A 230,686-nucleotide genomic window follows, 5' to 3' on the forward strand; every position below is an offset into this window, starting at 1 on the left:
TTGCCAGTATATTCATCTTAATTTTTGCCACATTCGCCAATTTCCATCAGATAAGCCTCGGCTTGTTTTTGGTCGGATAGATGATCTACATCCACGATCTTGTGGAAGATATGACCTTCCACGACCAATGATTTTTCTAAAAGACTTCGTTGATAGTTACGCATTCTACTTTGTCCTGATTGGATCTGTTCATGTGCAACCTGCGCTGCACGTACACGCAATCCGTAGATACCACCAGAAACTAGAGTGGTATTTTGTGTCTTTACGTCTGAAAAAAGTTCAATTTGATGAGATTCATCCATGGCAATATACAAAGGGCTTTCATCGTCTATAAAAGAGGTAATTCCCATATAGGCATCTGCTGATTTCCGTGCACGAAACTGTGTGATGTAGTTAGCAAATTCACGTTCGGAAAAAATAGTATCCGTCGTGGTTACCACACATTCTGTCCAAGATGGATTGGCCTGCAAGAGTTCGCCCAAGCTATGTAATGAACTTTCGGTATCAAAGACATAAGGATGTATAGGAACTCCAAAATCATTATTCGCCAGAAAATCCCGTAAGTCAACCGATGCGCTATTGACGATAACGTGTACACGAGCGGCGCCATTCTTGGCGAAGATCCTAATTAATCGTTCGATCATAGCTATGCCACAGATCGGAAGGAGGGGCTTTGACAGCTCGATACCTTCATTTTTTAACCTCGATCCTTGACCGGCAGCTATAATGGCAAATTCCATTTGGCTTTTCTTTATTGGTTTAGTTTAATAACTAGGGAAGACGAAACATATGTATGCTAAATCTCCATGTTTCGCCTTCCCAATATCTATATGTACAATAGGTTTACTGAATGCTTTCTATCAATTCTTGATAATAATCTAGTCCTAAGTGCGTAATAAGATCTTCGCCCTTAATATGTCTCAAAGTATTCTGAAGCTTCATCAATTGCTTGAAGATGTCATGTTCTGCTGGAAGTCCCGGTGCAGTCTGTGGAGATTTTAAGTAAAATGACAACCACTCCTGTACACCATACATCTCAGAACGCTGAGCCAAATCGATAAAAAGTGCTAAATCCAGCACAACAGGAGCAGCTAAGATCGAGTCGCGACACAAAAAATTAATTTTGATCTGCATCTTATAGCCCATCCAACCAAAAATATCAATATTGTCCCAAGACTCTTTGTTATCACCATGTGGCGGATAGTAATTGATGCGTACTTTGTGGTAAAGATCGCCATAAAGTTCTGGGTTTTTGTTTGCATCCAATATTTCTTCCAAAACCGATAATTTAGACACTTCTTTGGTCTTGAAGTTATCTGGATCGTCTAATACCAAACCATCACGATTACCTAAGATATTGGTCGAGAACCAACCTTCTACACCCAAAGCACGCGCTTGCAATCCAGGCGCTACGATGGTTTTCATCAAGGTTTGTCCGGTTTTAAAATCTTTTCCTGCAATAGCTACATTGTTTTCTAATGCTAGCTCTACGATAGCTGGAGCATCACAAGTTAGATTCGGAGCACCATTCACATAGGGCACACCTTCTAATATCGCCGCATAACAATACAACATGCTCGGTGGGATACGGTCGTCGTTATTGTCTAAGGCTTGTTCTAACTTTGGAAGTTCTGTAAAGATATCCTCTGCATCGATGTATTTTTCCGTCGATCCACACCAAACAATAACTACACGATCTAGGTTGTTTTCCGCTTTGAATGTCTTAATATCTGCGCGAAGTGCTTCGATCAACTCACGATGTGTCGTCTGAGTCTTCACATGGTCTCCATCTAGATTTTTGACAAAATCACGGTTAAATACCGCTTTCATCGGAACGATTTTTTCTAAATCTTCTCGTACAGCCTCCAATTGATGTGCTTCTAATACTTTGGCTTTGCTAGCTGCTTCGAATACATTGTCGGCATATAAATCCCAACCTCCAAACACGATATCCTGTAAGCCTGCCAATGGCACAAAATCTTTGATCAATGGATTACGATCTTCTGTTCTTTTCCCTAATCGGATGCGACTCATTTGAGAAACTGATCCAATTGGTAAAGATAATCCTTTGTTTACCGAAGCTACTCCAGCAATTAATGTAGTCGCAACAGCGCCCAGTCCTGGCATCAAAATTCCCAGCTTGCCCGTTGCCTCTTTGATTTTATATTTCATTTTACAGTAGTGAATGAATGTTTACAATATGTTAATACGGTTGTAAAAATGGGTTAAAAGTTTGATTAAGCCTATGGTGAATTGTTAAATTAAAGTAAATATTTGACTATTCGGTACATATGGTTAGTTTGACTGTTAGCATCATTACAAGATATCTCATGTAATGATTAAGTTTGAATATAAGTTAGTTATACATAATTAAACTAATTGACCATTGAAGTCATAGGGTTAGTTTCTTGCTATTGGTAATTTTTAAATATATAAAAATTTACAGAGAGTTTACCTAAAGTTAACACATCTTTTGTCGCGGAAAATTGACTTCGTGCGCTTGGGGATAAGGCTTACGATTTGTCATACTTACATCTTCTTGTATTCTGCGTTGGGTATCATACTGTCTTTTCTGATCGTATGCATAGCGTGGATCAGGAATAAATGCCATTTTGGCCATTTTATGGATCGTGATGGTCGGGAAGTGATAATCTACCTCGACTGTGCCAAGTAGCAAATAACATCCGCCACCTTTGAAAGGATATTCGGCCAAGCAATCTGGGAAATGCGCTGTATCAAAATAGTTTCCTTGCACATCCACCCAAGTGCCAAAGTACATCGTTCCACGTTTGGTAGGCACATGTTTTCTCGAAATCAGATAAGCCAGCATCTTTACTTGCTTTTTATGATGTTGAGTCAGCTCGTTGACCATTATGGTACCACGATAACGAGTTTGCAGCAGATCAAAGGGCGAGCAGGAGGTAGGAAACCCCAATAATTCGATCTCGTCAAAAGCATCTTCAAAGGCAGATCGCTCCAGTTTAGGCAAGGTATATTCGCGAGCGGGCTCATGCAACAAGACCGGTTGCTGCGTTTGTGGTTTGAAAGAGACCAACAACAAACGCGCGTGCACCAACAACTCACTTTTGCTCTTTCCCGTAAAGCGAAGTGCACCGATAAAAATCAAGGTTTGTATACTTTCTATGCCCATGGGTACACGACGAAGTAAATCCTCTAACGAAATATATGCGCCATGTTTGAGTCGTTGAGCAACAATCTGATCGGCTAATTTGGATTCTAAGCCTTGCAAATGCATAAACCCCAAATACACATCAGTACCATACAAAGTGGTAATGATATCGCTATGGTTTACACAAGGATTTTGTATCGTGGCGCCCGACATGCGCGCTTCATGAATATATACCTCCGTACGATAAAAGCCGCCTTGATTATTGATCACAGCCACCATAAACTCCATCGGATAATACACTTTTAGGTACAGACTTTGGTAGCTTTCTACCGCATAAGAAGCCGAATGTGCCTTGCAAAAGGAATAGCCTGCAAACGACTCTACCTGTCGGTAAACTTCCTGACTGAGCTGTGGATCATGTCCTTTCTGGGCGCAAGAATCAAAGAAATTGCTTCGCACCCGTTGCAATGCTTCTAATGAGCGGCCTTTGCCACTCATCGCACGACGCAGCACATCACCATCTGCGGCTGACAAGCCGCCGAAGTGCATCGCAATCTTGATCACATCTTCCTGATACACCATAATGCCATACGTCTCGCCCAGATGTTCGCGAAATACCTCATGCATGTACTCAAACTGATCGGGATAATTGTGTCGGAAAATATATTCTTTCATCATGCCCGACTGCGCTACTCCAGGTCGTATAATGGATGAGGCAGCTACCAAGGTACGATAATCAGCACACTTTAGCCGACGCAACAGTCCACGCATCGCAGGCGATTCGATGTAAAAGCAACCGATCGTTTGTCCACGTGCGAGGTGATCGTTGCACTGTGCTTCTTCTTTCGAAATCTGCGTATTGCGAATGTCAATCGTAATGCCTCGATTTTGCGCAATAATCTTCACCGCGTCGTTGATGCTGCCGATGCCACGCTGACTAAGAATGTCAAACTTCTCCAATCCGATGCCCTCGGCCACATGCATATCAAATTGCACAATCGGAAAACCTTTGGGGGGCAATTCCAGTGCAGAATACTGCGTAATCGGTGCTTCCGAAATCAATATACCGCAGGCGTGCATACTCCGTTGATTCGGATATTGTTCTAGCATATTGGCATAATGATGTATTTTGCGCACTACGGAGTTGGTATCGTGCTGATCCATGGATTGCGTAGCCAATGCATCCAACTCCTCTTTGGGCAAACCAAATACTTTGCCTAGCTCTCGGAAGATAGAGCGGTATTTGAATGCTATGTTGGTACCGCAAAAAGCCACATGATCTTTGCCATAGCGATCAAAGATGTAGCGCAGAATAATATCGCGTTCTTGCCAACCCCAATCGATATCAAAATCGGGTGGTACTTTACGATTTAGATTAAGGAATCGCTCGAAATATAGATCCAATTCTAGCGGACAGATATCGGTAATGCCCAAGCAATACGCGATAATACTATTGGCACCGCTACCACGACCAATATGCATAAAACCTTGGCTATTGCTGTATTGCACAATATCCCAGGTGATTAAGAAATAACCACTAAAATTAAGCTCATCAATCACTTTGAGTTCCCGTTCGGCACGTTGCCGAGCCAGCGTATGGTCGGCCCCATATCGTCGAAGCAGTCCTTTCTCAGTGAGCTCTGTGAGCAATAATCGGTCGCTTTCACGGCTATCCGTAAAATGTTTCTTGTTTTTAGGTGTTGTGAATTCAAAGTCAAAAGAACAGCTCTCTAACAGCTGCTGTGTATTCGCTACGATCTGCGGATAAGCTTGAAAAATAGCCCGTAAATCTTGTACTGGTAGAAAATATTCGTCTGGACGGCAGCAATCTTCCTTACTGACCTTAGAAAGCAATACATTGCGATCTATCGCGCGCAAAATCCGGTGCAGTTGATATGATTCCTCGTCACTAATGGTGATCGGAGCCAAGATCACCATCTTGGCAAAATAACGCTGCCATTGTGGGCGGATCAATAGATTGATTTCATGCGGTTGTACACCGATGTATTCGTGTTCACCTAATACTGCAGGAGCTTGACTCATGGTGTAGATAATCGCCGTATCGGGCAGGGCAGGGCATTTTGCGGGCAACCCCGTTTCTTCCAAGTTATGTGTGGTGCGCAATTGGCAGATAGCACCGACGCCATGACTATTTTTAGCGAGCAGAATGTAATAAAGCTCGTTGTTTTCTCTCATTTCCATTCCCACAACGGGCTTAATATGCTTTTGATGACATTTCTGCGCAAATTCATAAATGCCCGTCACGGTGTTAATATCGGTAAGCGCCAAGGATGTTGCGCCGGCCGCCGCTGCTTGCTCTACAAGCTTTTCAATGGATAGTGTTCCGTAACGAAGACTGTGGTAAGATCGGCAATTGAGGTACATAAGCGTTCCGGATTAATGTTCGGGGTTTTCCTGTTTACTGTATTTTGGGTTTTCCAATTTCTTAACTCCTCCAGCACGGTTTACTTTATCGTATCCGAAGCGTGTTTTTATCTGATCCATCGCCTGGTAGAGCGCCACCATTTCCTGTGTATCTTCAAATAGATTGATTTGTAAGCTACCGCGCACCAAGTTGGTAAAACGCACGCCGATCAGTCGAATACGCATACGTCGGTTATACAACTTATCGAAAAGTTCCAAAGCACAGCACGACAAGGTATGATCGGCCGAGGTATAAGCCACGCGACATTGCCTGGTTTCGGTATCAAAATTTGCATAGCGTAGCTTGATCACCACGGTAGAGGTAAGCCATTGTTCCGTACGCAGCTGGTAAGCTAGCTTTTCGACCATACTACCGATAATACTGCGCAATTTTACCAAGTCGATGGTATCTGTGCTGAAAGTATTTTCTGTCGAAATGGATTTCCGTTCGGAATAAGGTTGCACTGGATTACTATCTATTCCGTTGGCTTTTTTCCAGAGATCCAGTCCATTTTTTCCAATCATTTGCTGGAGCACTTCGACCGGCATATCGGCCAAGGTGTGTATTTGGCGAATGCCAATGCGGGATAGCAATTGAAAAGTACTATCGCCCACCATTGGAATCTTTCTTATGGATAGCGGATTGAGAAATGGCCGCACGTTATTGGCTTCGATTTGCTTGCGACCAATTGGTTTGGCTTCGCCCGTACCAATCTTCGCTACGGTTTTATTGACCGAAAGGGCAAAGCTAATCGGTAAGCCTGTTTCCTTGGTGACGCGCTGTGCCAACTCTTCTGTCCAGCGGTATGCTCCAAAAAAACGATCCATCCCTGTTATATCCAAGTAATGTTCGTCAATGCTTGCTTTCTCTACCACGGGCGATTGCTCTTCAATAATCTCGGTAACGGTGTGCGAAAGTTGGGAATACATTTCCATATCTCCTTTAATGACTTTGGCTTCCGGACATAATCGTAAGGCCATTTTGATCGGCATAGCCGAACGCACGCCATAATAACGTGCTTCGTAAGAACAAGATGCGACCACACCGCGATCACCACCACCAATGATGACAGGTGAACCGTACAACTCACTGTTTTTCAAGCGCTCGCAAGACACAAAGAAGGTGTCCAGATCCATATGTACAATGGCGCGTTCCATCATGATCCTTTCTATTATTTTTAACAAACTTACCTGGTTTAGCTAAAAATATTAGTATTATTGTTGTTCCAAATTAGGACAATGTTGTATCTATCTGAAAACATACGCTATCTACGATCCAAAGCGGGCAAGTCACAGCGAGCGCTAGCTGAGCAGCTTGGGATTACGCGTGCGCGCTACTCGAAGTATGAGTATGGTACGGCAGAGCCGCCTTTGGAAATTTTATTGAAAATATCGGATTATTACCACGTCACGATCAATGTGTTGATCGCGGTATCTATACCAGATTGTTCATCTGTCAGAAAACATCAAGAGGAGTAATGGGAGCGTGTATATAGGGCGTTATTAAAAATAGTAACCTAAGTTGATGTTGAACCTCCCTTGTAATTTAGCATCTGGATTACCTCGGCTAAAATCATCGACAAAATTGCCGCCGAACCAAGAATGATTGTATCCAGCAGCGTATTCTACGTAGGTGATTACTGGACCTATATTAGCGCGCACACCAGTGACATTCATATAAGAGTTTTCAAAAGCTCTACGCGCTTTTTGCATATAGCCAAAATCGTTATAAGCAGTAAGTTGCTTTAATATTCCTCGATTTATATCCATACGTCTAGACACACCAAACGTATACAGATTAAAGTTCGTCGCGACTTCGTAGGCAGATCCATAGGCTGCCATTTCAATCACTTCATTGGATTCGCCCTCAGCATTTCGAGGATTCATCACGGCATGTACAAAGCTCGCTTTGAGATTCCACTTTCGGTAATCTGCCTCATAGGCCAATGCGCCAGCATAATGATTACCTACATCTTGTGTATCCATATTATATATCCCACCATATTGTCCGGAAATACCGATTCGTTGTTTGACCGTTCCCAGCGTCTTATAAACAAGATTACCATTCACCTGATTGTTCTTTTTATTGCGCCCTACGACATCATAGGCAAAACGGCTATATGAAAGTTCTACATCGCCACCCACATCCAACGTTTCTGCATTTTTGAAGAAAGCGATATCATAATCCCAATGTTCTTTTCGGCGCAAGTATCGAATACCCATATCATAATTATCTTCCAAGCCCACATAATAGCCAATATTGAAAAACCAATTGTTAGAGGCATAGGGTTGGAGTCCAAAAGGAACAGATGCCAACCCGACCTGAATCTGTTCGCCTTCCCGAAATTCATATCCCATCCAGGCATGCTTTAAAAATCCACCTCCAAAAGAAGCAGCATACTGTCGATACTCAGCGTCTAGCAACACGTTCTTATAAGCCGCTTTTACATTTAGGAGTAATACATCATAGAGGATAGCTCCGCCTTGATCCCGTTGTTGCTGATCCCAAGAATTGTACAAATAATTGAAACGCAGCGCACCTCCAAGACGTACCTGTAAAGAATCTTGGGCGATCAAAGGTTTGGATAATATAAAACATACTAGTGAAAGTACAATATACTTCACTGCGGGTAAAAAATAGTTTGGCATTAATATATTAGTAAAAGATAAATAGCATTTTCAGCATTAAAATTAACTATAAATTTAATTTTAATGCAATTTTATGTAATATCTATCAATTAATTTTTTTTACATGTAAGATTCAGTACAAGTATAAATACCTAAAAGCTTGTATGCGTTAAACAAGAAATCGTGTATGCTGTTTTTTCTCTGAACAATAAAATAAGATTATGAACAGAAAGAACTATGTATTAGGAATATTAGCAGCTGGTGTGTTGGCACTAAGCGCTTGTAACAATCATCCTCGTGAAGAAGCAGAACAACCACGCATGCCAGAAGATCGTACATTAGATCCACACGAAGAGCCTTCATCAACGACAGATACAGCTCATCGTGATACGATGCCTACAGCAGATACACTGAATACCAGAAATCCTGCTCAGCCAAATTTTTAATCAGCAGATACGGTATATGGCGATATTGACATCTTCCGATCAGCTCAAAATAAACGAAGCTGATCGGAAGATGTAGATCGTCTAAAATGTGTTTTAGAAAAGGTGTGGGTATCCTGATTCAGTCCACATTTTCGCGCATGTAATTTAAAATTGTCTTTGATGATTTGGGCAATATTTCCCGAACCACGCATACGATTCCCAAACGTACTGTTATTCAACTGCCCATTGTGGCAAGCGGCAATCTGATGTAATATTTTATCTGCCCGATCGGGATAAGTCTTTTCCAACCAGTCTTTAAAAAGCACCGCAATTTCTCCATTTAGTCGTACAATAGTATAACCTGCCCAACGCGCACCATGATCGCTGGCTGCCTGCAATACGGCTGGTATTTCATGATCCGTTAATCCCGGAATAATCGGTGCACACATAATTCCTGTAGGAATTCCTCGCGCACTCAGTTCTTCCAAGGTACGAAGGCGTTCGCGTGCTGTCGCGGTTCTAGGTTCTAGCTTTTGCCGCGTCGCTTCTGTTAGTGAGTTGATCGACAGATAAACAGCACACAGTTGCTTTTTTGCCATCTCTTCCAAAATATCCATATCACGTTTTACCAAACTGTTTTTGGTAATGATACCTATAGGTTGCCCGTGATCCAAGGCGATTTGAAGTATCTGACGAGTAAGCTGGTATTTGCGTTCGATGGGTTGGTAACAATCGGTATTACCAGAGAGTGAAATAGTATCTGCTTGCCAAGATTTTTTATTAATGAATTCTTTGAATAATGCGGGTGCATTTTCTTTGACCAAAATCTTACTTTCGAAATCAATACCGGCGCTATATCCCCAATATTGATGCGAATTGCGCGCATAACAATATATACAACCATGCTCACAGCCTTGATAAGGATTGGCGGAGTAGGCCATGCCCACATCCGGACTCTCGACCTTATTCACTAAAGTTTTGGGATGTACCGTTGTTTGAAAAGTGCGCGTAGGTTCTTCTTCCCATTCGTCAATACCTTCCACATGGTGCTGCCCATATTCATTCGTAAAAAAACGATTCTGTGGATTGTATTGAGCACCTCTGCCTTTGGTATAGTGTTTCATATCGCGCATCTTTATGAAACAAATATACTAATATTTTTAGTAATTTATTACGTCAATTCTTTAAGGTATTGATGGATTTTCCACTGCGAACGATAAGATTCCTGTTCATCTTCTACATATTCATTGCTCAGATTTTCATCCAGTAGTCTGGCCTTCACATTATCTTTCAGCTGTATGTTGAGCATATCTTTCAACTGTTTTTTAATGTCCGGAGCGGTAATATGGATAGCTGCTTCGACGCGATGATCCAAATTACGAGTCATCCAGTCGGCAGAGGAGATGTAGATGTCTTCCTTACCGCCGTTGTAGAAGTACATGACGCGTGCGTGTTCTAAATATTCGTCTACAATACTGATTGCTCGAATAGGTTGTTTAAAACGTTTTTGATTGATCGCACAATAAATACCACGTACAATCAAGTCAATTTCTACACCAACTTCGGCAGCCTCATATAGTTTCTTAATCAAATCCTTGTCGCTTAGTGAATTCACCTTCACGATCATGTGTCCTTTGCGGCCAGCGCGCACTTCAGCGATCTCTTTATCAATATAGATCACCAATTTATTGCGCATCGTAGTAGGGCATACCAACAAGTGTTTGCAAGCAGATAACTGATGATCCAGATCTACTTTTGGCTTCTCCAAAGCATTAAAGACCTTATTGATATCAGCCATAATACGGCGATCGCTCGTCATCACACAATAATCACCATACAGTGCTGCTGTTTTTTCATTGATATTTCCCGTGCTTACAAAGCCATACTGAATGGTTTTTCCGTTTGCACGCTTTTTTATCACACATAGTTTGGCGTGCACTTTTTTGTTTGGGATACCCAATAATACACGAATACCTTCCATTTCGAATCGATCTTTCCATTCGAGATTGTGCTCCTCATCAAATCGAGCACGCAGCTCTACCATCACAGTTACTTCTTTGCCGTTGCGCGACGCATTGATAAGTGCATTAGCAATTTTAGAATTTGTTGCCATGCGATAGATCGTCACGCGAATAGACTTCACATCGGGATCCATCGCGGCTTCGCGAAGCAAATCAATGACAGGATCAAAAGTATGATACGGGAAGGAGAGTAACACGTCTTTTTTCGTAATCACATCAGTAATACGCTTTCCCTCTACAAAAGCAGGATGATCAAAAGAAGTACGCTCAGCGGGCTTGGTATAAGTCTTAAACACATCAGGAAAATCCATGAAATGTTTGAAATTATGGATTTTCTGTCCGGGAATGATGCTATCTTTCTTACTTAAGTTGAGCTTTTTGATTAAAAACTCCACCAGATTCGTATCCATATTTTTGTCAAAAACAAAACGCGTGGGCTTTCCTTTACGTCTATTTTTGACAGCCTTTGTGATTTTTTCTACCAAACTGGTATTGACATCATTGTCTAAGTCGAAATCTGCATCTTTACTAATTTTAAAGGCATGCGCATGAAATTCATCAAACCCAAAATAAGAAAAGATATGCGGCAGATTGACTTTGATTACGTCTTCTAACAAGATAACCACCTTGTCGTTTTTGCGCTCGGAGGGAACGATTAGAAATCGACCAACTACGCGAGTAGGTAGCTCAATGATCGCAAACTTTGTCTCGTAGAGCCATTGCGATTTTTTCATGGCAATACCAAGATAAAGACTTTTATCGCGGAGATAGGGCATAGGGCGCACATCATCCAGCAATAGCGGGATGATATTACTTTCTACTTTCTCGCTGTAGTAGTTTTTGACGAAAGCGATTTGCTCCTCACTGAGCTCGTCTGCAGAAGTGATAAAGGTATTTTGTTTGGCCATTTCTTTCCGGACATTTTTCCAGATCTGGTCAAACTTCTTTTGTTGTCGCACGACGATATTATGTACTTCTTCCAAAATCACTGATGGATCGTCAAAAAAAGAAGACATTGCTGTCTTGTCCTTGATCTCCGAAGCACGCTTTAACCCAGCCACTCTTACCCGAAAGAATTCATCTAAATTATTGGAAAATATTCCCAAAAACTTAATGCGCATCGATAGTGGAACACTCGGATCTGCCGCTTCTTGTAGGACACGACCATTAAAACTTAACCAACTAATATCTCTTGGATTGTACTTTTTAGACATGTAATGTGCTCTATTGCTCCAAAATTAGTCCTTGCATGTGTGCATAATATTAAGATAATGTTAATTCAATTTTTTCCCGGATTCAATCAGCTCCCTAGCAATTGCTCGTGTCAACGACACCGATGTTGCATTTTCTTTCTCAGATCTCTGTCTGATAAAAGGATGCTTCGATGTATTGCTATCGGAAGGAGATAGTTTTTTCTTACGCCACATACTCACTAGGTTTATAACCAATATCTGATCAATTGGTTTCAAATACGCTCAATACTTACGCTAAATATAAGACATAATCAGTAAATCTTTGTTTGCAATGTAAAATTTATATAGGATTTTCATCATATCCTTTACTTATCGAAACAATCTGTGAGTAGTAGTGTACGATAAACACTATATTTGGCTATTGATATGGTTACTAAGATAATTCATCTTCTGTCGTTACTTAGTTTTCTCAATATGCTTACTTTTGATAAGAGTCGGCATATGGAAATACTATTTGGGCAATCAGAAATGGTGACCGATACCCTAGTCGAATTTATCTTAGAAGACATCATGCATATCGACGGTGATCCTATTTGCGATCCCGAAGATCCCGAAATTGTGTACGAAGATTTTCGGGATATTAGCCAGACAATAACTGCTATACTTCCCGTATTTTTATTTTTTGCTGGCTACTTATTTTCTGATGTCGACAACTTTCGGCAACATGATCACCCAGATTACGTATCTAAGATGCGATCCATCCCGGGTTACTACACTTTTCTCTACAGGCTAAGGCCATTCTAAATTCTTTCCAGATTCTTATTTTATTATTGCCCACAGTGCGCGTGGGCGAACCATGTACATTTTAGTTTTTTTACCGTAATTATTTATGAGGAATAGAATTTTTGCTTGGGTGATTGGTATGTCGAGCCTATCTATGATGGCTGCCTGCTCGGCCTCAAGCAATCAGAGTGAAACAGAGACAAAGAAAACAGGTAGATCCATCCCTGTTACCAATCTTATTGAAATGGATACCACTGTTTATAAGCAGTATATCGCCGATATACAAGCTTATAAAAATGTGGAAATGCGGTCTCGCTTGACCGGATTTTTGGAAAGTATTCATGTGGATGAAGGCGCACAAGTACGAAAAGGCCAGGTGCTATTTCGCCTAAATTCGGACGAGTACAAATCCGAATTGGCCAAAGCAACGGCTTTACGTAGCAGCGCACAGGCAGATGCCAAAAAGATCGAGCTAGAGATCGAACGCACCAGAAAATTGGTGGATAAAAACATTGTCAGTGAGACCGAATACGAGCTACTAGAAGTGCAATTACGTGCTGCCAAGGCGAAGATCGCCGAATCGGACGCGATGGTACAACAAGCACAAACCCAACTTTCTTTTGCTCAGATTCGCGCACCATTTGATGGCCGTATCAATCGTATTTTACTTAAAGAAGGCTCTTTATTAAATGAGGGAAGCCTATTAACTACCATATCAGATCTTAGTCAGGTCAACGTATATTTTGATATTTCTGAAGCGGAATACCTTACCCTGGCCAAAGACCCAAACTTTAATCGGAATAGCTACCGCAAAGAAGTGCAATTGCTCCTTGCTAATGGTGATCGCTACCCGAGCAAAGGTTTTGCGGAGATTGTAGAAAGTGAATTTGAGTCGCAAACAGGATCTATCTCACTTCGTGCTCGTTTCCCCAATGAAAATTTGTTGCTAAGCCACGGTGCTTCCGGTAAGATCGCGGTGCCGCTAGCTACAGGAAATCTATTATTCGTACATCAAAAATCGGTCGTAGAGATACAAGATAAGGTATACGCCTATGTACTACAGAAAGATAATACCATCAAGATGACACCATTCGACGCGGGTCAACGTGTCGGCCATTTTTATGTCGTCAACAAAGGACTGAATAAAGATGACAAAGTGGTGTTTGAAGGGCTGCAAGGTTTGCGTGATGGCATGACCATCGATCCGAAACCAGCCAAGTTTGTAGAACAAGACTAAGATCTAAGCATGTTTGAAAATTTCATAAGAAAACCAGTGCTATCGCTGGTTATATCCATATTTATTACCCTTTTGGGCTTGTTAGCCCTATTTACGATTCCGATTACGCAATTTCCGGATATTGTACCGCCATCGGTGGTGGTAGCCGCAAACTATACCGGTGCCAATGCCGAAGTAAGTACCAATGCCGTTGCGATTCCGCTAGAGCGCGCCATCAACGGTGTGGCCGGGATGACGTATATGAACTCCGTCACTACCAACAACGGTACGACACTAATTCAAGTATTTTTTAAAGTGGGTGTTGATCCCGATATCGCTGCTGTAAACGTCCAGAATAGGGTGACGACCGTATTGGATGAGTTGCCCGAAGAAGTAATCAAGGCCGGTGTAACCACCGAGAAAGAAGTCAACAGTATGTTGATGTATCTCAACGTTTTTACAGATGATGAGACGGCGGACGAACGCTTTATCTACAACTTCACCGACATCAACATTCTTAAGGAGCTGAAACGTATCGAAGGTGTCGGCTTTGCTCAGATCATGGGTATGCGCGATTATGCGATGCGTATTTGGGTAAAACCTTCACGACTGACGGCCTATGCGATCTCGACCGATGAGGTCATTGAAGCTTTGCGAAGACAAAATATCGAAGCCGCTCCCGGACAAACGGGTATTAGTTCGGATAAGATGGTCAATATGCAGCAGTATGTGCTGAAATATCCCGGTAAATTCTCGGAAATATCCGAATATGAAAACATTCCGATTCGTGCTAACGCAGATGGTACTATTATTCGAATCCGCGATGTAGCCAACGTAGAATTTGGCTCTCTGGATTACGAAATGATGTCCAAAACGGATGGCCGACCTTCAGCTTCTATCATGTTGAAACAGTTGCCAGGCTCCAATGCACAGGATGTAATCCAACGTGTAAAGGATAAAATGGCCGAACTGAAAGAATCTTCCTTCCCGTCTGGAATGACTTATACAATGGGTTACGACGTGTCTCGATTCTTAGATGCATCGATATCCAGTGTATTGAAAACCTTGGTGGAAGCCTTTCTATTGGTGTTTTTAGTGGTATTTATTTTCTTGCAGAATTTCCGTGCTACGTTGATTCCGATTCTAGCCGTACCAGTTTGTCTGATCGGAGCGATCTTCTTTATGCAGATGATGGGCTTCTCGATCAACTTACTCACTTTATTTGCTTTGGTATTGGCCATCGGTATTGTGGTGGATAATGGTATTGTGGTAGTCGAGGCGGTTTATGCTAAGATGGAAGAAGAACACATGCAACCTTTTGAAGCCACACTATCGGCGATGAAAGAGGTAGGATCTGCCGTAATTGCTATTACTTTGGTCATGTCTGCCGTGTTTGTTCCCGTCGCATTTTTGGACGGTCCTGTAGGTATTTTCTATCGTCAGTTTTCATTAACCTTGGCAGCAGCGATTGTCATTTCAGGGATCAATGCTTTGACCTTGACGCCGGCCTTGTGCGCAATTATGTTGCGCTCGCCACACGATAAGAAAGAGACGAACAATTGGTTGGATCGTTTTTTCAGAGGTTTCAACAAAGTGTATGATCGCATATCGGGCCGATACAAAAATCTCTTGATCAGAACCAGCGGTCGCCGTGCGATCACTTTAGGATTGTTGGTGATTTTCTTTATCGCCACTTGGGGCAGTAGTGCCATTTTGCCTTCTGGTTTTATTCCCACAGAAGATCAGGGAATGATCTACGTTGCTGTCACCACACCTGCGGGCGCCACGGTCGATCGTACAGAGCGTGTGCTTGACGAAGTCGATGAAATTGCGCGTGACTTGGATATGGTCGAAACGGTATCCACTTTGGCAGGTTACAGTATTATAACCGAGGTTTCAGGTTCGTCTTATGGTATGGGAATGATTAACCTGAAAGCCTGGGATGATCGAAAAGAATCTGTGAATGATGTAATCCGCATCTTGCAAGAAAAGACGGCGCATATCAGTGACGGGGTAATTGAGTTTTTCCCACCACCTACAGTCCCTGGATTTGGTAACTCATCGGGTTTCGAGTTGCGCTTGTTGGACAAATCCGGTAATGATGATTTGCAAGGAACGGCAGAAGTATTGAATACCTTTTTAGAAGACCTGGATGCAGATCCAGCTATTGAATCAGCTACGTCAACATACAATGTGAATTTCCCTCAGTACTTGTTGGAGATTGACTACGATTTGGCTGCTAAAATGGGTATTTCAGTAGAAAATGCCATGAATACCTTGCAGACGCTTATGGGAAGTTTTTACGCGACCAACTTTATTCGTTACGGACAGATGTACAAGGTGATGGTGCAATCCACCGCGCAATCACGTAGCCGTCCAGAAGATGTCTTGCAAATGCACGTAAAGACCAAAGATAATAGCATGGTTCCGTACTCCGCATTCATCAGGATGAAACGAGTCTATGGCCCGGAGCAGATTACCAGATACAACATGTTTAATTCGGCGATGATTACCGGACAAGCAGCAGCTGGATTTAGTTCCGGACAAGCCATCGAAGCGGTCGAAAAAGTAGCTGAATCATTGCCGCAAGGCTTTAGTATTGAATGGTCGGGGATGACCAGAGAGCAGAAAATATCCGGCAATCAGGCATTGTACGTTTTTGCCTTATGTTTGGTGTTCGTATACCTCTTATTATGTGCGCAATACGAGAGTTTCTTATTGCCACTGCCGGTAATTCTTTGTCTCCCAGCGGGTATTTTTGGAGCGTTTATCTTCCTAAAATTATTCGGACTGGAGAATAATATCTATGCGCAGGTCGCACTCGTCATGTTGATTGGTTTGTTGGGTAAGAATGCGATTCTAATTGTAGAATATGCCATCTTGAAGCAAAAACAAGGCGCGAGCATCTTAGATGGTGCAATTGAAGGTGCGGTTGCGCGTTTGCGCCCGATCTTGATGACATCTTTTGCGTTCGTTGCCGGATTAATTCCGTTGATGTTGGCTTCAGGCGCAGGTGCTTTGGGTAACCGTAGTATCGGTACTGCCTCTGTAGGTGGTATGGTGATCGGTACCTTGCTGGGTGTTATTATTATCCCTGGTTTGGTGGTTTTATTCTCCAAAAAACCAAAAGAAAAACGCGGTGCTACAGGTACTAAGATTATTGGAATACTAATTTTCTGTGGTTTGTTTATCTCTTCGTGTACCGTTCCTAAGAAAATGGCGAAGCCAGAGGAAATGGCTACACCTGCTTCCTTTAATGATGCTGCGGCCGATTCGGCCGAAAACTTGGCGCGCTTGCCGTGGCGAGAAGTTTTCAAAGATGAATTATTGGTATCCTTAATCGATACGGCACTCGTGCAAAATCGGGATTTACAGCAAGCCCTTCGCCGCATCGAGTCGGCACAAGCGTATTTCAAACAGCGCAAAGCAGCCTTATTGCCACAATTGGAGGCAGCGGCAGAAGCGGGATTAGTCAAATACGGTCATTATACCGAAGAAGGAATTGGTAACTACGATTCCAATTTTTCGGAAAACTTGACCGATAAAGAAAAAATTCCAGAGCCTGCTATACCCGATTATTTTGTCGGTCTGCGTTCCTCTTGGGAACTGGATCTTTGGGGCAAACTGCGCAATAGGCGAGAAGCAGCCTTTCAAACGATCTTGGCGGAAAATGAAGCCCGCCGCCTGTTGGAAACCGAATTGGTGTCTAACATTGCAGAAACGTACTATGAATTGATGGCGCTAGATCGTAAGGTCGCGGTATACGATGAAAATATCCAATTGCATGAAGATGTATTGGAGTTGATGCAAATACAAAAGGAATTCGGTAAAGCAACTGAGCTAGGCGTGCAGCAGTTCAAAGCATTATTGGCTGGTACGAAAGCAAGTCGTGCATTAGTAAAACAAGAGATCGTGATGTATGAGCATCACATCAATTCGTTGATCGGCCGTTTTTATCAGCCTATTGCGCGAGCAACGCAAGACAAATCGACTTGGCCACTCTTTGACACGCTGCAGGTAGGTACCCCAGATCAATTGGTAAACAATCGACCAGATATACGCTCAGCTTACTTCAGCATGTTGTCTTCGGCCAATGAGCAAGAAGCAGCCCGACTCAGCTTTTTGCCTTCGGTAGCGGTGAGCCCGTATTTAGGTTTGCAAAGTTTCCATTTGGATCAGTTGTTCAATGTAAATCGCTCGGTGACGTATGGTATTTTGGGTAGCGTCACGATGCCAATATTCAATCAGCGTAACCTGCAAACGCAGTATGCTATGATGCAAGCCAATTATGGCGTCGCATTTTTGGAATATGAGAAACGCGTATTGAATGCCTTCAACGAAGTATCTAACATTGTGCAAACGCAAGAAGCAATCGAAGATCGTGCGGTGCATGTGATTGACAATGTAGAAGCCTTGAATGCCTCAATCGATGCGGCAAACGAATTATTTTTCGCTGGTCGGGTGACCTATTTGGACATTTTTACGGCACAAAAAGAAGCCGTAGATGCGCAGATAAATGCCGTCAGCGTGATGAAAGAACGGGCAATCAATCAAATATTGCTCTATAAAGCACTGGGAGGTGGATGGCGATAACCTATTGACAAATACTACCTTATATTGTCTTAAATTAGGTAATATCGAAACGGCGGGTTCATCTGAACCCGCCGTCACCGTTTATACTATTTAAAAAGCACCGCAGTGCGGATTGATTTATTAATCAACCAATTTGCCAAGCGCCTCTTTGATACGGCGTAATGCTTCGCGTAAACTATCATCCGACGCCGCGTACGACAAGCGGATGTAATTGTTATTACCAAAAGAATCACCGCCAACAGTCGCGACATGACCTACATTTAATAGATACAAAGCCAAATCTGCCGAATCCTTAATCACATTGCCATTCGCATCTTTCTTGCCAAAGAATGAACTGATCTCTGGGAAGAAGTAAAAAGCGCCTTCTGGCAAGTTGGTTTTCACACCTGGGATATCTTGCAATAGATCGTATACTAATTGACGACGACGTGCAAAAGCTTCTTTCATCTCGTTCACGCTATCCAAGCCTTGTTCGTAAGCCATGATACCCGCACGTTGTGCGATCGAGCATGTTCCCGAAGTCGTTTGTCCTTGTAGTTTATCATTGGCTGCCGCAATTTCCTTGCTAGCCGCGATATATCCTAAACGCCATCCCGTCATCGCAAAAGCTTTCGAGAAACCATTCACGATAATCACGCGATCTTTGATCGCATCGAATTGCGCGATAGAAGCATGTGCAGTTCCAAAGTTGATGTGCTCATAGATCTCATCCGAGATAATGAAGATATTTGGATGTTTTTCAAAAACTTTCGCCAAAGCTGCTAACTCGTCCTGACTGTATACCGAACCTGTTGGATTACAAGGGGAGGAGAACATAAACAACTTGGTGTTTGGCGTAATCGCCGCTTCCAACTGCGCTGGCGTAATTTTGAAATCAGACTCAATCTCGGTATTGATAAAGACGGATTTACCTTCTGCCAAAGTCACCATTTCGGAATAAGAAACCCAATATGGCGTAGGGATGATCACCTCATCACCTGGATTGATCAACGTTAGGATCACATTAGACAATGATTGTTTCGCACCGGTAGACACGACAATCTGTGAGATATCGTAATCCAAATTATTTTCCTTCTTCAGCTTCTCTACAATAGCTTGGCGAAGATCCGGATAGCCCGGTACGGGCGAATAACGGGTAAAGTTTTCATCCAATGCCTTCTTTGCGGCTTCCTTCACGTGCTCCGGCGTATTGAAGTCCGGTTCACCCACGCTAAGACTGATCACATTGATTCCTTGTGATGCTAATTCACGACCTAATTTGGTCATTTTTAAGGTTGCTGACTCAGATAAATTATTTATCCTGTCTGATAGAAATGAAGTTGTACTCATGGTATTACAAATATATTACATAGTTTGCAGTATAAGGCCGACTTCCTTACAAATTTGTCATAATTACTATATTTGCCCTCCAACGCAAAAACAACATGAAATTAAAATTCGATCCCTTTATATTATTTCTATTTCTTTCCATCCTGATTGCTTATATATTCCCCGATTTGGTGCTGATACAAGAAGGACAGTTGGTAGAAACGGCCACCTCGGTAGGTGTAGCTTTGATATTCTTCTTTTACGGATTGAAACTAAGCTTCCAAAAAATCAAAGACGGCTTACAAAATTGGCGGTTGCATGTGGCCGTGCAGAGCTACACATTTTTACTATTTCCATTACTAGTATTGGCTTTCCGCCCACTGGTGCAGACAGCCTTACAGGAGCAATTTTGGCTTTCTTTCTTTTTCTTAGCAGCCTTGCCATCTACTGTTTCTTCTTCGGTGGTGATGGTGTCCATTGCCAAAGGCAACATTCCAGCCGCGATCTTTAATGCCAGTATCTCCGGACTTATCGGCGTGATCGTAACGCCGCTGTGGATGCAACTGTTTCTGGATTTTGGAGAGGTCGAAGTACTTGGAGATGTTTATTTAGGCTTGTTCAAAGAGATTATCCTTCCTGTTGTACTAGGTTTATTTTTACAACGTTTTCTTGGCGCTTGGGCTGCCAAATACAACAAAACACTTTCTAATTTCGACAAAGCGGTTATCTTACTTATTGTCTACAGTAGCTTTGCGGAATCTTTTGTTAGTGGTATTTTCGACACCATTGATAGCACGTATCTCCTTGCTGTCTTCGGCGGGACGGTTTGTTTATTCTTTGCGATCTGGTTTATGGTGGATATGATTAACAAGAAAGTGTTGAAGTTCAATCGGGCAGATCGTATTACGGCATTGTTTTGTGGTTCCAAAAAATCCTTAACCCATGGCAGCGTATTTGGAAAGTTTTTGTTTGTCAACAGTACTTCTGCGGGTTTGTATTTCCTACCGCTGATGATTTTCCATGCTTTTCAGATTTTGGTGGTCACCATTATCGCGCAGCGCTACCACAAGCAGGCAGAAGAAAGCGATGCTACTACGCTACACTAAGTAATAGCATCGCTTTCGGACTTCTTCAAGATTAATTAGAAGCCAATCGTAATGGATTAGCTGTATTTCCCTGCGTCCCTAGTAAGATTAATGTTCTATGAAAGCCTGCTCTGAGATCTATATTTTGCGAAGTAGCTAAAACATTCCCAGACTGGTCACGCACGGAATAGGTATAACTTCCTGCTTTTACTGGTACAAAGATCTGGCTTTCAGCAACAGAAGTTGCCGTTTCTTGACTACGGGGCGCAATATCTTCGATGACCTCATCGCCTTGATAGATTTGTACGCTTCCCACATTATTCGCCAAGTGAAGTAAGCGTACAGCCGCCGCAGCACCTAAATCTTGAAGTACGGAATCTTTCGTAAGAATTACTTTAGGCGCAGCTGCCGTACCAAAGGCAAAGCTAGAATAATAGGTATAAGGCTCGATTTTGAAAGTCGTGTCGACTAGATTCTGAGCTGCTGCACCCCTAAATGAAAATTGTCGATTTCCAATAGCAATATCGAAGCTTCTTGCTGTGGAATAATCGCCTGTATGAAAATTGTTACGATCCAATGCAAAAGTAAGGCGCGGCTCCTCGGTATAGGCGTTAATGACATTCAGCACCGCGAATGGTTGGCTGACATTATTGTCTTTCAAACAGCTACCGAACAGTACAATAATGAATAATATGAGTAGTGGATTGTGTATTTTTTTCATATCAGCGTACATTTTGATGCTTATTTTATTTTTTCAGTTGCTAAGTGAACGCTTTACCAATTACAGATGCTACATAACAGTCTCGAAATTTTTATCTGACATATAGTTGCATCTTCGGGTATGGTACAGCACATCATGTGGAAGTCATATAAAGTATTTTCAGCATACGGGTAAACTAATTCAAATAAAATTCCGTTATCTTAGGGCATAGACCATTTAATAAAGCCATCAAACTATGACATCAATAAAAAATGAATTGACAGGTTCATGGAAGTTGCTATCTTATATTGAGATATCCACCAATGGTGCTGATTCATTTTTCCCACTTGGAAATAACCCAAACGGCATACTAATTTATGCTGCGGATGGGTATATGTCTGTGCAGATATCTGGTACAGATGATAAAGATGAATCTTTATTAGAAGATAGTGTCAAATACTCCAACATCAACTATCGCAATTTTCTTTTTTTTAGCGGATCATACTATATAGACAATCGGCAAGCCACCGTGATTCACGATGTCATTACTTCCGTCACACCAGCACTGATCGGCAAAACGGTGGAACGTGACGTCACTTTCGAAGCTGATATTTTATATTTAAAGTCTACCAGACCCATTTTATCCAACGGAAAAATGGTGAATAGCTACATGACATGGCAGCGAATGGACAAGCCAGATCTCAGCCATCGGAAAGATCGACTCGCCGATAGAACTAGTCACAAAATCAGTATCCTCTAGTCTCAACTTTATTCCCGTGGTTTTACGCATTTTGTTTGCAGGATTATGTACAATAATTCTGTACCTTTGTCACTTCTAAAAGGAACTATGAGTGACGCAATAAAACACGAGTGCGGAATTGCCATGATCCGCTTATTAAAACCCCTCTCTTACTACCAAGAAAAGTATGGAACGCCCTATTATGGCATCAACAAACTGTATCTTTTGATGGAGAAACAGCATAATAGAGGTCAGGATGGAGCAGGAATAGCGACGATTAAGTTTGATGTAAAACCGGGTAACCGTTACATCTCACGATACAGAGCGATGGGATCTACCGCAGTAGCAGATATTTTTGAATATGTGCAAAAGAAATTTGCCGCAGTAAACAAAGCTTACCCTGAGCAATCCAAAGACCCACAATGGCTGAAGGACAATGTGAGTTTTACAGGAGAAGTATTGTTAGGGCACCTTCGCTACGGTACACACGGCAAAAATAGTATCGAGAGCTGTCATCCTTTTCTTCGGCAGAACAACTGGATGACCAGAAACTTGGTGTTAGCCGGTAACTTCAACATGACCAACGTAGATGAGCTACTCCAACAGCTTTACGATCTGGGTCAGCACCCGAAAGAGCAGGCCGATACGGTAACTGTTTTAGAAAAAATTGGTCATTTCTTAGATGAAGAAAATCAAGAATTATTCGATCAGGCCAAGCGCGACGGTTTTTCGAATATCGAAATAAGTGGACAGATTGGTAAAAACTTGGATGTTTCCAAAATTTTGACCCGCTCAGCCAAGACGTGGGATGGTGGCTATACCATTGCTGGTATTTTCGGTCATGGAGATGCTTTTGTGATGCGCGATCCGGCAGGAATTCGTCCAGCGTTTTATTACCAGGATGAAGAGGTACTAGTAGTGGCTTCGGAGCGTCCAGTCATTCAGACGGCGTTCAATATTCCATTGGGAAGTGTGCAAGAAATCAAACCGGGATATGCCTTGATCGCCAAAAAAGATGGCACGATCACGCAAGAAATGTTCCGCGAACCAGCCGTTCAGAAGTCTTGTTCATTTGAACGCATCTATTTCTCTCGTGGGTCGGATGCTGATATCTACAAAGAACGTAAAGCTTTAGGTAAATTGCTTTGTCCGCAGGTACTCAACGCCGTACAGCATGATATCAAGAATACCGTATTTAGTTTTATTCCTAATACGGCAGAAGTATCCTACTACGGGATGATGGAAGGCGTGCAAGAATACGTACGCAGACATCAGAAAGAAGTACTGTTGCAACGTGCTGATAAAATCTCGGACAAGGAATTGGACGATATGTTGAGCATTCAGCCTCGCTTTGAGAAATTGAATGTGAAAGATGCAAAATTGCGGACTTTCATTACACAAGATGCCGACCGTCAGGATATGGTACAGCACGTATACGACACCACGTATGGTATCGTACGCGATCACGAAGATACTATCGTCGCAATTGATGATTCTATCGTACGCGGTACCACATTAAAGCAAAGTATTTTGACGATCTTGGATCGCTTGAATCCAAAGAAAATCGTGATTGTATCTTCGGCACCACAGATCCGTTACCCGGATTGTTATGGTATCGATATGTCGAGAATGGGTGAATTCGTCGCTTTCGAAGCCGCAATTTCTCTTTTGAAACAGCGTGGATTGGCACATATCATTGAAGATGTATACCAAAAATGTTTGGCTTCACTGAACAAACCAAAAGACGAGGTAGAAAATTACGTGAAAGCGATCTACGAACCTTTTGAAGCGCAGGAAATATCAGACGAAATTGCGCGTATCATCAAACCACACCACTTAAATGCAGAAGTGGAGGTGCTTTTCCAAACGTTAGATAACTTACATATTGCTTGTCCAAACCATTTGGGAGATTGGTATTTCTCAGGAGATTATCCAACGCCTGGCGGAAATAAAGTTGTGAATCGCGCCTTTATGAACTGGATGGAAGGTAAAAATGTACGTGCTTACTTTAGCAGTAACTAATAACAAAAACGCTTTCAATCTTTAGGATTGAAAGCGTTTTTTGATTTGTCGGCGACGTGATCGTCTCAGCCGAGATCGTTTTACGGGGTAATGTCGCTTAGAAGTGATGTTGTTGAAGATCAGTGCCACGACCAAAAGAATGATAGATCCGGATAGCACAGGGCTAAGTACGTACAGATAACCCATACTGGATATTTTCGTGCCGCTCGCTACCGCAATCAACGCAGTCGCTCCGCCTGGCGGATGCAAAGTGCGTGTAAATTGCATAGCGACAATGGCAAAAGCAACCGCTAAGGGCGCGGTAATCCAGATGATGTCTGGACATATTTTACCCACGGTAACGCCTACTAAGGCAGAGACAACATGTCCGCCAACGAGATTGCGCGGTTGCGCCAACGGACTTTGAATAGCGCCATAAATCAATACACTGGATGCGCCGAATGAGCCGATTAAAAATATGCTTTCGAGGTGTGGCAATTGGAAGGATTGCAGCAAAGCAATGATTCCGATACCGATAAATGCGCCGAGAAATGACCAAAATTGTTCCTTAAAATCAACGAGGGTTTCTTTGTAGAATACGTAGCGATAAACCCTAAAATGCCTGTTAATACCTTTCTTCATGCTAACTGTGATTCGCTGTCCGAAATTAAGCATTGAAGAATCAAATACGTCCTTTTATGATGAAAAAAGCATTAAAAATATTCCTGATTACCGCGGTTTCGGTCTTCTTAATTCTATTTGCGTTGGTCGAGCGAATCGATCGTACACCAATGAACGAAACAGCACATTTTAAGACATGGAAAACGTTTATTAGCCAAAAGGAATTTGTTGAGCGAGATGGTGCGACGAAAGTAGGCTGGGCAAAAGTCAATATCACACCTTCCACATCCACGCCCATGGCGGGCTATGGCAATCGCTGGGGGAAGCATTATGAAGCGGTTCATGATTCACTTTATGTACGCGTCATCGCTGTACAAAATCCAAGCACTACGATTTATTTCCTCTCGGCGGATATGCTGATCATTCCACCCAATATTACCAATAGACTGGAAGCATTGCTTCAGAAAAACAACATTTCACTATCTAATGTGCATTTGAGCGCCACTCATACGCACCACGGACAAGGCGGTTGGGGACTAAAACTAGCTGGCAGGTTGTTCGCCGGAGCGTATGATGAAGACACGGAAATCAGACTTGCCAATCAATTCCACGATGCCATTGTGCAGTCTACAGCACAGCTAGAACCTGCACAGATTTATTTTGATGAGATCGAGGATACGGACAATATTCGCAATCGGCTTCCGGTAGAAGGTGGTCTGATAGATCCGTGGATTCGAAATTTGATATTTAAACGGGCTGACAGTACGCAAGCGGAATTAGTGACTTATGGTGCGCATCCTACCGTCCTGAACAGAAAATTCTTGCAGTTATCGCGTGATTATCCAGGTATGTTGCTTGATTCAATCGAAAACGAGAAAGGGCATTTCGGATTATTTATGGCCGGCGCTGTCGGAAGTATGGGCGCGTTGAGTGAGGGCGACTCTGACATTGCTTGGGCCAAAGGAATGGCGCATGGTTTATATTCAAACATGCAAGATAGAGAGCAAGATGGTTACCGACTATTAACTGATCAGCTCGTGAGCGACTATATAGAAGTACCAATGCCAGAGCAATCTGCACGGATTAGCTTAAGTTATGCTTTACGACCTTGGGTTTTCCGTACTTTCTTTGGGGCGTACCCAACCTACATAAAAATCACTAAGATCGGTGACGTTTTGATGCTGGGTATGCCGGCTGATTTTTCTGGGGAGATCATGACGGAGTTAGATCGTTACGCGCAAGAGCGCGGTCTACACTTGATGATCACGAGCTTCAATGGTGGATACATCGGATATATAACGCCAGACAAATGGTATGATACTGATCTGTATGAAACCACGACCATGTCTTGGAATGGCTTTCATTCGGGGGGCTATTTTACCCAAGTGGCCAAAGACATTATTGATAAGTTTGCGCAATAATACGCTGATCAATCTTGTTTATCGTCTTTTTTATCAGAGTGCCCCAATGATTTTTCTGGGTTGACCTCATCACGGATCAATTGTTTGAGCGCTTTGATTTCAGGAAATCCACCTTCCCGTTTACGATCATATACCACGCGCTCGTTAATACGGATCTGATATCTACCGCTTACGCCGCTTGGAATAAGCGTAACACCATGTACATCATCCACGAACGTGGTAAGTAATTCTTGCGCCATATACGCCGCTCGCAGCATCCATCCGCATTTCGGACAATATTCTATTTGTATCGTCGGTTTCATGATGACAAGATAGATTTTTCGCGAGATATTACCTACATTTAGTCCCAATATACATACTACCTATGGCTTCAGGATTTTTTGCAATATTAGATGATATCGGCGCGCTAATGGACGATGTCGCAGTAACCAGTAAGATCGCAACACGCAAAACAGCGGGTATTTTGGGCGACGATCTCGCGGTCAATGCCGAGAAAGCCACCGGCTTTTTGGCTAATCGGGAAATTCCGGTATTGTGGGCCATTACCAAAGGTTCGTTTATCAACAAACTGATTATCGTACCGGTGGCATTGCTATTGAATGCTTTCTTTCCAGTGGCTATTCAGGTGATCTTGGTTTTGGGTGGATTTTACCTAGCTTATGAAGGCGTAGAGAAGATCGTAGAATTCTTATTTCACCGCAAAAAAGCCGGTCACGAAGTCGTAGCGGAAGCAACTGTAGATGCGGCTGCCATGGAAAAGGCTAAAGTACGCTCTGCTATCACCACCGATTTTATCCTTTCTGTAGAGATTGTGATTATCGCGCTGGGTACAGTATTAGATCGTAGCACAACGATACAAGTCGTGACCGTTTCTGTTGTTGCGCTCTTGGCTACGATTGGCGTTTATGGAATCGTAGCTCTCATCGTGCGCATGGACGATGCAGGCTATCACTTAATCAAAAAATCGGATAACAAAGGATTCCGTGCGAAACTGGGCAATGTGCTAGTAAAAGCATTGCCGATTGTCATCAAAACCTTAGGCGTAATCGGTACCATAGCCTTAATCTTGGTTTCTGGCGGCATCTTCGTACACAATGTAGACTTCTTTCACGGCATACTGCCTAATCTACCAAGCATAATAACCGAAGTATTAATCGGTTTGATAGCGGGATTAGTTGCGCTATTTGCCGTATTCCTCGGCAAAAAGATCATGGGAGCATTTCGTAAAGCTTAGTGCTTTACGATTTCCTTGACGATTCCTCCCTGAGGTTCGCGCACAGTTTGTGTGAAGATAAATGCTTTGGGATCGATGGCATGTACAATATTGCGCAGTTTGCGTACTTCTAACCGGGTTACAATGGTGAAGATGATATCTACCTCTGTGCTATGCTCAAAAGATTCTTTCATAAAGCCACGTTCACCTTTATAAACCGTGATACCGCGATTCAACGATAATACCAGCGCGCGTTTCACTGCTTCACTATCCGAGGATACGATCGTTACACCCGTGTAGGCTTCAATACCTTCGATCACATATTTCGTGGTCTGGCTCGCGATTAGATAAGTTAGGATTGCGTATAGAGCTGTTTCGATCCCGATAAATGCGGCAGCGATAATGAATATAATCATATTCATCCCTAAGATGATTTCGGTAATGGTAAAGCTGCTTCGTTTGAAAGTTAGCAAGGCCAACACTTCCATTCCATCAAACGTACCGCCACCACGCATCGAAAGACCGATGCCAATTCCCATAAAAAAACCACCGAACATCGCCACTAAAAGACGATCGTGCGTAAGTTCTGGAAAGGATAGGAAATGCATGGTCAAAGCAATCAAGATGATTGTTAAGCTACTGCGTATCGCAAAATTACGACCTACTTTAGCAAATGATAACACGATAAACGGAATGTTTAGCAAGACTAATACAATGCCCAGATTCCAACCGTACACTTCATGTAATAATAACGATATTCCGGTGACTCCGCCATCCAGGAAGTGATTAGGAACCAAAAAACTTTTAAGCGCAAAACTAGCCGATAAGACACCCAATATTAGAAATAGAACATCATAAATAGTGAAAAGCGAACCATGTTTTTGGGAAGAAGAAGACATAATAGACTAAAGCAATTGTTGGTGTAGTTTTGTTATTAATTAGGCTGCAAAGCCGCAGGCCAAATATATCATTATCTTTCACTATTTCGAAACTATTCCCTAAGTTTGATAAGCGGCACAAGCTGCATTTCCATCTACTATGATTCGACAGACTTTGTTGTGCTTGCTTTTCTTTCCGTTGATGTTATGGGCGAATACCTTGGAAGATCTTCGTAATAAATATACAGACGTAGTTGCTGATAGCGAATTATGCAAAGATCTAATCGACAACCTCTCAGACAAGAAAGATTTATCATCTACCGAGAGAGCTTATCTAGGAGCTATACAAACTATATGGGCCAATCATACCAAAAGCCCCATCAGCAAATGGAAGACTTTTCAGCGTGGTAAAGATAATATTGAAGCTGCCGTGAAAGCGTCGCCCAATAATATCGAAATTCGCATGTTGCGATACTCTGTACAAAGTAACTGTCCAAAATTCTTGAACTATTATGATGAAATGGATGCGGATAGAGACTACATCGTAGAAAACAAAGCGCAGATCAAATCTCCTGCCTTGGTAAAGATGTACCATGGTTTGTTCAAATCCACCTAGTTCAATTCTGATCGGCATATTGATAGTTAATCTCACAAACTTTTAATCCTTCTCAACGTTTTACGGAAATGCAGCAATCCGCTACCAATTATCATATCGCCGTTTTAGGGGCTGGCATCACTGGAGTCACCCTGCTACTAGAAGGTTTAAAACAACAACTTTGGAAGGATAAATCTATCTTACTCATCGGCGATTCCCTGGTAAAAACGCCAAATAAACGCATATCATTTTGGTCAACAACAGACGATCTTGTACCCGATTTTCCACACTTAAAATGGAATAAGCTTGCTGTGGTCTCCAACGAGGGAAACAAAATACCATTGCAACTAGACGAATATGCGTATTACAGCTTTGATGCTGCGGCCTATCGGCAGCATGCCTTGGCAGAATTGGGTAAATACGACAATGTCACTATCGTCGAAGCTAAAGTAAAGCATGTTGATCAAAATGATGCACACTGCGAGATCCATACTGATCAGGGGCATTTTGTCGCGGATTATGTTTTTCAGACAGTCTATCAAAAGCCTGTGTTAAAGGCGAAGAGCCTGTATTTCTTACAGCATTTTACGGGCTGGAAAATTCGTACAGAGCAAGTCTTTTGGCAAAATGATGAAGCGATTATGATGGATTATCGCACTACCCAAGAGCATGGAACTTCATTTATCTACGCATTACCTGCTTCTCAGCACGAAATATTCGTGGAATATACGATCTTCTCCCAGACATTGATCTCTAGCGCTGAATATGCTGAAAAGTTAGATTTATACCTGCGGGAAGTTTGTGGAGTTACAGAGTATAAAATTTTGGAAGAGGAGCATGGTGTCATTCCGATGACGGATCACCATTTTAAAAGACGGGATGGCCGTGTGACTTTTCTAGGGTCAGCAGGAGGGGATACGCGCGGATCTACTGGCTATACGTTCACCAATGCGAGGCGAACCATAAATCATATTTTACAATCGTTCAAAAATGGTACCTGGCCAAATTTTAATTTCCCTCAGCAGCATAAAGAACAGTTTTATGATGCAATTTTGCTGCATGTATTAGCCCAAGGAAAATACCCTGGGCACACGTTATTTGCTGATTTGTTTCGGAAAGCGCGCGCTTCGCACGTCTTTCAATTTTTAGACGGTCAGTCTAATTTTCAGAATGACCTTCGCATTATGTTGAGCTTACGCAAATGGCCCTTTATAGTGGGCATGCTGCGGACGCTACGTTTGATGATAATCAAAAGATAATTAGCTCGCTTCTGCTAAATCCATGTCTTCGGCAGCTTCTTCTTCTAGAATCGCCATTAACAATAGGTAATATCCTTTTTCCAACCCTAATTTTGCTGCTTTTGTTTCGATAGTATCCATAGCCTTTATTTTTTGGTGTGTGAATGATATTGTTTTACGATAGGACTATTCCAAACGCGATGCCAAAGACAAAAATTTTGAGTAAGAGAGATGCATTCAGGTATTATGGCTCTCAGTTTTAACGTATAATACCCCCTAATGCGAGCATTTTACCCACGATAAAGCATACATCGCTTTTAAATAGATATAAAAGACGTTTGAAGCTGTCGCTTATACTGCGTGAAATACCTATGTCATCCGTACAAGTTGTGGTATGCGTGTATAGGCAAACTACCCGACATAGAAATAAATCGGGGAGTGTAACATGTTGTTAATGAAGATATTTTGCGTATGCTATTATTAGCTGATGGGTAAACTAAAGTGGAAAGTAGATCCTTCGCCCCAAATACTCTCTGCCCAGATACGACCATAATGTCGCTGTACGATTTCGGCAGATAAATATAAACCGATCCCAAAGCCAGCAATATTTTCCATGCCTTTGTTTTTCACGCGATAATAGCGGTCAAATAGATGATCAATATCTTCTGTTTTGATACCCATTCCAAAGTCTTGTACACTCACGATGATCATGCTATCTGCTTTGCGTGTGCTTACGACTACCTTTTTACCAGTAGGTGAATACTTCACCGCGTTGCTAATCAAATTGTACAGAACCGAGCTAATTTTCTCTCGATCGGCAGATAACATCACTGAATCCAATTCTTCATAGCTAATTTCATGACTATCGGATACATCCTTGGCTATATCAATGGTTTCTGTAATCAAGGTTCGCAAGCAAAACGGCTTTGGTTCTAAATGGATTTTACCAGAATCTAGACGAGAAACATTCAGAAACCCATTTATTAGGGTATTCATCTTTTTTAGTTGAGAGAAGAGCTTATCTAATTTATCGGAAGCAAAATCGTCGGCATTTGTTTGTGCTTTGCGTTGTAGGATTTGCGCATAACCACTCATGGCCGTCAAAGGTGTCTTCAGTTCGTGACTCACCATCGCGATAAAATCATCTTTCCGTTGGCTATCTGCCTTGGATTCGGTGATATCCAACAAAGTTCCAATGATGCCCGCGACTTCACCGTTCTCGTCAAGTTCCACTTTACCGGTAGAGTGCAACCACTTACGAGCAGAACCATCTGCGGGTTGAATCTGGTACTCGGTACTAAAGCGACCTTTGCCATCGACTGCATTTTGGATCGCTTCTAAGAATTGCATACGATGCTCTGCAACGATGATTGGTATCGTCTGGTCAAATAATAAAGGTATTCCAGTAGGAATGCCATGTAAGCGGTAAGCGATGTCGGAGAAGAATAGATTATTGCTACCCCAATCAGTTCGCCAGGTACCAAGATTAGCCGCTTCCATCGACAATACCAATGTGTCCGACGTTTTCTCCAATGCTTTTCGAGCATTGATTAAAGTCGTCACATCAGCGGCCACAGCCATTACACCAATGATGCGATTGTCCGATTGAATCGCTTCGATGGTAAGATTTAGATAAGTGGTTTCCACCACATTATTTCGCTTGATGCTCAGTGGGAATTCTGATGATATAAAACGTTCGCCCGTGCGATACACGTGATCTTTGATCTCTCGCATGCCCTGAGTTACTAATTCAGGAATAGCATCAAACAGCGGCTTGCCCACCGTATCTTCAGCACTGCGCCCCCAATACTGCAACATACGATCGTTCGCCATATCAATAATATAATCTGATCCTTGATAGATCGCAATAGCTACAGGAGCATTGGTAATCAGGGCGCGCAATTGTTGCTCCGCCTGATTGCGTACGCTCATAATCTTGATTTGAGCGCGCACCTTGGTAAGCAGTTCTGCTGCCGCAAAAGGTTTTACCAAATAATCATCCGCACCAGCTTCTAGACCATCTATGCGCGCTTCGGCTCCGGCGCGCGCCGAGAGAAAGATTACCGGCAAGCGCGCAGTGCGCGTATGATTGCGAATGAGTTGTAGCAATTCTTTACCATCCATTACTGGCATCATGATATCGCTCAATACCAGATCGGGCAGGTTGGCTTGTATACTATTCCAAGCGGTAGCACCGTTGGTCGCGATGTCGACGTGAAAATACGGGGTGAGCAAGCGTTTGAGATACGCGCGCATATCGGCATTGTCATCCACCACCAGAATGCGCATATTCATTGTATGCGTTTCTTCTTCTGGATTTTCTAAAATAGTGACAGGCGGCGAATGGAAATCAGTATCATCTTCTTGCTCCAACAAACTGACTGCTTCTTGTATAAATGCGCCTTTCAAGGCAGACGTATCTGCGTCAACGTCCGATTTAGAAACTAAATCTGAAGGTAGGTGCTCTTTTCCCATAGGAATGCGAACGATAAACGTTGAGCCTACACCTTCTTGGCTCTCCACACGGATATCACCACCATGCAACAATACGAGTTCATGTACTAGAGAAAGCCCGATGCCAGATCCTTCATGTGTACGTCCGGAAGCATTTTCCACTCGGTGAAAACGCTCAAACATGTGTGGCAATTCCTTCGCCGGAATTCCAGTACCGGTATCTTTAACACGCAGATAAGCGTAACTTTCAGCCTCGCTGATGGAGATTTGAATGCTTCCTTTCCAGGTAAATTTAAAGGCGTTCGAGAGTAAATTCAACACGATCTTCTCCCACATTTGCCGATCGACATATACATCATCGGAAATCGGAGCAACATCAACGATCAACTTCATGCCTGCTTTTTCAATAATCGATCGAAAACTGCTGGCTAAATCAATAGTGAGCTCTCCCAGATCGACTTTTTGATAAACGGCTTGCGTGCGACCCGCTTCTACACGACTGTAATCCAGTAGATTGTTGACCAACTTGAGCAAACGTAGCGCATTGCGATGTGTCGATTCTAACGGCGCTTGTAGGTCGGTAGGTAATGTCTCATTTTGTAAGATATCTTCCAGCGGACCCAACATCAAGGTAAGGGGAGTACGAAACTCATGACTTACATTACTGAAAAACAAAGTTTTAGAACGATCTATCTCTGCTAATGCTTCGGCACGTTTCAATTCTTGCTCATAGGCAAATACATTAGAAAATGCCGTATTATATGTGTTTTTTAGCTGTTCGTAGAAATTCCAGTAATCACTATCCAACGCTCGACGAGCGCTGACGCCCGCAACTAAAAAGCAAAACGCTTCTTCCTGTCCGCTAATGCGAATGGGCAATATAACCGCGGATGTTGGGCATTCGGGATACGGCTGGCATTCGTATTCTCCAAAAATACGGGTCAGATTTTTGACCTCAACCATCGCTCCACTATGTCTCGCTTCCTGTAAAGGCCAGCTACTGGTATTTTCTGGAAGATGTATGCTGTCAGGAGTAAGTTTACCGTCTCTTGGCAAGCCCGATAAACTGATTAATTTAACTAGATCTTGCTGACTATCTACTTGGTAAAGCATCAGAAACGGCAAATCCAGTGCGCAATCAGGTTGTAGATTGCGCGTCACATCCTCGATATCTTGGATACTTTTGGCTTCGCCTAATGCTGCACCTAAATCACGCAAAGCCTTGGTACGGCGGCCACTAAGAATCTTGACGGTGGTTTCGGTGATCGGATGAAAAATTCCTCCTACGCCACCAGATTCATCACGAATTGGCGCAAACGAAAACGTCATAAAGGCTTCTTCTAGGTATCCGTAGCGATCTAAAAACATCCGTTGATCGTTGATATACGTTCCCTCGCCTTGCTCGCCGCGCGTAAAAGCATCACCTACTACCTCTAAAGCGGTTTCCCAACAAATTCTAAAATTCTGCCCCATTGATTCGGGATGCTTAGCACCACAGATCGGCCGATAACTATCATTATAAATTTGTATGGTTTCTGGTCCCCAAGCGATTAGTATTGGAAAAGTGGAAGAAAGACATAGACTGACAGAAGTACGCAAACTCTGCGGCCAACTTTCTACTGGTCCTAGTGCCGTCTTCGACCAATCCATACTTCGGATCAGTGCACCCATCTCGCCACCTCCAGAAAGGAATTGAGGAATTTCTTCGTTTATATTCATGTAGTAAATGTTCGGTATATCCTACCGATAGGATGCCAGCCGACTGATGTTAAAAATACGTATTTCCTTTCTGATTTACTACAGCCAATACGCTACATTATCGCTGAATCAAATCGCGAATAGCAGCAGAAGCAATAGCACCACCGAATGCTGCTGGCAGATAAGACATCGTGCCATAGGCCGACTTTTTGTAATTGCTCCCGTCGGTATACAACAAAGATGCTTTATCTGGTAATTCAGTCGAAAAAGCTACTTTCACGCCATTTTCGATGTCATGCTTACGCAGTTTCTTACGGATGTGGCGGGCTAGCTTACAGTTGTACGAATCGCTGATATCACCGATGCGTATTTTGGTAGGATCGACCTTACCGCCAGCGCCCATCGAACTAATAAAAGGTATTTTAGCGGCAAAAGCCGAACGGATCAAGAATAACTTGGGTGTGATACTATCAATAGCCTCAATAATATAATCTGGCTTTAGATCGATAAAATGAGGGATGCGATCTGGTATTACAAATTCTTCAAAAACCTGTAACTCGAGCTCAGGATTAATGGCTAGCAAACGCTCTCGCATGATTTGTGCTTTGGAAACGCCATGATTCGTAGCCAATGCCGGAAGCTGCCTGTTTCTGTTCGAAGGATCTACGGTATCACCATCTATAATCGTCATTTTGCCCACACCACTGCGACATACGAACTCCGCCGCAAAAGATCCTACACCACCTAATCCAAGCACCATTACATGTGAATTGTTCAGGGTTTTAATGGCTTCGCCGCCAATCAAAGCTTCCGTACGAGAAAGCCACGATACATCTTTCATTCTTATTGCAAATACTAATTAAATACCTCTTCAAAATTAGACCATAATTGCGCTTGCAATTCGTCCATGCTCAAATTCCGAACGCGGCAAAAATACGTATAAATTTGGGAGATCGGTATGTCCGAATCGTCGGTCTCCAAAAAGAGCCTGCCAAGTGGAATACTGCTGATCAATTGATCCTGACGACCTTTTAAGATGTCTGCGCCAAGCGATAGATAAAATCCTTGCTGCAATAGCTGATCCGCCAGTTCCTTACTTTTTTTGAATCCATGCATGATGATGGGAGTGGTGTTTTTTGCGGCTTTGACCTGCTGGATCACTTCTTGATAGGCACGTACGCAGTGTACGATCACTGGCTTTGCAAATTCATTGGCCAAATGCAATTGCGTAGCGAAAACCAATTCTTGGGTCTGCCAGTCAATTTCCGTCACCTTATCCAATCCACATTCTCCAATAGCCAGAATGGCAGGGTTAGTTTGCAACATTTCGCGAAGAGTAACTAACTGAGCAGTTCCATCATCACGTATATACCAAGGATGTATACCCACCGAGCAGGCTTCGTCAAGCACATCATCCTGATCTACTATAATATTGCGCACGCGATAAACAGACGATGATGGTTGATCAGCTTGATGCGTATGGATGTCAATAAAAGAAGGTTTATCTTGCACGATGAAAATTCGGTTTGCTATTTGGAGCCGTATCTTTTGACAATACGTAGTGCGCTGTACTTTTGAATATCAAAATGCGGTTCGTCCAACGTCAATTCCGTAGGATACGGCATTCCCTTATCAAAAAAGTAAATTTTGGTCACACTACCATAATCATTGGTAGGGAAGAGGTCGGCACATTGCTCATATTGTGCCTTAGCTTGATCACCAACGGTGACAGCATACACACGTACAATTCCACCCTTGTTCTGCTCATTGCGTACAAAAGCGACTTCTTCAAAATCTCCCGGAAGATCTTTTATGTTGGGCTGACTGTAACTATCGTAGATAAAATAGCCTAACAAAAGGACTAATGCGCCAACGAACCAAATTATTTTACGTGATTTCATAATGTTTGTTTAGAATCTAATATTTTCTGCATCTCCCTTTTGGTCTTGCGCACCTTGGCTTCTAGTTGACTTCGGAACAAAGCATTTGTAACTCCTTTATCATCTTCAAAATTAGCAGGAAATTCCGGGAGCGATAAATGTTCTATAACCGTACCACCATCACGTGGCATACGCGCCAGCGCAATCTCCATGACGCTTTGGCCACCACGTGCACCGAAGCTAGTGGAAAGCAGGAACAGATGGGCGTCTTGATAGGGTTTTCGTCCTTTAATACGGCTTACCCAGTCAATTAGATTTTTGTATCCTGCGGAGTAATTGCCATTATGCTCCGCAAAAGAAATGATAATCAAATCTGCTGCATCCAAACGTGACGCAAAATCATATGCTAGCTGAGGTACGCCATTTTCTCTTTCTCGATCTGCCGAATAGATCGGCATCTCAAAATCATGAATATGCAAGATTTCGACTTCGTCCTCTTTGTAGTATTTTGATACGCTGGTCGCGAATTTCTGATTGATGGACTTGGAGCTATTAGAAGCGCCAAATGCTAAAACTTTCATGTTTAAAAGTACGATAATCTTTGCGAACGCACAACGGTAAACAGCTATCTATTATTCTGGAAGAGCTTCTACCACCACCTTGCCCTCACGACCAGGCGATCCAGAATAAACTTGCCCTTGTGGAATACCGCCCATGCGCGGGCCACCCATTCCAATGCGACTCATGACCAGTGCAACATCCGTTGGCGGATTTACACGACGACCACCTGCACTCGCATCGATCTTTAAATGTTGTTTGGATTTACTATCTTCTTGCTGTGGCACTAATCCGTTTGGATCGTAATGAACAGAGACATTACCACCGTCACCATTGGGATGCGTGCGCGTACCATTCATGGCGTCTATCCCTCGCGCAATGACATACAATGACTGGAATTTGGCAAAATTGACATCAATATCGAAGTTTGATGCATTATTCTTACTGCCAATACCTGAAAAGACCACATCTTTTCCGATTTCGGCATAACCAATGTTCAGTTGTACATCTTTCAATCCATAGAATTGCAGCGAAGCGCGATCTTTCATAATGAGTGTATCGATGTGCAAGGTCATGATAGAATCACGACCTTTGTTGCGAAACTTCTTGCTTTTCTTTTTTGATAAAACCAATTTTCCGATATGCTCTTCGATACGATTTTCTTCCTCTTTATCTTGTGCTGTAGCTACTTGACTATACGTGAGGCAAACGGTCAAGAACATACTAAACAGCAATGGTAAACCAATTAAGCGTTTCATAAGCGTGTAATTTTACATTTAGACCTGATGCTATGGGAATAGGTTTAATAATTTGTTAAGAGAGTTTATATAGTTGATATAGTTAATAAAGCTTATAGATTGCTGCAGTTTTGTGCATCGGTTTCGCAAAGACGTGAAGGAATAGCTATGGCTTCCCAAACTACAACGTTATCGCGAGGCAACGACGCGATCTTTACGAATAACTTAATGCAACATACTCTTAGATTGCCGCAGCCTCGTGCCTCGGCTTCGCAAAGACGTTTGATTAAATACACCGTAAACTAGACCCAATCTTATCTTACTTCGCGCAGATAACCGACGATCTTACTAGCCGTTCTGGCAGATGCGCCTGGCTCACCTAGTTTCTCACGCAATACATCATAGTTTTCCAGTACGCTGGCGCGATGTGCTGGATTAGTGATCAATTCGCCGATTTCATCCGCAATATTGCTGGCTGTACAATCCTTTTGAATAAGTTCGTGCACAGACAGATAATCATTTATCAAGTTCACCAGAGAGATGAAACGCACCTTAATCAGTTTCCGTGCAATGGCGATACTGATCGGGTTCGCTTTATACACCACGACCTGTGGCACGCGCAAAATAGCCGTTTCCAAAGTAGCTGTACCACTGGTGACAACCGCAGCAACCGCATGCTTCAAAAGATCGTAGGTCTGATCGAAAACAATCTTAATCGGCATATCGCCAATAATATGCTTGTAGTAAGCTTCATCAAAATTTGGAGCACCAGCAATGACCACTTGATGCGAAGGGAATTTGTGATATAACTCCGCCATCTCCGGCAAGATGCGTTCAATCTCCATTTTGCGACTGCCTGGCAATAGCGCGATAATATCTTCCTTCGGAGATAGTCCGTTGTCGGCCACAAAACTTGTATTGACCTCGTGTTTGGAAATCGCGTCCAGCAATGGATTTCCCACGTAATCGACAGGATAGTGGTATTCCCTATAAAAATCAACCTCAAATGGCAAAATACAGAACATGTGATCTACTACCTTTTTGATTTTATAGACACGTTTCTGATTCCACGCCCAAATCTTGGGCGAGATATAATAGCTTGTGGTGATGCCATTCTTCTTCGCGAAGTCGGCAATCTTTAGATTAAAACCAGGGAAATCGATCAGAACCACCGTGTCTGGACGCACGCGTAGAAGATCTTGCTTTACAGCTCGAAGATTTCTGGCAATGGAAGATAGGTTCATCACCACTTCTACAAAGCCCATAAAAGCCATCTGAGACGTGTGAATCAATGCTTTTTGTCCACTTTCGGCTTCCATCAGCGAGCCGCCCACGATGGCGAATTCTGCTTCTTTATCTTCTTCTTTTAATGCTTTTATTAAGTTCGCTCCATGTAGATCGCCTGATGCTTCACCCGCTATGATATAGTACTTCATATTTATTTTTACGCTTCTATTGTGCCTACTTCCATTGAAGTACGCTAATTTGTCCGTTGCTGCCAGCCAGATACACTCTTTTCCCAGTACGGGATTTTCCAAGAACGTTATAACTATCTGTCGAAATGGTATTCCAATGCTGTCCACCATCGGTCGAGATATCGGTACCCGACGTTCCCGTTGCTACTAATTTTCGTTTGTTCACGTGCAGCACTGCGGATCTAAATCCGCCGACAGGCTTGGCTGGCGTTATCCAATTTTCGCCACCATCATGGGTGAGGTATACATTATGTTCATTGCATATATCGTGCATATAATCACCACCTACCACTACACCTCTTTTGTTATCCCAGAAGCTCAATGAAAAAATTCCCTGACTGCTGGCTCCGCTGATAATCGGAGTCAGCATCTTATGCATCAACATTTTCTTTTCATTTCTACGATACAGTGCAGCAAAAGATCCGCCACTGCCAATCCAAAGATTATCACCTTGTAACTGCAACCCTGTGCCGCTAGCTGCAAATCCCACTTCACCGGGCTCTGCAAAGAGCAATAAACTACCAGAAACATCTTCCCAAGTTTCGCCTCGATCTGTCGTTTGTAGCAATTGGAAAAATCCATCGATCGGATCGCCAATAGCAAAACCGCGATCACCGTAAAAATCCATTCCGTTTAAGAAAATTTCTGGATCATCATTGTAATAGACTTCTGTCCAAGATGTTCCGCCATCCATGGTACGTAAAATGACCGCAGGCGCACCCGCACTCACAATCACCGCTTCATAATTGCTAAAGACTGCAATATCTCGGAAATCAGTTTCTTCATACCCCTTGGGACCGATCCATTCCCAGGATTTGCCTTTATCCAATGATCTGCCCACCGTGCCATTCGTACCGCTTACCCAAATCACGCGTTCTCCGAAGGTGTCTAATCCTCTAAAACCGCAATTGGCTTTTTGCGTTAATGGCTCAATGCTTTGTCCGAAGCTCACGAAGGTCGCAAAGCAACATAATCCTGTCAACATGGATGAAAATAGTTTCATAACAGTATGTGTATTGGTTTCTGGTTAGGTTAGTTCACTCATCAACTTATCAAAAGCCGACTGCAACTTTTCTAGTTGCTCTTCCAATTGTGCCACACGATCTGTCAACGCTTCTATTTGTTCGGTCGATCCTGATCGGGTAGTCAGTTGCTCGGATTCGTATTCGGTTTCATTAAACTCCGTTAGCAGCTGAATGTATCTAATCTCCTTTTGTCCAGCACGTTTTGGTGCTATTTGTACAAAAGCAGGTTCAGTGTTTTCTAATTTGCTTAGGAGCTGCACCACCTCATCAATGGATTCAAAATCGTACAAACGCCCCGAATTACTGTTGATCTCTCCAGGCGTTAATGGCCCACGAAGTAGTAACAAGCAAATAATAGCTAATTCTTGTGGCAACAGTGGATATTGTATCGCCAAATTGTGTTTGTACTTCACCGACCGGCTGCCGCCACCTACTACAGTAGACACCAAACCAAGCTTTCGCAAACTGTCTAAAGCTACAATAACCGTATTTTCGTCGTATTGTACAACAGGCCGGCGCGATGTTTTTTGGTTACACGCCGTTTGTAAAGCATTCAATGTAAGCGGATAATACTCCGGCGTGGTCTTTGCTTTCTCTAAAAGCACGCCTAATACACGTGCCTCTTCGGCATTTAATATTGGTAGCGGTTTATGTTCTTCCATCTGTATTGCTATTATACGATGTGGTAAGTTACATATATTTTCTATTCTAGTGTTATGGAAAACGGTATCCTCGTAGAAAGTCGACTACGGTCATTCTTTTCTTACCCTCAATCTGCACTAATTTCAAATCTAAAAAGCTATCGTTACAGGCAAATCGTAAATATGTTTTCTCATCTGTTTCGTATTCACCTGCGGCGATTGTAGGCATTTCATCCACTAGGACAGTTTCATATATCTTAAGTACCTTATTATGCAATTTAGTAAATGCGGTTGGGTAAGGGCTCAATCCGCGAATCTGATTGTACACATCTTTACCCGGTCTGTCCCAGTCAATCTCACAATCCTCTTTAAATATCTTTGGTGCGTGCTTCCAATCCGTTCCTGCTATGGCATCCTGTGGAGTCGGCTGGAGCGTTCCAGCACGCAAAGCATTAACCGTTTCTAACAAAAGCGTAGCACCAGCGCTCATCAATGCATCATGCAAGTCTCCGGCATTATCCGTATCCGCAATAGCAACTTCTTTTTGGAGTAAGACATTGCCGGTATCAATCTCGTGCTGCAGCAAAAAGGTCGTCACGCCCGACGTTTTCTCCCCATTCATCACCGCATGATTGATCGGAGCCGCACCGCGATAGTTTGGCAGGAGTGAGGCGTGTACATTTACCGTTCCATGTTGAGGCATATCCCATACGACCTCTGGCAACATTCGGAAAGCGACCACGATTTGCAAATCGGCCTGATAAGACTTTAAATCCGCTAAAAATTCCAGATTGCGTAATTTTTCAGGTTGTAAAACTGGGATTTGGTTCGCAACGGCATATTGTTTTACCGCAGATTCGTGCATTTTTTGACCGCGCCCAGCTGGCTTGTCGGGTGTAGTGACTACAGCCACGACCTGTTCGCCTGCTTGTACTAGTGCATCAAGAGAAGCTACCGCAAAATCGGGCGTACCCATAAATATAATTCGCATCGTATCTTTAAATCTTTTGTAGTTTGTTTCGCGTCATTCAGGGATGACATTTTTTATTAACTTTGCGAAGTTACAAAATATAATTTCAGCTTGAATTTCTCCTATTTTTTAGCCAAAAGGATCACCGTTTTCGGCCATAGAACGTTCTCGAAGATGATCATTCGAGTGACGATCGGTGCGCTGAGTTTGGCGATTTTGGCGATCATTATGGCGGTCGCCATTCTGAAAGGATTTAAGCAGGAGATTACCGACAAGCAGCGCGGCTTTTTTGGTGATATTATGATCGTCAAAAACGATGTTTCCACCTCGTACGAGAATGCGCCGATCGCGCTTTCAAGGGCTAAATTAGATTCTATTCGTGAACTACCCAACGTAGAAAATATCTATCCCTTTGCTACCAAAGCCGGCATTATCCATGTCAATCAAGAAGTCGAAGGTGTGTTGATCAAAGGTATTGACGGTAGCTATCGCCAAGATTTTCTATCGCGCATGCTTGTAGAAGGAGATACCATTAATTTTGCAGCAGAGAATGCCAACAACCAAATTCTGATATCTCAGCAAACGGCCAACAGGCTGCATCTGAAAGTTGGCGATAGTTTTATCATGTACTTCGTACAGCATCCGGTGCGCAAGCGCAAACTGGAGGTTAAAGGGATCTATACTACGCATTCGGAAGAGTTGGACAAGATGTACATCATCGGATCGCTGGATCTCATACGTCGTATCAATGATATGGCGCCAGAAGACGTAGGCGGTTATGAGGTACGGATCAAAGATTTCACGCAACTGGCACTCACTTCCAGCGTCGTAGAAGATGAGCTTCCTATACACATGGCGACCACTAACGTAGTCGAACAGATGCCGGATGTTTTCAACTGGTTGGAATTATTAGACATGAATGATAGCGTAATCTTTGTACTGATGGTGATCGTTGCGCTGATCAATCTGATATCGGCCTTGTTGATCAATATCTTGGAGCGCTCTAGCATGATCGGCATCCTGAAAGCGCTCGGAATGCGCAACACTGAACTGCGAAAAGTATTTTTGTATAACTCACTATACCTGATTGGTTATGGTTTGGTGATTGGTAATGTATTGGCTATTCTACTGTATTTTTTTCAGCGCAGCACACAGTTTTTCAAATTAGATCCCAGCATCTATTATGTTTCCTTTGTGCCAGTACAGATCTCTTGGTACGAAGTCCTTTCACTCAATGTGGCTCTAGTAGCCATTGTATTTGTCGTATTGATCATTCCTTCCATGTTGATTAGCCGGATCTCACCGATAAAAACCATTCAATTCAAATAAGATTTTCAAATTGTACAGTTTGGTATTGTTTTGGTTGCTAGACGACTAGAACCACGTTAAAAATTGTACATTATGGCTGAAAAAATTTCCTTAAATGCGGACAGATCTTTGAAAGTACCGCATCATCCCATTATTCCTTTTGTTATTGGCGACGGTATTGGACCCGATATCTGGCGCGCTGCAGTGCGTGTTTTCGATCAAGCCGTATCGCATGTATATGGTGATGAAAGAGCAGTTGCATGGAAAGAAGTATTGGCCGGCGAAAAAGCGTACAATGAAACAGGAAGCTGGCTACCAGAAGAGACCACACAAGCATTTCGTGATTACCTCGTGGGTATCAAAGGGCCTTTGACCACGCCGGTAGGCGGCGGTATTCGTTCGCTCAATGTCGCGTTGCGCAAGGCATTGGATTTATATGTTTGTCTACGCCCAACAAAATGGTATCCCGGCACACCAACCCCTGTACTGCATCCAGAATACATCGATATGGTGATATTTAGAGAGAATACAGAAGATATCTACGTCGGCGTAGAATATGCCTCAGCCTCCGAAGAAAGTAAACGTCTACAACAGTTCTTAAATAACGATCTAAAGCTGGATTATGATTTTCGCGCCAATACAGGTCTGGGTGTCAAAGTGGTATCGGAAGAAGGTACCAAACGTTTGGTACGTGCCGCGATACAATACGCTCTAGAACAAAATCGGCCTTCTGTAACGATTGTACACAAAGGCAATATTATGAAATACACAGAAGGCGCATTTAAAAATTGGGCTTACCAGCTGGCTGAAGAGGAGTTCGGCGATCAAGTCTATACGTGGGATCAGTGGGAGAAAACAAAAGCAGAAAAAGGGCAGGAGGAAGCGAATAAAAAGCAACGTGAAGCACAAGATGCCGGAAAATTAATCGTCAAAGATGTGATTGCCGACAACTTCTTGCAGCAAATATTATTAGCACCGCGCGATTATTCGGTAGTAGCCACCCTCAACTTAAATGGCGATTATGTATCAGACGCTTTGGCGGCCATCGTTGGCGGTATTGGTATTGCGCCGGGCGCGAATATTAATTACCAAACTGGTCATGCGATCTTTGAAGCCACACATGGCACGGCTCCGCGTTTTGCCGATACCGACACCATGAATCCTTCGTCTGTAATCCTTAGTGGTGTTTTACTATTTGAATACCTTGGTTGGGATGATGTAGCTACTACGATTACCGAAGCACTCGCCAAAACGATCAAAGGAAAAACCGTCACGGTAGATTTCTATAATCAGATGGAAAATGCCACTTTGTTAAAGACAAGCGAATTTGCGGATCAGATAATTGCCAATTTTAGTCCAGTTTCATAAGATATTGTCCGGTCTTTTTTTGCAACTTTGAGCGCCATAGATGACGGCACATTACCATATGTACAATTTTAAAAATGACTACGCTGAGGGCGCGCATCCTTCGATATTAGAACGCTTAACAAAAACCAATCTGGTACAGCAGGCTGGATATGGCGAAGATGAATACAGCTTGCAGGCCAAGGAGATTCTAAAAGAAAAGTTGGGGAACAAATGGGCAACGATTCACTTCGTGTCCGGCGGTACACAGGCAAACCTGTTGGTCATATCTTCTTTGCTAAGACCACATGAAGCGGTGATCAGTGCGGCTTCGGGTCATATTTTTACTAACGAAGCGGGCGCTATTGAATCCGTTGGGCATAAGGTGATTGCTGTGCCTACAAAAAATGGTAAGATCACGAGTGCCGATATTGAAAAAACCTTGCTAGCATACCAGCTGAAACCGCATGTGGTAAAGCCACGTGTAGTATACATTTCCAACACGACCGAGGTGGGCACGGTGTATTCGAAAACTGAATTGCAGGATTTGTACACACAATGTAAAGCCAATGATTTATTGCTTTTCTTGGATGGCGCGCGCTTAGGCCATGCATTGATGGCGCCGGGCAGTGATTTGCTGTTGGAAGATGTAAGCAGATTTACAGATGTGTTTTATTTAGGGGCTACTAAAAATGGTGGTTTATTGGGCGAAGCAATCATTTTTAATCACAGCGCTGTCGGTCAGGAATTTGAATTTGTCATGAAGCAAAAAGGCGCGCTACTTGCCAAGGGTCGTTTGCTCGGAGTACAATTTCTTTCTCTCTTTGAAGGCGATCTGTATATGGAGCTAGCGCAACATGCTAATTTGATGGCGGCGAAGATCGCGAAAGCCATTCAAGATTCCGGCCACCAATTTCTTTCAGCTCCGCAGTCCAATCAGCTTTTTCCGATCTTGCCCATGCCACTCATTCAAAAATTGTTAGAAAAATATCAGTTTTACATTTGGCAACAAGTAGACGAAACTCAGGCTGTAGTGCGCTTAATCACGTCATGGGCTACGCCCGAGATGATTGTAGACGATCTGATAAAGGACATCCGATTGTATAAACAGGACGAGGTGGTTTCAAACCCTTCTTAATCCTTTTTTATTCTACCGTATTCTTGCTATTTTTGCTTTTTAAGTACATCTAGGGAACAATCGGGTTATGCCAGTAAAGATACCAAACAATCTACCAGCTATTGAGCTTCTCAAAGAAGAGAACATCTTTGTGATGAGTGATTTACGCGCTAGCACGCAGGACATTAGGCCTTTGCGCGTCTTGATCTTAAACCTGATGCCCTTGAAAATTACCACCGAGACCGACTTTGTACGCTTGCTATCTAATAATCCATTGCAGGTTGAAGTAGAATTTCTACGCCTAGATACGCACACGCCTAAAAACACTTCTGAGGAGCATTTAGAGCTGTTTTATAAAGGCTTTAGCCAAGTAACCGAGAATTTCTATGATGGAATGATCATCACGGGGGCGCCGGTAGAAATGTTGCCGTTTGAAGAGGTGAGTTATTGGAATGAGATGAAAGCAATCTTTGACTGGGCCAAAACGCATGTAACCTCGACTTTGTATATCTGTTGGGCAGCGCAAGCCGCTTTGCACCATTTCTATGGTGTAGAAAAAGTTCCATTAGATCACAAACTTTTTGGTGTATTCAAACACAGCACAACGGAAAATCGCAGTCCGTTGTTTAGGGGTTTCGATGACGAATTTTATATCCCCCATAGTCGGCATACCACGATTGCTAAAGAGGAACTCTTAGCACAAAACGAGATTTCCATTTTAGCAGAATCCGATGAAGCAGGCGTTGCGGTGGTCTGCTCACGTGGCGGTCGAGAGTTTTACCTAACGGGGCATTCCGAATACTCTCCGTGGACGCTGCACGAGGAATACTTACGTGACGTGGAGCGCGGTAGCGAGATTCAATTACCGATAAACTATTACAGAAACGACGACGCAAATAATCCGCCATTAGTCCGGTGGAGCGGACACGCTAATTTGTTATTCAATAATTGGCTCAACTACTTCGTCTATCAAGAAACGCCTTACGATCTCCGCGATGTGCCACATTTAGGCTCGTTAAATGAGCCTAACGCAGCAACCGCTGACAAATAGCTTCCGCTTGCGGAATGGTGAGTCGGCGCGCGCCAACTTTAAGCTTTGCTTTCTTATAAAATGTACCATCCAAGAACATTTCTTGAATCAGAGGATGTACGTAATATTTCTTGGCTACAGCGCGTGTATTGCCTAATTCTCCTGCAATCTGATCAATAATGGCATTCAACAGCTTTTGGCTGTTTTTCAATTCGTATTCAGACTGTATGGCTGCCATCAATTTGACTGCTAATATGGTCGCACCCCAGATTCGAAAACTTTTCACGGAAAGCTTATGCTCCGAATTCTGCCCCTTTAGATAGGTATTCACGTCGCGACCACGCAATTTTCTAATTCCTTTCGGTGCGGCAGGATCCAGATACTGAAACAAGTTCTTACCCGGGATCTCCGACAATGAGGCTACAAAATTGTATAACTTCTTGTCATTCACCACATGTAATTGAGGTACACCTTTCTTCCCGACGTAGCTAATGGTGACGCCTTCTTTGGATAAGGTTACATGCGATTTTTTTAAGGTAGTAAGGCCGTACGATTTATTGGCCTTGGTATATCGCGCATTTCCCACACGCATCAGCGTACGCTTGATTACGACCAATGCCAATGCAGCCACTTTGTCTTTGGTCCACTCAGGCAACTTCAAATCCTTATTAATTCTTCGTTGTAACTTCGGCAAATAAGGTCCTAATTCCAACACTTTTTGGAATTTGCTATCATTCTGATCTTGGGTCCATTCTTTATGATAGATGTATTGCTTCCTATCTCGGACATCGTATCCGAAACATTGAATATGGCCTTTGGGATCAGGACATATCCATACGCGCTTCCAAGCAGGAGGGATTACCAACGCTTGAATGCGCTTCAAGGTTCGTTCGTTGGTAATGTATGCACCACGCAGATTTTGGTAACGATACGATTTACCCACTTTTACTCGCTTGTAACCTTTGCAGGTACAGTCTATGTATTTATATGCGCTCTTAGTCGCTTCGTCGCTATTTTTCATAGGTATTGTTGTGCTAGTCGGATCTATCACATCCGCGTGATAAGCAACAGACAAGTTGGGATATTTGTTTCCTGTGTGAAGAAGATAGTATCTAAAAACTTCGCTTAGCGTAATTGTGACATAAACAACCAGAGGAAGTCGAAATTAAAGTTTATTATTGTACTATATTAATCAAACAAATCGGCTGATAAATGGTTTTTAAGACATCAGTCTAAGGAAAACAGTTTAATAGTATACTTTGGTCATGCAATTTCGACGCATCCATAAACAGAGCAAATATGAATTATAACTTAATACAAGATGTAATCCAATTGGTATCGGAGTTCGAGCGCGCACGCATATCAGATGAAAGATATACAAGTGATCTGCACGGCTTCAAAAGCTGGGTGGCAGATGAGCAGAATACAAAACAGCAGCAAATGCCAACGTGGACAGGCATCGAAAGTGGGCGATCGCCGGAGAGTGTGATTAGCACTTTACTAGTTCATTTGAGTCGATATGCTAAGAATTACTCACGCTCCGTGCTTTTTAATGCCGAGTTTTCGACTCAAGAAGACTATATTTATCTGATCAATCTAAAGGCTTTTGGCGAGATGACCAAAATGGCTTTAATAAAGAAAAATATCCAAGATAAACCGGTCGGTATGCAAATCATTAATCGATTGGTAAAAAACGGTTGGGTGTCACAGCAAGATTCTGCAACAGATCGACGTAGCAAAATGATCTCGATTACAGATGCTGGCTTACACATTTTAGAAGAGCAAATGCAAAAAATCCGACAGGCTACGCAAATTGTGTCGGCAGATCTATTGTACGAAGAGAAGTTGGAATTGATTCGCTTATTGCAAAAACTAGAAGCTTTTCATCATCCTATATATGTGCGCAATGCACCAGCAGAAAAGCTGTTAGATCAAGCTTATCAACAATTAAAATCTACCACGATTATAAAATGAAAAAAAGGATTGCCATTATAGGATCCGGTTTCTCTGGATTATCTGCTGCCGCTTATGCCGCTGCCGAAGGTCATACGGTGCATGTGTTTGAGAAAAATGCTGGTCCTGGAGGTCGTGCACGCCAGTTCCAAACGGAGAACGGATATACTTTCGATATGGGACCAAGCTGGTATTGGATGCCTGATATCATCAACAATTTCTTTCAAGACTTTGGAAAACAAGCCACCGATTATTTGGAGTTAATCTCTTTGGATCCGCAGTTCGAAATGGTTTTCTCCAGAGATAATGTGGCCATACCACGCGATTATGCGCAGATGAAAGCCTTATTTGAGCAGATCGAACCGGGCGCGGGACTGCGGCTCGACGAATTCATGGAAGCCGCCAAATACAAATACGAAGTAGGTATGCGGGATTTTGTAAACAAGCCTTGCTACAGCTGGTTTGAATTCATGTCGCCTAAGATTGCCGGCAGTGCGCTACGACTAGATTTGCTGTCGGGTTTTAGGAAGTACGTAAAAAAATACTTTACGAATCCGAAATTGGTTTCCTTGATGGAATTTCCGGTCATTTTTCTTGGCGCTTCTCCACGTAATATTCCAGCCATGTATAGCTTGATGAACTATGGCGGTTACGCCCTAGGCACTTGGTATCCAAAAGGTGGTTTTTACGAATTGGTGAAAGCAATGAAATCCGTTGCGGAGGAGCAGGGTGCAGTATTTCATTTCAATCAACCGGTAGAAGCCATAAACTGTGCAGATGGTTCGGTGCAGACTTTATTAATAAAGGGCGAAGAGCATGCCTTTGATGTGATAATCGCGTCTTCAGATTATCACCATACCGAAACCTTATTAGCACCATCACTCCGCAATTATGACGAAAAATACTGGGCTGGCCGTACTTTTGCGCCTTCTTGTTTGATTTATTATCTAGGATTTAATGAGCGTATCCCCAATCTAAAACATCATACTTTATTTTTTGAGAATGATCTGGATGCACACATAGACTCTATCTACGTGGATAAATCGTGGCCAGAAAAACCATTATTCTATGCGTGCTGCCCATCGCAAACAGATGATAGGGTTGCACCAGAAGGCCATGAAAATATATTTCTACTGATGCCTCTGGCTATGGGAGTTACGGATGATGAGCCGACTCGGGAACGTTACCTCTTGGAAATGATCGCGCGATTGGAAAAACACACAGGAACAATCAATTTGCTGGAAAAGATCGATTTCAAAAAAAGCTATTGCGTTTCTGATTTTATGCAAGATTACAATGCTTATGGCGGTAATGCATATGGATTAGCCAATACCTTGTCGCAAACAGCGGTGTGGAAGCCATCCATCAAAAACAAAAAACTGAAAAACTTATTTTATACAGGACAGCTGACTGTGCCAGGTCCCGGTGTACCACCATCTATCATTTCTGGTAAGATTGTCGCTTCTGAAGTCAATAAACTTAATACACACACCTATGAAAAAGCTGTTTGATGAATTAAGCTTCCAAGTAAGCAAAGCCACCACCGAAAAATATAGCACCAGCTTTTCCTTGGGAATTCTGGCTTTAGATAATTGCATTCGGCCGGCTGTATATGCTATTTATGGATATGTGAGATTAGCAGACGAGATTGTGGACAGTTTCCATACATACGATAAGCAAAAATTGCTGGAGCGGTTTAAAGAACAAACGCATCAAGCGCTGGATGAGAAGATCTCGTTGAATCCTATCCTACAGTCTTTTCAAGAGACGGTACATCGTTATGACATTGATCGGGCACTGATCGAACAGTTCTTGCATAGCATGGAAATGGATTTAAACCCGACAGAATATAACACCGAAAAGTACAAGGAGTATATCTTGGGGTCGGCCGAAGTGGTAGGATTGATGTGCCTGCAAGTATTTGTCGATGGCGATAAGTCTGCCTACGAAACTTTGAAACCATACGCGATGAAACTCGGATCTGCCTTTCAGAAAGTCAATTTCTTACGTGACTTGAAAGACGATTATCAAGTATTAGGACGTACTTACTTTCCTGATGTAAATATGGCCGTGTTCGATAATGCGATCAAATCTACTATTGAAGACGACATTCATACGGAGTTTCGTGAAGCTTTGGTGGGCATCAAAAAGTTACCCGTTTCGGCGCGCTTCGGAGTTTATCTGGCGTACAAATATTATCTTTCTTTGTTCAAAAAGATCAAACGATTGCCTGCGCAGCGTATCATGAGTGAGCGCGTCCGGATACCCAATGGCCAAAAGATGTCGTTGATGATGCAAAGTTATGTAGCGTATAAAATGGCTATTATGTAGTCCATTTACTATGAAAAATCTAATTACATGATCTATAGTATATACCGAGAACAACATGTGAAAGGAGATATTGAATCAATTTGGGCATTCTTTTCTTCACCACATAATCTGGCCGAGATAACACCTAAGGATATGGCTTTCGTAGTCAAAAGTGAGGTGGAAGATCGGTCCATTTACAAAGATCAAATTATTGATTATACGGTAAGTCCGATATTGGGTATTCCGCTTAAATGGCGTACGCGTATAACGGACGTAGTGCCTTTGCAGCGCTTCATCGATTTTCAGGAAAGCGGACCATACAAATTGTGGGAACATACCCATACCTTTACTCCGGAAGGCGATAGCGTTTTGATCACCGATCATGTACGCTACGAACTGCCATTTGGCCCTTTGGGTACACTGGCGCATCAGCTTTTTGTAAAAAAGAAATTGAAAAACATATTCGATTATAGACATCAAGTCTTAGACAAAAAATTTAATCATAATACTGTGCAACTATGAATTTTTTAATCCTGTTGGCCACCTTTCTGATCATGGAAGGAATTACCTGGACGGTACATAAATATGTAATGCATGGATTCTTATGGCGATTGCATCGTGATCATCACGATCACAGCACCGAAGGCCATTTAGAGAAAAACGATTATTTCTTCGTGATCTTCGCGATTCCAGCCATTGCACTGATCTATATAGGCAGCACACAAGGCTTCAATTATTTGTTTTATATCGGGTTGGGTATTACCTTATACGGTTTTGCTTACTTCTTTGTACACGATATTTTTATTCACCAGCGGGTATCATTCCTTCGGAATACGACGAATCCTTATCTGATGGCCATTCGCCGTGCGCACAAACAACATCACAAACACACGGGTAAGGAGGAAGGCGAATGTTTTGGTTTCCTGTGGGTGCCTGTGAAATATTTTCAGATGTATTTTAAAAAAAATCAACAGCATGAACGTTAGATTACAGACTTACCTCATACTTATTTTCGCTATTTGCATCCTCGGTTGCAGTACGACGTATATACCAAAAACGGCTACTCCTGTCAGCTCATTTGAGGTGGATCGCTACTTGGGCACTTGGTACGAAATTGCTAGACTTGATCATAAATTTGAAAAAGGATTGTCGCACGTTACGGCGACCTATTCAACCAATGATGATGGCAGTATTAAAGTGCTCAATAAGGGATATAATAAAGAAGAGAAGGAGTGGAAATCGGCCGAAGGAAAAGCAAAGTTTCGCGGTGAACCGACCACTGCGGCGCTAAAAGTTTCCTTTTTTGGACCATTTTATGCGGGCTACAACGTGATTGCTTTAGACAAAGATTATCGGCATGCCTTGGTGGCTGGTAAAAACTTCGATTACTTGTGGATACTTTCTCGCGAAACCACGATTCCAGAAGAAGTTAAAGTAGATTATTTGCGCTTAGCGTTGGAAGTGGGCTATGATATTGAAGATCTACTGTGGGTAGACCAAGATCCAGCTACGAAAGGAGCAGATGAAGGATAAGGTCAATATTTTTTGGTTTAGAAGAGATCTTCGATTGGAAGATAATGTCGGTTTATCCAAAGCATTAGCACAGGATATCCCAGTAGTTCCGATCTTCGTATTCGATCAAGAGATTCTATCTAAATTACCGAATACCAAAGATATACGAGTAGATTACATTCACCAAGCACTGCAATCTCTACAAGATAAATTGGAAGAAGTAGGCAGCTCACTGCATGTCTATCATGGAAAGGTGGAAGATGTCTTTACGGAGCTAATCCAAAAGTTTGACGTACACGAAGTATTTTGCAATCGGGATTACGAACCTCAAGCGATCAATAGAGACAAACGCGTTCAAAAGATGTTGGCTAAAGAGGACGTAACCTTCTCCGATTTCAAAGATCAGGTCATTTTCGAAAAAGACGAGATTCTGAAGAATGACGGCACACCGTACACCGTATATACACCGTATGCCAAGAAATGGCGGGCAGCACTAGAACGCAAGCACTATACGACAGCGCCAAGCACTTTCGATGGTTTTTACCAGACAAAGAAAAAGTCTATTCCTTCCTTGAAAACATTAGGTTTTGAGAAGACTGTGCTGAACTACGAGATTCCATCACTCACTCCTGGAATGATTGGTGATTACGATCAGCATCGGGATTTTCCAGCAGAAGATCGTACTACGCGGTTGGGTGTAGCACTGCGATTTGGCACTATATCGGTACGCGAATGTGTGAAAACAGCGCTCAAGAACAATGATACATGGTTATCCGAGCTGATCTGGCGCGAATTCTTCATGCAGATCCTATTTCATTTTCCGCATGTGGTGGATACCAGCTTCAAGTCAGCTTACGACAATATTCGCTGGCGCAATAATGAAAAGGAGTTTGAAAAATGGTGCAAGGGAGAAACCGGTTATCCAATTGTAGATGCGGGCATGCGACAACTGAATGAAACAGGTTTTATGCATAATCGCGTTCGGATGGTCGTCGCCAGTTTCTTATGTAAGCATCTGCTGATTGATTGGCGCTGGGGCGAAGCCTATTTTGCCGAAAAATTGCTTGATTATGAGCTTTCTTCCAACAATGGCAATTGGCAGTGGGCAGCAGGATGTGGATGCGATGCAGCGCCGTATTTTCGGATTTTCAATCCCGATGCACAGACCAAGCGATTTGACAAAGATCTGAAGTATATCAAGCGTTGGAATCCACATTACGCTGATCGGATAGAAACAGCCATAGTAGACCACAAAGAAGCGCGCGAGCGCGCACTAAAGACATATAAAGAAGCGCTGAACGAAGCGAGATCCTAGTAGCGAGGTATGGAAAGAAATAAGGTAGTATTAGTAGATCAAAACGATCAGACAGTGGGAGAGATGGACAAATTGCTGGCACACGAGCGCGGCGAGCTTCATCGCGCATTTTCCATCTTTATATTCAATAGCCGCGGAGAAATGTTGATACATCAACGCGCTGCCGACAAATACCATGGCGGCGGTTTATGGACCAATGCCTGCTGCTCGCATCCGCAGTTGCACGAAGATCTCGAACAAGGTGCGCTTCAAAGACTGCAATTCGAAATGGGATTAGTTTGTCCGATCAATGCGCTTTTTTCATTCATCTACCACGCCAAAGTAGAAAATGATTTGATAGAGCACGAGTTTGACCATGTTTTTGTGGGTTACAGTGATGATACACCATTGCCTAATCCTGCCGAAGTACAAGACTTTCGGTGGATCAGTGTGAGCAAATTACAAGAGGAAATTCGGACGTCACCTGAAAAATTTACCTACTGGTTTAAATCAGCGCTGGATCAGGTACTCAGCACATTGGAACAAACTAATTCGTTCGCTACGAATCGATAGGCTTTTTTTAAGACAATTATTTCTTCGTATCAAGCAAACCGAATATTGGAATTTACTGTTATGAAATAGGGTGACATACTTTTCTTAGTGATCATGATGCCCATTTCAAACAACAAGACAGATACTGATGAAAATTACGACAATATTACTAGTAGCTTCCAGCTTTCTATTGAGCACGGCTTGCGGCAGCAAACGCATGAATAATGATAGCGCACAAGAACAACCAGGTTTGGATGCATCGCGTAATTTGGTCATTTATTACGATAAAGACACGGGCAATGATCAGTTGCTAGAAGCGGTACAAACCTTCGGTGCAGAAGTGGTATACCTATATGATGCTTTGAATGGCGTAGCGATTAGCATTCCAGATGATAAGCCCATGGAAGATGCCATCAATTATTTCGAAAAAATTGCGGGAGTTACTTCCGTAGATAGAGACGGCATGATGTCTATCCAAAATCAAATGGAGAAATAGACCTCTTTTAGCCATCAAATTTTCCTGATTTAATTTTCACAAATGTTTGAATACAATTACATTTGTGAAAATTAAAATTTCGGGTGTCATACATCTACCTTTCTCTGCTGAACCGATCCCTTATCCAAGCTTTACAGCGTTCGGAATGCATACCTATGGTGAGTAATAATCTATGCTCCGAATCCACAGCTAATCTGCCTACCTGATGAATACGCTTCGCTATAGAGATAGTACAATAGAAGATCTACCAACTATTGTTGCCATTTACAACTCAACCATTGCTTCGCGATTAGTCACTGCCGACGTAGACCCTGTCTCGGTAGAAAGCAAATTACCCTGGTTTCACGATCATTCAACAGATAAGAGGCCACTGTGGATCATTGAAAAAGAAAGCGACGGAACAATAGTGGGATGGGCGAGTTTCCAATCTTTTTATGGTAGACCCGCCTATGATGGCACGGTAGAGATTAGCATCTATCTACATGAAGCGCAACGCGGACAAAAGTTTGGCAATGCTATACTACAATACTGTATTGATCGAGCTCCCGATTTCGGCATCGATGTCTTATTGGCTTATATCTTCGCGCACAATACACCAAGTATTGGCTTATTCGAAAAATTTCACTTTTCCGAATGGGCAAATCTTCCGGATATCGCCGTGCTGGATGGACAGCGGCGTAGCCTCAAGATTTTAGGATTAAGAATATTAAACTAGATTACTTGGAATGGTTTAATTGTCCGCATTATCTTTTAATAAGATCACTTCGAGAAATTAACATAAACACCTCATGTATTTAGCTACAAGTAGTAGCCACATACCATTGATTTTCTCTTGTCTAAACAAACTCACAGCATCGGTTTCCACCCAGACTACATGATGATGCTTGTACAATTGAATTTGTCTGAAAAGGAACTTTATTATTAAGCCACAAGAAATAATAAAAACACATTAAAATTAAAATTTTTTAATCAATAAAATAACCAAACTTCAACTCTTCTATTTTACAACAATAAAATTATACAAAATAAAAATTCGTATTAATTAAATATTGTCGTTTAAATTATTTTATTTTGTAGATGAAATGCTACAAAATCAATATCATTTGCGTTTCAGCATGATTCATCAATCAACAGTATGGCCACATAAATAACATGTGTTAAAAAGTTATCATTTAAAGATTACAATATTAAAACATAGAACATCATATTTTACAACTTAAACGACAAAAAAATGAACAACAATCCAAAACGACAAAACTATGAATCTCCTGCAATCGAAATTTCATACGTATCCTTGGAGACCGCCATCGCTGCTGGATCGATAATAAGAGAGAATCCAAATCCACAACTTACAGATTTGCAAGACGTAGAAACGGTGGATATTTGGAATTTTTAGTGGAAAAAGCAAAAATGATGAAAATTGAACGCAGTATTTTTGCAACAGTCATCCTAATCATATTAATTTTATTTGGATGTTCTGACAAATTGGTGGAAACTCCTGGGGAGCTACTTCAGTTGAAAATTGGTGTGGAGGGTATCACGGCATCCGTTGAAAACATCAGCACGATTACCTCACAGCGTAGCGCAAATACTTGGGAAAACAATTCATCTACCTTTTCTGGTGATGAATCCGGATTTATTACAAGCTTAACCACTATCCAAGACGGATTGATTGGCGCTTCCAACGAGGATTCTTCGGATAGCTATAAAATCCAAAATCCAATAAAAAAAACTATCAATCGTGCCGTCATCGATATGCAAGAAGGTTATACATATCGGGTTTTAATCTACAATAGAAATACGGGTGAATTTTGGCGAACGATACAGGCTAGATCGGGCACTCCTGCGACCGTAGAGGGACAAAGAGGCGTAACCTATACATGGTATGCGTATTCATACAACAATATGGACGAAATACCAGCACCTGCAAATGTGTTGAATCCCCTAATTGAAACTCCGATCGATAAAAGTTTGATGTATGCGACAGGTGAGATAACCATACCCACAACAGGGCAGGCAGAAGCCAATATCATTGGAATTTTATTTGAGCACAAGGTTGCACAATTGCGTATCAAAATTGATGCGACATCGTTAGCCACGTACGCAACGATCAATAACTTAAATGCCACATTTGATAATTCTTCGTACATTAAAAAAGGCCAATTCAATATTAGAGAGAATCGCATTAGTCAAATCGAGGTAGTTCCGACTGAAACTATATTTAATACCCGCTCCACGACAAATATATGGGACAGAAGTTTCTTTACAGTAGATGCCCAAGTTCTGAGCACGTACAAAATCTTCATAAATGATTTACCAGTAACATTTACTGGCGTACCTGAAGCTTTAGCCAATCGCAATCTCGCAACCTACTTCGGGGCGGTTAATCGGCCGGCATTTACTTCGAGTTTCAGAAATCCTGTGATCGGGCAACGACTAACCTCCAACATCTTCCTTAACTATCAACCATCTTCTTTGAGAGTACTTCATATATCAAGTGGATCAAGTGACGGTTTTGCGTTGGAACAAGGCCCATCTTGGCAATTTATAAATTCGAAGGAGAATTTTGGAGATTTACCTCAAAGTGTGGTGAAAATAGGTTCTTGGACCGCCGGAGGAGGCGCTTGGGAAGGAGGTACCGCGACAGCTAATTCGGCACAAAACAGAATGACTTTTAGCACAAGCAGTGCATTTGATAACCAAATTCGTACCCGATTAGCAGCGGGTGCTCCCAACCGACCAGACATTGTAATCATTGGTTTTAACGTAAGTTCTATCTCAACCATTTTTGGTACTGCATTGAATGATTTTATCAACGATAGAGGCATTGTTGTCATGATGCTCCAAAGCGTCTCCAACAATGATCAAACTAGCGCAAATTTCTTTAATAATCTGTTCGGTGTCAATAATATTGGATTTTTCAATAATACTGGCGCCTCAGGAGCGATGTATCCCATTGATGGAAACAATCCTACAGATGTAATTCTGAATGGACCATTTGGAGATGTGCGTAATCAATTTTGGGGCGACGATCGTGGTCCATCAACATTAGGTATCGTTAATGCACCTGCTAATCAAATCACCATCTATTCTCGAGAGCAAGCCATCAACAGAGCAGCAGCAGGAACAAGTGGCGCAACCATGTTTATACATAATACGAAAAGTTTGTTTTTTGTAGGTGACGGTGGATTTGTTGCATATAGTGCTGGTGGCGCTAACAACATGACAGCCTATCCATTCTTGTACGATGCCAATACCACTCGTCCACTTCCAAAGCCTTTCGGAAACTCCAGCAATGGGTACGTCGCCGGTAGCAGGAATGCCTATAATAGTATTATCATGGCTAATGTAATGGCTTGGGCTGTGCGAAAAGCAGAGCTGGAGGGAGTGAGACCTTGGAAATACGCTGCTCCACCAACTCCTTAAACAGATCATCTATATTGCATATGTAGATCGAACCATATTACAAAACAATTATAAATAATAAAAAACCAGCGAATAAAATATATAATTCGCTGGTTTATTGTGTTCTGACAAGCATCTTCGCCAAAACAGTAAAATTTTAAATAATCTTATTCGCAAAATCCAAGTAAGCAGCTAACACCTTTTGAAGGAACTGACCGCTATCTTCTTTCAGTAATGAGCCTTCTTCATTAAAACACTCTTGTACGTTAGCGATGTATACTTCGGGCTGTGCTAGAGTCGGCATATTTAAATACGCTAAGGATTGTCGGAGGTGATGATTAGCGCCGAATCCGCTTTGATTACTAATGGAAGAAGAAATTACCAAAGCTGGTTTTCCATCCCAAACACTGCTGCCGTACGGCCGAGATCCCACATCAATAGCATTCTTCAAAACCCCAGGCACCGAACGATTATATTCCGGTGTAATAAAAATAATCCCGTCAAAGGATTTAATTTTCTGCCGGAAAGGTGCGTATTCTGCTGGTTCACCACTTTCGTCATAATCTTGATTGTAAAGAGACAAATTGCCAATCTCTACCGTTTCCATTGAAATACCCTCTGGCGCATGATCTTTTAAATACTGACCAATCGCTTTGCTATAAGAACCTTTGCGTAGTGATCCAATTACCACTCCAATATTTTTAACTGCCATAATATTATTAACGTTGATGTATAGTAAGCAACACATGGTGTCCTATTTTGGTTTTTGCTTGGGCATAGTTATTGTCTTCTATGTAGTGATTTTTGAACAAGAAAGGACGATAATGATTAAACCAAGGTATTTTGTAAAGGCTTTGGCACTATATAAAGTGTTTAGAACCTATCAATTAAACAGAAAGGATTTGGATAAAGCAGACAGCTTGTCAGCTCATCTAAAAGCGCATGGGGAGGATTTTAAGTTGATGGTTAGCATGGCAAAAGATACGTTGACCGGCAAGCACAAGATGAACAAGTGGAATATGTCTATTATTGTTGGTACAATAGTCTATGTAGTATCTCCTCTGGATGCTGTGCCCGATATTATTCCTGTCCTGGGTTGGCTGGATGACGTAGCCATTGTGAGTTACGCATTGAGCAAATTGCAAAAGGAAATGGAGCGATACAAAAAAGAGCAGCAATTACAGCCTGCAAAAATTTAGGGACATAAACGACAAAAAGAAAGCCTCTTACAAACCTTTTACGGTTTACAAGAGGCTTTCTTATATCCATATGATCTTGGAAAGATCGTTTCGTTTGCTACTGTGTTATGCCGATGGATGCGACGCTATCCATTTGCGTGCATTCACAAATGCTTCTAACCACGGGGAAACCTCATCTTGTCGACCCGCAGGGTAGTTTGCCCAATTCCACTGGAAAATAGAACGTTCGATATGCGGCATCGTTACCAAATGGCGACCCGTTTCGTCGCACAACATCGCTGTATTGTAATCGGATCCGTTCGGATTATGTGGATACGCTTCGTAGCCATATTTACCGACGATCTGATATTGGTTTTCGGCCTCCGGCAAGTGAAATTTACCTTCGCCATGTGAAATCCAAACACCTAGTGTACTACCGGCAAGCGTAGAAAGCATGACCGATTTATTTTCTTCGATACGGACAGATACGAAATTTGACTCGTGTTTACCCGATGTGTTGTGATGCATTTTACCATGCTCGGCATGTGAAGGGTTGATTAATTCCAACTCCATAAACAACTGACAGCCATTACATATACCAACTGATAAAGTATCCGGTCTGGCAAAAAAGTTATCCAACGCTTTTTTGGCTTTTTCATTATATAAAAAGGCACCAGCCCAACCTTTGGCTGATCCTAATACATCTGAATTAGAGAAGCCTCCAACAGCGCCGATGAACTGAATATCTTCTAACGTTTCACGACCGCTGATTAAGTCCGTCATGTGTACGTCCTTCACATCGAAACCAGCTAAGTACATTGCATGCGCCATCTCGCGCTCCGAGTTAGATCCTTTCTCACGGATGATAGCTGCTTTTGGTCTTGGTGCAGTTTTATCAATCTGTGGCAACTTGCCGTCAAAATTTGAAGGTAATACGAAGTTTAATGGTTGCTGCTTGTAGTTTTCATAACGCAACTCCGCCATACCATTTTTAGATTGTTTCTGATCCAACAGGAAAGAGGTTTTGAACCAAGTATCACGCAAGGTAGCTACGCTAAAATCAAATCTATCGCTGTTGTTAGCAAAGCTGATCTGATCACCCACTTGCGGCGTTCCGATCTTCACCAACTCAATTCCTGCTGCAGCAAATGCCGATTCGAAAGCGGTATCGTTAGTAGCCTGTAGCACCACAGCGATATTCTCATTAAACAATGCTTTGACGCTGTCATGTTCACCCAAGGACGTCAAATCATATTGTGCACCTACATTGATAGAAGAGAACGACAACTCTAATAAGGTAGTGACTAAACCGCCAGAACCGATATCGTGCCCTGCAGCGACCAAACCTGATCCGATCGCATCTTGAATAGTATTAAATGCTTGCTTGAAGAAAGCGGCATCCTTAATGTCCGGAACTTCCTGGCCGACTTTGTTTAAAATCTGCGCAAAAGAAGAACCGCCTAATTTAAATTGATCTTGAGATAGTGATATATAGTAAATCGATCCAGCATCGGCTTTCAATACCGGTTCTATTACTTTAGATATATCGTTACAATTACCTGCTGCTGAGATAATAACCGTTCCCGGTGCAATAACCGATTCACCGTTCGGATACTTCTGCTTCATAGAAAGCGAATCCTTTCCAGTCGGAATATTGATACCTAATGCTATCGCAAATTCAGAACAAGCTTCTACCGCTTGATACAGACGTGCATCTTCACCCTCGTTATTACAAGCCCACATCCAGTTGGCAGAAAGAGAAAGACCTTTGATACCATCTTTTATCGGCGCGAATACGATATTGGACAATGCTTCGGCAATAGCCGTACGGCTCGCTGCAGCTGGATTTACGATGGCGGCTACGGGAGAATGACCGACCGTGGTGGCAATTCCCTCTTTTCCTTTGAAATCCAAAGCCATCACGCCAACATTGTTTAGAGGCAATTGCAACTCACCAACACACTGTTGTTTTGCAACACGCCCGCCTACACAACGATCGACTTTATTCGTTAACCAATCTTTGGCTGCGACCGCTTCCAATTGCAGTACTTGATCCAGGTAAGTAGGAATCTGATCAGCGCTATATGCTAAATCAGCATAATCACGCGCTACCGTCTGATCACGCATAATCGTCTTCGGCGAAGAGCCAAAGAAATCTTCCAACGCGTAATCCATCGGCTTAGCACCTGTAGTTTGCGAAGCGAAGGTAAAACGATGATCTCCAGTCACGTCACCCACGGTGTACATAGGTGCACGCTCACGATCAGCAATGGTTTTTAAACCTGCGATATCTTCTTCACCAATCACCAAGCCCATACGTTCTTGGGATTCATTGCCAATAATTTCTTTGGCCGAAAGGGTAGGATCGCCTACAGGCAATTTATCCAAATCAATTAATCCACCTGTATCTTCTACCAATTCTGACAAGCAGTTTAAGTGACCACCAGCACCATGATCATGAATAGATACAATAGGATTGTGATCTGATTCTACCATCGCGCGTACTGCATTTGCAGCACGTTTTTGCATTTCTGGATTAGAACGCTGAATGGCATTCAATTCAATTCCTGAACCGAACGCGCCCGTATCTGCGGAGGAAACTGCAGCTCCACCCATACCAATACGGTAGTTTTCACCACCGAGAATGACAATTTTATCGCCGGTTTTTGGCGTATGTTTCTTTGCTTGATCTAATTTTCCGTAACCTACACCACCAGCTTGCATAATTACCTTGTCATAACCCAAAGTGCGACCAGCCTCTTCATGTTCGAAAGTAAGCACAGAACCAGTGATCAATGGTTGACCAAATTTATTCCCGAAATCAGAAGCACCATTCGATGCTTTAATTAAGATCTCCACCGGACTTTGGTACAGCCAAGGACGCTCAGGAACCGCTTGTTCCCACGGCCGATCTGCTAATAAACGCGAATAAGCAGTCATGTAAATCGCCGTTCCGGCCAATGGAATCGATCCTTGGCCACCGGCCAAACGATCCCGAATTTCGCCACCAGAACCGGTAGCAGCTCCAGCAAATGGCTCTACTGTGGTCGGGAAGTTGTGTGTTTCGGCTTTCACCGAAAGCACCGAATCGAATACTTTCTCTTCGTAAAAATCAGGTTTATCAGCAGATTTAGGAGCGAATTGCACCAACTGTGGTCCTGCTACGAAGGCCACATTATCTTTATATGCAGAAACAATACTGTTAGGATTCGTTTCCGATGTTTTCTTGATTAACTTAAATAGGGAAGTAGGTTTCTCTTCTTCATCAATGATGAACGTACCATTAAAGATCTTGTGACGGCAATGCTCTGAATTAGCTTGCGAGAAGGCGAACACTTCCGCATCCGTCAATTTGCGATCAAGCTTTTCTGAAAGGCTATTTAAATAAGCCACTTCTTCGGCATTCAATGCCAAACCTTCGGAATCATTGTACGCTGCGATGTCATCAATGTCCAAAATAGGCTCTGGCGCGATGTCGATCGTATACAAGTCTTGCTTCAAGACCGGATATCGCTGCGAGATCATCGGATCGAAGTCCGCAAAATCTGGGGCAACTGGTGTAAACTCTTCGATACGGATAATGCCTTCGATGCCCATATTCTGGGTGATCTCTACGGCATTGGTACTCCAAGGCGTCAACATGGCCGCACGCGGGCCGACGTAGGTTTGTGCTATTTCTGTTTCTTCTAGAATAGAAGCGTTGCCAAAAAGCCAGTTGAGTTTACTAATAGTTTCAGCGGAAAATGCCGTTTGGGCTTGCACCGCATACACGATACCCTGTTGGTTACGAAAGAAATGGATCATTAGAAATACTGCGTAAGAAATTCTTCAAAATCAAACACAAAATTAGCTAATTTTAGTGTAAAACGTACACACAAATACCGTTGTTAGTAATTTATGTGGTTATCCACAGTTAATTAATCTATATCCTGATCGGCCCAGACGAGTTGATCGGTTGCGTACCCAGCACGTACAGCGTGTTGTACATATTTTTGTCTGATATGTTCTGGCACTTTTTTGTCGCGCGAAAGTATCCACATGTAGTCTGTATTTTCGCCAAAGACTAAGGCATATTTATAATCTTGGTCAATATGCATGATATTATAGCCTGAGTAGAATGGCCCGAAAAAAGAGACCTTTAAAGCGCCAATATGATCTTTACCTAAAAACTTCGCCTTTCCCTTGCTCTCTTTCCATTTCTTCTTGACGGTATCAAACCCACGATTCAGCACGGAAATCGCTCCATCTGGACGCAGCTCGTACGTAGCAGTCACTTCCTGCAGGTTTTTCTCCCAAAAAAAATCCAATCTTGCCACCTCGTGCCACGTGCCCATATATTTCGTTTTATCAAAATCATCGACGACAGGTACATTTGAACGTACCGGTTTCAAAATCTGGTATGCTGCCGTTCCTATGGCTATAGCAGAAAGTGCTAATAGCGATTGTTTCTTATCCATCCTGTAACATTTTGTATTAAAAACAGTCTAAGATTCCAAAAGTTTCTGTGGAATTGATAATTTTACATACTACAAAAAGCAAAAAAGTATTGTACGGGAAAGACGAGGTAAAGAAAACAAAGGAAGCATTTTGGACAGCTTACGGGCAATACATGCGTGTTATTCCTTTTGAAGATGCGGAGAAGCAGAGCTGGATCAATTATAAAACAGGCGTTAAACATTTATTTTTCCGAATGGAAGCTGACCATCAATCTGCTCGGATCGCGATCGAATTAGATCATCCTGACTCCGGTATACGCGCGTTAATGTATGCCCAATTAGAACAGTATCGCAACGTTTTGCACGCAGAATTAGCCGAAGATTGGAATTGGCTACCCGATACCCAAAACGAATACGGAAAAGAATTCGCTGTGGTACAAACAAGTATACGTGCCAATATTATGGAAAAAGCCGATTGGCCTACATTGATCTCCTTTTTCAAACCGAGAATGATCGCCTTAGACAGCTTTTGGTCATCCGCTAAGTATGCTTTTGAAATATTCAAATAAACAACACACCACTATAACAACATCAACACATGAACAACTTTTTTAAATCCGTAATTATTTTGCTATTTGTTAGCAGCAGTAACGCGGTTTTTGGCTGGGGAATGACCGGACATCGTGTCATCTCGGAGATTGCGGAAGCACATCTGAGCAAGAAGGCAAAGAAAAACATTTACCAATTGATTGGCAATCAGAAGCTGGCCTATTGGTCCAACTGGGCAGATTTTATCAAATCGGATCCCGATCCGGAACTGCAGAAAACAGGTTCTTGGCACTTTGTGAATACCACTGGCAACCTTTCTTATGCAGATTTCGTCACAGAACTTAAGGCTTCGCCAGAAGATAACTTGTACAAAGCGTACGAAGCACTACGTACCGATGCAAAAAACCGCAAAGGAGATTTAGCTAGCAGACAACAACAATTGTACTTTATCATACATCTATTAGCAGATGCACACCAGCCGATGCATGTGAGTCGCAAAGAAGATCTTGGTGGCAATAAAATCGATATTACATTTTTCGGCAGAAAAGGCAATATTCACCGCGTATGGGATAGCGATTTGGTAGACAATGAGAAATACAGCTATACGGAATATGCACGAGTGCTAGACTTCGATAAAAACAATTACGCGAAATATACTCAATCGAGTATGGAGGACTGGCTATACGAATCGCACCAAATAGCCAACCAGATCTATGACGATGTAGCCAAGGACACAAATCTCAGCTACCAATATATATACCGCTATAAATATACGATGGAAGCTTGCTTGTTAAAAGCAGGATTACGCTTAGCGAAAGAATTAAATGATATCTACGGTTAAAAATAAATCGTAGATTAGTACTAAAACACAAACAACTAAACAAGAAGCATACATGAAGAAAACGATGATCTTCGCAGGGATGATGCTTGCTGCCGGAATGGCCAGCGCGCAAGACAGCCCAGCAATTAATCAAGCTCACATGGACAAGACTGTACGTCCGCAAGACGACTTTTACCAGTTTGTAAACGGTAACTGGATGAAAACCGTAGAAATTCCTTCAGACAAAGCACGTTGGGGAAGCTTTGATGAACTTCGGGAAAATACCGATGTTAACACATTGAAACTGCTTCAAGATGCCTTGGCAAAAGATTTTGCCAAAGGTACTGACGGACAAAAGATTGCAGATTTATATCGTTCATATGTCGATATAGATGCGCGTAATAAGCATGGTATTGAGCCAGTTAAAAAACAACTGGCAGACATCCAAGCGGTCAAAAACCTGAAAGGTCTGTATGACTATTTCGTGAAATATGGCGCTGTTGGTGGCAATCCTTTCTTTGGCGGATATGTGGGTACACACATGAAAAACTCGGCGATCAATACCGTATATCTTGGTGGTGGTGGCTTGGGTTTAGGTCGTACGTACTATCAGAAAGAAGATGCGAAAAATACCGAGACATTAGCGGACTACCAACAGTTCATCAATAGCTTATTTCCAGCTTTCGGACAAAAAACACGCGATCTGAAAGGGCCAGGCATTGTAGCATTCGAAAAATCTATCGCGGCTAAGCTTAAAACTGTGGAAGAGCAGCGTGATGCGAACAAACGCTATAATCCAGTTGCAGTTAAGGATTTGGGTGGCCTAGTGAAAAATATGGATGTCGCTGCTTACTTGAAAACGATGGGTTTCAAAGCGGACACGGTCATCATTGGCGAATTGAAATATTACCAAGAATTGGATGAAATCCTCAATGAACAAAACCTTCCAATCATCAAAGAATACCTAAGCTTCCATGTAATGGATGGTGCTACAGGTTACTTGACAAAAGATCTAGAAGATTTGTCTTTTGACTTTTATGGCAAGAAATTGCGTGGACAAAAAGAGCAACGCGCTTTGGACAAAAGAGGTTTGGAGTTTGTAAATGGCAATGTGGGCGAATTATTAGGTAAGTTGTATGTAGCCGCTTATTTCCCAGAAGAAGCGAAGCAAACCTGTGAAGAACTGGTAGGATACCTACGCAAATCATTTGATTCACATATCCGCGGTTTAGCATGGATGTCTCCTGCTACACAGGAGAAGGCATTGGAGAAATTGAACAAATTCACTGTGAAAATTGGATATCCTGACAAGTGGAAGGATTATTCTAAGCTAACGGTAGGCACTTCTTTGTTTGAAAACATCAACAATATTAAAAAATGGCGTTTTGAGGAAAACCTAGCGAAGCAAGGTAAGCCAGTAGACAAATCGGAGTGGGGCATGTCGCCACAAACGGTAAATGCATATTACAGTCCGTTGAACAACGAAATCGTATTTCCTGCGGCAATTCTACAACCACCATTTTACGATTACAAAGCAGATGCAGCCGTTAACTTTGGCGGTATCGGCGCCGTAATCGGTCACGAATTATCACATGGTTTTGATGATTCTGGTTCGCAGTATGATGGTGATGGTAATTTGAACAACTGGTGGACAGATCAAGATCGCGAGAAGTTCGAAAAAGCGGCTGATGCCTTGGTAGCACAATTTGAGACTTACGAGCCCGTACCGGGCGTATTTGTAAACGGTCGTTTTACCTTAGGGGAAAACATTGGTGACTTAGGTGGTTCTTCTGTGGCATTCGATGCATTGCAAATGTATCTGAAAGACAAAGGAAATCCAGGATTGATCGATGGGTACACACAAAACCAACGTTTCTTCCTATCGTGGGCTACCATCTGGCGTACGAAGACAACAGATGAATTTGTAGTAAACCAAGTGAAGACAGATCCGCACTCGCCGGCACAATACCGTGCATTTGCTCCGATCATCAATTTAGATGCTTTTCATGAGGCATTTGATACCAAACCGGGCGACAAAATGTATGTCCCTAAAGAAGATCGTATCGTAATTTGGTAATAATAGCTTTTCAATAATTCATTTTATGAAAGTGAATTATTGAAACGTTTGAAGAAGTCCTTGCTGATTTGGATCAGCAAGGACTTTTTTTATGCTTGTAGTTTTGCGATAACGTTTGCGTAAATATTCTCCCTGATTTAGTCTGTCGACGTAGCACAATCACTTATCTTGCAGCTAGTAAAAGGAAAAACAACGTATAATAAAACTCATTTGAACATCGGCGCAATAGATCGTGATCTCGTCGAACAAATGTTACCATTAAAACATTAGTAACCAATATTTCTAAAATTACGATACCCTACCTACTACCTATGGGATGGTAACAAGAGCAAGATGGTGCGTTGTCGTATGGCCATTCGACACGCACCATTCCTGCAGAATAGGTGAAAATGAATTCAGGATAAGTAAACCGATGAAGAAATTTTTAGACAATAACTTTCTACTACGTACCCAGACTGCGCAAGACCTGTACCATCAAGTTGCCAAGCATTACCCCATTATTGATTATCATAATCATTTGATGCCGCAACAAGTAGCGGAAAATAGTAGTTTCGAAAATATCACGCAAGTGTGGTTGAATGGCGATCATTATAAATGGCGTGCTATGCGCACCAATGGTGTGGCGGAGAAATATATTACTGGAGATGCTACAGACAAAGAAAAGTTCTTGAAATGGGCCGAAACCGTGCCATATACCTTACGAAACCCGCTCTACCACTGGACACATCTAGAATTGCAGCGTTATTTCGGCATTAATGATTTGTTATCTCCTAAAACAGCTAAGAAGATTTACGAAGAAACGGCTTCAAAATTACAAACGTCAGCTTTTTCAGTGCATGGGTTGCTGGAACGTATGAATGTCGAAGTAATCTGTACCACGGACGACCCAACAGATTCGTTGGAGTATCACCAACAATTTGCTCAGCAACAGGCACGTTTTAAGATGCTTCCCGCATTTCGACCGGATAAAGCCATGCAAGTAGACAAGATAGGTGCATTCAATCAATACGTAAGTCTTTTAGAGTCCGTTACGAATACCTCTATAGATAATATCACCGATTACCTCGACGCCCTGAAGCAGCGTCACGATTTCTTTGCAGCGAATGGTTGCAAAGTGTCAGATCATGGTCTGGAGCACATCTATGCCGAGGATTATACCGATCAAGAAATCGCAGACATATTTGATAAGATCCGTCAGAATCAAGACATCAGCTTATTGGAGAATCATCAATTCAAATCAGCTATGCTGGTTTATTTTGCGCAGTGGGATCACGAAAAGGGTTGGGTACAACAATATCATCTGGGAGCGCTGCGCAACAATAATTCGCGAATGCACCGCCTGATTGGGCCAGATACGGGTTGGGATTCTATGGGTGATTTTAGTCAAGCTCGTGCATTATCCAAATTTCTAAATCGCTTAGATAAAAATGATCAGCTTACAAAAACGATCATTTACAATTTAAATCCGGCCGACAATGAGTTGATCGCTACGATGGTAGGAAATTTCAATGATGGCTCGATTGCTGGTAAGGTGCAATTTGGCTCCGCTTGGTGGTTTTTAGATCAAAAAGATGGCATGACCAAACAGATCAACACCTTGTCCAACATGGGTTTGTTAAGTAGGTTGGTAGGGATGTTGACCGATTCGCGCAGCTTCTTATCATTTCCTCGGCACGAGTATTTCCGACGGTTGCTCTGCGATATTTTGGGCGAAGATGTGGAACAAGGTGAGTTGCCAAACGATGTAGAGTGGATTGGAAAAATTGTTTCCGACATCTGTTACCATAATGCAAAGAATTATTTTAATTTTTAACGGCGTTCACGCCTATTTAAAGTGGTATTTTAATATTATTTTCATACAATTGTTAATGAATTGTTATTAATATTCTTATTTGATTGTAAAAATCATATATTTGATAAGCCAAGAATGATGAATCGGCATCCCATTTTATTATTGATACAAGTTATACGTCCCTGAGGGAGATGTACACATATCTTAGTTTTTGTTGTAAGCGTTTTCGCTTAGTTTGTGTTGGGTAGCAGCCTTCGGGCTGCTATTTTTTTGTTATAACACCTAAAAAAATAAAAAATAGCCCTTTAAAAGGGATCAGCGATTTCAAAAACTAACTGTTCATTAGAATCCGGATGTCGGAACTCAATATATCCAGCATGCAAATGCAAGCGATTCGCTTTCTTACCATACAAATCGTCGCCTACGATTGGTGTGTGCAAACCTAAGCTGTGCGCTGCGTGTACACGCAGTTGATGCGTACGACCTGTGAGTGGAAAGAAATGAATTCTTGTCCGACCGGCAGAGACTTCAACTACCTGATATTTCGTTTGTGCATGTTTCCCGTACGTATAACAAACCATCTGGCGCGGACGATCATCTAGATCAACGCGAAGTGGTAACGTGATCATCCCTTGTTCGGTTGGAATGCACCCATCTAACAATGCCGTGTAACGCTTGATTACCTGATGTTTTATAAACTGATCTTGAACGATACGATGCGCATCTTTGTGTTTGGCCAAAACGATGATTCCCGAAGTAGACATATCCAATCGGTGAATAATCACTGGTCCTGAAATATTTGGCCGCAAGGCCAAAATCCGACTGTACACCGAATCTTTGATTTGTATACCCGGAACAGAAAGCAATTCCGCAGGCTTATTCACAACGATGATATGCGCATCTTCGAATACAATATCTAATCCAGGTGGCGTTTCGGGCGTTTGCAACAAAGGATTCGGCTCTACACGCAGCCCCTGCATCATAAAGTTCAGAATCGGTTCGCATTTACCACGACACGAAGGGTAATATTGTTCGTGGCGGCGCACTTCCTGCGATGGCGATGTGCCCCACCAAAACTCCGCCATACAAATTGGCGTAAAATTGTGCTGATAGGCATATTGAAACAATTTGGGTGCAGCACATTCTCCGGCGCCAGCAGGAGGGACGCCGTTCGCTTCATTTCGAAATATATCAAAGACATTTCGTGTATTACCTTCGGCATTTAGAAACTGATATTGATCAAAAATCTTTTGCTGCAGTGCAGAAGAGCGCTGTTTACGCTCTTCTTTTAGCTTACGCATCGCTCGTTGCCAATGTTCTTCATTTTCCTGCGCTTCGACTAAGCGCTGTTGACAGGCGCGCTTCACCAGATCATATTCGTGCTGGTCGCGGTAACTTTGCTTTACTAAATCCGCTAGAATCTCGGCAGTTTCCAGTTGACTTGCATCCAACGTAGCACGAATACGCTTTCTTTCGCTTTTCAACTGTTTTTGCTTCGCACGAGCAGTTTGCAAAAGTTGCTCATTCTGCAACTGCACGGCGCTTAACTGCTCTTTCGCCTCTTTCCAACTATCCAGTTGCTCCAGCGCATCGATTTCGCGGTTGATTTCATTAATGCGCTGCTCTTCTTTCAAAAAGAAGCCTTCTGCTTCCAACATATCGTATATCGGCGGCACGAAATAAGCATGCTGATTGCTATTGGCTAATTTGCCTGATACCGCTGCCAAATAACCCAGCTGTCCATCCGGATCTTTCACCACCATCACACCAAACATCTTTCCAATAGCTAAGCCAGCATCCTGCTCCGTCAGCCCAAAATTGTGCACGAAATCTTGTTGATATGCCAGATAAGATTTCACTTCGTTTGCGGCACGTACGCTTAACGGATGTGGATTGTAGCTAAATGGGAAAGTGAATAAAGCAGGTAGCGACTCGGATGTTGCTGGCAAAGGATGGAAATATGGTGGCTTTTCTGACATATGATTGCTGCAAAATTACGGAATTGTGTGCTATGTAAAAAGGCTGTGTGAAACAGCCTTAATTGATCAGAACATTTGGTTTACGCGCCTATTTTTATATTTTTGCTGAAATAAGGTTAAACAACCACATTACATGCAAAAATCAAAAATTGCTTTTGTAACACTTATAACCATTGCATTAGCTTCTATTATCACCTTACTTTCGGAGTTCGAAATCGTACCTATTTCTACAACAGGAATGATGGCTGTTCGCTGGATTACTGCCGTTGTGCTCATCGCCAATGCATTGGTTAGACGCAACTTGACTACTTGGATCTTAACTAGTATGGCATTTGGTGTATTTATAGGTGTCGACTTTCCCAATGTAGCTCGCGCGTTGCAACCATTAAGTCAAGGATTCATCAAATTAGTGAAAACTATCGTCGGTCCGATTTTATTTGCCACGCTCGTATATGGTATTGCGGGGCATTCCGATTTAAAGCAAGTCGGTCGTATGGCTTGGAAATCTTTACTTTATTTCTTCTGTGCCACGACTTGTGCTATTTTTATCGGATTAGCCGCTATTAATATTACACAAGCAGGAGTAGGCATTGATGTAGAGAATATGCCGCACGAAGAATTGCCTCAATCTACTTCTACCGTTTCTGCCTCCGATTTGGCCGCATTGGAACATATCGATGACTCAGCACACGGTATTTATAAGTTCGCGGCATTCTTCCGAGATACTTTTCCAGAAAACATCGTCAAGTCAGTATATGAAAATAAAGTCTTGCAGATCGTGGTATTTGCCGTGATATTCGGTATTGGGCTAGCGATGGTGCCCGAAGAGAAGCGTAAACCAATGGTTGATTTTACAGAAAGTCTTTCCGAAGCGATGTTCAAATTCACGAATCTCATCATGTACTTTGCACCGATTGGTGTGGGTGCCGCGATGGCTTATACTGTAGGTCATCTAGGCGTTGACATTCTGAAGAATTTATTCATGCTTCTAGCTACACTTTATATAGCATTGATTTTCTTTATCTTGCTGGTGTTGTTTCCAGTAATGCTATATCTAAAAATACCTATTAAGAAGTTCTTGGCCGCTGTTAAGGAGCCCGTATCTATTGCCTTTGCAACGACGAGTTCGGATGCGGCTTTGCCCAAAGCGATGAGCGCGATGGAACGTTTTGGCGTGCCACGTAAGATTGTATCTTTCGTCATCCCGACTGGATATAGTTTCAATCTTGACGGCACTTCTTTATACCTTTCCTTGGCTTCGATCTTCGTAGCACAAGCCGCTGGTATGGATCTGAGCTTCGGACAACAATTAATGATTGCTTTTACCTTGATGATTACCTCTAAAGGTGTAGCGGCGGTACCACGAGCTTCATTAATCATCTTGATCGCAACAGCCGATCAGTTTGGTTTGCCGACGTTCGTCATTGCCGCTATTCTAGGAATTGATGAGCTGATGGATATGGCGCGTACTTCTGTGAATGTCATTGGAAATTGTTTAGCTACAGTAGTAGTCGCTAAATGGGAAGGTGAGTTTGATGACGAAGCACCTTACCGACCAGATGAAATTGTAGAATAAATCAGTCTATTAGGAGATTTATTCTAGCTAAGATAAACAGGATCGGGTCTTACATGAAGTGTAAGACCCGATCTTGTTTTAGGATATAAATCCTTTTACGTATTGCTTGGTGAGTTCCTGCTGCGGATTCAATAAGATATCCTCGGTCTTTCCGAATTCCACTACTTCGCCTTGGTATACGAAGAGAATATAATCCGACACACGTCGTGCTTGTCGCAAAATATGCGTCACCAATACAATGGTATAATCTTTTTTTAATTCGATCAACAGATTCTCGATGGTCTGCGTAGAAATAGGATCTAACGCAGACGTGGATTCGTCGCCCAGAATAATCTCTGGTTGTACGGCCAAGCCTCGAGCTAGACATAAGCGTTGTTGCTGTCCGATAGACAATCGAGTCGCAGAAGTCCCTAAACGATCTTTTACTTCGTCCCACAAGCCCACATTTCGTAATTGTGTTTCTACAATCTGTTTTAGCTTACTCTTATCCCGTTCGCCATGAATACGTGGACCGTAAACGATATTATCATAAATGGACATCGGCAATGGAAACGGTTTTTGCGAGAGCAAGCCCATCTTTTTGCGAATATGCGTGACCTCTGCATTTTTGCCATAAATATTCTCGCCATCGACGATTACAGATCCCGTAACTTGCACCTCTTTACTATCATCTAACAGGCGATTCAATGTTTTCAACAAGGTCGTCTTGCCACAACCCGAAGGACCGATGATCGAGGTAATAGAGTTATTGGGAATATCTAAACTCACGTTTTTTAAAATCTGCTTTCCCTCAATATGTACGTTCAGATCCTTGATCTGAATCAAAGGTTTCGTCGCTGTTTCGATCACAGTTTGTGCTTCTTTTGTTTCGCTGCTAGTAAGTGTGTGCATAGAACGATGAATAAAATGATGAAAGTCAATACCAAAGCAGACGCGTACGCTCGACCTTGTACTTCGGGAATCGGACTGCTTAATTGAAAGAAAATAGCCAAAGGCAATGTCGCCGCTGGTTCGTCGATGTATTTGGGCATATTATCGCTAAATCCGGTAGTGAGTAATACGCCGGCCACATCGCCGATGGCGCGCCCAAAAGCCAACAAAATAGCCGTAAAAATACCGGGTTTAATGTATTTAAGCACGACACGCGCAGCTTCCCAGGGTGTAGCGCCGAGCGAAAATGTCACTTGTGTCAAATCAATTGGAACGGTCTTGAGCAATTCATCAATCGTGCGTACCACAATAGGAATCGTCAACAACGTAATCGTAATGATACCGCCTAAAAGCGACGCACGAATACCTAACCAAATCATAATGCTAAACGCAATGGCGCCGTACACGATAGAAGGAATGCCAAACAAGACATCAAACAGTAATTTGGCGCTGCGCGCAATGAAGGAGTCTTTTGGCACATAAAGATTGAGGTATAGCGAAATTGGAATGCCAATAAGTGTCGCAATTCCGGTTGACGCTAGCGCGAGGTATAAAGAACCCAGAATAGCATTCAAAATACCGCCACCTTTGCCAATGTAAAATCCGCCTTGCGGTGCTTGAGAAATCATTTCCCAAGACAAATAAGGCAAACCTTTGTATAAGATGGTACCTACAATAAAGAATAAGGAACCGGTAATAGTGATGCCGGACAGCTGCATCAGGATCTTGGCGATCTTTTCCTTTCGTAAGCGGTTTCTTACTGCTTTACTGGTCGTGTGCTTAGCCATGATCCTCCAATCTGTTTAATACGACCCGAGAGATCAGGTTGAATCCGAAAATGATAACGAAAAGGAGCAATGCCGCGAACATCAACGCAGAATCATACATCGGGATCGACATCATCTCCCCAAAATTGTTGGCAATTAACGCAGGAATCGGATAACCGGCATCAAACCATGATGTTGGGATCTGTGGTACATTACCACAAACCATCAGCACTGCAATCGTCTCGCCAATAGCTCGCGAAATACCCAATACAATCGCTGCCACGATTCCTGGCCTAGCTTTCCGCAAATTGACTGATACAATGGTTTCCCATTGCGTAGCTCCTAAAGATAAGGATGCATCTTTCAGTTCCTGTGGGACGGTTTGCATCACTTCCACCATAATGCTGATCAGGATAGGGAAAATCATCACCGCCAGCACAATTCCACCAGCAAACACCGAAAAACCAGTCGTTTCGACACCGAAAATCGGCGCGATATAGTTACTTAGAATAGGAACGACAAATAAAATGCCCCAAACGCCATACAATACAGGTGGAATAGCGGCCAGCACATTCATCAACGGTAAAACTGACTTTCGAAGACGATCCGAAGCAAACTCTACCAGATAAATGGACGCCATCACACATAAAGGGACGGAAATAATGAGCGCAATAAGTGTGACCCAAACTGTACCAAGAATAAAAGGTAAAAAGCCAAAGTTGCCTTTCAGAGGCGACCATACGCTACTACTTAAGATCTCCCACAAATTTTCATTTTGCAAAAGTGGCCAAGCTTTGATCGTCAATCCCGCGGCAATCAGTACGACCACCAATACTTTGATGACTAACAAAAATGCCGAACCATACTGCACCAATTTATCTACCCAAAGTCTATACGTCATCTTCTCAAAAGTTTTTGATTCTCCCTTGCAATAGCAATGTCATTTAGTGGCACGTAGCCATTCTCTAATAAATATCCTTGTTGTTCTTTTTCTAATACAAACTGGATAAAAGTGTTTAGCAGTACATTGTCGCGTTGCTTGTCATGAATCACAAACATCAAGTCGCGGGCTGGTGGAGATGGATATCGATTGGCCGCTACCGCTTCTGTTAGCTGTGGCAATGTGTCGTAAAAACCCTCTTCGGGATCAATCTGTCCATTTTTATTAATATCAATAGGAACGACCGCTAGTCCAGCACTTGTACGCTTCGTCTTCAAATCAAACAGGTAATTGATATTGTTAAAACCGATGGAATTTGGCCGATCTCTAATTGCTTGCGCAATGCCTGGATCCCCAAAAATCCCAATTCCTTTGAGATCTTCTTGATTGACCCCTAGAAATTTTGCCCATGTTTCAGCAGCACCTGCCGCATCAGATCGTGTGTATACCTCAATCGGTTCTGCAACAAAACGGGTATCAATATCATTCCAGTTTCGATACTTCTGTGTCACGAAAATATCCACCAATTCCCGTTGGGTCAATCCACGTTGGGCAATCAGCTCAAAGTTGGGGTGCGCACGATTGATTGTTCCAATTACGGCATCTTTTGCTACAAAAATAGGGTAGGCGCCTTTGTCGATTTCTTGTTGGTGCAAATCGCGAGAAACTAAACCGATGTCTACCATATTTGTTAATACATCGGTGATACCTTTGCCTGCACCACCGGCCGAAATATTAAATCGTACTTCTGGATGCAATTCCTTAAAATCTTCGCTCCACAAAACCGCAATGGGGTACAGGGCAAATGCTCCAGAGATCGAAATATTGCCAATTAACTCACCTTCATCATTTACACCACTTTGCGTTTTTGGCGCACATGAACTTAAAAATAGCACTAAAACCAAACTAAGTAACTGAACTACATAGTGTTTAGTGCCCACTCTTCTCTTTTTACCCATAATGATAAAAACAAATATATAGTAAATTGGTAGATATTATGGGTTTTGTCTATATTTTTTTTAGATTTGTATTACGGCAGTTGTAATACTTATATGACTGTAGAGATAACGTACTGAAATTTAGAAGAGATTATGCAAAGTTTTCGAACAGAACTGGAGAATCCGGTCGTTGAGCAAGAGATCATTGCGTTAGCGCAAAAGATCCGTGATTTTCATGCTGGAACTATTCCTGAGGAGAAGTTTCGCTCTTTGCGACTGGCGCGTGGCGTGTATGGGCAACGACAAGCCGGAGTGCAGATGGTGCGCATTAAGTTACCTTTTGGCCGGCTGACTTTTCAGCAATTGTTAAAAATAGCAGACGTGTCTGACGAGTATGCCAGTAAGAATCTGCATCTCACGACACGGCAAGATATACAAATCCATTATGTAAGTTTAGATAAAACACCGGAACTATGGACGAAACTTGCCGAAGACGATATTACACTTCGTGAAGCTTGTGGAAACACCGTACGGAATGTTACCGCATCGGCTACCGCCGGAATTGATCCCAAAGAGCCTTTTGATGTATCGCCGTATGCACATGCGACCTTTTTGTATTTCTTGCGCAATCCTATATGTGCCGAGATGGGGCGGAAGATTAAGATCGCTTTCTCGTCTAGCGATGATGATACGGCTTTTTCCTATATCCACGACTTTGGTTTTATACCGAAGGTTAAAATAATTGATGGTCAAGAAGTGCGAGGTTTTAAGGTCATGATGGGTGGCGGATTGGGTGCTCAACCTATTTTAGCACATGCGATTTTCGACTTTTTGCCATCCGATGAGATCATTCCTTACATGGAAGCTACGCTTCGTGTATTTGACAGACATGGTGAGCGCAACAACCGTAACAAAGCGCGATTCAAGTACTTGATCCAGAAATTAGGATTGGACGAAGTCTTGAGCTTGATAGAAGACGAGAAGACTGCGATAAAATCTAAAAAATTTGAAATCGATCTGGATGCTATTGCGCAGCCTGAGCCGCCAACAGCCTCGGTCGAGCCAGTTACGCCAGCAGATGCATTGGCCTACGAAATCTGGAAACAGACAAATGTCTTTGCGCAAAAGCAAGAAGGTTATTTCGGCGTATATGTGAAGGTACTTACAGGCGATATTCCGACCGACAAAGCACGAATCTTGGTGGACGGTATTAAAGATCATATCGCAGATGATATTCGCATCACGCAGGATCAAAACTTATTATTCAAATACGTGCGCGAAGAATCGCTTCCACATATTTATAATGTTTTGTATGATTTGGGTTATGCGCGTGCCGGTCATGATAGCACATCCGATGTGACAACCTGTCCGGGTACGGACACCTGTAATCTAGGTATTTCCAATTCTACGGAAATGGCGCGTGTTATTGAGCAATATATCCATGAGTTTCACGCGGATTTTGTCCATGAAAAGCAGTTGAAAATCAAGATTTCTGGCTGTATGAATTCTTGTGGACAGCATGGATTAGCACATATCGGTTTCCACGGTAGCTCCGTTAAAGCAGATGGCAAAGTTGTTCCGGCAGCGCAAGTGATGCTGGGTGGCGGTACATTGGGCGACGGATTGGGTCGTGTGGCAGAGCGCGTGATTAAAGTTCCGACGAAGCGCGTATTGCAAGTCGTCGACGTGTTATTAATTGATTATAAAAACAACCGTGAAGCGGAAGAGAAATTCCACGCGTATTACGAGCGGCAGACTAAAGATTACTTCTATCGCTTGTTGAAACCATTGGCTGATTTGACCACGCTTACGGATGATGAATTTGTAGATTGGGGGCACGAAGGTACTTTCTCTACGGCCATTGGTGTGGGCGAATGTGCTGGCGTCGTGATTGATTTGGTGGCGACCTTGTTATTTGAATCTGAAGAGAAAATTGATTGGGCCAGACAGGCTTTGGAAAAAGGACAATATGCAGATGCGATCTACCATAGTTATAGCTCATTCGTCAATACGGCTAAAGCCTTATTACTGGACAAAGGAGTAAACGCCAGCACCCAATCGCAAGTAATTGCAGAATTTGAAACAAGATTTGTAGAGGAAGAATTATTCTCATTCCCGAACTCATTTACAGAAAGAGTACTGCAAATCAACAAATATGAGCCTTCTAAAGAATTTGCGGAAGCGTATTTGACACAAGCGACAGCCTTTTATCTGGAAGGTGTAGAAAGAAGAGAAGAGCTTCGTGTCGTAAATTCCTAATTGAAAAACAGGACGAGTAAGAGAATCGGATGAAAGAAATAAAACCATTTATCACACTGGTAGGAGCAGGACCTGGAGATGCTGAACTGATCACTTTAAAGGGCATTAAAGCCATTCGCGAAGCGGATGTGATCTTGTACGATGCCTTGGTCAATGACGAGCTATTAGAGTATGCGAAGCCCGACTGTGTGAAAGTATATGTAGGGAAACGTGCCGAAAGGTTGTCTACTTCGCAAGACGAGATCAATAAATTATTGGTCGACTATGCCATGAACTACGGTTATGTGGTACGCCTCAAAGGTGGCGATCCATTTGTATTTGGTAGAGGTGGAGAAGAATTGGATTATGCGCATGCGCACAATATTGAAACGGCTGTAGTACCGGGCATATCGTCATCCATATCCTTAACGGGTCTTCAACAGATTCCATTAACCTATCGCAATATTGCAGAAAGCTTTTGGGTGATTACAGGATCTACCTCCGAAACACAATTGTCCAACGATCTACAATTAGCCGTAAAAAGTACTGCCACGGTGGTGGTGTTGATGGGATTTGCAAAACTATCGCAGATCGTAGCGCAATATCAACAAGAAGGTAAGAATGAATTGCCTATTGCCGTGATACAAAATGGCTCTACGCAAGAAGAACGCATCGTACTAGGAACTGTGGATACGATTGTAGGACAAGTCCAGTCAGCAGGAATTGGTGCACCGGCTATCATAGTCTTAGGCGAAGTCGTGGCAAAGCACCGAGAATTTGCTCAGGTAATGGAAAGCTTAAAAACAACGGTACTTTCATCATGAATACCTTATTCCCAATCTACGTAAAGATGCACCAGATTCAAACGCTGGTGGTTGGCGCTGGGCCAGTAGGTTTGGAAAAGTTGCAGGCAATTTTCAATAATTCGCCAGAAGCAAAGGTACGCGTAGTGGCCGAAGTGGTTAGTGCAGAGTTTAAAGAATTTGTGCGTGATCTTACCACGGTAACCGTAGCGGAAAGATCATTTGAAGAGGCTGATTTAGAAAATATTGATGTGGCCATATTGGCGACGGACAACGAATCTTTGAATAACTGGGTGCGCGAACTCGCTACGAAGAAGCATATTCTATTGAATGTGGCGGACAAGCCGAGCTTGTGCGATTTCTATTTGGGATCTATCGTGCAAAAAGGTGATTTAAAAATTGGTATATCGACCAATGGAAAATCACCAACAATCGCCAAACGGGTTAAAGAGCTCTTGCAAGAGCTCATCCCAGAAGAGATCGATGAGACGCTGGCACTGATGCAAGAGATGCGCAATGGACTGAAAGGTGATTTACAGCGAAAAATAACCGTGCTTAACGCACATACAAAGGAGTTGTTGGACAAATGATAGCAGACATTAGAAGAGATATTGCGGGGTTGGATGCCAAAGAAATACTGGCGTATCTGCAGCAGCATCATACGGCAGAAACTATTTTCTCGACCTCATTTGGGATAGAAGATCAAGTGCTGACACATTTGTTATACGAGGTGCAAAGCCAGATTAATATGTTTACTTTGGACACCGGTCGGCTTTTTCCAGAAACCTATTACGTGTGGAATAGGACACTGGAAACCTATGGTTTTCCGATCCGTCCATACTATCCACAAACACAAGAAGTAGAACAGATGGTGGCATTGAAAGGACCTTCCAGTTTTTACGAAAGCGTCGAAAATCGCAAGGAATGCTGCTACATACGCAAGATCGAACCTTTGCAACGCGCAATACAAGGTTATAAAATATGGATTACTGGAATCCGAGCCGATCAGTCGGCCAACCGGCACGACATGGAACAAGTGGAGTGGGACGAAGCGAATCAGATGATTAAGATTCATCCGCTATTTCACTGGACATTGGAAGAGGTGGAATCCTTCTTGAAGAAGAATTTTGTGCCGTACAATCCCTTGCACGACAAAGGATTCCCTAGCATCGGTTGCCAGCCTTGTACCAGAGCGGTCGCGCCAGGTCAGGATTTTAGAGCAGGACGATGGTGGTGGGAAGATCAGAGTAAAAAAGAATGTGGTTTACATGCTACGAGTAAATAAGAAAAACGAATGGATTATTTAGATCATTTAGAGGCGGAGGCCATTTATATATTGCGTGAGGTAGCTGGTCAGTTTGAGAATCCTGCCTTGTTATTTTCTGGTGGAAAAGATTCGATCACACTGGTTCATTTAGCGAAGAAAGCTTTTAGACCAGGAAAATTTCCATTTCCATTAGTGCATATTGATACCGGGCATAATTTTCCAGAAACCATCAGTTTTCGCGATCAACTTGTCGCAGAGTTGGGCGAACAATTGATCGTTGGTTATGTGCAGGATAGCATCGACCAAGGAAAAGTAGTCGAACAAACCGGCAAGAATGCGAGTAGAAACGCGTTACAAACCGTCACTCTATTAGATACGATTGAAAAATATGGTTTTGATGCTTGTATTGGTGGTGCACGCCGTGATGAAGAGAAAGCACGCGCCAAAGAGCGTATATTTTCCGTGCGTGATGAGTTCGGCCAATGGGATCCAAAGCGTCAACGTCCTGAATTATGGAATATCCTAAACGGCAAGATCAATAAAGGAGAAAATGTACGCGTATTCCCGATATCTAACTGGACAGAGTTGGACGTATGGAACTATATTAAACGGGAAAATATTGCTTTGCCATCGATCTATTTTAGCCATCAGCGTGATGTCGTATTACGCAATGGACAATGGATGGCCGCAGCTCCATTTTTGCAAATTGATGAAACCGATATCGTAGATCATAAATCCGTGCGTTTCAGAACAGTAGGGGATATGACCTGTACAGCAGCGGTAGATTCAGAAGCGGTCGAATTAGAAGATATTATAGCAGAAATTCGCTCTTCGACAATCAGTGAACGTGGCGCTCGCATAGACGATAAAGTGTCGGAAGCGGCCATGGAAGAGCGTAAAAAACAAGGATATTTTTAATTCGTACGCGTAGTAAATCGCCCGTGTAGAGATAATCAACCAACGCAATACGCATTACGCAATACTCAGTACTAACAATAATGGATATATTAAAGTTTATAACAGCAGGTTCGGTAGATGATGGAAAAAGCACGTTGATTGGTCGCTTGTTATACGATACCAATTCCGTACTCGACGATCAGTTAGAAGCGATTAAAAAAGCGAATCGGAAAAATAACGATGGTACCGTGGATTTGGCGATCTTGACCGACGGCTTGAAAGCAGAACGGGAGCAAGGCATTACCATCGATGTAGCTTATAAATATTTCCAAACGGAGCGCCGAAAATTCATCATTGCAGATGCTCCTGGTCATATACAATATACCCGTAATATGGTGACTGGTACGTCAAATTCTGATCTCATCGTGATCTTAGTAGACGCACGCAAAGGTGTCATTGAACAAACCAAAAGACATTCTTTCTTGGCGAAATTGTTGTCGATGAAAAAAGTGCTAGTGTGTGTCAATAAAATGGACATGGTCGACTACGATCAACAGGTTTTCGCGAGCATAAAAGCAGATTACGAGCAATTAGCGGTTAGATTAGGCTTAGAAAACGTGGATTATATTCCAGTTTCTGCCTTGAAGGGCGACAATATCGTACACAAATCGGAGCGTATGACTTGGTTTGAAGGCGAAGCGTTGCTAGATTATCTTGAAAAGGTAGAATTTCCACAAGCAAAACTGTCTAAAGGATGGCGTTTTCCAGTACAATGGGTCGTTCGGCCTCAAACGGAGGATTTACACGATTACCGAGGTTATGCAGGCCGAGTTTTAGGATCAGGATTGCGCGTTGGTGAAGAAGTCATCATCTTACCAAGCGGCGTACAAAGCACAGTGGAACGCATCGAAATCAATCAGCAAGCTTTTACCGAAGCGGAAGACGGGCAATCTGTTATTGTACATTTAAGTACCGATGTCGATATTTCTCGTGGTGATACGATTGTTAGCGCCGCACATCCAACGCTGAGTGAACGAAGTTTTGAAGCCAATATTAGTTGGTTTGACAACAAACCGCTGGATACAGCGCAATTATATCTATTACAACATCACAGCAAAACCGTAAAAATTAAAGTTCCAGAGGTGCTGTACAAATACGACGTAAATACTCAAGAGCAACATTATGGTTCAGATATTAAGCTGAATGATATTGGTAAAGTTTTTATAAAGGCTGCTGACGAAATTCCATTTGATCTGCAAGTAGATTTTCCAGAAAACGGACGCGCCATTATTATTGATCCACGCACGAATATAACCGTTGGAGCTATCACAATCGAACAGGTAGCATAAATCTAGAAATCGTTTATTTTATTGGGACAGCACATAATAGGTGCGCTGTTTCAACTACCTATTTAACATAATATATATTATAATAAAAATTATATATTTGTATGATCTTCCATTACAGCCAAGTATCGTCGAACACTAATACCATGTCAGCACTACGGTATACTAGATTATCACCGTCAAAATGATAAAAAAGCGAATACGAATCCTGTGTTGTCGGAAAATTAATAAGTCCTTGCTTTTTAAATGCCGTGGCTTTTTTCTGGTTCACCATTTTGTAACTGAGCTCATATTCATCGATTTTCTGAAATTGAGACAATTCCTTTAAAAAAATATACGAATCACCTAAAAATGCAAATGATCTGCCTTCACTGTGCGTTAATCCAATAATTATATCGCCGAAAAGTATTAATACCTCTGCAAAATCATGCTTATCAAGCACAGTCATTTTTATCTGATTTTTAGATTTATTGTAATTGACAATAAGATAATCACCGTGATATCCTTTTATATTTAATCGATCTATTTCATCCGTAAATAGATTCGAAATCGTATCATTTAACTGATATATTTTCAATGCATTCCGCTTTTCTTGTGCTGTAGCGAAAGATGAGCTAAAAAGTATTATAAAAAACAATAACGCGCAACGCATTATTGAAAGGCAAACATACCTTTGTGCCTTGATAGAAGTTTTTTGAATCAAAATTCCTTTACTCACGATATTAAAATAAACAATTCTATAGCTATCTACTGCCCTAACTTCCTAAAGATGTTCGACATAGTTTCTTTATCCATGGCGTCCATATCTAACAAATTTAGGGAGATAACCATTTTCTCTGTTTCAGTTTTGTAATGCTGAAAGTGAGGGGTTTTTAAATGCGCTTTGTAAGCTTCCTCGTTCGCATAGATTTCTAAAATTTTTATTAGAGTTGGATTTTCCTTTTCGAACATAGGGAAAATTGTAATTACACCAGATTCCAATCGTACGGAAGCTTCAGCTTCTTCAATGAGAATCGCTTTGTATGCTTCAAGATGGCTCGGTTCTATTTCAACTTCTGCAATTCGTACCATCATATTATCTGTAGCAAATTCGACTTTTTTCCGACCGCATGATACAGTCATCGTCATGATCAATAATAATAAATGGATTGCGATATTGGTTTTCATTTACACATCAGATTTCTACTAATCTAAATAAAACCAATGGTTAATTTGGGGTACCTATATTAAAAAATGAATCACTGAACTGAAACTAGCAAGTAGTTTCGCGATAATTTACGGCTTTCTGATCTAAGTACCTGATTTATGTAAACTAAATACCTGTATCTCTTATAAGCATGTGCTTGGCACCTACTTTGACTATTCTTTTTCGGCTTGTCGATCCACTACAATAAGCTTTTTACAAATCTACCATACGTCGGGATGAGGTATTTCAACCCCAACAGTACAGTAAGTATAAAACGAAAAACGCTATCACATGAAAATTGGAATAATTGCACACTTGAAACATCCTATCCGTAAACCATTTATGGGTGGATTAGAAGCATTTACATACGACATTACTACATTATTGATGCGTCGCGGACATGATGTTACTTTATTCGCCAGTGAACATTCAGATCCTGCTCTCCCCTTGCACTCTATTATGAGCGATATGGATTATGATAGAGAGACTTTCAGTCGGTTTCGCGCGCATGAGCTTTCAGAAGATTTCATATCCACGCATCACGCCTATCTGGAACTCATGCAGGACATTGATAATCAGAGCTTTGATTTAATCTTCAATAATAGCCTAAACTATGTTCCGATCACCATGTCGACGATCATCAATACGCCGATGGTGACCGTTTTGCACACGCCGCCAATATTCGAAATGAAGCGTGCAATTGGCAAAATAAAAGATAAAAATAAGATGCATTATGTGTCGGTTTCTCAATCCAATGCACAATCTTGGAAGCCTTACATGCCCTCCGGATGTCATGTTATCAATAATGGAATTGATGTAAAGAAATGGACTTTCTCTTCGCAGAATGATCGGGAGTACGTTATTTGGTTTGGTCGAATACATCCAGATAAGGGTACTCACTACGCGATTGAGGCTGCTCGATTAGCAGGCAAAACTATTAAGATCGCTGGTTCAATTGCAGATCGTCATTATTTTGATACGAATGTAGCGCCTTTATTGGGCAAAGATGCGGAATGGGTAGATTTGTGTACACACGACCAGCTCAATCTGCTGATTGGTCAAGCAGAGGTAAGTATTATCACACCGTGTTGGGATGAGCCTTTTGGTTTAGTCGTAGCAGAAAGTTTGGCCTGCGGCACACCGGTTGCAGGATTTGCGCGAGGCGCATTGCCGCATATTCTCACCGACGATATTGGATCGCTAACAGCGTCATGTAATACGCATGAGTTAGCCGAATGTATCGTTAAGGCGAGTCAACTCTCCAGATCTGCATGTCGATCCTATGCCGAAAAAGAACTAGGTATGGATAAGATGGTATCTGCTTACGAAGCATTATTCCATGAGATAGTAGATACCAAATATTTGCCTCATGCCATATAAGTATAGCTATTATGTACATCATCATGGTTCGGGGCACATTATGCGTGCTATTGCTATTGCAAAGGGACTTCCGAATCAGAACATCACTTTCTTAGGTAGTGACTTACTACCTTATTGTAAGCTAATACCGGATAATGTAAATTGTGTGCATCTACCGATTGATACAGCTGGTGCAGAAGATGTCCACCATATTTTAGATCCCGTATCCTTTTTGCATTACGCGCCATTGCGTGTTTCAGGTTTACTGCACAGAAATGCAATAATCATTGACTTTTTTAGAAGAAACCCAGAAACTATCCTATTGATTGATGTTTCTGCAGAAGTAGCTTTGTTAGCTCGGCTTTGTGGTATACCCACCGTACTTATCAGACAAAATGGTATACGGAATGATATCGCACATCGTCTCGCCTATGAGAGTGCGCAACTAATTATTGCGCCACTTCCTTCCTTTTTGGATTCGAAGTTTGACAATCCTGCCTACCACAAGACATTGTACGCTGGCGGCTTTTCACGCTATACGCATGTAAAACATCAAGATCAGTTGGGGAATGATGTAGCCGTATTTTTGGGGCAAGGCGGAACGAATATAGATTTGTTTTTTATTCGACATCTACGCATATATCTACGCCGTGAGATGCATTTGCATATTATTGGAGCGATAGATTCCGATGTAAGCATTGACGGTGTAACTTTTCATGGCGTTTTGGATCACCCGAATGCTGTTTTAAGTTCTTGTGACGTAGTTATTTGCAATGCAGGTCACAATACAATCATGGAACTGGTGGATCTAAATAAATCCATCATTTGCATACCCGCTAGCCGCCCCTTTGACGAACAACTCCGGAAAGCTTATTATCTAAGCCAATCCGGTTGTGCAATCACGGTACTGGAAGAAGATATATATCAAACCGACTGGAATGATAGAATTGATGAAGCTCATAAATTGGATAAAGCAGTACTCGAGCATGTCACAGATGTTGATGCCGTCCCGAATATTGTGCATCATTTAGAAAAGCTTCGAAAAAAATTAGTGAAGATTCCATTAACACCTTATGCATATGATTCGTAAAACTGAAAATATCGCGATACTCACACTTGTCCATCAGCGTGACAAAGCTTTGGTCAATATGCTAAATGGAATCGCTGCGGGATCCATTTGGCCGCATGAGGTTCTAATCATATGTATGAACGAACAACCTTTGGTATTGGATATCAAATATCCATTTTCTATAAGAAGTATCGTATTGCAGACCGATACAGGTCTTAATCTAGGAGCTGCGCGTAATCTAGCAATGAAAGAATCGTCTGTGAATTACAATGTATTTTTGGATGTTGATTGTATACCCGACAAATATTTTTTAGAAACCTATTATAATCAGCTTGAAAGTAATTCGGATGTTTTATACACCGGTCGTGTACGCTACCTGCCAGCAGCCTTTGACGAAAAGGAAAATTGGACAAACCGCTTGGAGGAAATTAGTGCTCCAGATCCTGTGCGTCAGGAAATCAAAAACTATCCATACGAATTGTTTTGGTCGCTAAATTTTGGCTGTTCAAAAGACGTATTTAGTAAAATTGGTGGTTTTGATATGCAGTATTTAGGCTACGGCGCCGAAGATACAGATTTTGCCTTTCAGGCAAGGCATAACGGGATAGCATTGCAAACAATTGATGCGCTGGCATTTCACCAGTACCATGCTTCTTATCAACCGCCCTTGAATCATTTGGAAAGTATATGTCGTAATGCTAATCGTTTCTTTTCCAAATGGCAATTTTGGCCAATGCAAGGATGGATAGATGCCTTTGAAAAGGCAGGTTATGTAAAAAAGGCTGATGACCATCTGGAAATCAGATCACTCCCCTCAGACGAAGACATCCTGGCTGCGCTAAAGCACTAGAAAAAAGAAGCACCCATAAAAAAGTCCATTCCTAACAGAGAATGGACTTTTTTATGGGTGCTGAAATCGTCTTACAGCGCATAAAACGATTCCGGCTGGATAGGATCTGGTTTGTTTTCCTTACCCAAAAGATCGAGCGTATTAATATGGATATTGCGTGCGATCGTCGTCATCGGCGTATCATGGGCACGATTGCTAAATGGGTCCTGCATGTGCGTAGCCGTACGTTCTAATAAAAAGAAACAACTCGAGCTCACCACCAACAACGGCAACTCAAATAAGCTGGCAATCTCTCCTAATGAGATGGACAAAGTCACGACAAATACATAAATCATAAAGTGTAAAAAGAGTCTATAGGTCACCGGGAACACCGTATTATTTATCCTTTCTGCCATTCCCATATGATCTGAAAACCGCACGAACGAGGTATTGATCTGTACGTGACTAAATTCGGTAAGGTCATTTGTCTTACGCAATTCTGCCACTTGCAATGCGCCTTGTTGCATTAGTGTTAGGGGCACATTGGACTGACCTTCGAGCCCCTGCATATCTTGCTCACTAATTAGATCTTCGATGTGTTTTTTTGGGTTTTGACCGCGAAGATTTTGACCCAAACTATAACACCATGCTACATGTCGCATAGCGATTTGTTCAATCACTTCTTTTTGATCGGCTGAAATAAACGATTGCAGCTGTAAGACCAAACTACGGCTATCATTGACAATACCACCCCAAATTTTACGTGCTTCCCACCAGCGATCGTATGATTGATTGAGGTTGAACGATAATAGAACAGAAATAGCTGTACCTATAAATGCAGGTATAGAGATATGCATTGGCGGTATATAATCGATAAATGTAATGGTTAGGTACTTAACCACTGATCCTATAATAATAACATATAGGAGTTCCAAGCGGATTTTGTTGAAAATATACCGCATTGGAATCTTTCTGCTAATTAACATAAATAAGTATTAGTGTTTTAAAAAAATTTCTTTTCGATAGATGATTATAAGGTAGTCAGACTAAGCGATTTGAATAAATTTGTTCGCTTTCATACCTCGATATGGTAAATTTTCCAGAACAAACGTGTAGCCAGCTTGCGGCTGATTCGTAAGCTCTTCATCAGAAAGACCTTTCGCCGCGGTAGTAATGTAGAGATCATTGTATTGCTTACCACCAAAAACGCAACTTGTGACTTGTTTCACAGGCAAATCAATTTTCGCCAAGATCTCACCGGTATCTGGGTGTCTTCGCGTCACACAGCCACCACCAAAATGTGCTACCCAAATCATCCCTTCGTTATCCAAAGTCATACCATCAGGCACTCCTTCATCTTCATCAAAAGTTACTACTGTTTTTAGATCGGTGATACCGACTTGAATACTATCATAGGTAAATCGCCGTATACTAGCTTTATCGCTCTCTACATGATAAAATCTTCTTTGTGACTCATCCCAATCCAGTCCATTGGATATGGTTGTTTCATCTAATACCTTTTTGAAGGTCAAATCTGGATAGAGCACATACATTGCACCGCGATGCTCTTTTTCATCAGTATGCATACTGGCAATCCAAAACCGACCACTTGGATCAACTTTACCATCATTATACCGATTTTCGGGTGCATGTGGTTCTGGTTGCGCTAAGAACTTGGCATCGCCTTGTGGCAAAGCAATACGATAAATTCCAGTAGACATGGCTGCAAGAAAGCAACCATCTTGACACGGCGCGATGGCTCCCACAGGATTATCAAGAGAGGTAATTTTCAATGATTTATCGGCTGGATAATAAGAATAAATATCCGCAGATAGTATATCTACAAAATGCAGACATTCTTGGCGATCGTCCCATACCGGTGATTCGCCCAATTGGCATGGCACCGCGACCGCCACTTTTAAAGATTTTTCTATCATATTATGCTACGTTATCTTACTTCCTTAAGACGGTTTTTTAAGGCTTTCTGTTTGCCTTCCAATTTGTTTATTCAATTCCAGCGCCGCGCTGATGAGACCGAGATGGGTAAATGCTTGTGGAAAATTCCCCAAATGTTCTCCTTTTTTGCTGATTTGCTCTGCAAATAGGCCTAAATGGTTACCATAACTCAGCATTTTTTCAAAATTTTCAACGGCCTCGTCTACTCTACCCATTTTTGCCAAAACTTCAATATACCAAAACGAACACATGGTAAAGGTGCCTTCCTCCCCTCCTAGACCGTCAATTCCTTCATCGTTTAGATATCGGTAAACTAAAACGTCGATACGTAGTTTTTCATCTAACTCTTTCATCGTATCTTCCCATCGTGGTTCATCTGGCGTGATGAAGTGCACCAACGGCATCAACAAAGCACTAGCATCCATTCGATCAGACGTTTTTTTGCCATCCTTGTATTGCACCCAAGCCTTGATGTCATCATTCCAGAAATTCTCGTAAATATCTTTGTATATATCATTGCGCAGATTATGCCACCTCTCCGCATCGTACGGGAATGAACGATCTTGCCCAATTTTGATGGCACGATCGATCGCTACCCAACACATCAGGCGACTATGCAAAAACTCATGTTTTTCGTTCCTAATTTCCCAGATTCCGTGATCTGGTTCGTTCCAGCGCTTCTCCACTTGTGCAATCTCTTTAACAATGATTTCCCACAATTCGTAGGTAATAGGCTTGTACATTTTATTGTAGATATAGATCGTATCAAGCAACTCACCGTAAATATCTAACTGCAATTGATTGTTTGCTTCATTACCAATACGCACCGGTTTACTCTGTTTGTATCCTTCCAAGTGTGTCAAGTCCTGTTCTTCCATCTCTGATGTACCGTCTACTCGATACAACAAATGGAGATCACGGTCTTTATCTTGGGTGATAATCCAATCTAAGAATGCCTTTGCCTCATCTTTAAAACCGAGTTTCAAGAATGCATACATGGAAAATGCGGCATCGCGAATCCATGTAAAACGGTAATCCCAATTGCGATCGCCACCGATTTCTTCGGGCAATCCGAAGGTAATCGCGGCTACTGTCGATCCATATTGCATGGATGTCATTAATTTTAAGGTAATAGCAGATCGATGAATAATCTCTTGCCATCGGCCTTGATAATTCGATTGCTTCAGCCAGTCACGCCAATATTTGATGGTCGCAAAATAGTTAGCTATTCCATATTCTTCAATACTTTTAAACTGGGATAGATCACCATCTTTGGCTGTCTCTAGCACAAAAAGACTCTTCTTCCCTTCTTCTAGTGTGAAAGATGCATAGGCATCGTGCTCTCGAAGTGTCATATCTACTGTAGAAGATAACCGGACTGTAGACTGGCCGTTATCTTTCGTACTGAAATGAATACCATCTTCCATCCGCTCTGCGGTGTGCTTTACTTTGGCGTAGCCAAATCGCGGTTTGCACTGCATCTTGAATTTAATATTCCCTCGAATCGCTTTTACTTTCCGTACAATCGCATTAAATGTGAAGCAGGAATCCTCAATAACAGGCATGTAATCGGTAATCTCCACAATACCATCTTCCGAAAAGAAACGGGTGATCAATACCGCTGTACCAGGGATATAGATTTGTTTTACATTAACATCCTTCATTTCTGGCGTGATACCGAAATACCCACCCTTGTCCTTATCTAAAAGCGACCCAAATATGGTAGGAGAATCGAATTTCGGAAAACACATGAAATCAATGGTACCGTCCAATGCTACCAATGCAGCGGTATGCATATTACCAATAACGCCATGATCTTCAATAGCGGGATAACCAGATTTTTTTCGCATAACTTATTTTCAACAAGGGATTTTTTTTAGCCTGTTAGTTGAAAAACAAAAAGTGAGAATACTTGTTTTTTTTCTAAATAATTATTTTACAAATGGGAAAACTAGACAACAAGGTTGCTATCATTACTGGATCTGACTCAGGTATCGGACGTGCCATTGCAGAAGCTTTAGGAGAAGAAGGTGCTAAAGTCATCATCACATACCATTCGGACGAGGATAGTGCCAAAGAAACATCTGAATATCTCACATCCCAAAACGTAGTGCATACCACATATCAGCTGGATGTGAGCGATGAGAAAAGTGTAAATAAAATATTTGAAAAAGTGGTTGATGAATATGGCCAGATAGATATTTTGGTCAATAATGCTGGCGTCAATGGTAGCAATATCAAAGTAGTCGATATGGATAACGAGACATTCGATACCTGTATCAAAACCAATTTGTATGGTCCATTTTATTGTACACGAAAATACTTACGCCTACGTAAAGCTACTCAAAAAGGTGGAAAGATTATCAACGTGAGTTCTATTCACGAGGAAGTGGTAACCGCAGGTAATAGTGATTACAATGCTTCTAAAGGTGGTTTGAAAAATTTCAGCCGTAGCTTGGCATTGGAGTTGGCACAAGAGCAAATCCAAGTAAACAACATCGCACCAGGAATGATCTTGACCAGTATGAACCAAGAAGCCATGGATGACAAAAAGGTGAAAAAGGAAAAGGAACAACATATTCCGATGAAACGCGCTGGCGAAACTAAAGATATCAAAGCTGCGGCTATCTTTCTGGCTTCTGCGGATAGTGATTATGTAACCGGATCTACCATCACAATAGACGGTGGACTAAGTATAAACTTAGGGCAAGGCGCTTAAACGCTGATTTTTTTATAATAAGAAGAGAGCCATTATCGATTATCGCTCTCTTCTTTTTTCCCTTCTTCGATTAGTTCTTCTACGACTTCCTCCTCATCCTCTTCCAACTGTTTCACCTCTTCCTCTTGTACCTCGCTGTGTAGGTTGATGTGAAATGTACAGCCAACTGGAAAATGATCTGAACCTATAGAAGGATAAATAAATAATTTATCGATAAAGACAGCCGTGCAATGGAACAACAAATCCAGAGGTACGCGAAACAACCAATATTTTGCATGAAAGGTAGCCAAAATACCACGACCAATGCGCGCATCAATCAATTCGCTTGTTTTTTTGAATAAGATGGAAGCTCTTGCCCATGCCACGTTATTAAAATCTCCTACAACAACAACAGGCAATTCATAATCTCTGACTTTTTTCGCGACACTCAATAGATCCCCATCTCGCTCTTTGGAATTGTCTTCTTCGGTGGGACTTGGCGGTGGCGGATGCACGGCAAAAAATATAAATCGATGTCCATCCGCTGTTTCGAGCTCTGCTTCTATGCTTGGCAAATCGTCGGATACAAAATAATGCGTTTCTACGCGATGCATATTGAGGCGCGTATATAAGTGCATCCCATAGGTATTCTCTAAAGTCACCTTTTGGTAATTCGGATAAGCCTTTTCTAGCGGCCGCATCGCTTCTTCCCAAGCCGCGTTACTCTCCATCGTAACGAACACGTCGGGATCTTCTTTTTCAATCAGATCAATAAATCGCTGAAATTCGGTGTTATATTGATAAATATTGCAGGCGATAACGCGCACTTGTTCTGACTTTTTGCCATCAACATCTTTACTTCGTTGGCTTCGCCAAAACTTGGTGTAACGCACAAAAATATATAAGTGAAAAACGATTAGTGCAGCTTGAGCACCTTGCAATACCCACATCCAGCCATTGATCTGCACGTAGAAAAAAGTAAGCGGAAATACAATTAGCTGTAAAAAAAGCAATTGTAAACGCATAAATTCCGGTACACGAAACACCCAATGTTGATGTTGGATAAAGGGTAAGGTGCTCAAAACGATCAAAAGAATCGACAGAACAAGTAATGGGATAAACATCGTATAATTAAATTAACAACTCACAGCAAATAAACCATCTTCGTAGATGGCATAACAATATGCCCCTTCGGGCACACAACTGGTATCTAATCCGCTAAAAAGACTGAATGCAGGTAATATCAATTGCGTCTCCGACACGACAAAACATGGAAAGCGCATGGTACTTTTGCGACCAACAGCAACATGAATACCTGGGTGTAAATGACCACTGATATTATGCATACCAGCAGAGAACTGCCGATCGCCATGCGTAAAATGAATATTTCCGATCGCATATCCATCCGCTAAAATGCGTATTCCCAATTCTTCGAATTTTCGATCCGAAAGACGATCATGATTTCCTTTTACTAATAAGAATTCACACGTATCGTTTTCTTGAATAATATCTTTTAATAGCGCGACCTCCGAGTTCATGCCAGCATGCAGCAAATCGCCAGTGATCAATACTTTATGGGGTTGATAATGATTAATCAGTTTTTGTAAGCGTTCCATATCACGTGTGGCCACTTGTTGTGGCAACGCAATACCAGATTTACGAAAATGTGCCGCCTTGCCCACGTGCAGATCCGAAAGGATAATGGTGTTTTCGGCAGGCCAATACAGAGCGCGCTGATTCGTCAGCACCAACGTTTCTCCTGCAAAATCAATCTCTTGTTCTTGTATGTTCTTCATCGCCTCTTTCCGGGTCGACTTCCACTCTCCTGCATCCGACGAATTCGTGTCGCCAAATCTTCGCTAGAAAGTGATTGCCGCATACTATCCACTTTGATCGGAAAACTGAGCGGCGTAAACCCAGTGGCAAATCTAAAGATAATCTTGCTGTTATTTATACGTTTGAACGCGCTTTGTAACCGCGGTTCTTCCAACTGCTGATTGAACACTTCGGTGTAAGCCTGCCGAAGCAGTAGATTCTGTGGATCATGATCTTCTAATACCTGAAAAATAATACCTGAAGAGGATTGTAGCGACTTATTATTTTTCTGTGCACCCGGAAAAGTCTGCACCACCATGCCAGCAATTACGGCAATATCCCGAAACTTGCGCTTGGCCATTTCCGTCGAGTTAATGCTGTATAATACATCCTCCATCAAATTTTCCGCACTTAATATCGATTGCAGTTGATCCTCACTCAGCTTGATCTCCGTATCGGAGAATAACTCAAAACCGTAATCATTCATGGCCATCGAAAAGCTGATTGGCGAAAATCGGCTAATGCGATACGCCATCAAAGCCGCCATCACTTCGTGAATCAACCGACCTTCGAAAGGATACATAAATAAGTGATAGCCTTCTTTGGTGACAATCAATTCGACCAAGAATTCGTCTTCGGCCGGAATATGGGAGAAACTTTGCTGTCGTGCAAAAAGTGGATGCAGGAAGCGTAATTCTTGTTCTTTGGCAGATGGGTGCACTGAACGTGCTAATTTTTGTCGTAAGAAATGACTTAGATTGGAACTTAAAGGCAATCGACCGCCCAGCCAGCTCGGCGTAATGGCTTTGCCGGAGGACAATCGTACGTAAGTAGTCATTTCTTTGATGCGGACTAATTCTAATACACGGCCAGCCAAAATGAATTTATCACCCGCTTTCAATTTTGAAATGAAATATTCCTCAATCATGCCTACATAACCGCCGGAAGTGAATCGTACACGCATCATCGCCTCGCTGACAATCACGCCCAGATTCATACGGTGCAGCATCGCAATGCGCCGTTTGGGCACCACCATCAATCCGTCATCATTCTCCACAACCTTATGAAACTCTTCGTAGTTCGCACCGATTTGTCCACCGCGCGTGATGAAAAACAGACACCACGACCACTCTTCTTCCGTGAGGTACGAGAAGGCATGTGTATCTTTCATAGTAGCCATCATTTCTGCTGGACGAAATCCGCCGCCCAAGGCAATCGTCACTAAGAATTGTACCAACACATCAAAGGTTTGCACCATCGGATCGCGCGATTCGATGGTATTATTCTTCACCGCTTCTTTCAAAGCCGCGACTTCGATCAATTCCAAGGAATGCGTAGGCACCACATATATTTTCGAAACCTCAAAAGGCGAATGACCACTCCGACCAGCGCGCTGCATAAATCGCGCTACGCCCTTGCTCGAGCCAATTTGTATCACGGTATCTACGGGTTTGAAATCTACCCCCAAATCCAACGACGACGTTGAAACCACCGCCTTCAATTTCCCTTCGCTCAATGCATCTTCAATCCATTCGCGAATCGCGCCATCGATGGAGCCGTGGTGCAATGCTATTTGCCCGGCGAAATCAGGATACGCTTCCAAAAGCAACTGATACCACATCTCACTTTGACCACGCGTATTAGTAAATAAGATGGTCGACTTGCTGGCCAGAATGATGGGCACGACTTGCTCTACGAGCTTACTGCCCATATGCCCAGCCCAGGGTAGCACTTCGACTTCCTCGGGATAAACGGGTTGAATATCGATTTTTTTCTTTTCGGTCGCTACAATTTTAACTCCTTTCAGTGGCGCAGGAATCAGTACTTCCAGCGCTTGATCTAGATTGCCAATGGTAGCCGTAATCCCCCAAATTCGAAGTTTTCCATAATGATGGCGCAAATAGGCAAGCGCTAATTCTATCATCACACCTCGTTTCGTACCGAGCAATTCATGCCACTCATCGATGGCCACACAGCGCAATGATTTAAAAAACTTGTCTCTCGCTTTTTGTGCCAGCAGCAAATGCAAACTTTCTGGCGTGACGAGCAATATATCGGGCATTTGCTTGCTTTGCTGCTGTTTGCGCTTCACATCGGTATCGCCATTTCGCACATCCACCACCCAATCCAGACCAATCTCATTGATGGCTTCTTGCATGGCGCGCGCCAGATCTTTGGCCAAACTGCGAATCGGCGTCACCCAAATCAACTTTAATCCAACTCGGTATTTTTCAGGCTGATTCATAAAATCTTGCAGCACGGCTAGAAATACCGAAAAAGTCTTCCCAAAACCGGTTGGGGCGACTACCATACCGCTTTTTCCACTGGCATACGCCGCCCAGGTTTTATCCTGAAAACTGAATGGTTGGTTTCCCTTTTCGGCCATCCAACGCGTGATAATCGCGTAGCCATCGGTCTGGCTACTTTTCTTGATGGATATACTCATGCGATTAGGTGCTGGCAGGGATTAGCTTTTTGACTTCTTCGATATCGTCAATGTCGGCCACGGTCTTATCTTTGCGCCAGCGCAAAATTCGTGGAAAACGTAGCGCTACACCCGATTTGTGACGATTACTCAGGGCGATTCCTTCGAAAGCAATCTCAAAAACTAATTCGGGTTTTACCGTGCGTACCGGACCAAATTTTTCAGTCGCATTGCGGTTCACAAATCGGCTGACTTCTTGTATTTCTTTATCCGTCAAACCCGAATATGCCTTTGCAATGGTGACCAATTCGTCGTCGCGGCGCACGGCAAAAGTGTAATCCGTATAATAAGCACTTCGCCGTCCACTACCCTTCTGTGCATAAATCAACACGGCATCAATAGTTAGCGGATCCACTTTCCATTTCCACCAATCGCCTTTTTTGCGACCGCTATGATAAGGGGAGGCCAAATGCTTGAGCATCAACCCTTCACTATTGCGCGAACGCGCATCTTCTCGAATCGTAGGAAGATCTTCCCAACCGCGACTGGCGATTACTTCCGATAATCGTAAGGAAGTTTCGGGATTTTGTGCTACTAATTTTTCTAATTGTGCTCGTCTTTCAGACAATGGCCGAGCGCGCCAATCTTCCCCATCGTATTCTAGCAAATCGTACAGGAATACGGATACGGGCACATCGGAAAGCATTTTTTTGGAGATGACTTTTCTATTGAGCCGTTTCTGCAATTCACTAAACGGAAGTACTTGCTCTTCTCGAACAGCTAGAATCTCCCCATCAATCACGAAATTCCCATTCCACTCAGCAAGCGCTTCAGCAATTTCGGGAAATTGCTCGGTGACGAGCTCCTCACCTCTGGACCAGATAAAGACTTCACCATCGCGTTTGATAAACTGCCCACGGATGCCATCCCACTTATATTCTGCTTGCCAGTCCGAGCGATAGCCCAAATCAGGTAATTCTTTTTCTAATGCGTAAGCGAGGCAGAAAGGATATGGTTTCGATAATTCTGTATCACTATAATGACCTTTGACCAAAAGATCAAATACGACTTCTTCCCTATTCCAATGCCCCATAATGCTATGCGCGACGGCACTTTCTTCCATTTCATAAAAACGCGCTAAGGCGTTAATGAGCGTTTTGGAAGATACCCCAATCCGGAAGCTTCCGCCCAACAGCTTATTGAAAATGAAACGTTCTTGCGCGGGCAAGGTATCCCAGGCTTGCAATACAAAGGCTTTCTTTTCGCTTTCGGATTGATCTTTCAACAGTAAAATATCCGTCATCCATTCCGACAGGGTACGCTCCACGGTTTGCGTGGGAGGCGGCAATACCAACGCAATGGTTTCACCAAGATCGCCCACGGCCGAGTACGATTCTAAAAATAGCCATTCGGGAATTTGTGTGACTTCCATCGCCCATAGCTTCAACAAAGTGGTAGTCAAAGGGCGTTTAGGACGCTTACCCGTAAACAACGCTAAAAACCACAACTTATCTTTTTCCTCGCCATCCCGCAAGAATTGCTGAATAGCATCCAATTTGGCGGTCGTCTTGTTGGTACTATCTAAAGCAAATATTAAGTCTGCAAATGCTCTCATGACTGCGCCTCCTTCTTTTCCGGACTTTCCTCCTCTTCCTCTTGTCCATATTCGGTAGGCACCACATCAGCTGCGATGCCGATTTCATTGAGATATTTCGCAAACACCGCTGTCTGTCCGTGCGTCACATGCACTTGTTCGGCGCCAGTGGCTTTTACGGCTTCGATCAATCCTTCCCAATCCGCATGATCACTAATTGCAAAACCCGCGTCGGCGCTGCGCCATCTTCTAGCACCGCGTACTTGCATCCATCCGGAACAGATGGCGTGCGCCATATATGGTATTTTCTTGATGACTTTAGATTCTAATAACGAGGGCGGCACGATCACAATTCCCTGATCCAAATGTTTGACATCTTCCCGCAAATCAACAATTTCATATTTCGGGAGTTCCACACCGATCTGTTCGAAAGCCCGATTCAATTTTCCAATGGAATAATGCACAAATAATGGTCCAGCATCTTTCAGCGCTTGCATGATGCGCTGTGCCTTTCCCAAGGAATATCCGACAAATACCGAGGTCTTTTGCTGTTCTTGATTGTGCTGTACCCATTGCTGCAACTGCTCATTCTGCGTCGCAACGGGTTGCCAACGATAAATCGGCAAGCCGAAAGTACTTTCGGTCACGAATTCATGGCATTTAACCGATTCAAATGGTGTAGAAAGACCGTCTTCCTGAATTTTATAATCGCCCGAAACCACCGAAACTTTGCCTTTATATTCTAATCGGATCTGAGCCGATCCAATGATATGCCCTGCGGGATGTAAGGAAATCTTGACACCATTCCGCGAAATCGTTTCATGGTATCCAATACCTTGCACCGAAATATCAGGACTTATTCTGCTTTGTAAAATGGGAACAGTAAAGTGATGACATAGGTAATTTTTCATGCCCCATTTGGCATGATCCGCATGGCCATGCGTGATAATGGCATAATCTACCGGCTTCCACGGATCGATATAAAATTGGCCTGGCTCGCAATAGATTCCTTTATCGGTAAATGTCAACATAGTACAAGAAGCAACATGCTATGGCTGCGTTTTGTTTGCTTCCCTAGCACGGCAGCTGCTTATATAAATTTCATCTCGGTAGCCCGATGGATGAGCGATGCGACATTGTTGACTTTGAACTTTTGCAAAAGATTGCGACGGTGACTTTCGACGGTGAGCGGACTGATGAACATATTCTCCGCAATATTGCCGGTGGTCAATCCTTGTGCCAGCAATAAAAGGATTTCCTGCTCGCGCCGCGTCACGATCGGCACGGTATGATCGGCTTGCTTAAGCATTTCCTGCATTTCTTGTGCAATGACCTTTTCACCTCGGCAAACGGCTTGAATGGCATCAATCAATTCTTCCGCAGACACATTTTTCAATAAATATCCAGCCGCGCCATGTTGCAGCATACGTGTTGCGACGCTGGCTTCGTTGAGATTGCTGATCGCAATAACCTGTATATCGGGATGTTGTTTTTGTAAGATTTGTATCGCTTCGAATCCATCCATATTAGGCATATTGATGTCTAATAACACCACATCTACATCTGCGGTTTCTAAATAAGCGATGGCTTCGCCGGCATCTTCAAATGAACGACTTAACTGTATTTCCATCGCGCCGGCCAAGATGTATTCGAATCCGCGCAAGACTAAAGGATGATCGTCTACTACGATAACTTGAATGTTTTCAGACATGTGTATGGAATGTTATGTGAATAGAAACACCTTGATCTGGTGCGGTATCAATGTCCATTTCACCGTTTAGCATATCTACTCGGTTTTGAATATTTTGTAATCCAATTCCTTTGGATCTGACTTTTGATTTGTCAAATCCGCGGCCATTATCTTCAACGGATAAGTAGAATTGTCCATCATCTTCGCTGCATTGCAATAAAACATGCGAAGCCTGACTATGACGTACCGTGTTTGTCAAGAGTTCTTGTGCGATGCGGTATACGCCAGTTAGGAATCGTTGGTCGTAATTGTCTGACAAATTGGAGGCCGTAAAATCTACTTTTAGCGCGGCATGTTGCATGCTTCGGCACAAATCACTGAGCGCTGCTTCCAATCCCATCGTGCGCAAAGATTCAGGCATCATATTCCGCGCTACACGTCGTACCTCGTCTACCGAATAATCGACCTGATGGATTAATTCCTGCAAAGGATCGTCTTGTTTTTTATAGGCTGTTTTCTCATTTGCTGCTGCTTGTGCCACTATGGCAGAAAGCTTGAGCTTGATCCCTGCTAAGATACCGCCTAATCCGTCGTGCAGATCTCGTGCAATACGACTACGTTCCTGCTCTTCACCATGTGCCATTGCATTAAAGATCTGCAGCTTTTCCTGCTGGGCATTTAGCTGCTTGCGATTACGCATGCTGCTGTATCCGATAAAGACAAACATCACCAACAAGATCAGACAAAATAGTAAACTAACGATCCATCCACGTGTGCGAATTAGGGTAATTTGCTGTGCTTGATTTTTTTCTTGTGTGAGCAACAGTTCTCGTTCTTTCTCTGCTGTTTGGTACTTCTTTTCCAATTCCAAGATGCGCGTTTCATTCGCATCTATCGACATAGTGTCTACCACAGCGGCGTACTTTTTGTACCAAGCTGCAGATGCTTCGTACTGCTGCAAATCACTTTCAATCGTGGCCAGATTGTAATAGATCCGCTGTTTGTTTCGCAAAATGGCGGTGCTCTCTACATATGGTAGTACCTGCATCAGTGCTTGTTTGGCTTCTGGCAATTTGCCAGCATCTCGAAAAGCTTCATACTGATCAAACAAGACTGTTGCAGCTAGCGATTCGCTTTTCAGTGCACGCGCTGAAGCCAAACCTTTATCAAATTGAGCAAAAGCTTTACCATATTGTCCTTTTCTCTTCCAATAACTACCATAAACGGTGTAATACATTGGTCCGTAGGTCGAATGCGGAATTAATTGCAACGTTTTGGCAGCTTGTTGCAATAATACTTCGGCTTGATCTAGATGAGATTGAAAAATGGCGTTGCGTGCCGCATTGACATAAGCCGTCAAGCGATGTTCATCAAGAGCTGAATCGTGACGTAGTAGATCAATCGCTCGCTTATAATAGCGATCTGCTTGCTTGTAATCCTGCATATTCATCAAGGCCATGGCAACATTTTGGTAATTGCTACCTAATAATGTCGTATCACGAATGGCTGTCGCCATTGGAATCACGCGATGAATCAGCGCTTCAACGTATTCTCGAGCACGTCCTTCCCGTTGCAATAACGCACCATAGCTAGACCACAAGCGGATACGGTAGCGAGTTGCTCGTTCATTATTGACCTTATTCAAGTTTTTTTCTGCGGCCATATACAGCTGTTTGGCCTTGTCTGAGTCGGCATCAAAATAAGCAGACGCTTTATAGAAGTCTATCACTCCTAATTGGAAGGCTTGATCTTTGTCTTTCGGAAGCAATTTTTGCGCCTGATCGATATACAAAAATGCTTGTGCCGTATCGTAATCGCCCCAAAAAAAACTAAGATCTAACAGCGCAAATGCTTTCTCTTCGTTATCTGGAAGTACCTTAATTTTTTGGTAAATGCTGTCACCGTATTGCTTGATATCGGACATAGACTGGGCTAATGCCGAATAGCGCAAAAGCATACATACAAGAAAAAGGATATGCCAAAGGCAGATGCGCATAGGATAAAATGTGATGGACAAGTAGTTAAGTTACGCAATTCGATTAACAATCCATGGGTTTTAACGCCAAATCACCTGTCCGCCAGCAGACTCTATTTTATCATTGCGCCAAATCACTGGAATCACACCAGGCGAATTCGCTGCTACCGGATCTACATTGTACACCTTGCCATCATTTGGGATGATTTTTAAATCCCACACAAAACCAAATGGACCTGTTTGTCTGTAGTTTGAACCGACCAAAATATGCTTTCCATCTGGCGAGAACATGCCTTTTGCTTCCTTGAAATTACTTTCTGTAATTTTCACAGGCTCAGAACCATTCATATCCATGGTATGTAAATGATTCCCAATACGCACCAAAAGCTGTGTTCCGGCAGGATTAACGTCCAGATCTCCCCAGTCATCATAGGTCATCTCTTTTACCAATTGACCAGATGTATACGGTGGATCTAATCGGATAATGTAATTTTTGTGCGTAATTAACAAGCTGTTGCCAGGTAGCCAAAGTCGCGTCGCATTAAAATCAAATGGTTCGCCGTTGATATCTAGTAAACGGGTTACAAATTCACCATTTCGGCGCACGATGGTCAGACCATCTTCTTCGTCATTGGACGTAATCAGGATATGACTTTTGTCGTGCGACAAATATCCTTTACAATACGCATTCAATCCGGGACTATTGTATACGAAGTTTTCTAGGACGGTGTTATCAGACATCTTGCTAAGCGTAAAACGAATCGGATAAACACCTAAAGTACTTTCATTCATCACTGTCAGCCTTTCTTGACCATCGCGTGAAACATCAAAGCTGTTGAGATCGCTATTGTCTGGAATAAATGCCCCACCAGAACCAGCTGGCATGGCAAACCGCATAATGCCATCGCTCGCCCAATCATAATAAATGGTGCCGGAAAGACCATCTAATCCAGCACCGTTGTCGCCACCTCCAATGTTATCATCTTTTGAACAACTTGCAAGAATAAGTGATGTCAAAAGGATTACGCCGTAGTATGTTATGGATGCAAAGTATGTTTTCATAAGTAATAGTTTTTAAGTGTGCTATCGGAAGTTAAATTTCGGACTACAGATGTTGCGCAGCAATCCCTAGAAACCAGTATTTTTGTAGCAAAGCGATTCGCAATGGCAGAAACTGAACGTCCGAAAAAAATATATACCCCAATGCAAGCCCGCGCTAAGGCGGAGCACTACTGCGCTTTTCAAGAGCGCGCGCAGCAAGAAGTACGTGACAAGTTGTACAGCTGGGGTTTGCATATGCAGGATGTAGAAGCGACTATAAGCCAGCTGATCGAAGACAATTTCTTGAATGAAGAGCGGTTCGCACGTGCGTATGCACGGGGCAAATTTAAAATGAAAGGTTGGGGCAAAATAAAGATCAAACAGGGTTTAAAACTGAAACAAATATCTGATCCTTTGATCCGGATAGCGATGACCGAGATCGATGCTAGCGACTATTTTACCACATTAGAATCTCTAATCAGCAAAAAGGATCTCCTTATTCGGGAGGAGAATGACTTTAAAAGAAAACACAAACTGTTTCAATATGCACTCGGTCGTGGTTACGAGTCTAACCTGATTGCTGAAGTATTGGAAAGTAATAATTATTGAATCTTGATCATTATATTACGTTAATTCATGTTTCCTGCTCGTTTATATTTTACATACAGCTTATATATACCTCACTCATGGTTGTTATCTTTGATTGTATGGTTATGCTAGATGAAAGTTTTGTAGCCATTTATAAAATAGGAGAAGTATGAAAGTAGAAATATGGAGTGATGTCATGTGTCCCTTTTGTTATATCGGTAAGCGCAGTTTTGATTCCGCTTTAGCACAATTTGAACATCAAGATCAGTTAGAAATTGTCTGGAAAAGCTTCCAGTTGGACCCCAACCTACCTGACGTGCCTGTGGAAGATCAAGTAGATTACCTACAAAAGCGTAAAGGTATGCCCCGTGAACAGATTGAAGGTATGCTTCATCATGTGACCGATCATGCCAAGCGCGTAGGTCTAGACTTTCGTTTTGACCAATTAGTTATGGTCAACACATTTAAAGCGCATCGACTTATACAGCTTGCCAAAGAAAAGAATTTGGGACACGAAGCAGAAGAATTGCTGTTCAATGCGCACTTTGTCGAAGGTAAAAATGTGGCAGATGAAGCTACTCTAATTGATCTGGGAGAATACATTGGTCTTAATGTGGATGATATTAGAGCTGCTTTTTATGATGACAAATACAGCTATCAGATCAAGCAAGATATCCAAGAAGGTCAAAGTTTAGGTGTACGAGGAGTTCCATTTTTCGTTTTTGACCGTAAATACGCCATATCTGGTGCTCAAGCTACTGAACAGTTTACTCAGACCTTAGACAAATCATTTTCTGAATGGCAATCGGCTAATCCAACTCGCAGATTAGATGTTAGCGGTGGTGATAGTTGCGCTACAGATGGTTCGGGAGCATGCTAAAATAATCTTAAACGAATACCTTGATAGCAAAATATGATGATAAGACAGTGTAACTAGATAGTCTCTTGTGCAGTAAACTCTGCAAGTAGCGCAGCGCTATATTGTTGCCAAAGTAAAAATTTACTTTCTTTTTGCCGGATTTTAGAGTTTTCTAACTCATGTGTAATTAAGCTGTTAAAGTACAAATAGATTGATTCCAAGGAATTATCACCTTTATAACCTTCATCTGATAGCGTTCCCTGTAGATAAATTCGATAATATTTGACCGCAAACTCAATCGGATTTGATAAAGAAATATTCTTACCAATCAATTCACCATAATAGCTACATAAAGCATGTAAATATTCAGCAACAATGTCCGGCTGCTTTGCATTACTATATTCTGTATGATATTCGATCTTTACTAAGTTGAGCGTATCTCCCACTCTCTTATTCAATTTCATAATAACTTAGTTATTAGTTTTCTCATTACAAATATATCATAATAATAAACATATTTTCACTTAAATGTGATTTAATTTGAAACTTTTTACATTTGCTTTTTTAGCATATACGAAAAACACCTGCCTAATAGTTTTCAGTATGCAGGTGTTTCTGATTTTTTTATATTATACACTCACTGTGAAGCCTTTACACTAATGCGCTAAGTCACGAAGGGATTTGATGGTATCGTGTCCTTCCTTGATTTCTTGCGCTTGGACGGTTAAGATTTCTCTTAGATCACCTGTAATTTCCACATCTTCCAACGCCTTTCTGTAGGCTGCCTTGATAGCATCTTCACCACGTTCGGCCTCATCAAGAATACTTTTACGATCTCCAGATGTAAATATCGACTTGATATCAATCCATGCGCGGTGCAATGTGCCAGCAACACTTTTATCCGTATCGACGTCTTCACCCAACCTACCTACCTCAGCGCTCAGTTCTTGGGCAAACTTTCTACTCTGATCGGCATATTTAGAGAAAACCTGTTTCAGATCAATGTTTTCCTCTTTAATATCGTCATTTGCTTTATGAAAACCCGCTACTCGATCGTTGTTAATTTCGATTAAATCTTGTAAAATGCTAATTCTTCCCATGATTTTATGTTTTTTTAAGGACGGTAATTATTAACCGACGCTAAGAAAACAGCAGTAAAGTGCAATAGTTTTTATGAAACTTAACATGAGACGATGTTTAACAATTATTTAAGATTTAGAACTTAAACACAGAGAAATTCAGTGTAAATCAGGTATGTAAACCGTATTTACACCAACTTTATGAAGTAAGTATACAGACTGTTGCAAAAAAACACTTAGTTAGTGTAAGAAACCCAAATCTGAGGGTTGTTACTTATAAATCACTAATAGCATACAAATTAAGTCGTTCGAAAGTACTGACGTCAACAATCTCATTAGTCTTTACCCAAATTGAATAAAGCACTTTGTATCTCGCGATCTAGCTTATTAGCGGCTTGTATAATCATATCGATCTCTGCATCGAGAGGTGTACTGCCTAACTCTTTCCAGATTTGTGTAATACCCAAAATAGATGATAATGGACCTCTGAATCGATGTGACTGTAAATCATTAATCCATTGTAATTGTTGATCGTCTTTCTGCTTGATACTTTCGTCGGTATTTTCTGGAAAGATCGGAAGCGCGTGATACGAAACACCAACCAATTCGCCATCCAAATCGTAGGCAGGTGTAAAATGACTATAAGAGTTCAATCCACCCCAACATATACCAGATTTTGATTGTACAGAAATACTTTGTCCTTCTAGCGCCCGATAGAAGTTCTTCACGAAATCATCGATGGTCAAGTCACCAATGTACTCTCTAATATCATCTCCCACTCGGATATCTCGGTTCAAATTGTCACAAATTAATTTGGTCAAAAGAGGGTGACATTTTAAAACTGTGAAATTTTTATCTAGCAATAGTGTAACGATTTTTGTGCTGTTAAATAGTGATTCTCGGCGTATAAGACGTTCATCCCATTGTGTGAGCTTATCATCTATTGAAGCAATAATATCCGAATGATTAAGTAAATCAGTCAATTGAGCTGCGAGTGTGGTTAGTAATAGACGTTTTGTATTTGTTACTTTAATCGGCTTGTCATGATATACACAAAGATAACCAAGGACTTGTCGCTTCTTGTTTTGCAAAGGTATTCCTGCATAAAACTGAATTTGAGAACAAGCACTACCTAGACTCAAATCACAAAGGTGTGTAATTGTGTTGACGTTTTCTATAATGACAAGGTCGCTTCCTTGTTGTAGTCTGTGTAAAACAGAATCATCTATTGGTATAGCATTAACTTCGAAACCGTGATTGTAGAAGTTATATTGATATTGTTCATCCAATAGAGCTATCGTTGAGAAATTTGCCGCAAACACAGTACTTGCTGCATTAACAATATCACGTAGCTCTTGCTCATTCACTAAATTAAATAATTGACTATTTGGAGAAGGTGCAACGGATAGGGGTAATTGATTTGGCATGTCGAAGTTATTTGTAGTCTTTATTATGCACTTAGTCTTTTATAACTCCATATTCAAATTTGATCCTTATCACTCTGGCATATGGCTTCAAAATTCTCCTTGAGCAAAGGTTTTGTGACATAACTAGTCACCTCTTTCTTGGATAAACTTCTAAAACTGTCCTCGGGCGAAACGGAAGAACTGACGATATATAACTTGGTTGCCTGCAACAATTGTTTGTTACTTAAATGGTCTACTAGCTCCCAGCCATTCATGATTGGCATATTAATATCTACTAAAAGTACATCAGGCAATGATTTTCCTTGCTCTGATCTAGCGATAAAATAATCGTAAGCTTGCCTGCCATCAAAAAAAGTAATTAATTCCAAATTCTTAGACAATAACGAAAAATTCACCTTGCATACGTAATGAAATATAGGATCATCGTCTACAACGCATATTACCATTTTTAGTGTTTTGACCATAATATGAACTGCACGTTATCCAATAGAAATCTTAAAATTTGCAAAAAGATTAGTTATTAATTTGTATTCTTTAAAGATTAGAAAATAAAAAAACCTATTAATGATATTTTTTTGTTTTTTTTCCACATCACAAACTACGTGTAAGCCATACGTAAAGTATACGCTATTAAAGAGATAACGTAAAAAAGACGGTTGTCCCATGGTGGGGTTTTGATTCTATCCACACCTCGCCTCCATGTAGTGAGACGATTTTTCTACACGTCGTTAGCCCGATGCCGCTACCTGGATATGAATCTTCGGAATGAAGCCGTTGAAATAGGATGAAAATTTTTTCTAGATCTTTGTTGGCAATACCGATACCATTATCGCTCACACTGAGTAACCAGCAATCATCTTTTTCGATCGATCTTATGTGAACTTCAGGAATGCCATCTGGTTTACGAAACTTAATTGCATTACTTAATAAATTTTGAAATAATTGATATAAAAAGGTGGTATGTCCAAGTACTATTGGTAGCGAATCGTACTTAATGATCGCTTTGGTATCTAAAATTTCAACTCGTAAATCCATTTTCACATACTCAACAATCTCCTCCAAATTGCAAGGCTGTTTAGTAGACTTTCCATCAAGTTTGAGATGATCTAGCAAAGATTTTAGCATCTGAATGATACGACCTGCTGAGTTCTCTATTGCTTGAAAATAAAAAAGATCCTCGTTGTCTATTTTCTTCCCGAGGGTTTCCCGTAGCAAGCTAGCCACACTTATAATGGAATTTGCTGGACTTAACAAATCGTGCGATGCAGCGAAGGTAAACTGCTCCACGTCGCGAGTCTTGGTCAGTAGTTGGCGATGAAGCTCTTTCATTGCCAATTCCGCATTTCTCTCTTCGGTTAGGTCATGAGTTACTTTCGAAAAACCGATGACTTCCCCATCCATATCGTGAATTGCGGTAATGGTGACATTTCCCCAAAATTTCCGTCCATCCTTACGTAAACGCCAACCTATCGTATTGGCACTACCAAATTTCTTTGCACTTTCAAGTAGTGAAAATGGCAACCCAGCATCACGGTCTTCAGGGGTATAGAATATCGAAAAATTGCTCCCTACAATCTCTTCAGCGCGATATCCTTTTATACGCTCAGCACCGCGATTCCAATTTTTAACATTCCCTTCAGAATCAAGCCTAAAAATAGCATAATCTTTAATTTCACTAATCATATCAACGACCTGATTGTCTTCGTTTTTCTGAGAAGGCATGATAACCATCACAAAACCGGAAACTATATTTGCACGATCTCTCAAGGATACAATATCAGCACTAAACGAAGAAACACCCTCCTTTTTTTCATTTAATTGAATTTGAAGCGTACTACGACCGTTAAGAATAAGTTCTTTGACTATATTCTCTTGCATCTCGTCGGAAGGACTATTGATACCAATCAATTTTAAAAAACTGATTCCTAATACGTCACTAACACCTATTGGTAGAAAGTGATCCACGTCTCCGTTGTACGATATCACAAACCCTGAAGAATCTAAATACAACAAGGTGTAGTCTGAACTCGCGAACAATTCATGTTGCCTGTTCCGTTTCACAGTAAAATTTCCTTCGAAATCCATCTGATAAGCAATTTTGTGATTGTTTTGTATAAGTCGATGATAATTATAACAAGGTTTGTCACCAGGTTTATGTTCTACCTTGCTATCTACAAACTTATAGAATATCACTGCATGTAGTTGTAATCAGCCTCTTTTAATGTTGAATTTGCATGCAATTACCTAATATTTGCTATACTGAATGCAGCTGGCTGTTTTTCGATAAAATGTGTACATTTACCGCACAATCTACACATATATGGCGCTAAATTACGTTTGGGTATCATTCTTTCTGATCACCTTTGTCGTGGCTCTGATCAAACTGATTGGCGGCGACACGGAGGTTTTTCAAGAGATTGTAGATGCTTTATTTAAAAGTGCAGAAACCAGCGTCACCATTAGTATAGGTCTTGTGGGCATGATGAGTTTTGCATTGGGTATAATGAAGGTCGGTGAACGCGGCGGTATGATTACTATTTTTGCGCGTGTTGTCGGACCGTTTTTTCACAAACTATTCCCAGAAATACCCAAAAATCATCCTGCGCTGGGCTCGATCTTAATGAATTTCTCGGCCAATGCGTTAGGCTTGGACAATGCTGCTACGCCGTTAGGATTAAAAGCGATGAAAGAATTACAGGAGCTTAATCAAAAGAAAGATACAGCTTCCAATGCGCAGATTATGTTTATTGTGCTCAACGCCTCTAGCCTAACGTTATTGCCTTTTTCCGTCATGGCTTATCGACAGGCAGCGGGTGCAGCGCAGCCTTCAGATGTATTTCTTCCGATATTAATAGCCACTTTTTTTTCTACACTAGCGGCATTAATATTGGTATCGATATACCAACGTATTAATCTTTTTAACAGGACAGTAGTGACCTATTTAGGCGGATTATCGCTCTTTGTTTTGGGAATACTGTTTTATTTCAATACTTTAAGTCCAGAAGAGATCGGAGTGATTTCACGCGTGGTCGGTAATGTGACCTTGATGAGTATCTTTATCTCCTTTATAGCCCTTGCTTTCTTTAAGGGGATTAATGTCTACGATGCGTTTATAGATGGCGCTAAGGAGGGTTTTGATGTAGCTGTAAAGATTATTCCTTATCTAGTGGCTATTCTGGTTGGCATAGCTATATTCCGAGCATCTGGCACCATGGATTACATAATCAATGGAGTCGCTTACGCTGTGGCATTTGTAGGTCTAGACACGAATTTTGTGGATGCTTTGCCAGTTGCATTTATGAAACCGCTTAGTGGAAGCGGTGCCCGCGGATTGATGATAGACCTGATGAATGCAAAGGGTGCAGACGATTTTGCAGCACGTGTAGCCTGTGTTATTCAAGGATCTACCGAGACCACTTTTTACGTATTAGCGGTTTATTTCGGTTCCGTAGCGATTAAAAATACGCGACATGCTCTACCTTGTGCCCTACTAGCCGAATTGGTTGGCGTAATCGCAGCAATCGTGGTTTCTTACTTGTTTTTTGGATAAACCTCCCGGAAACAGTACCTTGTAATAATCTCCAATTACTGGTGTTTTGCACAAGGAAGATAGAGATGAGTTATATACCTACTCCTTAAAAAAATGAAGACAATCGCTCTTGTAGCACATGATGGTAAGAAAGCCGAAATGGTGGCTTTTGTAAAGGATCACAAAGATTCGCTTTCCAAAGCACATATCGTAGCCACTGGTACGACTGGTACATATGTGAGACAAACCGGTTTAGAAGTGGAACTGAAGCTCAGCGGCCCCAAAGGTGGCGATGCACAAATCGCAGCATTAGCAGCAGAAGGAAAAGTAGACGGTATTATTTTCTTCCGTGACCCGCTCGGCAAACATCCGCATGAGCCAGATATTCAGATGCTTATGCGTATTTGCGACTTATATAATGTGCCGTTGGCTACCAATCCTGCGACAGGTGGATTGATCTTAGATGGTTTATTAGCTTCCCTTTGATTTAAATGTTAGGAAAAATATAGATCTAGAGGTTTATATTTGTGCCAGCAAAAATAGTACATCATGTCTTCGATACAAGAGCAAACGTTTACCAACCCATTTCGCACTTTCACCAAAGAAGAGTGGAAAACACTTAATGGTAAACGATCACATAATATGGCTGCATCTGACCTAGATAATCTCCGAGCATTAGGTGAACCATTGAATATCGCCGAGATCGAAGATATTTACTTTCCGTTATCCAGCCTTATAGAGCTACATATTCAGCAATACCGATCCTTGCATGCACTGAGCAATGATTATTTTCGTCGGGACGAGAAACGCTTGCCTTTCATTATTGGAATAGCTGGTTCGGTAGCGGTGGGCAAAAGCACCACCGCCAGAGTTTTGCAAAAAGTACTATCCTTATTACCGGATAACCCCAAAGTAGATCTTGTAACGACGGACGGCTTTTTATACCCCAATGCCGAACTGATTGCTAAAGGAATACTAAACCGTAAAGGTTTTCCAGAAAGCTATGATACACGATTGTTGTTGAATTTTCTGTCAGAAATGAAATCAGAAAATAGAACCTATAAACTGCCTTTGTATTCGCACATGGTCTATGATATCGTGCCCAATGAATTTCAGACGATTGCGCAGCCTGATATCTTGATTGTGGAAGGTATCAATGTACTGCAAGTAAACTCACAGAAACAGTCGGGCAACGGAGTTTTCGTATCCGACTTTTTCGATTTATCTATTTACGTAGATGCGGCAGAAGAAGATATTGTCAGTTGGTATATTGATCGGTTTGAGTCGCTCCGCGCAACGGCTTTTCAAGATAATACCTCCTACTTTCACAAGTACGCCGATATGTCGCCCGAGGAAAGCCAGAAGATGGCTAGCGGAATCTGGAACGAGATCAACAGACCCAATCTTCATGAAAATATCCTACCAACACGCTACCGCGCGGACCTCATTCTTACCAAAGATGCACAGCACTTTGTGAAAGAGGTAAAAGTTAGACGGATTTAGCAGCGGTCGCGTTTTGCTCGAACTTCAATACTTCTTTAAGAATTTCGTTCTCTAAACGTCGATGTAGCTTATTGCTATTACTCACAGCATGCAGATCGATACGGTACTTCACGTAATCTTTTCCAATCTCGACTACTTTGAGTTCCATCTCTTCGCCGTCTTGCAGATTGGGATGTGCTTGCAAGCTTTCTCTCAAGGCTGATTCTAATAGCTCCACCTGCAAGGCGACATCTAATGGCAACTCAAATTTCACCGCAAATAAACTGGATGGATGGGCAGAATGATTTGTCAATGTAGATGTAAATACCATATTGTTAGGTACCATCACCATATCATCTTCTTCGTCTTGAAATACGATATTGGCTAACGTTATATCTATGATACGCCCCTGCTGATTGCCTACCCGTATACGATCTCCGATGGACAATTGATCGGAAAACATAATGATCAAACCGCTAATCATATTGGTAATATAATCGCGGAACGTGACGGCTATCGCCATAGCCACGATCGTTAAGCTGGTTACGAATTCCAATGGATTGATACCGAAAAAGATCATGATGGCAATGATCGCACAAATTGCATTGGCAACTGCCGTTAGGCGATTTACTCCTAGAACAAAGTTACCACGAACTGCCCTATTGGCATTACGTGCATGATAAATCGCTATAAACCCAAATCGTATGATCGAAAATATAATACTCGGAATCAGAAAAGTATACGCAGCCAGCAGCATCTGCATCGGGAAACTCCGAGCACGCTTAGACCCTGGATTCAAGGCATAAATCTCCTCGAATTGAACCTGACTCCAAATTAAGATTCCCGCTAATACTATCTTCAAAACGAAGATTAATATTTGCCTCGAGCGTCTTTTATTATTCGGATAATCCATATTCATAGTTGGCTAAAGTAGCTAATTTTCCAGTCATTTTTATCTGTACTGTGCTTTTTACTGCAAAACAAATGCCCATCCTGAATTGGATGGGCATTTGTATCGTCAGTAGCCATTGTCGTGCTACAATAGTCGGTCTGGTATGATTATCGACTTAATGGTTTTTCGCGATTCATTTCCATGATATCCACCTCATCCATTTTTGAATCTCCGATCAGATGTTGAGAGAAATAGTCCGCCATTTTCCAAAAGAAATATTCGGTCATATCGCCAAAAGCATGGCGCTGACCTGGCAATAACAAGAAATCAAATCGTTTATTGGCTTTGATCAACGCTTCTGCCATGCGAATAGAATTGGCAGGGTGTACGTTATTATCAATATCGCCGGTGGCGATCAACAATTTACCTTTCAAGTTCTTAGCCAAGACCGAATTGCGATCAATGTCGTACGTAAAAGTCGTATCGCCTTTTGCAGAGATCTTCTCTCCTACGCCATGATGGCGTTCACTCCACCAACGGTTGTAAATATTGTTTTCGTGATTACCAGCTCCAGATACAGCTACTTTAAAGAAATCTGGATATACGAGCATCGCAGCAGTAGACATAAATCCTCCGCCCGAATGACCGGTAATTCCTACTCTACTCACATCAATAAATGGATGGCGATCGGCCAACTGCTCGGCAGCTACTTTTTTGTCTTCCAAACCATAATCGCGCAAATTGCCATAACCATAAGTATGATACCATTGCGAACGCGCAGGGTGCCCACCACGATTACCAACCGTAATCACGATAAAGCCCATTTGCGCCAAACGATCAATACGATCCATGCTACGACCAAAGGATTTGTTTACCGCTTCGGTTTGTGGACCTGGATAGACATATTCTACTATAGGATAAGTTTTGGTCGAATCAAAATCAAAAGGTTTGTACATCACGCCATACAAATCGGTAATGCCATCACCAGCTTTGACCGTGAATGGCTCTGGAAATTTGTATCCAGCAGCAAACAAAGCAGACAAATCCGCTTTTTCAAGCTTCATCACCAAGCGACCATTAGCAGCATATAGATTAGATTCTGGCGTAGTATTTACGCGTGATGAATTATTGACGAAATAGTTACCGCTTTCGCTAGTAGTGATTTGGTGATCAAAATCACCCGAGTTTAATAATTTGGGCGTGCCACCATTTAGGCTTACACTGTAGTAATGTAAGAAATAAGGATCTTCTCCGTTTTCCTTACCATTGGCCGTAAATAGAATCGTGTTTCCTGCCGATTGATAAGCCTGCACATCATCTACATTGTACGTTCCAGAGGTCAACTGCCGTTGCAGATTTCCTTGAATATCGTACAGGTACAAATGCCCCCAACCATCGCGTTGCGACCAATGCACAAACTGTTTGCCATCGTTCACCAAATATGGTTTGTGAATATCTTGATACACATTCGAACGTTCTTCCACCAGCGTACGCACGTTGCCATTAATATCCACGGCCAATACGTCGATGCGTTTTAAATCGCGACTTGATCGCGAAATGTAAAACTCTTCGTTATTGCCATGCCAATAGCCCACGTAGCGTTTGCCGATATAGCTGCTTTTGTCGCGATCTTTTCTCCAAATACCGATCGTCTGATTCTTATAAGCAGCTACGCCAACGCGTCGTGGCGACAATGTTTGTGCGTCGAAGATATACAGTTCCGTTTCGGTAGAATCCACCTCACCAGGCATTTGATATTTGTACGTTTCGAGCGTTGGGCGCTTTGCTCCTACATTGTTGATAACCCACAATGGACTTAGGTGGCGACCATCTTTGCGTGTTAGCACAAAATGCCGGCCATTGGGCGACCAGCTTAAGTAAACGGCTTTACGCTTTTCTTCCTCTTCCTTATCGCCGCCAGTAGTAATGCTGTATTCATCACCACCCCAAGCATAATTCAACACGCCATCTGTAGTGAATTGATGTTCTACAATCGTGCTATCTTTCTCATCCTTCACCGCTTTATCGTAATCGGCCTTGCTCATCCAATACAGATTGAATTTTTTTGCAAAGTATACACGCGTGGTATCCGGATTGAAGTTAGCCCACGAAAGGGTGTTTTTTTCTTTTGTTTGGTCGCTGATTTCGCGCAATGCACCAGATGCTAGATCGTATTCTAGGTGAAACACTTTCTTCTTAATGGTATCTGATTTGTTTTTTAGCTTCGCGATCTCCTCCTTGCTCTTGATCGTATCTTTGGTGCTCTGCACTTCAAATTGGATGCGTTTCTCGTCGTCGGTGAACCGTAAGTCTTTCAAATCCAAATGCTGGCCATCAAAAGGATTGCGCACAATACGCGTGATCTTGGCAGCCAAATCGTCGTGATCAAAAAGCAATGATTTCCGCTTGGCGGCAGGATCTACTAAATACCAGTTTTTGCCAGCTGGTGAGCTGTACTCATACCAGAATCGGTCGGAATGGTTAATCCAATTAGGAGATACAGTGGTAGAATGTATCAATTTCTTTAATTTCTCCGGAGAGAATTTGGCAGCTAATGCATAATTTGCTTTCTCCTTCGTTTTTTCTTTCTCTTGCGCGAAGGCAACAGTAGCGAAGCAAACTAAACAAGCTATAAAAAGTTGTCTCATTGGGTGAACTTGCAGTTAATTAGTAATAGATATGGTCGAAATTACTCTATTTTAATGCATTTTCACGGTTTAGCATGTAATATTTTAGTTTGAATAGCATCGATCCAAGCAAGTTTATAAGTATTCTTAGATCACTAGCACATTTATTTATCTTTACACACTAAAGCATCTTCATACGAAGCTCCACTGGCTTTAGAATCGCGGCTTCGTCCAATTGTTCTGCATCAATCGTAATGACTTGATGCCTACTGTTGGATTTTGCCAAAAAAGATTCAATCAGTTGCATCATGTATTCGTTGCCATGATGCCGCTGCAGTTCGCTTTTGTAATCCGCCCAGCTATTGGATTGGCTCTCCGAAGGAATATAGCCCATACCGTAAAACTTCCCGTTTTCAATCCAAATACAACTTTTTTCCTGTTCATCGCGGCCACGATCGACAATGAAATAGCTAGATGTGTCGGCCTTCGCCAATTCCACGGCAGCAGCCACTTTCCCATTATACAATTCCTGATCTGGTAGATCTTGTATTCTTCGCACAAGATCATTAGCTGTTTGTGGCAGCCGTACTTCCAAAGGAAAATGGCAAAAGCGAATATCCAGTCCCAAATCACTGATCATTTTTCTAAACACGGCCGCACCTTCGCGCAGGCTATAAAAAGATTGAATGCAGGTCTGATGTTTGAGCAATTTTGTCAGACTGAGGTGTTGATACCCGTCCATCCCGGTGTAACTCACCAACCCAAACCTAGGTTCTACGCGCTTCAACGCGCGGTTATACTTTGGCCACAGCCGATTAATTTCCAGACACTCTAACAATAAGGCCATGAGCTCTGTACCGCAGCGTTCGTACGAAATATCATAAATCTCTTGCAGAAAACCTTGCCGTTTTGCTTGGATATTATGCCCACTGAAATGCCCGGCAACTCTTTTCTTAATATTAATGGCTTTACCAATATAGATGACTTTGCCAGATCTATCGTGAAAATAATATACGCCGGCCGTCACTGGCAAATTATCGAAAGTATTTTGTGAGAGATTTGCTGGTAAACGTTGCACCACACCATTTTTGCGAAGCATTTGCGAGAATACCATCTCACTATCTGCTGCCAAAAGCAGGTTAAAAAGTGCCACGGTCGCCGTGACATCTCCGCCAGCGCGATGTCGATATTGTACGCGAATGTTTAACACGTCGCACAAGCGACCTAAGCTGTAAGAAGGTAATCCAGGTTTGATCTTGCGAGCCAATCGTACCGTACATAATTTGGGAGCTTGCCATTGCCATCCCGCTTCGCCGAGCTGATGTTTGATAAATGAATAGTCGAAATTGACATTGTGTGCCACAAAGATGCGATCTTTCAACAAGGCATAAATAGTATCTGCTATTTCGGAAAATAGTGGCGCATCAGACACCATATCGTCTGAGATGCCGGTAAGACCAAAAATAGCTGGCGGAATAGGCTGCTGCGGATTGACCAAGCTCTCCCAACGCTCTATCTCCTCTACGCCATTATGAATAGCAATTGCTATTTCCGTGATCCTACTCCGTTCTGCACTCCCACCCGTCGTCTCAATATCGACAATAGCATATTCCCGCAATCCTTTTGACATGTTTTTCAAGTTGACGCTCAAATATACTAATTTATTTAGCATTCATAAATATGAATGCGTACTGAAAAAGTCAGAAATAACTTTTCAATACCAAATCGCACATCTATTTATAATTTTATTAAAAAAAATCAGATGTTGTTTCTATTTCAAACACCATACTTCGAAAAGTATAAAAGTCTATTAACGAACAAGATCTCACGATATCCTAGAATTTAATTAACTTACCGTAACTGTATTCTAAACCGAGATAAAATGATTAATAATGCCCGCACTCAAGAGCACCATGCTTTTCGCGACAGCTTACGCGCTTTTATTAAAAAGGAAATCATGCCGCATATAGACGACTGGGAAAAGAGTGGCCAAATCGACCGCAGCATTTGGAAAAAGATGGGTGAAATGGGTTTTATGGGTTTGAATTTTCCAGAAGAATTGGGCGGATTGCAACTGGACTTTTATTATTCCATGATATTCTGCGAAGAGCTTTCCAGATGTTTTTCGGGTGGATTCACCATATCTGCCTTAGTGATTCAATACATGTCTGCTCCTTATTTGTGGAAATATGGTTCTGCCGATGTACAAAAACGTTACTTGACGGGCGTTATTAGCGGCGATTTGATCAGTGCTATTGCTATCACCGAGCCTGGCGCCGGCTCTGATGTCAAAAATATACAAACTACGGCCGTACGTGACGGCGACGATTACATCATTAACGGATCTAAGACTTTTATTACAAATGGTTACTATGGCGACTTTTTTATTACCGCAGTAAAGACCAATCCAAAAGCCGGAACAAAAGGTATCAGCTTAATCATCATTGATCGCAATGCAGCCGGTGTATCTGCTCAAAAGATCGATAAAATGGGTTGGCATGCTTCTGACACAGCAGAATTACATTTCGATCAAGTTCGTGTTCCTGTAAATAACTTAGTTGGACAAGAAAATAGCGGCTTCACCTATCTCATGGGCGGCCTGCAGTTAGAACGATTGACAGCGGCTATCCACAGTTTATCTACCGCGGAATCGGCTTTGGAATATGCCTTGGATTATATTCAAAATAGAAGCGCATTTAATCGTAAGCTGAAAGATTTTCAAGTGTTGAGGCATAATATCGCACAGATGGAAGCGGATATTCTCGTTCAAAAAGCATTCTTAAAACATTGTTGCGACCTCCAACAAGAGCAAGTTTACGCGGTGAAAGAATGTTCTGTGGCCAAATTGCAAGCTAGCGAGTTGGCCAATCGTGTGGTGAGTCAGTGCCTGCAATTGTTTGGCGGCTATGGTTTTACAGAAGATTATAAAATCGCCCGATTGTATCGCGATGTGCGCGTAGGTACTATTATTGGTGGCACATCAGAAATAATGTTGGAAATTATTGCCAAGATGACAATAGACCAGGTGGAATACGAAACTTCTACAACCAACAAGACCTCTCAATCTGTGTAATATGGCTACTCCGACCTATCAAGATGCTTTTGAAATTGTACATCACGAGGGTGGTATTGTAGCAATTGCTTTAAAACTGCAACCCGACGAATCACTTTCGTGGGGTCATCTATATGCTTTCGTACGCTTGGCTGATGATTGGCTGAGCCGAAAAGATGTAACCGCTTTGTGTTACCAGCTTATACAGACCGATTCTGATTCTAATAAAGATCCTGATTATAAAGCATGGATAAAATCGGTGCAGCAAGAATTGGATAACAGCGATAATTTCACGAATTTTTGCGATCGTATTCAAAAAATTCGCACCTATCAAAAACTGCTGATTGGATTGGTACCCGAAAATTGTTTTGGCAACCATTTAGCTTGGATGCTCTGGGCAGATTATCGTATCGCGATTGGTGCTGGTGGAAAGATTGGGTTCCCCGAAAATGCCTTTGGTATGCTCCCAGGCTTAGGCAGCATAAGTCGGATGCTGCAATTGTGGAATGAAGATTTCACGCTACGATTGGCCACGCAAACTACAAATTATAACATATCAGATGCGTTAGCCTTAGGTATTGTGGACGAGCAAGTTGAAATTGTTGAAGATGCATTAGCTCGTATAAAATCTTATTTGGCTAAGTCAGCAACGATCCGAGAACAAGCGAAGTATATTATTAGCGAACAGCAACTGAAACTTCCACCGCCACGAATCAATTTCCTATTTCCGGGCGTGATTGCCACACAAAAACTGATTGATGATTATAAATCCGGTGCCGCATTCGATAAATTGCTTGAGCAAGAATACGATCTTTATTTTAAATCTATTCATTCTGAAGCGGTTACAGCCATGATCCGAACAAATTATTATGGCATTCGCGGAGCGAAAGAACAAACCAAGCGCATTGCGGAAAAAACTTCGCGAGAAATTCAGCGAATGGCGGTCATCGGAGCTGGTATGATGGGTTCAGGAATTGCCTTTGAATCGGCACGTGCTGGTTTGCAGGTCACGTTATTAGATACCGATGTAGCCAAAGCAGATCACGGTAAAAATTATGCGCAAAAAGTGACTGATAAACTCGTGGCGCAAGGAAAGATGCAGCCAAATAAGCAGTCGGCGCTGCTAGAGCGCATCTACACTTCTGAAAATTTTGAAGATCTAACTACAGCCGATATCTTGATCGAGGCCGTATTTGAAGATATGACACTGAAAACGAAGCTCATCGCAGACATTTCGCCTAATTTGGCAGCGCAAACTGTTTTTGCTTCGAATACCACATCATTACCCATCGGTCAGTTGGCGCAAGCCAGCCAAAATCCAGCCGCATTTATTGGTTTGCATTTCTTCTCACCCGTAGATCGGATGCCGCTAGTGGAAGTCATCTTAAGTAAAGAAACAGATGAAAGCACGAAAAATGCTGCGTTAAAAACGATTCATTTACTCAACAAAATACCGATTGTGGTACAGGATGGGCCGGGATTTTTCACCTCTCGCATTTTCTTCAATTACCTTTTGGAAGGAATAACGATGGTACTCGAAGGAATACCAGCTTCAACGGTAGAGAAAGCCGCAAAAAAAACCGGATTTCCAGTTGGCCCTTTGTTGGTGTTAGATGAGATCTCTCTGCCACTGATGCTGCATGTGTACGATCAACTGCCCACTTTACACGGCGCGCAACAAGCGGCTTGCGCTCATCTCCAAGAGATGATAGCGGCAGGGAAAACTGGGCGCAAAGGGAAGGCAGGTTTTTATCCCTACGATGAAAACGGAAAACGCGGTAATCTGCTTGATGAAACTTCGGCAAGTAATGCTACAACTATTGATCTAGATGTTTTAGGAAAACGACTGCTTCATGTCGTGGCATTAGATGCTTTTCGCTGTTTGTCGGATGGTATTATTGCGCAACCAATCGACGGTGATTTGGGTTCAGTATTAGGAATTGGGTATGCACCGCATACAGGTGGTGTATTTGCACACCTTGACCAAGTTGGACTAGCAAAATTTGTCTCGGAATGCGATGAATTTTCTTCGTACGGCGATCAATGGCAAGTACCGGAATCCTTAAGAGATCTAGCTGTGCAAGATTATCGGTTTTACGACGGATTTGAAAGTAACTGGAATCCGTCATAAAACCGATTTTAGCAATTTCCTCAACGTACCGGATAAGGTATGGCTAATAAATCTGTCAACTCATTAACGGCCAAATTTCGAAAAATCTCGTATTCCAGCGTCTTGTCTAATAATTGCGTTTGCTGTTTTCCCGCGTATACCCTATTGAGGTTGACTTTGTATTTAGCAATCAGTTTTGGAATTCCTTCATCGCGACGGCGGCGGTGGCCAATCGGATACTCGACCACCACTTCTGGTAACGTGCTCCCATCTTGGAAAGTCACGGTCAACGCATTGGAAATGGCTCTTTTCTCTGGATTGTGGTAATCTGCGGTGAATTGCGGATCTTCCACGCAGGTCATTTTGTCGCGCAGCAGATCAATACGAGCATCTGATGCGATGGCATCTTCATAATCTGATGCCGTTAGTCGGCCAAAAATCAGCGGAATAGCAATCATGTATTGCATGGCGTGATCGCGATCAGCAGGATTATGCAGCGGACCTTTCTTATCAATGATGCGAATAGCGGCTTCGTGCGTGCGAACGGTGATAGCTTTTATATCGTCAATCGTTTTTCCATTTTCTTTTAACTGCTGATGAATAGTCATGGCTGCTTCTACTGCCGTTTGGGCATGAAATTCTGCTGGGAACGATATTTTAAACAATATGTTTTCCATCACGTAAGATGCGTAGGCGCGCTGGAATTGAAATGGCTTTCCTTTAAAAGAAACATTGTAAAATCCCCAGATTGGTGCGCTTAACACCGAAGGATAACCCATTTCTCCGGTTTGCGCGATCAATGCCAGTCGTACGGCACGCGAAGTAGCGTCGCCAGCAGCCCAAGATTTCCGACTTCCAGTATTTGGCGCATGGCGATAGGTACGCAAGGATTGTCCGTCGACAAAGGCTAAAGATAAAGCGTTTATAATTTCATCCTGCGTTAGCCCCAACAATCGTCCAGCTACTGCCGTAGATGCTACTTTTACTAATAGTACATGATCCAGTCCAACTTTGTTGAACGAGTTTTCCAACGCCAATACGCCTTGTATTTCATGCGCCATCACCATCGCTTCTAGAACCGCGTGCATTTTTAGCGGTGCTTTGCCGGCCGCGACGGCAGTTCGGCTAATCCAATCAGAGACAGCCAATATTGCACCAAGATTGTCTGATGGATGTCCCCATTCTGCGGCCAACCACGTATCGTTGAAATCCAACCAACGTACTAAAGCGCCAATATTAAAAGCTGCTTGCACCGGATCAAGTTGATAAGACGTGCCTGGTACTTTAGCACCGTTGGGCACGATCGTACCCGGAATAATCGGTCCGAGTAATTTCGTACAAGCTGGATAACTTAAGGCCTCGAGTCCGCACCCAATCGTATCTAAAAAACAATAATGAGCGGTCTTTAATGCGAGATCACTTTTGATTTCGTACGTTAAAACATAGTGAGCAATATCTACCAGCACTTGATCTGGCTGAGGTCTGTCATTAGAAATATGAGACATAGAAAGTAGTTAAATTTTGTTGTAGTTGTAGTTGTTTGACGCAAAGCTTATCCGCGTTTGTCTAAAGGTACATAAGCACGATTTTCTGGCCCAGTATAATTAGCGCTGGGTCTTATAATTTTACCATCCAAGCGTTGCTCCATAATATGTGCTCCCCATCCGGTCAAGCGTGCTAGCACAAAGAGCGGTGTAAACATGTCCGTGGGAACACCCATGCGGTGATACGATACTGCCGAGAACCAGTCCAAATTGGGAAACATTTTCTTTTCGGCCCACATCACGCTTTCTAAGCGTTCAGCGATTTCATACAAAATCGGCTCATTTGCTTCCTCACTTAATGATTTTGCTACTTGTTTGATGACCTCATTGCGAGGGTCGGAAGTCACATATACCGGATGGCCAAATCCGATAACCACTTCCTTATTGGCTAGTCGTTGGCGAATATCGACTTCTGCTTCATCCGCCGAGGTATAGCTATTTTGAATTTCATACGCCACTTCATTTGCACCGCCATGTTTTGGGCCGCGTAGTGCACCTATTGCTCCCGCAATAGCAGAATACACATCAGATCCTGTTCCAGCAATCACACGCGCAGTAAATGTAGAAGCATTAAATTCATGCTCCGCATATAGATTCAGTGATATTTGCATCGCTTTAGTCCAGCTATTGTTGGGCGATTCTCCATGTAGCACATGTAAAAAATGTGCACCGACCGTCTTATCATCGGTCACGACATGAACTTCCTTACCGTGATACGCAAAATGATACCAATACAACAAGGCAGAACCTAAACATGCAATCAAACGATCGATGATGTGCTGCGTTTGCTCCACGGTCGGTTTGATTGGCTCTGGCTCTAAACTTCCTAAAACAGACACCGCCGTTCGCATGACATCCATCGGGTGGCTTGTTTTCGGTAAACGCTGCAACACTTCCTTTAATTCCTGTGGCAAATCTCGTTTGGATTGTAGTTCGGATTGATAAGCAGACAATTCCTGCTTGTTAGGTAATTCGCCATAGATCAAGAGGTAAGCGACTTCCTCAAAACTTGCTTGATCAGCCAATTCTAAAATATCGTAGCCACGATAATGCAAATCATTGCCATTCTTACCTACGGTAGACAAACTGGTATTGCCTGCCGCTACACCCGATAGCGCAACACTTTTTTTGGGTTTAAATGCTTGTTCATTACTTTTCTTCATCCTGCTTTTGGTTTAAGTAGTCTTCGTATGCGTAATAATTAATGCTTTGATAGAGTTCTTCTCGTGTTTGCATGCTCGGAACAGCATTAGCCTGCGAACCGTCACGACGAATGGTTTCGAATACATTTAGCGCGGCTTTATTGGCTGCACGAAAGGCTGAAAGCGGATACAAAACCATATCGACGCCTACTTCGGCTAATTGTTGCGTGGTAAAAAAAGGCGTTTGTCCGAACTCCGTAATGTTTGCTAAAATCGGTATAGATAACGCATCCGCGAAGCGTTGGTAATCGTGCAATTCGGTGACTGCTTCGGCGAATATAAAATCAGCACCAGCTTTTTGATAGGCCACCGCCCGTGCAATAGCGGCTTCTACTCCTTCAACTGCTACAGCATCAGTACGCGCGCCAATCACGAATTGCGGATCTGCTTCTTTGGCATCAACAGCCGCTTGAATCCGTTCTACCATTTCTTGCGTAGATACGACTTCCTTTCTTGGGCGATGTCCGCAACGCTTGGCGGCCACTTGATCTTCCATATGCACGCCTGCCGCACCAGCTTTCAACACGCTTCGAATGGTACGCGCAATATTGAAAGCGCTCGCGCCAAATCCCGTATCAATATCTACCAGCAGTGGAAGATCACATACAGCAGTAATGCGTTCGATATCGATGAGTACATCCTGCAATGTGGTAATGCCAAGGTCAGGAATTCCTAAGGAACCTGCCGCCACACCACCACCAGAAAGATAGATTGCACGAAAACCTGCTTGCTTAGCTAAAAGTGCATGATTCGCGTTTATAGTTCCTACAATTTGTAACGGATTTTCTTGCGTAAGTAATTGTCGCAACTGAGTACCGGCGGAATTTGCCATCATAAAAGATTGTTAATGTGTACGCGTTTATAATCTGGCTACGCAAAGCTTGTGAGACAAGTGCGATGCTTCTTAAAGTTAAACATTATCTCACAACTAACAAAACGACCAAATAATTGAATGTGTGCATAATCACGTACTCTACGATTGTTTGCGCGATTTATACGTATTGCACGGGTCAAACCACGTGTTTTTCGCACAAACCCTTAAGGGTCATCAAGCAATATTTAAACCCAATTGATATTATATAAAATATTGATTTAAAGTATTTTACGTAAATAAATATAAAACATTACCACATGTAACACGTATTTTGCACATACTTTTATTTGATCCGCAAAGACTAGCATAACTTATCGGTAGCATGGTATTTGTAATCAAAAAGAGAGTACGATTGATATAAATCATTTCACATTTTAATAAAGGTTCACATGAAGATGCCATTGTCCACCACAGTAATTAAAATGAATACTTTACAGACTACAATCAAAAGAGCTTTTGACAGCAGTTTCGTTTTTTTTTCACGTTATTTATTAAAGGCAGTGCCATTTCCAACGGACGGTATGCCCATCGAACCTTTAGGACAATTTATGTCTCATAAACAGATACCATTGCCCAATCATTCTGAACCAGAACCACAAAGACCGACAAGTGACAGCGATCGTTTACTTTCCTTTGAGGCAGGATTGAATGCTATAGACGCAGATTTGTATACACCATTCATGATGCATATAGAAGGTTATAAAAACTGTGAAATTGCGGAGTACTTGGGCTTGACTGAAAACCAAGTTACCTTAACAATCAACAAAGTGCGCACGTTTTTACAGACACATGACTATTCAATTGATAATTAAGTCAATAAGTACTTAAGAATTCGAGAAAAACGGGTAATGAAGCTAATCAATCAACTGATGATTGATAGCAAACCGGATGAGTTCTACGTAATTTTTGGAAGTTGTTTTATCTAGTAGCTTCTGGCGATGACCTTCCACGGTTCGCTTGCTTATAAATAGCTTTTCCGCAATATCCTTCGTCGTAAATCCATTTACCAACAATTGCAACACATCGTATTCTCTCGATGATAAATCTAAATCACGCAAAACTTCTTCGGGTTGTGGTTTCACTTGCTTGTTGCCAAGGGATTGCAACATCCGAACACTTATTTCAGACGACAAATATTGACCGCCTTTACCTACGTGCGATAGCGCAAATAATAACTCGTCGTAATCGGCATTCTTTAGCATGTAAGCTTTAGCGCCAAGAGACATGACTTCTTTCACTTCCTGATCACTATCGATCATGCTAAGAAAAACAACTTTAATATGAGGGAAACTAGTATTCATAGCTCGCATCAATTCTGGACCGCCGATACCATTCATGTTCATATCCGTGAGCAGAATATCCACCTCAGAATTGTTATTAAGCAGTGCTAGTACTTCTTCACCACTCTCAGCCTCGGCGACGATGTTAATATCCGGTTGAGTCTCCAGAAGCAACCTTATGCCATTTCTGACGACTTTGTGGTCGTCAGCTAATATAATACGCATCATGTTATACAATAATACTAAAAATTCATCTAAAATGCGATAGCATCATCAGTAAGATATAAGTTACGTATCAAGATATTTTAGAACGAAAATGATCGATTATGTGTGCTTCTCCAACACTTGTTTGACCATCTCTTCCAGATCAAAAATATTGAATGGCTTGGATAAGTACGCCTCTGCTCCTGCCTTCTCAGCAAGAATATGCACCTCGTTATTGGCAGAGCAATAAATAACAGGAATATTTTTATACACGGGATGCTGTTTCAATAATTGGGTTGCTTTCATGCCGCCAATTTCTGGGATCCAGTTATCCATCAAGATCGCGTCTGGTTTGGTCTCTTCTACACGTTCTATAATGTCATGCGATGTTTCGGATACGGCAACATTGTATCCTGCATCTGTCAGAATAATATTGCATACATCCAAAATATGTTTGTCGTCGTCAAAAATTAATATTGTTTTATTATGCATCTTGTTATTTTACTTATTATTTGCGGTTTTTGCAAGCTTATTGATAAATTTCGCCATCTCAGTTGGCTTAATTATACAGTCTGCAGTTACTTTAGCTATGGCCTCTCGGGGCATAAAATCCACTTCAGCGGTTTCAGGATCTTGAATGATGACCAAACCTCCAACAGATTGGATATATTTTAAACCTTGTGCACCATCATGGTTTGCACCAGATAACAGCATTGCAACCACCCGTTCTCCGAACATCTCTGCTCCAGATTGAAAAGTGACATCAATTGAAGGCCGAGAATAATGTAATTTCTCTGAATAATCCAGTGCCAATTCTGTAGGTGTCTCCAACAACACATGATAGTCGGCCGGTGCTAAATATATGGTGTTAGGTTCCAAAGACATCTTATCTTCGATCTCTAAGACCTTCAATTTAGTATGTTTTTCAAAAACGGATTCTAACTGCGAATCTGCTGCCGCCTTACGATGTACTACAATGATGATGGGAAATCCCAGATCTTCATCCAAATCTGGCAACAGATCAAAAAGCACTTTGAGACTGCCGGCAGACCCACCAATCATTAAAATACCTATATTCCTGTAATCATATTTTATCATCATTTTTTAGTGCAATTTGCGCCATATTTTGTCTGAACCAAGCTTTCTATACATATTTTCAAGACTCGAGAAACGGATACTTTCTTTAGATCCCAAGGCTAGATAGCCTAATTTCTCTAAACTATTGTCGAACAAGTTAAACACCTTATGCTGCAATTCCTTTTCAAAGTATATCAAGACATTGCGACACATAATGAGTTGAAACTCATTGAAAGATGCATCTGACACCAGATTGTGTGTGGAGAATACGACCCTTTCTTTGAGTTTATCATGGAACTTCACAACATCATAATTCGCCATGTAGTAGGACGAAAGCTCTTTCTTGCCTCCTGATATAATATAATTTTCAGAATATTGTTTCATGTGACGAATGGAAAAAACGCCATTTCTTGCTTTCTCCAATACTGTTGGGTTTAGGTCTGTGGCATAGATCAAGGAGCGATCGTACAAGTTAGCTTCTTGCAACATAATAGCCACTGAATACACTTCTTCCCCGGTAGCACATCCGGCAATCCAAATTCGAATGAACGGATAAGTCGCCAACTGTGGCAGTACATCTTCACGCAGCGTTTTATAAAAATTCGGATCACGATACATCTCGGTCACATTTACGGTGATTTCCTCCACAAATCGCTGCAGGTAATCAGGGTAGTGCATCAGTTGGTAGCGCAATTCTGCGAAGCTGTACAACTTATCCATCATGCAAATGCGGCTTACCCGCCTTTTAAGCGAAGCCTTGCTATACAGCGTGAAATCATAGCCGTATTTCTCGGCGATCTCCTCGAAGAGTAAATCGAGTTCATCATCTCGTAATATGGCGTGCTCCATGAATTATATAATCTTGGATAAGACGTGCAATAATTTATCCAAATCTACTGGCTTCGAAATATAATCATCCGCCCCTGCTGCCAAGCATTTTTCGCGATCTCCGACCATGGCTTGTGCTGTAACCGCAATAATAGGCAACGACTCAAAACCACGCGTACTGCGAATCATCCGAATCGCCTGATAACCATCTAAATCGGGCATCATCATATCCATCAATACGACGGCGATATCATCGCTACTATGAAGCAAAGCAATTCCCTCGGTAGCACTTGCGCTCGAAACCGACGTATAGCCCTTCATGCGCAATGTCAATTCAAGTGCGTAGATATTACGCGGATCATCGTCGATGATTAGAATTTTGTTTTTATTATTCATAATCTATATTGACCGCTATTTTAACCCTCGTATAACCATACTCGCAACAATGACAAGAGTTGATCGGCATCCACTGGTTTTGAGATATAATCGGATGCGCCCGCCTGTATACATTTCTCTCGATCGCCTATCATCGCTTTTGCAGTTACCGCAATTATAGGCAAGCGCGAAAATTGTGGCATTTCGCGCACGCGACGAATGCTTTCATAGCCATCCATTTCCGGCATCATCATATCCATCAATATCACGGAGATATCTGGGTTTTCCTGCATCTGTTGTAGTGCTTCTTTGCCATTCATGGCCGAATACACCTTCATCTGGTATTGTTCTAAAGATTTGGTCAATGAGAAAATATTACGCACATCGTCATCAGCAATCAATACCTTTTTGTCTCGTAGCACATCATTCAATGCACCTAAGCCATTATTTTTCGAACTTTGCTCTTGCTGATCGGAGCCCGACACCAAGTGAAGAAACAAGCCGACTTCATCCAGTATGCGTTGGTAAGAGTGTGCTGTTTTCAGTACGATAGAATCTGCATATTGCTTGATTTTGTTCTCTTCCGCATGCGACAGGTTTTTACCAGTGAAAATGATAATCGGCAGATTTTCTAATCCTTCTTTCGTTTTGATGGCTTCCAAGGTTTCGTATCCAGAGCGATCTGGCACGCCCATGTCCAATATCACACAGTTTACCTCCGACGAAGAGAGTGCATCCACACTTTCTTCTACCGAATTTTTGATTTCAGAAGCAATGTTAAAGTTGCTTAGATAGTATGCTAATGCCTGGGCATGTTTGGGATTCTCTTCGACGATCAATACCTTTTTTGGATAACGCTCCAAAGCATCTTCAATCTTCTTGAACATACCACCAATCTGTTCTGATAATAATGGTTTACGAATAAAGTCGATGGCGCCTTTTAACAAACTTTCCTTCTTCACTTCCAGTGATGACATAATGTGCACCGGGATATGCTTAGTGGCGGAATGCCCTTTGAGTTCGCTCATCACCTGCCAACCATCTTTGATCGGCAATTGAATATCTAATAATATCGCCTTCGGCTGATAAGTCTTTGCATAGTCAAGCGCTACGTCACCGCGAACTGCTACTACGCCTTTGTAATTTTGCTGACGGGTATATTGCAATAATGCTTTGGCAAAATGAATATCATCCTCCACGATCAGAATTACCTTATCGTCCGCTGTGATATGATCTCGATCGTCTTCTACATCCGCAGGGATATCTGGCAGAGCAAAGGTGTTAGCAGAATCACTTACCAACGACTCGATCTCTTTAACATCTTCGGAGATGCTGTTTAATAAGTCTTCCGTTACCGGTTTTACATCTACTACATTTCTATCGATCGGAACGATTAACGTAAACGTACTTCCTTGGTTTTCTACACTTTGCAAGCGAATTTCACCACCTAATAATCTAGCAATCTCTCGGCTGATGGATAAACCCAATCCCGTGCCCCCGAATTTACGTTGCGTCGAGCCATCTGCTTGTTGAAAGGCTTCGAAGATGAGCTGTTGCTTGTCTTCGGCGATGCCTATTCCCGTATCGCGTATTTCGAACAATACATGATGATTATCTTCAGGATCTCGTTTAATTGTAAGCGTTATACTGCCTTCGGCCGTAAATTTAATAGCATTAGAAAGCAAATTCCGAAGCACCTGATCTAGTCTTTGACGATCTATCTCTACACTATGTGGCAAATCCGAATCCAATTCAATATTAAATCGCAATGATTTTTCGGTTACAATCGGTAAGAAAAGACTCCTTAAATCGTCCACTATATCGCCTATGCGCACTGACTCATATTCCAATTCCATCTTCCCTGCTTCGATTTTTGAGAGATCGAGAATCTCATCGATCAGCGTCAGCAGACTTGTTCCAGAACTATGAATTACGCGCGCAGATTCTGCGTAATCTTCGTCGAGTTTGCCGTCCGCATTCTCACCCATCAAGCGAGACAATAACAGAATTGAATTGAGTGGTGTACGCAGTTCGTGCGACATATTTGCCAAGAACTCCGTTTTGTACTTGGTACTTAGCGCTAATTCTTCCGCTTTTTGCTGTATTTCGACGTTTCGCTCCGCGATCAGCAAATTTTTCTCTTCCAATAGTTTGGATCTTTCCTCCATCTCCTGATTTGACTGCAAGAGCTCTTCATGCTGTACGCGGAGCTCCTCTTCCGAGGCCTGTAGCTTTTGCGTCTGTGCTTCTAGCTCGACATTCAGATTTTGCATCTCGTTGTGCTGCACTTGCAGTTCTTCGGCTTGTGCTTGACTTTCTTCTAGTAAGGTCTGTACTTGTTTGCGACTTTTTGCCGAGATCAAAGCATTGGCCAATGTAAAACAAGCTTCTGCAAAGAAATCCAACTTGGTTTTACTAAAGGCATCTAATGTTCCAAATTCGATAACTCCTAAACATTTGGAATCTGATATAATAGGCATCCAGAGTACAGCGTTCAGTTTAATCGTTCCGTGAGCAAAATTCACGACATACTCTTGCTGTCCTAACTCTTCAAACAATTTGGGCTGGCGGTCTACAAATACCTGACCAACCATGCCTTCTCCTGGTTTCAGCGTTTTGGGAAGACCATCTTTCAAACCGTAAGTGCTGGTCAATACCAAATCACCATCTTCAAAAAGATAACAAGCACCATTGACCAATCCACTATAGCTGATTAAGTAGTTTAAGGCATCATTGGCTAACTCTACATTTTCTTTGTTGCCAGTAAGCACTTCGTGAAACTGCGCCATACCTTTTTGTTCCCACTCATTATTGTTGAGGATCTCAAATGATTGGCGAAGTGCGGCACTCATTTCATTAAGCGAATGCGAGAGATTACCCAGCAAGTCATCATGCTGCTCATCGATCTTCACACTATAGTTACCATGTGCAATCTGATCGGCCATTCTTTCAACGCTGGCCAACCTGCCTTGGAGCTCGCGATCCATATCGGCTAATTCCTGCTGCAATCGCTCTCGATCTTGTAGTTCTTTTTGAATACGCGTATAAAAGTAGAAAGTGATAAGCAGCGAGATTAATCCCGCGGCGATAATCAACATCGTGGTGTTATCCGAGGCAGAATAAACATTGGCTGTCCGCACCTCCAATAATTGGTTTTCGGCATCCACAATACGATCAATCACTGCACGGCAGCTATCCATAAATCGGCGACCTTCCTCTAGTTGCTCTATAGTAATCGTTTCGTTGGCTCGCTTGGTGCGTACCAAACGCTTTAGAATGCTCAAACGCGTGTCGATCAGTTTGTATAACGTGTCTGATCGCTGCATTTGCGCGTCATTGTCAGCAATTAGATCTTGTAAGTTTTTGATCGCCATCGGCAACGTGACCATACTTTGATTGTAAGGTTCTAAAAAGCGTTCATCGCCGGTGAGGATATAGCCACGCTGTCCAGTTTCCGCATCTTGCAAATCAGTCCACACCTTATTAGAAGCATTAATAACCTGATAGGTGTGCTCAACACTCGCCTTATTATCAATTAGATTCGAAATACTGACATAGGAAGCGATGGAACTGGTAACCAATATAATAAAGGAGACTCCAAAACCTATCTGCAAATTTCGGATAATCTTTTTAGGCATAATATTAATTTGATGGTAAGGTAAAATAAAATGTTGAGCCCTCTCCGACCGTACTATGCAAGCCGTAGGTACCCTGATGCTGATTGATAATCTCTGCGCAGATGTACAGCCCGATTCCTAAACCTTGAAAACGTTCAGAAGACTCCTCTACACGATAAAATTTATCAAAGATATTTTTATGCTTATGTTCTGGAATACCTATTCCAAAATCGGTAACGCTGACTTTAATTTCATCTTTTGACTGCTCCGTTTTGATCACTACACGCGCAGAATTGGGTGAATATTTGATCGCATTTGTTAGGTAATTGGTCAATACTTGTTCTACCCGAATTTCATCTCCGATCAATTCCTTACTTATTGGTTCACCAATACGCTCGACAGTTAGCTCACCTGTTCCAAAAGTTTGATACATCGTATCAATCACGTTACCAATCATAGGCTCTAAAAGAAAAGGCACTTTGTTGATCTTTAGACGACCATTTTCCATCTTCGATATATCCAATAGGTCTACGATCAAACCGTTTAATTTGTTGAGCTGTGTATGTACTCGCTGGATGTAATTATGTGCATTTTTTTGCTCTTGAGGTTCCAGTATCCTCTCCAAAAGCTGTACATAAGCCTTGATACTAGTTAACGGTGTCTTAAGTTCATGACTCGCAATACTTAAAAATTCGTCTTTCTTTCTCTCAATATGTTTTCGATCGTCGATATCGGTAAAGGTGCCTACCCATTTCACGACAGAATCGCTTTCTTTGATGGGAATGATGCGTAATAGATGAAAACGATAAGTATTAGATCCTAATTCACGAATACGTATCTCACTTTCAAAGGGAGAACCACTAAGTAAATGTGGCTGCCAAGCATCTAACAAATAAGGATCTTCGGGATGTGTTTCGGGGAATAATTTTGACGTGACCGAATAATTGAACCACTTATTATTAACAAACTCTACTTCTCCAGCAGCATCGGCCATAAAAGCAATTTGGGGCAACGATTCTAGTATAGAGCGCAGATGATCCACGCGCTCTTTTAACATATACTGTGTTCTTTTACGTTCCTCTATCTCCAAACGCAACGCTTTCTCCGTACGATTTAGCGCCAACGTCTGCTCATACAAACGATAAAACGTCTTCACCTTTAAGATCAAAATATCTGGATCTACGGGTTTAGTGACATAATCTATACCACCCGAAGCATACCCTTGGGTTATGAATTTTTTGTCGGTATTTACGGCTGACAGGAAGATTATAGGAATTTCTTTAGTTTTATTAAAGCCGGCAAGCGATTCAGCCACTTCAAAACCATCCATTCCCGGCATTTGAACATCTAAGATGATTAATGCGTAATCCGTTTTCAATACCTTCTTTAAGGCTTCCTCACCCGAAGTGGCAGAATCTACTTCAAAACCCTTGCTAGTAAGTAATCGCTCCAGCGAATATATATTTTCTATGGTATCGTCAACAATCAGAATCATGTAAGTCTTCTAACACAAGTTTTTACACTAACAGGCTATTAATGCTTTCTCGAATTTTTCTAAAATAGCATTTTTTTGCGATTAGGTAGCTGCATAGTGAAGTCAGCAAAAATCGCTCCATTTTGGCATTAGGATTTCATTTGATGGGAAAATATTTTTACAACATACCTACCATTTCATCTAAGTCCCAATTTGACACGAGGCTACAAAAAAAACAGGCATGAACAATAGTATTGTTCTTGCCTGTTCTTCAGATATTTGCACACGTCTATTATTGTGTTATCGGATTATCTTCGCCATCGGCGTCATCCTTTTTCGGATATCCTTCGGCATCTAAATCGTTCGAAAAATCTTCTGGCTGTGCGCTAAGCGCCTCATCCATTGGATCGACTTGTAGATCTTCATTGCCTACAACTCGATCCAACTCTTCTAATCGTCCATCTAACTTACTTTCCTTTTCCTGATACTCACCTTGCGCATAAGGATTGGCTTCATCGTAAAGTGCACCATCTTCTTGCCCTTCGGGTGCAGCCGTATCATACGGTAAAGGGTGATCGTACTCGCTATCGCCTGACTCGGTATCCAGCTCAAAACTATCTTGCTCTTCGTTGTACTTTAGGGTTTCTCCAGTAGCTTCCGCCTCGTCGCGGATTTCTTCATTATCAAATGGCAGCTGTTCTGCGTCGTTTTGTTTGTTATTTTCTTCTGACATGGTATGTCCTCCTCTATAGATAGTAAAATAAATTGTTTCTCTATTTGAAATAACAAAGGAGCGCCGATACCGTTTGCCAGAACTGAAAATTTCGCATTTCTAAAAATTCAATTGCGCTTGTAGCCGAAGCAGATTTCCGGTCTGCAAGTTATCAGGAAGTTGCTGATCTTCGTAGCGGCGCGACGACATCGTGTACATCGCGACTAATTCGAAATATTTGGAAGGTTGCCATTCTACGCCTAATTCCAATTCTTTTACATCATAACTACGTGCATCCTGCTCGTGTTTTTTTCCTCCCTTATACTGTTGCAAACGCGTGAATGGAATCAATATTTGATTTTTAAGACGCGTCATATACGATAATGTCACGTAACCGCCAGATAGCGATTTAGTATCAATGGCTTGCTGTAAGCCATCATATTCTGGTCCACGACCAATGTTGTACTCGGCTTGAATACCGAAAGGTTGTGGGTATAATACAAACGAAGCGGCCACACGCTGATCCAAGTAATCTCGATCCGCATCTACACTTACGCCTTCGCTAATACGATCTTGCGATATAATGTACCGACCCGTGTAACCTTGCAAACCTGCTTCGACAATCTGATCGCCGACCTCAAATGGATAACTAAATCTGGAAACTACGTGCATGCCCTTATTGCCTTCCGGATTATTGGCTGTTTGCCCATTATAAACGCCGAAAGCAAATACACCATAATCTCCAGAACCTTTCAGTCCTCGGGCTATCAAATCAGCGAATAGTTTTCTCTTTTCTTGGGGTGCCCAATAAAAGAATACTCCCAAATCCCGTTCGTTGCGCAATGCGCTATTCGTACCATCTGCCCGATCTAACGGCAATCTATTCTGACTGGATTGCATGTTCTCAAAACCAAATGGCACCTTACTCTGTCCAATACGCAATCTGAATTCATTTTTACTATCCAATCCCAGATCAAAATAGGCATCTCGAAGCTGCCCAAAGTGCAAACCACCTTGCGCTGAACTAGCAAAATCTGGCTGCAAGTAAAAATAGATTCGATCGTTGAGTTGGCCTGAAAAAATCAATCGCACGCGACGAAGCATAAAGCCACCGCCTTCTCCCCAACTTGCGTCACATTGTTCACAGCCCAAGTTGGGATTGGTCTCCAACAAACGGTTATAGCGCGCTTGTACATAACCACGCATATTGATTGACTGATACCAAGGTTTTTCTTGCGCCATCACGCTTGAAGCAGCCATAAACAGCACAAAAGAGATAATTCGAAATAGAGACATTTAAACTAAAGATCAATTTAATGTTAAAAGATGTATCGAAAATAATTACTTAATAATACCCTAACATCAAGCATTATGTTAATTAACGATATCATAATATTTATTTTATTATTATATAATAACAACTTAACATTTTGTTAATACTAGGTGATGACTTGGATATTTACTAGTTAACAAAAAACGAAATCGTGTCGTACTTAAGCAGCTTTGGCAACGTTTTTGGAATTACTTTAGCAAACACATCAACTATGAGATATTCGGTATACCTATTTTTTGTCGCTGCCTTTCTATTTTGCGCATGTAGTTCACAACGTGCCGGCAGAATCGACAACGCAAATCAAATCAGTATGATTACGATTTCTAGAACTCCATGCTTTGGCACCTGCCCGGTCTATACGATGCAGATCGATAAAAATTGCGTAGTGACTTTGGATGCAGTGGATCATCTGCCTAACAAAATGAAGGGCTGGTATAAAGCTAATCTTCCAGAAAAAGAATGGATGGTTTTAGTAAATAAGTTGGAGAAAATGAATTTTAAAGATATGCAAGATAATTACGGTCGCCAAATCACTGATTTGCCTTCGGTAAATACAGCGATCACTTTTGCAGATGGCAATGCCAAAAAGATAAACGATTATGGCGCGCGCGGTACGCAGGAGTTAAGTGAATTATACACTTACATCGACGCACTCTTAGGTTCACTGGACTGGGAGTCCACAGATCAAAAATAAATAATATCTTTTTCCAACAAATTATTAGGCATCACTCGGAAGAGATGATGCCTTTTTCTTTGCTTATTATTCACGCAGGCACAACGTTTCAACCTGTAAATTTATCTTAGGTTGTTAAAAATTTACGTAATTGCACTAACATATTTTCTATTTTTAGAAAAAACACTATAAAATAGTACTGATAATCAAATAAAAACAAAATCAATTAGATACCGTATGAAACTACTAAAAAGCATGTTGATGACGTTAGCAACCTCTTCTCTGATAGTGCAAGCGATACCTTGTACCCGAGTAGTGTATAAAGGTCCGAATGAGACCATTATTACGGCGAGAAGTATGGATTGGCGTGATGAAATTCCCGCTAACTTGTGGGTTTTCCCAAGAGGAATAAAACGCAGTGGCGAAGTTGGACCAACGTCCATCCAATGGACATCAAAATATGGAAGTGTTGTGGCTAGTGCTTGGGATATAGCCACTGCTGACGGCATGAACGAAAAAGGCTTAGTAGCTAATGTTTTGTGGTTAGCGGAGTCAAAATATCCAGCTTTCGAACCAAAATCGGGCGAAAAGGGACTTACTATCGCAGCTTGGGCACAATACGTGTTAGATAATTTTGCTACAGTAAATGAAGCCGTTGCAGTATTGCAGCAAGAGAAATTCGTCGTGGTAAGCGATGTGATACCAGGTACAGATAAATTTACTACGTTGCATTTATCCATATCCGATAAAACAGGTGACAATGCCATCTTCGAATATATCGACGGCAAATTAATGATACATCATGACCCAAGTTATACGGTAATGACGAACTCTCCCGTCTTTGATCAGCAACTTGCTTTGAATGCTTACTGGCAAGGCATACCGGGCACGATCATGTTGCCGGGAACCAATCGTGCGGCAGATCGATATGTACGCGCATCCTATTATATCAATGCGATCCCACAAACGGATAATACCAGAAACTCACTAGCGAGTGTATTTAGTGTGATTCGCAATTGTTCCGTACCTTATGGCATTTCTTCTCCATCTGAGCCGAATATTTCCTCCACCCGATGGAGATCTGTTTCTGACCACAAAAATCTCACCTACTATTTTGAGACGGTCAACGCTCCGAGCGCATTCTGGATTGATCTAAAAACGCTAGATTTTAGCAAGCAGGGAAAAGTGCTCAAGCTAGCAGTCGATGGCAATTTTAATCTTGCAGGACTAAGCAATGAACAGCTGGTACCGAAAGAACCATTCCGATTTATGGGATTGAATCAAAACAATTAGCTCAAAGCTCCATATTTGCTTACTTACTTGTCAAATAAGAACTTAAATCAGCCTACTCCGTACTATATACAATCTTAAAGAAGATATACCCGTTTTGTAATTACAAGAAACGTTCTTTTACTCACACTGTTATACTCATATAAATAGATCGAAAATCCACTTTAAAAAGAACATTATGGCTATTGAAACAGGAAACGAAGGACAAGTAACAAAGCAAATTGAGCAGGCAACTTCGAAGGTGCCATCTACGTCATTTTTAATTGCGGCTGTAGCAGCTATGGGCGTATCACTTACTTTAAAATGCTTATGCAAAGATAAAAATGCATTATTCGTAGGACAGTGGGCTGCCCCATTTCTATTGTTAGGCGTTTACAATAAGATTGTAAAAACAGAAGGACACGATTAATTTATCCTCAACGCTTTTAGCGCTCAAAAAAACATGTATTGCATAATTATGCCTCCTCACTAGGAGGCATAATTAGTTTAAAGCCTTTCGAGTGCGTGGTTAGAATTGACAATTATTGAATTAGTCCGGCAATAAACTTAGCAAAGAGAGCAAATGCTTTCATACAACTAAGCAACAAACCATAATAGCTATATACAGGTTATACTACATATACATCACCTTAGCACATGTCCAAATTTCTTACACTACTGAACCACGAAACATTTTTCAGCGATGTTTTCCTGCATAATCTGGATTTCAGTTACGCTATCGAGATCATCTTCCGCACCACTGTCATGTTTTCCATTATTCTGATATTCTTGCGATTGACGGGAAAGAAAGGTATTCGCCAGCTAAGCATATTTGAAGTGGCGATCATCATTGCGCTGGGCTCAGCAGCAGGAGATCCGATGATTGATCAGGAGATGGCCATCATTCCTTCTCTGATTGCCTTTATCTCCACACTGATACTGTACCGTAGCATTACCTACTTTGCAGCCAAATACAGCAAAGTGGAAAGCATTATCGAAGGTCAGCCTATTTATGTGATTGAAGATGGTAAATTCAGTTTAAATGTAAAAGAGGCACAAACATTGGGCAAAGATGAGTTTTTTGCAGAGATGAGAGAATCGAACATATCTCATGTGGGTCAAGTGAAGACTGCCATTTTAGAAACGAACGGCAAATTGAGTATCTTTTATTTTGAAAATGATCAAGTCAAATATGGGCTTCCGATATTGCCAAAAGAATATAATAAGAAATCAGTAGAGATAACGGCACCAGGTCACTATGCTTGTACCACCTGTGGTGAAATAGCAGAATTGCATCAACGCGCAACCTGCCCGCGATGCGAAAGTAAAGAGTGGGTAGCTGCATCCAAGGATTGCCGAGTAACATAATAATTGGATACGGACTATCACCTGCTATTGCCAAGTAATTGCTACACTTAGGGCTGGAATAAATACATAATAGCATCTTTCGTACCTGATTGCATACCGTTATTATACCCGAAAAATAGCTTTCATAAACATCAGGGAATGCAAATTGTAATATCTAACGTGGAGCACCTATAAATAAATCACTATTCAACGAAAGGAAAAATTATGATACCAGAGCACAAAAAAGGTAAAAGGGTCGATTGTTCATCATCTGCCGAATTTTCTACTACAGAAGAAGCAAAGGAATTTTTCTTAGTAGCCAAAGAACGTCTTTTAGGTATAAACGACTGGAATGAAGTAGCCGTATTACCGTCGTCCGTATTTCAATTGGCAGACAGTAAAGGCGCACACTTGGAGCGAGAAGCACAAGAAGGTGATTTAGTTAAGATTGATATATTAGGGCCAGGATTACCCAGCAGCGACGGCTACGACTGGGTTCGCATTGAGCAAATTTTGGAAGAAATCATTGCAAAAAGTCAAAAAGTTTCCATCACGCTCAGACCAACCACCGACCCGACGCAGCCGAATGAGGGTATTGCACATTTCTTCAAAAATATCGCCACCTCTACCATTGTATTGGAACAGCAGGATAAAGAAGTTTCCGCTCAATATGCTGGCAGAAACGAATTGATCAACGATGAAAATGAGGGAATAGCAGATACGATTCGAAATGCCTTGATCGGATTGGGCGTAAAATTGGGCGGCTCTTATCCGCAATGGAAAGCTCTAGTGGCAGGACTAGTACAAAAGGATTAAAATAGCAAAGCCGTTAGTAGAGACGTTGGTGATGTCTACTAATGGCTTTGCTATGTCACATTTTTTTGCGCTAATATCCAAATAGTAAAAATCCCATCGACACCATTGGGTGGATAGGATTATTAACATAAGGGTTTATAAAATATCGATTATTTCACAAAATAACGGTGCTCGATGACCGTCGTATCCGGTTTTTCTTCTTCCTTATTAAATGCACTCGTAAGACGACACTTCCCGGTTACACCGCGGTAAACTAAAGAACCGCCCAATGCAATACCAGAGAAAGAAGTCAAAGGACTACGGAACAAGTTTTTGACACCGACACCTAAAATAAATCCGCCAGCTATAACAGATAATATACGCTCTGACCCACCCACATTAGCATCGGTACATTCTGCGTCCAATTTATCTTTCAACGTTTCCAATGTTTTATTTAAAATACTCATAGCTTTTCAATTTAACTCATGATATAAACATCCTAGAGAGTAAAAAGTTTGAATTTTTTAGCCTAAAAAAACGGTTCCAAAAGATTGCAATTTGTGGATGTCTGGTACCGAATCAAATAGGCCAAATACGGCCGAACCAGATCCTGACATGGAAGCATATATAGCACCCGAATCGTAGAGAGCAGACTTTAAATTTTGTATTTCTGGATGGTGACGAAATAATCCGTCTTCAAAATCATTTTTAATATGATATTTCCATTCCTGCACCGGCAGTTGGATCGCTTCTCGTAGATCTACCTGCGCCGTACGAATGGATACATTTTGGTACGCTGCGGCGGTGGAGATATGGATCTGAGGCTTTACAAGGACGATATGATAGGCAGAAAGATCGAGCGCTATCTCCTCAAAAGTAGTTCCGATCCCAGTAGCATACACAGGTTTATTGCGAATGAAAAATGGACAATCTGCGCCCAATTGACGCGCATAAGATTCTAATTGCTGATGCGTAAGATCTAATGTGTACTGCTCATTCAGCATCATTAAAACCCGGCTCGCGTCGGCTGAGCCGCCACCCAAACCCGCGCCAACAGGAATGCCCTTCAACAGATGAATCTGCACGGGTGGTAAATTGTAATCTGCCGCAATTAAACGATATGCTTTGGTACATAGATTATCTTCGTCCACCGGAAAAGCATAGTTATAAACTTGCATAGATAGCGCTTCGGAAGGCAATATTTCGATCCCGTCATAAATTTTGATCGGATAGAAAATCGATTCCAACTCATGGTAGCCATCCGGTCTTTTGCTCGTGATATGCAAGCCGATGTTTATTTTTGCATTAGCAAACTGTAGCATAATTACTGCTTAGATATTGAATAATTAACGATCTACTTCTCCCAGTACGATATCGATCGACCCCAAAATGGCGATCAAATCGGCAATCAGAACGTCCTTGCCTAAAGCAGGCAACACGGAAAGGTTATTGAAACTTGGGCCACGAGCCTTCACTCGTCTTGGGATATCGCTGCGCTCTTGGGTTACGAAATAAAAACCAAGCTCCCCTTTCGGATTTTCGGCACGCACATAATAATCTTGCGCTTTTAGATTGACTTTCTTCGGGACGAGCGCTCGCGGATCGAACTCTGGTGTCCGTTTGAAATCGGAGCTTAGTCGCGCAAGACATTGTTCTATAATACGGACGGATTCTCGCACCTCATCTACACGCACCTTGTACCGATCCCAGCAATCACCTTTTTGTCCCATTTTCCCTTCTCCTACCGGAATGTCAAATTCCAATTCAGGATACACCGAATAACCATCTACTCTGCGCAAATCCCACTTGATACCAGAACCGCGCAACATAGGGCCACTACAACCGTAATTGATCGCTACATCAGCAGGCAATACGCCAATATTAGCCGTTCTTGCAATGAAGATTTGATTATTGGTCAGGATTTCATCCAATTCATCCAATTTGGGTTTGAAATAGTCGAGGAATTCGCGACAGCGCGCTTCAAAACCGACGGGCAAATCATAAAACAGACCACCGACCCAGATATAATTGTAGAGCATGCGCGAACCAGATGCCCATTCCAACATGGCCATAATATGTTCGCGATCACGAAAACACCACATAAATGGCGTAAATGCACCAATATCTATTCCATACGTACCGATTGCAATAAGATGGGAAGCGATCCGATTCAGCTCGCAAACCAATACACGGATATATTCCACGCGTTTCGGTATGGATTGTTCCATGCCGAGCATACGCTCTACTCCCATCACAAATGCATGGCTATTATTCATAGATGATAAATAATCCAATCGGTCTGTAAATGGAATACTTTTTCCAAAATTCATGGATTCGGCGTGCTTATCAAAGCAGCGGTGCAGATAACCAAGATGCGGTATAACTTCTTTGACAATCTCTCCATCCGTAATCAACTCCAAACGCAAAACTCCGTGCGTAGACGGGTGTTGTGGTCCCATATTGATCACCATTTCCTGCGATTGAATAGAGTTTATCTTTTCTTGATAACGTGCTAAAGCTTCGTTGTATCGACTCATGGTTAATCTTTTACCGGTATACCGTGATAGATTTCTGGATCTTGATAATCTTTTCGAAGGGGAAATCCTTCCCAATCATCGGGCATCAGAATGCGACGCAGATCGGGATGATCGGTAAAAAAAATCCCCATTAGATCGTACGCTTCGCGCTCATGCCATTCTGCCGTGCGCCATACGGAGGATACCGACGGCAATTCTGGAAGCAGGTTCGTAGCACGATCGTGCTCCAAGCGTACTTTCAATGTAATCTGCCTTTGATGCGGAATAGATGCTAATTGGTACACTACCTCAAAATACGATTCTGGAAAATAATCTACGGCAGCAATATCAGACAAGAAATCAATATAGAACGCTGGATCATTGCGTAAAAACAAGCATACCGCCAATAAATGATCTGAATGAATGTATAAAGCAGGCTGTAGACCGGCTAATTGTACGTCTTGTACAGCGTCTGCATGGACTTGCTCCAATAATACAGTGCGTAAATGCGCTATTTGTTCGCTCATCTTTATTAAGGGGCTAAACGTTGCATCTTCCAAGCTTGATTTTCTGTCACATAAGCTATTCGATCATGCAGTCGGCTTGCTCTGCCCTGCCAGAATTCCATTTCTACTGGACGAACCAAATAACCGCCCCAATGTGCAGGTCTTGGTATGGTTAAATCGCCAGCGTATTCCGCACCAATCTCAGCAACTCTCTCCTCTAAAAAAGAACGATCTGGAATGACCTGACTTTGTGGTGATGCTGTAGCTCCGATCTGACTGCCACGCGGTCGAGATTGAAAATATTGATCAGATTCTGATTCTGGAAGTCGTTCGATATGACCAACAATACGTACTTGCCTTTGTAATTCTGGCCAAAAGAAAAGTAAGGATACAGCAGGGTACTGTGCTACCTGTTGCCCTTTGGCACTATGGTAATTGGTATAAAAACTGAATCCAGTAGATTTGATATCTTTTAAAAGTACCACGCGAGATTGGGGCATTTGCCGTTCATCAATCGTAGATAATACCATCGCTGTTGGCTCCATCACTTCCGCACGCAATGCCTCATCCAACCAAGCAGAAAACTGCTGAATAGGATCAGCGAGTGCATTTTCGTAATCGAATGATCCTTTGACATAATCCTCCCGAAGATCTGCTAATTCTTGTCGTATAATCGCCATCAAAACATATGTTGATATGCACAAACTTAATCAAAAGCACCTTGTTTTACCCATAAGGATGTTAAATTTATTGTCAAAAACTAGGGATTACTAGACACAATCGATAAATTTGGTCTGCGAAAGGAGGATCATGTATGTTTAGCGAATACGAACCAAAGCAAGGAAGCTTATTGGTGTCAGAGCCCTTCATGCTCGACCAGAACTTTGAACGTGCTGTCATTTTGTTGTGTGAGCACGATGCCAACGATGGTACCGTCGGTTTGATTTTAAACCACCGATCGTTCATGGTCTTATCCGATATTGTCGATGGCGTAGAAAATCCTAACTTCCCCGTGTACTTAGGAGGTCCGGTGGAACAAAATACGCTCTATTTTGTTCATGAGGCGTATGATCGCTTACATAGCGGCACGCATGTAGTTGACAATTTGTATTGGGGTGGCGATTTTGAGCGACTTATAACGCTCATTAATCGAGGAGAAATATCCACCGAAGAAGTGAAGTTATTTCTAGGCTACTCGGGCTGGAGTCCCGATCAATTAGAACGTGAAATACAGCAAAACTGCTGGGCAGTACACAATTCATACAGTACAGATTTAGCCTTCATAATAGATGGTGAAGATCTGTGGAAACATACCTTGGTTAGTTTAGGTCCGAAATATGCACACGTTGCCAATTTCCCTAAAAGACCAGAATACAATTAATAGCATATACATCACTATATCATATTATGAAAAACGTAAAATTTATGATTCCTACAGCCTTAGCTGTGGCCTTAATGACTTCTGCATCGTGCAGCGGTACCAATTCAACGGCAGAAAATCCCGACAATGGTAGTGATACAACTTCGTATCCACCTGTTGAAAAAAATAAAGCGAATACGGACTACAAACCTGCATTTGAGGGACAAACTCGCATCGCGGGTGTGAAAACTAGCACCGCATTTGAAGGCAAAATGATTACTGATGCCTTGACATCGCCTTGGGGAATCGTTGAATTGCCAGATGGCAGACTATTAGTCGCAGAAAAAGCGGGTAATATGCGTATTGTAGATGCAGCAACGGCTAAAGTTAGTGAGCCCATCACCGGCTTACCAAAAGTAGATGATAATGGACAAGGTGGTTTATTGGGCTTAACGCTAGATCCATCATTTGAATCTAATAGAATGGTTTATTGGGTATTTTCTGAGCCTGCGGCGAATGGAAATCATACTGCCGTAGCAAAAGGTAAACTGGCTGCAGATGACAGCAAAATCGAAAATGCACAAGTCATCTACCGCGCGCTGCCAACTTATGATGGCAAATTGCACTACGGTGGCCGTATTGTGTTTGACAAAGATGGAAACTTATTTGTGAGCACCGGTGAGCGTTCTGATTTAGAAACTCGTCCGCAGTCACAAGATTTGAAATCTGCACTTGGAAAGATTCTTCGCATTACTACAGACGGTAAGGCAGTAGCCGGAAATCCTTTTGAAGGACAAGCAGATGCTTTGCCTGAAATCTATTCTTACGGACATCGTAATACACAAGGTTTGGCATTCCATCCTGAAACAGGCGAATTGTGGAATAGCGAATTTGGTCCACGCGGGGGTGACGAAATCAACTTGATCAAAGCAGGTAATAACTATGGCTGGCCAGTGATTACCTATGGATTGGAGTATAGTGGTGATCAGATCGGTACACCAGTCATTCAACAAAAAGAAGGCATGGAACAGCCTGTTTATTATTGGGATCCTGTATTGTCTCCAAGTGGCATGACTTTCTACAAAGGAAGTAATGTACCTGAATGGAAAAACAACTTATTTATCAGTGGACTAAGTTCGACACACATTGCTCGTATCGTGATCAAAGACAACAAAGTGGTTGGCGAAGAACGTTTGTTAGCTAGCGAAGGTCAACGCTTCCGCGATATCACCCAAGGTAAAGGTGGTGCGTTGTACACCGTGACAGATAGCGGTCGCTTATACAAAATAGACAAAAAATAAAATGTAAGTCGTGGTCGGTAAACCGGCGATGATCTTTCAAATCCCTGATAACGTTATCCTTGAGATCACATTATCGGGGATTTTTGCTGGTATATGATAAGCCACCGAAATGATCATCTGATAAAACGTATTACTACGCGATTTTTGAAATTAATTAGGTTTTTTCAGGAATGGGCTATCTCAATAGAGAATTAAACAATATTATTGTGAATATTTGATTCCGAAATCACGAATATTACATAATTTAGGTTCACTTTATTGATCATCAAAATGCAAACAACAGTATTAATGGCTGGTGCCGTTTTCGGCTTTTTAGGAATCGTTTTCGGCGCGTTTGGCGCGCATGCATTGAAGAAAATACTTTCGGAAGAAAAAGTTACCTCTTTCGAAGTTGGTGTGCGCTATCAGATGTATAGCGCAATCACATTGCTCGTCATTGGTTTTGGTCTTGATTTTGATTTGCGCATCGCGCGGTTGGCTTTTTTCGGTATTTTTTACGGAACCATCGTCTTTTCTGGCAGCATCTACTTACTATCCTTTAAAGAATACTGGAAAGCCGAAGGATTGAAGTTTTTAGGCCCAATTACTCCTCTTGGCGGCTTGCTACTACTCTTTGGTTGGGCTTGTATCTTTCTAAGTATTATTTAGATAATAACTCGACTATCTATAAAGTTTGATATAGCTCCAAATATCGCGCTATTGCTTGGCGTTTCTCATCTGTCAGACGGAAGTCTAATTTATTCCTCAGGTAATCGTCGAAATCGAAATTAGGGAGTGTAGGCAAGTCAGCGATAACCTCATCCATTTTTGTCAACCCATAAGCTAATGCGTCATTAAACTCCGTTTCAAATGTAGCTGGTAATTCTTTGTTCGCAGCCCAAACGGCAAATGCAAATGGAAGACCTGTAAATTCTTTCCAGCAAGCACCTAGATCGTACGCATAGGCATGCTTGCTTTTTTGTCCAAAGGTACGGTCACCAATCAGTACTTCTGCATCGGCTTCTCCGGCTAAGACTACATCCACATCTTTACGCCAAAAGTATTTGAATAAGATACGAGCTAGGCCATTTGAAGTTTTCGACTGCGGATCAAGGCGTAAAACCTTCACTTCTTCAATAGGAACTTTAGAAAAAATGAAAACTGAATCCACCTCACCATCACTACCAATACAGTAATCTCCTACGATATGATAGTTGGGAATATCAAGCAATGCTTGTATCGGAATAATACCCAGGTCAGCTTCATTTCGGATCACTTTCTCCGCACAAGCGCTAGGGTAATCCATCAACAATTCGGCATCACTACTGATAGTTGATGAGGTTTGCAATCCTTTAAGAAATGGTAAAGTATTGGTGTAGGTTGCAACTGCAATCCGTATATTATCAAGCATCTAATTCTAAATCTTCTAAATGTTGGGTATTGTAGTGATCTACGATGCGGTACTTACCGTCTTCATATTCTACGATATACAGCGCCGTATTGGTATGCGGAAAATAATCCATCTGGCAAACTTCCATTTCCGTAAGATGGCAAAGCAAAATGCGTAACGCACGCCCGTGGAGACAAACAAGCACCAATTCTTCATCCTCTTGGGCAAGCATATGCTGCATGGCTTCCTGCTGTCTTATGACTAGTGCATTGGGTGATTCACCATTTTCAACAGCCACATCCAGCAAATTGTTCCGCCATTGATCGACCAAAGCTTTAAAACCAGCCATAATCGTTTCATCCTGCTCTCTACCTTCGTAGATTCCCCAGCTGATCTCGTCCAAACCTACTAGCTGCTCTGTAGGAATTCCTGCTGTTATAAAAGAGGCGACGGTCTCGTGTGTGCGGAGTAAGGTAGAGGTATATACTTTATCAAAAGGAACATGCTTATAAGCTTGAAAGAAAGCTTCTGCTTGCTTTCGGCCCATTTCATTTAGAGGCGAGTTTACGCCACGGCCTTGTACAATTCCGCGAAGGTTGAGGTCGGTCTGTCCGTGTCTAATGAAATAAAATGTCTTCTTCAATATCGCTTAATTTACTACCGGTAAGGCGTAATAGTTTTTCTTAGGTTCGTTGTCAAATGTTACGTCCTTGAAATCGGTGACTACGTTATACACGGTATCACGCTCCACAGGATGGCGACCAACGTTCCGAATTAGTTCTACTAACTCTTGTGTGGACATCGCTGGAGTTTGTTCCTCCGCACCTGCCATGCTATAGATTTTGGTGGTATCGTCTAAGGTGCCATCAATATCATCTACGCCAAAACTCAATGACATCTGTGCCGTATCGCGAGATATCATGGCCCAATAGGCTTTGATGTGCGCAAAATTATCCATATAAATTCTGGCAATAGCGTAATTGCGCAAATCTTCGATTACAGAAACCTCTGGAACATGTTCCATCTGATTGTCCTTATTCCGAAATTTTAATGGAATAAACGTCTGAAATCCTTGGGTACGATCCTGCAACTGGCGCAACCGCTCCATATGATCCACACGATGCCAATATTGTTCGATATGACCGTACAACATCGTTGCGTTGGTGTGCATACCTAGCTTATGAGCTTGTTCGTGAATATCCAACCATTGATCGGCAGTACACTTATCATGCGCTATCTTTTCTCGAATTTCGGGATGAAAAATCTCCGCACCACCTCCAGGCATGGAATCCAGCCCAGCTTCTTTTAGATATTTCATGCCATCGTAATGCGACAGCTTTGCTTTTTTGAAGATATAGTAATATTCTACAGGGGTTAAAGCTTTAATATGCAAGTCAGGACGATGTGCTTTGCAACGCTGGAAAAATTCTGCGTAAAACGCTAAGTTTTGCTTAGGAACTACACCGCCTGTAATATGTACTTCGGTCACCGGCTCGCTATCATACTTCTTGACGACTTCAAGCATGCCATCCACATCCATCTCCCATCCTTCTTCGCGTTGCTTGATCATCCGTGAATACGAACAGAATTTGCAATCGTACACGCATACGTTAGTAGGCTCTATGTGAAAGTTTCGATTGAAATAGGTGATATCGCCGTGTTTCGCTTCGCGAATATGATTGGCCAATACACCAAGGTACGACAACTCTGCATGCTCGTACAAATACACGCCTTCTTCGAAGCTGATTCGCTCACTATCACGCACCTTCAGAGCGATCGCTTTGAGCTGCGGATCCAAACTTGGGTTATTGATCAAAAAATCTAGTTTCTGCTGTGCGTCCATACCACTCTCCTAAATATCTAACAGATACAAATGTATCAAAAAATCCCCTAAAAATAGTTGTGCCAACAGCATATTAGCTATCTAAGAATGCTATTCTAACAGCTTTAAGACAGTTCCTTTTCGTTATTGTTTTACTTGTGGATAGAACGCCTGAATAGCGTGCGTATACACAGCGGTATTAAGGCGCAACATCATCTGAAAGTATGCCGGCTGTACAGCACCTATCGGATATAAAGTTAATTGACGCTTATTTCCAACGATTCTATCCCAGATTGTTGTTGGCCCTGTCTGCAGGGATACGGTAAAATAATACAAGTATGGAGCGATCCATCGTTTGTAATCATCCTTACTTATGGAATTATTTGGATTCAATAATTCAAAATCATGACCTTCAGCGATGCAAGCCTGCAGCTCTACTGCATTTAATGGCGTACCATCTCGTACGGTAATTACATCATATTGTGGATCTATAAAAATCCACTTGTTGATGTCGGCAATATATACTTCATTGGCCACGTGCCCCCCTGCCCACTTCACTTCAGAAATATCGCGAGTCATCAAACTCAATTGCCTCGTCGCGAAACCTAATGCTGCTAAACACTGTTGAGCCACGGTCGCATATTCGACGCACCGAAATCGGCGTCCTTTCTCCGCTTCTTGCAAGATATAAGCAGCATCATGGTATTCTGGCACGTTTTCGCCATCGTGCTCCCACCGACTTTGTACCCAACTCTGAATAGCCGTAATTTTATCAAAATCTCTTTCGCAATGTTGTACGATACTATCTAAATGGTATGTTTCCCGCAAATAGGTATAGGCCTTGCCCTGAGACAAGTCTGGATAGTGAAGCGTTACAGAAGATGGTTGCTCGTAATCAAATGTCAATGAATATATTGTAGAGTCTGCCCGATCCTTACCAATAGAAATAAGACCGCCCAACCTCGGCGACATCCAGAATATAAACAGCAAGGCGCAACCGATAAGCCCGAGTACTATTTTCCATGCGATATCCCAGACTTTTTTCATCAAAGATCTTAATTAGAAAATTGCTGCATTTCGATCAAACGATTATACAATCCGTTTTGAGCGATCAATTCAGGATGTGTACCTACTTCTCGAATCGATCCGCCTTCAAGCACAATAATCTTATCGGCATTGTGTATCGTACTTAAGCGATGCGCAATGACCACCGTCGTACGATTCTTCATCAAAGCATATAATGCATCTTGCACCAATTTCTCAGATTCCGTATCTAAAGCAGATGTCGCCTCATCCAAAAGCATGATTGGCGGGTTTTTCAGCACGGCACGAGCGATACAAATGCGTTGGCGTTGCCCACCAGACAACTTAGAGCCGCGGTCTCCAATATTGGTTTGATAGCCGTCTTCTGTTTTCAAAATAAATTCATGCGCATTGGCAATGCGTGCCGCCGCTTCTACTTGCTCTGCTGTCGCTTCGGTATTAGCAAAAGCGATGTTATTATAGATTGTATCATTAAACAAAACAGACTCTTGATTAACCACACCGATCATAGCACGCAAATCTTCCTGTTTTAAATCACGCAAATCTGTACCGTCAAAACGTATCGAGCCGCTAGTAACGTCCATAAACCGTGGGATCAAATCCACCAAAGTCGATTTACCACCACCAGAAGGTCCTACCAAAGCGACTGTGCCACCTTTGGGAATCTCCAGATTTATATCGCGTAAGACTTCATGCTCACCATATGCAAAATGCACCTTCTCGAAAGAAATACCTTTCGTGAAGTCTGTCACTGATTTGGCATCAGGTGCATCTTTCACTTCGTTCTTCTCATCAATCAAAGCCAACACACGCTCTCCGGCGGCAATACCATTGTGCACACTGCTAAACGCATCGGTCAAAGCTTTTGCAGGTCGCATTACTTGAGAAAATATGGCGATATACGCGATAAATTCAGACGCGCCCAACTCTCCGCTTCCGCTTAACACCAAATGGCCGCCATATACCAAAATAACGGCCACCATAATGACACCTAAGAGCTCAGATACTGGAGATCCCATCTGCTGACGTCGCACCATCCTACGCATAATATTAGCATAACGATGATTCTCTCTGTTGAAGCGATCTTTGACAAAGAAATTGGCGTTGAAGGATTTTATTATTTTCACACCAGAAAGTGCTTCATCCAAATAAGTGATCATATTGGCATACGATTGCTGTGCCTCCGTAGCTTGTGATTTCAGTGTTTTCACTATTCGTGAAATAAAAAATGCCGAAACTGGAATAACTAGTAAAGAGAACAGAGTCAGCTTCACTGAAAATACGAATAGCATAATCATGTAAGCAATCAGCTGCAACGGCTCTTTGAAAGCAACCTGCAAAGTACCCGTAACCGAAAACTGCACGACCTGTACATCCGATGCAATCTTGGAAATAACATCTCCTTTACGTTGATTGGTAAAATAACCCAAATGCAGTCCCATCACATTATCAAATACAGCCTTACGTAAGTTCAATAAGGTATGAATCCGGAGATTTTCCATGATGCGTTGCGAAAAATATCGGAATACATTGCTGATAAGCACCGATACCACAATCACAATACACACGTACTTCAACGCTTCGTAAGGACCAAGATCATAGTACAATCGGTCAGCATAATAGGTAAACCAACTGCCAATATCCGTTAATTCTGATGGTTTGGTTACTACCTCCGAAGCCGTCATTCCTTCATCGCCCGTCCCTTTGAAAAGCACTTGTAGCAATGGCGCTAGTAAAGCTAAGTTTAGGGTACCAAATACGACTGTGAAAAGTGTACATATGATGTACGGTATAGCATATTTTGCAATAGGATTAGCAAAAGATAATAGTCTAAAATATGTCTTCATTCAGTATTTTAATTGTACAAATGTAGCAAAATTTGACCTACTGCATTGGTTTTATGCGAATAGCAACAACATTGTGTCATTATTTTGATATTTAACCAAACGAGAAAAATAGTCAGATATCTTCGTAATCTACCCTATAATCAATTGTAGAGTGGCCATTAGATTAACGTAAAAAATTAATACATTCGTGCTTTACGCATACATTACGAAAGACATTATTATATTATACAAATGCAGATAGCCGTAGCAAAACGCCTTGAACAGACCCAAGAATACTACTTTTCGAAAAAACTTCGCGAAATAGATGCTCTAAACAAGGCGGGCAAAAACGTAATCAATCTGGCCATAGGAAGTCCAGATCTACCACCACATCCAACTGTTGTAGAAGAATTAGTAAAAACTGCTTCATTAAACAACGTACATGGCTATCAAAGCTATAAAGGAAGTCCCATTTTACGAGAAGCAATTGCAAATTGGTATCAGCGCTATTATCAAGTTCAGCCAGATCCTGCCACGGAAGTATTGCCACTAATGGGATCGAAAGAAGGTATTATGCATATTTGCATGACGTATTTACAAGCTGGAGACAAAGTTTTAATTCCAAACCCAGGATATCCTACTTATGCTTCGGCTGTGCGACTAAGTGAAGCTACTGCTGTTCCGTATACTTTGTCGGAAGCCGATAATTGGCTACCCGAACTCCAAGCCTTGGAAGCTAATGGCTTGCAGGATGTCAAAATGATGTGGATTAATTATCCGCATATGCCTACGGGTGCTAGAGCAACCGCGTCATTTTTCAAGGACATTATTGCTTTTGGCAAAAAGCACAACATTTTGATCTGCCACGATAATCCGTATAGTTTTATACTCAATGAAGAACCTATGAGTATCATGAGCGTGGAGGGTGCGATGGATGTAGCAATCGAGCTTAATTCATTAAGCAAATCGGTTAACATGGCTGGATGGCGCGTCGGTATGATGGTCGCAAAAGCTGATAGAATTGATGAGATTTTACGTTTCAAATCTAATATGGATTCGGGAATGTTTTTCCCAGTACAGGCGGCGGCAGCTAAGGCATTATCACTCGATCAATCTTGGTATGATGACCTAAATAACATTTATAGAAAGCGACGCGAGAAAGTATTTGCGATCATGGATTTGCTAGGGTGTAGCTATCAGAAGGATCAAGTGGGACTATTCGTTTGGGCTAAAGTATCAGATCAACATATTGATTCTTATGAATTAACAGACAAGGTTTTATATGACGCTAATATATTCATTACTCCTGGCGGAATATTCGGCGAAGCCGGATCAAAATACGTTAGGATTAGCTTGTGTGCAACCGAAGAAACCTTCGATCGTGCTATAGAAAGAATACAAACATTGTTTATCAATAGCTAACCAATCATCACCATGCAAAATAACATGAATATTGCTATTGTCGGCGTTGGCCTAATTGGTGGATCGATCGCGATGAGGCTTCGTGAAACACATTTCGCTACGCGCATTTACGGCGTAGATAAAAGTGAAAGCAACCAGAAAAAAGCACTTCAATTGGGATTGGTTGACGAGATCGTCGATTTGGAGACAGCCATTGCAAAATGTAAAGTACTTGTATTAACGGTTCCAGTTGATGCGATTATGCAGCTTGCTCCTTACATCTTGGACAAAGTGGATCAACAGGTCGTGATCGACATGGGGTCGACCAAGATCAATATATTACAACATATAGAGCGACATCCAAACCGTGGTCGTTATATTGCAGCGCACCCAATGGCCGGAACGGAATATTCTGGTCCTGAGGCAGCTATTCGCGACCTATTTCGAGATAAAGTAATGGTTTATGTAGAAGCGTTTAAAACCGATGAAGACGCGTTTGATATAGCCGAAAACATTAGTGAACAGCTAGAGATGCGATCCGTCTTTATGAATGCAGAAGAACATGATATGCACACAGCTTATGTGTCACATATTTCGCATATTACCTCCTTTGCATTGGCGCTAACTGTGCTACAAAAAGAGAAGTCGCAAGGCAGAATCTTTGAGTTAGCGGGTTCAGGTTTCGAATCCACCGTACGCTTGGCTAAGTCATCCCCAGATATGTGGACACCCATCCTCAAGCAGAACCGGGAGAATGTATTAGAGGTATTAGAAGAACACATCAAGCAGTTGCAAAAGATTTATAATAATCTGGAGGAAGAAGATTACGATTCTTTGCATAAGCTAATCAAACGATCTAATAAAATCAAGAGGATTATACGATAGGGGTATTGTACGCTAATAGCAAAAGCCCTTGAACACAAAATGTTCAAGGGCTTATTTTTTATGAAATAAGGTATCCTTAGTTCTGCTCAGCAGGAACTACAGAAACATATGATTTATCGTTTGCTTTTTTACGGAAAACAACTGTTCCAGCTGTCAAAGCGTACAATGTATGGTCTTTACCAATGCCTACGTTAGCATCAGGGTTGTGTTTTGTACCACGCTGACGAACGATGATGTTACCAGCGATCGCTTGTTGACCACCAAAGATTTTAATACCTAGTCTCTTACTATGTGACTCACGGCCGTTCTTGGAACTACCCGCACCTTTTTTGTGTGCCATTTTCTTATCTTAATTTATGACGTTAAGTCAGATTAAAAATTCAATTATTATCAAAGTCTATTCGACTTCTCTTCTTACAAACTAATACCAGTGATCTGGATTTTAGTGAAACTTTGACGGTGACCGTTTTTCTTTTTGTAGCCTTTACGACGTTTTTTCTTGAAAACAATTACTTTATCACCTTTCAAATGAGACAAAATCGTAGCTGAAACTTTAGCACCTGAAATACTAGGTGTACCTACAGTGAATTTACCACCGTCTTCTGCTAACAATATGTTGTCAAATTCAATACTAGCGCCTTCATCTCCCTGCAAACGGTGCACGAAAAGATATTGGTCTTTTGCAACCTTGAATTGCTGTCCTGCTATATTTACTATTGCGTACATTGTTATTTAATTAATTTGTTAATTGTATTTATTGATCGGCAAAGATAGAAATTACGATCTATAAATACAAACAAATTATAGCGCTAAAATCTATTGTTTTTTACCGCCCTAATAACGCTAGCTCACTATCTGTATACATTTTCGCTCCGTCCAAATAATTATATATTAACTGCTTGGCTTGCTTGTCCGACATCTTGTGCAGATTATTCATAACAAATGTTTTATCGTTTTCCACTTCGCTATGATATCCTAAATATTTTGGTGAATAATACTGTATACACAGTCGGATGAATCGTAACTCTACTTCTTGTGGATTCGCTTCTATCAGATCTTCCAACATACTCTTGGCATTTTTGAAGTAACTCATCTTCTTGATTGGATTTGCCGTATGTTTGGCCATAAACATGTGAAAAGCGGCTTCATAACCTTTTTCTACCGGTGTCTTGGCTGTTTCTTGCAAGTGCTCGTGGTATTTTTCACAAAGCTCCTTATTCTTCACACCTTGATTGAAATTTTTCCTAACACCATTTAGATCGACCTTTTGTGCATGACACAAGCACATTTGTAGCAGTAGAAAACAAAGGATGGATATACGCATAATTAGTTTATTTTGACACTTACATGATGAAAGATACAAAAAACAGACCAACTATTTTATACGCAAGTGTTTAAGAAAAGAAATAATACATATTTAACATATTTGTTTATGTTACTATTGTTGTCATAGCATACTTCAATAGTACCCCTAATAATAATGCGATTGTAAAGCTCAGAAAGGTACCCACTAATATATACTCAGTGAATTTTGTGTTTTTTGCCTGGGTCAAATCTCCAAAACGAAAGATAGACTTGGCAGCGATCAGAAACCCTATTCCTGGCAAAAAATTTATTTGAATAAAAATGACCACCATCAGCCTTTCTAAAACACCGATAACTAAACCGGCATCCAATAATGTTTCCGTTTTCTTTCCCGTAAAAGCCTGTTCTGTATCCCATCTGCTAAAAAATACACGCATGATTATTGGCGTTACAAATACCAATACCAGTAATGTTAGTAAGTATAGCAAATTGGTTGGCGACCACAACTGTAATTGTTGAAAATAGTCAGGATAGTAAAAAATGATGACTATGGCGATCATCAGCAAATGCAAAATTTGATCGAAAACAAAAGCCCTAAACGGCTTGGTTGGCCATTTGTGCTCGTACCATATTTTCAAACTATCAATCGCTAAGTGAGTTGCCATAATAAATACAACGCCATGCCAATGATCCTTTAATGTTTGCGAAAAGATGATGATGAGCGCGATCGTATGTATAGCAACATGCAACAGCAAGTATTTAATATGTATCTTCCTTTTCTCGACCAGAGACTTTGGCTGCAATACAAAGTCCCCCAATACATGCGCTAGCAAAAGCTGAAGTAATACTATTAGCATTGTTTCATAATTAATTGTGTACAATAATGGGTACTCTCTTGAATCTTAGCAAATCCCGCTTTCGTCAATTCGGTACTTAGTTGGCTTTGATGTTTACGATTCAGTAACTTAGCAAGCTGCACTTGGTTTTTATCGGGGTTTTCTATTGCTGCCGCAAAAGATTCGGCCATATTGACTGTCCACCGCCCCATAATTTCAGTGCATAATCCCATAATAATATTAACGTTCTTATCCACTTCTGGCCACGGGCTGCTCATCTTAAAAAGATTGCGTCTCAGATCGTCAAACGCTTCACCAGATCGAATATACGCTTCTCCTGTTGATTCTCTGACTGTATTTGCAGCTGGATTTATTTCACCAATGCCTAATCCGAGACGCACACGTATGCCATCTATCGTCTGTAACCGAGCCATCAAGACGATAGCACATACAATCGCTTTGTCTAGCGGCATGATTGCCTGAAAACTATCACCACGATAGATATCGTAGTTATCTGAATGTACGGATAGCACCAATCGCAGCTGTTCGCCCCATAGTTGGCTATCGACCATTCGCGAGTTTACAATATCTCCTGTTAGTATGGCGTATTTCATAGCAATAAGTTGTAAAATCAAATATAATAAATTATCATCAAAATTAGTGATAATTTGATTTATCATCAATATCAATGATAATTTTATTTATCAGCAATATTAATGATAATTTGATTTATCACTAACAAGAGTGATAAATACGCAGCAACGAAACCTACATACAAACCATTACGTCGTTCTATTGTTAACTATAATGTAAAAACCTAATACACAAACGCATGAGTCTATACAATAATAAATACCAAGCCAAGAACGATTTTTTGATTACTGAAGCACCAACCACTATAAAACCAAAGATCAAAAAGAAAGAGGCAAAGTCTCGTTTAAAGAAAATTCGTAAAGAATTAGCCCATTTACAAGACGTGATGTACGCACACGACCGATATAGTGTATTGATCTGTATACAAGGGATGGACACTTCGGGAAAAGATTCGCTGATTCGCAGAGTTTTCGAAAAGTTCAATGCGCGTGGCGTAGCGGTGCACAGCTTCAAAATACCCACATCCATAGAGTATCAACACGACTATCTATGGCGACATTACATCGCCCTGCCTGGAAGAGGGAAATTCAGTGTGTTTAATCGTACGCACTACGAGAATGTTTTGGTATCACGTGTACATCAACACAATTTAGCCGACGAACACCTGCCCGATGTGGTAGATACGGATCATCTGCCGACCGATTTCTGGACTAAGCGCTTCGAACAGATCAACAATTTCGAAAAGCATTTAGCAGAAAATGGCACGATCATCTTCAAGTATTTCTTACACATCAGTAAGGAGGAACAGAAAAACCGCATCTTAAGAAGATTGAATAATGAGGATAAAAACTGGAAATTCTCTCCAAGTGACCTATCCGAACGAAAGAAATGGGATGAGTACATGCAATACTACGAAGATGCGATACGCCATACCAGTACGGATAACGCACCTTGGTATACCGTTCCGGCAGACAATAAATGGGTGGCGCGATACATTGTGGCTAAAATTTTGCTAGAAGTACTTTCGCAACGAAAAGACATCAAATACCCTGAATTACCAGAGAAGATCATGAATAACATCAAATCGTACAAAAAAGAACTAGAAAACGAATAATCACAAAAGTGTATCATTATAGCGCTGATCTAGAATATTTTACTAAATTTACAATAATATAAACCTATCATTATGCAGACAAAAACAGAGTTCCTAATCTGGGACAAGATTGTATGCAGCGCTAAGAAGAGATTTGACAACAAATTATATGTCAAAAAATTAAGCGGAATAGATCCGGAGGTCTATGATAAACTGGTGCTACATATTATATTAGGATTCGCTTGCGGAGAAGATCACAACAGCATATCGACCAACTTACACAATGAACTGGAACATATTGGTGTGAAAGTTCGTGAAGATTCATTAGACAAAGTGCTAGCCGATAAGCATGAAGTCTTTAACAGCGAGATTTACGCCGCATACATCGCCTTTAGTATGCTCGAAAGTGGGGCTAGCGAACACGAGGTCTTGGGCTGTGTCACAGATCTTTTGGAAAACCCTGAAAAAACATAAACAGAACGTCTATATTTTATAACGCATATCCAAACATCCAGTCGTAGATCGCATCCTGATGAAAAAGGCTTTCTACGCTGCCGTGCGTACCTCCGGGCACCACGGTTAGTGTAGCATCTGCTTCCGGATTGCACTTCTTAATGGCTTTATATATTTTCTGCGACTCGGAAAGTGGCACAACTCGATCACTATTGCCATGTTGGATCCATAATGGCACTTGCGTAAGACCACAAGCAAGCGACAGCGTGCCGCCACCACAAATGGCCACTGCTGCCGCAATTCTATCTGGATATTTGCCTGCCACATCCATCGTGCCATAAGCTCCCATACTCATTCCGCAAACATAAATACGATTTGGATCGCCACCATGGCTTTCCAACACCTCGTCCACGATATTCATCACTTTATCAGCATCCCACCCATTCGATGTTTGCGGAGCGACCACAATCGCGTCGATTGAACGCCCCTTTTCCATGGCTCGCAAAACGCCATAACGCTTTACACGATTTATATCAGAGCCAGACAAACTCCGCCCATGTAAGAAAACAAGGATAGGCCATTTATCAGCTTTGAGATCACTTTGGGCGGGTGTATTTACCCAATACGAATAACTACCTTTTTTATGAACAGCCTTGAGCTGAGCATGTGCTATGGTGATGGTGACAAAGAAGAACACCAGCAAATAGATAAAACGCATAAATACTGACTGTTGACGATTAATAACGATTTCGAAGATAGCAAAAATAGTCCGACAAAAATAAAATCAGTAATTTTAAGGTCTTACACGGAAAGAAGCTTTAACTATGCGCATATTACATACAGCAGATTGGCATTTGGGCAAACGATTAGATTTCTTTTCCCGCATACAAGAACAGCAGGACGTACTGAATGAAATCTGCGAAATAGCAGATCAAGAAGACGTAGATGTAGTACTGGTAGCTGGCGATCTATTTGACACATTTAGCCCTCCCGTAGACGCGATCGAATTGCTATATAGTACACTAAAACGGCTGACGAATAACGGAAAACGTCCGGTTATTGCCATCGCTGGCAACCACGATTCTGCGGATAGAATTGATGCTCCCGATCCATTAGCCCGTGCTTGCGGAATTATATTTGTCGGTTATCCCAATGCACAGCTTAATGCATCAGCCACCTCCCAAGGATTTAGCATAACCCACACCGATAAGGGTTTTCTAGAATTACTACTTCCTCGTTTTAATTATCCATTGCGTATCATTGCCACGCCATATGCCAATGAGCTTCGTTTGAAGCAATATCTTGGCGAAGGCGATGATCGAGACATTAAACTGCATGAAATATTAGCAACGCATTGGCATGATCTTGCCGCTAGGTACTGTGACGTACATGGCGTAAATCTATTAATAACACATTTATACATGATGAGGCGCGGTGGCGAAATGCTGGAAGAACCAGAAGGCGAAAAACCACTCAAAATAGGAAACGCAGATCTGATCTACACCGACGCTATTCCATCGCAGATACAATATACCGCATTAGGTCATTTACATCGCCATCACCAGTTGGGAACAGCATCGTCGCCCATTGTATACTCTGGTAGCCCTCTCGCCTATTCATTTTCCGAGGCAGGACAAGAAAAAAAAGTCATCCTAGTCGATCTAGCGCCCAACGAAAATGCCCAATATGCGCAGCAACGCTTACATGGAGGCCGAACGCTAGTACGCAAACGATTTGATGATATCACTACAGCAGTAGAATGGTTGCAGAATAATCCAAATACCTTGGTAGAGCTGACCATGGTCAGCGATACTTTCATGACCTCAGCCGAGTTAAAAAGTTTGCAAGAAGCACACGATGGCATCATACATATTATACCAATCGTGCAAAGTAGTACCAGCTCGCTTGCCACTGAAAAACCCCTTGCCGACTTGGAGAAAGATGTAAAATCACTTTTTGTAGATTACTTTCAAAGTCGCTATGGCCAACAGCCTAACGATGAACTACTATCGTTGTTTGAAGAAATTAATGGTGAACTAGACAGGTCAGAATCTTAACACCCCAAAATTGCTTACATGTTACCTATATATTTAAGTATTGAAGGATTTTACTCCTATCAGGAAAAGCAGGAAATCGATTTTACCGCGCTAACCGAGGGAGGTCTGTTTGGTATTTTCGGCAGTGTTGGGTCGGGAAAATCATCCATTCTGGAAGCGATCAGTCTCGCACTTTACGGCGATACCGAACGCCTGAATAAGACAGATAAGCGTGGGTACAATATGCTGAATCTTAAATCTGCACAGGCAAAAATTGTGTTTGATTTCCTAAATTTTGAGGGCAAGAAATTTCGATTTACCGCACAATGGCGACGTAGACCCAACAAATTTGAAGACACCAGCACCATCGAACGCGCTGCTTACGTATCTGATCAGGATCGCTGGATTCCTTTGGAGTCTGCCGATGGCTCATTAGTAACCAACCTTTCCTACGCTAACTTCCGACGTACCATCATCATCCCGCAAGGTCAATTCAAAGAATTTTTGGAGCTAAAAGGCAAAGAACGTTCCGAGATGCTGAAAGAAATATTTCAGCTGAACCGCTATGATTTAGGACCAAAGGTTTCAACTCTGCAAAGCGCAAATAGCCAAAAACTCGAAAATCTAAAAGGAGCTCTATCCGGATTTGAAGGCATATCTGTAGAAGTTCTGCAAGAGAAAGAGCAGCAACTAAATACAAATAGAGAGCAGCTCACAAAGTCCAAAACAGAGTTAGATCTATTGCAAACGCAGGTTCAGATCTTAAAAGAAGCGGCAGAGCGTCATCAAGAGTTGGCCGACAAAAAACGGGATCTCAATAATGTGTTGCAGCAAAAGGAAAAGATTGATCAATTGCGCCATGAATTAAAGATCTACGAACAAACAGCCAATCTGTTCCGTGAGCCCATGGCTTCTCGCCAACGTTTGGAAAGGGAAAAAGAAGCTGTAGGCTTGCGGGTAGAGCACCTTCAAGGACAGCGCAAAACACTTTCAGAAGAAATTGATGTATTACAAGAAAGTTTGCGTGTCGTAGAGCTAAATTACAAACAGATCGAACGCATGCGTCAGGAACAAATCGACTTACAAAACCTGATTCATATTCGTAAAAATGAAACCATTTTACAGCAAGAGCAGGCCAATTTAAAAAAAGGAGAACCTTTCGTAGAAAAGTCAAAGCAGGAACTGGTAGACAACAACGAGTCATTAGCAAAAGCAGAGCTAAAGTTAGAGGATCTAAAATCAAATAGATTTGAGGCTTCGGAACTCCTAGAGATCGAAGCTTGGTATTTAGGTAAAGACAATTTAGATAGCCAGATTAAGTCCATCAATCTGCAGAAAAAACAATTGCAAGACGAATTAAAGGCTATCCAACGGCAATTTGAAGTCAAAGGCTTCAAAGAAGCAGGCTGGGAAGAGGAGATCAAAGCACGGGAAAACCTGCTGCAAGATGCCATGTCGCAATTACGAGAGCAAGAAACACATCTACAAGTACAAGTACGCTTAGGCGATTTTGCACACAGCTTGCAGGATGGAGAAGCATGTCCTCTATGCGGAGCGTTAGAGCACCCACAACCTATGTCGGGCGAGCAAGCTATTCGAGAAATGGAACATGTTTCAGCAGAGAAAACTAAACATACAGAGCAGCAAACAGCTATTCAGCAACTTACTAATGAGCTCGCACGCCTTTCCAACACCGCACAGAACAAGACAGAAAATTTGGAAAAGCTCGAAAGTGATCTTAGCGCTTTGGAATTACAAATGACCAAGCATAAAGAAACTTTCCGCTGGGATCTGTACTCTCCCGAAGACAAATCCTTATTTGGTGAGCAAAAACTGAAAAATAAAAAAACCGAGGAAGCGATTCAGAATCTAGAATCCGAAATAAAACAGCTTCGTTCGGCATCTATCCAGAAGGCAGATGAGGTAGCACGATTTGAAAAAAGGTTACAAACCATTATTGAGCAGATTTCAGTAGCCAAACGATTGATTGCGCAATACTCCGAGCAGCTACATACGCTAGACGAAGTCCTGTATAAAAGCTACAGCGAAGCTGACTTAATCAACCTAAAGCAGCAAACAGAGTTAAACATCGCTCGCACCATCGAAGATTACGAACTGCTAACGGGGCGTGTTAATCAAAAAAAGAATGCATTTGCGGATATTGCAGGTCAATATCAATTATCTAAAGAGCAGTTTGGCATTTTACGAGAGACACTTGCCGCTAGTCGCGCAGAGATTGCACAATTATTAGCCAGCAACCATTACGATGACTTAGCGCAGGTCCAACAAATTTTAGACAAAGATCTACCTGTCAATCAAATACGTGGCGAGATTCAAGAATTTGATATTCAGCAGCAGGTGTTGGAGCGTCAAGTGGAAAATCTGACCATCCGTACACAGCACGACGATTATACGCCAGAAAAGTTTGTAGAAACGCGCGATCGCTATGTCGTACAACATTCGGCCTACGAAGAAGAATTGGCAGCTTTTGGTGGACTGGAGCGCGAGTTAGGACATCTCACAGTAGAATTTGCCAAAAAAGAAAAGCTCCATGAGCAATTTGACGCGCTCAGCAAACGGGCAGATCACCTCAAGATAATGGACAACCTATTCCGAGGCAATGGTTTTGTCAATTACATTTCTACCATTCACATGCAACGCTTGTGCGAGATCGCAAATCTGCGATTCCATCGGCTCACTAAGAACCAACTCAGCCTTAGCGTTAGTGATACGAATGATTTCGAAGTAATCGATAATTTGAATAATGGTCACCACCGATCGGTCAAAACTTTATCAGGTGGTCAGAGTTTTCAAGCGTCGCTCTGCTTGGCATTAGCGCTAGCAGAAAATATCCAGTCGCTCAACAAAGCAGATAAAAACTTCTTCTTCATCGATGAAGGGTTTGGCACACAAGATCACGAAAGTATCAATACCGTATTCGATACGTTACAGTATTTGCATCAGGAAAATCGCGTAGTAGGCATTATATCGCACGTAGAAGAGCTGAAAGAGCGAATGCCAAGAGCAGTTACGGTTACCAAAGATTTTGAACGAGGTAGTTTAGTGAATCAAAGCTATTAAATATTGGGTACGTTTATTTTGTAAACGCACCTTCGGCTTTAGCAATTCGTCCTTCCTGATCATACAAAGTCAGCAAAACGGTGTATTCGCCCGCAGGCGCATCATCGACGTGTACATGTTCGTGAAAGGTAATGGTCAATTGATCTTTTATGGAAGGTTTATCAAAGCTCACATCTTTTGAAAAATGCTCACCTTCAATCAGAACTTCTACGCGATCGATTTTACTGATCGCTGTTAGTTCAGCTTCTAAGTGAAGATCATTCCCTTTTTTGTTTATACCTACATCTAGCGCACCGATAATGGGGATGGTATTATCTAATACCACGTCGATCAAAATCGAATCTCTATGCTCGAGCGATTGAACATCTTCCACGGATAATATCAACCAATATTTACCAGAACGCACTGTAGTAGGAACTTGAAACTGCTGAGAAAGTGTATAATTCTGCTGGCCTTTCACATCTGCGATGCAGGGCCAATCCATTTCTATTAGCATTCCTTCGCTATTCTTAAGCTCGAAAGATATAAAATCGATCGCCTTATCCAATGCTATATCTGCTTTTAACAAGCCGGGTTGTCCCAACGCAATTTGTCCATCTTTACTTTGGTCAATACGAAGGCCTGATATTGGTGAATCGTTAAAATTTTGTTGGCATGAAACCGCAAAACATAATAAGGAAATAGGAAACACTCGAAAAAAGCAATACCAGCTAAGGTGTAGAAACGATCTATTCATCATATTTGGGATATCGGGATACCATCAAATATAAATAAATATTACACACAAACGCAACATTGTGTCAAAACAATGATTCGAAAGTTCCTAATACTTCTTAGGATAATCTGTCATGAATTCAAAGCTGTAGTCAGGATGTTGCTTCAAACTATCAATAAGTGCCGCTAATTTATGTTGCGCTTTTGGTAATTGAAACATATCATCATGCATCAATAGAACGACATTATTTGGATACAGACTTATATTTTTATCCAAATAGCTCTTCATCGCTTTGTATGTCATGTCTACAGACTGCTCAGACTCACCAGTTCTTCCATTAATGCGCCACTCTACATCCCATCCGAAAACTTGAAAACCATCCTCGTGAAGCATCTCTGCTGTAGTACCACCATTTCGACCATCCAACCGCTTTACATCACCAAACATCCAGATGTTTCTTCCTGGTAAACGTGCTACCTTATGCTTTAACCCTAATTCTTCCTGAGCTCTTACAAAATCGGTGTATGCAGCAGTAGGATCACTGTAGAATGTCTGGTAGCGGTGATTAGCATGCGTATAGCTATGATTATAAGCCTCTACAAGTGGATTCTCCAAATACTTTTGTAGAGATCTGCTCAGCATTTTACTCATTTTAGCATGTTTTCCTATGAGAAATACGCTGCTCTTTACGCCTTTCGCAGTCACAATAGAATCAATCGCCAAGCTACCTAATAGCGGCCCATCATCAAAAGTAAGATAGATATGTTTTGGTTTTTTCTTTAGCTCGCGATAAATCGAGTCTTTCAACATTGCGCGAGCAACCTTCGGTTCAATTTTATTGATCGAATCTACAGGTGGAAAATATAGCAAACCTTTTTTTAGCGAATCCAACTTATCCATCAGCAGACTTGGCGGAGCCAATATAGCAGGATCTGCACTTATAGAATCGTAAACCACCGACGTCAACGCTTTACTAGACGTAGAATTACATCCAGTCGACAGAAGCACTAAACTACAAAGAGCAAAACAAAAAAATAGAAACCTACTACGCATAATCATAACAGCAGCAAAAAAAGCAGACCATCATTCGATGGTCAAACATGTGATAATTTCAATCGCAAAAATACAAAAAAAGGATGTCCGAATTATAATAATAAAAAGGTATTTATCGGTTATAGACTATCCGCATCTTACAATGTCTTTCAAATTATTATCTTTGCACAAATTTTTAGGACTTTTATGGCATTACAATGTGGAATCGTCGGTTTACCAAACGTAGGTAAATCTACCTTATTTAACTGCTTATCAAATGCGAAGGCACAAGCTGCCAATTTCCCATTTTGTACGATAGAACCCAACGTGGGCGTAATTACCGTTCCGGATGATCGTTTGAAAACGTTGACAGAATTAGTAAATCCACAACGCGTTGTTCCCAATACCATTGAGATCGTAGATATTGCGGGTTTAGTAAAAGGTGCATCGAAAGGTGAAGGGCTTGGGAATCAGTTTTTAGGAAATATTCGCACTACGAATGCTATTATCCATGTTCTACGTTGTTTTGATGACGGTAATGTGATCCATGTGGATGGATCTGTAGACCCAATCCGCGACAAAGAGATCATCGATACTGAGCTGCAGCTAAAAGATTTGGATACCGTAGTAAAACGCATCCAAAAAGTAGAGAAAATGGCGAAGACTGGTGGCGATAAGGATGCTAAGAAGACATATGAAATCCTTTCTGTAATCAAAACTCATTTGGAATCGGGCAAATCTGCTCGTACTGCTCCAATACAAGAAGAGGATTTGGAGTTTATCGAAGAGCTTTCTTTACTGACTAGCAAGCCCGTACTTTATGTGTGTAATGTCGATGAAGCTTCCGTTAATACCGGCAATGCTTATGTAGAGCGTGTAAAAGAAGCCGTAAAAGAGGAGAACGCTAGCGTTTTAGTAATCTCTGCGCAGATTGAGTCAGAAATTGCACAATTGGAAGATTACGAAGAGCGTCAAATGTTCTTAGACGATCTTGGCTTGACAGAATCTGGTGTAAATAAACTGATCCGTGCAGCGTACGATCTTTTGGATTTGGCAACCTATTTCACGGCGGGAGTACAAGAAGTGCGTGCATGGACGATTGAAAAAGGATATACTGCACCGCAAGCTGCTGGTGTAATTCACACCGATTTCGAGAAAGGTTTTATTCGCGCTGAGGTAATCAAATTTGCTGATTTTGTAAGCTTCGGTTCAGAAGCTGCAGTCAAAGAGGCGGGTAAACTTGCTGTAGAAGGCAAAACTTACATAGTACAGGATGGTGACATCATGCACTTCCGCTTCAACGTATAAACCCTCATTTAATACTAATCTAAAATCACTATCTTAGCTTTTCGGCAAGCATAGTAAACAAATTATATGGAGACAACATTTGATTTTGAAAAGCCAATAGCAGATCTACAAACTCAAATTGAGAAAGTAAATCAGGTTGCGGAAAAGACGAAAGTAGACATGAGTGCTACTATTCGCGAGCTCGAGGAGAAGTTGGCACAAACAAAAATCGAGGTCTATCAAAACATGACCGGATGGCAAAAGGTACAAATGTCTCGCCACCCAGGTCGTCCACAGACATTTGATTATATAGAGATGATCAGTACCGATTTTGTCGAACTCCATGGAGATCGCACGGTACGTGATGATAAAGCTATCGTAGGCGGATTTGCCAAGATCAATGGTGAATCAGTCATGATTATTGGTCATCAAAAGGGCAAAAACACCAAAGAGCGCCAATTTCGTAACTTCGGAATGGCTAATCCAGAAGGTTATCGCAAAGCTTTGCGTTTGATGAAAATGGCAGAGAAATTTGGTAAGCCAATCATTACATTAATAGACACCATGGGCGCATACCCAGGCTTGGAAGCAGAAGAGCGCGGGCAAGGTGAAGCGATTGCACGCAACTTACTCGAAATGTCGGTCTTGAAAGTTCCTGTCATCTGTATCGTTATTGGTGAAGGGGCTTCTGGTGGGGCATTGGGTATTGGTATTGGAGATCGTGTATACATGATGCAAAACACTTGGTATTCGGTTATTTCTCCAGAATCCTGTTCTTCTATTTTGTGGAGAAGCTGGGATCACAAAGAGCGAGCAGCAGAAGTATTGAAATTACGAGCAGAAGATATGTTGCAAAACGGATTAATAGATGGCATTATCGAAGAACCACTTGGTGGAGCGCACCAAGATCCATTAGCTGCCGCAGAAAAACTGAAATCGAAAATAGTAAGCGATCTTGCCACCCTGAAGTCTAAAGATATTGATACGTTAGTTAACGAACGAATTGATAAATTTAGTAATATGGGTGTTGTAGTCGAATAAAACCTTTTTAACTTCCAATTGTTCTATTGTTAAGAAACAACAGAATATATTATGGACAAGTTGAAAAAGTTTGAGTTGATGGAAAAGATTTCCAGAGAGCTTGAGGATGTGAGACACAGTCAGCAAGCTGTTTTGGAAAAGATTGGAAAAATTGAGGTCGATAACATCGAACTCGGCGACAAAACAATCGAAGAGAAAATACCTGAGATCTACGAGCGCACCGCGCATAATGCAGATGCTATTCAGGCCATCTTAGATTCATTCCAACAGAAAACGGAAGAATTCAGTGATAAAAACAATATCGCTAAATTGAAAGAACAACAGGAAATCAACAATTTGAAATAATATCAAATTACTCCTGTATAGGGAAAGTCCGATAGATGTACTCTATCGGACTTTCTTTTTGCATTAATACCTGTTTCAGTAATATGCTTTCCTAAAAGAAACGGCTATGGCTTTGAAGCAAATAGCCTTTGTATATACATGGTATAAAATACTAATCGTCCTTCTTTTCAGGATCTACATTTCCATCTGCATTACCGGCTAGAGGTCCTTGTGTCCCATCCAACTCCTCTTCATCCTGCGTCTCTTCGATATCAGGATCATCTTCTTGCTGAGTTCCTTTTATATCTTCCTTTTCAGGTGGAAAGCTCGTGTAGTTTGCTTTTTCGTTTTCTGCTTGACCGCGTTCTTCCGCGTTTTTTGGTTTTTTATTATTATCGTTCATAGGTATTCCCATTAAATGTTTTCTATAAATACTAACAGGCCATTTTATAAAAAGTTTTACGTGAAAAATGCGTTTTGGAGTGGAATTTGCCCCGTATAAGCGAATACATACCTCAAGGAATATGATAATAAAAGATACAGAGACTATTGACAAAGAAATTCCTAATGTAATACGCAACGAAGTAATTAGCGCACTCGCCCACTACCCTGAACTTAAAACAACACGCATTCGATTTAAATTTACGAGATCATTAAAAGGATCAATTATGGCAGCTAGACCACAAGTGAGCACCTTGTTTGGCACCCGCAAAAATCGAACATATGACATACTGATAAATCCTGTCTTCAAATTGCAAAACAGTATTGAGCCAATACATCAAGTCGACTCCAAGGTGTTAATAGGTTGGATTGGTCATGAATTGGGTCATATCATGGATTACGAACAGCGTAGCACTTTTGGCATTGCTCGGTTCGGTTTATTGTATTGGCTTTCTAAAACTTATATCCGCAAAGCAGAGCGTGTGGCTGATACATTTGCCGTACATCGGGGCATGGCGCCATATATACTAGCCACCAAAGATTTTATTCTTAGTCATAGTGGCCTTTCGCAAAAATATAAAGATAAAATTGCACGATTGTACCTATCACCGGATGATATCGTCCAGGTTGTTGAGGAAATGCAACAGAGCAATGCTTCGGATAAGGACGATATTCTAGCGGAAGAAAAAGATATCACCACGAATATTGAACAAGAAGAACAACAAAGCCGATAATCACCGGCTTTGTTGTTTTAAAATTATAGCGTCGCGATATGCGCCTCAAATTCCTTAAATTCTTCCTCCTTCATCACGCGTGGAATCTTCGTCTGACCGCCCAATTTTTTAAAATTGGCACTCCAGTCGTGAAAATGTGATACGGGAACTACATGCACTTGCACCTCAGCCAATGACTGGTTACGCGCTACTTTATAGTTTTTATTACTATTGCTCAACTCCGCGTCTAGAAATGCACTCAATTCAGCCAGCTCTACCTGATGATCCGCACCCAAATACCATTTGGATATATATCTTCCATCGTCGGATATGGTGGCTACTGTAAATTCGTGAATAGATAAATCAAACTTTTCTTGCACACGCTGAATAGCCATATTCATCTGGTTTACAGACAATTGCTCCCCTACTACATTAAGAAAATGTTTGGTACGGCCGCTAATGGTAATTTCGCCCAATTCTTTATTGGCAATAATAACCGTATCACCAATCATGTAGCGCCACGTGCCCGAAACGGTCGAAATCAATAGTACATATTCTTCCCCTTCCTGCACATCTTTCAAGGCAAGTACTTTCGCGTCCTGACGTACGCGGCCTTCTTCGTCCATATTTTCTGGGGTGAACGGTACGAATTCAAAAAAAACACCATTATCCACGATTAAAGACATCGCATCGGTGTCTGGTCTTTTTTGCGTTGCCAGATATCCTTCGGATGCTAAATACGTATCGATATAGGTAACCGGCTTCGCAAATAGTTTTTCAAAACTTTTACGGTAAGGACCAAAGGCAACTCCGCCTGTGGTATATACTTGCAGATTAGGCCAGATATCATGAATAGTTTCCAATTTGTGGTGATTAATGATTTCTTTGAGCATAATCTCGGCCCAAGACGGAATACCGCTAATCGTGCCCACATCCCATTTAGGCGCTGCTTTTACAATACGCTTAACACGCTGTTCCCACGTATCGCTTGCGGCGATTTTCTTTCCAGGCTTGTAGAACTTGCGAAACCACATGGGCAAATTAGCGGCCGTGATCCCACTGATCTCGCCGGCTAAGAAACCATGATAATCTTTCAGATTGGTACTACTACCCAACATCATAATATTCTTCTCAAAAAACTCCGCTGGTACATCAAAATTCTTCATGCTCAACACCTGCTGAATGCCTGATCGTCGAATAGAATCTAACATGTCGTCTGTGACTGGAATTGCTTTACTATTGCTGGTCGTGCCACTGCTCAATGCAAAATAGCGCTGACCACCAGGCCAGGTCACATTCTCATGCCCTTCCTCTAGGTAATGCCACCATTCGGCATGCAATTTATCGTAATCAAAAATCGGAACCTGTTCTTGAAATGCTTGAATCGGATCTGCTGACTGTAGTATTTCTGTAAACCCAAATTGCCGACCAAATGCCGTATGCTGCGCTCGTGTTAGCAAATCTTTTAATACTTCCAGCTGTGCTGATTCTGGACTAGTCTCTCCTTTAAGTAAACCATTTACTTTAATTGCTCTCTTTATAATCTCTCCAATAATTGCCATAGGTATAGCGCTATTAATGTTCTTTTAGATACATGTACTCGTAGGGAATATAGCCCACACGTTTCTCCACTATATAACGCCAAACCCAGATTATTGTTGACCATTCTATCCCAATAATTAGCTATTTTGCATATCTTCGAAGGGAAAATTATCACTCTAAATCGCGCACCGTAAATCGTCTATTATGTTCGTAAAATTTCTAGCTTTGGAGTGGAAAAGTCTTTTTCGTTCTGCAAATGTCGGCCATAGCATCCTGATTAAAACACTATTAGCTTTTTTTGCGCTGCTATTTGCGATAGGTCTTTTGGCTATAGGACACAGCATGTACGATATATTAGATGAAAGCTCGGATCATCTATTTCCCATGCAACAAGTAAATCGCTATCTGCTGGTTTGGTTTCTTTCAGAATTAGGTTTACGTTTCTTTATGCAGCAGCTACCCATTTTAAATATAAAACCCTTCCTGATCCAACGAATTTCACGCGATACGCTTACGCATTACCTGCTCAGCAAGAGTTTATTTACATTCTATAATCTTTTAGCGCCCTTATTGTTTATCCCGTTTGCCATTGCCTGCTGGTCTATTGGCGATTATTCTGGACTTCAAATTTTAGGGTGGCTTGTCGCTGTAATTGGGACTTCCCTATCGCTACATTTTTTCAACTTCTCCATCCAACAATCTTTGTCTGCTCATTGGAGATTAGCGAGCATTATCGTCTTGGTAGTCGCTATACTGATACTGCTCGATTACCTGCATGTCCTATCCGTTTCAGATCAAATAGCTGCTTTCTACGAATTGGTTTTACTTCATCCCTCCTTAGCCGTATTACCAATTCTGCTTATTGTAGTATCATACTTGTTGATATATCGCTCTTTGCGGCATCAGCTTTATCTCGAAGGCAGGGCGCATAGCAGAAAAAACTCAACAAAGACAGACGATATACGATGGATAGATCAGCTGGGGCGATATGCACCAGTAATCCGTTTGGATTTAAAATTATTGTGGCGCAATAAGCGGACAAAATCGTTATTGACAACCGCATTTTTTGGCCTTCTATATGGATTATTATTCTATAACAATTCCAGCTCCAGTAGTCAAGGTATGCTGGTTTTTGTAGGCATCTTTATGACAGGTTTGTTTACGTTAAACTTCGGTCAGTTCGTTCCAGCTTGGGATAGTTCTTATTATTCAATCATCCATACACAGCGCATTAATATCCAAGATTATCTTGGAGCCAAGTCGATATTGCTCTACATCAGCATTATCTTCGGAATGATCTTAACGATTCCGTATGTATATTTCGGCAAGGAAATTTTAATGATCAACCTCTCCACCGCCGTATACAATCTTGGTGTCAACGTGCCCATTATTCTCTATTTTGGCACATACAATAAGAAACGAGTCGATTTGGAAAAATCTCAGTTTTTCAATTATCAAGGTATGGGCGCTGCCCAATGGATTATGATGCTTCCCGCCTTACTAATCCCCGTAATCCTTTGGTCAATTGTACAAGCCTTTACCACTTTTGAAACAACATGTTTGATTTTTGTGGTACTGGGAATGATTGGTTTATGTTTCAGAAATGTTTGGTTACGTATCATCGCGCGCCGATATCATGCGCGCAAATATGCGATGTTGGAAGGTTTTAAGCAAGTAGGTGAATAATAATTATCGCAGCAATCCGCGATTTCATAAACAAAAAATGGATTATTTTCCTAAGTTAAGTGTCAATCTCAGTTTATCATTAGTCGCCACTTCTTGCATGAAACTTTCGTACAATTCATAATCTTCTGGAGGAAAAACTCCGTCTTGAATCACTAATTTCCGGTAGTAGAATAATTTACCGTCTACTAACTTCGCGATTAGCTCATAGTTGCCAAATTTACTCTCAATCTTTACTTGCTTAGGCAAAAATATGGGCACAATTTCACCATCCAGAGTGAAGTAAATACTATCTATATCAGTATAACCGCGTTTTATTTCAAAAGACAAACTGCGATTGCGCACCGATGGAATAGTACGTTGCACATTAAATAAATTCGGAAAGAAGGAAATCCGATTATCCGTTACACTTCCGTAGTTTTCTATATTTACGCCCAGTTTTTCTGTAAAAAGTGGAATATCATTATTCGCTGCTAAATCTACCGAAGTAAACTCTATATTATTGATATCGTACAGGTGTTTTAATTGTCTTTCTTTTTCTATCGGCGTTTTTTTAATAAGAGAAAAATGATTATCGAATTGCGCACCTTGAAAATAAGTGGTTAGGTCACCACTAATCTTCCCATTTTTAGACAAGGTTAACATTGCTTCACGTGCTTGAGTGCTAGTTTCAGCACCAAATTTTGGTGTTTTCAGCATTTTACCACCATCTTTTGTGTAGGCGAAAACCCATCTATCATCCGTAAAAGAGCCTAAGTACCCGAAAGGTGCATCTTGACTAGTACATTCTAACCAAGTAGTATCATTTGCCAATGGCAAACATAAGATAGCATGATTGCCCTGTTCCATACTAGCAAAGGATGGTATTAAATCCGTTTTTTCGTCGCCAGCTTCGACAATGCAATAATAAGATGGTATATCAGCCACTTCTAACAGCGCTTGCATGTAGTTGACCAAGGCTTTGCAATCCCCATAACCTAAGCGATCTACCTCACTTGCTTTTATAGGCTGAAAACCACCAATACCGATTTGCACGCTGATGTAGCGCGTTTTCTTTTGAAAATGATCGTATATCTTTTTGGCTTTTTCTTTGTCATCGGTATCGTTCTCCACCAATTTTTTGATGGTTTGAATGGTTTCCGGCGACAGAATGCGCTTATCTTTTAACAAATAATCGTAGCAAAGTTGGCCTAATCCTTGCCAATCTTCATAAACACCTTTAAAATTATAATAACTGAAATTCTTAGGCGCTACTTTGATGGAAGTGAAATACGTATCGGGATTAGGCGCATATATTTCGTGGCGTACGGCGGGCACATTTTCTATCTGCCAAGTCCAGCTCTTTTGTTTTTCAAGCGTCGCTTCTTCTGGCGTACCAACATAGTTTCTGCTGTGTACACGGATCTCATCTGTCGGATTACAAACAAACTGATAACTACTTTTCTCTACAGCTACATCAAATCCAGGAACGGGATTCCATTCTGGAATAATCAAATTCTGCTTATTTCTGATTTCGTAGCTATAAACAACGGTGTAAGGATAACTATTGATTTGCGGCATATAATATTTTACCCGGCTATCCTCAAAAAGTGAAAAATCGTTTACCGCACTTTCATCTTTGAAATTATTCAAGGAAATTTTTGTGACTAACCGTCCGAATTCATCATAAATCTCACCTTTGGCCGATTTTATGGAAGTATTCTTATCATAGAACAAACCCAAAGTACCATACTTATCACCATTTTTATTTAAAACGGTAATCGTTTTTTGAATAGATATCGATACGTTATTGGCTGATCGCATATCGATCACCGTTTTACTGTCTCTTATGACTGCATGGGCTCGATTCTTTAAAGCAGCCGAAATATGTTCTGCCGAATGGTCTTGCGATATGACTGCTGAAATGCTCCACAAAAAAATGGAAAACCATAAGAATACCTTCATTATTTATCTTTTGAGATTAACACTTCCGCTTTTTGCGCTTGAATAATTTGATTATAAAACTCTTTTAGATAATGGTACTCATCGGCCGAATAGATTGCTTTATTGAATGCCAGCAGTTGGTTTACCGCTAATGTTCGATCTGCTATCTCTGTTTGTAAAAAATACCTACCGCCTTTATCAGGCAATGCAATGGCCAAATCTTTCGGTCGTTCCGTCACCGCATATTGTTCGGGCAAGATAAGTTTTATGGTTACTCGTTCTTCACTTGCAGCGCCTAGATCTACCGGATAATTTCTTTCATTCAATTTGAATGGATTTTTTTTAACGCCATTAATAAAGAAAGGATTAAAATGCTGATACTCGTTTTCTGCACTCTGCGCACTAAATTCTATTTCATACACTTCGCTCAATGCTCTTTCAACGCTATCAACATAATTTATTTTGAAGTTCTTAATCTTAATGTTTACCATTCGCTCGGCCAATTTATCTACATACTCATCCACCGACGAGGAATTGGCTATATCCTTCCTTTTGTTTAACGCATCATAACCATTTAAATAGGTAGTTAACTTGGCTGTAATTTTACCATCAGCGTTCATCTCACCTATTAAGCTATACGTAGATAAGCTTTTCTTACCAGCTGTTAAATCAATCCAATAAGATGGCTTCTTTAAATGAATTACGCGACCTTGGTCATTAATACACCTTAATGGCAATAAACCAAAGGGCAGCAATGGGTCGGTGGCATCTAGTAAGTAGCTTTCGGCACCAATATTAAGCTTCGCGATCACATAGTTAAAATCACTCATAATCGGATAGAGCTTATTTGGAATAGGATTATCTCTGGTAGAAAGTATGACTGCCTCCACATCTAAATTAGCGGCAGAAAGCGCAGATATAAGTGCAAAATTAATATCGGCCACATTACCCGATCGTTTTTCTATGACTTCTTTGACGCTCGTTTCGCTGTATTTCCCGTAGTAATTATTCCATTTTATTTGTTTTTTAATGTAATCAAAAATGACTTTTGCCTTCGCCAAATCATCATTTTCCCCTTGAATAAGATCCGGAACAATATCTTTGAATACATCTTTACGTTTCATCTGACCACCAAATTCTTTATTATTGGACAATTCCCTATCAACATCTTTCCAATTTTGTGTGTATTTTTTTGATGAACCATTAAATAAAACAACCTCAGAAAGTTCAAAATGAGCTGCAGATATATAATTACTCGGCGCAATCATATAATCTTCCTCTACGAATGCCGGTACATTTTTTAGACTATATGTCAATTTAGAACAATCCAGGTCTTTACCAGCTATACGTAGACAGTCTTTGGCTATTTCCGCTTTATTATCAGTAAGTTTCAGATAACCTCTTAATGACACATTGTACATATAATTGCCCGGAATAAAGGCCACATACGTACTATTTAGTTTCGGAAACTCTCCTTGAAAATCCCAACTTTTAAAAGTAAATAAATAGGGACTCTCGAAGGTATACTCGTATTCAATGATGGAGTTGTCCTTCACATTGGGCAACGTAAATTTAGTGAGTGCCTGGTACTTGGATTTATCTTCGGTGAATACCGCTTTATTGGTCATTACGGTTTCTTCGAGTTTACCATTTTCCTGATTAAAGGTGGATGCCTTAATGTCGTAAGCGCGCTCTTTTTCATCATAAGCTGTTCCATTCTTGTGCAATGGAATAATAATGTTCGCGGCGCTAAACCCTTCTTTATTAAATATCTTAATACGAGCGTGATATTTGTGTATCAATTTCATTTTTCCGGTTTCGGGCTCGAACGAAAAACGAGTAGTACCATACTCATTCAAAAAAACAGCGTTGGCAGTACTATCAATCTCATTTCTATCGAAATGTAAGTCTTCGAAGGAAAGTTTACCAAAAGTAAATTCTTGAGAAACAGCCAAAAAAGGAGCTAATAAAAGAGCAATAACGACACTTTTAAACATAAAATTTTCATCAGATTAATAATGATGCAATATTAATCAACTTGTTCCGTTATTAGCTTTTTTATGCAAAAAATATTCTATTCTCGTCAAGAATATTCCATGTGATACGACAGGCGATCCATTTTAATACTACCTGAATACTAAACCATTAATGATCACACGCCGCAATTCAAAATTTAACTCCGAAGAATTTGCTAACTTACAGCTGCAAAACATCGAAATACTACGCTCTGATAGTATCAATAAATGGCGGTGTAATTTTGAAAAAATATCTTCACTCAATACCCGCTGCTATTAAACGTGCAAATACAATAATTAAAAGGTTTTAAACAGGTAAGCGAGAAATATGACGCAGCATATAATTGATATTATGGAGCTAAGTAAAGTCTACAACGGTCAGACGGTTTTGCAAATCCCTGCTTTACAGATCCGTCAGGGAGATTGTATTGGTTTGGTGGGCAATAATGGTGCTGGCAAGACCACGCTCTTCAGCATATTACTAGATCTTATCCCTGTTACCACTGGTTCTGTACTACATCAGGGATTGAACGCATCGGGATCTGACGAATGGAAAAGTTGGACTACTGCCTTTTTGGATGAAAGCTTTTTGATCGGTTACCTCACGCCTGAAGAATTTTTGCATTTCATTGCCGAAGTACGCCATGTGGAGCACACTCAGGTGGATTTGTTATTAGAGAAGTACCAAGATTTTTTTCAAGGTGAAGTACTGAATCGCGGTACCTACATTCGCGATCTATCCAAAGGAAATCAAAAAAAAGTCGGCATTATCTCGACGTTAATTGGAGACCCGACCGTCATCATCTGGGACGAACCTTTTGCAAATCTAGATCCTAGTACGCAAATACGACTAAAGCATATTATTAAAGATCTAACGGCTACAGGCGAAAAAACCATGCTAATTTCAAGTCATGACTTGTCGCACACGGTCGATGTATCCAGTCGGATTATCGCACTAGAGCGTGGCAGAGTTGTGAAAGATATGGCAAAATCAGATGAGACATTGCCAGAATTACAACAATTTTTCACGGTTTAATACCTTCTGACAGCGTGAGATTACCTGACGGCACGTACCAATTGCAAGCTACTTCGTTCGATAATTTGAGCGAATTAACATTATTGAAACATTATCCTGCGGTGGATACGGCATTCGCCAAATCAGCGATGTATCAGTTGCGTGTATCACATATCATGCTCCATGGTATTGAATTTGTTGCGGCGATGGATCTTGAAGAAGATCTGACGATTCGACTATGGCAAAGTGCGGCGGGCATCAGCGTACGCACATCTTCGCCAGTTTTCGATCAATCACATTTATCTCCATATGAATATTTAGCGATATATGCCGTGATGCATATCACCGCTTACCGCGTATTTTTTGATGGCGAGGCGCGACGCGAAATGCTCGTTCCGTATGCCAAGCCTTATGGTTTAGAATCGGAAACTGACCTTGATCCATATTTTAACTTGCTATATGATAAAGGATCGATTCAAGTACGACCAGCTAATGATGCTATTCTTGATTTGAAGAACGAAAATGCGGGTGGCATTCCTCTACCGAAAATTTTTGACCGTGAAATAGAAACCGATACCGCAAAGCAAAGTATTCTTGTGCTGGGATTGCATAAATTTTACGCACAATTACGATTTGACTTGTTGAGCGTGAGCATGACACAATCGGGTAAGCCTAAGGCACCTTTTCAATTTCTTAACACTGCAAATATGCTTTGGAAAGAGCAAAGTGCTGCAGCAGTCAAGTTTTACGTAGCATTAGGTAATTTTGCGAGCGCTTACGAAGAAAAAGAAGAGGAAGAAGATCTGGCGGCCTTGATCGCTATACAGCGAAATCCACTATCGCTACCTACCTACCTCCACGACAGGGCAATTTCGGATAATATTACCGCAAAATCCATTCGACCAATTAGATTGGAAATGCTGCAAGCCACGATCGTACTTCGCGTATTCAAGCGGCAGCCATTTTACGAACTCACCGCTACCTTACGTTGGGATGAACAGGAGTTTCCGCTAAAAACACTTCCAATCAAGCACCGTTATTTCATACAAAAAAGTCAAGTATTTTCGCTGATTGGCAATGTGCATATGCTGCGCTTGATCGAATATTTCCGCAAGCGCCCCGACATCCTATTGATTCACGAATCAAAATACGAAGTTTTCGAAAAATCTGTGTTAGAGCCGCTGGAGGAAGCGATTGAGATCCAATATGCCACCATCCGATCGGCCAGCAAAGAGGAAAAGCAGATAATACAGCAAAATACAGAGCGGATCATTTATTTGGCGCAGCGTGGCAGCTTCGTCTACCTCACACCAGTTGTGCGTTATGGAGCGATAGAGATTCCGCTGGTCACCAAAAGGCAAATTAAAGGAATAGATGCCAATGGCAATACTTACCTCGTGGAGCGCGATGAAGATTTAGAAAGCAGCTTCAAAGCGCTATTGGCAGCACAGCATCCGCACTTCGGAGAGCAATGGCATGAACGTGATTTATTCTATCTGCACCACGAAGCATTCGTCGCCAACGATTGGTTTTTACCTGTTTTTGAGCGTCTGCGTCAAGAAGGTATAGGCATTTTAGGCGCGCAAAACCTAAAATTGGACAAGCTCAATATCCATACGGCAAAGGTCGACATCAAGATACTCAGCGGTACCGATTGGTTCAACGCCAAAATTACAGCAACTTATGGCGATCAGCATGCATCGATAAAGCAATTGTATCGCGCCATTCGCAATAAGCAACGCTATGTCACCTTAGACGATGGCACACGCGGTATTTTACCCGAAGAATGGATCGATAAATTAACGAACTTCTTTGCACTGGGAACAGTGCAAGAAGGGCATATTGACATTCCCAAAGCACGATTTGCTGAGTTGCATAATTTAGACGACAATGTCGAATGGTCCCCTGAGACAAAACGCGAAGTTGACCTTTTTGTAAAGCGGCTACATCATCAACAAGAGTTTCCAGCAGTTGAAGTACCCGTAGCACTACAAGCAAAGCTACGACCGTACCAAATCCAAGGATTGGCGTGGTTATCTGCTTTAGACAATTTTAATTTCGGTGGTTGCTTGGCAGATGATATGGGTTTGGGCAAAACATTGCAAATCATCGCATTATTACTTTCACAACGCAATCAAGGGGATCGACGTACGGCGCTGGTAGTTTTACCAACTTCGCTCCTATTCAATTGGGAGAGCGAAATACAAACGTACGCACCTTCCCTTTCCATACATATTCTTTATGGTAAAGGAAGAGATCTTTCGCCAGCCGAGTGGTCGGATTTCGATGTCTTGATTACTACTTATGGCGTGATGGTTTCGGATATTTCAAGGTTAACAAAATTCGCTTTCGATACCATCATTTTAGATGAGTCGCAAGCAATTAAAAATCCAGCTTCGATACGCTATAAATCTGCCATACAGTTAAAAAGCAGAAATCGTTTTGTTTTGACTGGTACTCCCATCGAAAATAGCACCTATGATTTGTATGGTCAGCTTTCCTTTGCTTGTCCAGGTTTGCTCGGAAATATGACGTATTTCAGAGACACCTATTCTACGCCAATTGATCGCTTTGACGATCATAAACGTGCAGCAGAATTGCAGAAATATACGGCGCCCTTCGTCTTACGACGCACAAAAAAGCAAGTGGCTACGGAATTGCCAGAGAAAACAGAGATGATCATCTACTGTGAATTGGGTGAGAAACAACGCACAATTTACGACACCTACGAAGCCGAATTACGCCATTATGTCGATCAATTCGACGAAGACGAGTTGGAAAAAAATAGCATGAATGTATTGGCCGGATTAACGCGCCTGCGGCAGATCGCCAATGCGCCGGCATTGCTAAAAGAAGGCTACGAAGAGACTATTTCCGCTAAGATTGATGCAATTTTGGAGCAATTAGACAGCATTATTTCGCAACATAAAGTCATTATTTTCTCTCAGTTCGTGGGGATGTTGGATTTGATTAGAGGTCGATTAGATGATCGTGACATAAAGTATTCTTATCTAACTGGACAGACTGTAGGCCGTGCAATGGAAGTAGATCAGTTTCAAAAAAATGATGATCGCCGCGTATTTCTGGTTAGCTTAAAAGCTGGTGGTACAGGCTTGAATCTGACCGCGGCAGATTATGTCTTTTTGATGGATCCTTGGTGGAATCCAGCGGTAGAAAATCAAGCAATTGATCGTAGTTATCGGATCGGACAAGAGAAACACGTCACAGCAGTACGGTTTATCGCGATAGATACGGTGGAACAAAAGATGATGAAGCTACAACAGAAAAAACGTGATCTCGCCGGTTCATTAATTTCACCCTCGAGCGCCAAAACTCCGAAAATAGGCAAGGAAGACTTATTGGATCTACTTGGATAAGCATGAATTTATACTGGTATAAGCTTATCAGGTACTGCTTGAGGACGCTATTTCAAAATGTAAAAACCACCTTGCAGTAGGTCTGTTATAGAATGGTAAGCTATTCTATTGAAAGACATGACAATCAACCTCACTGAACTTGCGTTCAAAATGCCGGCATGGACCTGGAACGTATTAGTTATTATTTTCTCCGTCATTCTGGGGTTTGCCATCCGAGCGATCCTATTGCCCATCGTACGCCAACAAGCAAAAAGTGGCAATGCGTACTCGGTGATAAGATCTATCATTCGACATCTCAACAAAATCTTGTCGGTATTTATTCCGCTTCTCGTATTCAATGCCTTGCTACCTTTCACACGTTTTACTGTGCAAACGCATGCTTTGGTAGAAAAGATCACAGAAATTCTGATCACTTTAGCATTCGCTATCGTCGTGATTCGTTTCATTCGCATATTCGAAGATTATCTCTATCATCGATTCGATATCAATAAAGAAAATAACCTACGCGAACGTAAGATTCGTACGCAAATCGAGTTTATTCGCAAATTGCTGATCACATTAATTGTCATCGTCACCATCGCTATTGTGTTGTTGAGCTTTGAGAATATGCGTAAAATCGGCGCCGGATTACTTACGGGTGTGGGTGTCGGTGGTATTATTATTGGTTTTGCCGCACAAAAGTCCTTAGGAAATCTGCTTGCTGGTTTGCAAATCGCCTTCACACAACCCATTCGTATGGATGATGTGCTGATTGTAGAAGGTGAATGGGGCAAGGTGGAAGAAATCAATCTTACCTATGTAGTGGTTAGCATTTGGGACAAACGACGGCTCGTCTTACCCATCAATTATTTTATCGAAAAACCATTTCAAAACTGGACGAGAACTACAGCGGAGATACTCGGTACTGTATTTCTCTATGTTGATTTTACGATTCCAGTCGATAAATTGCGCGGCAAATTGACCGAACTGTTGGAAAGCAACGTGCTTTGGGATGGCAAAGTAAACGTCTTGCAGGTCACAGATTTTAAGGAAAAAACAATGGAATTGCGCTGTTTGATGAGCTGTCGCAATTCTGGACACGCGTTTGATCTGCGCTGCTACGTCCGTGAGCACATGATTGCATACATCAACGAAAACTTTCCCAATGCACTCAGCCAAACGCGCATATCGATGGCTCCACCTATTACGCCAGAAGGTACGAATAGCGCACCGGAGATTGTTTAAAAAAAGTCATATCATCATAGTGATAAGGTACGAAGACCGCCGAAGGCAGCTCCAAAGGAAACCGATTTATTAAAAATTACGTCATTGCGCGGAGGCACGACAAAGCAATCTAATCTGTTGAGAAGACGATCTTATTTTAAAGATTGCCGCAGCCTCGCACCTCGGCTAAATAATTACAAAAAAAATCGGTGTGCAGTTGACCTGCACACCGATTTTAGTTTATGAATTGTTGTGTGTTTATTGATACAATTTACCAAAAGCCTGCTCCTTCTGAATATCTCCCAACAACTCTTTTGTTGTCTTAAAGATTTTCTCATAGAGCTTTGCTCCATGGCTGATACGTTTCACACCTAGTTCTGTTAAGGTTTTGTAATCAGGAATGTTTGGTGTTGCGAAGACGTTCAATGGTAATTGGATTTCTTGCACGAACTGCTTAATGTCTTCTTTCTTTTCGATCACTGGAATAAAGATACCATCCGCACCAGCATCAGCATAGATTTGTGCTCTTCGGATTGATTCGGCTAATGCATCAGGGTGTTTGGTCGTATAAGTATCTGCACGTGCATTGATAAAAATATTCGTTACCGCTTTGATTGCTTTTATCTTATGCGCTAGCACCTGCGGATCTTCCATACCTCGCTTGCCATCTTTCACGACGCCATCTTCTAGATTGATCCCGACAACACCAACTTCAACCAGTTGCTTTACATGTGCGGCTACCTCTTCTGGATCAGAAGAATAACCTGCTTCAAAATCAACGGAAACCGGAATGTTTACCGCTTTTACAATACGCTCGACCACAAAAAGGATCTCGTCTACACTGATATTTTGTCCATCTTCATAACCCAAAATATTGGCAATGGCGTGGCTAGAACTTCCTAATCCTTGGAAACCTAGTTCTTCGGCAGCTTTGGCCGTATGCGCATCCCACACATTTCCTAGTACAAATGGTTTGTCCTGCTCGTGCAGTGCTTTAAATTTTTCTACTGACATATTTGCTTGATTATAATTGTTATGAACTTCGTTCGATTTCTAATCCTTTACGCTTATAAATGTGCCGGAGTGAAGATACGACACACTTCCTAAAAACAGGGCATTTGTAAAATTGTTTTACCATCAAAATTCCTATAAACGAAAAAAAGGTGCTCCGAAGAACACCTTTTAATCACATAATTGCAGATGATTAAATCATCTCGACGCTGCGCTTCACAAAGGAAGTCAGTTCAGCACCAGTCAATAAGCCTCTAGAAAGTAATGCCAAGTCAAACGCTTGCTTCGCTAAGCGCGCACCTTCTTCTTCCGAACTTTCTAAAATACGCTTCACCAAAGGATGATTACCATTCACAGTCACTTTGTACTGATCTGGCAATTCGCCGTAGAAGCCCATTCCGCCGCCGCCAGTTTTGGCCATATCTTTCATGCGACGCATAAACTCATCGATGGTGACAGAAACTGGTAGATCTCCAGCACTCAATGCAGCCACTTCCACTTTCATATCCGTGCGCGTAATTGCTTTTTCGAATAATTCTGTCGCTTGCTTGCTTTCCTCTTCTGTCAATACCGCTTCGATCTGCTCGTCTTTCTCAATCAATTTCTCGGCAACATCAGCATCCACGCGTTTCAATTTCACTTTCTCGCCGCCTTTTTGCTCTAGGTAAGACGTGATATGTGTATCCAAAGGACCATCCAATACTAATACATCGTATCCTTTTGCTTTTGCTCCGCTGATAAAGCCATCTTGTTGTGCCGTATCATGTGTATATAAGTACACGATGTTACCGTCTTTATCTACCTGAATATCTTTGACTTTCTCATAGTACTCTTTGATGGTGTAATGCTCGCCATCCGTATTTTTCAACAAGCAGAACTCATTCGCTTTCTCAGCGAATTTATCATCGCTCAACATACCATATTTGATGAAAAGACCGATGTCATTCCATTTTTCTTCGAATCCTTTGCGGTCAGATTTGTAGATCTCCTGCAATTTATCTGCAACCTTCTTCGTAATGTAAGTATTGATCTTCTTCACATTGCCATCGGCCTGCAAGAAAGAGCGGGACACGTTCAATGGAATATCTGGTGAGTCGATCACACCGTGCAACAACATCAAGAATTCTGGAACGATATCTTTAACCTCATCGGTAATGAATACCTGACGAGAGTACAACTTGATCTTATTGCGTTGAATTTCTAGGTCGTTTTTGATTTTTGGGAAATACAGAATACCCGTCAAATTGAAAGGATAATCTACATTTAAGTGAATCCAGAATAATGGCTCATCCATCGCGTATGGATACAATTCGCGGTAGAATGCTAAATAATCCTCATCTGTCAATTCTGACGGAGATTTAGTCCAAGCTGGATTGGTATTGTTGATGAAATTGTCTACCTCGACGGTTTTGTATTTAGGCTTACCTTCTTCGTCTTCACCATCAGGCTCGCTAGTCGATTTCGTACCGAAACGAACTGGAACTGGTAAGAATTTAGCGTATTTGTTCAGAATCTCTTCTAAACGGCTTTTGTTTAAGAACTCTTCAGAATCTGCATTCACGTGCAAGATCACATCCGTACCACGCTGTGTACGCGTACCTTCCGAGATCTCATAAGATGTACTACCATCACAAGTCCAGTGCGCTGGCTCTGCTCCTTCTTGGTATGACAATGATTGAATCTCTACGCGATCGGCCACCATAAAAGCGGAGTAAAAACCTAAACCAAAGCGACCAATGATCTCATTCGCATCATTTGCTTCTTTGAATTTCTCCATGAACTCAGTCGCTCCCGAGAATGCAATTTGGTTGATGTATTTTTTGATCTCATCCGCCGTCATTCCTAATCCATTATCGGAGATCGTAATCGTCTTTGCTGCTTCGTCAAATTTGACATCTACCGTCAAATCACCTACTTCACCGCCAAACTGACCTAATGAAGATAATCGCTTAATCTTCTGTGAAGCATCGACCGCATTGGATACTAACTCTCTTAAAAAAATCTCGTTATCAGAATACAAAAATTTCTTGATCACTGGGAAGATGTTTTCCGTGTGGATCGAAATCGTACCTTTCTCTGCCATATGTATAATTTCTATTGTATGTTTATAATCTATCAATAATTACTTTAATCTGATTGTATCCCTGCAAGGAATATTCCATTTGAAAAATGTGGCCAATATGACAGCGTTGCGCTGAAAAAATAACAGTCAATCCTTATTTTTGCAGACATAGCCCATACAAAACGTCATGTCATTGTTTAAAAAGCCCTATTTTATGCGTTCCGGTGTAGAGCGTTTCAGAGATCATTTAGAAAAGGAAATCGGTCAACGATGCGAAGTGTATCGGCATCCTTCGACCAGTCAAAAATTGCCTGCGGTATTTGTATTGATGTTTAAAAACTTTCCGAATGATGAATATATGACTGCGTATAGCTACGGTCTTTCTGCTTCGAAAAATGTGTCTGAAGGAGTTACTGGGATTGAATTGGTGATTCAGATCAAAAGCAAATTAGATAATTGGGGACATGTGTTGGGCTTTCTGATCAGCCATTTGCGAGGCGATTGTCCGTTCGATCTCGGACAGATTATTCGTTTTGGACAGCCTATTGCGGCAGATTCTAACATGGAACATTTTTTAGTGCACGACGTAGACGAAAACTTGGGTACATCAACGAAATTCACCTTGAGCAAAAATTATGCTGTCTCACTAGTGCAATTGAGTCCTATCTACGGCAATGAATTAGCTGCTGTAAATAAGATCGGCTGGCCTGCTTTCTATTCTCGCTTAAAACCTGTTAAAAGCGATGTAAATCGCAAACCCCTATAAATAGCCCAACAAATAATAGATTACAATAAAGGCGATAATAGTTCCAAAGCAACCAAAACCTAATTTACGAGCGCCCCATCCGGCGATCAATGTCTTAAATAATTTATTCATCTGCTTCTCTAGTATAGTTGCCTTAGAGAACACGAAGTGTGAATGAATTGTTTTGGTGATATAAAGTGGGGATGGGTTTTCGCCTATGCTGATTACAAAGTGAGGACGACTTATATATTCCGTTTTGCCGGATTTTGCCTGTTAGAGAAGAATGAAAGTATCTCAATATTATTTTCATTCACTCTATAGTAAAGCGTATTATATTTTAAGACAATAGCTTTATAAACGGGTTTAAATTCTGATTTCGGGAAAATGCTTGGGTTGTGAGAAATCAGTGCTATTGTGTTCTCAATCTGTAAAACTAATTTTCTAATTTCTTTGTCTGTGAAATTTTCTTCGAGGTACGTTATGGTTTTGGCTAGTTCATCCAGCGCATTAGCAGTCCAATAAACTTTATAACCACTTCTCATACAACTTTCTTGCTGTAGAATGCGGACTTACTTCTCCGCTATCCGCATCCGAGATCCCTTTTTCAATGGACGATCTTTCCTCACTTGTAGTCAAATTCCACCAATCCTTCGTTTCTTGTTGCTTGAATTTTATCAATTTTTCAATGATTTCCTGATCTTCTAATGTGGATAACCATTGAATTAATTCAATCTTTTTATCTGATGTTAGCGCGCCCATTTCTGAATCGGTTTTAATCATTGTTCAACCTAAAGATACAAAATTTTGCCATGAACTGTGTCGAACAAGGTTACAGCCTTTTTTGTATGCATAAAATACAGCCCTTTGGTAACTTTAACAAATGGTTTTGGCAATTACTAAAAAACTACCCCTCCAAACCCCGATAATAGTCCAGCGCGGCTTTGATTCCTGCTTCATCTACATATTTATTGTAAGTACAGTCGCCTATAGCATTGAGCAAAGCAAAACCAATTTGATTTGCTTCGTTCTTTTTATCGTTGCGCATCAAGCGGAATAATTCTTCATCAATAGATGGGGAAATACTGTAATAAGGATAGGTGCGCAATAGATATTGTTCGATCTCTTTCATTTCTTCCTCAGGTAATGTTCCCGATTGCGTAGACAGATATGCTTCACATAACATACCAATCGCTACGGCTTCGCCATGTAATAAAGGATTCTGATCATTCGCGAGTGAATAACCTTCTACTGCGTGACCGATTGTATGACCGAAATTGAGAATCTTGCGGATATTATTCTCTGTAGGATCTTCCTTAACGATTTTGTTTTTGATACCAACAGAATCATATACGATTTGCGAATCGATTTCTTCAATACTAATCTGCTGACAGCGTTTAAAAAGAGCTTTGTCTTGAATCAAACCATGTTTGATAATTTCGGCGAAGCCGGATAAAAGTTGTCTTGAATCCAGTGATTCCAAGAATTTGCCGCTGATAAAAACCGCTTTAGGTTGCGTAAAAGTGCCGATGATGTTTTTGAAGTTGTCTAGGTCGATCCCAGTCTTGCCACCTACGGAAGCATCTACTTGCGCCAGTAATGTAGTTGGAATTTGGATAAAATCGATACCGCGCTTGTAAGTAGATGCCGCAAAACCGCCCATATCCGTCACCACGCCACCACCCAGATTGATCATCAGCGCTTTGCGATCAGCACCAAAATCGAGCATGGTCTTCCAAATACCGATACAAAAATCTATATTCTTATTTTCTTCACCAGGATCTACTTCGATGATATCATAATCTACAATATCCGGAATTGCAGCTTGTAAAACTGGAAGACAATGATCATTGGTGTTGATATCTACCAAGATCAATACATTGGAATATCCGCCATCGGTAATAAAAGGTTGTAAACTCGCTAGGTCATCTTCAAAGTACACCTTATATCCCAAACTTTCTATCTGTTGCATAACTTAAAAATCAATCATAAAGTGCTTAGACGATCTCCACGATCTGTCCTTCGAATTCTACCTGGTCACCACGCTTTACCTTTAATCTTTTACGGTAATCAACGGTTCCATTGTACTGTACCATCCCTTCTTCGACTACGTGCTGCGCCATCGCGCCGTGCTCTACCCAATTCATCGCTTTGAGAAGCTGTATAAGATGAATAAACTCGCCGTTCAATACAAATTTTTGCATATCCAAAATTAAATAAATTACGTGCATATCCAGCTTTTAATTCAACAATTACTTAGTTTTGCATTATTAAACACAACACGACATTGATGGAAACCTTAGGAGCGCCTGTTAAGTTGGATTTTAACGACACGGCGACAGCTTTCAGAACTAAAAGTGACGCTGATCTGAATAAAGCATATTGGCTATTTAAAATGGTATCGAGCAGTGCTCTGATTAAGGTAGGAACCCCCATAACCAACTTCTCTTTGCAGATTGGTTTGCCGATTCAGGGCATTATCAAAAACACGATTTACAAACAATTTTGCGGAGGCGAAAGTATCGAAGATTGCAACCGTTCTATTCTTGAATTGGGAGAAGGAAATGTAACTACTATTCTCGATTATTCCGTAGAAGGTGAAGAATCTGAAACTAGCTTTGATCAGACCTGTGTAGAGATTGTACGCACTGTTGCTTTTGCCAAGCAGCAAAAGCTCATTTCCTTCTGCGTTTTTAAGCCGACAGGTTTAGGCCGATTTGATCTATTCGCGAAGCGGGATGCCAAACAAGCGCTTACGGATCTGGAAAAAATTGAATTTACACGCGTCTTAGAACGTTGTGAACGTATCTGCTCAGCTTGTCATGAAGCAGGGATTCCCGTTTTGATCGATGGCGAACATTCGTGGATACAAGATACGATCGATGATATCGCACGCGATATGATGGAAAAATTCAATCAAGAAAAACCGATCGTATACAATACATATCAGCTCTACCGCCGTGATAAGTTGGCTTCGCTAAAAGCAGATTTTGCCTACGCGTCCGTTCGTAACTTTCATTTAGGTGCAAAATTAGTACGTGGTGCGTATATGGAAATTGAGCGGGATCGCGCCAAATCAAAAGGTTATCCTTCGCCAATACAACCTAATAAAGCGGGCAGCGATACAGATTATAATGATGCTATTCTATTCTGTCTAGATCATATTGATACAATGGGTCTGATGGCGGGCACGCATAACGAAGATAGTTCGCGCTTACTTGCAGAAGAGATGCATAAGCGCGATATCGTGCACAACCATCCCAACATCTGGTTTGCGCAATTGCTCGGCATGTCCGACAACTTATCTTTTAACTTGGCAGCGGCAGGTTATAACGTGGCTAAATATATGCCTTACGGACCTGTAAAATCTGTCATGCCGTATTTGTTTCGCCGTGCGCAGGAGAATACTTCGGTTGGCGGACAAACGAGTCGCGAGCTCGGGTTGATTATCGCAGAAAAAGAAAGACGTAAAAAAGCAAAAAAAGGTTAATGACTTCAGCGGACAAAACACAAAAGCTCTTAGAATTATCGGCATCGTACGATGCCCTATTGTACGATGTAGACGGCACTTTAGCAGACAATATGTCTGCACATAAAGCGGCATACGCTGCCGCGGCTTTGGAGTACGGTATCCACTTGGATACCGATCTTATCGACGAAACGGCTGGCTGGCCAACAGTCGCTGTTGCGGAATTGATCGCCCAACGGTATGATAAAAGATTTGACTCTGACGAATTTGCCTTACGCAAGTCCACTATTTTCCGGACAGAATATATTCAACAAACCAAGCCCGTAACGCATGTGATGCAGCATCTGCGTCAAGAAGTCGGAAAAAAGAAAATTGGATTGGTATCAGGCGGCACCAGAAAGACGCTGGAAGTTACATTGGAAGTGATTGGTGTAAAAGGATTATACGAAACACTCGTTTGCGCAGGCGATACGCCAAATGGAAAACCTTCACCAGAACCTTTTTTGTTAGCTGCCAAGCAGCTAGGTATTGACCCAGAGCGTTGTTTTGTTTTAGAAGATGGTGATCCCGGTGTGCAAGGCGCAATTGCTGCTGGTATGGGTTGGGTGCGTATTGATCAGTTATAGATTAGATACGTCACCTACTTTTTCTTGTTAGGATTTTTAGAAGTTGGTGATTATTCGAAGACCTCCATTAGTATAATTCATATCTGCCCTTTTGAAGCTCCCGACAGGCAACTTTATATAGGGCTCTAAAGATACTGAAGGTCCACGCCTAACTTTCAACTCCTTACCAACCGACATATTTACAAATCCACCAAAGCCAGACGAATTTACATTTGCATTAGCCGACTCCATGGTGCGTACCACAGGCTCCACTGCCGCCCTCATTTCACTTTCATTGCTTGGCAATCCTGCGACGTAAGGATTAGAATTTACATTTTCAATATAATGTGCAAAACGTTGTTGTCCTAACACGGCAGCATACGACACACCTACCCCCGCATACAACCCCTTGTAGAAAGAATATTTGGCTTCTACCGGAATATCTATTGTACGCACCATTCCAGTCACGGAATTGACATTCGGAATCAACGGTACACGCGCCATCAAGCTTTTGCTGGAAAGACCTACGTCGTTTTGCAATGGTCGCTCTGGTGCCGCAGCCACTTCCATCGAAGCTACTTGCGATGGATCTCGTAGCGCGCCCACTTCATACTGTTGAAATGAAGCACCAGTTCGCACGCTTAATTGTTTTGTCACATTATAAGACAGCATTAGTCCACCACCAAAGTTGACTTTCTGATCGGTAGATGAAGGTGCCACTACCAAACCCACATTGAACTTGTCACTGAATCTAAAACGTTTGCTTTCGCCTACCACTTCTTTCATCGCAGTAGTGGTTACTCCTTTGCTATCTGCAAAAACAGATGGAAACGCACCATCCCCTCTCTCAGACACTTCTGAATCATCCGTATCTGGCAGAAAAGACAATTTACTTTTTGACAGCTTAACATCATTATGTATGTCTACAGATTGTGCCACTAAAGCAGCTTGCGTGGGCATCATCCAAGATTCTACTACATGGATGGCAGACAACCGACTGTTTGGCGCTGCGCTATATACAGGTTGATACGATTCCATCAACTGTGTTGGCACTGAATTGGGCACAATTACTGCTTTTTCCTCTGCTGGAGGTGTTGGCAGTTTATCACTCCGTGAAGGTGCAACTTGCTCGGTAGAAGTCGAACTTAAAGTAGGTTGATCAAGATCAGAATCAGCATGGAAATACCATAAGCCTAATACGGCCAATGCGGCACAAGCAGCAGCACTGCGCACCCAAAGCGGTATTACACGTTTACGCGTAGTTTGACCTAAGTGATCTTTTCGAAAGCGCTCCCAAGCTCCCTCTTCATAAGGCAATTCGGTAGACGCTTTGAGCTGTTCGACTATACGGTCAACAATGTCCTTTTCTTGACTGTTCTTCTTTTCCTTCATGTTCAATCCGATACTAGGATTTTATATTTTCTTGATCCATAAATTTGCTATACAGTACGCGTAGCTTTTGCTTTGCTCTGGTAAGATAAGTTCTTGATGTACTTTCGGGTACATCAAGCATCTTACTTATTTCTTCATGTGAGTAACCTTCTATCTCATACAAATTAAAGATTGCTTTCTGAATGGGAGGTAGACCATCTAACAGTTTTAAAATATCATTTGCTTCCAGACTTGAAGTCATGTTGACGGAAAGATTTCCAATCTCGGTGCCCTCTTCGTCGTCAATGAATTGCATCTGCTTCTTTACACGCAACATATCAATTGCCGTATTGACCGCTATTCGCGCCATCCACGATCGAAAGGTTTTTTCCAGTGCTTCATCATCCGGATGTTGTTCGAAGCTATGTAGTTTGCGAAACACCTTCACAAAGCTCTCATTGATAATTTCTTCGGACTCTACATCCACCTTCACATATCGCAAAACTACCGCCTTCACATATCCGTAATACTTTTTATAGATAAATGCTTTGCTCTGCTCCGAATCAGACACCACACAACCCTCCAGCGCGACTCTTAATGTCGGTGGATGCTTACGCATGACATATTTCCGTATAATTTCCAAGCGAGCTAAATCAATATCTTCAAGTTACGCCTATTCTTCGATTTATCTCTGTCCGCTTGTACAGATTCTGTTGACTGCATATTCCATCTGTAGAGCAAAACGATCAAAGTATATTTGGCGCTACAAGCATAGGTAAATAATAAAGTCTTTGCAACACCTCTATTTAAAACAGAAAAATAATGTAAATTTAAAATAACATTTATAAACCGCTTCATATGAGAACCATATTATTCCCCACCGATTTTTCAGAATTGGCAGATAATGCTTTTATATATGCTATCCATTTGGCCAGAAGTGTCGACGCCAATCTGAAAGTACTTCACAGTTATATGTCGCCTGTTTTTGCTTCTGTGCATCCCGGCCAACCGGAGATATTGGGTGAGATGTATGCCAACGTAGAAAGTACAGAGCGCGAAAAGTTTCTAAATAACACTCCGCACCTGATGCAAAAGGCAATGGATTTTGGTTTCCCAGAAGATCGCATCTCGTTTCTATTTGAGGAAGGGCCTGTTGCCTCTGTGGTTCGTGAACTCTCTAAAAAACAAAAATTTCATCTTATTGTGATGGGTACGCATGGTCAATCCGGTTTTCTGGATCGGATAATTGGTTCAAACACGGTTTCTGTCATTAATTCGGTTAAAACACCTGTCATTGCTGTACCGCCACATGCTCGTTTTTGTGGTATCAACCGCGTTGTATTTACGACATTATTTAAGGAGACCGATAAGATCGCATTACGCGAAGCGTTGATTATGGCGAGAGAAGTTGGCGCAGAGACAACCTGTATACATGTCGTGACGCAATCTGACCTAACCACTGTCGGCAGACATATGGAGCAATGGTGCGAAGATCATAAGCGGTATACCGTACAGTTTAAATTGTTGGATAAAGTGGAAAGCGTAGAACATACCATTACCAACTACATATTAGACAACAATGTGGATATGCTTGCGGTGATTAAAAGAAATCGAAACTTCTTCGACCGATTATTTAAAGATAGTACGACGCACAATCTTACCTTTCATACTAAGGTTCCTATTATCGTATATCACGAGGAATAAGGAAAAATGCTATTCGTATTTGAGAAAGAGTGTCGCTTTGAACGTTTGGGAATTGCTATTGACGAACAGCTCATGCCTATCTGGGTGGAACAATTGCAGACGTTCGCGATAATACGTGATGAGTTCGTCTTCGCCCTGATTCTCTACATAATGGTTTACACGATTACTCACTTCAAGTAATATGCCACCCTCGGACGCACTTATACGCACTTTGATCGGAAACTTAGCCATAGAAGCATAGCCATTTTTCACCGCATTCTGTATTAAGGGAAATAGCATGAGCGGTTCTATACGCGCTGGATGATCAGACACCTTTGCATTGAATTGTAAATAAAACTCCTCGGTTTGAATAGCCTGCACATGCCTTACATAATACTGGAGCATCTGCACTTCCTTCGCTACGGACCAAGGCGTATACATTGAGCAGCTTGCTATTTCTTTCTGGAAATCGCTTAATTCACCTAACCGATTGGCCTGTGCATACGCAAGCAGAAGCGACGTATCGCTTTGACTTAACTGAAAGCTCAGTCGAGCTTGCAACTCCATCCTAATGACATCAACTTCTGTTTTGCTTCCAAAAAATCGATCTATGAATTTGCTCATTTCAAATATCCTTAAAAGGTATTAATCTAGACTGCTCACTCCACCAGACACAACTAGTTTCATCGCTTCGGTGGCCGACATATGCAATTTAGTTACTCGTTCCGCCTTAACTACTACCACTTGCCCAGCAAAGGAGTACGAATAGGGAAAATAAACCAATACCTCCCCTTCCAGATGAATAGCTTTAAGATTGCGCTGCGTTAGAAAACCGATTTTCTTCAGTCCAGTTTCATTGATCTCGACCAAAACCGGCTCGTTAAACTTTTTGGCATCACCAACAAACGCTTCTGTAAAATCTTTAATAGAGGAATACAAGGTATTAAAAATCGGAATCCGATTCACCATTCGCCCCATCCATTGCTGAATAGGCACTGTGACCAAAGTCGTAAAGACAAATCCTACCAACACCAGTACCACAATGACGGTCACAATTCCCATTCCCGGAATATAACGTGGCGCTCCGTGCTCGTCTTCGATCAGATGTGTCAAGTTCAGTGCATTATCCAAGGTAGCTACTAACCAGATAATTAAAAACACCGCTCCAGCCAGTGGAATCACTACTAACGTACCTTTGATGAGGTAATATAGAAAACGTTGGAAAAATTTTCTAAACATAATATGTTATTGATAATAATAGACACGCTTTACGCGTGCCGAGATATTCACTAATAATTCGTACGGTATCACGCCAATGGTCCGCGCCATGGTTTTGATATCAGGAAACACGACTACTTCATCACCTTCCGCTACATCTAGATCAGTCACATCAAGCATACACATATCCATACAGATATTGCCGATCGTGCGCACTTCCTGTCCCCGGATCAGCATATGCCCAATTCCATTCCCAAAACGTCGATCGTAGCCGTCGGCATAGCCAATTTTTACCGTCGCAATCTGACCATCTCTTTCTAGCACACCATGTCGGTCATATCCTACCGTATCACCTTTCTTCAAACTTTTGATTTGTGTAATAGTTGTTTTTAGCTGACTTGTTGGCCAGATATCCAATCCGCTAGCATTCAAATCCACACCGTACAAACCAATCCCCAATCGCACCATATCAAAATAAGCCGATGGCCAGCGCACAATACCAGCAGTATTGCACATATGCTTGATTACTTCATAGCCTAGCTCTTGCTCCAATTTATTAACTGCAATTCCGTATTCTGTGACCTGCTGTTGGGTAAAAGTCGTTTGTGTACGACTTCCTGCAGCTACCATATGCGAGAATATAGAGATCACTTTCAGTGCTTTAGCCGCTTTTAGCTCCGCGACCAACTGTGGAACTTCTACACTTAGAAAACCCAATCGGTGCATCCCGGTATCTAGCTTGATATGTATCGGATAATTGACGATGTTTCGTTCATTAAGATAATTCGTAAAAGCCCTTAAAATTCTAAAACTATAAATCTCGGGCTCCAAGTGATGACTTATCAATCGATCAAATGTAGATTCATCCGGACTAAGCACCATAATAGGCAAAGAAATACCTCCCTGCCGCAGCTCCACTCCTTCATCCACAAAAGCCACCGTAAGATAATCGACGCCATTATATTGCAACATATTGGCGACCTCAAAGCTACCGCTTCCGTACGAGAATGCTTTAACCATCGCCATCAGTTTTACGTCAGTAGGCAGCAGAGAACGATATTGTTTTAAATTGTGCTCTATAGCATTGAGATTAATCTCCAAGACGGTTCCGTGCGATTTTGCGGTGAGGCGCTTCACAATCGTTTCGAAGTGAAATGCGCGACCACCTTTCACCAAAATAGTTTCGTCCGAAAAGACCAAAGTAGGCCAATGCCTATCCAGATCCTCTGTGTCTGCAAAAGTGAGCACTTCGCAATCCAAACTTTCCAGCGCATTAACCGTCGTTCCCACCCAGATAAGCCTGTTCAAGGTATAGGCAGACAACAGTTCACGCAGCTTGTCGATGTATTTGGGCGCCTCTGGCAATCCCATGATTTCCGACAAAATAAGCGTTCGTTTCGGACGCTGATGCTGGCGTTCTAGAAAGTCTAACGCAATCTTCAGCGCACCCAAATCATTGGAATACGAATCGTCGATAACGGAACAATTATTAATGCCTGACTTCAATTGCAAGCGCATCTCTACGGCTTCCAGATTTCGGATGCGCAACGCGATGGTCGCCCAATCATACTTCAAATGGCGCATCACAAACACGCAGGTCAGGCAATTCTCAATAGATGCCTGATCTACAAATGGCAATTGCAAAGAAGTCTGGGCTTCCTGCTCACGTACCACTACTTCGGCAGAGGTAACTCCAACAACAACGGACTCAATCTGCCAATGATTGCCGAGGTCAGGCCCCCAAGATAATGGTTTATCGCTAGCTATAAGTTGGTCGTTCGCCACATACTTAGCTGGATAAATCAGCACCTCACTTTGCTGAAACAGCTTTAGCTTCTGTTCTAATTTAGCTTGCTTACTCGGAAAGCCATCTGCATGTGCTACACCGATATTGGTAAGCACACCGATAGTGGGCTGAATCATTGCTGCCAAGCGCTGCATCTCCCCTTCCAAACTGATTCCAGCTTCGATGAGCGCAATATCATACTGATCGCTCAACTCCCAAAGCGAAAGAGCAACGCCTAATTGCGAATTGTAGCTTTTCGGACTTTGATATACTTTCCTCTCGGGGGATAATAGCTGATACAACCATTCTTTCACGATGGTTTTGCCATTACTTCCCGTAATTCCTATTACTGGGTAATGAACCCTATTTCTGTGATGTGTAGCCAATGCTTGTAGGGCAGTAATTACATCTTCTACCCAAAGAAAATTCCCCTCAGGGAATAATGAAATATCAAGATCCTTACGAGATACCACAAAACTGCGCACTCCGCGTTCATACGCTGCCGCAATGTAGCGATGACCATCTCGGAGGGCACGTATGGCAAAAAACAATGATTTCTCTCCGTGGTACACCTGCCGACTATCGTATACCAACTCGGAAATAACCAGATTAGCGACAGAGAGAATAGTCTTCTGCGCAGCGATAATACCAGCGATTTCGGAAACCAAATACATAGGGCCTAAATTGAGAAACGAAGTTCACCATTTTTTCGAACAATCTAAAAAAATACGCCAATATAATACGCTAACAAAAAACCACCATTTTAACAGGTCAACTTTCGTAAAAACAGACATATAATCTAAAAATAATTAAAAAAAATAAACAGAACACACCAGAATAAAAACTAAAATAGATAAACAACAAAGAATAAACTTAAATAAAACAATAAACCGACAATCAATTACTAAAAGTGAAATTTTTAAATGACATCTTTTTGTTAAAAACACATAAAAACAAAATTTTTATTAAAAAAAATTCATGTTTTGTTATTTATAGTTGAAATTTTCGAATATATTTGATCATTAATCAATTAATTCAATACAAAATCTATGAATCTATTAAGAAAAACTACAAAATTCATTGCGATTATTATCGCTTTCGCCAATTTCACCACAGCTCAAGCACAATCCGACGATGTAACTGCAACATTTGGACTAACGAGCGATCAATTTTTTGGGTTCGCACCAAACTTCACCTTTGAATACAAGCTTAGCGACAAAATTGGCCTATCAACTTACGGTATTTTCTGGGGAGCAGGTACCGGAGCAGCCTGGGGAAACTGGACGGAGTTTGGTGGTGGTGTGAACCTTTATTTGAGTGAAGGAATCACCTTAAACCCAAACTTGGGCTTTACGTTTGGTAATTTATTATCTAAAGGTGCAGCCGACGGGCAGCTGGGTGGCATCGCTGGCGATGGTATCGTACCCAACGTTTTCTTCAATGTCGATATTCCGAAATTCGAATCCGAGATCTATGCAGGTTACTATGCACCATTAACAGATAAAGCTCCTGCAGGCGGATCTACCCTAGCTTACTTGCATTACTGGGCCAATGCCGGATATAAAGTGAGTCCCGCATTCTCCTTCGGCGCACATTTCGAGCACTTGCGTAGAACAAAAGATGATATCGGTGGCAAACTAGATTACTACCAATGGCTTGGACCGTATATACAGTTCAATGTTCCAAAATTTGCAAGCTTTGTACGGTTGTCGGCGGGTGCAGACTTCGTGAAGACAGGTGCGATTGCCGAAAACTCAGAATCATTCTATAAGTTATCGACCGGATTTTCATTCTAAATCATTATTACCCAACACAAACAACAACAAAGTACTGCACTAGCGGTACTTTTTTATTTTTTTGCTTTGCTTAGCCGCAATATTCCTATATATTTGCAGCACCAAAAGCGAAAGTAGCTCAGTTGGTAGAGCACGACCTTGCCAAGGTCGGGGTCGCGAGTTCGAATCTCGTCTTTCGCTCCACACCTGCCTAGGTGGTGAAACTGGTAGACACGCAGGACTTAAAATCCTGTTCCCGTTAAGGGAGTGCGGGTTCGATTCCCGCCCTAGGTACAAAGCCCTCTTTATCAATAAGATAAAGAGGGCTTTGTTGTTTAAACAAGCTAAACTTACTGGAAGTTTTGGTGCACAAGAATAATTAGTGATAAGGTTCTACGGGCAATTTTTGTTTAATTCCGTTGTAAATTCTTCTGCAATCGGTTGCCCTCCTTCGTCTTTACATAGGTTATAAAACTTCCTCGCGTTTTCACAATCCTTCTTGTTTAGATAACATACGGATAGTTTATACAAGGTATTTTGGTTTTTTGTATCTATTCGGTAGGAAGATAGCAATATCTCAATCGCTCGATCCAGATTGTCTTTTCCGTTTTTGTCTTTTGAATGATCACCCTCAAAATACTTCACAAAAAAATAAGTTCCATAATCGGTTAGCAAACGCGTATTTTCAGCGTTTAGCTTTAGTCCTTCCTCATATTGCTCCCTCGCCTTCTCCTGATTAGACAAAGTCATATAGATTGCGCCATAGCCCCAAAATACATCTGCATTTGCGCTGTCTAATAAATATGCTTGATTGAACCGATACATAGCTGTCTTTAAGTCACCTTTATACAGGTATTGAAACCCAAGTTCGATCATTTGATTTGACGCTAAGGTTCTATCGCCGTGCAGTTTTTCGTTATTCATTGTGCTAGCAATGAATTCTTGATCAACTTCCTTTTGTTCTTTTGTCTTTTCAACAAGACCATATTTTGGCCTTAATCTAATATTGGTTTTTGCTTCAGTTACCCATTTCTCATATGTCCATTGTCCAAAACTTTGACTGGATATCAAAAAGAAAAGTATAATTAAGAGTGATTTCATCTGAAGACTTTGTTTAGGCAGAATTACTGAGACGCATTAGGGCTAAATATACAGTGTACAGCATCAATGCTCCTATTTTCCGTGAGTTATTTTTATGATCTTATTGTCCAATGAGTCGATAATTATCAGGAATGTGCCTCCCACATGTCCTTTTGGAAGTGTGCCGATAATCACCCAATAATTGTCTAAGAAATAAATTTCATATGGCCTCTGTTTAATGATGTTATTCTTTCCATAGATGCCGAAAAGAATTGATTCAGCTACATGAACAGCAGTTAAACTATCTTTTACGATCGCAGATTTATGATCGATAACATTGTGTTGGCTTTCATCGTTTAATGTAGACTGTAATTCTCTTCGCGCATACTCCTTACCAAGCGTATGCCGACTGTCTTTACGTTGCGCCAAAGCAGTAAAAGAAATAGTTATTATCAAAATAACCAAAAGAGCCTTTAAGTTTATCATTTTTAGTTGGAGTTTACTTTAATCTCTCACGATCGGATAAATACTGTGCTGAAGATTAATCTCTACAGATGGAACTCGATCACGAATTATTTTTAATAGATCTTTTGAAAGTAATGAGGTTAAAATAATCTTTTCATCATTGTCTGTCTTAATTTCTAAGTAATAATATTCTGACATATCTATTACTCCTGCAAAATAATAAAATCCCAATGCAGATCCTGTCCCTCTTGCATTGATCTCCTTAATTGAACTAAATTCAATAGCCTTTCCGTCAAAATTCAACAAATTGCTTTCAATGATCAATCGTTTATGCTTAGAATATTTTTCATAATTACTGTGGATAATTATTGTAGGTATAAAAAACAAAAGCAAATAGGAAACGAACATACCTGCAAAACAAAAAAAATCGGGGATACAGAAGATAAAAACAAAACACATAGGCATCCAAAATACCGTTGCGAAAATTAAACTTCTCATCGCATAATACTCTGTTTTCCAATTACAATATAGTTCCAATTTCTCTCGCATAATCAGTAAAGGTAAAATAATGTTATTGGCTTAGTTTTTCAAGCAGCACATCATTCTCATATGCTTCCGTTTGTACAACTTCTCCATCTTCATTGTAATACACCCATATGCCATTACGAAGGTTATTTTGGTACACTTTCATTTCTCTAGGTTTACCGTTCTTATAAAATGTTCTACAGGTATCTTCAAAGTGTCCATCCTTCTTAGTACCGATTTGGCTTAATTGCCCGCTGTCGTAATAAACTCGAAAAACACCTTGACTTTTACCCCTGTCATCTCGCCATTCCGCCAAATTGATATTGCCATTAGTGTGATACATGATAAATGAGTCAACGGCCACTCCCATTTTATAGGATGCTTTTGAACGTAATATTCCATTGGGGCCATAGTAAAAAACTTTTCCATCTAGCGTGTCGTTGGTATAATTCTCTAGCGACTTTAGTTGTCCGTTCAGATAATATACCTTCCACTCACCTTGCTTTTTCCCGTCAATCACTTGGCCTGCAGCTTCGCGCGTTGCATGTTGAAAGCCATCAATAATGGACGTATCTATTGAGTTCGATACAGCTTTAGCCTTAGCATTTTTTCAAATATTTTGAGGAGATTATATAATAGATCAATAGAGGTCTAAGGCAAACTCTTTTTCGTCCAAAATTGAAAGTCAGTAAGTGAAATGATCCAAAGCTATTTCCGGTGATATTGATATTAATCATATTATTGAACGATTATTTTAACATAACAGCAACATAAAAATCATTTCGGCTAATCTAACATTCTCTATTAGTCCATCAAGGCAATTTCACTTTAAATGCCTTATAAGGATACTCTGTATTATCCAGCCCATTATTCCAATGAGGCAAACGTTGTATTTGCGCGCAGGTGAAATACAAGTAACCATCCGAACTAATACCAAAGGAGTCTGGCCATATCAGCTTAGGGTCTTCCACCAACATATTTAAAACACCATCGGGTGTGACGTACGATATTCTAAAATTTTCTGACGATGCGAAGTAAATATTCCCTCGTTCATCGGCGATCATGCCGTGTGTAATGCCCACTTCTCCCAAATCCTCTACTTTACTCTGTAGCTCTTGGTCGGTAAGCTGGGGATTGGCTAAATACACGGTTTCGATCCGATAGAGATTTGGTTTATTAATGGGTTTAAAGTAAAAGTATTTAAAATCATGCGTCAAGGCTATGCTATTGATATTTGAAGAAAAAGGCTTACCATCATGATCTTGCATCTTGACACCGTTATACTCCAATACAATATCGTCTGCCAGAGTAAATACACTTTGTGAAAGCACATTACGCGACTGTTTCGTGAACAAATCCAAAACAACTATAGACGCCGAAGCGGGGTCCGAAAGGTAGGCCAAATTCTTTTCTGTATCGATTCGCACATCATTCAGAGCAGATTTTGATTTATCTAAATCATCAAAAAAGAAAGTGTCTTCTACTTGATTAGTCTTTGTATTAATCTTTACTAATTTGAAAAAACCAGCCTCTTCGCCTTTTCCATCAGCAAAAATATTTCCAGACGAGGCGGGTTTGGAATCAAGCACCCATAGGAAATCATTGTCATCCACATACAAATCTTGTACACGAAGAAAGTGATTTTGATAGATACCTTTCGTGTTCCAAGCAACGTCAGGATAAGGAAACAATTTACCATCAACCACCTCCGCTACTGCAAAGCTGCCTGCACCATCATAATTTGGAAAGGAAATAAAAACGCGATCTTCCTGATTCACGCTCAACCCTATAGCCATACTTTCACCAAATTGAGCTACTTCGATCAATTCCCCTTTACCTGCGATACTCGCGCAACCATACGCCAAAAATGCGAGCACACTCATTAATAATGTTTTAAATGTTTTCATCGTTTCTAATCTTACAAATCAATAAATTAAGGCGATCTCACACTTTTTCGACCAATAGCCGCATACTCCAAAAAATCTACGCTTTTTTTAACCTAAACTATCAATATTACACAATAAGTATACCAGTAGTCACATCACACATGATTTCCTTTAATCGACTATTTTTCAACATATTGACATGAGAAACACATATAATGACTACTACACTTGATCAGTCATCTGGTAAATATGTAAGGAGATACATTGAAAGCTTTTTGGTAATTTTGATAATTAATAATTATATTAAACAAAAACGTGTTTCACAAAATATAAAAAATTAACTCGATGACACATAAGATAATAGCACCAATAATCGTATTCTATTTATGTTGTATACCTGCTTTATCACAAAATCTCCAGCTCAAGATCTACAACCCAGGCGACAGAGGATTTTTTCCGGTCACGTCTACTCTAGTTTATGGTGAGCAAGACGCTATTCTAATTGACGCTCAATTCGAAAAAAAATTTGCGTTAGAGCTGATTGAGGAAATAAAATCGACGGGCAAAAACTTAAAACTAATATACATCTCGCATCGAGATCCTGACTATTATTTTGGTCTGGATGAGTTAACAAAAGCTTTCCCAGAGGCTCAAATCGTATCTACTGCCCAAACAGCTTACGCAATCGAAGCATCTAAAGATGATAAATTAAAGCTTTGGTTACCACAACTAAAGGCTGACGCACCAACTAAAGTGATCATTCCTAACGCAATTCGTACCCTTCCGCTTCTAGAAGGGCATTCATTAGAAATTGTCCGAGCTAAAGATAATCCCATAAATACTTTTGTATGGATTCCAAGCCTGCAAGCAATTGCTGGAGGTGTGTCGGTTTCTACAGATATGCACTTATGGATGACTGATACACAACAGCAAAACGCATTTGAAAAATGGATTGAACAGATCGATATTATGAAAGCATTGCATCCGAAAATAGTAATACCGAGTCATTATAAAAAACTAGATACGGATCCAAAATCTTTGGACTTTGTGCGAGAATACCTCGTATCATACCAGAAAGCAGCTGTGGAAAGTGTCGATGCAGAGAACTTAATTAAGGTGATGGCAGCGAATTACCCCAAATTAACCGTTGACGCAAATTTAAACATAGGTGCAAAAGTTGTGAAGGGAGAACTGGAATGGAAAACCACCGCAGCATTTCCGGCTATAGATCACCATATACGTGTAGACTATGGAAACGGCAAGGCCTATGAAATCGAGTTTGTAGATAATAGACAGCTGCGATTTTTATATTCTTACGACAACGACACGAGGCTGAACGAACTAATAGAGTACGCTGTAAAAGAGGTAAGTCCTAACGTTTTTATGGTTTCTTGGAAAAATAACAACACAGCCAAAGTATCTTTCGTTCAAATACAGAACTGGAATAGCGGAGTTGTATTTTCCAACAATGATTCTAGTGATAATGCAAATCGTCTTATACAAGGAACCGTAGCGCTAAATGATTGATAAGTTCCATTTTTAGTATGAAGTAAGATGGGGATTTGGTGCTATTAGAAGCAGCGCGTACTGTTTCCCCTAGCACAAAATCCTCATGCATTATTAAATTATAAAGTCAAGCTTATTTCAATACTTCGCCAAGAAATAACAACGTATGATTCCAAGCTCTGGCTGCCATTACCGGGTTATAATCCGCGGATTCAGGATTTGTAAAGGTATGTTCTGAATTCGCGTAATTGATAATCTGCCAATCCGCTTTTCCTTCATTCAATTCTACCACTAGATTATCATAATCTGCTTTAGAAATTGATTTATCATTTGCCGCATGCTCAATGAGCACTTTTGGTTTAATAATAGCATTCTTTCTGTCTGCTGCTTTAGAGTATCCACCGTGAATAGACACGATTGCACGAACATCCATATTAGCACGCGCCACTTCCAAAGCACCTATACCACCAAAACAATATCCAATCACAGCTACCCGATCCTTATTGGCACCAGCCTTTTTCAATTCCGTAATAGCAAGCTGAATACGACGCTGATACGCTTTGTAATCCTCTTTATATTGAGTTGCTATCTTAATAGCCTCATCACCATTAGTAGGTACATTTCCTTCACCATAAATATCTGCTATAAATGCAATATAACCCTGCTTTTCTAACTCAAGCGCAGCGGTTTTGGCTTCATTATCTATACCTTTCCACGCGGGTAAGATTAATACACCGGGTAGGTTTTTACCAGCATTAGATGTTATTAAACCGGACAGCTTTTGATTTCCATCTTGATAGTTCACAGGTTTCAACTTCTGTGCTTGAACGTACGATTGACCACTAATCAGTAGCATGATTACAAAAAGGTACTTCTTCATGATTTACTTTGCGTTTAATGAACTTCATTTTTTTTAACCTAAAATAACAAAATTACACAATAAGTATACCAATAAATATTGATTGTAAAAACCAATAAACAACATCTGCTAATATATCGTTCGCACTAGACAGATCACAAGTACTTTCAGAGAATCTTGCAGGCCGCGCAGTCGTTTTATATGGTGCGAAGATCGCCTTTCATCACCAATTGGATTTTCTCTCGGGTAAGTTTTTCGAAGGTTTATGGCAATAATTATAATAACGGATCAAGTCCTGAAATATGACTAAGGCTTAGTTTATTTACGCTACACTTAACCCAAGCTTAACACACGGGTAACCCACACTTATTGCAGAGGTAATAGTTTTGTACAAAACCATATATCTTCATGAAATTATTCTACACGTTTGCCTTACTATTACTATGTTCCAGTACTTTTGCGCAAACCACCATCTTAAAAGGAAAAGTCCTTGACGCCAGTGATAGCTTCTCTTTACCAGGTGCTACACTACGCTTAGAAGAAACGAACCGACACACTGTTTCAGATGCGACCGGATCATTCGAATTCTTAGGTGTACCTGTTGGCACCTACACCATTACTGTAAACTACATGGGTTACCAAGTGTACAGAAAAGAAGTGACTACTAATGGTAAACAAGAAAATATACAGATCTTACTCCAGCCATTGAGCCACTCGTTGGATGAGATTAGCGTAATTGGTGATATTGCAAAGGGACAGGCAAAAGCCTTAAATCAACAAAAGAATAACAGCAACATTACCAACATCATTTCATCGGATCAAGTTGGTCGTTTCCCTGATCAAAACATCGGTGATGCATTAAAGCGCGTACCCGGCATTACGATGCAGAATGATCAAGGTGAAGCTCGTAATATTATTATTCGTGGTCTTTCTCCAGAATTGAACTCCGTGACCATTAACGGCGATCGTATTCCATCCGCCGAAGGCGACAACCGCAACGTACAAATGGACTTGATTCCGGCAGACATGATTTCTAGCATTGAAGTCAATAAAACATTGACGCCGGATATGGATGCTGATGCCATTGGTGGATCGGTGAATTTGGTGACACGAGCTGTCCCCAACAAGCAACGTTTTTCGGCAACGATGAGTGGTGGTTATGCGCCTATTCGCGGAAAAGGTTTGTATAATGGCGCTTTAGTTTATGGCAATCGTTTTATGGACAATAAACTCGGCGTGGTAGTGAGTGGAACTTTGCAAGCACAAAACTTTGGTTCTGACAACGTGGAAGCGACTTGGAAACAAGAAGATGGCCGCACTTTTATGAGCGAAATGGATATTCGTAAATATGATGTACAGCGGATTCGACGAAGCGTATCCTTAGCGACAGATTATGAAATCGACTCTCGTAATCGCATCGAGTTGAATGCTATTTATAACTGGCGAGATGATCGCGAAAACCGTTACCGTACAAGATACACTGGATTGACATGGAATGATGATATTCAAAGTTACACTGGACGTGTACGTAGACAAACTAAAGGCGGTATCGGAAATAGCTTGAATGACAATACGCGATTAGAAACTCAAAAGGTAATGAATTTCTCTGTCAAAGGGGAGCACTTATTAAGCTCTGTCGTAGATTTGGACTGGGCAGCTAGTTATTCTAAAGCTTTGGAAGATCGTCCTAACGAACGTTACATACAATATCAATCTCCAAACAATATTCGTTTGGATCAAGATCTTAGTGATACCTACAGACCATTAGTAGTAGATCCATACCAGGATAATTCGATCTTTAACCTACACCAATTAACAGAAAATCATAACTACACTGCCGAAGATGAATTTGGTTTCAAAGCTAACGTACGTTTTCCATTTAGCGTGATATCGGATCAAAAAGGCCGTATCCGCGTCGGTACGCGTCTTCGTGCTAAAACGAAGTCAAGAGATAACATATTTTATAATTACGCGCCAACCACTGCTTTTGGAAATATGAGTACGTTGCCACTGGAGAATTGGAGCGGTGAAAACTACGCTGCTGGAAGTCAGTATACACCGGGATCATTCGTAGACAAACGTTTTCTAGGTGGATTAGATTTTGCAAACCCAGCTCTATTTACCCAAACCACAAAACCAGATGAATATCTGGCAGTAAATTACAATGCAAAAGAGCTGATCTTTGCTAATTATATTCGCTGGGATCAAAACATCACCGAACGTACTTCCATGATTATTGGAGCGCGTATGGAACTCACTAAGATCGACTATACCGGTAACTACGTTGAAGGTGAAGAAGATTTGCTGGGTGCGGTCAACAATAAAAACAACTATATCAACATTCTGCCAAGCATTTCTTTCAAACATGATGTTACCAATGATTTTATCTTGCGTGCAGCTTATACCACGAGTTTAGCAAGACCCAACTACTACGCTTTAGCTCCCTATGTAAATAGCGTACCAGAGGACAGAGAGATTACAGCTGGTAACCCTAACTTGAAAGCGACCTACTCACACAACTTCGACTTCATGGCGGAAAACTATTTCCAAAATGTCGGTTTGGTATCTGGAGGTGTTTTCTATAAGCGAATGAAAAACTTCATCTACAATTATAGTGATGTGAATTACACGAATGCTAAGTTTGCCAGTGCATTTCCAGGCATCTCAAATCCTATTCCTGTAGATGCAACCGACCAATGGACTTTCGTGCAAGCACGTAATGGTGAGAATGTTGATGTGTATGGATTGGAAGTAGCTTTCCAACGTCAGTTGGACTTCTTACCGGGCAAGTTTTTGAAAGGTTTTGGAGTATATGCTAACTATACCTTCATCAAATCAGTAGCAAAGGGCATTACCAATGATGATGGTGAAGAACGTACTGGTCTTGGATTGCCAAGAACCGCTCCTCATATGTTCAATGCGTCTATTTCTTGGGAAAACAGTCGCTTCTCCGCACGTTTGTCTAGCAACTTTGCAGCAGCATATTTGGACGAGATTGGCGATTCAGAATTTACAGATGCGTACTATGATAAGCAGTTTTTCTTGGACGCAAACGCATCTTACAAGATCACGCCTAAACTACGTATTTTTGGGGAGGCAAATAACTTGACGAACCAACCTTTGCGTTACTACCAAGGTAGCAAAGATCTAATGAGACAATTGGAATATTACCGTGCGAGATATACACTTGGTCTTAAGTTTGACCTGTAGCACTTCGCCAATAACATAACTCAACAAAATGCAACAAAACTTCGGTTTTGTTGCATTTGCTTTAAACACGATAACGAACATGAGACAACTACTAATTACATTCTTTACGGTCGGTATATGCCTATCCAGCCATGCGCAAGAGCAGGTAACTCCTTTTGAGTACGAAAAGGAGACGGGCTATTCTGGAAAAAATATTCCAGGCATCACTTATCAGGACGACAGCTTCAACTTTGTGGTAGTCGGCGATTTTGGCCGCGTCGGAGATTATTACCAACGCGATGTAGCTCGTGAAATGGGACATGCTACGGTGGTGCTGGATGCAAATTTTATCGTATCTGTTGGTGACAACTTTTACCCAGATGGTGTGCAAAGCACACAAGATTATCATTGGATTTCTTCTTTCGAAGAGATTTATAAAGATCCCAGCTTGTACCGCTCATGGTATGTAGCATTGGGCAATCATGATTACCGTGGTAATGTGCAGGCACAGATCGATTATTCTCAAGTGAGTAGAAGATGGAATATGCCAGATCGTTATTACAGCAAAACGTTTGAATTGGAAAACGGTAAGAAAATGCAAATGCTCGTAATCGATACCAATCCATTTATCAAAAGCTATCACAAAAACCCGGAAAAATACCTTCAAATTGCGGAGCAGGATACCGCCGCGCAACGCCAATGGTTGGAAAGCGAACTCGCCAAGAATGATCCTTCTATCGCTTGGAAAGTCGTGGTAGGCCATCATCCACTCTACAGCGGTGGCGTGCGTAAAGAAAGTGCTGATACCAAACTTTTTGAGCAGCAGTTTGCAGATCTATTCGATAAATACAAGGTGGATGCATATATCTGTGGCCATGAACACGACCTCCAAATCATCAAGCCAGCTGGCAGATATACAACGCAATATCTTTCGGGTGCAGGCAGCGAAGTGCGTCAATCGGGCGAACGTGAAGGTACTATCTTCGCAGCCACAGAACCTGGATTTATGACATTTTCTATCGTGAACAACCAATTAACGGTACACGTCGTAAAAGCAGATCCAAAAGGCGCTGCTGTACTCTATAAACACAATACGAATAAATAACTCAACGAAGACAAATGAAACAAATAATCACTTTCAGTTTAGCAATTTGCTTGCTAAGCTCTTGCGGTGATCGCTTAGCCAGCGTCGCTCCTAACGCATTAAAACCAACGATCATCACAGAACCTACGGAGCACGACACAGACGATCCTGCATTTTGGATACATCCTACTGATCCGACCAAAAGTCTGGTTATTGGTACAGATAAGGAAGTAGGCGGCGGTCTATATCTGTACGATTTAGAAGGAAAAATCGTCAACAAATTTCTAGACATGCAGCGCCCAAATAATGTGGATGTAGCTTATGGCTTGGATATTAACGGCGTAAAGACCGATATTGCTGTTACTACAGAGCGAAAATCAAATACAATCCGCATATTTTCTCTGCCTGACTTGAAACCAATCGACAATGGTGGCATACCAATTTTTGAAGGCGAGCAAGGCGAAGACGAGCGTGATGGCATGGGTATCGCCTTATACACGCAAAAAGCTGATTCTACCAGCAGCGCTATTTACGCGATCGTCGGTCGTAAGACTGGCCCTTCGGGCACTTACCTTTGGCAATACAAACTTTCTGCAGGTCAAGACGGTATCGTGCACGGTGAAGTAGTCCGTAAATTTGGTACGTATAGTGGCAAAAAAGAGATTGAAGCCATCGCAGTCGATAATGAGTTGGGCTATGTCTATTATTCGGACGAAACGGCCGGTATTCGTAAGTATTACGCTGATCCTGCCCGTGGCAATGAGGAACTGGCTTTCTTTGGTCAGCAGGACGCGTTACGCGATCACGAAGGTATTGCAATCTATAAAAAGAAAAACGGTACTGGATATATCTTGGTATCAGACCAACAGAAAAATTCTTTTTTGGTGTACGACAGAGCAGGAACAGCGGGTGATCCACACGCGCATATCTTGCTTTCCGAAATCCCAGTTTCTGCTGTAGAGTGTGATGGTGCCGATGCGATCAACTTGAATCTTGGTCCGAAATTTCCAGAGGGTATGTTGGTGGCCATGAGCAACAGCCGCATCTTCCATTATTATGATTGGCGCATCATACAGGAATGGATTGATAACAATCCGGTAAAAAAATAAACAGTACAATCATTACAAAATCGGCTTATCAAAAAAGATAAGCCGATTCTTTTTAAAACGGTAGAAGATAACTTGAAGTATGCTAACGTGATGAAGTATTAAGCTTGACACGGAGCAAAAAATTGGAAGCGGTAATGTACAACCAGTTATCGTCACCGAAAGCACAATTCGCCGTTGCTACACCAGTGTAAATACGACCAAGGAGCTTTCCTTCTTTGCTAATCACAGCAACTCCTTTGCCCGCTCCAACAAAAATATTACCCTGACCATCTACTTTAAAACCATCTGGCACCGCTCCTTCTCCTGAAAACTGCTTCGTGAAATCAAATAAAACTTTGCCATCTCCAACGATCTTGCCATCGTGAAATGGGTACGCTAACAGGTGCGGTTTTTTAGGATCACTCAGGGCTACATACAAGACAGACTCATCCGGCGAAAAGGCAATACCATTTGGTCTCTGTAAATCTGATATGACCTGTTCAACCTTACCATTCGGCGTTATCTTATAAACGCCATCTTCCGCTCTCCCTCGATGGATGGTATCTTTTTCGCGATCGGGCAATCCATAAGGCGGATCTGTGAAAAAGTAGGAACCGTCACTATGTTGACAGATGTCATTAGGAGAATTCAGTCGTTTGCCATTCCACGAATCTGCGAGCGTAACCTTACCGCCCTTACTTAAGGACATCTTGGAGATACGGCGATCTCCGTGTTCGCAGGCTACCAACTCGCCCATGTGATTGATCAACAAACCATTGGAACCCGGCTCGCTACTGTAAGGATGTAAACCTGTATAACCAGATGGAATCAAAAAAGGTTGAAAACCATCTTCTACACTCCATTTATAGATGGTATTCCGTGTTGGGTCGCTGCACAGCAAGAAGCCGTGCTCTGGCACCCAAACTGGGCCTTCTGCCCATGTCATACTATCTGCTAGTATTTGGATGACTTGATCAGGATCAATGATTTTTTTGAAGGAGTTATCCACGCTCTCTATTCTTCCGAGAGCAGGATACGTTTGACCTTTACTTACCAAGGAAAGGAGAACGAAAAAAGTGCAAAATAGGTATCTAATCAACGTCATATCTATCAAATATAACTTTCAGGACTTAGGCACACAAGTCTTATGGACTGATATAAAGAGGATAATGGAATAATAATTGTTATTACAAAAATTCACTATCTATTTGTTAAATATATGAAACAAACGTTCGTATTCATCTTTGTGCTTGCATTATCGAGCATTCTGAGTTCTAATGGCTTTGCCCAACAAAGTGACAATCGCACCAAAATACAGTTAACAATTACTTTTGAAGGGAAAGAGATTGTAACAGATCTGACTGGAGTCAGTACTTCATTCTCTAGAAACCCAGAGAATGTGGAGACCTCGGCGTCTGCTGCGAAAGATACTGTCAAAGCGACGACCACTGATTACTATGGAGGCAACATATATCTGGGTGTAGATGCTCATCAAATCAGTGATGATATGTTGCGCGTATTCTCTAAAAAACAAACGCGCTTTGATGGAAAGATCACCGTTGTAGATACTTATGCGCGTACACCCGACCGTGCGATTACATTCAAGGACGCTGCTGTACTAAGTTTTTCTCAGCAAATGTCTACCTATGGCGAATCATATGGCAATTCTGCGATGACATTTAGCTGTAAAGAGATTGCTGTAAATGGGATAGATATCGAGCAGTAAAACTTGTATGAAACGTTTTTATCAAACGCGTTGGGAAATCATGCCTGACCGTATTGTGCTATATCCTCATCGGACGTTTAGCATGATAGCTATTTTCTTGTTACTCTTGGGGACTGGATTAGCAGTTCTGCTATATAATCAAGGTGAAAATCTGAAATCACTTTGGCCAATTGCTTTGGCATGGTTACTAGTTACCATCCTTTTAGGCGCATCGGCTCGGAATTGCTTAGTCTTCGATAACCAAGCGGGTATGCTGTACCATAAATGGTTAGGAATACTTACGACTAGGAACCTTTCTTTTAGCGAATTGTACGGAATTAATGTAGTTAATCAGAGTGGATTAGGTGGCTATAGCTACAAATTGTTCCGTAAAAAAGCCCGCTACGGCCGAGGCATTGCCGTTTCATCTGGATATAGCAAAGCAAATGACGAAAATGCAGTAGCTTTCGTGACCGAAGTGATTCCTAAAATTCATGCTTTCCTCGATCAGCATGATAAATTATCAAATCCGGAGATCGTACCAGTGACTTCGCTACGCTATTTCCGGCAAGATGGAGATCAATATGTGGTACGGGGCGCTAAGTTGTCGAATATATTATATGGGTTGTTATTCATCATTATGTCTATATGGATTGCGTTAGGCGTGCCGGAGAAAACCTTCGGCATCTATATTGCACAAGTGTTCGTCTTGTTATTGGTCGTTATCTTCGTGAATAGTATTTTTATCAAATTCGTCTTTGACCCTCAACAGCGCACTGTGAAAAGGACAGCACTCTTTTCATACATGAATAAGGAATACAGTTTTGAGCACTTTTTAGGAGTACAAGCTGTACGTCACACCACTAATATGATCTACACGGGCACTTCGGTACATCTACATTTTTTGGATGTACCAAAAAGCAATAAAGCGATCGAATTAGAAGTCGCCTCTTACTACCGTGTAAAGAACGTGGATCGCTTTATCCAAGAGTTTCATCAAGTGATGCCATTGCAGGATTCACCATCATCCACTGCCGCGTCTATCTAGTATATTCTCGAATTGCGCTTTTTATCTGCAAATATTAAAAACATAGTAATGGCTAAAATTCTAGCAAAATCGTATCTTGTATTGAATATCAACCGCTTAACTAATTATTTTTAATAACTCTACCTTTTTTAAATCATCTTAAAAAGAAAAACATGAATTCTAAAACGCAATCTATTTTAAGTTATCTCGGTATTTTATGGTTAATCGCTTACTTCTTGGGCAAGGATCAGCGTGACAGTTTGAGTCTATATCACTTGAAACAGGGTTTCGGTCTATTATTGACAGGTGTGATTATCAACGCTGTAGGATATATACTGGTTAGCGTTGTTACTGCCTTAGCATTTGTCATCAATATTATCGGTATCATCTTCCTGATTTTTATCGTGCTTGGTGTACTGAATGCTGTCAATGAGGTTCGCAAACCATTACCTCTGATCGGACATCTATTCGAAAATCAATTTTCATTCCTTGATTAATCTCTTGTTGATCCGCTCAGCTTGCGCGATGTATCACGCGAGCTAACGGAGGCATTTACGATCATATTTCGATGCAAAAGAGATATCCTCTTTTGCATCTTTTTTTGCATTAAAGAACTGGATTGGAAGCCTTCTTGCATGTATTGAATGATTTTTGGGGAATCGGGTGATCTAACCTTTTGACTATGTACGCTTTTAATTACCTTTGCGGCACATCTGTAAAACATCATGACGGTATCCAACGCCAACCAAGATACGGAAGACATTGTGCTGAATAAAAGTAGAATTCGTCTCGCCGTTGCTGCTTTCTATTTTTGTCAAGGACTCGCATTTGCCTCTTGGGCAAGTCGAATTCCGACCATCAAACAGCATCTCGGACTTTCTGAGGCACAGCTTGGCACCGTCTTACTCATGTTGCCGATTGGTCAATTATTAACCATGCCTCTATCAGGACGTTTAGTTTCTAAATATGGAAGCCATCGCGTCCTCCCGATCGTCGGGTTTCTGTACGTGGCCAATCTTTTTACCATTGCGCTAGCTCCCAATATGTGGGCTTTGGGCGCGGCACTCCTTTTCTTCGGCATCATTGGCAATATGTGCAACATTTCGGTAAACACGCAAGGGGTATTGGCAGAAGGAATTTATGAACGTTCGATCATGTCTTCTTTCCATGGCACGTGGAGCATTGCCGGCTTTACGGGTGCCTTGATTGGCTTAATCTGCATGACGCTTAAACTCTCCATAGAGACACATTTTCTAATTATTACCGGTATCGTATGGACACTGAATCTGTTGAACAGAAAATATTTAGCACTGCCATCGGGTATACAAACTAAAAAAGGCGGATTTGCTTTTAAGCCCGATAAATTGTTGATTTCCTTAGGCGTCGTTGGCTTTTGTAGCATGGCGACCGAAGGCGCGATGTTTGATTGGTCTGGCGTATATTTCGATGAGGTAGTGCACGCGCCAAAAAGTCTTATTGTGTTGGGTTATGCGGCATTTATGGTCATGATGGCTTTGGCTCGCTTTATTGGTGACAAAGCACTTTCTAGATTTGGAAGACAACGCATGTTGCAAGGAAGTGGTATTTTGATGTTTGTGGGAATGGCAATCGCTGTGTCCTATCCTAGCCTAATTGCAAGTACTTTGGGTTTTATGCTGGTTGGCCTTGGTGTTGCGTGTAATGTGCCTGTTGTGTATTCGGTAGCGGGCAAACATCCAACCATTTCATCTGGTATGGCGCTAGCCATGGTTTCAAGCTTGAGTTACCTTGGCTTTTTGATCGGTCCACCACTGATCGGTTATATCGCCGAACTATCAAGCTTGCGCTTTTCTTACGGCGTATTTTCCCTGTTTGGAATTGTCTTGTGTACCATGTGTACTATCCTACCAGTCTTTAAAAATTCGTAGTAAGAGCTTATAGGCGATCTACCAATTGTTTGATAGGATGCAGATTTGCATCTTTAAATTCGACTGTACCTGATAAATTAATTACAGTTTCTGTATTATGAGTTCCTACGAAAGTACCTTTTTGGATCTTTTGTAGCCAAGAAGGTAATGGTATTGGAGCTTGCCAGATATCGGGCTGTTGGTATTTCAAGAAGAAATGATCTGTTTGCGGTGCTAACTGCGCTGAACTAATAGCTTGTTGGCTATCGGTACTTAGCAAAAGCAGTTGGCCAGCTTGCTGTTTATAAAACTTGTAAAACAGCTTTTCTGGCAAGTACGACAGGAGATGTGGCGACGCCATAAATGCTAAGTTCAAATAAGGAACTGTCTCATTTCGTAGCTCACGCTTTTCCACCATTTCAAAATTGTCATCGTAATCGTAGGTAATGATGGTATCTGATTGTATAACTGCTTCGTTTTTCCATTGCAATTCCCAATAATTGCCCAAATAAGGCTCGATCTCTTGCCAAGGTAATCCTTGCGCTTGTAATAAATCTTTATGCTTGGCTAACCAAGGTCGAATATCGGCATGAAGGCGCATTGACAGGATGTTATCGTCTGGAAACGCAGCACCTAGCGGCTTGTTGCTGAATCGCCTTTCTGAATCATCCAACAAACCTACTACACCTAATTTACCAGCACTAAGATCCATTGACCAAAAGTCGTCTTTTGCTGGTTGCCAAAAGATGATATCTCCTTTAGCCGCGGTAGGTCGTTGGTCAATTATAGTACTTATTTCGATAAGATCAGCTTGTGCATCCAGTATTTGCTTCATCAGTTCGACAACTTCATCGCTCTTTTTTGGATTCCAAGCCAACACCACTTGCTGCTCGTTGCCAACGATAAACAAGCTCTTATTCGTGGTATTAGCAGACCAAAAATAGGAATTATCGGATGGCAGATCAATCTGCCATCCGATAATAGATAATACCTGTTGCAGTCGCGACAAATCATCTATCGTTTGGATGCTGAAATAGCCATTGCTTCCGGCAGGAACATCGAAAAAATACATATTCGCTGGCAGCGAGATACCTAAATTCCAAGGACGTAGTTTCTGGAGATCAGTGTTGGCCGCTGTATCTCTCGCCGCACCAAAATAAGCCCTTGGATTCCACAAGGCATTGCCTGCCAACTCGCGAATAATTTGATCAGATCTGATTTCCAAAATTGCGGTCGCATCGCGATGTACCCATTGTGATTGCGAACGCATATTCCTGTACGAGAAAAAGAGAACCAAACCTAAAGCAAGAACGCCAAAGGGCAAGAAAACCCATCCTAATACTCGTACAAATCTTTTCATGTTTCTTATTTTATAGTAGGAACAAACTCATTCAACAAATCGAATAAAAAGGCTAATGCATTGCCTTTGCGATCTGGAAAATCAATAGATAGCTCGGCAGAAACTTTGTTTCCTTTCATACCCGGAGACCGCACTACGAAGTCGCCATATTGTCCGAGTTCTTCTACTGTAGAACGTAATTGGCGCTCTACAGGTATATCCATTCGATCAAACAGTTCTGGTGCCTTTTTTGTGTTGAACAAAACTGAAAATGCATCTTTTTTAGCGATTTGCATGTAAGGCTTGTGCCCTTTTCCTGGATACTTATTCGTATTGATCTCTTGCATTTTGGCTTGATTACTACCCACGAATACGATTCCGTCTTTGATCAAGAAATACAGCTGTAAAGCCGAACCGTATGACTTCGGTAGTGCATATACACCATCGTGATTCTCTACCTTAAGCTCACTCTGTCCTGCTTCGAGCAATCTTTCGAAGATGCGTGTATCGTCCGAAGAAAACATCCACAAGAAGTCTGGTAACTGCTCGGTCTTAGTTTTCTCTACTTCCTGATAATTATAATCTTCATCATACACATAGTCTGTATAGCTCACTTCTACCGGCGTTACACCGTGTAAGACCAAGAGGTTATCGCCTTTGAAGACTTTGCCTATGGCCTTTTCGTCCAGAATCACATCGAAGAATAATGCGGTAAGGTCGACATATTTGTCGTACCTACCCGCCATCGGCCCATAATATCGCTGAAAGATCTGTGGCATATATTTGATATAAGCTTCGGTATCCATCGCAAAAGACATAAAACCAAGAACATCTTTATCTAAGTATCGCAGGAACTTGCGATTCATCTTCTTAGCATAAATTGCTTTGAAGTAGCGACTCATTTCTTTGTCCAATGTAGCATCGCCGCGAATGACCAACTTATTGCCTTCCACGACCATTTGTCCGCTCACCATATCGATACCATAATCAATTTTTGGCATCTTCCCCATGCCGACTACACTATACAATAAGTGTGCTGGCAGATAAGATTGATAAATTGCACCAAAATCTTGCAAACGTAAGTCTGCGATCACATCGTCTCCCATCTTTCCGACCTTGTGTTTCTTCGCATAAGAAGGGGCTGTACCAGTCGTAATTTCTTGCATGCGTTGATCAATCCACTGGTTTAGTAAGATATTGACCATCGAATCACGTGTAGTCGTATAACGACGGTATTCTAGGTAATAATCATCCGCATATCCTTCTTGACTGAGTACCGAATCGACTTCATCATACATATCCGGCAATTGAGGCGGCGCTACGGTAATGATTTGAACATTGGAGGTATCGGATAGAACAGCAACAGAATCATCGATATCAGCCCAATAATCTTCCCAGTACTCATCTTCTGCTATCGTGGTGTCAGCAGTTGCCCAATCATCGTATTCTGTATAAACAGAATCGGTAAGCACAGCAGCATCGTCGCTACCATAATCGTATGATGGATAGGCCTCAGCAACTGGTTCTGGAAGCATATATCGCTCTACGATATCAGGTCTTTCAAAATAGTGTTCAAAGAAGCTTGCGCCTAATACATAAGCAGTGTTTTTGTCCCAGCTAACGCGAATGGTACGATCTTTATTATAGATACTTTTCAAGCCATTGACTATTTCTATCTTACGATCGGGGCCGACAAGTGATTCAAACTTGTCAGCATCTACTAAGGGTAACAATCCACCAAAGAACTGTACGCTATCGCTAGATTGCATATAAAAATAGGCTTTAGAGTCGTAATCGATTCCGACATCTTCGAGTTTATTGAACGTTCCGGTTCCTGCAGCACTGATCGTATCAAATACACCTACTTTTTGAAAAAAAGTATTGACATCATCTATTGCGAGATGCTTAAATACCGCTTTGGTATTTACCGTAATGAGCACATTGGCCTCAGCAGGAACCTTACTGATCAAATCCTGTGCTTTCACATACAGGATGGTTGGTAACAGCAAAATTGCCGTTATGATTGATTTAATTTTCATATTGAATTGTACTACTTATATCACTTGCTTAGTTGAATCCTATTGGATAAATTGACCCGCCCCTCGATCACTTGTAATGCTGGCACTTTCAGCATGGTTGCTTTTTTATTGGAGGATATTTTAGCATGCGAATTCGAAACAGAATTTATCGGCCTATCGAAGCGATAAATTGCCGAATAATAGGCATCGCTAAAACTCTTTTTGCTTTCGGGGCTTAATGATTCGAGTTTCTTTTTGGCTTCAGGATTAGGATTGGATTTACGCTCAAAAACGCCCGTTTTGGGTTGATAAGTAAAGCTAGAGTAACCGTTCATATCAACATCTAATTGTTTTGATAAAGTACGCGTAAAGGTATTTAATGCTTCTACAGAGGTGAAATTGCAGGATAGCGTACCAATGAAGTTAGTAAAGTCTAGCGAATGCTGTACATTAGATATACCAGGCGTTTTCTGCAAAATCGATACGATTGTTGCCATCTCTGCTCGAATATCTGCCTGTTTTGGAATTTTAATGCCGTCTACTTTATCCAATTTCATTAGTGAGGCTACCTTGATCTTGCTTTTGCTGAGGTTCATCGTGGCCTTGATCGTTCCGGCACCATTATTATGCATTGTAACTTCCTCGACAACATCAAAACAACCGGATAATAGAACACTGACTAGGAGCAAAATGAGTAGGCGACTAAAATTTACAATCATAAGTATATGTGTTAGGTGGAATTGTCCTCCTACTATCAAATTTGATGCTAAAATATCGATTATCTTTTGTATTCCTAAAAAATGGTAAATAACCCACTGTACTTCATAATGAATAATTAGATGAGATAGCCTATTTTTCTGACAAGAAATACGATAACAGCGAGATGATCAGTACCGATTTTTACAGATAAGTCATGTTAGCAAATTATCAAGTATGTTATAATTTCTATGTTTTGTACCATTAATTTCACTTTACTTACCTTTTAATGGACATTACCTATTCATAGCTTTGCGATAGTAAATTAAAGAGTTAAGGTATATGATGACAGGAGTTGTCAACTACGCAATACACTCTATTATAGGCAAACGCCTTTTATAAACTGAAATATAATTGATAAACATCTTAAGATTGCTCATACCGATGATTAGCATGAAATACTATTGCTGACAACTTATAAATAAGCTTATATGAAATTCGTAACATATCAAATAAAGGACAAAAATAAACTGGGATTGTATCTCAACGGTGTGGTAATCGATTTACACGATGCCGATGCGTCCATTACAGAGTCTATGAAGGAATTTTTAGCCGATTGGAATACAAACATAGCTAGAGCGAAAGTTATTGCTGACAGTAGGGATTACACGTTTACGATATAGCTTCGAGCAGAAATAAAAGAAATACATCTGCGCGCTATCGCTTCGCAAGACAAATATCTATTTATAAACGAAGAGTACGCGATCATAGGTAAAAACTTACTTAGAACTTGATGAACCTACCAACAACCAAATATGTTAAGATATGAATCAGTATCTCGCCTCTATCCTTCCACAGTAATGGAGGTCTCGTAAGAAAATTATATGACTTCGAAATATTTTACCATTTTTTAGTTCATAATTACCTTTTTAGATGGAAATGGCTGACTATTTTTACCAAAGTTAACTTATGATTAAAAAAGCATCACGATAAAACCTGGTGCTTGTGAGGATACGCCGAGCTGTATATGACTAGTATGTCATTAGTCACCTCTATTATTAAGTCCTTTAATTGCATAAGATATCTGAACATGAAATACCTTCATGTGATACTAGCTTAACATTAACACGATTCTGTTAATCGCTAAAACACTAACGATAAAAGCGCAGCAAGCACCAGTACTTGCAAGTCAGTATACTATCTAATCAAGAAAATATGAATGGACAAAAGAATCTGAAACAAGTAATTATAGCGTCAGCGACAGGCAGTTTAATAGAATGGTACGATTTACTTTTAGCTATCATATTATCTCCTACACTGAGCCGACATCTTTTTCCAGAAGGAGAATCCAGATTTTTGGAAACCTTGGCTATTGTGGTATCCTCTTATCTTATTCGACCACTGGGATCGTTGGTGTTCGGTTTTATAGGAGATAAGAGCGGTCGTAAAAAATCTTTCTTATTGTCGCTATTGCTGATGGGAGGTGCTACTTTCCTCATTGGCTGTATTCCTACTTTTGGTGATATCGGTTGGTTAGCCCCACTCGCGCTACTAATTTTGCGCTTGTGCCAAGGTCTAGCGGTAAGCGGTGAATATGCAGGTGGTATTATTTATGTAGCTGAACATGCTCCTAAAGGTAAGCGCGGATTTTACACTGGTTTTATTCAGGCCACCATCCCTTTAGGTTTATTAATATGTCTGCTAGTGGTATACACAACGGAATTTTTAATGACAGCAGAAACATTTGAAGCATATGGATGGCGAATTCCTTTTTTGCTCAGCGCCCTTTTGGTTGGAGTTAGCTATTATATTCGTCGCAATTTGGGAGAAAGTCCTATGTATAAAAACTTGAAAACTGCTGGAAAATTAAGTACAAACCCAGTTAAGGAAACCTTTAAAACTAAAGGTAATATGCGACTTATCTTGTTAGCTGTTTTTGGCGGAAATGCAGCACAAGCCACGATTATGCAATCAGCGCAATTCCTAACGCTATTTTTTCTACAACGATCTGCCTACATAGAATTCAATACTAGCATTCTGATTTTGGGGACTGCTACATTACTAGCCCTCCCTTTCTTTCAATATTTCTCTGCCTTGAGCGATCGTATTGGCCGAAAAAAGGTAATCATACCCGGATTGCTACTTAGCGCGGTATCCCTACCAATCATTTTTTATGGTTACGGAGCTATTGGGAATCCTGATGGACTGCAGTTCGTACATAGTATCTCTGTTATCTCGACATTGAAATTAGCAGGTTTGTCATTTATACTTTGTTTTGCGAGTGCGGTGGTCTATGGGCCGATGGGCATTTTCTTGCTCGAACTTTTCCCTACCAAAATAAGATACACCAGTATGGCTTTTGCATACAACATTGGAAATGGCGTATTGGGCGGCTCTACTACTTTGATTGGTGAAGCATTACGCAAATCAGCCATCTTCAGTCCGATCATAGCGCCATTTATTATTCTTTTGTATCCTTTGATCTTGATTGTGACAGCTATCATCGTAAGTTTAGGTTGGGTTCCGGAGACGTACCATAATTCACTCCATGACGAGGAGGGTAAGAGTTAAAGAATTAGTTAAACAAACCGCATAACACCATGAAGTTCATTACATTTCAAAAACAAACACAACAGAAAACAGGACTATACCACGACGGCAAGATTACCGATTTAAACGTGGTGGATAATTCTATTCCTGTACAAATGCGAGATTTGTTACAAAATTGGGATCAAAATATAGTAAAAGCGTAAGCCGTGCTTGATGGCGATAATGGTCAGTGGAATTATGCAGCGCATTATAATTTGCTTGCTCCTGTGCCACACCCGGCATCTTGTCGAGATGGCTATTCATTTAGACAGCATGTTGCCGCTGCTAGACGGAATCGCGGCGTACCCATGATTGAAGAATTTGATCAATTTCCTATTTTCTATTTTACGAATCATAGAAGTATTCAGGGGCCAGAAGAAATACATTGTATGCCTGATCACTTCGATAAATTAGATGTTGAACTCGAAACCGCTATAGTGGTTTGCCGTGACGGACGGAACTTCACAGCAGATGAAGCTGAGAAATATATTGGCGGATACATGATCATGAATGATATGAGTGCTCGAACATTGCAAATGGAAGAAATGAAACTCAATCTGGGGCCAGCGAAAGGTAATGATTTTTGTACCGTAATCGGGCCGTGGCTGGTAATACCAGACGAGCTTGAACCATGTGCCGTGTCAGCAAAATACATCCATTGAGAGATCATGGTGGCGCAGGTATATTGGTCGTAGCCGAAGTAATAACCATGCATTTGGATGAAGAAATCTTGGATGAGGATAGTCTTATCGATCCGTTGAAAGTACGGCAAGTTGCAAGTCTTGGAGGTGATTACTATATAGATGCTCGCCCCGAATATCTCTTCAAAATACCCAAACCAATTGCTACACGTGGGATCGGTGTGGACAATTTGCCAAAAAAAGTGAAGCAGAATCCAACCCTAACTGGAAATCATCTTTGGCAGTTGGCTAATGTGGCTAAAATACCTTCTATGGATATCGGCTACCACGATCCTAGCCGTCACAGCGGTTGGCGAACCTAAGGATCTGAAGCCAAAAACATCCGTGAATAATAACTTGATGAAAGCAAGATCATTTGACGGCTTTACCATACAGCCAACCAAAGATTTTTTGGAAAGCCGCAAAATCATTTTATACAATAGTGATTTGCATATTGCATTAGCTGCTCCACAAAAAGGATTGACAGACTATTTTTATAAAAATGCCGACCTATAGGGATTAAGGTTTCGAAATAATTAGTCCTCCTTCCACTTTTTCACCATTTATTTTTCAATAATTACCTTTTCACTTAAATAACAATATTTTAACTTTAACACATCAATTAAAATATAGTTTTGGATATTTTTTATACAAACCTAATAATATGCTTAAAAAAGAAAAAATTTTTAATTTTTTTTGGGTAGTGCATAAAATATAAGAGTCTCTGCAATACTTCATGTCTATTATACCGTGTTGCAAAAGATATTGTGCACGTAGATACATCAGTAGAGATAAGTTAGATCGGGACTATAAGATTCTAACACACTAAAAAACATATCTAGTAAATAGATATAGCCAATTCTTACACAGATTAGGTATCGCAATATTAATAGCAAGAAGTTGCTATGGTGTAGACTTTAGTAGTGATCCCCCAATAGTCTGAGAAAATTTCGTATTGCATAATATGAAAACTTGCGCCAGTACAGAAAGACGAGAATGGATGATACTAAGGCCTAAAATTAATGGTAAAAAAATAGTGAGGCAAAACCAATATGACTTTTAAAGAACCTGATATACCAAACGTACATCCCAATCTCGACCGATTAACTGGTATAGTAAGGAACATCTTTTTGATTTCTACTAAGTAACGAAATCGGTCACTGTTAATCTTCAATTACGAAAATTGGATTACGGAAACTAAATCATTTACAACCCTTCTTAACCGAAAAAAAAATGAATATTACTCTTACTAAAACAGCCATATCTACTATAATGTGTTTTGTGCTCTACACTGCCTCGGCACAAGACACTTTGAACATCTCCGGAATGCCCGAAAGTCCCGAGAAAAGAGACTTAAGAGTGTCCCTCAACGCTGATGGTTCTAAATTTGTTCAATTCATCCTTTGGAATCAAGTCTGGGTACGTCATTTCGAAAATAATCCCGGAACTATGGTAAACGATAATCCGACAAATTATACCACAGATATCGCGTTACGAAGGATCCGAGCTATCGCTTTATTAAATTTATCACCCCGATATCGCTTTTTTGTCAATCTGGGTATTGATAATCAAACTTATAATACCGGTGGAGGAACTGGAAGTGGTCCCACAGGAATGGGTAAAAGAGCAGATTTTTATTACCATGATGCCTACAATGAATACACTTTGATACCTGACAAAAATCAGACATCAGGAGAAGCCAGTAATTTCACGTTGAACATTGGAGCGGGCTTACACGGATGGAATGGTGTCTCACGCATGTATAATGGCAATGGGATAACTACTTTGGGAATTGATATCATGCCTCCTTCTGCTACAACAGATCTTACGGATCAGTTCGGTCGCCAGTTAGGCATGTACGTACGAGGACATTGGAGTAATCTGAGTTACCGTTTTGCTGCTAATAAACCATTTGCAACAAATCTTATTCCACAAGTTGGCGGGCCAGCAGTAGACAATAATAGCAAAGGCAATCTGGCGTATAGTTCTTATTTAACTTACAATTTTTGGGAACGAGAAAGTCAAGATGTATCAGTATTTTCATTCAACTATCTAGGTTCCAAGAAAGTACTCAATATCGGCTCTGGTTTTTACACCACAGCCAATGCGACTATGTCGCAACCTTCTGAAGGAATTTTTAAGAATCATGCTATTACCATCTTAGGTGCTGATGTATTTCTAGATATGCCGACAGGTCACCGAGGCGCTGCATTTACGACATACATATCATATTACAGTTATCGACTTGGGCCAAACTATGTTCGCAATATCGGTTTGATGAATCCCGGTGTACCTGATCCCAACTTTACAGGACAACGTGGTTTTGGAGCGGGAAATAGCCAACTGATTGCTGGAACTGGAGATGTGTGGTATGGTCAAGCAGGTTATCTAATACCAAAAGTAGAATATCTACCACGTCTTCAACCCTTTGTTGCGCTATTTTCACGTAATTTTGATGCCGTTAATCAAAGTGGAAACACGTACCAAGCGGGTGTGAATTTCTTGATTGATCATCATAGATCTAAAATCACTTTTCAATTCGATAGCAGACCAATATACGACGATGTGTCTCGAAGGATCTTTCGCCGAGGCAAGGAGTTTTATCTCGGAGCACAGCTCTTCTTTTGAAAGATAGCCAGGTTAGTAAAAATTTGAATAAAAATAGAACAATGCCTCAAAATACTATAAAAAGAATCCCCCGAAAGCCAACACTTTCGGGGGATTCTTTAATATGAAAAAAAACAAGCTGTTATATCGCCCAAGCTTTATCCCCCTTCTTATATGGGAACTCTCCGTCATAACGACCAGGAATCTTCACATAATTCAGTGCTTGCTTCATACCTACTTCAGAAGTGAAGAATCCAGTCAGCGTCAGTTGCTTCAACATCGTGAAGAAATGATTAGGATCTTCCTCTTTCTTATTTGTCTGGTATTCTTTCGCTTCTTTGTCATATTCATTCACAAAAGTGAGCTGCTCTTCAGGGGTTAGCTGTTGGAAATCTTTGCCGTGCTTTTCATTGGCACGATCATCGATTTTGCCGAGGCCTTCCATGAAAGCTTTTTGATCTTCCGGTGAATAACAATCGCGAATCATAACAGGAATGAATTCTCCTACACCAGCCTCTTTGGCTCCTGGTGTTGAAGTTTTAGGTAGAATTGCTTCTGCTAAATCTCCTAAAAGGTTCATCGTGTCTTTCTCAAAAAGTGAAGCGACTTCCTTAGACGCTGTTCGTGTACAGCCCTCCAAAAACAGACTGCTTCCGATTACGGCGCCGCCCATTAATAGTGCTACACGTTGAATGGCTTCTCTTCTATTCATTTTTTTAATGCTTAAAACTTATACTTCATTTCCCAGCCCGAACGGTACTCACGCTTCACGAATTGGTTGACCATATCAAAGTTTGTTACTTTCATATTGTCATTATCCCATAACAATTTCAAGTTACGGCCTGGGTATTTACCATCAACATTCATATCTGCACCGCGGATCGCTAAGTTTGCCATTAGTAGACACTCTGTCAACGGACCAGAAATCTCGAAAGGTGCACTCACCTCTTTCTTGCCATATCCCGCAATACAAGCTTCTACCCATTGTGCGTAGTGACCTGATGCTTGACCTGGCACGCGCTCGTATTTTAAGGCTACTTGCTCTTTACGTGAAGTAGGCAACAAACGTGCATTTTCACCATACGTATCAGCCAAGATTTTACCTTTTGTACCGATCATCAAAATACCATTACCACCATCTCCGAAGATTTCGTTTGCTTCTAATTCTTCTGGACGTGCTGGTTGAATACCACCATCCATCCAATGCAAGGTAACTGGTCCAGCAGTACGATCTGTTTTCGGGAAAGTCATCGTAGCGTGGCTGGACGGAGGACAACTTTCTGGGAATACACCACGTTTGAACTCGTCAACATATACCGTACCCACACTCGCATGTACGTCTTGTACATATTGCAAGCCTAGTACGCTGAAAGGAACTTCTACTAAGTGACATCCCATATCACCTAAAGCTCCCGTACCATAATCCCACCATCCGCGCCAGTTAAATGGTACGAGGTGATCTACGTAATCTTTTTGTGGCGCAGTACCTAACCAAAGATCCCAATCCAATTCCTTAGGAATTTCGGCTTTACCTGCTGGCCATTTGATACCTTGAGGCCATACTGGTCTGTCTGTCCAACAATATACCGTATGTACATCGCCCACTAGACCAGCTTCGTACCACTCTTTTACTTGACGCGTACCATCATTTGATGACCCTTGGTTACCCATTTGAGTAACTACTTTATAGCGTTTGGCAGCATCGGTAAGCACACGAGCTTCCCAGATATCGTGCGTTAAAGGTTTCTGAACATACACGTGTTTGCCCAACTCCATAGCTGCTAGTGCGTGTATAGCGTGGTTGTGATCTGGTCCAGAAACAGAAACTGCATCAATATGTTTGTGCTCTTTGTCGAGCATCTCACGGTAATCTTTATAATATTTAGCTTTCGGGAAGCGACCTCTAGTTTTTGCAGAACGACGATCATCTACATCACAAAGGAATGCAATCTCTGCTTTTCCACTGTCATAAAACGATTTGATATCGCTTTCGCCCTTACCGCCCACACCGATACCTGCAACCATTAGCTTATCGCTTGGTGCTACAAATCCCGATCCGCCCAAGACATGACGAGGAACAATCGTAAAAGCTGCAGCTGCAACCGCCGCTTGCTTTATGAAACTTCTTCTTGAATTCTTATCACTCATGTTTTTTAGTGTTTATTAGGTGTTTTGTTTTTATAGGTTTCCTTTTTTCAATTCGCTAACTGCATAGTCTACCGCACGGGCAGTCAATGCCATGTACGTTAGTGAAGGGTTGACACAAGCTCCAGAGGCCATAGCCGCACCATCGGTCACAAAAACATTTTTCGCATCCCAAACTTGATTATGCTTGTTTAATACCGAATTTTTAGGATCTGTACCCATACGTGCTGTTCCCATCTCATGAATACCTTGACCGAAGCCATATCCACTATCATAAGTATGCACATCTTTGGCACCGACAGATTCCAACATTTCTTGCATCTCAGACATCATGTCTGGTCTCATCTTCTTCTCATTGTCTTTGATCTCCATGTCCATTTTCAAAACCGGCAATCCCCACTTATCTTTCACGGATTTGTCTAGAGAGATCTTGTTTTCATGGTATGGCAATATTTCGCCAAATGCGGTAAAACCGACACTCCAATTACCCGGTTCGGTCATTGCATCTTTCCATGCACCACCAACTGACATCTCGGCTACCTCGCCAGACCAACGGCCACGACTTGCTGCACCTTGATATCCAAATCCACGTACGTAATCGCGTTTCTTATCGTCGCCCGGTACATTTTGGAAACGTGGCACATATAAACCTGTCGGACGACGTCCATAGAAATATTTGTCTTCGAATCCTTCAATTCGTCCACCAGCACCTAGGCGAAAATGGTGATCCATCGCATTGTGACCTAGCTCGCCACTGCTACTTCCCAAGCCACCTTCCCAAACATCGGTAGCGGAGTTCATCAATACCCAAGTAGAGTTGAATGCCGACGCACAGACAAATACAATTTTCGCATAGTATTCATATGTTTTCCCTGTTTCTGCATCAACAATCTCCACACCTGTAGCTTTTTGAGTGTCTTTATCGTACAAGATACGCGTCACGATAGAGAAAGGGCGCAAGGTCAGATTTCCAGTTTTCATAGCTGGCGGCAATGTGGATGATTGGGTACTAAAGTATGCACCGAAGTTACAACCTAACCAACATTGATTTTGATACTGACAATTAACTCGTCCGTGATGAGGAACGGTGATATTGGCGGTACGCCCCATGATAAAGTGACGTTTACCACCATAGTTTTTCTTAATACGCTCTACTAAGTCTTTCTCCACCGCATTGAAAGGCATCGCTGGCATAAAATCGCCATCCGGCAATACATCTAGACCATCTCTATTTCCAGAGATACCAGCCCACTTCTCCGCATAGCTGTACCAAGGTGCGATATCTTTATACCGAATCGGCCAATCTGTTCCGTGTCCGTCTTTCAAGTTAGCTTCAAAATCCAGATCAGAAAAACGGTAACTTTGACGTCCCCACATGAGAGAGCGACCACCTACGTGATAACCTCTGTACCAGTCAAAACGTTTCTCTTCGGTATACGGGCTTTCTTTTTCGTTCACCCAAAAATCTAGATTTTTCTCGTTCAAAGCGTAGTCGCGACGCAGTACCGGATAGTCTTCTTCCATCTGCTGGGTACGACCTCCACGGTGCTCATATTCCCAAGTATCTTTATTAGCATGATAGTCTTTTACGTGTTCTACATTACGTCCACGTTCTAGCATGATAGTCTTTAGGCCTTTTTCCGTCAACTCCTTAGCAGCCCATCCGCCACTGATTCCGGAACCTATAACAATTGCGTCATACGTATTACTTTGTACCATTATCTCGTGTTTTATAATTTCCCAAATACTGTTTATTCTGCATTAGCTACATTTCTCGCTGTCGTGTCTTTAAACATCAACAAGAAGATCACTAACACGGCAAATGCAATTCCGGCTGGAATTAACCAGATGGTCTCCCAATTATGACCACCATCAGCCGTTACATAACTTTCTACGATTTTACCCGACAACAAAGATCCGATCAACATACCTACACCGTAAGTTGCTAATGAGATGAAACCTTGTGCCGCACTTTTAATTTTTGGGCCAGCTAGTTTATCAGTATAAATTTGCCCTGTCACAAAGAAAAAGTCATAACAGATACCGTGCAATACAATACCCATTACCAACATCCAATATCCTTGACCAGCATCACCAAACGCAAAAAATGCATATCTCAAGACCCAAGCCAGCATACCAATACCCAACATCTTCTTGACTCCTAAACGCACAAATAAGAAAGGCATTACTAATAGAAATAAGGTTTCAGATACTTGGCCTAATGACTGTACCGCGGCGGCAGATTGCATACCGATCTCATTCAGATAGATATTAGTAAAGTTATAATAGAAGGTAAGCGGCACGCAGATCGCGATGGATGACAAGAAAAACAATAAGAACGATTTGTTTTTCAACAAAGCAAAAGCTTCCAAACCAAGAATCTCACCGATTGTTGTTTTTTCGTTTTTCTTTGTTGGAGGCGTATCAGGCAAGAATAGACTGAAAATCGCTAGGATACCAGATGCAGCAGCTGCTAAAACAAAGGTTAGCTGCAAAGAATTTGTTTTCTCCCATGACAACCAGCCGATAACTAATCCAGCAATGATCCATCCTATGGTGCCAAAAACGCGAATACCGGGAAATTGTCTTTCGGTATCGGTCAATTGGCGGAAGGAAACAGAATTGGCCAATGCCAACGTAGGCATAAAACAAACCATGTACGCCATGACGATAGGCAAAAAGTCATCAAATGATGTTAATGTGGAAGCGTAATATAATAGCCCCGCACCTACTAGATGCAAAAGACCCAAAATACGTTGTGCTGCAAAGTATTTATCGGCAATCATGCCGATGATAAAAGGTGCGATAATCGCACCAATGGACTGCGAAAGAAACGCAAGGCCTACATCGCTATCGGAAGCGAGTAAATTATTTTTGACAAAAGTGCCTAAAGTGACAAACCATGCTCCCCAAATGAAAAATTCGAGAAACATCATGAAAGACAACTTAAATCTAGTAGCAAAGGACATACAAATGGTTTATAAATTTGTTTTTTAAAAATAGTGAAAAATTCGAGATTCTAAAGATCTATAACAATGTGTTAACAATTCAATTTTAAGGCTTAACGAAATGAATCTACCGCGCGGTAAGATTGAACTAAGCGCTCCTCGCCTTCTTTACCAGACTGAGACATACCGTGTTCCATGCCGACGACGCCTTTATATTCTTTCAGGTGCAACCACTTGAAAATATTTAAGAAATTAATTTCACCAGTGGTCGGTTCATTACGCCCAGGATTGTCACCGACTTGTACATAAGCAATTTCACTCCAGCATAGTTCCATCAGTTTGATGAGATTACCTTCATTTTTCTGCTGATGATACACATCGTATAAAATCTTACATGACGGGCTATCGACGGCTTTGCAGATCTCATAAGTCTGATCGGTATAGCGCAAAAACAAATCTGGTGTATCACTTAATGGTTCTAGCACCATGCTAATACCATGCGGTTCGAAAATCTCGGCACCCCGTTTTAGGCTTTCAATCACATTAGCGGTCTGTACACCAATTGGCAGTCTGCGCTCATAATCTCCAGGAACAACAGTGACCCATTTAGCATTAACACGCTTAGCCACTTCGACAGATTCTCTACAACCTTTCAAGAAAATATCAAGATGCTCCTGTTTTCCAGCAGCTAAAGTATTCTGTCCGTTTCCCCCTTTTGGCACCACAAATACTCCCATTCGCATTCCAAGTTTGGCTAGCAGTTCTCCAATTTGCGTTTGCTCGCGCTCGGAGCGAGAAGGCATACCATTATCTTCGATACTGCGAAACCCTAGTTCATGCATATATTGAATCTCATCTAAAAAGTTTTTGCCCGCACTGGCAGCAAACATACCTTGATGTGGGGCGTAATCGAGATTAAAAGTAGCGTTGGAGTTAGGAGTTGTGGTTGCCCAAGCATTTCCATGTGGCAATACTGTAGATGCACCTACGGCGAGCGCACTTTTTTTAAGAAAATCCATTCTATTCATAACACAGCTTTATACAATTCGATCCGCAATGCACGGACCAGTCAGAAGCTAGTAAGTGTTTACTCATGAATTGTTTTATATTGGTAAATGATTCGAAAGATAGGAAATTCGAAGCATAACATCGATAACAAATCGGTTACAAAATAAAAAAAATCATCTTCTGATTAATCCTGACATGGTGCATGGTGCCCCAATCACAATCTTCAGAAGATGATTTTAGTATAGCGGTGAGTGTACGCTATTGTTCCAGCTTATGCAGCTTTAGTTTAGAATCCAATTCTTGGGTCGACAAGCCAACGGCCTGTGCCACAAGATCCTTACGTCCATTGTATTTACCCAATTGAAAATTGAGATACAATGATTCTGCGTGCTGTTGGTACTCTGCGATAGACTCAAATGCATCTAAATCTACCATCTTACGACTTTTGGAATTAGGTTGCGACGGATTAGCAAATGATTCTACTTCTTTGGCCGTTATATTTTTACCACTTAAAATGATTAATCGCTCGACCATGTTGCGCAATTCGCGAATATTACCTGTCCAAGGCAACGCTTGCAAGGCTTTCATCGCATCGCTCGTAAACTCTTTTACAGGCATGCTATATTCACCGCAGATCTCTTCACAGAAAGCGCGCGCGATAATAGGGATATCTCCTTTCCGTTCGTTCAATGGTGGTACGTGAATTAGAATAACACTTAAGCGATGATACAAGTCCATACGAAAATTGCCTTCTTCGATTTCGCGAAGCAAATCCTTATTAGTAGCGGCAATGACGCGCACATTCACAGAGATCTCTTTATCGCCACCAACACGCGTTATCTTATGTTCTTGCAAAGCGCGTAGTACTTTTGCTTGCGCAGAAAGACTCATATCGCCAATCTCGTCCAAGAAGAGTGTACCGCCGCTGGCTTGCTCAAATTTTCCAATTCGCTGTTTCACCGCAGATGTAAATGAGCCTTTTTCGTGTCCGAATAGTTCAGATTCAATCAACTCCGAAGGAATCGCGGCACAGTTTACCTCAATCAGTGGCGCCGAAGAACGCTCTGACTTCTCATGCAACCAACGCGCAACCAACTCTTTACCAGCACCATTTGCTCCGGTAACTAATACGCGAGCATCTGTAGGCGCCACCTTATCGATGGTATCTTTAATTAAGGTAATGCCGTCTGATTCACCTAAGATTTCTTTTGTCTTAGACACCTTTTTCTTTAAAACTTTGGTTTCTTTCACCAAAGAGCCTTTTTCCAGCGCATTGCGCACCGTGATTAGGAGGCGATTTAGGTCTAAAGGTTTCTCTAAAAAGTCAAATGCACCTTTACGAGCCGCTTCTACCGCGGTCTCAATAGTACCATGACCAGAAATCATGATGAAAGGCGTATCGCTGAATGTTTTGGAAGTACTCAAGACCTCCATCCCATCCATCTTATTCATCTTGATATCACATAATACCAAGTCAATTTTTTCTTTTTTTAGAATCTCCAATGCATCGGTGCCGTTATCCACATCTAGCACCTTATAATCTTCATATTCTAAAATATCCCGAAGCGAACTTCGGATTGGTCTCTCATCATCAATAATCAGTACTGTAGTCATCTATGACAAATATTTAAAGTATCATCAATATATACGAAATCTTCTTATATATCTAGCAAAATGTAAAAAAGAAGCAAACCTTGTAAGCCGGGTTCTGTGTCCAACCGAGATCAGACCTCTATCATTTATCTACGCCTGCATTCGCACACAGACTGTATCAACCTACCCATTGCAGGTGTCCGAAGACAAAAAGCGAGCCGCCCTTTCCGAAGCCTGCAACCTATTTGGTTTTTCAACACACGAGGTTTACCGCGATGCATATCACTACACAAAGCCGTGAGCTCTTACCTCACGTTTTCACCCTTACCTTTTTGCAAAGGCGGTATATTTTCTGTGGCACTTTCTATCGCATTCCGAAAAATGCGCCTTCCCGTTAGGAAGCGTGTCGCTCTACGTTGCCCGGACTTTCCTCTCCTCTACGTATAGAGCAGCGATAGAACCGGTTTGCTTCCGCTGGCAAAAGTAAACAATAATTCATAAACGTTGGTGAGCAATCCCTACAAAGCGGGAAAATACGCTTACCTTCGTGCCTCTATTTATGAAATCATACGCTCCATATATTATCTTGCTGCTATTCTTAGTAGCCGGGTCTTGCAAAGACCTTGTACGTATAAGCCAATCATGGTATGCTCCAGAAACCGATAGCGAGATTACACGAGATACAAAAACCGTCAATGACATACCGCCAACCACAGGCGAAAACAGCAATATGTATCTAGGAAATCCTTCCAACGCGCAACCCACATTTGTACTGAAGAACAATTACTTAATTGACCTACAGTATTATACACTATCTTACGACGCAGACCGAGGTATTCCTAATTGGGTAAGTTGGCATTTAAATAAAGAGCGTTTAGCAAACAACACCAGACGTAGCAATAAGTTTTTAGA

General features: G+C 41.5%; 209 protein-coding genes, 2 tRNA genes and 1 other RNA gene (2 of these 212 only partly in view). 97 read left to right on the top strand and 115 right to left on the bottom strand.

Annotated elements, in window-relative coordinates; translation table 11 throughout:
* The 5 genes from DC487_RS09960 to dinB all read right to left on the bottom strand — a co-directional run.
* Window positions 1-16: the start of an ATP-grasp domain-containing protein gene (locus DC487_RS09960; protein WP_116775826.1), read on the bottom strand. It extends 881 nt beyond the left edge of the window; only the first 16 of its 897 coding nucleotides appear in the window; its start codon is at window positions 14-16; its stop codon lies beyond the left edge, outside the window.
* A gap of 1 nt (window position 17) precedes the next feature.
* Window positions 18-740 carry a nucleotidyltransferase family protein gene (locus DC487_RS09965; protein WP_116775827.1) on the bottom strand — a complete coding sequence of 241 codons (723 nt, stop codon included), beginning with the start codon at window positions 738-740 and terminating at the stop codon, window positions 18-20.
* 103 nt (window positions 741-843) lie between these two features.
* Window positions 844-2,172: an inositol-3-phosphate synthase gene (locus DC487_RS09970; protein WP_116775828.1), complete on the bottom strand. Its 1,329-nt coding sequence runs from the start codon at window positions 2,170-2,172 to the stop codon at window positions 844-846.
* Between the two features lie 289 nt (window positions 2,173-2,461).
* Window positions 2,462-5,515, bottom strand: coding sequence for a DNA polymerase III subunit alpha (locus DC487_RS09975; protein ID WP_116775829.1), 3,054 nt, complete (start codon window positions 5,513-5,515; stop codon window positions 2,462-2,464).
* A gap of 12 nt (window positions 5,516-5,527) precedes the next feature.
* Window positions 5,528-6,715, bottom strand: a complete 1,188-nt coding sequence (gene dinB / locus DC487_RS09980; RefSeq protein WP_207774362.1) for a DNA polymerase IV — start codon at window positions 6,713-6,715, stop codon at window positions 5,528-5,530.
* 78 nt (window positions 6,716-6,793) lie between these two features.
* On the opposite strand from dinB, the gene DC487_RS09985 reads away from it, so the two are divergent.
* Window positions 6,794-7,033, top strand: coding sequence for a helix-turn-helix domain-containing protein (locus tag DC487_RS09985; RefSeq protein WP_116775830.1), 240 nt, complete (start codon window positions 6,794-6,796; stop codon window positions 7,031-7,033).
* Between the two features lie 24 nt (window positions 7,034-7,057).
* Here DC487_RS09985 and DC487_RS09990 read toward each other — a convergent pair whose 3' ends face one another.
* Entirely contained in the window at window positions 7,058-8,203 is a 1,146-nt protein-coding gene (locus DC487_RS09990) for a hypothetical protein (protein WP_116775831.1), read from the bottom strand.
* A 200-nt stretch (window positions 8,204-8,403) separates the two neighbouring features.
* On the opposite strand from DC487_RS09990, the gene DC487_RS09995 reads away from it, so the two are divergent.
* The gene (locus DC487_RS09995; protein ID WP_116775832.1) at window positions 8,404-8,628 is read left to right on the top strand and encodes a hypothetical protein; all 225 of its coding nucleotides are present in this window, start codon (window positions 8,404-8,406) and stop codon (window positions 8,626-8,628) included.
* Window positions 8,629-8,672: 44 nt separating this feature from the next.
* Here DC487_RS09995 and DC487_RS10000 read toward each other — a convergent pair whose 3' ends face one another.
* Window positions 8,673-9,731 carry a PA0069 family radical SAM protein gene (locus DC487_RS10000; RefSeq protein ID WP_239016357.1) on the bottom strand — a complete coding sequence of 353 codons (1,059 nt, stop codon included), beginning with the start codon at window positions 9,729-9,731 and terminating at the stop codon, window positions 8,673-8,675.
* A gap of 47 nt (window positions 9,732-9,778) precedes the next feature.
* Window positions 9,779-11,842, bottom strand: coding sequence for a polyphosphate kinase 1 (gene ppk1, locus DC487_RS10005; protein ID WP_116775834.1), 2,064 nt, complete (start codon window positions 11,840-11,842; stop codon window positions 9,779-9,781).
* Window positions 11,843-12,322: 480 nt separating this feature from the next.
* On the opposite strand from ppk1, the gene DC487_RS10010 reads away from it, so the two are divergent.
* The 3 genes from DC487_RS10010 (at window position 12,323) to DC487_RS10020 (ending at window position 18,413) form a co-directional block, all read left to right on the top strand.
* Complete coding sequence (locus DC487_RS10010; RefSeq protein ID WP_133228490.1) at window positions 12,323-12,625, top strand: hypothetical protein; 303 nt, start codon at window positions 12,323-12,325, stop codon at window positions 12,623-12,625.
* A gap of 85 nt (window positions 12,626-12,710) precedes the next feature.
* Window positions 12,711-13,841: an efflux RND transporter periplasmic adaptor subunit gene (locus DC487_RS10015; protein ID WP_116775836.1), complete on the top strand. Its 1,131-nt coding sequence runs from the start codon at window positions 12,711-12,713 to the stop codon at window positions 13,839-13,841.
* Window positions 13,842-13,850: 9 nt separating this feature from the next.
* Window positions 13,851-18,413 (top strand): efflux RND transporter permease subunit, encoded by a 4,563-nt coding sequence (locus DC487_RS10020; RefSeq protein ID WP_116775837.1) that lies wholly within the window; start codon window positions 13,851-13,853, stop codon window positions 18,411-18,413.
* A 120-nt stretch (window positions 18,414-18,533) separates the two neighbouring features.
* Here DC487_RS10020 and DC487_RS10025 read toward each other — a convergent pair whose 3' ends face one another.
* Window positions 18,534-19,742: a pyridoxal phosphate-dependent aminotransferase gene (locus DC487_RS10025; protein ID WP_239016358.1), complete on the bottom strand. Its 1,209-nt coding sequence runs from the start codon at window positions 19,740-19,742 to the stop codon at window positions 18,534-18,536.
* A 95-nt stretch (window positions 19,743-19,837) separates the two neighbouring features.
* Between DC487_RS10025 and DC487_RS10030 the strand changes: the two genes are divergently transcribed.
* Complete coding sequence (locus tag DC487_RS10030; RefSeq protein ID WP_116775839.1) at window positions 19,838-20,827, top strand: bile acid:sodium symporter family protein; 990 nt, start codon at window positions 19,838-19,840, stop codon at window positions 20,825-20,827.
* A 31-nt stretch (window positions 20,828-20,858) separates the two neighbouring features.
* Here the strand turns inward: DC487_RS10030 and DC487_RS10035 are convergent, their stop codons facing one another.
* Complete coding sequence (locus tag DC487_RS10035; RefSeq protein ID WP_165799066.1) at window positions 20,859-21,527, bottom strand: DUF4397 domain-containing protein; 669 nt, start codon at window positions 21,525-21,527, stop codon at window positions 20,859-20,861.
* 235 nt (window positions 21,528-21,762) lie between these two features.
* On the opposite strand from DC487_RS10035, the gene DC487_RS10040 reads away from it, so the two are divergent.
* Both DC487_RS10040 and DC487_RS10045 read left to right on the top strand, forming a co-directional pair.
* Window positions 21,763-22,266 (top strand): lipocalin-like domain-containing protein, encoded by a 504-nt coding sequence (locus tag DC487_RS10040; protein WP_116775841.1) that lies wholly within the window; start codon window positions 21,763-21,765, stop codon window positions 22,264-22,266.
* A gap of 87 nt (window positions 22,267-22,353) precedes the next feature.
* Window positions 22,354-24,267, top strand: a complete 1,914-nt coding sequence (locus DC487_RS10045; protein ID WP_116776052.1) for an amidophosphoribosyltransferase — start codon at window positions 22,354-22,356, stop codon at window positions 24,265-24,267.
* 21 nt (window positions 24,268-24,288) lie between these two features.
* Here DC487_RS10045 and DC487_RS10050 read toward each other — a convergent pair whose 3' ends face one another.
* A complete protein-coding gene (locus DC487_RS10050; protein ID WP_116776053.1) occupies window positions 24,289-24,888 on the bottom strand; it encodes an HPP family protein in 600 nt (199 codons plus the stop codon).
* A 56-nt stretch (window positions 24,889-24,944) separates the two neighbouring features.
* Here DC487_RS10050 and DC487_RS10055 point away from each other — a divergent pair, with 56 nt between their 5' ends.
* Entirely contained in the window at window positions 24,945-26,288 is a 1,344-nt protein-coding gene (locus tag DC487_RS10055; RefSeq protein WP_116775842.1) for a neutral/alkaline non-lysosomal ceramidase N-terminal domain-containing protein, read from the top strand.
* 8 nt (window positions 26,289-26,296) lie between these two features.
* Here DC487_RS10055 and DC487_RS10060 read toward each other — a convergent pair whose 3' ends face one another.
* A complete protein-coding gene (locus tag DC487_RS10060; protein WP_116776054.1) occupies window positions 26,297-26,590 on the bottom strand; it encodes a SelT/SelW/SelH family protein in 294 nt (97 codons plus the stop codon).
* Window positions 26,591-26,652: 62 nt separating this feature from the next.
* Here DC487_RS10060 and DC487_RS10065 point away from each other — a divergent pair, with 62 nt between their 5' ends.
* The gene (locus DC487_RS10065; protein WP_116775843.1) at window positions 26,653-27,522 is read left to right on the top strand and encodes a DUF808 domain-containing protein; all 870 of its coding nucleotides are present in this window, start codon (window positions 26,653-26,655) and stop codon (window positions 27,520-27,522) included.
* On the opposite strand, the gene DC487_RS10070 is transcribed toward DC487_RS10065, so the two are convergent.
* Window positions 27,519-28,400, bottom strand: a complete 882-nt coding sequence (locus DC487_RS10070) for a YitT family protein (RefSeq protein ID WP_116775844.1) — start codon at window positions 28,398-28,400, stop codon at window positions 27,519-27,521. The genes DC487_RS10065 and DC487_RS10070 overlap by 4 nt on opposite strands.
* 139 nt (window positions 28,401-28,539) lie before the next feature.
* Here DC487_RS10070 and DC487_RS10075 point away from each other — a divergent pair, with 139 nt between their 5' ends.
* Both DC487_RS10075 and DC487_RS10080 read left to right on the top strand, forming a co-directional pair.
* Window positions 28,540-28,995, top strand: a complete 456-nt coding sequence (locus tag DC487_RS10075; protein ID WP_133228494.1) for a hypothetical protein — start codon at window positions 28,540-28,542, stop codon at window positions 28,993-28,995.
* A 68-nt stretch (window positions 28,996-29,063) separates the two neighbouring features.
* Window positions 29,064-30,233, top strand: a complete 1,170-nt coding sequence (locus DC487_RS10080; RefSeq protein WP_116775846.1) for a lycopene cyclase family protein — start codon at window positions 29,064-29,066, stop codon at window positions 30,231-30,233.
* A 459-nt stretch (window positions 30,234-30,692) separates the two neighbouring features.
* On the opposite strand, the gene DC487_RS10085 is transcribed toward DC487_RS10080, so the two are convergent.
* The 10 genes from DC487_RS10085 to fmt all read right to left on the bottom strand — a co-directional run bounded on the left by DC487_RS10085 (window position 30,693) and on the right by fmt (window position 41,671).
* Entirely contained in the window at window positions 30,693-34,385 is a 3,693-nt protein-coding gene (locus tag DC487_RS10085; protein ID WP_116775847.1) for an ATP-binding protein, read from the bottom strand.
* A gap of 97 nt (window positions 34,386-34,482) precedes the next feature.
* Window positions 34,483-35,205 (bottom strand): tRNA threonylcarbamoyladenosine dehydratase, encoded by a 723-nt coding sequence (locus DC487_RS10090; RefSeq protein WP_116775848.1) that lies wholly within the window; start codon window positions 35,203-35,205, stop codon window positions 34,483-34,485.
* 14 nt (window positions 35,206-35,219) lie between these two features.
* A complete protein-coding gene (locus DC487_RS10095; RefSeq protein WP_165799067.1) occupies window positions 35,220-35,876 on the bottom strand; it encodes a TatD family hydrolase in 657 nt (218 codons plus the stop codon).
* A 17-nt stretch (window positions 35,877-35,893) separates the two neighbouring features.
* A complete protein-coding gene (locus tag DC487_RS10100) occupies window positions 35,894-36,265 on the bottom strand; it encodes a hypothetical protein (protein ID WP_116775850.1) in 372 nt (123 codons plus the stop codon).
* Complete coding sequence (locus DC487_RS10105; RefSeq protein ID WP_116775851.1) at window positions 36,262-36,825, bottom strand: NADPH-dependent FMN reductase; 564 nt, start codon at window positions 36,823-36,825, stop codon at window positions 36,262-36,264. Before DC487_RS10105 ends, DC487_RS10100 begins: the two co-directional genes overlap by 4 nt.
* A 51-nt stretch (window positions 36,826-36,876) precedes the next feature.
* The gene (locus DC487_RS10110) at window positions 36,877-37,560 is read right to left on the bottom strand and encodes a hypothetical protein (protein ID WP_116775852.1); all 684 of its coding nucleotides are present in this window, start codon (window positions 37,558-37,560) and stop codon (window positions 36,877-36,879) included.
* 293 nt (window positions 37,561-37,853) lie between these two features.
* Window positions 37,854-38,975 carry a lipid-A-disaccharide synthase gene (lpxB, locus tag DC487_RS10115; RefSeq protein WP_116775853.1) on the bottom strand — a complete coding sequence of 374 codons (1,122 nt, stop codon included), beginning with the start codon at window positions 38,973-38,975 and terminating at the stop codon, window positions 37,854-37,856.
* Window positions 38,976-39,000: 25 nt separating this feature from the next.
* Window positions 39,001-40,017, bottom strand: a complete 1,017-nt coding sequence (locus tag DC487_RS10120) for a WD40/YVTN/BNR-like repeat-containing protein (protein ID WP_116775854.1) — start codon at window positions 40,015-40,017, stop codon at window positions 39,001-39,003.
* 24 nt (window positions 40,018-40,041) lie between these two features.
* Window positions 40,042-40,701, bottom strand: a complete 660-nt coding sequence (locus DC487_RS10125) for a YceH family protein (RefSeq protein WP_116775855.1) — start codon at window positions 40,699-40,701, stop codon at window positions 40,042-40,044.
* A gap of 52 nt (window positions 40,702-40,753) precedes the next feature.
* Window positions 40,754-41,671: a methionyl-tRNA formyltransferase gene (fmt, locus tag DC487_RS10130; protein ID WP_116775856.1), complete on the bottom strand. Its 918-nt coding sequence runs from the start codon at window positions 41,669-41,671 to the stop codon at window positions 40,754-40,756.
* A 90-nt stretch (window positions 41,672-41,761) separates the two neighbouring features.
* Between fmt and DC487_RS10135 the strand changes: the two genes are divergently transcribed.
* From DC487_RS10135 to metA, 4 genes are all read left to right on the top strand, one after another.
* A complete protein-coding gene (locus tag DC487_RS10135) occupies window positions 41,762-42,979 on the top strand; it encodes an ABC transporter permease (RefSeq protein ID WP_116775857.1) in 1,218 nt (405 codons plus the stop codon).
* Between the two features lie 72 nt (window positions 42,980-43,051).
* Window positions 43,052-44,326 (top strand): NADP-dependent isocitrate dehydrogenase, encoded by a 1,275-nt coding sequence (icd, locus tag DC487_RS10140; RefSeq protein ID WP_116775858.1) that lies wholly within the window; start codon window positions 43,052-43,054, stop codon window positions 44,324-44,326.
* A 58-nt stretch (window positions 44,327-44,384) separates the two neighbouring features.
* The gene (locus tag DC487_RS10145; protein WP_116776055.1) at window positions 44,385-45,440 is read left to right on the top strand and encodes a threonine aldolase family protein; all 1,056 of its coding nucleotides are present in this window, start codon (window positions 44,385-44,387) and stop codon (window positions 45,438-45,440) included.
* 67 nt (window positions 45,441-45,507) lie between these two features.
* Window positions 45,508-46,470, top strand: a complete 963-nt coding sequence (gene metA, locus DC487_RS10150) for a homoserine O-acetyltransferase MetA (protein ID WP_116775859.1) — start codon at window positions 45,508-45,510, stop codon at window positions 46,468-46,470.
* Here metA and DC487_RS10155 read toward each other — a convergent pair.
* A complete protein-coding gene (locus DC487_RS10155; protein WP_116775860.1) occupies window positions 46,445-47,470 on the bottom strand; it encodes a DNA topoisomerase IB in 1,026 nt (341 codons plus the stop codon). The genes metA and DC487_RS10155 overlap by 26 nt on opposite strands.
* 278 nt (window positions 47,471-47,748) lie before the next feature.
* On the opposite strand from DC487_RS10155, the gene DC487_RS10160 reads away from it, so the two are divergent.
* From DC487_RS10160 to DC487_RS10210, 12 genes are all read left to right on the top strand, one after another.
* A complete protein-coding gene (locus tag DC487_RS10160; RefSeq protein ID WP_116775861.1) occupies window positions 47,749-48,423 on the top strand; it encodes a MarR family winged helix-turn-helix transcriptional regulator in 675 nt (224 codons plus the stop codon).
* Window positions 48,420-49,913, top strand: a complete 1,494-nt coding sequence (locus DC487_RS10165; RefSeq protein WP_116775862.1) for a phytoene desaturase family protein — start codon at window positions 48,420-48,422, stop codon at window positions 49,911-49,913. Before DC487_RS10160 ends, DC487_RS10165 begins: the two co-directional genes overlap by 4 nt.
* The gene (locus tag DC487_RS10170) at window positions 49,897-50,733 is read left to right on the top strand and encodes a phytoene/squalene synthase family protein (protein ID WP_116775863.1); all 837 of its coding nucleotides are present in this window, start codon (window positions 49,897-49,899) and stop codon (window positions 50,731-50,733) included. Before DC487_RS10165 ends, DC487_RS10170 begins: the two co-directional genes overlap by 17 nt.
* Before the next feature lie 27 nt (window positions 50,734-50,760).
* A complete protein-coding gene (locus DC487_RS10175; protein ID WP_116775864.1) occupies window positions 50,761-51,234 on the top strand; it encodes an SRPBCC family protein in 474 nt (157 codons plus the stop codon).
* Window positions 51,231-51,698 carry a sterol desaturase family protein gene (locus DC487_RS10180; protein ID WP_116775865.1) on the top strand — a complete coding sequence of 156 codons (468 nt, stop codon included), beginning with the start codon at window positions 51,231-51,233 and terminating at the stop codon, window positions 51,696-51,698. Before DC487_RS10175 ends, DC487_RS10180 begins: the two co-directional genes overlap by 4 nt.
* Window positions 51,688-52,245, top strand: coding sequence for a lipocalin family protein (locus DC487_RS10185; protein WP_116775866.1), 558 nt, complete (start codon window positions 51,688-51,690; stop codon window positions 52,243-52,245). Before DC487_RS10180 ends, DC487_RS10185 begins: the two co-directional genes overlap by 11 nt.
* Complete coding sequence (locus tag DC487_RS10190) at window positions 52,235-53,539, top strand: cryptochrome/photolyase family protein (protein ID WP_116775867.1); 1,305 nt, start codon at window positions 52,235-52,237, stop codon at window positions 53,537-53,539. The genes DC487_RS10185 and DC487_RS10190 overlap by 11 nt, the downstream gene beginning before the upstream one ends.
* Window positions 53,540-53,548: 9 nt before the next feature.
* Window positions 53,549-54,091 carry an isopentenyl-diphosphate Delta-isomerase gene (gene idi, locus DC487_RS10195; RefSeq protein ID WP_116775868.1) on the top strand — a complete coding sequence of 181 codons (543 nt, stop codon included), beginning with the start codon at window positions 53,549-53,551 and terminating at the stop codon, window positions 54,089-54,091.
* 127 nt (window positions 54,092-54,218) lie between these two features.
* Complete coding sequence (locus tag DC487_RS10200) at window positions 54,219-54,566, top strand: hypothetical protein (protein WP_116775869.1); 348 nt, start codon at window positions 54,219-54,221, stop codon at window positions 54,564-54,566.
* 205 nt (window positions 54,567-54,771) lie between these two features.
* Entirely contained in the window at window positions 54,772-55,281 is a 510-nt protein-coding gene (locus tag DC487_RS10205; RefSeq protein ID WP_116775870.1) for a GNAT family N-acetyltransferase, read from the top strand.
* Window positions 55,282-55,797: 516 nt separating this feature from the next.
* Complete coding sequence (locus DC487_RS17245; protein ID WP_165799068.1) at window positions 55,798-55,962, top strand: hypothetical protein; 165 nt, start codon at window positions 55,798-55,800, stop codon at window positions 55,960-55,962.
* A gap of 14 nt (window positions 55,963-55,976) precedes the next feature.
* The gene (locus tag DC487_RS10210; RefSeq protein ID WP_133228498.1) at window positions 55,977-57,992 is read left to right on the top strand and encodes a hypothetical protein; all 2,016 of its coding nucleotides are present in this window, start codon (window positions 55,977-55,979) and stop codon (window positions 57,990-57,992) included.
* A 136-nt stretch (window positions 57,993-58,128) separates the two neighbouring features.
* Here the strand turns inward: DC487_RS10210 and DC487_RS10215 are convergent, their stop codons facing one another.
* Window positions 58,129-58,683 (bottom strand): NADPH-dependent FMN reductase, encoded by a 555-nt coding sequence (locus tag DC487_RS10215; protein ID WP_116775872.1) that lies wholly within the window; start codon window positions 58,681-58,683, stop codon window positions 58,129-58,131.
* 112 nt (window positions 58,684-58,795) lie between these two features.
* On the opposite strand from DC487_RS10215, the gene DC487_RS10220 reads away from it, so the two are divergent.
* On the top strand, window positions 58,796-59,170 hold the full coding sequence (locus DC487_RS10220) for a YkvA family protein (RefSeq protein WP_165799069.1): 375 nt from the start codon (window positions 58,796-58,798) through the stop codon (window positions 59,168-59,170).
* Between the two features lie 105 nt (window positions 59,171-59,275).
* Here the strand turns inward: DC487_RS10220 and purL are convergent, their stop codons facing one another.
* Together purL and DC487_RS10230 are read right to left on the bottom strand one after the other, a co-directional pair.
* A complete protein-coding gene (gene purL, locus DC487_RS10225) occupies window positions 59,276-62,953 on the bottom strand; it encodes a phosphoribosylformylglycinamidine synthase (protein ID WP_116775874.1) in 3,678 nt (1,225 codons plus the stop codon).
* Between the two features lie 113 nt (window positions 62,954-63,066).
* Window positions 63,067-63,606, bottom strand: a complete 540-nt coding sequence (locus DC487_RS10230) for a lipocalin family protein (protein WP_116775875.1) — start codon at window positions 63,604-63,606, stop codon at window positions 63,067-63,069.
* 47 nt (window positions 63,607-63,653) lie between these two features.
* Between DC487_RS10230 and DC487_RS10235 the strand changes: the two genes are divergently transcribed.
* The 4 genes from DC487_RS10235 to uxaC all read left to right on the top strand — a co-directional run bounded on the left by DC487_RS10235 (window position 63,654) and on the right by uxaC (window position 68,844).
* The gene (locus DC487_RS10235; protein ID WP_239016359.1) at window positions 63,654-64,154 is read left to right on the top strand and encodes a DUF4268 domain-containing protein; all 501 of its coding nucleotides are present in this window, start codon (window positions 63,654-63,656) and stop codon (window positions 64,152-64,154) included.
* A 29-nt stretch (window positions 64,155-64,183) separates the two neighbouring features.
* The gene (locus DC487_RS10240; RefSeq protein WP_116775876.1) at window positions 64,184-64,975 is read left to right on the top strand and encodes a S1/P1 nuclease; all 792 of its coding nucleotides are present in this window, start codon (window positions 64,184-64,186) and stop codon (window positions 64,973-64,975) included.
* Between the two features lie 52 nt (window positions 64,976-65,027).
* Window positions 65,028-67,031, top strand: a complete 2,004-nt coding sequence (locus tag DC487_RS10245) for a M13 family metallopeptidase (protein ID WP_116775877.1) — start codon at window positions 65,028-65,030, stop codon at window positions 67,029-67,031.
* Between the two features lie 412 nt (window positions 67,032-67,443).
* Window positions 67,444-68,844, top strand: a complete 1,401-nt coding sequence (gene uxaC, locus DC487_RS10250) for a glucuronate isomerase (protein WP_116775878.1) — start codon at window positions 67,444-67,446, stop codon at window positions 68,842-68,844.
* Between the two features lie 284 nt (window positions 68,845-69,128).
* Here the strand turns inward: uxaC and DC487_RS10255 are convergent, their stop codons facing one another.
* Window positions 69,129-70,802, bottom strand: coding sequence for an RluA family pseudouridine synthase (locus tag DC487_RS10255; RefSeq protein ID WP_116775879.1), 1,674 nt, complete (start codon window positions 70,800-70,802; stop codon window positions 69,129-69,131).
* Between the two features lie 133 nt (window positions 70,803-70,935).
* Between DC487_RS10255 and DC487_RS10260 the strand changes: the two genes are divergently transcribed.
* On the top strand, window positions 70,936-72,378 hold the full coding sequence (locus tag DC487_RS10260) for a dicarboxylate/amino acid:cation symporter (protein WP_116775880.1): 1,443 nt from the start codon (window positions 70,936-70,938) through the stop codon (window positions 72,376-72,378).
* A gap of 78 nt (window positions 72,379-72,456) precedes the next feature.
* On the opposite strand, the gene DC487_RS10265 is transcribed toward DC487_RS10260, so the two are convergent.
* The 4 genes from DC487_RS10265 to DC487_RS10280 are packed head-to-tail and all read right to left on the bottom strand — an operon-like array spanning window position 72,457 to window position 75,974.
* Window positions 72,457-73,269, bottom strand: coding sequence for a phosphate ABC transporter ATP-binding protein (locus tag DC487_RS10265; RefSeq protein ID WP_116775881.1), 813 nt, complete (start codon window positions 73,267-73,269; stop codon window positions 72,457-72,459).
* On the bottom strand, window positions 73,224-74,096 hold the full coding sequence (locus DC487_RS10270; protein ID WP_116775882.1) for a PstA family ABC transporter permease: 873 nt from the start codon (window positions 74,094-74,096) through the stop codon (window positions 73,224-73,226). Before DC487_RS10270 ends, DC487_RS10265 begins: the two co-directional genes overlap by 46 nt.
* Complete coding sequence (gene pstC, locus DC487_RS10275) at window positions 74,089-74,976, bottom strand: phosphate ABC transporter permease subunit PstC (protein ID WP_116775883.1); 888 nt, start codon at window positions 74,974-74,976, stop codon at window positions 74,089-74,091. The genes DC487_RS10270 and pstC overlap by 8 nt, the downstream gene beginning before the upstream one ends.
* A complete protein-coding gene (locus DC487_RS10280; RefSeq protein ID WP_116775884.1) occupies window positions 74,973-75,974 on the bottom strand; it encodes a PstS family phosphate ABC transporter substrate-binding protein in 1,002 nt (333 codons plus the stop codon). The genes pstC and DC487_RS10280 overlap by 4 nt, the downstream gene beginning before the upstream one ends.
* Window positions 75,975-76,106: 132 nt before the next feature.
* Between DC487_RS10280 and DC487_RS10285 the strand changes: the two genes are divergently transcribed.
* From DC487_RS10285 to DC487_RS10310, 6 genes are all read left to right on the top strand, one after another.
* Window positions 76,107-78,212, top strand: coding sequence for a HEPN domain-containing protein (locus tag DC487_RS10285; RefSeq protein WP_116775885.1), 2,106 nt, complete (start codon window positions 76,107-76,109; stop codon window positions 78,210-78,212).
* A 29-nt stretch (window positions 78,213-78,241) separates the two neighbouring features.
* Entirely contained in the window at window positions 78,242-79,015 is a 774-nt protein-coding gene (gene cobA / locus DC487_RS10290) for a uroporphyrinogen-III C-methyltransferase (RefSeq protein ID WP_116775886.1), read from the top strand.
* Complete coding sequence (locus DC487_RS10295) at window positions 79,012-79,584, top strand: precorrin-2 dehydrogenase/sirohydrochlorin ferrochelatase family protein (RefSeq protein ID WP_116775887.1); 573 nt, start codon at window positions 79,012-79,014, stop codon at window positions 79,582-79,584. The genes cobA and DC487_RS10295 overlap by 4 nt, the downstream gene beginning before the upstream one ends.
* Complete coding sequence (locus DC487_RS10300) at window positions 79,581-80,279, top strand: phosphoadenylyl-sulfate reductase (protein ID WP_116775888.1); 699 nt, start codon at window positions 79,581-79,583, stop codon at window positions 80,277-80,279. The genes DC487_RS10295 and DC487_RS10300 overlap by 4 nt, the downstream gene beginning before the upstream one ends.
* 9 nt (window positions 80,280-80,288) lie before the next feature.
* A complete protein-coding gene (gene cysD / locus DC487_RS10305) occupies window positions 80,289-81,179 on the top strand; it encodes a sulfate adenylyltransferase subunit CysD (RefSeq protein WP_116775889.1) in 891 nt (296 codons plus the stop codon).
* Window positions 81,180-81,259: 80 nt separating this feature from the next.
* Window positions 81,260-82,507, top strand: coding sequence for a sulfate adenylyltransferase subunit 1 (locus tag DC487_RS10310; RefSeq protein WP_116775890.1), 1,248 nt, complete (start codon window positions 81,260-81,262; stop codon window positions 82,505-82,507).
* Window positions 82,508-82,619: 112 nt separating this feature from the next.
* Here the strand turns inward: DC487_RS10310 and DC487_RS10315 are convergent, their stop codons facing one another.
* Both DC487_RS10315 and DC487_RS10320 read right to left on the bottom strand, forming a co-directional pair.
* Window positions 82,620-83,222: a hypothetical protein gene (locus DC487_RS10315; RefSeq protein WP_133228501.1), complete on the bottom strand. Its 603-nt coding sequence runs from the start codon at window positions 83,220-83,222 to the stop codon at window positions 82,620-82,622.
* Window positions 83,223-83,251: 29 nt separating this feature from the next.
* The gene (locus DC487_RS10320) at window positions 83,252-83,671 is read right to left on the bottom strand and encodes a putative quinol monooxygenase (protein ID WP_116775892.1); all 420 of its coding nucleotides are present in this window, start codon (window positions 83,669-83,671) and stop codon (window positions 83,252-83,254) included.
* 310 nt (window positions 83,672-83,981) lie between these two features.
* Here DC487_RS10320 and DC487_RS10325 point away from each other — a divergent pair, with 310 nt between their 5' ends.
* The 3 genes from DC487_RS10325 to DC487_RS10335 are packed head-to-tail and all read left to right on the top strand — an operon-like array spanning window position 83,982 to window position 86,968.
* A complete protein-coding gene (locus DC487_RS10325; protein WP_116775893.1) occupies window positions 83,982-85,070 on the top strand; it encodes a glycosyltransferase family 4 protein in 1,089 nt (362 codons plus the stop codon).
* Window positions 85,060-86,139, top strand: coding sequence for a glycosyltransferase (locus DC487_RS10330; RefSeq protein ID WP_116775894.1), 1,080 nt, complete (start codon window positions 85,060-85,062; stop codon window positions 86,137-86,139). The genes DC487_RS10325 and DC487_RS10330 overlap by 11 nt, the downstream gene beginning before the upstream one ends.
* Entirely contained in the window at window positions 86,129-86,968 is an 840-nt protein-coding gene (locus tag DC487_RS10335; protein ID WP_165799070.1) for a glycosyltransferase family 2 protein, read from the top strand. The genes DC487_RS10330 and DC487_RS10335 overlap by 11 nt, the downstream gene beginning before the upstream one ends.
* Window positions 86,969-87,039: 71 nt before the next feature.
* Here DC487_RS10335 and DC487_RS10340 read toward each other — a convergent pair whose 3' ends face one another.
* The 3 genes from DC487_RS10340 to DC487_RS10350 are packed head-to-tail and all read right to left on the bottom strand — an operon-like array spanning window position 87,040 to window position 90,753.
* A complete protein-coding gene (locus tag DC487_RS10340) occupies window positions 87,040-87,933 on the bottom strand; it encodes a bestrophin family protein (RefSeq protein WP_116775896.1) in 894 nt (297 codons plus the stop codon).
* A gap of 60 nt (window positions 87,934-87,993) precedes the next feature.
* Window positions 87,994-88,884 (bottom strand): SMP-30/gluconolactonase/LRE family protein, encoded by an 891-nt coding sequence (locus DC487_RS10345; RefSeq protein WP_116775897.1) that lies wholly within the window; start codon window positions 88,882-88,884, stop codon window positions 87,994-87,996.
* Window positions 88,885-88,908: 24 nt separating this feature from the next.
* Window positions 88,909-90,753 (bottom strand): glycoside hydrolase family 15 protein, encoded by a 1,845-nt coding sequence (locus tag DC487_RS10350; protein ID WP_116775898.1) that lies wholly within the window; start codon window positions 90,751-90,753, stop codon window positions 88,909-88,911.
* Between the two features lie 92 nt (window positions 90,754-90,845).
* On the opposite strand from DC487_RS10350, the gene DC487_RS10355 reads away from it, so the two are divergent.
* The gene (locus DC487_RS10355) at window positions 90,846-91,622 is read left to right on the top strand and encodes an SDR family NAD(P)-dependent oxidoreductase (protein WP_116775899.1); all 777 of its coding nucleotides are present in this window, start codon (window positions 90,846-90,848) and stop codon (window positions 91,620-91,622) included.
* A gap of 32 nt (window positions 91,623-91,654) precedes the next feature.
* Here the strand turns inward: DC487_RS10355 and DC487_RS10360 are convergent, their stop codons facing one another.
* The 8 genes from DC487_RS10360 to DC487_RS10395 all read right to left on the bottom strand — a co-directional run bounded on the left by DC487_RS10360 (window position 91,655) and on the right by DC487_RS10395 (window position 102,162).
* A complete protein-coding gene (locus DC487_RS10360; protein WP_207774364.1) occupies window positions 91,655-92,626 on the bottom strand; it encodes an endonuclease/exonuclease/phosphatase family protein in 972 nt (323 codons plus the stop codon).
* A 111-nt stretch (window positions 92,627-92,737) separates the two neighbouring features.
* Window positions 92,738-93,397 (bottom strand): ligase-associated DNA damage response endonuclease PdeM, encoded by a 660-nt coding sequence (gene pdeM / locus DC487_RS10365; RefSeq protein ID WP_116775901.1) that lies wholly within the window; start codon window positions 93,395-93,397, stop codon window positions 92,738-92,740.
* Window positions 93,394-95,862, bottom strand: a complete 2,469-nt coding sequence (locus tag DC487_RS10370) for a ligase-associated DNA damage response DEXH box helicase (protein ID WP_207774367.1) — start codon at window positions 95,860-95,862, stop codon at window positions 93,394-93,396. Before DC487_RS10370 ends, pdeM begins: the two co-directional genes overlap by 4 nt.
* Window positions 95,863-95,866: 4 nt before the next feature.
* The gene (locus DC487_RS10375) at window positions 95,867-97,456 is read right to left on the bottom strand and encodes an ATP-dependent DNA ligase (RefSeq protein ID WP_116775902.1); all 1,590 of its coding nucleotides are present in this window, start codon (window positions 97,454-97,456) and stop codon (window positions 95,867-95,869) included.
* On the bottom strand, window positions 97,453-98,466 hold the full coding sequence (locus tag DC487_RS10380) for a ligase-associated DNA damage response exonuclease (protein ID WP_116775903.1): 1,014 nt from the start codon (window positions 98,464-98,466) through the stop codon (window positions 97,453-97,455). Before DC487_RS10380 ends, DC487_RS10375 begins: the two co-directional genes overlap by 4 nt.
* 59 nt (window positions 98,467-98,525) lie before the next feature.
* On the bottom strand, window positions 98,526-99,146 hold the full coding sequence (locus DC487_RS10385; protein WP_116775904.1) for a response regulator: 621 nt from the start codon (window positions 99,144-99,146) through the stop codon (window positions 98,526-98,528).
* On the bottom strand, window positions 99,139-101,049 hold the full coding sequence (locus DC487_RS10390) for a tetratricopeptide repeat-containing sensor histidine kinase (RefSeq protein WP_165799071.1): 1,911 nt from the start codon (window positions 101,047-101,049) through the stop codon (window positions 99,139-99,141). Before DC487_RS10390 ends, DC487_RS10385 begins: the two co-directional genes overlap by 8 nt.
* Before the next feature lie 132 nt (window positions 101,050-101,181).
* On the bottom strand, window positions 101,182-102,162 hold the full coding sequence (locus DC487_RS10395; RefSeq protein ID WP_116775906.1) for a TolB-like translocation protein: 981 nt from the start codon (window positions 102,160-102,162) through the stop codon (window positions 101,182-101,184).
* Between the two features lie 102 nt (window positions 102,163-102,264).
* On the opposite strand from DC487_RS10395, the gene DC487_RS10400 reads away from it, so the two are divergent.
* Together DC487_RS10400 and DC487_RS10405 are read left to right on the top strand one after the other, a co-directional pair.
* Window positions 102,265-102,750, top strand: a complete 486-nt coding sequence (locus tag DC487_RS10400; RefSeq protein WP_116776058.1) for a regulatory protein RecX — start codon at window positions 102,265-102,267, stop codon at window positions 102,748-102,750.
* Between the two features lie 148 nt (window positions 102,751-102,898).
* Entirely contained in the window at window positions 102,899-103,609 is a 711-nt protein-coding gene (locus DC487_RS10405; protein ID WP_116775907.1) for a DsbA family oxidoreductase, read from the top strand.
* Window positions 103,610-103,662: 53 nt separating this feature from the next.
* On the opposite strand, the gene DC487_RS10410 is transcribed toward DC487_RS10405, so the two are convergent.
* The 5 genes from DC487_RS10410 to DC487_RS10430 all read right to left on the bottom strand — a co-directional run bounded on the left by DC487_RS10410 (window position 103,663) and on the right by DC487_RS10430 (window position 108,179).
* The gene (locus tag DC487_RS10410) at window positions 103,663-104,052 is read right to left on the bottom strand and encodes a hypothetical protein (protein WP_116775908.1); all 390 of its coding nucleotides are present in this window, start codon (window positions 104,050-104,052) and stop codon (window positions 103,663-103,665) included.
* Window positions 104,053-104,244: 192 nt separating this feature from the next.
* A complete protein-coding gene (locus DC487_RS10415) occupies window positions 104,245-104,688 on the bottom strand; it encodes a ferritin-like domain-containing protein (protein WP_116775909.1) in 444 nt (147 codons plus the stop codon).
* 314 nt (window positions 104,689-105,002) lie between these two features.
* Complete coding sequence (locus DC487_RS10420; RefSeq protein WP_116775910.1) at window positions 105,003-106,094, bottom strand: GAF domain-containing protein; 1,092 nt, start codon at window positions 106,092-106,094, stop codon at window positions 105,003-105,005.
* 53 nt (window positions 106,095-106,147) lie between these two features.
* A complete protein-coding gene (locus tag DC487_RS10425; RefSeq protein WP_116775911.1) occupies window positions 106,148-106,558 on the bottom strand; it encodes a response regulator in 411 nt (136 codons plus the stop codon).
* A gap of 166 nt (window positions 106,559-106,724) precedes the next feature.
* Window positions 106,725-108,179, bottom strand: coding sequence for a sensor histidine kinase (locus tag DC487_RS10430; protein WP_116775912.1), 1,455 nt, complete (start codon window positions 108,177-108,179; stop codon window positions 106,725-106,727).
* Window positions 108,180-108,414: 235 nt separating this feature from the next.
* Between DC487_RS10430 and DC487_RS10435 the strand changes: the two genes are divergently transcribed.
* The 3 genes from DC487_RS10435 to coaA all read left to right on the top strand — a co-directional run bounded on the left by DC487_RS10435 (window position 108,415) and on the right by coaA (window position 111,126).
* The gene (locus DC487_RS10435) at window positions 108,415-109,644 is read left to right on the top strand and encodes a nucleoside recognition domain-containing protein (RefSeq protein WP_116775913.1); all 1,230 of its coding nucleotides are present in this window, start codon (window positions 108,415-108,417) and stop codon (window positions 109,642-109,644) included.
* Between the two features lie 93 nt (window positions 109,645-109,737).
* Window positions 109,738-110,109 carry a methylglyoxal synthase gene (locus DC487_RS10440; RefSeq protein WP_116775914.1) on the top strand — a complete coding sequence of 124 codons (372 nt, stop codon included), beginning with the start codon at window positions 109,738-109,740 and terminating at the stop codon, window positions 110,107-110,109.
* 63 nt (window positions 110,110-110,172) lie between these two features.
* Window positions 110,173-111,126 (top strand): type I pantothenate kinase, encoded by a 954-nt coding sequence (gene coaA / locus DC487_RS10445; protein WP_116775915.1) that lies wholly within the window; start codon window positions 110,173-110,175, stop codon window positions 111,124-111,126.
* Here coaA and DC487_RS10450 read toward each other — a convergent pair.
* The 3 genes from DC487_RS10450 to DC487_RS10460 all read right to left on the bottom strand — a co-directional run bounded on the left by DC487_RS10450 (window position 111,113) and on the right by DC487_RS10460 (window position 116,254).
* The gene (locus DC487_RS10450) at window positions 111,113-111,967 is read right to left on the bottom strand and encodes a mechanosensitive ion channel family protein (RefSeq protein WP_165799073.1); all 855 of its coding nucleotides are present in this window, start codon (window positions 111,965-111,967) and stop codon (window positions 111,113-111,115) included. The two genes, coaA and DC487_RS10450, sit on opposite strands and share 14 nt — an antisense overlap.
* A 197-nt stretch (window positions 111,968-112,164) precedes the next feature.
* A complete protein-coding gene (locus DC487_RS10455) occupies window positions 112,165-114,645 on the bottom strand; it encodes a S9 family peptidase (protein ID WP_116775917.1) in 2,481 nt (826 codons plus the stop codon).
* 160 nt (window positions 114,646-114,805) lie between these two features.
* Complete coding sequence (locus DC487_RS10460) at window positions 114,806-116,254, bottom strand: exonuclease domain-containing protein (protein ID WP_116776059.1); 1,449 nt, start codon at window positions 116,252-116,254, stop codon at window positions 114,806-114,808.
* Window positions 116,255-116,506: 252 nt separating this feature from the next.
* Between DC487_RS10460 and DC487_RS10465 the strand changes: the two genes are divergently transcribed.
* Both DC487_RS10465 and DC487_RS10470 read left to right on the top strand, forming a co-directional pair.
* Window positions 116,507-117,697, top strand: coding sequence for an acyl-CoA dehydrogenase family protein (locus DC487_RS10465; protein ID WP_116775918.1), 1,191 nt, complete (start codon window positions 116,507-116,509; stop codon window positions 117,695-117,697).
* Window position 117,698: 1 nt separating this feature from the next.
* The gene (locus DC487_RS10470; protein WP_116775919.1) at window positions 117,699-119,807 is read left to right on the top strand and encodes a 3-hydroxyacyl-CoA dehydrogenase NAD-binding domain-containing protein; all 2,109 of its coding nucleotides are present in this window, start codon (window positions 117,699-117,701) and stop codon (window positions 119,805-119,807) included.
* Window positions 119,808-119,827: 20 nt separating this feature from the next.
* Here the strand turns inward: DC487_RS10470 and DC487_RS10475 are convergent, their stop codons facing one another.
* From DC487_RS10475 to prpB, 3 genes are read right to left on the bottom strand one after another with little or no spacing between them, the layout of a single operon-like run.
* Window positions 119,828-121,291 (bottom strand): bifunctional 2-methylcitrate dehydratase/aconitate hydratase, encoded by a 1,464-nt coding sequence (locus tag DC487_RS10475; protein ID WP_116775920.1) that lies wholly within the window; start codon window positions 121,289-121,291, stop codon window positions 119,828-119,830.
* A gap of 47 nt (window positions 121,292-121,338) precedes the next feature.
* Window positions 121,339-122,493 carry a bifunctional 2-methylcitrate synthase/citrate synthase gene (prpC, locus tag DC487_RS10480; protein WP_116775921.1) on the bottom strand — a complete coding sequence of 385 codons (1,155 nt, stop codon included), beginning with the start codon at window positions 122,491-122,493 and terminating at the stop codon, window positions 121,339-121,341.
* Window positions 122,480-123,367 (bottom strand): methylisocitrate lyase, encoded by an 888-nt coding sequence (prpB, locus tag DC487_RS10485; RefSeq protein WP_116775922.1) that lies wholly within the window; start codon window positions 123,365-123,367, stop codon window positions 122,480-122,482. Before prpB ends, prpC begins: the two co-directional genes overlap by 14 nt.
* Before the next feature lie 428 nt (window positions 123,368-123,795).
* Here prpB and DC487_RS10490 point away from each other — a divergent pair, with 428 nt between their 5' ends.
* Entirely contained in the window at window positions 123,796-124,218 is a 423-nt protein-coding gene (locus DC487_RS10490; RefSeq protein WP_116775923.1) for an RNA polymerase sigma factor, read from the top strand.
* A gap of 42 nt (window positions 124,219-124,260) precedes the next feature.
* Here the strand turns inward: DC487_RS10490 and DC487_RS10495 are convergent, their stop codons facing one another.
* The 9 genes from DC487_RS10495 to DC487_RS10535 form a co-directional block, all read right to left on the bottom strand.
* Complete coding sequence (locus tag DC487_RS10495) at window positions 124,261-124,914, bottom strand: response regulator (RefSeq protein ID WP_116775924.1); 654 nt, start codon at window positions 124,912-124,914, stop codon at window positions 124,261-124,263.
* 96 nt (window positions 124,915-125,010) lie between these two features.
* Window positions 125,011-125,382, bottom strand: a complete 372-nt coding sequence (locus DC487_RS10500; RefSeq protein ID WP_116775925.1) for a response regulator — start codon at window positions 125,380-125,382, stop codon at window positions 125,011-125,013.
* Between the two features lie 9 nt (window positions 125,383-125,391).
* Complete coding sequence (locus DC487_RS10505) at window positions 125,392-125,991, bottom strand: chemotaxis protein CheB (protein WP_239016361.1); 600 nt, start codon at window positions 125,989-125,991, stop codon at window positions 125,392-125,394.
* Window positions 125,992-125,994: 3 nt separating this feature from the next.
* Entirely contained in the window at window positions 125,995-126,816 is an 822-nt protein-coding gene (locus tag DC487_RS10510) for a CheR family methyltransferase (RefSeq protein WP_116775926.1), read from the bottom strand.
* Between the two features lie 3 nt (window positions 126,817-126,819).
* Window positions 126,820-127,191 carry a response regulator gene (locus DC487_RS10515; RefSeq protein WP_116775927.1) on the bottom strand — a complete coding sequence of 124 codons (372 nt, stop codon included), beginning with the start codon at window positions 127,189-127,191 and terminating at the stop codon, window positions 126,820-126,822.
* Window positions 127,192-127,211: 20 nt separating this feature from the next.
* Window positions 127,212-130,808, bottom strand: a complete 3,597-nt coding sequence (locus tag DC487_RS10520) for a response regulator (protein WP_116775928.1) — start codon at window positions 130,806-130,808, stop codon at window positions 127,212-127,214.
* A 4-nt stretch (window positions 130,809-130,812) separates the two neighbouring features.
* Window positions 130,813-132,282 (bottom strand): ATP-binding response regulator, encoded by a 1,470-nt coding sequence (locus DC487_RS10525; protein ID WP_116775929.1) that lies wholly within the window; start codon window positions 132,280-132,282, stop codon window positions 130,813-130,815.
* A 271-nt stretch (window positions 132,283-132,553) separates the two neighbouring features.
* On the bottom strand, window positions 132,554-132,994 hold the full coding sequence (locus DC487_RS10530) for a hypothetical protein (RefSeq protein WP_116775930.1): 441 nt from the start codon (window positions 132,992-132,994) through the stop codon (window positions 132,554-132,556).
* A 99-nt stretch (window positions 132,995-133,093) separates the two neighbouring features.
* On the bottom strand, window positions 133,094-134,233 hold the full coding sequence (locus tag DC487_RS10535; RefSeq protein ID WP_239016362.1) for a porin: 1,140 nt from the start codon (window positions 134,231-134,233) through the stop codon (window positions 133,094-133,096).
* A gap of 284 nt (window positions 134,234-134,517) precedes the next feature.
* Here DC487_RS10535 and DC487_RS10540 point away from each other — a divergent pair, with 284 nt between their 5' ends.
* The 5 genes from DC487_RS10540 (at window position 134,518) to DC487_RS10560 (ending at window position 138,411) form a co-directional block, all read left to right on the top strand.
* Window positions 134,518-135,000: a DUF6438 domain-containing protein gene (locus DC487_RS10540; protein ID WP_116775932.1), complete on the top strand. Its 483-nt coding sequence runs from the start codon at window positions 134,518-134,520 to the stop codon at window positions 134,998-135,000.
* 216 nt (window positions 135,001-135,216) lie between these two features.
* Window positions 135,217-136,272, top strand: coding sequence for a linear amide C-N hydrolase (locus DC487_RS10545; RefSeq protein ID WP_116775933.1), 1,056 nt, complete (start codon window positions 135,217-135,219; stop codon window positions 136,270-136,272).
* A 175-nt stretch (window positions 136,273-136,447) separates the two neighbouring features.
* Window positions 136,448-136,678 (top strand): hypothetical protein, encoded by a 231-nt coding sequence (locus DC487_RS10550; protein WP_116775934.1) that lies wholly within the window; start codon window positions 136,448-136,450, stop codon window positions 136,676-136,678.
* 227 nt (window positions 136,679-136,905) lie between these two features.
* Window positions 136,906-137,616 (top strand): YetF domain-containing protein, encoded by a 711-nt coding sequence (locus DC487_RS10555; protein ID WP_116775935.1) that lies wholly within the window; start codon window positions 136,906-136,908, stop codon window positions 137,614-137,616.
* A 204-nt stretch (window positions 137,617-137,820) separates the two neighbouring features.
* Window positions 137,821-138,411: a hypothetical protein gene (locus DC487_RS10560; RefSeq protein ID WP_116775936.1), complete on the top strand. Its 591-nt coding sequence runs from the start codon at window positions 137,821-137,823 to the stop codon at window positions 138,409-138,411.
* Window positions 138,412-138,560: 149 nt separating this feature from the next.
* Here DC487_RS10560 and DC487_RS10565 read toward each other — a convergent pair whose 3' ends face one another.
* Genes DC487_RS10565 through pdxH form a run of 5 tightly spaced genes read right to left on the bottom strand, consistent with a single transcriptional unit; the run spans window position 138,561 to window position 142,092 of the window.
* Entirely contained in the window at window positions 138,561-138,857 is a 297-nt protein-coding gene (locus DC487_RS10565) for a YgaP family membrane protein (RefSeq protein WP_116775937.1), read from the bottom strand.
* A 57-nt stretch (window positions 138,858-138,914) separates the two neighbouring features.
* Window positions 138,915-139,712 carry a 4-(cytidine 5'-diphospho)-2-C-methyl-D-erythritol kinase gene (ispE, locus tag DC487_RS10570; RefSeq protein WP_116775938.1) on the bottom strand — a complete coding sequence of 266 codons (798 nt, stop codon included), beginning with the start codon at window positions 139,710-139,712 and terminating at the stop codon, window positions 138,915-138,917.
* Window positions 139,713-139,736: 24 nt separating this feature from the next.
* Complete coding sequence (locus tag DC487_RS10575; RefSeq protein ID WP_116775939.1) at window positions 139,737-140,927, bottom strand: NADH-quinone oxidoreductase subunit D; 1,191 nt, start codon at window positions 140,925-140,927, stop codon at window positions 139,737-139,739.
* A 2-nt stretch (window positions 140,928-140,929) separates the two neighbouring features.
* On the bottom strand, window positions 140,930-141,433 hold the full coding sequence (locus DC487_RS10580; protein WP_116775940.1) for an NADH-quinone oxidoreductase subunit C: 504 nt from the start codon (window positions 141,431-141,433) through the stop codon (window positions 140,930-140,932).
* Between the two features lie 5 nt (window positions 141,434-141,438).
* Window positions 141,439-142,092, bottom strand: coding sequence for a pyridoxamine 5'-phosphate oxidase (gene pdxH, locus DC487_RS10585; RefSeq protein ID WP_116775941.1), 654 nt, complete (start codon window positions 142,090-142,092; stop codon window positions 141,439-141,441).
* Between the two features lie 134 nt (window positions 142,093-142,226).
* Between pdxH and DC487_RS10590 the strand changes: the two genes are divergently transcribed.
* The 3 genes from DC487_RS10590 (at window position 142,227) to DC487_RS10600 (ending at window position 144,721) form a co-directional block, all read left to right on the top strand.
* Window positions 142,227-142,793 (top strand): YqgE/AlgH family protein, encoded by a 567-nt coding sequence (locus DC487_RS10590; RefSeq protein WP_116775942.1) that lies wholly within the window; start codon window positions 142,227-142,229, stop codon window positions 142,791-142,793.
* A 26-nt stretch (window positions 142,794-142,819) separates the two neighbouring features.
* Complete coding sequence (locus tag DC487_RS10595; RefSeq protein WP_116775943.1) at window positions 142,820-144,073, top strand: PQQ-dependent sugar dehydrogenase; 1,254 nt, start codon at window positions 142,820-142,822, stop codon at window positions 144,071-144,073.
* Between the two features lie 270 nt (window positions 144,074-144,343).
* On the top strand, window positions 144,344-144,721 hold the full coding sequence (locus tag DC487_RS10600) for a DUF423 domain-containing protein (protein WP_116775944.1): 378 nt from the start codon (window positions 144,344-144,346) through the stop codon (window positions 144,719-144,721).
* A gap of 16 nt (window positions 144,722-144,737) precedes the next feature.
* Here DC487_RS10600 and DC487_RS10605 read toward each other — a convergent pair whose 3' ends face one another.
* The 5 genes from DC487_RS10605 to DC487_RS10625 form a co-directional block, all read right to left on the bottom strand.
* Window positions 144,738-145,463: a menaquinone biosynthetic enzyme MqnA/MqnD family protein gene (locus DC487_RS10605; protein ID WP_116775945.1), complete on the bottom strand. Its 726-nt coding sequence runs from the start codon at window positions 145,461-145,463 to the stop codon at window positions 144,738-144,740.
* Entirely contained in the window at window positions 145,456-146,085 is a 630-nt protein-coding gene (locus DC487_RS10610) for a histidine phosphatase family protein (RefSeq protein ID WP_116775946.1), read from the bottom strand. The genes DC487_RS10605 and DC487_RS10610 overlap by 8 nt, the downstream gene beginning before the upstream one ends.
* 6 nt (window positions 146,086-146,091) lie before the next feature.
* The gene (gene mqnE, locus DC487_RS10615) at window positions 146,092-147,285 is read right to left on the bottom strand and encodes an aminofutalosine synthase MqnE (protein ID WP_116775947.1); all 1,194 of its coding nucleotides are present in this window, start codon (window positions 147,283-147,285) and stop codon (window positions 146,092-146,094) included.
* Between the two features lie 123 nt (window positions 147,286-147,408).
* Window positions 147,409-148,311, bottom strand: coding sequence for a transglutaminase-like domain-containing protein (locus DC487_RS10620; RefSeq protein WP_116775948.1), 903 nt, complete (start codon window positions 148,309-148,311; stop codon window positions 147,409-147,411).
* A gap of 8 nt (window positions 148,312-148,319) precedes the next feature.
* Window positions 148,320-150,155 (bottom strand): ABC transporter ATP-binding protein, encoded by a 1,836-nt coding sequence (locus tag DC487_RS10625; RefSeq protein WP_116775949.1) that lies wholly within the window; start codon window positions 150,153-150,155, stop codon window positions 148,320-148,322.
* Window positions 150,156-150,386: 231 nt separating this feature from the next.
* Here DC487_RS10625 and DC487_RS10630 point away from each other — a divergent pair, with 231 nt between their 5' ends.
* Window positions 150,387-151,556, top strand: a complete 1,170-nt coding sequence (locus tag DC487_RS10630; RefSeq protein WP_116775950.1) for a pyridoxal phosphate-dependent aminotransferase — start codon at window positions 150,387-150,389, stop codon at window positions 151,554-151,556.
* 12 nt (window positions 151,557-151,568) lie between these two features.
* The gene (locus DC487_RS10635; protein ID WP_239016363.1) at window positions 151,569-152,420 is read left to right on the top strand and encodes a prephenate dehydrogenase; all 852 of its coding nucleotides are present in this window, start codon (window positions 151,569-151,571) and stop codon (window positions 152,418-152,420) included.
* A gap of 76 nt (window positions 152,421-152,496) precedes the next feature.
* Here DC487_RS10635 and rpmA read toward each other — a convergent pair whose 3' ends face one another.
* The 5 genes from rpmA to DC487_RS10660 form a co-directional block, all read right to left on the bottom strand.
* Window positions 152,497-152,760 (bottom strand): 50S ribosomal protein L27, encoded by a 264-nt coding sequence (gene rpmA, locus DC487_RS10640; RefSeq protein ID WP_066751365.1) that lies wholly within the window; start codon window positions 152,758-152,760, stop codon window positions 152,497-152,499.
* A gap of 74 nt (window positions 152,761-152,834) precedes the next feature.
* Entirely contained in the window at window positions 152,835-153,146 is a 312-nt protein-coding gene (rplU, locus tag DC487_RS10645; protein ID WP_066751363.1) for a 50S ribosomal protein L21, read from the bottom strand.
* A 100-nt stretch (window positions 153,147-153,246) separates the two neighbouring features.
* The gene (locus tag DC487_RS10650; protein ID WP_116775951.1) at window positions 153,247-153,744 is read right to left on the bottom strand and encodes a hypothetical protein; all 498 of its coding nucleotides are present in this window, start codon (window positions 153,742-153,744) and stop codon (window positions 153,247-153,249) included.
* A 106-nt stretch (window positions 153,745-153,850) separates the two neighbouring features.
* Window positions 153,851-154,606 (bottom strand): DUF3307 domain-containing protein, encoded by a 756-nt coding sequence (locus DC487_RS10655; RefSeq protein ID WP_133228509.1) that lies wholly within the window; start codon window positions 154,604-154,606, stop codon window positions 153,851-153,853.
* A complete protein-coding gene (locus tag DC487_RS10660; protein ID WP_133228512.1) occupies window positions 154,576-155,175 on the bottom strand; it encodes a SatD family protein in 600 nt (199 codons plus the stop codon). The genes DC487_RS10655 and DC487_RS10660 overlap by 31 nt, the downstream gene beginning before the upstream one ends.
* A gap of 218 nt (window positions 155,176-155,393) precedes the next feature.
* Between DC487_RS10660 and DC487_RS10665 the strand changes: the two genes are divergently transcribed.
* Together DC487_RS10665 and DC487_RS10670 are read left to right on the top strand one after the other, a co-directional pair.
* The gene (locus tag DC487_RS10665) at window positions 155,394-156,269 is read left to right on the top strand and encodes a PPK2 family polyphosphate kinase (protein ID WP_116775954.1); all 876 of its coding nucleotides are present in this window, start codon (window positions 155,394-155,396) and stop codon (window positions 156,267-156,269) included.
* A gap of 72 nt (window positions 156,270-156,341) precedes the next feature.
* On the top strand, window positions 156,342-156,722 hold the full coding sequence (locus DC487_RS10670) for a hypothetical protein (protein WP_116775955.1): 381 nt from the start codon (window positions 156,342-156,344) through the stop codon (window positions 156,720-156,722).
* Between the two features lie 16 nt (window positions 156,723-156,738).
* Here DC487_RS10670 and DC487_RS10675 read toward each other — a convergent pair whose 3' ends face one another.
* Window positions 156,739-157,419 carry a carboxylesterase family protein gene (locus DC487_RS10675; RefSeq protein WP_116775956.1) on the bottom strand — a complete coding sequence of 227 codons (681 nt, stop codon included), beginning with the start codon at window positions 157,417-157,419 and terminating at the stop codon, window positions 156,739-156,741.
* A gap of 106 nt (window positions 157,420-157,525) precedes the next feature.
* On the opposite strand from DC487_RS10675, the gene DC487_RS10680 reads away from it, so the two are divergent.
* Window positions 157,526-158,758: a metallophosphoesterase family protein gene (locus DC487_RS10680; protein ID WP_116775957.1), complete on the top strand. Its 1,233-nt coding sequence runs from the start codon at window positions 157,526-157,528 to the stop codon at window positions 158,756-158,758.
* An 18-nt stretch (window positions 158,759-158,776) separates the two neighbouring features.
* On the top strand, window positions 158,777-161,818 hold the full coding sequence (locus DC487_RS10685; protein WP_116775958.1) for an SbcC/MukB-like Walker B domain-containing protein: 3,042 nt from the start codon (window positions 158,777-158,779) through the stop codon (window positions 161,816-161,818).
* 13 nt (window positions 161,819-161,831) lie between these two features.
* Here the strand turns inward: DC487_RS10685 and DC487_RS10690 are convergent, their stop codons facing one another.
* Both DC487_RS10690 and DC487_RS10695 read right to left on the bottom strand, forming a co-directional pair.
* A complete protein-coding gene (locus tag DC487_RS10690; RefSeq protein ID WP_133228514.1) occupies window positions 161,832-162,557 on the bottom strand; it encodes a hypothetical protein in 726 nt (241 codons plus the stop codon).
* An 84-nt stretch (window positions 162,558-162,641) separates the two neighbouring features.
* Window positions 162,642-163,490 carry a polysaccharide deacetylase family protein gene (locus tag DC487_RS10695; RefSeq protein ID WP_165799074.1) on the bottom strand — a complete coding sequence of 283 codons (849 nt, stop codon included), beginning with the start codon at window positions 163,488-163,490 and terminating at the stop codon, window positions 162,642-162,644.
* A gap of 282 nt (window positions 163,491-163,772) precedes the next feature.
* On the opposite strand from DC487_RS10695, the gene ychF reads away from it, so the two are divergent.
* From ychF to DC487_RS10710, 3 genes are all read left to right on the top strand, one after another.
* Window positions 163,773-164,873: a redox-regulated ATPase YchF gene (gene ychF / locus DC487_RS10700; RefSeq protein WP_116775961.1), complete on the top strand. Its 1,101-nt coding sequence runs from the start codon at window positions 163,773-163,775 to the stop codon at window positions 164,871-164,873.
* A gap of 66 nt (window positions 164,874-164,939) precedes the next feature.
* Window positions 164,940-165,893, top strand: coding sequence for an acetyl-CoA carboxylase carboxyltransferase subunit alpha (locus DC487_RS10705; RefSeq protein WP_116775962.1), 954 nt, complete (start codon window positions 164,940-164,942; stop codon window positions 165,891-165,893).
* 51 nt (window positions 165,894-165,944) lie between these two features.
* Window positions 165,945-166,238 carry a hypothetical protein gene (locus DC487_RS10710; protein ID WP_116775963.1) on the top strand — a complete coding sequence of 98 codons (294 nt, stop codon included), beginning with the start codon at window positions 165,945-165,947 and terminating at the stop codon, window positions 166,236-166,238.
* A 151-nt stretch (window positions 166,239-166,389) separates the two neighbouring features.
* Here the strand turns inward: DC487_RS10710 and DC487_RS10715 are convergent, their stop codons facing one another.
* The gene (locus tag DC487_RS10715; protein WP_116775964.1) at window positions 166,390-166,620 is read right to left on the bottom strand and encodes a hypothetical protein; all 231 of its coding nucleotides are present in this window, start codon (window positions 166,618-166,620) and stop codon (window positions 166,390-166,392) included.
* A 265-nt stretch (window positions 166,621-166,885) separates the two neighbouring features.
* Here DC487_RS10715 and DC487_RS10720 point away from each other — a divergent pair, with 265 nt between their 5' ends.
* A complete protein-coding gene (locus DC487_RS10720; RefSeq protein WP_207774369.1) occupies window positions 166,886-167,392 on the top strand; it encodes a hypothetical protein in 507 nt (168 codons plus the stop codon).
* 23 nt (window positions 167,393-167,415) lie between these two features.
* Here the strand turns inward: DC487_RS10720 and DC487_RS10725 are convergent, their stop codons facing one another.
* Window positions 167,416-168,933 (bottom strand): GH3 family domain-containing protein, encoded by a 1,518-nt coding sequence (locus DC487_RS10725; RefSeq protein ID WP_116775965.1) that lies wholly within the window; start codon window positions 168,931-168,933, stop codon window positions 167,416-167,418.
* Window positions 168,934-169,117: 184 nt separating this feature from the next.
* Between DC487_RS10725 and DC487_RS10730 the strand changes: the two genes are divergently transcribed.
* The gene (locus DC487_RS10730) at window positions 169,118-170,599 is read left to right on the top strand and encodes a DUF5687 family protein (RefSeq protein ID WP_116775966.1); all 1,482 of its coding nucleotides are present in this window, start codon (window positions 169,118-169,120) and stop codon (window positions 170,597-170,599) included.
* 42 nt (window positions 170,600-170,641) lie between these two features.
* Here the strand turns inward: DC487_RS10730 and DC487_RS10735 are convergent, their stop codons facing one another.
* Both DC487_RS10735 and DC487_RS10740 read right to left on the bottom strand, forming a co-directional pair.
* Window positions 170,642-172,540, bottom strand: coding sequence for a DUF3857 domain-containing protein (locus DC487_RS10735; RefSeq protein ID WP_116775967.1), 1,899 nt, complete (start codon window positions 172,538-172,540; stop codon window positions 170,642-170,644).
* Window positions 172,540-174,516 (bottom strand): DUF3857 domain-containing protein, encoded by a 1,977-nt coding sequence (locus DC487_RS10740; RefSeq protein WP_116775968.1) that lies wholly within the window; start codon window positions 174,514-174,516, stop codon window positions 172,540-172,542. The genes DC487_RS10735 and DC487_RS10740 overlap by 1 nt, the downstream gene beginning before the upstream one ends.
* A 346-nt stretch (window positions 174,517-174,862) precedes the next feature.
* Between DC487_RS10740 and DC487_RS10745 the strand changes: the two genes are divergently transcribed.
* The 3 genes from DC487_RS10745 to DC487_RS10755 all read left to right on the top strand — a co-directional run bounded on the left by DC487_RS10745 (window position 174,863) and on the right by DC487_RS10755 (window position 180,150).
* On the top strand, window positions 174,863-175,570 hold the full coding sequence (locus DC487_RS10745) for an ATP-binding cassette domain-containing protein (protein ID WP_207774372.1): 708 nt from the start codon (window positions 174,863-174,865) through the stop codon (window positions 175,568-175,570).
* Between the two features lie 14 nt (window positions 175,571-175,584).
* On the top strand, window positions 175,585-178,926 hold the full coding sequence (locus tag DC487_RS10750) for a DEAD/DEAH box helicase (RefSeq protein ID WP_116775969.1): 3,342 nt from the start codon (window positions 175,585-175,587) through the stop codon (window positions 178,924-178,926).
* 117 nt (window positions 178,927-179,043) lie between these two features.
* Window positions 179,044-180,150: a mechanosensitive ion channel family protein gene (locus DC487_RS10755; protein WP_116775970.1), complete on the top strand. Its 1,107-nt coding sequence runs from the start codon at window positions 179,044-179,046 to the stop codon at window positions 180,148-180,150.
* A gap of 237 nt (window positions 180,151-180,387) precedes the next feature.
* Here DC487_RS10755 and DC487_RS10760 read toward each other — a convergent pair whose 3' ends face one another.
* Entirely contained in the window at window positions 180,388-181,143 is a 756-nt protein-coding gene (locus DC487_RS10760) for an isocitrate lyase/PEP mutase family protein (RefSeq protein ID WP_116775971.1), read from the bottom strand.
* Between the two features lie 190 nt (window positions 181,144-181,333).
* Complete coding sequence (gene htpG, locus DC487_RS10765; protein ID WP_116775972.1) at window positions 181,334-183,223, bottom strand: molecular chaperone HtpG; 1,890 nt, start codon at window positions 183,221-183,223, stop codon at window positions 181,334-181,336.
* A 166-nt stretch (window positions 183,224-183,389) separates the two neighbouring features.
* Here htpG and DC487_RS10770 point away from each other — a divergent pair, with 166 nt between their 5' ends.
* Window positions 183,390-183,968, top strand: a complete 579-nt coding sequence (locus DC487_RS10770; RefSeq protein ID WP_116775973.1) for a suppressor of fused domain protein — start codon at window positions 183,390-183,392, stop codon at window positions 183,966-183,968.
* 221 nt (window positions 183,969-184,189) lie between these two features.
* Here the strand turns inward: DC487_RS10770 and DC487_RS10775 are convergent, their stop codons facing one another.
* The 4 genes from DC487_RS10775 to DC487_RS10790 all read right to left on the bottom strand — a co-directional run bounded on the left by DC487_RS10775 (window position 184,190) and on the right by DC487_RS10790 (window position 186,148).
* Entirely contained in the window at window positions 184,190-184,489 is a 300-nt protein-coding gene (locus tag DC487_RS10775; protein ID WP_116775974.1) for a type II toxin-antitoxin system RelE/ParE family toxin, read from the bottom strand.
* The gene (locus tag DC487_RS10780; RefSeq protein ID WP_116776063.1) at window positions 184,473-184,706 is read right to left on the bottom strand and encodes a hypothetical protein; all 234 of its coding nucleotides are present in this window, start codon (window positions 184,704-184,706) and stop codon (window positions 184,473-184,475) included. The genes DC487_RS10775 and DC487_RS10780 overlap by 17 nt, the downstream gene beginning before the upstream one ends.
* A gap of 145 nt (window positions 184,707-184,851) precedes the next feature.
* Window positions 184,852-185,916, bottom strand: a complete 1,065-nt coding sequence (aroB, locus tag DC487_RS10785) for a 3-dehydroquinate synthase (protein WP_116775975.1) — start codon at window positions 185,914-185,916, stop codon at window positions 184,852-184,854.
* A gap of 25 nt (window positions 185,917-185,941) precedes the next feature.
* Window positions 185,942-186,148, bottom strand: coding sequence for an RNA-binding S4 domain-containing protein (locus DC487_RS10790; RefSeq protein WP_116776064.1), 207 nt, complete (start codon window positions 186,146-186,148; stop codon window positions 185,942-185,944).
* Between the two features lie 86 nt (window positions 186,149-186,234).
* Between DC487_RS10790 and DC487_RS10795 the strand changes: the two genes are divergently transcribed.
* A complete protein-coding gene (locus tag DC487_RS10795) occupies window positions 186,235-187,434 on the top strand; it encodes a proline dehydrogenase family protein (protein WP_116775976.1) in 1,200 nt (399 codons plus the stop codon).
* Entirely contained in the window at window positions 187,434-188,039 is a 606-nt protein-coding gene (locus DC487_RS10800) for an HAD family hydrolase (RefSeq protein WP_116775977.1), read from the top strand. Before DC487_RS10795 ends, DC487_RS10800 begins: the two co-directional genes overlap by 1 nt.
* Window positions 188,040-188,075: 36 nt before the next feature.
* Here DC487_RS10800 and DC487_RS10805 read toward each other — a convergent pair whose 3' ends face one another.
* Window positions 188,076-189,410 carry a hypothetical protein gene (locus DC487_RS10805; protein ID WP_116775978.1) on the bottom strand — a complete coding sequence of 445 codons (1,335 nt, stop codon included), beginning with the start codon at window positions 189,408-189,410 and terminating at the stop codon, window positions 188,076-188,078.
* Window positions 189,411-189,423: 13 nt separating this feature from the next.
* Window positions 189,424-190,008 (bottom strand): RNA polymerase sigma factor, encoded by a 585-nt coding sequence (locus DC487_RS10810; protein ID WP_239016364.1) that lies wholly within the window; start codon window positions 190,006-190,008, stop codon window positions 189,424-189,426.
* 239 nt (window positions 190,009-190,247) lie between these two features.
* On the opposite strand from DC487_RS10810, the gene DC487_RS10815 reads away from it, so the two are divergent.
* On the top strand, window positions 190,248-191,093 hold the full coding sequence (locus DC487_RS10815; protein ID WP_116775980.1) for a universal stress protein: 846 nt from the start codon (window positions 190,248-190,250) through the stop codon (window positions 191,091-191,093).
* A 9-nt stretch (window positions 191,094-191,102) separates the two neighbouring features.
* On the opposite strand, the gene DC487_RS10820 is transcribed toward DC487_RS10815, so the two are convergent.
* Genes DC487_RS10820 through DC487_RS10830 form a run of 3 tightly spaced genes read right to left on the bottom strand, consistent with a single transcriptional unit; the run spans window position 191,103 to window position 194,750 of the window.
* A complete protein-coding gene (locus DC487_RS10820; RefSeq protein WP_116775981.1) occupies window positions 191,103-191,696 on the bottom strand; it encodes a LytS family sensor histidine kinase in 594 nt (197 codons plus the stop codon).
* A gap of 21 nt (window positions 191,697-191,717) precedes the next feature.
* Window positions 191,718-192,311, bottom strand: a complete 594-nt coding sequence (locus DC487_RS10825) for a DUF502 domain-containing protein (RefSeq protein WP_116775982.1) — start codon at window positions 192,309-192,311, stop codon at window positions 191,718-191,720.
* Window positions 192,312-192,317: 6 nt separating this feature from the next.
* The gene (locus DC487_RS10830; RefSeq protein WP_116775983.1) at window positions 192,318-194,750 is read right to left on the bottom strand and encodes a bifunctional UDP-N-acetylmuramoyl-tripeptide:D-alanyl-D-alanine ligase/alanine racemase; all 2,433 of its coding nucleotides are present in this window, start codon (window positions 194,748-194,750) and stop codon (window positions 192,318-192,320) included.
* Window positions 194,751-195,125: 375 nt separating this feature from the next.
* On the opposite strand from DC487_RS10830, the gene DC487_RS10835 reads away from it, so the two are divergent.
* The 3 genes from DC487_RS10835 (at window position 195,126) to DC487_RS10845 (ending at window position 196,145) form a co-directional block, all read left to right on the top strand.
* Entirely contained in the window at window positions 195,126-195,872 is a 747-nt protein-coding gene (locus tag DC487_RS10835; protein ID WP_116775984.1) for a DUF6733 family protein, read from the top strand.
* 107 nt (window positions 195,873-195,979) lie between these two features.
* Window positions 195,980-196,055: transfer RNA gene (locus DC487_RS10840), tRNA-Gly, on the top strand.
* Window positions 196,056-196,060: 5 nt separating this feature from the next.
* Window positions 196,061-196,145, top strand: a tRNA-Leu gene (locus tag DC487_RS10845).
* Window positions 196,146-196,244: 99 nt separating this feature from the next.
* Here the strand turns inward: DC487_RS10845 and DC487_RS10850 are convergent.
* The 5 genes from DC487_RS10850 to DC487_RS10870 all read right to left on the bottom strand — a co-directional run bounded on the left by DC487_RS10850 (window position 196,245) and on the right by DC487_RS10870 (window position 199,828).
* Window positions 196,245-196,952, bottom strand: a complete 708-nt coding sequence (locus DC487_RS10850) for a tetratricopeptide repeat protein (RefSeq protein WP_116775985.1) — start codon at window positions 196,950-196,952, stop codon at window positions 196,245-196,247.
* 72 nt (window positions 196,953-197,024) lie between these two features.
* Entirely contained in the window at window positions 197,025-197,417 is a 393-nt protein-coding gene (locus DC487_RS10855) for an NTF2 fold immunity protein (RefSeq protein ID WP_116775986.1), read from the bottom strand.
* An 18-nt stretch (window positions 197,418-197,435) separates the two neighbouring features.
* A complete protein-coding gene (locus DC487_RS10860; RefSeq protein ID WP_133228518.1) occupies window positions 197,436-197,894 on the bottom strand; it encodes a hypothetical protein in 459 nt (152 codons plus the stop codon).
* 73 nt (window positions 197,895-197,967) lie between these two features.
* On the bottom strand, window positions 197,968-198,441 hold the full coding sequence (locus DC487_RS10865; RefSeq protein WP_116775988.1) for a toxin-antitoxin system YwqK family antitoxin: 474 nt from the start codon (window positions 198,439-198,441) through the stop codon (window positions 197,968-197,970).
* Between the two features lie 292 nt (window positions 198,442-198,733).
* Entirely contained in the window at window positions 198,734-199,828 is a 1,095-nt protein-coding gene (locus tag DC487_RS10870) for an L-dopachrome tautomerase-related protein (protein ID WP_116775989.1), read from the bottom strand.
* Between the two features lie 324 nt (window positions 199,829-200,152).
* On the opposite strand from DC487_RS10870, the gene DC487_RS10875 reads away from it, so the two are divergent.
* Window positions 200,153-201,334 (top strand): MBL fold metallo-hydrolase, encoded by a 1,182-nt coding sequence (locus DC487_RS10875; RefSeq protein ID WP_116775990.1) that lies wholly within the window; start codon window positions 200,153-200,155, stop codon window positions 201,332-201,334.
* Window positions 201,335-201,446: 112 nt separating this feature from the next.
* Here the strand turns inward: DC487_RS10875 and DC487_RS10880 are convergent, their stop codons facing one another.
* The gene (locus DC487_RS10880) at window positions 201,447-202,193 is read right to left on the bottom strand and encodes a dienelactone hydrolase family protein (protein WP_116775991.1); all 747 of its coding nucleotides are present in this window, start codon (window positions 202,191-202,193) and stop codon (window positions 201,447-201,449) included.
* A 387-nt stretch (window positions 202,194-202,580) separates the two neighbouring features.
* Here DC487_RS10880 and DC487_RS10885 point away from each other — a divergent pair, with 387 nt between their 5' ends.
* The 3 genes from DC487_RS10885 (at window position 202,581) to DC487_RS10895 (ending at window position 207,554) form a co-directional block, all read left to right on the top strand.
* Complete coding sequence (locus DC487_RS10885) at window positions 202,581-205,382, top strand: TonB-dependent receptor (protein ID WP_116775992.1); 2,802 nt, start codon at window positions 202,581-202,583, stop codon at window positions 205,380-205,382.
* 79 nt (window positions 205,383-205,461) lie between these two features.
* A complete protein-coding gene (locus DC487_RS10890) occupies window positions 205,462-206,466 on the top strand; it encodes a purple acid phosphatase family protein (protein ID WP_116776065.1) in 1,005 nt (334 codons plus the stop codon).
* Window positions 206,467-206,480: 14 nt separating this feature from the next.
* The gene (locus DC487_RS10895; RefSeq protein WP_116775993.1) at window positions 206,481-207,554 is read left to right on the top strand and encodes a phytase; all 1,074 of its coding nucleotides are present in this window, start codon (window positions 206,481-206,483) and stop codon (window positions 207,552-207,554) included.
* 82 nt (window positions 207,555-207,636) lie between these two features.
* Here the strand turns inward: DC487_RS10895 and DC487_RS10900 are convergent, their stop codons facing one another.
* The gene (locus DC487_RS10900) at window positions 207,637-208,638 is read right to left on the bottom strand and encodes an SMP-30/gluconolactonase/LRE family protein (RefSeq protein ID WP_116775994.1); all 1,002 of its coding nucleotides are present in this window, start codon (window positions 208,636-208,638) and stop codon (window positions 207,637-207,639) included.
* A gap of 114 nt (window positions 208,639-208,752) precedes the next feature.
* On the opposite strand from DC487_RS10900, the gene tssD reads away from it, so the two are divergent.
* The 4 genes from tssD to DC487_RS10920 all read left to right on the top strand — a co-directional run bounded on the left by tssD (window position 208,753) and on the right by DC487_RS10920 (window position 212,172).
* Window positions 208,753-209,259 (top strand): type VI secretion system tube protein TssD, encoded by a 507-nt coding sequence (tssD, locus tag DC487_RS10905; protein WP_116775995.1) that lies wholly within the window; start codon window positions 208,753-208,755, stop codon window positions 209,257-209,259.
* A gap of 7 nt (window positions 209,260-209,266) precedes the next feature.
* A complete protein-coding gene (locus DC487_RS10910) occupies window positions 209,267-210,286 on the top strand; it encodes a hypothetical protein (protein ID WP_116775996.1) in 1,020 nt (339 codons plus the stop codon).
* 152 nt (window positions 210,287-210,438) lie between these two features.
* A complete protein-coding gene (locus DC487_RS10915; RefSeq protein WP_116775997.1) occupies window positions 210,439-210,762 on the top strand; it encodes a hypothetical protein in 324 nt (107 codons plus the stop codon).
* Between the two features lie 228 nt (window positions 210,763-210,990).
* Window positions 210,991-212,172 (top strand): MFS transporter, encoded by a 1,182-nt coding sequence (locus tag DC487_RS10920; RefSeq protein WP_116775998.1) that lies wholly within the window; start codon window positions 210,991-210,993, stop codon window positions 212,170-212,172.
* Between the two features lie 7 nt (window positions 212,173-212,179).
* Here the strand turns inward: DC487_RS10920 and DC487_RS10925 are convergent, their stop codons facing one another.
* From DC487_RS10925 to DC487_RS10935, 3 genes are read right to left on the bottom strand one after another with little or no spacing between them, the layout of a single operon-like run.
* Window positions 212,180-213,511, bottom strand: coding sequence for a hypothetical protein (locus tag DC487_RS10925; RefSeq protein WP_116775999.1), 1,332 nt, complete (start codon window positions 213,509-213,511; stop codon window positions 212,180-212,182).
* Window positions 213,512-213,516: 5 nt separating this feature from the next.
* On the bottom strand, window positions 213,517-215,529 hold the full coding sequence (locus DC487_RS10930) for a hypothetical protein (protein ID WP_133228521.1): 2,013 nt from the start codon (window positions 215,527-215,529) through the stop codon (window positions 213,517-213,519).
* A gap of 20 nt (window positions 215,530-215,549) precedes the next feature.
* Entirely contained in the window at window positions 215,550-216,227 is a 678-nt protein-coding gene (locus DC487_RS10935) for a hypothetical protein (protein WP_133228524.1), read from the bottom strand.
* Window positions 216,228-216,695: 468 nt separating this feature from the next.
* On the opposite strand from DC487_RS10935, the gene DC487_RS10940 reads away from it, so the two are divergent.
* The 7 genes from DC487_RS10940 (at window position 216,696) to DC487_RS10960 (ending at window position 222,101) form a co-directional block, all read left to right on the top strand.
* Window positions 216,696-216,887: a hypothetical protein gene (locus DC487_RS10940; RefSeq protein WP_116776002.1), complete on the top strand. Its 192-nt coding sequence runs from the start codon at window positions 216,696-216,698 to the stop codon at window positions 216,885-216,887.
* Between the two features lie 532 nt (window positions 216,888-217,419).
* Window positions 217,420-218,775 (top strand): MFS transporter, encoded by a 1,356-nt coding sequence (locus tag DC487_RS10945; protein ID WP_116776003.1) that lies wholly within the window; start codon window positions 217,420-217,422, stop codon window positions 218,773-218,775.
* Between the two features lie 29 nt (window positions 218,776-218,804).
* The gene (locus DC487_RS17250; RefSeq protein WP_165799075.1) at window positions 218,805-218,957 is read left to right on the top strand and encodes a hypothetical protein; all 153 of its coding nucleotides are present in this window, start codon (window positions 218,805-218,807) and stop codon (window positions 218,955-218,957) included.
* Between the two features lie 3 nt (window positions 218,958-218,960).
* Window positions 218,961-219,455 carry a fumarylacetoacetate hydrolase family protein gene (locus DC487_RS10950; protein ID WP_116776004.1) on the top strand — a complete coding sequence of 165 codons (495 nt, stop codon included), beginning with the start codon at window positions 218,961-218,963 and terminating at the stop codon, window positions 219,453-219,455.
* Window positions 219,425-219,796: a hypothetical protein gene (locus DC487_RS10955; protein WP_133228527.1), complete on the top strand. Its 372-nt coding sequence runs from the start codon at window positions 219,425-219,427 to the stop codon at window positions 219,794-219,796. Before DC487_RS10950 ends, DC487_RS10955 begins: the two co-directional genes overlap by 31 nt.
* Before the next feature lie 37 nt (window positions 219,797-219,833).
* A complete protein-coding gene (locus DC487_RS17255; RefSeq protein WP_165799076.1) occupies window positions 219,834-219,989 on the top strand; it encodes a hypothetical protein in 156 nt (51 codons plus the stop codon).
* Between the two features lie 717 nt (window positions 219,990-220,706).
* On the top strand, window positions 220,707-222,101 hold the full coding sequence (locus tag DC487_RS10960) for a porin (protein WP_133228532.1): 1,395 nt from the start codon (window positions 220,707-220,709) through the stop codon (window positions 222,099-222,101).
* A 121-nt stretch (window positions 222,102-222,222) separates the two neighbouring features.
* Here the strand turns inward: DC487_RS10960 and DC487_RS10965 are convergent, their stop codons facing one another.
* The 7 genes from DC487_RS10965 to rnpB all read right to left on the bottom strand — a co-directional run bounded on the left by DC487_RS10965 (window position 222,223) and on the right by rnpB (window position 230,245).
* On the bottom strand, window positions 222,223-222,792 hold the full coding sequence (locus DC487_RS10965) for a gluconate 2-dehydrogenase subunit 3 family protein (RefSeq protein ID WP_116776007.1): 570 nt from the start codon (window positions 222,790-222,792) through the stop codon (window positions 222,223-222,225).
* A gap of 11 nt (window positions 222,793-222,803) precedes the next feature.
* A complete protein-coding gene (locus tag DC487_RS10970) occupies window positions 222,804-224,228 on the bottom strand; it encodes a Gfo/Idh/MocA family protein (protein WP_116776008.1) in 1,425 nt (474 codons plus the stop codon).
* 30 nt (window positions 224,229-224,258) lie between these two features.
* Window positions 224,259-225,944, bottom strand: a complete 1,686-nt coding sequence (locus tag DC487_RS10975; protein WP_116776009.1) for a GMC oxidoreductase — start codon at window positions 225,942-225,944, stop codon at window positions 224,259-224,261.
* Window positions 225,945-225,976: 32 nt separating this feature from the next.
* Window positions 225,977-227,194 (bottom strand): nucleoside permease, encoded by a 1,218-nt coding sequence (locus tag DC487_RS10980; protein ID WP_116776010.1) that lies wholly within the window; start codon window positions 227,192-227,194, stop codon window positions 225,977-225,979.
* A 92-nt stretch (window positions 227,195-227,286) separates the two neighbouring features.
* Window positions 227,287-228,201, bottom strand: a complete 915-nt coding sequence (locus DC487_RS10985; protein ID WP_116776011.1) for a hydroxypyruvate isomerase family protein — start codon at window positions 228,199-228,201, stop codon at window positions 227,287-227,289.
* Between the two features lie 238 nt (window positions 228,202-228,439).
* Window positions 228,440-229,795: a sigma-54-dependent transcriptional regulator gene (locus tag DC487_RS10990; RefSeq protein WP_116776012.1), complete on the bottom strand. Its 1,356-nt coding sequence runs from the start codon at window positions 229,793-229,795 to the stop codon at window positions 228,440-228,442.
* Window positions 229,796-229,862: 67 nt separating this feature from the next.
* Window positions 229,863-230,245, bottom strand: an RNA gene (gene rnpB, locus DC487_RS10995) — RNase P RNA component class A.
* A gap of 88 nt (window positions 230,246-230,333) precedes the next feature.
* On the opposite strand from rnpB, the gene DC487_RS11000 reads away from it, so the two are divergent.
* Window positions 230,334-230,686 carry the 5' end (the start) of a DNA/RNA non-specific endonuclease gene (locus DC487_RS11000; RefSeq protein WP_116776013.1) on the top strand. It continues 556 nt past the right edge of the window, so only the first 353 of its 909 coding nucleotides appear in the window; its start codon is at window positions 230,334-230,336; its stop codon lies beyond the right edge, outside the window.

It is taken from the genome of Sphingobacterium corticibacter (genome assembly GCF_003076635.1).
Taxonomy (GTDB): domain Bacteria; phylum Bacteroidota; class Bacteroidia; order Sphingobacteriales; family Sphingobacteriaceae; genus Sphingobacterium; species Sphingobacterium corticibacter.

Bases quoted from the DNA above. Each gene is read 5' to 3' on its own strand.
- DC487_RS10510 (WP_116775926.1), bottom strand. From the start codon at position 126,816: ATGGAGCACGCCATATTACGAGATGATGAACTCGATTTACTCTTCGAG.
- DC487_RS10435 (WP_116775913.1), top strand. From the start codon at position 108,415: ATGGCGCTAAATTACGTTTGGGTATCATTCTTTCTGATCACCTTTGTC.
- DC487_RS10730 (WP_116775966.1), top strand. From the start codon at position 169,118: ATGTTCGTAAAATTTCTAGCTTTGGAGTGGAAAAGTCTTTTTCGTTCT.
- DC487_RS10595 (WP_116775943.1), top strand. From the start codon at position 142,820: ATGAAAAACGTAAAATTTATGATTCCTACAGCCTTAGCTGTGGCCTTA.
- fmt (WP_116775856.1), bottom strand. From the start codon at position 41,671: ATGCGAATTATATTTATGGGTACGCCCGATTTTGCGGTAGCTTCTCTT.
- DC487_RS10875 (WP_116775990.1), top strand. From the start codon at position 200,153: ATGACACATAAGATAATAGCACCAATAATCGTATTCTATTTATGTTGT.
- DC487_RS10470 (WP_116775919.1), top strand. From the start codon at position 117,699: ATGGCTACTCCGACCTATCAAGATGCTTTTGAAATTGTACATCACGAG.
- DC487_RS10120 (WP_116775854.1), bottom strand. From the start codon at position 40,017: ATGAAACTATTTTCATCCATGTTGACAGGATTATGTTGCTTTGCGACC.
- DC487_RS10890 (WP_116776065.1), top strand. From the start codon at position 205,462: ATGAGACAACTACTAATTACATTCTTTACGGTCGGTATATGCCTATCC.
- DC487_RS10105 (WP_116775851.1), bottom strand. From the start codon at position 36,825: ATGAAAGTTTTAGCATTTGGCGCTTCTAATAGCTCCAAGTCCATCAAT.
- DC487_RS09990 (WP_116775831.1), bottom strand. From the start codon at position 8,203: ATGCCAAACTATTTTTTACCCGCAGTGAAGTATATTGTACTTTCACTA.
- DC487_RS10920 (WP_116775998.1), top strand. From the start codon at position 210,991: ATGACGGTATCCAACGCCAACCAAGATACGGAAGACATTGTGCTGAAT.
- DC487_RS10530 (WP_116775930.1), bottom strand. From the start codon at position 132,994: ATGTCAGAAGAAAATAACAAACAAAACGACGCAGAACAGCTGCCATTT.
- tssD (WP_116775995.1), top strand. From the start codon at position 208,753: ATGAAACAAACGTTCGTATTCATCTTTGTGCTTGCATTATCGAGCATT.
- DC487_RS10630 (WP_116775950.1), top strand. From the start codon at position 150,387: ATGCAGATAGCCGTAGCAAAACGCCTTGAACAGACCCAAGAATACTAC.
- DC487_RS10100 (WP_116775850.1), bottom strand. From the start codon at position 36,265: ATGAAATCACGTAAAATAATTTGGTTCGTTGGCGCATTAGTCCTTTTG.
- DC487_RS10915 (WP_116775997.1), top strand. From the start codon at position 210,439: ATGAATTCTAAAACGCAATCTATTTTAAGTTATCTCGGTATTTTATGG.
- DC487_RS10175 (WP_116775864.1), top strand. From the start codon at position 50,761: ATGATCTATAGTATATACCGAGAACAACATGTGAAAGGAGATATTGAA.
- DC487_RS10335 (WP_165799070.1), top strand. From the start codon at position 86,129: ATGATTCGTAAAACTGAAAATATCGCGATACTCACACTTGTCCATCAG.
- DC487_RS10325 (WP_116775893.1), top strand. From the start codon at position 83,982: ATGAAAATTGGAATAATTGCACACTTGAAACATCCTATCCGTAAACCA.
- DC487_RS10860 (WP_133228518.1), bottom strand. From the start codon at position 197,894: ATGAGAAGTTTAATTTTCGCAACGGTATTTTGGATGCCTATGTGTTTT.
- DC487_RS10395 (WP_116775906.1), bottom strand. From the start codon at position 102,162: ATGAAAACATACTTTGCATCCATAACATACTACGGCGTAATCCTTTTG.
- DC487_RS09995 (WP_116775832.1), top strand. From the start codon at position 8,404: ATGAACAGAAAGAACTATGTATTAGGAATATTAGCAGCTGGTGTGTTG.
- purL (WP_116775874.1), bottom strand. From the start codon at position 62,953: ATGATCCATTTCTTTCGTAACCAACAGGGTATCGTGTATGCGGTGCAA.
- DC487_RS10345 (WP_116775897.1), bottom strand. From the start codon at position 88,884: ATGATAGAAAAATCTTTAAAAGTGGCGGTCGCGGTGCCATGCCAATTG.
- aroB (WP_116775975.1), bottom strand. From the start codon at position 185,916: ATGCAACAGATAGAAAGTTTGGGATATAAGGTGTACTTTGAAGATGAC.
- mqnE (WP_116775947.1), bottom strand. From the start codon at position 147,285: ATGGACGCACAGCAGAAACTAGATTTTTTGATCAATAACCCAAGTTTG.
- DC487_RS10495 (WP_116775924.1), bottom strand. From the start codon at position 124,914: ATGATGCGTATTATATTAGCTGACGACCACAAAGTCGTCAGAAATGGC.
- DC487_RS10705 (WP_116775962.1), top strand. From the start codon at position 164,940: ATGGAGACAACATTTGATTTTGAAAAGCCAATAGCAGATCTACAAACT.
- DC487_RS10490 (WP_116775923.1), top strand. From the start codon at position 123,796: ATGAAGATGCCATTGTCCACCACAGTAATTAAAATGAATACTTTACAG.
- DC487_RS10415 (WP_116775909.1), bottom strand. From the start codon at position 104,688: ATGGGAAGAATTAGCATTTTACAAGATTTAATCGAAATTAACAACGAT.
- DC487_RS09975 (WP_116775829.1), bottom strand. From the start codon at position 5,515: ATGTACCTCAATTGCCGATCTTACCACAGTCTTCGTTACGGAACACTA.
- prpC (WP_116775921.1), bottom strand. From the start codon at position 122,493: ATGAAGAAAAGTAATGAACAAGCATTTAAACCCAAAAAAAGTGTTGCG.
- DC487_RS10420 (WP_116775910.1), bottom strand. From the start codon at position 106,094: ATGCCAAATCAATTACCCCTATCCGTTGCACCTTCTCCAAATAGTCAA.
- DC487_RS10740 (WP_116775968.1), bottom strand. From the start codon at position 174,516: ATGTTTAAAAGTGTCGTTATTGCTCTTTTATTAGCTCCTTTTTTGGCT.
- DC487_RS10385 (WP_116775904.1), bottom strand. From the start codon at position 99,146: ATGTCTGAAAACATTCAAGTTATCGTAGTAGACGATCATCCTTTAGTC.
- DC487_RS10400 (WP_116776058.1), top strand. From the start codon at position 102,265: ATGGCAGAAACTGAACGTCCGAAAAAAATATATACCCCAATGCAAGCC.
- DC487_RS10940 (WP_116776002.1), top strand. From the start codon at position 216,696: ATGAAATTCGTAACATATCAAATAAAGGACAAAAATAAACTGGGATTG.
- DC487_RS10680 (WP_116775957.1), top strand. From the start codon at position 157,526: ATGCGCATATTACATACAGCAGATTGGCATTTGGGCAAACGATTAGAT.
- DC487_RS10525 (WP_116775929.1), bottom strand. From the start codon at position 132,282: ATGATTCTGATTGTTGACGATACCATAGAAAATATATATTCGCTGGAG.
- DC487_RS17255 (WP_165799076.1), top strand. From the start codon at position 219,834: ATGAAAGCAAGATCATTTGACGGCTTTACCATACAGCCAACCAAAGAT.
- DC487_RS10550 (WP_116775934.1), top strand. From the start codon at position 136,448: ATGGCTATTGAAACAGGAAACGAAGGACAAGTAACAAAGCAAATTGAG.
- DC487_RS10350 (WP_116775898.1), bottom strand. From the start codon at position 90,753: ATGCGAAAAAAATCTGGTTATCCCGCTATTGAAGATCATGGCGTTATT.
- DC487_RS10925 (WP_116775999.1), bottom strand. From the start codon at position 213,511: ATGAAAAGATTTGTACGAGTATTAGGATGGGTTTTCTTGCCCTTTGGC.
- icd (WP_116775858.1), top strand. From the start codon at position 43,052: ATGGCTGAAAAAATTTCCTTAAATGCGGACAGATCTTTGAAAGTACCG.
- DC487_RS10110 (WP_116775852.1), bottom strand. From the start codon at position 37,560: ATGAAACGCTTAATTGGTTTACCATTGCTGTTTAGTATGTTCTTGACC.
- DC487_RS10985 (WP_116776011.1), bottom strand. From the start codon at position 228,201: ATGAATAGAATGGATTTTCTTAAAAAAAGTGCGCTCGCCGTAGGTGCA.
- DC487_RS10300 (WP_116775888.1), top strand. From the start codon at position 79,581: ATGATAGCAGACATTAGAAGAGATATTGCGGGGTTGGATGCCAAAGAA.
- DC487_RS10880 (WP_116775991.1), bottom strand. From the start codon at position 202,193: ATGAAGAAGTACCTTTTTGTAATCATGCTACTGATTAGTGGTCAATCG.
- DC487_RS10295 (WP_116775887.1), top strand. From the start codon at position 79,012: ATGAATACCTTATTCCCAATCTACGTAAAGATGCACCAGATTCAAACG.
- DC487_RS17250 (WP_165799075.1), top strand. From the start codon at position 218,805: ATGAAGTTCATTACATTTCAAAAACAAACACAACAGAAAACAGGACTA.
- cobA (WP_116775886.1), top strand. From the start codon at position 78,242: ATGAAAGAAATAAAACCATTTATCACACTGGTAGGAGCAGGACCTGGA.
- pdeM (WP_116775901.1), bottom strand. From the start codon at position 93,397: ATGAAGAACATACAAGAACAAGAGATTGATTTTGCAGGAGAAACGTTG.
- DC487_RS10935 (WP_133228524.1), bottom strand. From the start codon at position 216,227: ATGATTGTAAATTTTAGTCGCCTACTCATTTTGCTCCTAGTCAGTGTT.
- DC487_RS10270 (WP_116775882.1), bottom strand. From the start codon at position 74,096: ATGGCTAAGCACACGACCAGTAAAGCAGTAAGAAACCGCTTACGAAAG.
- DC487_RS10015 (WP_116775836.1), top strand. From the start codon at position 12,711: ATGAGGAATAGAATTTTTGCTTGGGTGATTGGTATGTCGAGCCTATCT.
- idi (WP_116775868.1), top strand. From the start codon at position 53,549: ATGGAAAGAAATAAGGTAGTATTAGTAGATCAAAACGATCAGACAGTG.
- DC487_RS10505 (WP_239016361.1), bottom strand. From the start codon at position 125,991: ATGATGATAAAATATGATTACAGGAATATAGGTATTTTAATGATTGGT.
- DC487_RS10245 (WP_116775877.1), top strand. From the start codon at position 65,028: ATGAAGAAAACGATGATCTTCGCAGGGATGATGCTTGCTGCCGGAATG.
- DC487_RS10475 (WP_116775920.1), bottom strand. From the start codon at position 121,291: ATGTCTCATATTTCTAATGACAGACCTCAGCCAGATCAAGTGCTGGTA.
- DC487_RS10440 (WP_116775914.1), top strand. From the start codon at position 109,738: ATGAAGACAATCGCTCTTGTAGCACATGATGGTAAGAAAGCCGAAATG.
- DC487_RS10230 (WP_116775875.1), bottom strand. From the start codon at position 63,606: ATGGATAAGAAACAATCGCTATTAGCACTTTCTGCTATAGCCATAGGA.
- DC487_RS10715 (WP_116775964.1), bottom strand. From the start codon at position 166,620: ATGAACGATAATAATAAAAAACCAAAAAACGCGGAAGAACGCGGTCAA.
- DC487_RS10090 (WP_116775848.1), bottom strand. From the start codon at position 35,205: ATGAAAGATGTATCGTGGCTTTCTCGTACGGAAGCTTTGATTGGCGGC.
- DC487_RS10685 (WP_116775958.1), top strand. From the start codon at position 158,777: ATGTTACCTATATATTTAAGTATTGAAGGATTTTACTCCTATCAGGAA.
- DC487_RS10080 (WP_116775846.1), top strand. From the start codon at position 29,064: ATGCAGCAATCCGCTACCAATTATCATATCGCCGTTTTAGGGGCTGGC.
- DC487_RS10745 (WP_207774372.1), top strand. From the start codon at position 174,863: ATGACGCAGCATATAATTGATATTATGGAGCTAAGTAAAGTCTACAAC.
- DC487_RS10220 (WP_165799069.1), top strand. From the start codon at position 58,796: ATGATTAAACCAAGGTATTTTGTAAAGGCTTTGGCACTATATAAAGTG.
- DC487_RS09985 (WP_116775830.1), top strand. From the start codon at position 6,794: ATGTTGTATCTATCTGAAAACATACGCTATCTACGATCCAAAGCGGGC.
- DC487_RS10045 (WP_116776052.1), top strand. From the start codon at position 22,354: ATGAGTGACGCAATAAAACACGAGTGCGGAATTGCCATGATCCGCTTA.
- DC487_RS10955 (WP_133228527.1), top strand. From the start codon at position 219,425: ATGTGCCGTGTCAGCAAAATACATCCATTGAGAGATCATGGTGGCGCA.
- prpB (WP_116775922.1), bottom strand. From the start codon at position 123,367: ATGATGGCAAATTCCGCCGGTACTCAGTTGCGACAATTACTTACGCAA.
- DC487_RS10650 (WP_116775951.1), bottom strand. From the start codon at position 153,744: ATGCGTATATCCATCCTTTGTTTTCTACTGCTACAAATGTGCTTGTGT.
- DC487_RS10795 (WP_116775976.1), top strand. From the start codon at position 186,235: ATGGAAACCTTAGGAGCGCCTGTTAAGTTGGATTTTAACGACACGGCG.
- DC487_RS10060 (WP_116776054.1), bottom strand. From the start codon at position 26,590: ATGAAACCGACGATACAAATAGAATATTGTCCGAAATGCGGATGGATG.
- DC487_RS10930 (WP_133228521.1), bottom strand. From the start codon at position 215,529: ATGAAAATTAAATCAATCATAACGGCAATTTTGCTGTTACCAACCATC.
- DC487_RS10635 (WP_239016363.1), top strand. From the start codon at position 151,569: ATGCAAAATAACATGAATATTGCTATTGTCGGCGTTGGCCTAATTGGT.
- DC487_RS10265 (WP_116775881.1), bottom strand. From the start codon at position 73,269: ATGCACACACTTACTAGCAGCGAAACAAAAGAAGCACAAACTGTGATC.
- DC487_RS10430 (WP_116775912.1), bottom strand. From the start codon at position 108,179: ATGGATTTCGAAGGAAATTTTACTGTGAAACGGAACAGGCAACATGAA.
- DC487_RS10410 (WP_116775908.1), bottom strand. From the start codon at position 104,052: ATGAAATTGAATAAGAGAGTGGGAGATACGCTCAACTTAGTAAAGATC.
- uxaC (WP_116775878.1), top strand. From the start codon at position 67,444: ATGAAGAAATTTTTAGACAATAACTTTCTACTACGTACCCAGACTGCG.
- DC487_RS10800 (WP_116775977.1), top strand. From the start codon at position 187,434: ATGACTTCAGCGGACAAAACACAAAAGCTCTTAGAATTATCGGCATCG.
- DC487_RS10205 (WP_116775870.1), top strand. From the start codon at position 54,772: ATGAATACGCTTCGCTATAGAGATAGTACAATAGAAGATCTACCAACT.
- DC487_RS10035 (WP_165799066.1), bottom strand. From the start codon at position 21,527: ATGAAAAAAATACACAATCCACTACTCATATTATTCATTATTGTACTG.
- DC487_RS10820 (WP_116775981.1), bottom strand. From the start codon at position 191,696: ATGAGCAAATTCATAGATCGATTTTTTGGAAGCAAAACAGAAGTTGAT.
- DC487_RS10255 (WP_116775879.1), bottom strand. From the start codon at position 70,802: ATGTCAGAAAAGCCACCATATTTCCATCCTTTGCCAGCAACATCCGAG.
- DC487_RS10770 (WP_116775973.1), top strand. From the start codon at position 183,390: ATGTCATTGTTTAAAAAGCCCTATTTTATGCGTTCCGGTGTAGAGCGT.
- DC487_RS10775 (WP_116775974.1), bottom strand. From the start codon at position 184,489: ATGAGAAGTGGTTATAAAGTTTATTGGACTGCTAATGCGCTGGATGAA.
- DC487_RS10560 (WP_116775936.1), top strand. From the start codon at position 137,821: ATGATACCAGAGCACAAAAAAGGTAAAAGGGTCGATTGTTCATCATCT.
- DC487_RS10625 (WP_116775949.1), bottom strand. From the start codon at position 150,155: ATGAAGACATATTTTAGACTATTATCTTTTGCTAATCCTATTGCAAAA.
- DC487_RS10340 (WP_116775896.1), bottom strand. From the start codon at position 87,933: ATGTTAATTAGCAGAAAGATTCCAATGCGGTATATTTTCAACAAAATC.
- DC487_RS10910 (WP_116775996.1), top strand. From the start codon at position 209,267: ATGAAACGTTTTTATCAAACGCGTTGGGAAATCATGCCTGACCGTATT.
- DC487_RS09965 (WP_116775827.1), bottom strand. From the start codon at position 740: ATGGAATTTGCCATTATAGCTGCCGGTCAAGGATCGAGGTTAAAAAAT.
- DC487_RS10160 (WP_116775861.1), top strand. From the start codon at position 47,749: ATGAATTATAACTTAATACAAGATGTAATCCAATTGGTATCGGAGTTC.
- DC487_RS10085 (WP_116775847.1), bottom strand. From the start codon at position 34,385: ATGAATATAAACGAAGAAATTCCTCAATTCCTTTCTGGAGGTGGCGAG.
- DC487_RS10870 (WP_116775989.1), bottom strand. From the start codon at position 199,828: ATGAAAACATTTAAAACATTATTAATGAGTGTGCTCGCATTTTTGGCG.
- DC487_RS10735 (WP_116775967.1), bottom strand. From the start codon at position 172,540: ATGAAGGTATTCTTATGGTTTTCCATTTTTTTGTGGAGCATTTCAGCA.
- DC487_RS10970 (WP_116776008.1), bottom strand. From the start codon at position 224,228: ATGAGTGATAAGAATTCAAGAAGAAGTTTCATAAAGCAAGCGGCGGTT.
- DC487_RS10055 (WP_116775842.1), top strand. From the start codon at position 24,945: ATGATGAAAAAAGCATTAAAAATATTCCTGATTACCGCGGTTTCGGTC.
- DC487_RS10895 (WP_116775993.1), top strand. From the start codon at position 206,481: ATGAAACAAATAATCACTTTCAGTTTAGCAATTTGCTTGCTAAGCTCT.
- metA (WP_116775859.1), top strand. From the start codon at position 45,508: ATGCCAGTAAAGATACCAAACAATCTACCAGCTATTGAGCTTCTCAAA.
- DC487_RS10790 (WP_116776064.1), bottom strand. From the start codon at position 186,148: ATGCAAAAATTTGTATTGAACGGCGAGTTTATTCATCTTATACAGCTT.
- DC487_RS10675 (WP_116775956.1), bottom strand. From the start codon at position 157,419: ATGCGTTTTATCTATTTGCTGGTGTTCTTCTTTGTCACCATCACCATA.
- DC487_RS10020 (WP_116775837.1), top strand. From the start codon at position 13,851: ATGTTTGAAAATTTCATAAGAAAACCAGTGCTATCGCTGGTTATATCC.
- DC487_RS10965 (WP_116776007.1), bottom strand. From the start codon at position 222,792: ATGAATAGAAGAGAAGCCATTCAACGTGTAGCACTATTAATGGGCGGC.
- DC487_RS10030 (WP_116775839.1), top strand. From the start codon at position 19,838: ATGAAATTAAAATTCGATCCCTTTATATTATTTCTATTTCTTTCCATC.
- DC487_RS10180 (WP_116775865.1), top strand. From the start codon at position 51,231: ATGAATTTTTTAATCCTGTTGGCCACCTTTCTGATCATGGAAGGAATT.
- DC487_RS10540 (WP_116775932.1), top strand. From the start codon at position 134,518: ATGAGATATTCGGTATACCTATTTTTTGTCGCTGCCTTTCTATTTTGC.
- DC487_RS10670 (WP_116775955.1), top strand. From the start codon at position 156,342: ATGCAGACAAAAACAGAGTTCCTAATCTGGGACAAGATTGTATGCAGC.
- DC487_RS10170 (WP_116775863.1), top strand. From the start codon at position 49,897: ATGAAAAAGCTGTTTGATGAATTAAGCTTCCAAGTAAGCAAAGCCACC.
- DC487_RS10310 (WP_116775890.1), top strand. From the start codon at position 81,260: ATGGATATATTAAAGTTTATAACAGCAGGTTCGGTAGATGATGGAAAA.
- DC487_RS10455 (WP_116775917.1), bottom strand. From the start codon at position 114,645: ATGAGACAACTTTTTATAGCTTGTTTAGTTTGCTTCGCTACTGTTGCC.
- DC487_RS10200 (WP_116775869.1), top strand. From the start codon at position 54,219: ATGAAAATTACGACAATATTACTAGTAGCTTCCAGCTTTCTATTGAGC.
- pstC (WP_116775883.1), bottom strand. From the start codon at position 74,976: ATGACGTATAGACTTTGGGTAGATAAATTGGTGCAGTATGGTTCGGCA.
- dinB (WP_207774362.1), bottom strand. From the start codon at position 6,715: ATGATGGAACGCGCCATTGTACATATGGATCTGGACACCTTCTTTGTG.
- DC487_RS09970 (WP_116775828.1), bottom strand. From the start codon at position 2,172: ATGAAATATAAAATCAAAGAGGCAACGGGCAAGCTGGGAATTTTGATG.
- DC487_RS10960 (WP_133228532.1), top strand. From the start codon at position 220,707: ATGAATATTACTCTTACTAAAACAGCCATATCTACTATAATGTGTTTT.
- DC487_RS10070 (WP_116775844.1), bottom strand. From the start codon at position 28,400: ATGTCTTCTTCTTCCCAAAAACATGGTTCGCTTTTCACTATTTATGAT.
- DC487_RS10405 (WP_116775907.1), top strand. From the start codon at position 102,899: ATGAAAGTAGAAATATGGAGTGATGTCATGTGTCCCTTTTGTTATATC.
- DC487_RS10535 (WP_239016362.1), bottom strand. From the start codon at position 134,233: ATGGCTGCTTCAAGCGTGATGGCGCAAGAAAAACCTTGGTATCAGTCA.
- DC487_RS10825 (WP_116775982.1), bottom strand. From the start codon at position 192,311: ATGTTTAGAAAATTTTTCCAACGTTTTCTATATTACCTCATCAAAGGT.
- DC487_RS10600 (WP_116775944.1), top strand. From the start codon at position 144,344: ATGCAAACAACAGTATTAATGGCTGGTGCCGTTTTCGGCTTTTTAGGA.
- DC487_RS10075 (WP_133228494.1), top strand. From the start codon at position 28,540: ATGATTCGACAGACTTTGTTGTGCTTGCTTTTCTTTCCGTTGATGTTA.
- DC487_RS10720 (WP_207774369.1), top strand. From the start codon at position 166,886: ATGGCAGCTAGACCACAAGTGAGCACCTTGTTTGGCACCCGCAAAAAT.
- DC487_RS10975 (WP_116776009.1), bottom strand. From the start codon at position 225,944: ATGGTACAAAGTAATACGTATGACGCAATTGTTATAGGTTCCGGAATC.
- DC487_RS10465 (WP_116775918.1), top strand. From the start codon at position 116,507: ATGATTAATAATGCCCGCACTCAAGAGCACCATGCTTTTCGCGACAGC.
- DC487_RS10850 (WP_116775985.1), bottom strand. From the start codon at position 196,952: ATGAAATCACTCTTAATTATACTTTTCTTTTTGATATCCAGTCAAAGT.
- ppk1 (WP_116775834.1), bottom strand. From the start codon at position 11,842: ATGTCTAAAAAGTACAATCCAAGAGATATTAGTTGGTTAAGTTTTAAT.
- DC487_RS10900 (WP_116775994.1), bottom strand. From the start codon at position 208,638: ATGACGTTGATTAGATACCTATTTTGCACTTTTTTCGTTCTCCTTTCC.
- pdxH (WP_116775941.1), bottom strand. From the start codon at position 142,092: ATGGCGATTATACGACAAGAATTAGCAGATCTTCGGGAGGATTATGTC.
- DC487_RS10665 (WP_116775954.1), top strand. From the start codon at position 155,394: ATGAGTCTATACAATAATAAATACCAAGCCAAGAACGATTTTTTGATT.
- coaA (WP_116775915.1), top strand. From the start codon at position 110,173: ATGTCTTCGATACAAGAGCAAACGTTTACCAACCCATTTCGCACTTTC.
- DC487_RS10390 (WP_165799071.1), bottom strand. From the start codon at position 101,049: ATGTCCGATATCAAGCAATACGGTGACAGCATTTACCAAAAAATTAAG.
- DC487_RS10280 (WP_116775884.1), bottom strand. From the start codon at position 75,974: ATGGGTAAAAAGAGAAGAGTGGGCACTAAACACTATGTAGTTCAGTTA.
- DC487_RS10580 (WP_116775940.1), bottom strand. From the start codon at position 141,433: ATGAGCGAACAAATAGCGCATTTACGCACTGTATTATTGGAGCAAGTC.
- DC487_RS10660 (WP_133228512.1), bottom strand. From the start codon at position 155,175: ATGAAATACGCCATACTAACAGGAGATATTGTAAACTCGCGAATGGTC.
- DC487_RS10945 (WP_116776003.1), top strand. From the start codon at position 217,420: ATGAATGGACAAAAGAATCTGAAACAAGTAATTATAGCGTCAGCGACA.
- DC487_RS10810 (WP_239016364.1), bottom strand. From the start codon at position 190,008: ATGCGTAAGCATCCACCGACATTAAGAGTCGCGCTGGAGGGTTGTGTG.
- DC487_RS10605 (WP_116775945.1), bottom strand. From the start codon at position 145,463: ATGCTTGATAATATACGGATTGCAGTTGCAACCTACACCAATACTTTA.
- ychF (WP_116775961.1), top strand. From the start codon at position 163,773: ATGGCATTACAATGTGGAATCGTCGGTTTACCAAACGTAGGTAAATCT.
- DC487_RS10555 (WP_116775935.1), top strand. From the start codon at position 136,906: ATGTCCAAATTTCTTACACTACTGAACCACGAAACATTTTTCAGCGAT.
- rplU (WP_066751363.1), bottom strand. From the start codon at position 153,146: ATGTACGCAATAGTAAATATAGCAGGACAGCAATTCAAGGTTGCAAAA.
- DC487_RS10320 (WP_116775892.1), bottom strand. From the start codon at position 83,671: ATGAAAACCAATATCGCAATCCATTTATTATTATTGATCATGACGATG.
- DC487_RS10855 (WP_116775986.1), bottom strand. From the start codon at position 197,417: ATGATAAACTTAAAGGCTCTTTTGGTTATTTTGATAATAACTATTTCT.
- DC487_RS10980 (WP_116776010.1), bottom strand. From the start codon at position 227,194: ATGTCCTTTGCTACTAGATTTAAGTTGTCTTTCATGATGTTTCTCGAA.
- DC487_RS10835 (WP_116775984.1), top strand. From the start codon at position 195,126: ATGAATCTATTAAGAAAAACTACAAAATTCATTGCGATTATTATCGCT.
- DC487_RS10690 (WP_133228514.1), bottom strand. From the start codon at position 162,557: ATGATGAATAGATCGTTTCTACACCTTAGCTGGTATTGCTTTTTTCGA.
- DC487_RS10000 (WP_239016357.1), bottom strand. From the start codon at position 9,731: ATGAAACACTATACCAAAGGCAGAGGTGCTCAATACAATCCACAGAAT.
- DC487_RS10285 (WP_116775885.1), top strand. From the start codon at position 76,107: ATGCAAAGTTTTCGAACAGAACTGGAGAATCCGGTCGTTGAGCAAGAG.
- DC487_RS10240 (WP_116775876.1), top strand. From the start codon at position 64,184: ATGAACAACTTTTTTAAATCCGTAATTATTTTGCTATTTGTTAGCAGC.
- DC487_RS10330 (WP_116775894.1), top strand. From the start codon at position 85,060: ATGCCATATAAGTATAGCTATTATGTACATCATCATGGTTCGGGGCAC.
- DC487_RS10710 (WP_116775963.1), top strand. From the start codon at position 165,945: ATGGACAAGTTGAAAAAGTTTGAGTTGATGGAAAAGATTTCCAGAGAG.
- DC487_RS10780 (WP_116776063.1), bottom strand. From the start codon at position 184,706: ATGGGCGCGCTAACATCAGATAAAAAGATTGAATTAATTCAATGGTTA.
- DC487_RS17245 (WP_165799068.1), top strand. From the start codon at position 55,798: ATGAACAACAATCCAAAACGACAAAACTATGAATCTCCTGCAATCGAA.
- DC487_RS10010 (WP_133228490.1), top strand. From the start codon at position 12,323: ATGGAAATACTATTTGGGCAATCAGAAATGGTGACCGATACCCTAGTC.
- DC487_RS10210 (WP_133228498.1), top strand. From the start codon at position 55,977: ATGATGAAAATTGAACGCAGTATTTTTGCAACAGTCATCCTAATCATA.
- htpG (WP_116775972.1), bottom strand. From the start codon at position 183,223: ATGGCAGAGAAAGGTACGATTTCGATCCACACGGAAAACATCTTCCCA.
- DC487_RS10725 (WP_116775965.1), bottom strand. From the start codon at position 168,933: ATGGCAATTATTGGAGAGATTATAAAGAGAGCAATTAAAGTAAATGGT.
- DC487_RS10380 (WP_116775903.1), bottom strand. From the start codon at position 98,466: ATGTTGACATTTACCGATAAAGGAATCTATTGCGAGCCAGGCCAATTT.
- DC487_RS10565 (WP_116775937.1), bottom strand. From the start codon at position 138,857: ATGAGTATTTTAAATAAAACATTGGAAACGTTGAAAGATAAATTGGAC.
- DC487_RS10575 (WP_116775939.1), bottom strand. From the start codon at position 140,927: ATGAGTCGATACAACGAAGCTTTAGCACGTTATCAAGAAAAGATAAAC.
- DC487_RS10185 (WP_116775866.1), top strand. From the start codon at position 51,688: ATGAACGTTAGATTACAGACTTACCTCATACTTATTTTCGCTATTTGC.
- DC487_RS10425 (WP_116775911.1), bottom strand. From the start codon at position 106,558: ATGGTCAAAACACTAAAAATGGTAATATGCGTTGTAGACGATGATCCT.
- DC487_RS10360 (WP_207774364.1), bottom strand. From the start codon at position 92,626: ATGCGTTTACAATTGCTTTTTTTACAGCTAATTGTATTTCCGCTTACT.
- DC487_RS10125 (WP_116775855.1), bottom strand. From the start codon at position 40,701: ATGGAAGAACATAAACCGCTACCAATATTAAATGCCGAAGAGGCACGT.
- DC487_RS10165 (WP_116775862.1), top strand. From the start codon at position 48,420: ATGAAAAAAAGGATTGCCATTATAGGATCCGGTTTCTCTGGATTATCT.
- rpmA (WP_066751365.1), bottom strand. From the start codon at position 152,760: ATGGCACACAAAAAAGGTGCGGGTAGTTCCAAGAACGGCCGTGAGTCA.
- DC487_RS10370 (WP_207774367.1), bottom strand. From the start codon at position 95,862: ATGAGTATATCCATCAAGAAAAGTAGCCAGACCGATGGCTACGCGATT.
- DC487_RS10590 (WP_116775942.1), top strand. From the start codon at position 142,227: ATGTTTAGCGAATACGAACCAAAGCAAGGAAGCTTATTGGTGTCAGAG.
- DC487_RS10815 (WP_116775980.1), top strand. From the start codon at position 190,248: ATGAGAACCATATTATTCCCCACCGATTTTTCAGAATTGGCAGATAAT.
- DC487_RS10515 (WP_116775927.1), bottom strand. From the start codon at position 127,191: ATGAATAATAAAAACAAAATTCTAATCATCGACGATGATCCGCGTAAT.
- cysD (WP_116775889.1), top strand. From the start codon at position 80,289: ATGGATTATTTAGATCATTTAGAGGCGGAGGCCATTTATATATTGCGT.
- DC487_RS10040 (WP_116775841.1), top strand. From the start codon at position 21,763: ATGACATCAATAAAAAATGAATTGACAGGTTCATGGAAGTTGCTATCT.
- DC487_RS10375 (WP_116775902.1), bottom strand. From the start codon at position 97,456: ATGAGAGCATTTGCAGACTTAATATTTGCTTTAGATAGTACCAACAAG.
- ispE (WP_116775938.1), bottom strand. From the start codon at position 139,712: ATGCTACAGTTTGCTAATGCAAAAATAAACATCGGCTTGCATATCACG.
- DC487_RS10755 (WP_116775970.1), top strand. From the start codon at position 179,044: ATGACAATCAACCTCACTGAACTTGCGTTCAAAATGCCGGCATGGACC.
- DC487_RS10520 (WP_116775928.1), bottom strand. From the start codon at position 130,808: ATGCCTAAAAAGATTATCCGAAATTTGCAGATAGGTTTTGGAGTCTCC.
- DC487_RS10190 (WP_116775867.1), top strand. From the start codon at position 52,235: ATGAAGGATAAGGTCAATATTTTTTGGTTTAGAAGAGATCTTCGATTG.
- DC487_RS10215 (WP_116775872.1), bottom strand. From the start codon at position 58,683: ATGGCAGTTAAAAATATTGGAGTGGTAATTGGATCACTACGCAAAGGT.
- DC487_RS10260 (WP_116775880.1), top strand. From the start codon at position 70,936: ATGCAAAAATCAAAAATTGCTTTTGTAACACTTATAACCATTGCATTA.
- DC487_RS10355 (WP_116775899.1), top strand. From the start codon at position 90,846: ATGGGAAAACTAGACAACAAGGTTGCTATCATTACTGGATCTGACTCA.
- DC487_RS10460 (WP_116776059.1), bottom strand. From the start codon at position 116,254: ATGTCAAAAGGATTGCGGGAATATGCTATTGTCGATATTGAGACGACG.
- DC487_RS10145 (WP_116776055.1), top strand. From the start codon at position 44,385: ATGTACAATTTTAAAAATGACTACGCTGAGGGCGCGCATCCTTCGATA.
- DC487_RS10155 (WP_116775860.1), bottom strand. From the start codon at position 47,470: ATGAAAAATAGCGACGAAGCGACTAAGAGCGCATATAAATACATAGAC.
- DC487_RS10620 (WP_116775948.1), bottom strand. From the start codon at position 148,311: ATGAAAAAAGTCTGGGATATCGCATGGAAAATAGTACTCGGGCTTATC.
- DC487_RS10545 (WP_116775933.1), top strand. From the start codon at position 135,217: ATGAAACTACTAAAAAGCATGTTGATGACGTTAGCAACCTCTTCTCTG.
- DC487_RS10990 (WP_116776012.1), bottom strand. From the start codon at position 229,795: ATGACTACAGTACTGATTATTGATGATGAGAGACCAATCCGAAGTTCG.
- DC487_RS10025 (WP_239016358.1), bottom strand. From the start codon at position 19,742: ATGAGTACAACTTCATTTCTATCAGACAGGATAAATAATTTATCTGAG.
- DC487_RS10885 (WP_116775992.1), top strand. From the start codon at position 202,581: ATGAAATTATTCTACACGTTTGCCTTACTATTACTATGTTCCAGTACT.
- DC487_RS10500 (WP_116775925.1), bottom strand. From the start codon at position 125,382: ATGCATAATAAAACAATATTAATTTTTGACGACGACAAACATATTTTG.
- DC487_RS10065 (WP_116775843.1), top strand. From the start codon at position 26,653: ATGGCTTCAGGATTTTTTGCAATATTAGATGATATCGGCGCGCTAATG.
- DC487_RS10760 (WP_116775971.1), bottom strand. From the start codon at position 181,143: ATGTCAGTAGAAAAATTTAAAGCACTGCACGAGCAGGACAAACCATTT.
- DC487_RS10050 (WP_116776053.1), bottom strand. From the start codon at position 24,888: ATGAAGAAAGGTATTAACAGGCATTTTAGGGTTTATCGCTACGTATTC.
- DC487_RS10830 (WP_116775983.1), bottom strand. From the start codon at position 194,750: ATGTATTTGGTTTCCGAAATCGCTGGTATTATCGCTGCGCAGAAGACT.
- DC487_RS10805 (WP_116775978.1), bottom strand. From the start codon at position 189,410: ATGAAGGAAAAGAAGAACAGTCAAGAAAAGGACATTGTTGACCGTATA.
- lpxB (WP_116775853.1), bottom strand. From the start codon at position 38,975: ATGAAGTACTATATCATAGCGGGTGAAGCATCAGGCGATCTACATGGA.